The sequence below is a fragment of the Amycolatopsis sp. N2S4-7 genome (assembly GCF_058119595.1).
Genome location: NZ_CP172299.1, coordinates 3,682,760 through 3,910,554, shown reverse-complemented (window position 1 = coordinate 3,910,554; position 227,795 = coordinate 3,682,760). Strand labels below are relative to the sequence as shown.

General features: G+C 71.7%; 212 protein-coding genes, 3 rRNA genes and 2 pseudogenes (2 of these 217 running past the window's edge). 117 read left to right on the top strand and 100 right to left on the bottom strand.

The window, feature by feature from the left end; all coding sequences use genetic code 11:
- A protein-coding gene (locus ACH54P_RS18190) for an amino acid permease (RefSeq protein WP_489914239.1) crosses the window boundary here: on the bottom strand, positions 1-633 show its start. Its footprint begins 786 nt before the window's first position; the window shows 633 of its 1,419 coding nt (coding positions 1-633); the start codon lies at positions 631-633; the stop codon falls past the left edge of the window.
- Positions 630-1,277 (bottom strand): FadR/GntR family transcriptional regulator, encoded by a 648-nt coding sequence (locus tag ACH54P_RS18185; RefSeq protein WP_489916498.1) that lies wholly within the window; start codon positions 1,275-1,277, stop codon positions 630-632. Before ACH54P_RS18185 ends, ACH54P_RS18190 begins: the two co-directional genes overlap by 4 nt.
- Before the next feature lie 263 nt (positions 1,278-1,540).
- Here ACH54P_RS18185 and ACH54P_RS18180 point away from each other — a divergent pair, with 263 nt between their 5' ends.
- From ACH54P_RS18180 to rrf, 7 genes are all read left to right on the top strand, one after another.
- Positions 1,541-4,015: a GH92 family glycosyl hydrolase gene (locus ACH54P_RS18180; protein WP_489914237.1), complete on the top strand. Its 2,475-nt coding sequence runs from the start codon at positions 1,541-1,543 to the stop codon at positions 4,013-4,015.
- 599 nt (positions 4,016-4,614) lie between these two features.
- Positions 4,615-8,199 carry a DNA polymerase III subunit alpha gene (dnaE, locus tag ACH54P_RS18175; RefSeq protein ID WP_489914235.1) on the top strand — a complete coding sequence of 1,195 codons (3,585 nt, stop codon included), beginning with the start codon at positions 4,615-4,617 and terminating at the stop codon, positions 8,197-8,199.
- Positions 8,200-8,307: 108 nt separating this feature from the next.
- A complete protein-coding gene (locus ACH54P_RS18170; protein WP_489916496.1) occupies positions 8,308-9,786 on the top strand; it encodes an MFS transporter in 1,479 nt (492 codons plus the stop codon).
- 419 nt (positions 9,787-10,205) lie between these two features.
- On the top strand, positions 10,206-11,402 hold the full coding sequence (locus tag ACH54P_RS18165) for a low temperature requirement protein A (protein WP_489914233.1): 1,197 nt from the start codon (positions 10,206-10,208) through the stop codon (positions 11,400-11,402).
- A 351-nt stretch (positions 11,403-11,753) separates the two neighbouring features.
- Positions 11,754-13,274 (top strand): 16S ribosomal RNA (locus ACH54P_RS18160).
- 321 nt (positions 13,275-13,595) lie between these two features.
- Positions 13,596-16,719, top strand: a 23S ribosomal RNA gene (locus ACH54P_RS18155).
- Positions 16,720-16,785: 66 nt separating this feature from the next.
- A 5S ribosomal RNA gene (gene rrf, locus ACH54P_RS18150) occupies positions 16,786-16,902 on the top strand.
- The 16S, 23S and 5S rRNA genes sit together here, the layout of an rRNA operon.
- A 684-nt stretch (positions 16,903-17,586) precedes the next feature.
- Here the strand turns inward: rrf and ACH54P_RS18145 are convergent.
- On the bottom strand, positions 17,587-18,798 hold the full coding sequence (locus ACH54P_RS18145; protein WP_489914231.1) for a L,D-transpeptidase: 1,212 nt from the start codon (positions 18,796-18,798) through the stop codon (positions 17,587-17,589).
- 104 nt (positions 18,799-18,902) lie between these two features.
- Positions 18,903-19,772 (bottom strand): patatin-like phospholipase family protein, encoded by an 870-nt coding sequence (locus tag ACH54P_RS18140; RefSeq protein WP_489914229.1) that lies wholly within the window; start codon positions 19,770-19,772, stop codon positions 18,903-18,905.
- 70 nt (positions 19,773-19,842) lie between these two features.
- On the opposite strand from ACH54P_RS18140, the gene ACH54P_RS18135 reads away from it, so the two are divergent.
- From ACH54P_RS18135 to ACH54P_RS18125, 3 genes are all read left to right on the top strand, one after another.
- Entirely contained in the window at positions 19,843-20,799 is a 957-nt protein-coding gene (locus ACH54P_RS18135) for a LysR family transcriptional regulator (RefSeq protein ID WP_489914227.1), read from the top strand.
- Between the two features lie 99 nt (positions 20,800-20,898).
- Complete coding sequence (locus ACH54P_RS18130; RefSeq protein WP_489914225.1) at positions 20,899-21,462, top strand: papain-like cysteine protease family protein; 564 nt, start codon at positions 20,899-20,901, stop codon at positions 21,460-21,462.
- Between the two features lies 1 nt (position 21,463).
- A complete protein-coding gene (locus tag ACH54P_RS18125) occupies positions 21,464-22,216 on the top strand; it encodes a hypothetical protein (RefSeq protein ID WP_489914223.1) in 753 nt (250 codons plus the stop codon).
- A 38-nt stretch (positions 22,217-22,254) separates the two neighbouring features.
- Here ACH54P_RS18125 and ACH54P_RS18120 read toward each other — a convergent pair whose 3' ends face one another.
- The 4 genes from ACH54P_RS18120 to ACH54P_RS18105 all read right to left on the bottom strand — a co-directional run bounded on the left by ACH54P_RS18120 (position 22,255) and on the right by ACH54P_RS18105 (position 25,519).
- Entirely contained in the window at positions 22,255-22,902 is a 648-nt protein-coding gene (locus ACH54P_RS18120) for a DedA family protein (RefSeq protein WP_489914221.1), read from the bottom strand.
- Positions 22,903-22,947: 45 nt separating this feature from the next.
- Positions 22,948-23,949 carry a lipoyl synthase gene (lipA, locus tag ACH54P_RS18115; protein ID WP_489914219.1) on the bottom strand — a complete coding sequence of 334 codons (1,002 nt, stop codon included), beginning with the start codon at positions 23,947-23,949 and terminating at the stop codon, positions 22,948-22,950.
- A 25-nt stretch (positions 23,950-23,974) separates the two neighbouring features.
- Positions 23,975-24,925, bottom strand: a complete 951-nt coding sequence (locus ACH54P_RS18110; RefSeq protein WP_489914217.1) for an oxidoreductase — start codon at positions 24,923-24,925, stop codon at positions 23,975-23,977.
- A 72-nt stretch (positions 24,926-24,997) separates the two neighbouring features.
- Positions 24,998-25,519, bottom strand: coding sequence for a hypothetical protein (locus ACH54P_RS18105; RefSeq protein ID WP_489914215.1), 522 nt, complete (start codon positions 25,517-25,519; stop codon positions 24,998-25,000).
- Positions 25,520-25,650: 131 nt separating this feature from the next.
- On the opposite strand from ACH54P_RS18105, the gene ACH54P_RS18100 reads away from it, so the two are divergent.
- Together ACH54P_RS18100 and ACH54P_RS18095 are read left to right on the top strand one after the other, a co-directional pair.
- Positions 25,651-26,262 (top strand): TetR/AcrR family transcriptional regulator, encoded by a 612-nt coding sequence (locus ACH54P_RS18100; RefSeq protein WP_489914213.1) that lies wholly within the window; start codon positions 25,651-25,653, stop codon positions 26,260-26,262.
- Positions 26,263-26,267: 5 nt separating this feature from the next.
- Positions 26,268-27,203, top strand: a complete 936-nt coding sequence (locus tag ACH54P_RS18095; RefSeq protein WP_489914211.1) for an LLM class F420-dependent oxidoreductase — start codon at positions 26,268-26,270, stop codon at positions 27,201-27,203.
- A gap of 105 nt (positions 27,204-27,308) precedes the next feature.
- Here ACH54P_RS18095 and lipB read toward each other — a convergent pair whose 3' ends face one another.
- From lipB to lpdA, 5 genes are all read right to left on the bottom strand, one after another.
- Positions 27,309-28,052: a lipoyl(octanoyl) transferase LipB gene (gene lipB, locus ACH54P_RS18090; RefSeq protein WP_489914209.1), complete on the bottom strand. Its 744-nt coding sequence runs from the start codon at positions 28,050-28,052 to the stop codon at positions 27,309-27,311.
- Positions 28,049-28,672, bottom strand: a complete 624-nt coding sequence (locus ACH54P_RS18085) for a phosphatase PAP2 family protein (protein WP_489914207.1) — start codon at positions 28,670-28,672, stop codon at positions 28,049-28,051. Before ACH54P_RS18085 ends, lipB begins: the two co-directional genes overlap by 4 nt.
- Entirely contained in the window at positions 28,669-29,544 is an 876-nt protein-coding gene (locus ACH54P_RS18080) for a TIGR01777 family oxidoreductase (RefSeq protein ID WP_489914205.1), read from the bottom strand. The genes ACH54P_RS18085 and ACH54P_RS18080 overlap by 4 nt, the downstream gene beginning before the upstream one ends.
- A 97-nt stretch (positions 29,545-29,641) precedes the next feature.
- The gene (gene sucB, locus ACH54P_RS18075; protein WP_489914203.1) at positions 29,642-31,411 is read right to left on the bottom strand and encodes a 2-oxoglutarate dehydrogenase, E2 component, dihydrolipoamide succinyltransferase; all 1,770 of its coding nucleotides are present in this window, start codon (positions 31,409-31,411) and stop codon (positions 29,642-29,644) included.
- Between the two features lie 56 nt (positions 31,412-31,467).
- Positions 31,468-32,841 carry a dihydrolipoyl dehydrogenase gene (lpdA, locus tag ACH54P_RS18070; protein ID WP_489914201.1) on the bottom strand — a complete coding sequence of 458 codons (1,374 nt, stop codon included), beginning with the start codon at positions 32,839-32,841 and terminating at the stop codon, positions 31,468-31,470.
- Positions 32,842-33,023: 182 nt separating this feature from the next.
- On the opposite strand from lpdA, the gene ACH54P_RS18065 reads away from it, so the two are divergent.
- A complete protein-coding gene (locus tag ACH54P_RS18065) occupies positions 33,024-33,368 on the top strand; it encodes an oxidoreductase (protein ID WP_489914199.1) in 345 nt (114 codons plus the stop codon).
- Here the strand turns inward: ACH54P_RS18065 and ACH54P_RS18060 are convergent.
- The 5 genes from ACH54P_RS18060 to ACH54P_RS18040 form a co-directional block, all read right to left on the bottom strand.
- Positions 33,365-33,817 (bottom strand): GNAT family N-acetyltransferase, encoded by a 453-nt coding sequence (locus tag ACH54P_RS18060; protein WP_489914197.1) that lies wholly within the window; start codon positions 33,815-33,817, stop codon positions 33,365-33,367. The two genes, ACH54P_RS18065 and ACH54P_RS18060, sit on opposite strands and share 4 nt — an antisense overlap.
- 10 nt (positions 33,818-33,827) lie before the next feature.
- Positions 33,828-34,862, bottom strand: coding sequence for an SMI1/KNR4 family protein (locus ACH54P_RS18055; RefSeq protein ID WP_489914195.1), 1,035 nt, complete (start codon positions 34,860-34,862; stop codon positions 33,828-33,830).
- Positions 34,863-34,871: 9 nt separating this feature from the next.
- On the bottom strand, positions 34,872-35,846 hold the full coding sequence (locus tag ACH54P_RS18050) for a TAXI family TRAP transporter solute-binding subunit (RefSeq protein WP_489914193.1): 975 nt from the start codon (positions 35,844-35,846) through the stop codon (positions 34,872-34,874).
- Positions 35,843-37,807, bottom strand: coding sequence for a TRAP transporter permease (locus ACH54P_RS18045; protein ID WP_489914191.1), 1,965 nt, complete (start codon positions 37,805-37,807; stop codon positions 35,843-35,845). The genes ACH54P_RS18050 and ACH54P_RS18045 overlap by 4 nt, the downstream gene beginning before the upstream one ends.
- A 111-nt stretch (positions 37,808-37,918) precedes the next feature.
- Positions 37,919-39,418, bottom strand: coding sequence for a leucyl aminopeptidase (locus ACH54P_RS18040; RefSeq protein WP_489914189.1), 1,500 nt, complete (start codon positions 39,416-39,418; stop codon positions 37,919-37,921).
- 109 nt (positions 39,419-39,527) lie between these two features.
- Between ACH54P_RS18040 and ACH54P_RS18035 the strand changes: the two genes are divergently transcribed.
- Entirely contained in the window at positions 39,528-40,376 is an 849-nt protein-coding gene (locus ACH54P_RS18035; protein WP_489914187.1) for a hypothetical protein, read from the top strand.
- A complete protein-coding gene (locus ACH54P_RS18030; RefSeq protein ID WP_489914185.1) occupies positions 40,369-41,031 on the top strand; it encodes a ribonuclease FAU-1 family protein in 663 nt (220 codons plus the stop codon). Before ACH54P_RS18035 ends, ACH54P_RS18030 begins: the two co-directional genes overlap by 8 nt.
- Here ACH54P_RS18030 and ACH54P_RS18025 read toward each other — a convergent pair.
- The gene (locus ACH54P_RS18025; protein WP_489914183.1) at positions 40,988-41,290 is read right to left on the bottom strand and encodes a hypothetical protein; all 303 of its coding nucleotides are present in this window, start codon (positions 41,288-41,290) and stop codon (positions 40,988-40,990) included. The genes ACH54P_RS18030 and ACH54P_RS18025 overlap by 44 nt on opposite strands.
- A 96-nt stretch (positions 41,291-41,386) precedes the next feature.
- Here ACH54P_RS18025 and ACH54P_RS18020 point away from each other — a divergent pair, with 96 nt between their 5' ends.
- Positions 41,387-42,490, top strand: coding sequence for a branched-chain amino acid aminotransferase (locus ACH54P_RS18020; protein WP_489914181.1), 1,104 nt, complete (start codon positions 41,387-41,389; stop codon positions 42,488-42,490).
- A gap of 57 nt (positions 42,491-42,547) precedes the next feature.
- Here ACH54P_RS18020 and cobT read toward each other — a convergent pair whose 3' ends face one another.
- Positions 42,548-43,624, bottom strand: coding sequence for a nicotinate-nucleotide--dimethylbenzimidazole phosphoribosyltransferase (gene cobT / locus ACH54P_RS18015; protein ID WP_489914179.1), 1,077 nt, complete (start codon positions 43,622-43,624; stop codon positions 42,548-42,550).
- 74 nt (positions 43,625-43,698) lie between these two features.
- On the opposite strand from cobT, the gene ACH54P_RS18010 reads away from it, so the two are divergent.
- Positions 43,699-44,385 carry an IspD/TarI family cytidylyltransferase gene (locus tag ACH54P_RS18010; RefSeq protein ID WP_489914177.1) on the top strand — a complete coding sequence of 229 codons (687 nt, stop codon included), beginning with the start codon at positions 43,699-43,701 and terminating at the stop codon, positions 44,383-44,385.
- A gap of 3 nt (positions 44,386-44,388) precedes the next feature.
- On the opposite strand, the gene ACH54P_RS18005 is transcribed toward ACH54P_RS18010, so the two are convergent.
- Positions 44,389-44,853, bottom strand: a complete 465-nt coding sequence (locus ACH54P_RS18005) for a hypothetical protein (RefSeq protein ID WP_489914175.1) — start codon at positions 44,851-44,853, stop codon at positions 44,389-44,391.
- A gap of 138 nt (positions 44,854-44,991) precedes the next feature.
- Between ACH54P_RS18005 and ACH54P_RS18000 the strand changes: the two genes are divergently transcribed.
- From ACH54P_RS18000 to ACH54P_RS17990, 3 genes are read left to right on the top strand one after another with little or no spacing between them, the layout of a single operon-like run.
- On the top strand, positions 44,992-45,741 hold the full coding sequence (locus tag ACH54P_RS18000; protein ID WP_489914173.1) for a GntR family transcriptional regulator: 750 nt from the start codon (positions 44,992-44,994) through the stop codon (positions 45,739-45,741).
- Positions 45,738-46,580: a phosphoribosylaminoimidazolesuccinocarboxamide synthase gene (locus ACH54P_RS17995; RefSeq protein ID WP_489914171.1), complete on the top strand. Its 843-nt coding sequence runs from the start codon at positions 45,738-45,740 to the stop codon at positions 46,578-46,580. The genes ACH54P_RS18000 and ACH54P_RS17995 overlap by 4 nt, the downstream gene beginning before the upstream one ends.
- Positions 46,573-46,785, top strand: coding sequence for a hypothetical protein (locus ACH54P_RS17990; protein ID WP_489914169.1), 213 nt, complete (start codon positions 46,573-46,575; stop codon positions 46,783-46,785). The genes ACH54P_RS17995 and ACH54P_RS17990 overlap by 8 nt, the downstream gene beginning before the upstream one ends.
- Here the strand turns inward: ACH54P_RS17990 and ACH54P_RS17985 are convergent.
- Both ACH54P_RS17985 and ACH54P_RS17980 read right to left on the bottom strand, forming a co-directional pair.
- A complete protein-coding gene (locus ACH54P_RS17985) occupies positions 46,782-47,771 on the bottom strand; it encodes an aldo/keto reductase family protein (protein WP_489914167.1) in 990 nt (329 codons plus the stop codon). The two genes, ACH54P_RS17990 and ACH54P_RS17985, sit on opposite strands and share 4 nt — an antisense overlap.
- A 244-nt stretch (positions 47,772-48,015) precedes the next feature.
- Positions 48,016-48,663, bottom strand: a complete 648-nt coding sequence (locus ACH54P_RS17980; protein WP_489914165.1) for a DUF3043 domain-containing protein — start codon at positions 48,661-48,663, stop codon at positions 48,016-48,018.
- Between the two features lie 146 nt (positions 48,664-48,809).
- Here ACH54P_RS17980 and ACH54P_RS17975 point away from each other — a divergent pair, with 146 nt between their 5' ends.
- On the top strand, positions 48,810-49,187 hold the full coding sequence (locus ACH54P_RS17975; RefSeq protein ID WP_489914163.1) for a HesB/IscA family protein: 378 nt from the start codon (positions 48,810-48,812) through the stop codon (positions 49,185-49,187).
- Between the two features lie 71 nt (positions 49,188-49,258).
- Here ACH54P_RS17975 and ACH54P_RS17970 read toward each other — a convergent pair whose 3' ends face one another.
- Positions 49,259-49,429: a hypothetical protein gene (locus ACH54P_RS17970; protein WP_489914161.1), complete on the bottom strand. Its 171-nt coding sequence runs from the start codon at positions 49,427-49,429 to the stop codon at positions 49,259-49,261.
- Between the two features lie 148 nt (positions 49,430-49,577).
- Here ACH54P_RS17970 and ACH54P_RS17965 point away from each other — a divergent pair, with 148 nt between their 5' ends.
- Positions 49,578-50,570, top strand: a complete 993-nt coding sequence (locus ACH54P_RS17965) for a carbohydrate kinase family protein (protein WP_489914159.1) — start codon at positions 49,578-49,580, stop codon at positions 50,568-50,570.
- Positions 50,571-50,627: 57 nt separating this feature from the next.
- On the opposite strand, the gene asnB is transcribed toward ACH54P_RS17965, so the two are convergent.
- On the bottom strand, positions 50,628-52,562 hold the full coding sequence (gene asnB / locus ACH54P_RS17960) for an asparagine synthase (glutamine-hydrolyzing) (RefSeq protein WP_489914157.1): 1,935 nt from the start codon (positions 52,560-52,562) through the stop codon (positions 50,628-50,630).
- 183 nt (positions 52,563-52,745) lie between these two features.
- Here asnB and ctaC point away from each other — a divergent pair, with 183 nt between their 5' ends.
- Both ctaC and ACH54P_RS17950 read left to right on the top strand, forming a co-directional pair.
- Complete coding sequence (gene ctaC / locus ACH54P_RS17955) at positions 52,746-53,690, top strand: aa3-type cytochrome oxidase subunit II (RefSeq protein ID WP_489914155.1); 945 nt, start codon at positions 52,746-52,748, stop codon at positions 53,688-53,690.
- A 31-nt stretch (positions 53,691-53,721) separates the two neighbouring features.
- The gene (locus ACH54P_RS17950) at positions 53,722-54,147 is read left to right on the top strand and encodes a cytochrome c oxidase subunit 4 (RefSeq protein WP_489914153.1); all 426 of its coding nucleotides are present in this window, start codon (positions 53,722-53,724) and stop codon (positions 54,145-54,147) included.
- Between the two features lie 107 nt (positions 54,148-54,254).
- Here ACH54P_RS17950 and ACH54P_RS17945 read toward each other — a convergent pair whose 3' ends face one another.
- A complete protein-coding gene (locus ACH54P_RS17945) occupies positions 54,255-55,214 on the bottom strand; it encodes a GlxA family transcriptional regulator (RefSeq protein ID WP_489916494.1) in 960 nt (319 codons plus the stop codon).
- A gap of 83 nt (positions 55,215-55,297) precedes the next feature.
- Here ACH54P_RS17945 and ACH54P_RS17940 point away from each other — a divergent pair, with 83 nt between their 5' ends.
- Positions 55,298-56,188, top strand: coding sequence for a DMT family transporter (locus ACH54P_RS17940; RefSeq protein ID WP_489914151.1), 891 nt, complete (start codon positions 55,298-55,300; stop codon positions 56,186-56,188).
- On the opposite strand, the gene trpD is transcribed toward ACH54P_RS17940, so the two are convergent.
- Genes trpD through ACH54P_RS17925 form a run of 3 tightly spaced genes read right to left on the bottom strand, consistent with a single transcriptional unit; the run spans position 56,181 to position 58,104 of the window.
- Complete coding sequence (trpD, locus tag ACH54P_RS17935; protein WP_489914149.1) at positions 56,181-57,215, bottom strand: anthranilate phosphoribosyltransferase; 1,035 nt, start codon at positions 57,213-57,215, stop codon at positions 56,181-56,183. The two genes, ACH54P_RS17940 and trpD, sit on opposite strands and share 8 nt — an antisense overlap.
- Before the next feature lie 4 nt (positions 57,216-57,219).
- Positions 57,220-57,630, bottom strand: coding sequence for a response regulator (locus tag ACH54P_RS17930; protein WP_489914147.1), 411 nt, complete (start codon positions 57,628-57,630; stop codon positions 57,220-57,222).
- Between the two features lie 60 nt (positions 57,631-57,690).
- Positions 57,691-58,104: a hypothetical protein gene (locus ACH54P_RS17925; protein ID WP_489914146.1), complete on the bottom strand. Its 414-nt coding sequence runs from the start codon at positions 58,102-58,104 to the stop codon at positions 57,691-57,693.
- A 95-nt stretch (positions 58,105-58,199) separates the two neighbouring features.
- Here ACH54P_RS17925 and ctaE point away from each other — a divergent pair, with 95 nt between their 5' ends.
- The 4 genes from ctaE to qcrB all read left to right on the top strand — a co-directional run bounded on the left by ctaE (position 58,200) and on the right by qcrB (position 62,521).
- Positions 58,200-58,823, top strand: a complete 624-nt coding sequence (gene ctaE, locus ACH54P_RS17920; RefSeq protein ID WP_191316685.1) for an aa3-type cytochrome oxidase subunit III — start codon at positions 58,200-58,202, stop codon at positions 58,821-58,823.
- 61 nt (positions 58,824-58,884) lie between these two features.
- Positions 58,885-59,703 carry a cytochrome bc1 complex diheme cytochrome c subunit gene (gene qcrC, locus ACH54P_RS17915; RefSeq protein WP_489914144.1) on the top strand — a complete coding sequence of 273 codons (819 nt, stop codon included), beginning with the start codon at positions 58,885-58,887 and terminating at the stop codon, positions 59,701-59,703.
- On the top strand, positions 59,700-60,854 hold the full coding sequence (qcrA, locus tag ACH54P_RS17910) for a cytochrome bc1 complex Rieske iron-sulfur subunit (protein WP_489914142.1): 1,155 nt from the start codon (positions 59,700-59,702) through the stop codon (positions 60,852-60,854). Before qcrC ends, qcrA begins: the two co-directional genes overlap by 4 nt.
- Positions 60,851-62,521, top strand: a complete 1,671-nt coding sequence (gene qcrB / locus ACH54P_RS17905; protein WP_489914140.1) for a cytochrome bc1 complex cytochrome b subunit — start codon at positions 60,851-60,853, stop codon at positions 62,519-62,521. The genes qcrA and qcrB overlap by 4 nt, the downstream gene beginning before the upstream one ends.
- 66 nt (positions 62,522-62,587) lie before the next feature.
- On the opposite strand, the gene ACH54P_RS17900 is transcribed toward qcrB, so the two are convergent.
- Both ACH54P_RS17900 and ACH54P_RS17895 read right to left on the bottom strand, forming a co-directional pair.
- On the bottom strand, positions 62,588-62,869 hold the full coding sequence (locus ACH54P_RS17900; protein WP_489914138.1) for an Lrp/AsnC family transcriptional regulator: 282 nt from the start codon (positions 62,867-62,869) through the stop codon (positions 62,588-62,590).
- A gap of 58 nt (positions 62,870-62,927) precedes the next feature.
- Positions 62,928-63,665 (bottom strand): maleylpyruvate isomerase family mycothiol-dependent enzyme, encoded by a 738-nt coding sequence (locus ACH54P_RS17895; RefSeq protein ID WP_489914136.1) that lies wholly within the window; start codon positions 63,663-63,665, stop codon positions 62,928-62,930.
- A 44-nt stretch (positions 63,666-63,709) separates the two neighbouring features.
- Between ACH54P_RS17895 and ACH54P_RS17890 the strand changes: the two genes are divergently transcribed.
- Positions 63,710-64,615: a MerR family transcriptional regulator gene (locus ACH54P_RS17890; RefSeq protein WP_489914134.1), complete on the top strand. Its 906-nt coding sequence runs from the start codon at positions 63,710-63,712 to the stop codon at positions 64,613-64,615.
- Between the two features lie 100 nt (positions 64,616-64,715).
- On the opposite strand, the gene ACH54P_RS17885 is transcribed toward ACH54P_RS17890, so the two are convergent.
- Positions 64,716-66,419: a DEDD exonuclease domain-containing protein gene (locus ACH54P_RS17885; RefSeq protein WP_489914132.1), complete on the bottom strand. Its 1,704-nt coding sequence runs from the start codon at positions 66,417-66,419 to the stop codon at positions 64,716-64,718.
- A 161-nt stretch (positions 66,420-66,580) separates the two neighbouring features.
- Here ACH54P_RS17885 and ACH54P_RS17880 point away from each other — a divergent pair, with 161 nt between their 5' ends.
- From ACH54P_RS17880 to ACH54P_RS17865, 4 genes are all read left to right on the top strand, one after another.
- Entirely contained in the window at positions 66,581-67,993 is a 1,413-nt protein-coding gene (locus ACH54P_RS17880) for an NYN domain-containing protein (protein ID WP_489914130.1), read from the top strand.
- A gap of 112 nt (positions 67,994-68,105) precedes the next feature.
- On the top strand, positions 68,106-68,363 hold the full coding sequence (locus ACH54P_RS17875; RefSeq protein WP_489914128.1) for a hypothetical protein: 258 nt from the start codon (positions 68,106-68,108) through the stop codon (positions 68,361-68,363).
- Between the two features lie 423 nt (positions 68,364-68,786).
- Positions 68,787-69,839, top strand: a complete 1,053-nt coding sequence (locus ACH54P_RS17870) for a C40 family peptidase (RefSeq protein ID WP_489914126.1) — start codon at positions 68,787-68,789, stop codon at positions 69,837-69,839.
- A gap of 86 nt (positions 69,840-69,925) precedes the next feature.
- Positions 69,926-71,083 carry a glycosyltransferase family 4 protein gene (locus ACH54P_RS17865; protein ID WP_489914124.1) on the top strand — a complete coding sequence of 386 codons (1,158 nt, stop codon included), beginning with the start codon at positions 69,926-69,928 and terminating at the stop codon, positions 71,081-71,083.
- On the opposite strand, the gene ACH54P_RS17860 is transcribed toward ACH54P_RS17865, so the two are convergent.
- A complete protein-coding gene (locus ACH54P_RS17860; protein WP_489914122.1) occupies positions 71,080-71,703 on the bottom strand; it encodes a nucleoside/nucleotide kinase family protein in 624 nt (207 codons plus the stop codon). The genes ACH54P_RS17865 and ACH54P_RS17860 overlap by 4 nt on opposite strands.
- Positions 71,704-71,767: 64 nt before the next feature.
- On the opposite strand from ACH54P_RS17860, the gene ACH54P_RS17855 reads away from it, so the two are divergent.
- From ACH54P_RS17855 to ACH54P_RS17805, 11 genes are all read left to right on the top strand, one after another.
- Positions 71,768-72,181 (top strand): SRPBCC family protein, encoded by a 414-nt coding sequence (locus tag ACH54P_RS17855; RefSeq protein ID WP_489914120.1) that lies wholly within the window; start codon positions 71,768-71,770, stop codon positions 72,179-72,181.
- Between the two features lie 80 nt (positions 72,182-72,261).
- The gene (locus tag ACH54P_RS17850; protein ID WP_489916492.1) at positions 72,262-73,404 is read left to right on the top strand and encodes a cytochrome P450 family protein; all 1,143 of its coding nucleotides are present in this window, start codon (positions 72,262-72,264) and stop codon (positions 73,402-73,404) included.
- Positions 73,405-73,449: 45 nt separating this feature from the next.
- Positions 73,450-74,730, top strand: a complete 1,281-nt coding sequence (locus tag ACH54P_RS17845) for an adenosylmethionine--8-amino-7-oxononanoate transaminase (protein ID WP_489914118.1) — start codon at positions 73,450-73,452, stop codon at positions 74,728-74,730.
- Positions 74,731-75,019: 289 nt separating this feature from the next.
- Positions 75,020-77,290, top strand: a complete 2,271-nt coding sequence (locus ACH54P_RS17840; protein WP_489914116.1) for a bifunctional SulP family inorganic anion transporter/carbonic anhydrase — start codon at positions 75,020-75,022, stop codon at positions 77,288-77,290.
- A 291-nt stretch (positions 77,291-77,581) separates the two neighbouring features.
- The gene (locus ACH54P_RS17835) at positions 77,582-79,741 is read left to right on the top strand and encodes a SulP family inorganic anion transporter (protein ID WP_489914114.1); all 2,160 of its coding nucleotides are present in this window, start codon (positions 77,582-77,584) and stop codon (positions 79,739-79,741) included.
- 105 nt (positions 79,742-79,846) lie between these two features.
- The gene (locus ACH54P_RS17830) at positions 79,847-81,286 is read left to right on the top strand and encodes an alpha/beta hydrolase (protein ID WP_489914112.1); all 1,440 of its coding nucleotides are present in this window, start codon (positions 79,847-79,849) and stop codon (positions 81,284-81,286) included.
- Positions 81,287-81,336: 50 nt separating this feature from the next.
- The gene (bioD, locus tag ACH54P_RS17825) at positions 81,337-82,056 is read left to right on the top strand and encodes a dethiobiotin synthase (protein ID WP_489916490.1); all 720 of its coding nucleotides are present in this window, start codon (positions 81,337-81,339) and stop codon (positions 82,054-82,056) included.
- Between the two features lie 75 nt (positions 82,057-82,131).
- The gene (gene bioB, locus ACH54P_RS17820; RefSeq protein WP_489914110.1) at positions 82,132-83,145 is read left to right on the top strand and encodes a biotin synthase BioB; all 1,014 of its coding nucleotides are present in this window, start codon (positions 82,132-82,134) and stop codon (positions 83,143-83,145) included.
- Positions 83,132-83,338, top strand: coding sequence for a biotin synthase auxiliary protein BsaP (gene bsaP / locus ACH54P_RS17815; protein WP_489914108.1), 207 nt, complete (start codon positions 83,132-83,134; stop codon positions 83,336-83,338). Before bioB ends, bsaP begins: the two co-directional genes overlap by 14 nt.
- A gap of 304 nt (positions 83,339-83,642) precedes the next feature.
- On the top strand, positions 83,643-84,239 hold the full coding sequence (locus tag ACH54P_RS17810; protein ID WP_489914106.1) for a DUF2567 domain-containing protein: 597 nt from the start codon (positions 83,643-83,645) through the stop codon (positions 84,237-84,239).
- 42 nt (positions 84,240-84,281) lie between these two features.
- Positions 84,282-85,346 carry a M48 family metallopeptidase gene (locus tag ACH54P_RS17805; RefSeq protein ID WP_489914104.1) on the top strand — a complete coding sequence of 355 codons (1,065 nt, stop codon included), beginning with the start codon at positions 84,282-84,284 and terminating at the stop codon, positions 85,344-85,346.
- Between the two features lie 36 nt (positions 85,347-85,382).
- On the opposite strand, the gene ACH54P_RS17800 is transcribed toward ACH54P_RS17805, so the two are convergent.
- A complete protein-coding gene (locus ACH54P_RS17800) occupies positions 85,383-86,099 on the bottom strand; it encodes an LON peptidase substrate-binding domain-containing protein (RefSeq protein ID WP_489914102.1) in 717 nt (238 codons plus the stop codon).
- 61 nt (positions 86,100-86,160) lie between these two features.
- Entirely contained in the window at positions 86,161-86,793 is a 633-nt protein-coding gene (locus ACH54P_RS17795; protein WP_489916488.1) for an NUDIX hydrolase, read from the bottom strand.
- A 111-nt stretch (positions 86,794-86,904) separates the two neighbouring features.
- Between ACH54P_RS17795 and nadA the strand changes: the two genes are divergently transcribed.
- From nadA to ACH54P_RS17775, 4 genes are all read left to right on the top strand, one after another.
- Entirely contained in the window at positions 86,905-87,918 is a 1,014-nt protein-coding gene (nadA, locus tag ACH54P_RS17790) for a quinolinate synthase NadA (protein ID WP_489914100.1), read from the top strand.
- Positions 87,915-89,558, top strand: coding sequence for an L-aspartate oxidase (locus ACH54P_RS17785; protein ID WP_489914098.1), 1,644 nt, complete (start codon positions 87,915-87,917; stop codon positions 89,556-89,558). The genes nadA and ACH54P_RS17785 overlap by 4 nt, the downstream gene beginning before the upstream one ends.
- The gene (gene nadC, locus ACH54P_RS17780) at positions 89,555-90,448 is read left to right on the top strand and encodes a carboxylating nicotinate-nucleotide diphosphorylase (protein WP_489914096.1); all 894 of its coding nucleotides are present in this window, start codon (positions 89,555-89,557) and stop codon (positions 90,446-90,448) included. The genes ACH54P_RS17785 and nadC overlap by 4 nt, the downstream gene beginning before the upstream one ends.
- Before the next feature lie 87 nt (positions 90,449-90,535).
- On the top strand, positions 90,536-91,672 hold the full coding sequence (locus ACH54P_RS17775) for a S8 family serine peptidase (RefSeq protein ID WP_489914094.1): 1,137 nt from the start codon (positions 90,536-90,538) through the stop codon (positions 91,670-91,672).
- Between the two features lie 252 nt (positions 91,673-91,924).
- Here ACH54P_RS17775 and ACH54P_RS17770 read toward each other — a convergent pair whose 3' ends face one another.
- The 6 genes from ACH54P_RS17770 to ACH54P_RS17745 form a co-directional block, all read right to left on the bottom strand.
- Entirely contained in the window at positions 91,925-92,302 is a 378-nt protein-coding gene (locus ACH54P_RS17770) for a hypothetical protein (protein ID WP_489914092.1), read from the bottom strand.
- Positions 92,299-93,639 carry an alpha/beta hydrolase gene (locus tag ACH54P_RS17765; RefSeq protein WP_489914090.1) on the bottom strand — a complete coding sequence of 447 codons (1,341 nt, stop codon included), beginning with the start codon at positions 93,637-93,639 and terminating at the stop codon, positions 92,299-92,301. Before ACH54P_RS17765 ends, ACH54P_RS17770 begins: the two co-directional genes overlap by 4 nt.
- Positions 93,640-93,664: 25 nt before the next feature.
- Positions 93,665-94,987 (bottom strand): WXG100 family type VII secretion target, encoded by a 1,323-nt coding sequence (locus ACH54P_RS17760; protein WP_489914088.1) that lies wholly within the window; start codon positions 94,985-94,987, stop codon positions 93,665-93,667.
- Positions 94,984-95,370 (bottom strand): hypothetical protein, encoded by a 387-nt coding sequence (locus tag ACH54P_RS17755; protein ID WP_489916486.1) that lies wholly within the window; start codon positions 95,368-95,370, stop codon positions 94,984-94,986. Before ACH54P_RS17755 ends, ACH54P_RS17760 begins: the two co-directional genes overlap by 4 nt.
- A gap of 97 nt (positions 95,371-95,467) precedes the next feature.
- On the bottom strand, positions 95,468-95,770 hold the full coding sequence (locus ACH54P_RS17750; RefSeq protein WP_020644701.1) for a hypothetical protein: 303 nt from the start codon (positions 95,768-95,770) through the stop codon (positions 95,468-95,470).
- A 17-nt stretch (positions 95,771-95,787) separates the two neighbouring features.
- Entirely contained in the window at positions 95,788-96,132 is a 345-nt protein-coding gene (locus tag ACH54P_RS17745) for a WXG100 family type VII secretion target (RefSeq protein WP_285454274.1), read from the bottom strand.
- Positions 96,133-96,349: 217 nt separating this feature from the next.
- On the opposite strand from ACH54P_RS17745, the gene ACH54P_RS17740 reads away from it, so the two are divergent.
- On the top strand, positions 96,350-97,321 hold the full coding sequence (locus ACH54P_RS17740) for a hypothetical protein (RefSeq protein ID WP_489914085.1): 972 nt from the start codon (positions 96,350-96,352) through the stop codon (positions 97,319-97,321).
- Between the two features lie 174 nt (positions 97,322-97,495).
- Here ACH54P_RS17740 and ACH54P_RS17735 read toward each other — a convergent pair whose 3' ends face one another.
- The 6 genes from ACH54P_RS17735 to eccCa all read right to left on the bottom strand — a co-directional run bounded on the left by ACH54P_RS17735 (position 97,496) and on the right by eccCa (position 108,907).
- On the bottom strand, positions 97,496-98,200 hold the full coding sequence (locus ACH54P_RS17735; protein WP_489914083.1) for a S1 family peptidase: 705 nt from the start codon (positions 98,198-98,200) through the stop codon (positions 97,496-97,498).
- Between the two features lie 141 nt (positions 98,201-98,341).
- Entirely contained in the window at positions 98,342-100,267 is a 1,926-nt protein-coding gene (locus tag ACH54P_RS17730; protein WP_489914081.1) for an FG-GAP-like repeat-containing protein, read from the bottom strand.
- 30 nt (positions 100,268-100,297) lie between these two features.
- On the bottom strand, positions 100,298-101,842 hold the full coding sequence (locus ACH54P_RS17725; protein WP_489914079.1) for a tachylectin-related carbohydrate-binding protein: 1,545 nt from the start codon (positions 101,840-101,842) through the stop codon (positions 100,298-100,300).
- A 61-nt stretch (positions 101,843-101,903) separates the two neighbouring features.
- Positions 101,904-103,913, bottom strand: coding sequence for an FG-GAP-like repeat-containing protein (locus ACH54P_RS17720; protein ID WP_489914077.1), 2,010 nt, complete (start codon positions 103,911-103,913; stop codon positions 101,904-101,906).
- A gap of 35 nt (positions 103,914-103,948) precedes the next feature.
- Positions 103,949-104,479, bottom strand: a complete 531-nt coding sequence (locus ACH54P_RS17715; RefSeq protein ID WP_489914075.1) for a hypothetical protein — start codon at positions 104,477-104,479, stop codon at positions 103,949-103,951.
- A gap of 501 nt (positions 104,480-104,980) precedes the next feature.
- The gene (gene eccCa / locus ACH54P_RS17710) at positions 104,981-108,907 is read right to left on the bottom strand and encodes a type VII secretion protein EccCa (RefSeq protein WP_489914073.1); all 3,927 of its coding nucleotides are present in this window, start codon (positions 108,905-108,907) and stop codon (positions 104,981-104,983) included.
- A gap of 143 nt (positions 108,908-109,050) precedes the next feature.
- On the opposite strand from eccCa, the gene ACH54P_RS17705 reads away from it, so the two are divergent.
- Genes ACH54P_RS17705 through eccD form a run of 6 tightly spaced genes read left to right on the top strand, consistent with a single transcriptional unit; the run spans position 109,051 to position 114,426 of the window.
- Positions 109,051-109,821 (top strand): WXG100 family type VII secretion target, encoded by a 771-nt coding sequence (locus tag ACH54P_RS17705; RefSeq protein ID WP_489914071.1) that lies wholly within the window; start codon positions 109,051-109,053, stop codon positions 109,819-109,821.
- Positions 109,822-109,855: 34 nt separating this feature from the next.
- On the top strand, positions 109,856-110,902 hold the full coding sequence (locus tag ACH54P_RS17700; RefSeq protein ID WP_489914069.1) for a WXG100 family type VII secretion target: 1,047 nt from the start codon (positions 109,856-109,858) through the stop codon (positions 110,900-110,902).
- Between the two features lie 2 nt (positions 110,903-110,904).
- Positions 110,905-112,266: a WXG100 family type VII secretion target gene (locus tag ACH54P_RS17695; protein ID WP_489914067.1), complete on the top strand. Its 1,362-nt coding sequence runs from the start codon at positions 110,905-110,907 to the stop codon at positions 112,264-112,266.
- Complete coding sequence (locus ACH54P_RS17690; protein WP_489914065.1) at positions 112,266-112,736, top strand: hypothetical protein; 471 nt, start codon at positions 112,266-112,268, stop codon at positions 112,734-112,736. Before ACH54P_RS17695 ends, ACH54P_RS17690 begins: the two co-directional genes overlap by 1 nt.
- Positions 112,733-113,053: a YbaB/EbfC family nucleoid-associated protein gene (locus ACH54P_RS17685; RefSeq protein WP_489914063.1), complete on the top strand. Its 321-nt coding sequence runs from the start codon at positions 112,733-112,735 to the stop codon at positions 113,051-113,053. The genes ACH54P_RS17690 and ACH54P_RS17685 overlap by 4 nt, the downstream gene beginning before the upstream one ends.
- Complete coding sequence (gene eccD / locus ACH54P_RS17680; protein ID WP_489914061.1) at positions 113,053-114,426, top strand: type VII secretion integral membrane protein EccD; 1,374 nt, start codon at positions 113,053-113,055, stop codon at positions 114,424-114,426. Before ACH54P_RS17685 ends, eccD begins: the two co-directional genes overlap by 1 nt.
- Positions 114,427-114,923: 497 nt before the next feature.
- Here the strand turns inward: eccD and ACH54P_RS17675 are convergent, their stop codons facing one another.
- On the bottom strand, positions 114,924-115,472 hold the full coding sequence (locus ACH54P_RS17675) for a DUF1062 domain-containing protein (RefSeq protein WP_489914059.1): 549 nt from the start codon (positions 115,470-115,472) through the stop codon (positions 114,924-114,926).
- 180 nt (positions 115,473-115,652) lie between these two features.
- On the bottom strand, positions 115,653-116,708 hold the full coding sequence (locus ACH54P_RS17670; RefSeq protein ID WP_489914057.1) for a type VII secretion protein EccE: 1,056 nt from the start codon (positions 116,706-116,708) through the stop codon (positions 115,653-115,655).
- A 142-nt stretch (positions 116,709-116,850) separates the two neighbouring features.
- Between ACH54P_RS17670 and eccB the strand changes: the two genes are divergently transcribed.
- Genes eccB through ACH54P_RS17655 form a run of 3 tightly spaced genes read left to right on the top strand, consistent with a single transcriptional unit; the run spans position 116,851 to position 119,623 of the window.
- Positions 116,851-118,272: a type VII secretion protein EccB gene (gene eccB, locus ACH54P_RS17665; protein ID WP_489914056.1), complete on the top strand. Its 1,422-nt coding sequence runs from the start codon at positions 116,851-116,853 to the stop codon at positions 118,270-118,272.
- A gap of 11 nt (positions 118,273-118,283) precedes the next feature.
- The gene (locus ACH54P_RS17660; protein ID WP_489914055.1) at positions 118,284-118,979 is read left to right on the top strand and encodes a response regulator; all 696 of its coding nucleotides are present in this window, start codon (positions 118,284-118,286) and stop codon (positions 118,977-118,979) included.
- Positions 118,976-119,623: a response regulator gene (locus ACH54P_RS17655; RefSeq protein WP_489914054.1), complete on the top strand. Its 648-nt coding sequence runs from the start codon at positions 118,976-118,978 to the stop codon at positions 119,621-119,623. Before ACH54P_RS17660 ends, ACH54P_RS17655 begins: the two co-directional genes overlap by 4 nt.
- On the opposite strand, the gene ACH54P_RS17650 is transcribed toward ACH54P_RS17655, so the two are convergent.
- A complete protein-coding gene (locus ACH54P_RS17650; protein ID WP_489916484.1) occupies positions 119,620-120,414 on the bottom strand; it encodes a carbon-nitrogen hydrolase family protein in 795 nt (264 codons plus the stop codon). The two genes, ACH54P_RS17655 and ACH54P_RS17650, sit on opposite strands and share 4 nt — an antisense overlap.
- A gap of 94 nt (positions 120,415-120,508) precedes the next feature.
- On the opposite strand from ACH54P_RS17650, the gene hisD reads away from it, so the two are divergent.
- The 3 genes from hisD to hisB are packed head-to-tail and all read left to right on the top strand — an operon-like array spanning position 120,509 to position 123,527.
- On the top strand, positions 120,509-121,831 hold the full coding sequence (gene hisD, locus ACH54P_RS17645) for a histidinol dehydrogenase (RefSeq protein ID WP_489914053.1): 1,323 nt from the start codon (positions 120,509-120,511) through the stop codon (positions 121,829-121,831).
- On the top strand, positions 121,831-122,931 hold the full coding sequence (locus ACH54P_RS17640; RefSeq protein ID WP_489914051.1) for a histidinol-phosphate transaminase: 1,101 nt from the start codon (positions 121,831-121,833) through the stop codon (positions 122,929-122,931). The genes hisD and ACH54P_RS17640 overlap by 1 nt, the downstream gene beginning before the upstream one ends.
- Entirely contained in the window at positions 122,928-123,527 is a 600-nt protein-coding gene (gene hisB / locus ACH54P_RS17635; protein ID WP_308675145.1) for an imidazoleglycerol-phosphate dehydratase HisB, read from the top strand. The genes ACH54P_RS17640 and hisB overlap by 4 nt, the downstream gene beginning before the upstream one ends.
- Here hisB and ACH54P_RS17630 read toward each other — a convergent pair.
- Positions 123,524-124,261, bottom strand: coding sequence for an MBL fold metallo-hydrolase (locus ACH54P_RS17630; RefSeq protein WP_489914050.1), 738 nt, complete (start codon positions 124,259-124,261; stop codon positions 123,524-123,526). The two genes, hisB and ACH54P_RS17630, sit on opposite strands and share 4 nt — an antisense overlap.
- 17 nt (positions 124,262-124,278) lie before the next feature.
- Here ACH54P_RS17630 and ACH54P_RS17625 point away from each other — a divergent pair, with 17 nt between their 5' ends.
- Complete coding sequence (locus ACH54P_RS17625; protein WP_489914049.1) at positions 124,279-124,437, top strand: hypothetical protein; 159 nt, start codon at positions 124,279-124,281, stop codon at positions 124,435-124,437.
- An 84-nt stretch (positions 124,438-124,521) separates the two neighbouring features.
- On the opposite strand, the pseudogene ACH54P_RS17620 reads toward ACH54P_RS17625, so the two are convergent.
- Together ACH54P_RS17620 and ACH54P_RS17615 are read right to left on the bottom strand one after the other, a co-directional pair.
- Positions 124,522-125,146, bottom strand: a pseudogene (locus ACH54P_RS17620) (IS110 family transposase); the annotation flags it as partial.
- A 196-nt stretch (positions 125,147-125,342) separates the two neighbouring features.
- Entirely contained in the window at positions 125,343-127,538 is a 2,196-nt protein-coding gene (locus ACH54P_RS17615) for an MMPL family transporter (protein WP_489914048.1), read from the bottom strand.
- 204 nt (positions 127,539-127,742) lie between these two features.
- Between ACH54P_RS17615 and ACH54P_RS17610 the strand changes: the two genes are divergently transcribed.
- On the top strand, positions 127,743-128,336 hold the full coding sequence (locus ACH54P_RS17610; protein WP_489914046.1) for a TetR/AcrR family transcriptional regulator: 594 nt from the start codon (positions 127,743-127,745) through the stop codon (positions 128,334-128,336).
- A gap of 441 nt (positions 128,337-128,777) precedes the next feature.
- On the opposite strand, the pseudogene ACH54P_RS17605 reads toward ACH54P_RS17610, so the two are convergent.
- Both ACH54P_RS17605 and soxR read right to left on the bottom strand, forming a co-directional pair.
- Positions 128,778-129,228 (bottom strand): annotated as a pseudogene (locus tag ACH54P_RS17605) (RNA 2'-phosphotransferase).
- Positions 129,229-129,261: 33 nt separating this feature from the next.
- Entirely contained in the window at positions 129,262-129,723 is a 462-nt protein-coding gene (gene soxR, locus ACH54P_RS17600) for a redox-sensitive transcriptional activator SoxR (protein WP_285454240.1), read from the bottom strand.
- Between the two features lie 52 nt (positions 129,724-129,775).
- Here soxR and ACH54P_RS17595 point away from each other — a divergent pair, with 52 nt between their 5' ends.
- Genes ACH54P_RS17595 through ACH54P_RS17585 form a run of 3 tightly spaced genes read left to right on the top strand, consistent with a single transcriptional unit; the run spans position 129,776 to position 131,832 of the window.
- The gene (locus ACH54P_RS17595; RefSeq protein WP_489914044.1) at positions 129,776-130,468 is read left to right on the top strand and encodes a thiamine pyrophosphate-dependent enzyme; all 693 of its coding nucleotides are present in this window, start codon (positions 129,776-129,778) and stop codon (positions 130,466-130,468) included.
- 4 nt (positions 130,469-130,472) lie between these two features.
- A complete protein-coding gene (locus tag ACH54P_RS17590; protein ID WP_489914042.1) occupies positions 130,473-131,366 on the top strand; it encodes a transketolase family protein in 894 nt (297 codons plus the stop codon).
- 37 nt (positions 131,367-131,403) lie between these two features.
- Positions 131,404-131,832 (top strand): NUDIX hydrolase, encoded by a 429-nt coding sequence (locus ACH54P_RS17585; RefSeq protein WP_489914040.1) that lies wholly within the window; start codon positions 131,404-131,406, stop codon positions 131,830-131,832.
- On the opposite strand, the gene ACH54P_RS17580 is transcribed toward ACH54P_RS17585, so the two are convergent.
- From ACH54P_RS17580 to ACH54P_RS17570, 3 genes are read right to left on the bottom strand one after another with little or no spacing between them, the layout of a single operon-like run.
- A complete protein-coding gene (locus ACH54P_RS17580; RefSeq protein ID WP_489914038.1) occupies positions 131,818-132,360 on the bottom strand; it encodes an NIPSNAP family protein in 543 nt (180 codons plus the stop codon). The genes ACH54P_RS17585 and ACH54P_RS17580 overlap by 15 nt on opposite strands.
- A gap of 37 nt (positions 132,361-132,397) precedes the next feature.
- Positions 132,398-133,570 (bottom strand): acyl-CoA dehydrogenase family protein, encoded by a 1,173-nt coding sequence (locus ACH54P_RS17575; RefSeq protein ID WP_489914036.1) that lies wholly within the window; start codon positions 133,568-133,570, stop codon positions 132,398-132,400.
- A 48-nt stretch (positions 133,571-133,618) separates the two neighbouring features.
- Positions 133,619-133,795: a hypothetical protein gene (locus ACH54P_RS17570; RefSeq protein ID WP_489914034.1), complete on the bottom strand. Its 177-nt coding sequence runs from the start codon at positions 133,793-133,795 to the stop codon at positions 133,619-133,621.
- A 237-nt stretch (positions 133,796-134,032) separates the two neighbouring features.
- Between ACH54P_RS17570 and hisH the strand changes: the two genes are divergently transcribed.
- The 3 genes from hisH (at position 134,033) to ACH54P_RS17555 (ending at position 136,095) form a co-directional block, all read left to right on the top strand.
- Positions 134,033-134,650: an imidazole glycerol phosphate synthase subunit HisH gene (gene hisH / locus ACH54P_RS17565; protein ID WP_489916482.1), complete on the top strand. Its 618-nt coding sequence runs from the start codon at positions 134,033-134,035 to the stop codon at positions 134,648-134,650.
- Positions 134,651-134,686: 36 nt separating this feature from the next.
- Positions 134,687-135,424: a bifunctional 1-(5-phosphoribosyl)-5-((5-phosphoribosylamino)methylideneamino)imidazole-4-carboxamide isomerase/phosphoribosylanthranilate isomerase PriA gene (priA, locus tag ACH54P_RS17560; RefSeq protein WP_489914032.1), complete on the top strand. Its 738-nt coding sequence runs from the start codon at positions 134,687-134,689 to the stop codon at positions 135,422-135,424.
- Positions 135,425-135,753: 329 nt separating this feature from the next.
- On the top strand, positions 135,754-136,095 hold the full coding sequence (locus tag ACH54P_RS17555) for a DUF1330 domain-containing protein (protein WP_489914030.1): 342 nt from the start codon (positions 135,754-135,756) through the stop codon (positions 136,093-136,095).
- On the opposite strand, the gene ACH54P_RS17550 is transcribed toward ACH54P_RS17555, so the two are convergent.
- The gene (locus tag ACH54P_RS17550) at positions 136,092-136,532 is read right to left on the bottom strand and encodes a MarR family winged helix-turn-helix transcriptional regulator (protein WP_489914028.1); all 441 of its coding nucleotides are present in this window, start codon (positions 136,530-136,532) and stop codon (positions 136,092-136,094) included. The genes ACH54P_RS17555 and ACH54P_RS17550 overlap by 4 nt on opposite strands.
- Positions 136,533-136,618: 86 nt before the next feature.
- Between ACH54P_RS17550 and ACH54P_RS17545 the strand changes: the two genes are divergently transcribed.
- Positions 136,619-137,017 (top strand): nuclear transport factor 2 family protein, encoded by a 399-nt coding sequence (locus ACH54P_RS17545; protein WP_489914026.1) that lies wholly within the window; start codon positions 136,619-136,621, stop codon positions 137,015-137,017.
- Between the two features lie 4 nt (positions 137,018-137,021).
- Here ACH54P_RS17545 and ACH54P_RS17540 read toward each other — a convergent pair whose 3' ends face one another.
- On the bottom strand, positions 137,022-137,411 hold the full coding sequence (locus ACH54P_RS17540; RefSeq protein WP_489914024.1) for a VOC family protein: 390 nt from the start codon (positions 137,409-137,411) through the stop codon (positions 137,022-137,024).
- Positions 137,412-137,482: 71 nt separating this feature from the next.
- Between ACH54P_RS17540 and ACH54P_RS17535 the strand changes: the two genes are divergently transcribed.
- Positions 137,483-137,959 (top strand): GNAT family N-acetyltransferase, encoded by a 477-nt coding sequence (locus ACH54P_RS17535; RefSeq protein WP_489914022.1) that lies wholly within the window; start codon positions 137,483-137,485, stop codon positions 137,957-137,959.
- Here ACH54P_RS17535 and ACH54P_RS17530 read toward each other — a convergent pair.
- The 3 genes from ACH54P_RS17530 to ACH54P_RS17520 are packed head-to-tail and all read right to left on the bottom strand — an operon-like array spanning position 137,943 to position 139,787.
- Positions 137,943-138,329 carry a PPOX class F420-dependent oxidoreductase gene (locus ACH54P_RS17530; protein ID WP_489914020.1) on the bottom strand — a complete coding sequence of 129 codons (387 nt, stop codon included), beginning with the start codon at positions 138,327-138,329 and terminating at the stop codon, positions 137,943-137,945. The two genes, ACH54P_RS17535 and ACH54P_RS17530, sit on opposite strands and share 17 nt — an antisense overlap.
- A gap of 13 nt (positions 138,330-138,342) precedes the next feature.
- Entirely contained in the window at positions 138,343-139,077 is a 735-nt protein-coding gene (locus ACH54P_RS17525) for an ABC transporter permease (protein ID WP_489914018.1), read from the bottom strand.
- On the bottom strand, positions 139,074-139,787 hold the full coding sequence (locus tag ACH54P_RS17520) for an ABC transporter ATP-binding protein (RefSeq protein ID WP_489914016.1): 714 nt from the start codon (positions 139,785-139,787) through the stop codon (positions 139,074-139,076). The genes ACH54P_RS17525 and ACH54P_RS17520 overlap by 4 nt, the downstream gene beginning before the upstream one ends.
- A 197-nt stretch (positions 139,788-139,984) precedes the next feature.
- On the opposite strand from ACH54P_RS17520, the gene ACH54P_RS17515 reads away from it, so the two are divergent.
- Positions 139,985-140,932: a hypothetical protein gene (locus ACH54P_RS17515; RefSeq protein ID WP_489914014.1), complete on the top strand. Its 948-nt coding sequence runs from the start codon at positions 139,985-139,987 to the stop codon at positions 140,930-140,932.
- Here the strand turns inward: ACH54P_RS17515 and ACH54P_RS17510 are convergent.
- The 7 genes from ACH54P_RS17510 to ACH54P_RS17480 all read right to left on the bottom strand — a co-directional run bounded on the left by ACH54P_RS17510 (position 140,922) and on the right by ACH54P_RS17480 (position 147,426).
- Positions 140,922-141,899: a hypothetical protein gene (locus ACH54P_RS17510; protein WP_489914012.1), complete on the bottom strand. Its 978-nt coding sequence runs from the start codon at positions 141,897-141,899 to the stop codon at positions 140,922-140,924. The genes ACH54P_RS17515 and ACH54P_RS17510 overlap by 11 nt on opposite strands.
- A complete protein-coding gene (locus tag ACH54P_RS17505) occupies positions 141,896-142,393 on the bottom strand; it encodes a SigE family RNA polymerase sigma factor (protein ID WP_489914010.1) in 498 nt (165 codons plus the stop codon). Before ACH54P_RS17505 ends, ACH54P_RS17510 begins: the two co-directional genes overlap by 4 nt.
- A 404-nt stretch (positions 142,394-142,797) precedes the next feature.
- Complete coding sequence (locus tag ACH54P_RS17500; protein WP_489914008.1) at positions 142,798-144,294, bottom strand: right-handed parallel beta-helix repeat-containing protein; 1,497 nt, start codon at positions 144,292-144,294, stop codon at positions 142,798-142,800.
- A 162-nt stretch (positions 144,295-144,456) separates the two neighbouring features.
- Positions 144,457-145,629 carry a phytase gene (locus ACH54P_RS17495; RefSeq protein ID WP_489914006.1) on the bottom strand — a complete coding sequence of 391 codons (1,173 nt, stop codon included), beginning with the start codon at positions 145,627-145,629 and terminating at the stop codon, positions 144,457-144,459.
- Positions 145,630-145,680: 51 nt separating this feature from the next.
- A complete protein-coding gene (locus tag ACH54P_RS17490; protein WP_489914004.1) occupies positions 145,681-146,286 on the bottom strand; it encodes a DUF3558 domain-containing protein in 606 nt (201 codons plus the stop codon).
- The gene (locus ACH54P_RS17485; protein ID WP_489914002.1) at positions 146,286-146,705 is read right to left on the bottom strand and encodes a hypothetical protein; all 420 of its coding nucleotides are present in this window, start codon (positions 146,703-146,705) and stop codon (positions 146,286-146,288) included. Before ACH54P_RS17485 ends, ACH54P_RS17490 begins: the two co-directional genes overlap by 1 nt.
- Before the next feature lie 133 nt (positions 146,706-146,838).
- Positions 146,839-147,426, bottom strand: coding sequence for a TetR/AcrR family transcriptional regulator (locus tag ACH54P_RS17480; RefSeq protein ID WP_489914000.1), 588 nt, complete (start codon positions 147,424-147,426; stop codon positions 146,839-146,841).
- A gap of 38 nt (positions 147,427-147,464) precedes the next feature.
- On the opposite strand from ACH54P_RS17480, the gene hisF reads away from it, so the two are divergent.
- Genes hisF through ACH54P_RS17460 form a run of 4 tightly spaced genes read left to right on the top strand, consistent with a single transcriptional unit; the run spans position 147,465 to position 149,330 of the window.
- Positions 147,465-148,238 (top strand): imidazole glycerol phosphate synthase subunit HisF, encoded by a 774-nt coding sequence (gene hisF / locus ACH54P_RS17475; RefSeq protein ID WP_489913998.1) that lies wholly within the window; start codon positions 147,465-147,467, stop codon positions 148,236-148,238.
- Positions 148,235-148,612, top strand: coding sequence for a hypothetical protein (locus ACH54P_RS17470; RefSeq protein ID WP_489913996.1), 378 nt, complete (start codon positions 148,235-148,237; stop codon positions 148,610-148,612). Before hisF ends, ACH54P_RS17470 begins: the two co-directional genes overlap by 4 nt.
- Entirely contained in the window at positions 148,609-148,971 is a 363-nt protein-coding gene (gene hisI, locus ACH54P_RS17465) for a phosphoribosyl-AMP cyclohydrolase (RefSeq protein ID WP_489913994.1), read from the top strand. The genes ACH54P_RS17470 and hisI overlap by 4 nt, the downstream gene beginning before the upstream one ends.
- Positions 148,968-149,330 (top strand): DUF1304 domain-containing protein, encoded by a 363-nt coding sequence (locus ACH54P_RS17460; protein WP_489913992.1) that lies wholly within the window; start codon positions 148,968-148,970, stop codon positions 149,328-149,330. The genes hisI and ACH54P_RS17460 overlap by 4 nt, the downstream gene beginning before the upstream one ends.
- Before the next feature lie 68 nt (positions 149,331-149,398).
- Here ACH54P_RS17460 and ACH54P_RS17455 read toward each other — a convergent pair whose 3' ends face one another.
- Complete coding sequence (locus ACH54P_RS17455) at positions 149,399-150,013, bottom strand: TetR/AcrR family transcriptional regulator (RefSeq protein WP_489913990.1); 615 nt, start codon at positions 150,011-150,013, stop codon at positions 149,399-149,401.
- A gap of 95 nt (positions 150,014-150,108) precedes the next feature.
- Here ACH54P_RS17455 and ACH54P_RS17450 point away from each other — a divergent pair, with 95 nt between their 5' ends.
- The 7 genes from ACH54P_RS17450 to ACH54P_RS17420 all read left to right on the top strand — a co-directional run bounded on the left by ACH54P_RS17450 (position 150,109) and on the right by ACH54P_RS17420 (position 156,292).
- Positions 150,109-151,668, top strand: a complete 1,560-nt coding sequence (locus ACH54P_RS17450) for an anthranilate synthase component I (protein WP_489913988.1) — start codon at positions 150,109-150,111, stop codon at positions 151,666-151,668.
- 40 nt (positions 151,669-151,708) lie between these two features.
- Complete coding sequence (locus ACH54P_RS17445) at positions 151,709-152,236, top strand: Trp biosynthesis-associated membrane protein (protein WP_489916480.1); 528 nt, start codon at positions 151,709-151,711, stop codon at positions 152,234-152,236.
- Positions 152,237-152,360: 124 nt separating this feature from the next.
- The gene (trpC, locus tag ACH54P_RS17440) at positions 152,361-153,170 is read left to right on the top strand and encodes an indole-3-glycerol phosphate synthase TrpC (RefSeq protein ID WP_489913986.1); all 810 of its coding nucleotides are present in this window, start codon (positions 152,361-152,363) and stop codon (positions 153,168-153,170) included.
- Positions 153,167-154,378, top strand: a complete 1,212-nt coding sequence (gene trpB, locus ACH54P_RS17435; protein WP_489913984.1) for a tryptophan synthase subunit beta — start codon at positions 153,167-153,169, stop codon at positions 154,376-154,378. Before trpC ends, trpB begins: the two co-directional genes overlap by 4 nt.
- Positions 154,375-155,166: a tryptophan synthase subunit alpha gene (gene trpA / locus ACH54P_RS17430; RefSeq protein WP_489913982.1), complete on the top strand. Its 792-nt coding sequence runs from the start codon at positions 154,375-154,377 to the stop codon at positions 155,164-155,166. Before trpB ends, trpA begins: the two co-directional genes overlap by 4 nt.
- A 33-nt stretch (positions 155,167-155,199) precedes the next feature.
- Complete coding sequence (locus ACH54P_RS17425; protein ID WP_489913980.1) at positions 155,200-155,583, top strand: MerR family transcriptional regulator; 384 nt, start codon at positions 155,200-155,202, stop codon at positions 155,581-155,583.
- A gap of 49 nt (positions 155,584-155,632) precedes the next feature.
- Complete coding sequence (locus ACH54P_RS17420) at positions 155,633-156,292, top strand: peptidoglycan recognition protein family protein (RefSeq protein ID WP_489913978.1); 660 nt, start codon at positions 155,633-155,635, stop codon at positions 156,290-156,292.
- Here ACH54P_RS17420 and ACH54P_RS17415 read toward each other — a convergent pair.
- A complete protein-coding gene (locus ACH54P_RS17415) occupies positions 156,284-157,642 on the bottom strand; it encodes a glutamine synthetase family protein (RefSeq protein ID WP_489913976.1) in 1,359 nt (452 codons plus the stop codon). The genes ACH54P_RS17420 and ACH54P_RS17415 overlap by 9 nt on opposite strands.
- Positions 157,643-157,695: 53 nt before the next feature.
- On the opposite strand from ACH54P_RS17415, the gene ACH54P_RS17410 reads away from it, so the two are divergent.
- Genes ACH54P_RS17410 through lgt form a run of 4 tightly spaced genes read left to right on the top strand, consistent with a single transcriptional unit; the run spans position 157,696 to position 162,529 of the window.
- Entirely contained in the window at positions 157,696-159,129 is a 1,434-nt protein-coding gene (locus ACH54P_RS17410) for an APC family permease (protein WP_489913974.1), read from the top strand.
- Positions 159,126-160,262: an amidohydrolase family protein gene (locus tag ACH54P_RS17405; RefSeq protein WP_489913972.1), complete on the top strand. Its 1,137-nt coding sequence runs from the start codon at positions 159,126-159,128 to the stop codon at positions 160,260-160,262. The genes ACH54P_RS17410 and ACH54P_RS17405 overlap by 4 nt, the downstream gene beginning before the upstream one ends.
- Positions 160,259-161,431, top strand: a complete 1,173-nt coding sequence (locus ACH54P_RS17400; RefSeq protein WP_489913970.1) for a M20 metallopeptidase family protein — start codon at positions 160,259-160,261, stop codon at positions 161,429-161,431. The genes ACH54P_RS17405 and ACH54P_RS17400 overlap by 4 nt, the downstream gene beginning before the upstream one ends.
- An 18-nt stretch (positions 161,432-161,449) precedes the next feature.
- Entirely contained in the window at positions 161,450-162,529 is a 1,080-nt protein-coding gene (gene lgt, locus ACH54P_RS17395) for a prolipoprotein diacylglyceryl transferase (RefSeq protein WP_489913968.1), read from the top strand.
- A 115-nt stretch (positions 162,530-162,644) separates the two neighbouring features.
- Here the strand turns inward: lgt and ACH54P_RS17390 are convergent, their stop codons facing one another.
- Positions 162,645-163,433, bottom strand: coding sequence for an SDR family oxidoreductase (locus ACH54P_RS17390; protein ID WP_489913966.1), 789 nt, complete (start codon positions 163,431-163,433; stop codon positions 162,645-162,647).
- A gap of 312 nt (positions 163,434-163,745) precedes the next feature.
- On the opposite strand from ACH54P_RS17390, the gene gltB reads away from it, so the two are divergent.
- From gltB to ACH54P_RS17370, 4 genes are all read left to right on the top strand, one after another.
- Entirely contained in the window at positions 163,746-168,299 is a 4,554-nt protein-coding gene (gene gltB / locus ACH54P_RS17385; RefSeq protein WP_489913964.1) for a glutamate synthase large subunit, read from the top strand.
- Positions 168,292-169,800, top strand: coding sequence for a glutamate synthase subunit beta (locus tag ACH54P_RS17380; protein WP_489913962.1), 1,509 nt, complete (start codon positions 168,292-168,294; stop codon positions 169,798-169,800). Before gltB ends, ACH54P_RS17380 begins: the two co-directional genes overlap by 8 nt.
- A gap of 187 nt (positions 169,801-169,987) precedes the next feature.
- A complete protein-coding gene (locus tag ACH54P_RS17375) occupies positions 169,988-170,875 on the top strand; it encodes a trypsin-like serine peptidase (protein ID WP_489913960.1) in 888 nt (295 codons plus the stop codon).
- 81 nt (positions 170,876-170,956) lie between these two features.
- Positions 170,957-172,351 (top strand): alpha/beta hydrolase, encoded by a 1,395-nt coding sequence (locus ACH54P_RS17370; protein WP_489913958.1) that lies wholly within the window; start codon positions 170,957-170,959, stop codon positions 172,349-172,351.
- A 13-nt stretch (positions 172,352-172,364) separates the two neighbouring features.
- On the opposite strand, the gene ACH54P_RS17365 is transcribed toward ACH54P_RS17370, so the two are convergent.
- Positions 172,365-172,961 (bottom strand): hypothetical protein, encoded by a 597-nt coding sequence (locus ACH54P_RS17365; protein WP_489913956.1) that lies wholly within the window; start codon positions 172,959-172,961, stop codon positions 172,365-172,367.
- Between the two features lie 24 nt (positions 172,962-172,985).
- Here ACH54P_RS17365 and ACH54P_RS17360 point away from each other — a divergent pair, with 24 nt between their 5' ends.
- Positions 172,986-174,377 (top strand): class II 3-deoxy-7-phosphoheptulonate synthase, encoded by a 1,392-nt coding sequence (locus ACH54P_RS17360; protein WP_489913954.1) that lies wholly within the window; start codon positions 172,986-172,988, stop codon positions 174,375-174,377.
- A 4-nt stretch (positions 174,378-174,381) separates the two neighbouring features.
- Here ACH54P_RS17360 and ACH54P_RS17355 read toward each other — a convergent pair whose 3' ends face one another.
- The 5 genes from ACH54P_RS17355 to pknB form a co-directional block, all read right to left on the bottom strand.
- A complete protein-coding gene (locus ACH54P_RS17355) occupies positions 174,382-175,698 on the bottom strand; it encodes a wax ester/triacylglycerol synthase family O-acyltransferase (protein ID WP_489913952.1) in 1,317 nt (438 codons plus the stop codon).
- Positions 175,699-175,883: 185 nt separating this feature from the next.
- A complete protein-coding gene (locus ACH54P_RS17350; RefSeq protein ID WP_489913950.1) occupies positions 175,884-176,585 on the bottom strand; it encodes a hypothetical protein in 702 nt (233 codons plus the stop codon).
- 136 nt (positions 176,586-176,721) lie between these two features.
- Positions 176,722-178,227, bottom strand: a complete 1,506-nt coding sequence (locus ACH54P_RS17345) for an SPFH domain-containing protein (RefSeq protein ID WP_489913948.1) — start codon at positions 178,225-178,227, stop codon at positions 176,722-176,724.
- Positions 178,228-178,283: 56 nt separating this feature from the next.
- Entirely contained in the window at positions 178,284-178,472 is a 189-nt protein-coding gene (locus ACH54P_RS17340; protein WP_489913946.1) for a hypothetical protein, read from the bottom strand.
- 17 nt (positions 178,473-178,489) lie between these two features.
- Entirely contained in the window at positions 178,490-180,514 is a 2,025-nt protein-coding gene (gene pknB / locus ACH54P_RS17335; RefSeq protein WP_489913944.1) for a Stk1 family PASTA domain-containing Ser/Thr kinase, read from the bottom strand.
- Between the two features lie 103 nt (positions 180,515-180,617).
- Here pknB and ACH54P_RS17330 point away from each other — a divergent pair, with 103 nt between their 5' ends.
- The 3 genes from ACH54P_RS17330 to ACH54P_RS17320 all read left to right on the top strand — a co-directional run bounded on the left by ACH54P_RS17330 (position 180,618) and on the right by ACH54P_RS17320 (position 182,625).
- The gene (locus ACH54P_RS17330) at positions 180,618-180,986 is read left to right on the top strand and encodes an Rv2175c family DNA-binding protein (RefSeq protein WP_489913942.1); all 369 of its coding nucleotides are present in this window, start codon (positions 180,618-180,620) and stop codon (positions 180,984-180,986) included.
- Between the two features lie 115 nt (positions 180,987-181,101).
- On the top strand, positions 181,102-181,854 hold the full coding sequence (locus tag ACH54P_RS17325) for a hypothetical protein (protein ID WP_489913940.1): 753 nt from the start codon (positions 181,102-181,104) through the stop codon (positions 181,852-181,854).
- 240 nt (positions 181,855-182,094) lie between these two features.
- Positions 182,095-182,625: a CGNR zinc finger domain-containing protein gene (locus ACH54P_RS17320; protein WP_489913938.1), complete on the top strand. Its 531-nt coding sequence runs from the start codon at positions 182,095-182,097 to the stop codon at positions 182,623-182,625.
- 4 nt (positions 182,626-182,629) lie between these two features.
- Here the strand turns inward: ACH54P_RS17320 and ACH54P_RS17315 are convergent, their stop codons facing one another.
- From ACH54P_RS17315 to merB, 5 genes are all read right to left on the bottom strand, one after another.
- Positions 182,630-183,409 (bottom strand): LLM class F420-dependent oxidoreductase, encoded by a 780-nt coding sequence (locus ACH54P_RS17315; protein WP_489913936.1) that lies wholly within the window; start codon positions 183,407-183,409, stop codon positions 182,630-182,632.
- A complete protein-coding gene (locus ACH54P_RS17310; RefSeq protein ID WP_489913934.1) occupies positions 183,406-184,332 on the bottom strand; it encodes a phytoene/squalene synthase family protein in 927 nt (308 codons plus the stop codon). Before ACH54P_RS17310 ends, ACH54P_RS17315 begins: the two co-directional genes overlap by 4 nt.
- Entirely contained in the window at positions 184,329-185,810 is a 1,482-nt protein-coding gene (crtI, locus tag ACH54P_RS17305) for a phytoene desaturase family protein (protein WP_489913932.1), read from the bottom strand. Before crtI ends, ACH54P_RS17310 begins: the two co-directional genes overlap by 4 nt.
- Before the next feature lies 1 nt (position 185,811).
- The gene (locus ACH54P_RS17300; protein WP_489913930.1) at positions 185,812-186,903 is read right to left on the bottom strand and encodes a polyprenyl synthetase family protein; all 1,092 of its coding nucleotides are present in this window, start codon (positions 186,901-186,903) and stop codon (positions 185,812-185,814) included.
- 61 nt (positions 186,904-186,964) lie between these two features.
- Complete coding sequence (gene merB, locus ACH54P_RS17295; protein ID WP_489913928.1) at positions 186,965-187,654, bottom strand: organomercurial lyase; 690 nt, start codon at positions 187,652-187,654, stop codon at positions 186,965-186,967.
- 125 nt (positions 187,655-187,779) lie between these two features.
- On the opposite strand from merB, the gene ACH54P_RS17290 reads away from it, so the two are divergent.
- The 4 genes from ACH54P_RS17290 (at position 187,780) to ACH54P_RS17275 (ending at position 191,950) form a co-directional block, all read left to right on the top strand.
- Positions 187,780-188,664, top strand: coding sequence for a methylenetetrahydrofolate reductase (locus ACH54P_RS17290; protein ID WP_489913926.1), 885 nt, complete (start codon positions 187,780-187,782; stop codon positions 188,662-188,664).
- Positions 188,665-188,762: 98 nt separating this feature from the next.
- Positions 188,763-190,451: a DUF885 domain-containing protein gene (locus ACH54P_RS17285; RefSeq protein WP_489913924.1), complete on the top strand. Its 1,689-nt coding sequence runs from the start codon at positions 188,763-188,765 to the stop codon at positions 190,449-190,451.
- A gap of 227 nt (positions 190,452-190,678) precedes the next feature.
- Complete coding sequence (locus tag ACH54P_RS17280; protein ID WP_489913922.1) at positions 190,679-190,828, top strand: hypothetical protein; 150 nt, start codon at positions 190,679-190,681, stop codon at positions 190,826-190,828.
- A 252-nt stretch (positions 190,829-191,080) separates the two neighbouring features.
- Positions 191,081-191,950 carry a DMT family transporter gene (locus tag ACH54P_RS17275; RefSeq protein ID WP_489913920.1) on the top strand — a complete coding sequence of 290 codons (870 nt, stop codon included), beginning with the start codon at positions 191,081-191,083 and terminating at the stop codon, positions 191,948-191,950.
- A 16-nt stretch (positions 191,951-191,966) separates the two neighbouring features.
- Here the strand turns inward: ACH54P_RS17275 and ACH54P_RS17270 are convergent, their stop codons facing one another.
- Together ACH54P_RS17270 and ACH54P_RS17265 are read right to left on the bottom strand one after the other, a co-directional pair.
- The gene (locus tag ACH54P_RS17270; protein ID WP_489913918.1) at positions 191,967-192,539 is read right to left on the bottom strand and encodes a GNAT family N-acetyltransferase; all 573 of its coding nucleotides are present in this window, start codon (positions 192,537-192,539) and stop codon (positions 191,967-191,969) included.
- The gene (locus ACH54P_RS17265; protein ID WP_489913916.1) at positions 192,536-193,060 is read right to left on the bottom strand and encodes a YbaK/EbsC family protein; all 525 of its coding nucleotides are present in this window, start codon (positions 193,058-193,060) and stop codon (positions 192,536-192,538) included. The genes ACH54P_RS17270 and ACH54P_RS17265 overlap by 4 nt, the downstream gene beginning before the upstream one ends.
- A gap of 215 nt (positions 193,061-193,275) precedes the next feature.
- On the opposite strand from ACH54P_RS17265, the gene ACH54P_RS17260 reads away from it, so the two are divergent.
- The 4 genes from ACH54P_RS17260 to ACH54P_RS17245 all read left to right on the top strand — a co-directional run bounded on the left by ACH54P_RS17260 (position 193,276) and on the right by ACH54P_RS17245 (position 197,143).
- Entirely contained in the window at positions 193,276-194,208 is a 933-nt protein-coding gene (locus ACH54P_RS17260) for an SAV_6107 family HEPN domain-containing protein (RefSeq protein WP_489913914.1), read from the top strand.
- Complete coding sequence (locus ACH54P_RS17255; RefSeq protein WP_489913912.1) at positions 194,198-194,965, top strand: maleylpyruvate isomerase family mycothiol-dependent enzyme; 768 nt, start codon at positions 194,198-194,200, stop codon at positions 194,963-194,965. The genes ACH54P_RS17260 and ACH54P_RS17255 overlap by 11 nt, the downstream gene beginning before the upstream one ends.
- Positions 194,966-195,023: 58 nt before the next feature.
- Entirely contained in the window at positions 195,024-195,755 is a 732-nt protein-coding gene (locus ACH54P_RS17250) for a VOC family protein (protein WP_489913910.1), read from the top strand.
- Between the two features lie 326 nt (positions 195,756-196,081).
- A complete protein-coding gene (locus ACH54P_RS17245) occupies positions 196,082-197,143 on the top strand; it encodes a GNAT family N-acetyltransferase (RefSeq protein WP_489916478.1) in 1,062 nt (353 codons plus the stop codon).
- Between the two features lie 123 nt (positions 197,144-197,266).
- Here the strand turns inward: ACH54P_RS17245 and def are convergent, their stop codons facing one another.
- The 5 genes from def to pdxA form a co-directional block, all read right to left on the bottom strand.
- A complete protein-coding gene (gene def, locus ACH54P_RS17240) occupies positions 197,267-197,767 on the bottom strand; it encodes a peptide deformylase (RefSeq protein WP_489913908.1) in 501 nt (166 codons plus the stop codon).
- Between the two features lie 102 nt (positions 197,768-197,869).
- On the bottom strand, positions 197,870-202,567 hold the full coding sequence (locus ACH54P_RS17235; protein ID WP_489916476.1) for a DEAD/DEAH box helicase: 4,698 nt from the start codon (positions 202,565-202,567) through the stop codon (positions 197,870-197,872).
- On the bottom strand, positions 202,548-203,348 hold the full coding sequence (locus ACH54P_RS17230; protein WP_489913906.1) for a DeoR/GlpR family DNA-binding transcription regulator: 801 nt from the start codon (positions 203,346-203,348) through the stop codon (positions 202,548-202,550). Before ACH54P_RS17230 ends, ACH54P_RS17235 begins: the two co-directional genes overlap by 20 nt.
- Positions 203,320-204,603 carry an MFS transporter gene (locus tag ACH54P_RS17225; RefSeq protein WP_489913904.1) on the bottom strand — a complete coding sequence of 428 codons (1,284 nt, stop codon included), beginning with the start codon at positions 204,601-204,603 and terminating at the stop codon, positions 203,320-203,322. The genes ACH54P_RS17230 and ACH54P_RS17225 overlap by 29 nt, the downstream gene beginning before the upstream one ends.
- A 32-nt stretch (positions 204,604-204,635) precedes the next feature.
- Positions 204,636-206,009, bottom strand: a complete 1,374-nt coding sequence (pdxA, locus tag ACH54P_RS17220) for a 4-hydroxythreonine-4-phosphate dehydrogenase PdxA (protein ID WP_489913902.1) — start codon at positions 206,007-206,009, stop codon at positions 204,636-204,638.
- Between the two features lie 179 nt (positions 206,010-206,188).
- Between pdxA and ACH54P_RS17215 the strand changes: the two genes are divergently transcribed.
- The 4 genes from ACH54P_RS17215 to ACH54P_RS17200 all read left to right on the top strand — a co-directional run bounded on the left by ACH54P_RS17215 (position 206,189) and on the right by ACH54P_RS17200 (position 210,292).
- On the top strand, positions 206,189-208,036 hold the full coding sequence (locus ACH54P_RS17215) for an Hsp70 family protein (protein ID WP_489913900.1): 1,848 nt from the start codon (positions 206,189-206,191) through the stop codon (positions 208,034-208,036).
- 60 nt (positions 208,037-208,096) lie between these two features.
- Positions 208,097-208,291 (top strand): DUF3046 domain-containing protein, encoded by a 195-nt coding sequence (locus ACH54P_RS17210; protein WP_489913898.1) that lies wholly within the window; start codon positions 208,097-208,099, stop codon positions 208,289-208,291.
- Positions 208,292-208,525: 234 nt separating this feature from the next.
- Positions 208,526-209,572: a recombinase RecA gene (recA, locus tag ACH54P_RS17205; protein WP_410672734.1), complete on the top strand. Its 1,047-nt coding sequence runs from the start codon at positions 208,526-208,528 to the stop codon at positions 209,570-209,572.
- Positions 209,573-209,746: 174 nt separating this feature from the next.
- Positions 209,747-210,292 carry a regulatory protein RecX gene (locus ACH54P_RS17200; protein ID WP_489913895.1) on the top strand — a complete coding sequence of 182 codons (546 nt, stop codon included), beginning with the start codon at positions 209,747-209,749 and terminating at the stop codon, positions 210,290-210,292.
- An 82-nt stretch (positions 210,293-210,374) separates the two neighbouring features.
- Here ACH54P_RS17200 and ACH54P_RS17195 read toward each other — a convergent pair whose 3' ends face one another.
- The 4 genes from ACH54P_RS17195 to edd form a co-directional block, all read right to left on the bottom strand.
- A complete protein-coding gene (locus ACH54P_RS17195) occupies positions 210,375-211,637 on the bottom strand; it encodes an MFS transporter (protein WP_489913893.1) in 1,263 nt (420 codons plus the stop codon).
- Positions 211,638-211,655: 18 nt separating this feature from the next.
- Positions 211,656-213,632, bottom strand: a complete 1,977-nt coding sequence (locus ACH54P_RS17190; protein ID WP_489913890.1) for a PEP/pyruvate-binding domain-containing protein — start codon at positions 213,630-213,632, stop codon at positions 211,656-211,658.
- Between the two features lie 225 nt (positions 213,633-213,857).
- Complete coding sequence (eda, locus tag ACH54P_RS17185; protein WP_489913887.1) at positions 213,858-214,478, bottom strand: bifunctional 4-hydroxy-2-oxoglutarate aldolase/2-dehydro-3-deoxy-phosphogluconate aldolase; 621 nt, start codon at positions 214,476-214,478, stop codon at positions 213,858-213,860.
- Positions 214,475-216,433, bottom strand: a complete 1,959-nt coding sequence (gene edd / locus ACH54P_RS17180) for a phosphogluconate dehydratase (protein WP_489913884.1) — start codon at positions 216,431-216,433, stop codon at positions 214,475-214,477. Before edd ends, eda begins: the two co-directional genes overlap by 4 nt.
- Positions 216,434-216,688: 255 nt before the next feature.
- On the opposite strand from edd, the gene ACH54P_RS17175 reads away from it, so the two are divergent.
- Genes ACH54P_RS17175 through ACH54P_RS17160 form a run of 4 tightly spaced genes read left to right on the top strand, consistent with a single transcriptional unit; the run spans position 216,689 to position 220,522 of the window.
- Positions 216,689-216,976, top strand: coding sequence for an Rv0250c family protein (locus tag ACH54P_RS17175; protein ID WP_196425237.1), 288 nt, complete (start codon positions 216,689-216,691; stop codon positions 216,974-216,976).
- Positions 216,973-217,797 carry a hypothetical protein gene (locus ACH54P_RS17170; RefSeq protein ID WP_489913881.1) on the top strand — a complete coding sequence of 275 codons (825 nt, stop codon included), beginning with the start codon at positions 216,973-216,975 and terminating at the stop codon, positions 217,795-217,797. Before ACH54P_RS17175 ends, ACH54P_RS17170 begins: the two co-directional genes overlap by 4 nt.
- 59 nt (positions 217,798-217,856) lie before the next feature.
- Positions 217,857-219,773, top strand: a complete 1,917-nt coding sequence (locus tag ACH54P_RS17165) for a fumarate reductase/succinate dehydrogenase flavoprotein subunit (protein ID WP_489913879.1) — start codon at positions 217,857-217,859, stop codon at positions 219,771-219,773.
- Complete coding sequence (locus ACH54P_RS17160) at positions 219,770-220,522, top strand: succinate dehydrogenase/fumarate reductase iron-sulfur subunit (RefSeq protein ID WP_489913877.1); 753 nt, start codon at positions 219,770-219,772, stop codon at positions 220,520-220,522. The genes ACH54P_RS17165 and ACH54P_RS17160 overlap by 4 nt, the downstream gene beginning before the upstream one ends.
- Positions 220,523-220,552: 30 nt before the next feature.
- Here the strand turns inward: ACH54P_RS17160 and ACH54P_RS17155 are convergent, their stop codons facing one another.
- On the bottom strand, positions 220,553-221,179 hold the full coding sequence (locus tag ACH54P_RS17155; RefSeq protein ID WP_489913875.1) for a TetR/AcrR family transcriptional regulator: 627 nt from the start codon (positions 221,177-221,179) through the stop codon (positions 220,553-220,555).
- 84 nt (positions 221,180-221,263) lie between these two features.
- On the opposite strand from ACH54P_RS17155, the gene ACH54P_RS17150 reads away from it, so the two are divergent.
- From ACH54P_RS17150 to ACH54P_RS17140, 3 genes are read left to right on the top strand one after another with little or no spacing between them, the layout of a single operon-like run.
- Entirely contained in the window at positions 221,264-221,911 is a 648-nt protein-coding gene (locus ACH54P_RS17150; protein ID WP_489913873.1) for a class I SAM-dependent methyltransferase, read from the top strand.
- A 19-nt stretch (positions 221,912-221,930) separates the two neighbouring features.
- Positions 221,931-222,470 (top strand): GNAT family N-acetyltransferase, encoded by a 540-nt coding sequence (locus tag ACH54P_RS17145; protein WP_489913871.1) that lies wholly within the window; start codon positions 221,931-221,933, stop codon positions 222,468-222,470.
- The gene (locus tag ACH54P_RS17140) at positions 222,467-223,585 is read left to right on the top strand and encodes an amidohydrolase family protein (RefSeq protein ID WP_489913869.1); all 1,119 of its coding nucleotides are present in this window, start codon (positions 222,467-222,469) and stop codon (positions 223,583-223,585) included. The genes ACH54P_RS17145 and ACH54P_RS17140 overlap by 4 nt, the downstream gene beginning before the upstream one ends.
- Positions 223,586-223,653: 68 nt before the next feature.
- Here ACH54P_RS17140 and ACH54P_RS17135 read toward each other — a convergent pair whose 3' ends face one another.
- On the bottom strand, positions 223,654-224,505 hold the full coding sequence (locus tag ACH54P_RS17135; protein WP_489913867.1) for a helix-turn-helix domain-containing protein: 852 nt from the start codon (positions 224,503-224,505) through the stop codon (positions 223,654-223,656).
- A 157-nt stretch (positions 224,506-224,662) separates the two neighbouring features.
- Between ACH54P_RS17135 and ACH54P_RS17130 the strand changes: the two genes are divergently transcribed.
- Entirely contained in the window at positions 224,663-225,223 is a 561-nt protein-coding gene (locus ACH54P_RS17130; RefSeq protein ID WP_489913865.1) for a hypothetical protein, read from the top strand.
- Positions 225,216-225,911, top strand: a complete 696-nt coding sequence (locus ACH54P_RS17125) for a YoaK family protein (RefSeq protein ID WP_489913863.1) — start codon at positions 225,216-225,218, stop codon at positions 225,909-225,911. The genes ACH54P_RS17130 and ACH54P_RS17125 overlap by 8 nt, the downstream gene beginning before the upstream one ends.
- On the opposite strand, the gene ACH54P_RS17120 is transcribed toward ACH54P_RS17125, so the two are convergent.
- From ACH54P_RS17120 to ACH54P_RS17110, 3 genes are all read right to left on the bottom strand, one after another.
- Complete coding sequence (locus ACH54P_RS17120; RefSeq protein WP_489913861.1) at positions 225,865-226,602, bottom strand: SDR family NAD(P)-dependent oxidoreductase; 738 nt, start codon at positions 226,600-226,602, stop codon at positions 225,865-225,867. The two genes, ACH54P_RS17125 and ACH54P_RS17120, sit on opposite strands and share 47 nt — an antisense overlap.
- 82 nt (positions 226,603-226,684) lie before the next feature.
- On the bottom strand, positions 226,685-227,545 hold the full coding sequence (locus ACH54P_RS17115) for an amino acid ABC transporter permease (protein WP_489913859.1): 861 nt from the start codon (positions 227,543-227,545) through the stop codon (positions 226,685-226,687).
- A protein-coding gene (locus ACH54P_RS17110) for an amino acid ABC transporter permease (RefSeq protein ID WP_489913857.1) crosses the window boundary here: on the bottom strand, positions 227,542-227,795 show its 3' end. 394 nt of this gene lie beyond the right edge of the window; the window shows 254 of its 648 coding nt (coding positions 395-648); its start codon lies off the right edge, out of view — the gene reads right to left on this strand; its stop codon occupies positions 227,542-227,544. Before ACH54P_RS17110 ends, ACH54P_RS17115 begins: the two co-directional genes overlap by 4 nt.

Below are 227,795 nucleotides of genomic sequence, written 5' to 3'. Positions count from 1 at the left end.
CAGCAGGCCGGTGGGGAAGAGCCCGCCGTGGTCGGTGATCAGCCGGGGGCCGGGGGCGGCGCCGTCGATCGGCGTCTGCGTCACCAGCAGGAAGATCCCGATCACCATGAACAGCACGAGCGCGGCGACCTTGACGATGGCGAACCAGAACTCCATCTCGCCGAACAGCTTCACCGAGACGAGGTTGAGCGTCAGGACGACGGCGAGCGCGATCAGCGCGAGCACCCACTGCGGGACCGGCGAGAAGAACGACCAGAAGTGCGCGTAGAGCGCGATGGCCGTGATGTCGGCGATGCCGGTGGTCGACCAGTTCAGGAAGTGCATCCAGCCGGCGACGTACGCGCCCTTTTCGCCCATGAACTCGCGGGCGTAGGAGACGAAGGCGCCGCTGGAGGGCCGGTAGAGGATGAGCTCGCCGAGCGCGCGGACGACGAAGAACGCGAAGAGGCCGCAGACGGCGTAGACGATCGCCAGTGCCGGCCCGGCCTGGGCGAGCCGGCCGCCGGCGCCGAGGAACAGGCCGGTGCCGATCGCGCCGCCGATCGCGATCATGTTCACGTGCCGCGGCTTGAGGGCCTTGCGGTAGCCGGTGTCGCCCGCGTCCGCGGCGCGGGTCAGGGTCTGCTCGGTCACTGGTCCCCGTTCACGATGCTGGTGAGGGTGGCTTCGACGTGCGTGAGGTGCGCGGTCATGGCCGCGACGGCGTCCGCCTCGGAGCCGCTCTCGATGGCCGTGACGATCGCCCGGTGCTCGGCGTTCGACTGCGCGCGCCGGTCGCCGAGCTGGTTGAGGAAGGCGGACTGGCGGGCGAGCGCGTCCCGGATCTCCTCGATCACCTTCCCGAAGACGGGGTTGCCCGAGGCCTGGGCGATGGTGATGTGGAAGAGCGAGTCCAGCGCGACCCAGGCGGTGTTGTCGGTCTCGGCGTCCATCCGCTCGACGAGGTGGCCGAGCAGGTCGAGGTCGTCCTGGCCCCGGCGCGCGGCCGCGTACCCGGCGACGGGGATCTCGACGTGCCGGCGCACCTCGATGAGGTCGCGGGCCGAGTAGGGCCCGAACGTGGGGTTGTCGGCGGGCCCGGTCGCGGTGACGAAGGTGCCCTTGCCGGTCTTGGACTCGGTCATGCCGAGCGCCTGCAGCCCTCTGAGCGCTTCCCGGATGACCGAGCGGCTGACCTCGAAGTCCCTGCTCAACGCGGCTTCGGAGGGGAGTTTGCCGCCCACGGCGTACTCGCCGCGCTCGATGGCGGAGCGCAGGTGGGCCAGCACGGCTTCCATGGCGCTCACCCGGCGGGGACCACCTTGTCCGGCTGTCTGGCTGTCAGACAGGTTCATGCGAGTGATGCTCAGTCCCGGCTGGAGCGGTGTCAACGCGGGGCCGCGCGCGTGTGGCCGACCTCACCGCTCCGGCACCGCTTGGCTGGATCTTCTGACAACCGGACAGAACTCCACCGGGTCGTTGACGGCCGGAAACGGGTGACCGTAGCGTTGCGCAGCGTCAAACCTGACAACGTTGTCGCCTCGCCGGTGGAGGGTGGACCATGGCCGCGCGGAAGATCCTGACCTTGCTCGGCGCGGTGGCACTGGCCGCGACGGCGTTCGCGACGCCGGCCGCGGCGGGCGTCGAGCTGGTCGCCGACCCGGCCGCCTACGTCGACCCGCTGATCGGCAGCACCAACGCCGGCAACACCTACCCGGGCGCGACCACGCCGTTCGGCATGATCGCCTGGAGCCCGACCACCACCCGGGGCAAGCAGAACGGGACCGGCGCCGCCGGCGGGTACCAGTACGACGTCACGCGGCTGCGCGGCTTCAGCCTCACCCACCTCAACGGCACCGGCTGCACCCCGGGTGCCTCGGGGGACGTGCCGATCATGCCGTTCCCCGGCGAGGTGCGGTCTTCGCCGTCCGCCGACACGACCGACCAGGTCTTCGCCAGCGACTTCTCCCACGCCGACGAGACCGCCGAGCCGGGGCACTACGGCGTCGGCCTCGCCAACGGCGTCGGCGTGGACCTCACGACCACCGACCGCGCCGGCGTCGGCCGGTTCACCTTCCCGGCGGGGCAGCCCGCGAACCTGCTCTTCCGCACGTCGAACTCGCTGCCGGGCAGCTCGGACGCGTCGATCAGCATCGACGCGGCGCACCGGCGCGTGACCGGCTCGGTCGGCTCCGGCGGCTTCTGCGGCCGCACCACCGGCGGCGAAGAGAACCAGCGCTCCTACTACACGCTGCACTTCAGCGTCACCTTCGACCAGCCGATCACCGGCCAGGGCACCTGGGTCGACGGGACCCTGCGGCCGGGGACGAGCAAGGCGAGCGGCGGCGAGGGCTACCCCGACGCCGAGCGCGTCGGCAAGGGCTCGGGCGGGTACGTCGGGTTCGACGCCTCCCGGGGCCCGGTCACCGCGCGGATCGGCATCTCCTACGTCAGCGCCGCCAACGCCCAGCGCAACGCCGACGCCGAAGTACCGACGAGCCGGTCGTTCGACAGCGTGCGCGCGGCCGCCCGGCAGGCGTGGCAGGACCAGCTGAAGAAGATCGAGCTCGGGGGCGGCACGCACGCGCAGCTCACGACGTTCTACACGGCGCTGTACCACGCGCTCCAGCAGCCGAGCCTCGCCAGCGACGTCACGGGCGAATACCTCGGCAGCGACCGGAAGGTCCACAAGCTCGCGAAGGGCCAGCACGCGCAGTACGGGACGTTCTCCGGCTGGGACGTCTACCGCGCGCAGGTCCAGCTGCTCGCGTTCCTCGACCCGGCCCGGGCGAGCGACTACGCCCAGTCCCTCTACAACTTCGCCCGGCAGAACGGCGGCGAGTGGGACCGGTGGCTGCACAACAACGGCGGCACGCACGTGATGTCCGGCGACCCGTCGGCCCCGGCGCTGGCCGGGATGTACGCGTTCGGCGCCCGCGACTTCGACGTCCGGGGTGCCTTCGGCTCGCTGGCCACCGCCGCCACCGTGCCGACCGCGAACGACACCAGCGACGCCGGCTGCCCGATCCAGTGCATCGGCCAGCGGCCCGGCCTGGCCGACTACCTGAAGCTGCACTACGCGCCCGACGACGCCTGCCACTGCTGGGGCTCGGCCGCCGAGACGCTGGAGGACTCCGTCGCCGACTTCGCGCTGGCGGACTGGGCGGCCCGGCTCGGCCGCGACCCCGCCGCGTTCCTGGCGCGCTCGGGCTACTGGCGCAACCTCGTCAACCCGCAGGCGAGCCCGGAGGGGCCGTACGTCCAGGCCCGCAAGGCCGACGGCACGTGGGTGACGCCGTTCCAGCCGTCGACGGACACCGGCTTCGTCGAAGGCAGCAGCGCGCAGTACACGTGGATGGCCTCCCACGACGTCGCGGGCATGGTCGGCGGCCTGGGCGGCGCGGCCGCCGCGCTGAAGCGCCTCGACGGTTTCTTCCACGACGCGGCCGGCAACTGGGCCTTGTCCGGTATCGACGACGTCCACTACAACCCGGGCAACGAGCCGGACATCAACGCACCCTGGCTGTACGACTACCTCGGGCGCCCGTGGCAGACGCAGGAGACCGTGCGGCGGATCGTGAACACCGTGTACGGCCCCGGCACCGGCGGCCTGCCCGGCAACGACAACCTCGGCACCATGTCGGCCTGGTACGTCTTCGCCGCGCTCGGCATGTTCCCGCAGGTGCCGAGCCGCGCCGACCTGGTGCTCGCCTCGCCGCTCTTCCCGCGCGCCGTCGTCCACCGGGGCAATGGCGCGACGATCACGGTCGAGGCCCCGCGCGCCTCGGCGGACACGTTCTCCGTCCAGGGCGTGCGGGTGAACGGCTCCCCGTCGGCGAAGCCGTGGGTCCCGGAGTCGTTCGTCGCGAACGGCGGCACGATCACGTACGACCTGGCGGCGACGCCGAACCCGACCTGGGGAACGGCGGCCGCGGACGCCCCGCCCCAGGCGGCGCTCCCGCCGTTTCACCCGACCGTGGGCGGTCCGGTGGCGGCGCCCAAGGTCGGCCGGAGCCTCGTGACCCCGGCCGGGTGACGCCGGGCACTGCAGCCGAGGGCCCGCCACGGTCTGCCGCGGCGGGCGCTCGCACCGCCGGCCGCGGCCCGCGCCCACCACGCCCCGCGCGCCCCGGCCGACCACCGCGCGACGGCACGCGCCCACCACCCGCGGCCGCCTCCGCCCGCCTCGGCCCGGCGTGCGCCAAGGTCCGCCGCACCCACAAAGCGCCCGCCGCGGCCCGCCTCACCACCGCCGCGGCCCGCCATCGCCCGCACCGGCCGCCGCCCGCGCCAACCCAGGCCCACCACCGCGTCCCGCGCCCGCCGCAGCCCCGCGCCTACCACCGCGCGCCGCAGCCCCGCGCCCCGCACGCCCGCCGCAGCCCGCGCCCACCACCGCCAACCCCGGCCCGCCCCGCCCGCCACCGCCCCGCGCCCACCTCCGCGTGACCGCCCGGCAGCGGGGCGTGGCCGTGATCGTTTCCGCCCGAAAAGGGCGCGCGTCGCACCGGCGGAACGCCTCTCGCGAGGAGCAGAATCGACCCCGGCGAGCGCGTGCGCGGACCGTCGGTGCCACGGGCTAGGCTGGGGGACCCGGGCGCGCCGGTCCCATCCACCTAGGGGAGGTTTTCGCTGGTGTCGAACGATTCTTTCGTCCACCTGCACGTCCACACCGAGTACTCGATGCTCGACGGTGCGGCGAAGATCGCTCCCCTCTTCGCGGAGGCGGCCCGCCTCGGCATGCCCGCGGTCGGCATGACCGACCACGGCAACATGTACGGCGGCGACGAGTTCTACCAGCAGGCCAAGAAGGTGGGCATCAAGCCGATCATCGGCATCGAGGCCTACATCGCCCCGGAGAGCCGGTTCCACAAGAAGCCCGTCTTCTGGGGGCAGGCCAACCAGCGCGGCTCGGACGAGTTCGGTGAGGGCGGCGACGTCTCCGGTGGCGGTGCGTACACGCACATGACCATGCTCGCCCAGAACGCCACCGGCCTGCGGAACCTCTTCAAGCTGTCCTCGCTGGCCAGCATGCAGGGCTACTACCGCAAGCCCCGGATGGACCGCGAGCTGATCGCGGAGAACCACGCGGGCATCATCGCCACCACCGGCTGCCCGTCGGGCGAGGTGCAGACCCGGCTGCGGCTGGGCCAGAAGGAGGCGGCGATCCAGGCCGCGTCCGACTACAAGGACATCTTCGGCGCCGACAACTTCTTCCTCGAGCTGATGGACCACGGCCTGCCGATCGAGCGGTCGGTCCGCGAAGGCCTCCTGGAGGTCGGCCGCCTGCTCGACCTCAAGCCACTGGCCACCAACGACTCGCACTACGTCACCAAGGACCAGGCGGACACGCACTCGGCGCTGCTGTGCGTCCAGGCGGGCAAGACCCTCAACGACCCGACCCGGTTCAAGTTCGACGGCGACGGCTACTACCTCAAGTCCGCCGCCGACATGCGCGAGTACTGGGACAAGGAGGTCCCGGGCGCGGCCGACACGACGCTGCTGATCGCCGAGAGCGTCGAGTCGTACGAAGAGGTGTACGCGCACAAGGACCGGCTGCCGTTCTTCGAGGTGCCGGAGGGCTACGACCAGGGCGGCTGGCTGCGCGAAGAGGTCGCGAAGGGCTTGGCGTGGCGGTTCCCGGGCGGCGCGCCCGAGGGGTACCACGAGCGGATCGAGAAGGAGCTCGACGTCATCATCGGGAAGGGCTTCCCGGCCTACTTCCTGATCGTCGCCGACCTCATCAGCTACGCCCGCCGCGTCGGCATCCGGGTCGGCCCTGGCCGTGGTTCGGCCGCCGGTTCGCTGGTCGCGTACGTGCTCGGTATCACCAACCTGGACCCGATCCCGCAGAAGCTGCTGTTCGAGCGGTTCCTCAACCCCGAGCGCGTCTCGATGCCCGACATCGACATCGACTTCGACAACCGCCGGCGCGGCGAGATGATCCGGTACGCCACGGAGAAGTACGGCGCGGACAAGGTCGCCCAGGTCATCACCTTCGGCACCATCAAGACCAAAGCGGCGATCAAGGACAGCGCGCGCGTCCACTTCGGCCAGCCCGGCTACGCGATCGCGGACAAGATCTCCAAGGCGCTCCCGCCGCCGATCATGGCGAAGGACATCCCGCTCTCGGGCATCGTCGACAGCAAGCACGAGCGCTACGGCGAGGCCGCCGAGGTCCGCGCGCTCGTCGAGACCGACGACGAGTGCAAGACGATCTTCGAGACCGCCCGCGGCCTCGAGGGCCTGATCCGCAACGCCGGCGTCCACGCCTGCGCGGTCATCATGTCCAGCGAGCCGCTGACCAACGCCATCCCGCTGTGGCAGCGGGACGACGGCTCGATCATCACCGGCTGGGACTACCCGTCGTGCGAGGCCATCGGCCTGCTGAAGATGGACTTCCTCGGCCTGCGCAACCTCACCGTCATCGGTGACGCGATCGACAACATCAAGACCAACCGCGGGGTCGACGTCGACCTCGACACCCTGGGCGTCGACGACCCCGAGACGTACAAGCTGCTCGCCCGCGGCGACACGCTCGGCGTGTTCCAGCTGGACGGCGGCCCCATGCGCGACCTGCTGCGCCGCATGGAGCCCACGGTGTTCGACGACATCGTCGCGGTCGGCGCGCTGTACCGCCCCGGCCCGATGGGCATGAACGCGCACAACGACTACGCCGACCGGAAGAACAACCGGCAGAAGGTCAAGCCGATCCACCCCGAGCTCGACGAGCCGCTGCGGGAGATCCTGGCCGACACGTACGGCCTGATCGTGTACCAAGAGCAGATCATGCACATCGGCCAGAAGGTGGCCGGGTACACGATGGGGCGCGCGGACGTGCTCCGCCGCGCGATGGGCAAGAAGAAGAAGGAAGTCCTCGACAAGGAGTACGAGGGCTTCGAGGCCGGCATGCGGGCCAGCGACCTGCGGCCCGGCGGCTTCTCGCCCGAGGCGATCAAGGCGCTCTGGGACACGATCCTCCCGTTCGCCGGCTACGCGTTCAACAAGAGCCACGCGGCCGCGTACGGCCTGATCTCGTACTGGACCGCGTACCTCAAGGCGAACTTCACCGCGGAGTACATGGCCGCGCTGCTCACGTCGGTCGGCGACAACAAGGACAAGTCGGCGGTCTACCTGTCGGAGTGCCGCCGCCTCGGCATCAAGGTGCTGCCGCCGGACGTCAACGAATCGGCCCTGCGCTTCGCAGCCGTCGGGGACGACATCCGCTTCGGGCTGGGTGCCGTTCGCAACGTCGGCGCGAACGTCGTCGAGTCGATCATCAAGACCCGCGAGGAGAAGGGGAAGTACGCCTCCTTCACCGACTTCCTCGACAAGTCCGAGCTCGTGGCCTGCAACAAGCGGGTCATCGAGTCGCTGATCAAGGCGGGCGGGTTCGACTCGCTCGGCCACACGCGGCTGTCGATGATCCAGGTCCACGAGGACGCCGTCGAAGCGGTCGTCCCGCTCAAGCGCCAGGAGGCGATGGGCCAGTTCGACCTGTTCGGCTTCGGCGGGGAAGACGGCGAGGCGGCCCCGTCGTCTTCGCCGCTCGCGCACCTGAAGTTCGGCGAGGAGGAGTACCCGCGCAAGCAGCTGCTCGCCTACGAGCGCGAGATGCTCGGCCTGTACGTCTCGGCCCACCCGCTGGACGGCGCCGAGCGGATCCTGCGCAAGCACGCCCCGAAACCGATCGCCGGGATCCTCGCCGACCCCCCGCGGGAGGGCGAGATCGTCATCTCCGGGCTGATCACGTCGCTCGAGCGGCGGGTCAACAAGAAGGGCGAGCCCTGGGCGATCTGCACGGTCGAGGACATGGACGCCTCGCTCGAGGTGCTGTTCTTCCCGAAGTCGTACGCGCTGTTCGCGGGTGAGCTGATCGAGGACAACGCGGTGCTGGTCAAGGGCCGGGTCAACTGGCGCGAAGACAAGATGTCGGTCTTCGGCGGCGGCCTCGCGACGCTGGACCTGTCCGAGGTCGGCACGGGCAACGGCGACGACGAACCCCCGCTGGTGCTCCTGGCCGCGGCCGAGAAGATCGACCAGTCGGTGGTCAGCGAGCTGCGGTCGACGCTGCTGGCCCACAAGGGCGAGACGCCGGTGCACCTCAAGCTGGTGGGGAAGAACCAGACGGTCTTCGCCCTCTACGACTACCCGGTCAAGGTCAGCTCCATGCTGATCGGCGAGCTCAAGGGCATCCGGGGCATCACCGCGTCGACGTGAGCCGCCGAACGGCGGGGTCCGCGGGCGCACAACGCGCGCGGATCCCGCCTTTCGTGTTTGCTGGGTGGGTATCCCCGGCCCGTGAGCATCCGTGAGGTCCGCCCGTCGATGAACTCCTCCGAACCCGATCCGCGGCGCTGGAAAGCGCTCGCCGTCTCCTTGACCGCCGGGTTCATGGGTCTGCTCGACGTCAGCATCGTCAACGTCGCCCTGCCGTCGATGCAGTCCGGGCTGCACGCGAGCAGCGGCGGGATCCGCTGGGTCGTCTCCGGGTACGCGCTGGCGTTCGGGCTGGTCCTGGTCACCGGCGGCCGGCTCGGCGACGCGTTCGGCCGCCGGAACATGTTCCTCGGCGCCCTCGCCGCGTTCGTCGTCACCAGCGCGCTGGCCGGCGCGGCGCCGAACGAGACGACGCTGGTGCTCGCGCGGCTCGCCCAGGGCGTGGCCGCGGGCATGCTCACCCCGCAGAACACCGGCCTGATCCAGGACCTCTTCCGCGGCGCCGAGCGCGGCCGCGCGTTCGGGATGTTCGGCGCCGTCGTCGGCATCTCCACGGCGGTCGGCCCGATCCTCGGCGGCGTGATCCTGGCGGTCTTCGGCGCCCAGGACGGCTGGCGCTGGGTGTTCTACGTCAACGTCCCGATCGGCGTGCTCGCGTTCGCGCTCGGCCTGCGCCTGCTGCCACGCAGCGAGAAACGCCAGGTCAGGCTGCGGACCGAGATCGACTTCGTCGGCATCGCGCTGCTCGCGGTCGCCGTCCTCGGCGTCCTGCTCCCGGTCGTCGAATCCGACGCCGACGGCCCCGCGCGGCTGTGGTGGATGTTCGTCGTCGCGCTCGTCTTCGGCGCCGCGTTCGTGCGCTGGGAGCACTCGGTCGTCCGCCGCGGCCGGTCGCCGCTGCTGGACACCCGGCTGTTCACCGGCACGCCCGGCTACGCCACCGGTGCCGCGGTCGGCGCGATCTACTTCTGCGGGTTCGCCGGGATCTGGCTGGTCTTCGCGATGTTCTTCCAGCAGGGCCTGGGCTACACGCCGTTGCAGTCCGGCCTGTCGGTGACGCCGTTCGCGCTCGGCTCGGCGGTGTCCGCGGCCGTCGCCGGGCGGCTGGTGCCCCGCTTCGGCCGCCGGCTCACCGTCACCGGGCTGGGCATGGTCGCGCTCGGCCTGCTCGCCGTCGCGCTGCTGGCCGAGCTGGTCCCGCCGTCGGCGGCCGGGTGGGCGTTCGCGCTGCCGCTGCTGTTCGCCGGGGTCGGCGGCGGGATGGTGATCTCGCCGAACACGACGTTGACGCTGGAGTGCGTGCCGGTCCGGATGGCCGGCGTCGCGGGCGGTGCGCTGCAGACGGGGCAGCGCATCGGCACGGCGATCGGCACCGCGGTGCTCGCGTCGGTGTTCGGCGCGGTCGTCGGCAGCGCGGCCGGCTACCCGCCGGCGCTCACCGTCGCGCTCGGCTGCGCGGTCGTCCTGACGTGCGGCGCGCTCGTCCTCGCCGTCGCCGAGCTCCGGGCGCGGCGCCACCGAGCGGACGAGGACGACCGCGAAGCCCGTGAGACCGCGACGTCGGCGGCTGACGTGCACCGGGGCTGAGACACTACTTTCCGCAGATTCGCGATGCTCCATCCGAGTGACGAGCACGGAAAGACACTGGTGCTACACAGAGCAACCAGGTAGATCTTATGGAGCCTTCACTGCGCGGCTTCGGCTACCGACAGTGGCAATCGGTCGGCCACCCGGGGATGGGGTGACCGGCTCGAGCGATCGGGGCGTCCGGAGTTCTCAGGAATGGACACACTCGGTCACCTTCCGTCCAGTGGGTGTCGGCGTCCGCGGGGGACCGTCCGGCACTCGCGGAAGGGCTGCCCATCGGTGCCCGCCGGCGCGTGACGGCGGCGGGCGGGCCCGGGTGAGGGGGAACCGGGCCCGCCCGTTCTTCGTGTCGTGCTTCCACCTCGCTCGTGATCATGTTGGGATGACCGCGTCCGACAGGCACGACACCGGGAGCTTCGATGACCCAGCAGCCGTCGCGGCCGGAGAGCCGGCTCCGGGTGTGGTACCGGCCGATGCGCTCCCGCGACAGCGGTGAGCACCACCGCGTCGCGACGCCATTGGAGCTGCTCTTCGACCTGTGCTTCGTGGTCGCCGTCGGACAGGCCGCGGCTTCGCTGCACCACGCGCTGGCCGAGGGGCACGCCGTCCACGGCGTCTCGTCGTTCGCGATGGTGTTCTTCGCGATCTGGTGGGGCTGGCTGAACTTCAGCTGGTTCGCCTCGGCGTTCGACACCGACGACGTCCCGTACCGGCTGGCCACGCTCGTGCAGATCGCCGGCGGCCTGACCGTCGCGGCTTCGGTGTCGAGCGCGTTCGAAGGCGACTTCCGGCTGACGATCGTCGGCTACGTGCTGATGCGGCTGGCGATGGTGTTCCAGTGGCTGCGGGCCGCGCGGGCGGACCCGGGCTGCCGCCCGGCGGCGCTGCGGTACGCGACCGGGATCGCGGTGGTCCAGGTGCTTTGGGTGTCCTACCAGTGGCTGCCGCAGGCGGTGCGGGTCGGCGCCTTCGTCGTGTTCGCGGTGCTGGAGATGGCCGTTCCCGTCTGGGCGGAAAGCCGGCACCGCACCACGTGGCACCCCCACCACATCGCCGAGCGGTACGGCCTGTTCACCCTGATCGTGCTCGGCGAGGTGATCCTCAGCGCGACGAACGCGATCAAGGAGGGCAACGCGGAGCCGGGGCACACCGGCGCGCTGGTCTCACTGGCCGCGGCCGGGCTGGTGCTCGTGTTCTCCATGTGGTGGCTGTACTTCGACCGGCCGGGGCACGCGCGGCTGATCCGCCGCCCGACCATGTTCACGTCGATGAGCTGGGGTTACGGCCACTACCTCATCTTCGCCTCCGTCGCGGCCGTCGGGGCGGGCCTCGAGGTGGCGGTCGCCTACGACACGGGGACGCTGCACGGGCTCGGCGGGGTGGCCGCCGCGTTCCCGACCACGGTGCCGGTCGCGGTCTTCCTGCTGAGCGTGTGGCTGCTGCACATCGGGCCGACCAACGAGTGCCGTCCGATCGCCATCGGCTTCCCGGTGACGGCGGTGCTCGTCCTGGCGGCGTCGTTCACGCCGGCGCCGATCCACGTCGCCGCGGTGCTGACGGCCGCGCTCGTCGCGCTGACGGTCGTCGCGACCCACGGGCGGCCTCAACCCGCTTGATCGCGGATCGGTGCAGGTCAGCGGCCTGGCGCGAAAAAGGGGACCCCCCTGTGCGAGGCGTTTCGGGGGCATGTAAAGTTCTCCAAGTCGCCAGGGAAACCGGGCGGCCGCCGGGAACACGAACCAAGCTCCCACGATCGTGGTAGAGTGGGTGGTCCCGAACCAGGGTGGTATCCCTGGAACAAAGCTTGAAACAAAAGCCGAAGACCAAGGCGCTTGGCGGCGCGGCGGTCCGAAGTGTGTTGCTTGAGAACTCAACAGTGTGCTAGTGAACTAAGCCAGTAGAGCTTATTTTTGAACCTCGTATGAGGTTCCTTTGAGAGCATTAATTTGCCTCGATTAAACTGTTCATTGTTGGAGAGTTTGATCCTGGCTCAGGACGAACGCTGGCGGCGTGCTTAACACATGCAAGTCGAACGCTGAACCGGTTTCGGCCGGGGATGAGTGGCGAACGGGTGAGTAACACGTGGGTAATCTGCCCTGCACTCTGGGATAAGCCTTGGAAACGGGGTCTAATACCGGATATCACTTTCTCTCGCATGGGAGAGGGTTGAAAGTTCTGGCGGTGCAGGATGAACCCGCGGCCTATCAGCTTGTTGGTGGGGTAGTGGCCTACCAAGGCGACGACGGGTAGCCGGCCTGAGAGGGTGACCGGCCACACTGGGACTGAGACACGGCCCAGACTCCTACGGGAGGCAGCAGTGGGGAATATTGCACAATGGGCGAAAGCCTGATGCAGCGACGCCGCGTGAGGGATGACGGCCTTCGGGTTGTAAACCTCTTTCGCCAGGGACGAAGCGCAAGTGACGGTACCTGGATAAGAAGCACCGGCTAACTACGTGCCAGCAGCCGCGGTAATACGTAGGGTGCGAGCGTTGTCCGGATTTATTGGGCGTAAAGAGCTCGTAGGCGGTTTGTCGCGTCGGCCGTGAAATCTCCACGCTTAACGTGGAGCGTGCGGTCGATACGGGCAGACTTGAGTTCGGTAGGGGAGACTGGAATTCCTGGTGTAGCGGTGAAATGCGCAGATATCAGGAGGAACACCGGTGGCGAAGGCGGGTCTCTGGGCCGATACTGACGCTGAGGAGCGAAAGCGTGGGGAGCGAACAGGATTAGATACCCTGGTAGTCCACGCTGTAAACGTTGGGCGCTAGGTGTGGGCGACATCCACGTTGTCCGTGCCGTAGCTAACGCATTAAGCGCCCCGCCTGGGGAGTACGGCCGCAAGGCTAAAACTCAAAGGAATTGACGGGGGCCCGCACAAGCGGCGGAGCATGTGGATTAATTCGATGCAACGCGAAGAACCTTACCTGGGCTTGACATGCGCCAGACATCCCCAGAGATGGGGCTTCCCTTGTGGTTGGTGTACAGGTGGTGCATGGCTGTCGTCAGCTCGTGTCGTGAGATGTTGGGTTAAGTCCCGCAACGAGCGCAACCCTTATCCTACGTTGCCAGCGCGTTATGGCGGGGACTCGTGGGAGACTGCCGGGGTCAACTCGGAGGAAGGTGGGGATGACGTCAAGTCATCATGCCCCTTATGTCCAGGGCTTCACACATGCTACAATGGCTGGTACAGAGGGCTGCGATACCGCGAGGTGGAGCGAATCCCTTAAAGCCGGTCTCAGTTCGGATCGCAGTCTGCAACTCGACTGCGTGAAGTCGGAGTCGCTAGTAATCGCAGATCAGCAACGCTGCGGTGAATACGTTCCCGGGCCTTGTACACACCGCCCGTCACGTCATGAAAGTCGGTAACACCCGAAGCCCATGGCCCAACCCCGTAAGGGGAGGGAGTGGTCGAAGGTGGGACTGGCGATTGGGACGAAGTCGTAACAAGGTAGCCGTACCGGAAGGTGCGGCTGGATCACCTCCTTTCTAAGGAGCACAACACATCCATGTTCCCGGGATTCCCGGATTCAGAGCGTGGGGTGGGCGCGGTTTAACATCCGAACGTGGTGTTGCCGGGCTTGCTCAAGGAATCGTGGAACTACTGGTTATGGCTTGTTCTGGTTGGCAATGCCTCGGTGAGTACTACGGACTTGTCCGTGTGGAAAGCAGGGCCGGCGCCTGGAGGGCAAGTTGTTCATTGGCACGCTGTTGGGTCCTGAGGCAACACGCCTGGGGCTAACCCCCCGAGGGACGTTTTGTTTCTGGTGTGGTGTTTGAGAACTGTAGAGTGGATGCGAGCATCTTTGTGGTCAAGTTGTTAAGGGCACATGGTGGATGTCTTGGCTTCAGGAGCCGATGAAGGACGTAGGAGGCTGCGATAAGCCTCGGGGAGCTGTCAACCGAGCTGTGATCCGAGGATTTCCGAATGGGGAAACCCAGCACCAGTGATGTGGTGTTACCCGCACCTGAATATATAGGGTGTGTGGAGGGAACGCGGGGAAGTGAAACATCTCAGTACCCGTAGGAAGAGAAAACAAAAGTGATTCCGTGAGTAGTGGCGAGCGAAAGCGGAAGAGGCTAAACCATGCACATGTCAAGCTGTCAGGCGTTGTGTGTGTGGTGTTGTGGGACCCAGCGTCGAGGATCTGACAGTCCTCGGAATGATTACTCGTGTTAGTGGAACGCCTTGGGATGGGCGGCCGGAGTGGGTGAGAGCCCCGTACGCGAAAACACGGTGTGGATTGTTTGTTTGGTGTTCCCGAGTAGCAGCGAGCTCGTGGAATTTGCTGTGAATCTGCCGGGACCACCCGGTAAGCCTAAATACTTCCTGAAGACCGATAGCGGACGAGTACCGTGAGGGAAAGATGAAAAGTACCCCGGGAGGGGAGTGAAAGAGTACCTGAAACCGTGTGCCTACAAGCCGTCAGAGCCTGCTTTGTTGGGTGATGGCGTGCCTTTTGAAGAATGAGCCTGCGAGTTAGTGCTGCGTGGCGAGGTTAACCCGTGTGGGGTAGCCGTAGCGAAAGCGAGTCTGAATAGGGCGAATGAGTCGCGTGGTCTAGACCCGAAGCGGAGTGATCTACCCATGGCCAGGGTGAAGCGACGGTAAGACGTCGTGGAGGCCCGAACCCACTTAGGTTGAAAACTGAGGGGATGAGCTGTGGGTAGGGGTGAAAGGCCAATCAAACTCCGTGATAGCTGGTTCTCCCCGAAATGCATTTAGGTGCAGCGTCACGTGTTTCTTGTTGGGGGTAGAGCTACTGGATGGTCTAGGGGCCTTACCGGGTTACCGAAATCAACCAAACTCCGAATACCAATAAGTGAGAGCGTGGCAGTGAGACGGCGGGGGATAAGCTTCGTCGTCGAGAGGGAAACAGCCCAGAACACCAGCTAAGGCCCCTAAGTGTGTGCTCAGTGGGAAAGGATGTGGGATTGCCCAGACAACCAGGAGGTTGGCTTAGAAGCAGCCACCCTTGAAAGAGTGCGTAATAGCTCACTGGTCAAGTGGTCCTGCGCCGACAATGTAGCGGGGCTTAAGCACACCGCCGAAGCTGTGTCATTGACACATGAGATCCGCTTCGCTCCTTGAGAGTGTTGTGTAGTCGTGTTGATGGGTAGGGGAGCGTCCTGCATCCAGGGAAGCCACGGTGGAAACCAGTGGTGGAGGGTGTGGGAGTGAGAATGCAGGCATGAGTAGCGAATGCAGAGTGAGAAACTCTGCCGCCGGATGACCAAGGGTTCCTGGGCCAGGCTAATCCGCCCAGGGTAAGTCGGGACCTAAGGCGAGGCCGACAGGCGTAGTCGATGGACAACGGGTTGATATTCCCGTACCCGAGCATGTGCGCCCATGACGAGGCGTTTGATACTAACCACCCAAAGCCGCGTCCCAATGTCTTCGGACGGAGGGGTGTGTGTGGAGCGTGGGACCTGATTTCGTAGTAGTCAAGCGATGGGGTGACGCAGGAAGGTAGCTCCGCCAGGCGATGGTTGTCCTGGTGTAAGCGTGTAGGAGAAAGCATAGGCAAATCCGTGCTTTATATACTCTGAGACGTGATGCGTAGCCGTTTGAGGCGAAGTAGAGTGATCCTATGCTGCCGAGAAAAGCCTCTAGTGAGTGCATGCACGGCCCGTACCCCAAACCAACACAGGTGGTCAGGTAGAGAATACCAAGGCGATCGGGTGAACTGTGGTTAAGGAACTCGGCAAAATGCCCCCGTAACTTCGGGAGAAGGGGGGCCAAACACCTTGAAGCCTTTTTCGGGCTAGGGGTGGGTGGCCGCAGAGACCAGCGGAAAGCGACTGTTTACTAAAAACACAGGTCCATGCGAAGTCGCAAGACGATGTATATGGACTGACGCCTGCCCGGTGCTGGAACGTTAAGAGGACCGGTTAGCCTTTCGGGGCGAAGCTGAGAATTTAAGCGCCAGTAAACGGCGGTGGTAACTATAACCATCCTAAGGTAGCGAAATTCCTTGTCGGGTAAGTTCCGACCTGCACGAATGGCGTAACGACTTTCCGGCTGTCTCAACCACAGGCCCGGCGAAATTGCACTACGAGTAAAGATGCTCGTTACGCGCGGCAGGACGGAAAGACCCCGGGACCTTTACTATAGTTTGGTATTGGTTTTCGGTTCGGCTTGTGTAGGATAGGTGGGAGACTGTGAAGTGGTCACGCTAGTGGCTGTGGAGTCGTTGTTGAAATACCACTCTGGTCGAATTGGGAATCTGAACCTCGGGCCATGATCTGGTTCAGGGACAGTGCCTGATGGGTAGTTTAACTGGGGCGGTTGCCTCCTAAAGAGTAACGGAGGCGCCCAAAGGTTCCCTCAGCCTGGTTGGCAATCAGGTGTTGAGTGCAAGTGCACAAGGGAGCTTGACTGTGAGACAGACATGTCGAGCAGGGACGAAAGTCGGGACTAGTGATCCGGCACCACCTGGTGGAAGGGGTGTCGCTCAACGGATAAAAGGTACCCCGGGGATAACAGGCTGATCTTGCCCAAGAGTCCATATCGACGGCATGGTTTGGCACCTCGATGTCGGCTCGTCGCATCCTGGGGCCGGAGTAGGTCCCAAGGGTTGGGCTGTTCGCCCATTAAAGCGGCACGCGAGCTGGGTTTAGAACGTCGTGAGACAGTTCGGTCCCTATCCGCCGCGCGCGTAGGATACTTGAGGAAGGCTGTCCCTAGTACGAGAGGACCGGGACGGACGAACCTCTGGTGTGCCAGTTGTCCCGCCAGGGGCATGGCTGGTTGGCCACGTTCGGAAGGGATAACCGCTGAAGGCATCTAAGCGGGAAGCCTGTTCCAAGATGAGGTATCCCACCCTTTGTGGGTTAAGGCCCCCAACAGACCATTGGGTTGATAGGCCAGAAATGGAAGCACAGTAATGTGTTGTCGAGTTGACTGGTACTAATAGGCCGAGGACTTGCCCACGAAGATGTTACGCATCCACTCTACAGTTCTGAAACACCACACGTTGTGTGTGTTGTTTCGTAGTGTTTCGGTGGTTATAGCGTCAGGGAAACGCCCGGTCCCATTCCGAACCCGGAAGCTAAGCCTGACAGCGCCGATGGTACTGCAACCGAAGGGTTGTGGGAGAGTAGGACACCGCCGAACTTACTTCGGAAGAGGGGCCTGGGCCCGGTCGAGACGCAAGTCTCCCGGCCCAGGCCCCCTTTTTCTATCCCCAAACACCGACGGACCACACCGACCGACCCTCCCGACACACGCCCCGACTGCCTGGGTACGCGAGTCGGCCGTCCGGGTACGCGAGCCGGCCGCCCGGGTACGCGAGTCGGCCACCCGGGTACGCGAGATCCGCTTCCAGTCACGCGAGTTCCGGCCCCCATCACGCGAGTCCCGCCGCGGATCACGCCAACGAGCCGGTTCGGCGGGGCTGATGCCCGCTCGAAGACGGGTGAAGCCGTCTGAGACACGGCTGATGCCCGCGGAATCACGGGAGATACGCGAAAGTGCTCGCTGGCACATGCGCGAACCAGCCTGCGGTCATTTGCCGAGATGACCCGGCTCGGGGCTTGCGGGATCCGGGACGGAACTCGCGTGATGGAAACCGGAAGTCGCGTGATCTGAGGCGGAACTCGCTTGGGTGGGGCGGCATCACGTGTGACTGGGCGGGCTTCTCGCGTGATCGGAGAGGCATCACGTGTGACTGGAGGGGCATCGAGGCTGGAGGGGCATCGAGGGCGGCGGAAGGGCGAGGCCGCGGGCAGGCCCACCGGAGTGGGGACAAAGAAAGGGGGCCAGGAGCAGAGCTCCTGACCCCCCTGACCCAAAGGCGGGTTACTTCAGGGCCGAGCCGGCTTGCCAGTCGGCCCAGGACTTGGACCAGTCGCCGTACAGGTCCCACACCGGGAGCTGGGGGCCGCCCGAGTTGGTCACCTCCACGACGTCACCCAGGCCCATGTTCTGGAAGAACCACTGCGCGTTCGCCCCGTTCAGGTTGATGCACCCGTGCGAGACGTTCGAGCTGCCCTGCTGCCCCACGCTGTTCGGGTTCTCGTGGACGAACTCGCCGTCGTTGGAGATGCGCTCGGACCACTTCTCGTCCGAGCGGTAGGCCTTCGGGTCCGGCGGGCAGACGCCGTACGTGCACGAGTCCATCGTGTAGTTGGCCTGCTTGTCCGAAATGACGTGCGCGCCCAAATGCGTCGGCGTCGCGTCCTTGCCCATCGAGATCGGCATCGACTTCACCATCGCGCCGTTGTGGAAGATCTGCATCTGCTCGGTGTTCCCGTCCGCCTTCGCGATCCAGGAATCGTGCACCTTGTACGTTTCCGTGCGATCTTCCGCGCCGAACACGCCGCCGCCGAAATCGACGCCGTAGATGTTCGCCGTCACCTTCAGGGTGGTGCCGGCCTTCCAGTACTCCTTCGGCCGGTAGTGGACGTTCGAATCATCGATCCAGTACCAGCTGCCCTCCTGCTTCGGCGTCGACTCCACCGTCAGGGCCTTCTCGACCGCCGCCTTGTTCTTCACGGCGACCTTGCCGAAGCTGAACACGATCGGCTGCCCGACGCCGACGCCGGTGCTCGCCACCGCGGACGGTGCCGGGATCAGGTTGGCGTTCGCCTGCTTCTTCGGCGCGATCGTGGTGATCTGGTTGTCCTGCTCGATCGGCTTCCCGTCGGCGCCCTGGGCGTGCGCGACGATCTTGTACGTCGCGCCGTAGCCGAGCGGCTCGCTCGTCGTCCAGCTCGACCCGTCGGCCGCGAGCTTGCCGGCGACCGTCTTCCCCTTGGCGGTGTTGGTCACCGTGACGTCGAGGAGCTTCCCGTTGGCCGCCTTGACGACGATCGGTGTCGCCGGGTTCACCCCCGTGCCGCCCGCGGGTTCGAACGTCACCGCCACCGGCGTGCTCGACGCCGACGCGGACCCCGACGCCGGCGCCCCACCGGTGGGCGAACCACCGTCGTCACCGGACGAGCAGGCGGAAAGCAGCAGTGCTCCGGCGAGGATTCCGGCCACCGAAAGTAAAATCTTCTTGGGGAGCATATTGTCTCTTTTTTAGAAATTGGGATCGGCGGGCATTCGTCATCAAAACTACGCGATAGCGATGACGTCCTTACCGGCGGTTCGGTGCATCGGCGTGACGCGGATCACGTGATGACGAGCCCCGGAGCGCCGTAAAGTCCCGGCCCGTTCACCGAAACCTCGCCGAGGTACTCCCGCGCGGCCGTGTACGCCTCGTCCGCCAGTGCTTCCGTGTGCCCGAAATCGAGGGGGTTCACACGTACCGGTGCCGGGCCCGGCAGGTAGAGCACCGGCACCTGCGCGGCCGCGAGCGGCGCTTCCAGCACGGCCTGGTTCCGCATGCTGATCATCGCGGTGAACATCATCACCTCGGCGAACGTCTTCGGGGCGCCCGGCATCTTCCCGGGGAACGCGCAGTCGAGCACCACCAGCGACTTCGCGCCCATGGCCAGCGCCTGCCGCATCGGCACGTTCGCGACGAGCCCGCCGTCGTACAGCAGCCGGCCCTCGTGCTCCACCGGCGGGAAGATCCCCGGGATCGCGCAGCTCGCCAGCAGCGGCTCGAGCAGCCGCCCGGAGCGGATCAGCAGTGGCTCGGCCGTGTCGACCTGCGTCGTGACGACGCCGAGCGGCAGCGCCAGGTCCTCGAAGCGCGTTTCGGCGCCGAGGTGGTCGGCGATGATCGCCGTCAGGCCGCTGTTGGGGAACAGGTGCGTCTTGCTCTGCGTCAGCGTCCGGACGCGGCTCAGCACGCCGCCGGGGAACGCCTCGTCGCGCGTCATGTGCGCCCAGATGCCGTGCAGCCGCGCGAGGGTGTCGTCCCCGGGCACGGCCAGCACGGCCGCGTTGAGCGAGCCGACCGACGTGCCCGCCACCAGGTCCGGCCGGATCCCGGCCTCGGTCAGCGCGCGCAGCATGCCGACCTGCATCGCGCCGAGGCTGCCGCCACCGCCGAGGACGAAGCCGACCGGCCGGGGAAGATCCGCGAGACTCATACCGCCGAATGTAGTAAGCCCGACTTTCGCAGGTCGTGCCGGCCGTGAAGACGGCGTTAGCCTGCTGGGTGTGGCCGAGCTGGAGCTGCGCCATCTCAGGGCCGTCCGCGCCGTCGCGGACGGCGGCAGTGTGAGCCGCGCCGCCACCGTGCTCGGCGTCAGCCAGCCCGCGCTCACCGCGCAGCTCAAGCGGATCGAGCGGATCCTCGGCGGCGAGCTGTTCGTCCGCGGCCCCAGCGGCGTCCGCCCGACCGAGCTCGGCCGGTTCGTCCTCGCCCGCGCCGACGCGCTGCTGTCCGACATGCAGGCCCTCGTCGCGACCGCCCGGCGCCACGGCGAAAGCGGGTCCGAGACCCTCCGCATCGGGTACGTGCCGCTGCTCATCATCGGCCGGTTCATCGAGGAGCTGGGGGAGCGGCTGCTGGACGTCGACGTCGAGACGTACGCCGAACCGGCGTCGCTGACCCTGCTGAAGCTGCTCTCGACCGGCCGGGTCGACGTCGCCCTGCTGGAACGGTTCGACGGCACCGAGGCGCACCACTTCGCCGGGCTGGCCGTGCGGACGCTCGCCACCGAGCCGATCTTCGTCGGGATCGCCGACGGCCACCCGGCGATCCGCGACGGCGTCGTCGACCTCGCCGACCTGGCCGGCTGCGACTGGATCCTGCCGCCCCCGCACGAAAACTGCGTGCGCGTGCGCTTCCTGCAGGCTTGCGCGGCCGCCGGGTTCACCCCGCGCGTGCGGCACTTCACGTCCGAGGCGGGCACCGCGGGCACGCTGATCGCCCAGGGCGCGGTCTGCCTCGCGCAGGCGGCTTCGGCGCCGCCGCCCGGGCTGGTCGCGCTGCCGCTGGCGGGCGACCCGCTGTGGACGACGCTGCTGTTCGCGACGCGGGAGGACGACGCCCGGACGCCGACGACCGCCGAGGTGTTCCGGTGCGCCGAAGCCGCGTATGCCGCGTCACGGCAACGGAATCCGCACTTCGCGCGCTGGTGCCGGGAACATTCGCTGGCGGTCGCCCGATAGGCGGCATAACGCCGGTGTTATCCCCGCTGGGATTACTGCCCGGCGCGGCAACGGGAGAAGCTCACGAAGTCCCCACCTGTTGCCGACAAGGAGCAACGAATGCACTTCAGACGAGCAATGGCGCTCGGCGCACTGTGCGTGGCCCTCACCGGCCTGCTCTCCCCGCCCGCGAGCGCGACGACCGAGGCGACCACGCTGTCGATCAGCCAGCTGGTCCAGGAGCAGAACCAGTGGTGCTGGGCCGCGAGCGGCCTGACCATCGCCCGGTTCCTCGGCTACGGCACCAGCGTCAGCCAGAACACCTTCTGCGACTACTCCCGCGGCTACCCGGCCGGTTCGCAGTGCCCCAACCAGCCCGGCGAGCTGACGTACGTGCAGCGCGGCTACCAGGCGCTCGGGCTGCGGCCCGGCACGGTCACCGGGGCGCTCAGCCTGTCCTCGGTGCAGACCGAGATCGGCGCGCGGCGCCCGATCGAGACGGGCATCTACTGGACCGCCGGCGGCGGGCACGCCCAGGTGATCTACGGCTACGACTCGAGCGGGCTCGTCTACTACGGCGACCCGTGGCCGAGCAGCCGGCGCTACAGCGCGATGGCGTACTCGAGCTACGTCCGCAATGGACAGTTCCAGTGGGCGCAGTCCCTCTACCGGATCGGGGCGTGAGATGAACCTCTTCCGTGGACTCGTCACGCTCTTCGCGGGCGCCGCGCTGGTGCTCGGTTTCGGTGGCACGGCTTCGGCTTCTTCGCCGGACGACGTCGCGGCGGCCAAGCAGGCGGTCGCCGCGGCGGACACCCAGCTTTCGGCGTTCTTCGGCCAGCTCGACGCTCGCGCCGGAGTCGCGCGCGCCGTGGCCGCGCAGGCGCCCGAAGTGGACAGTGAACCGGTGAGCGTCTACTCGCTCGATCCCGCGTTCGTGGCCGGGACGCCGGGTGCGAAGCCGGCGTCGTTCGCCTACTTCGCGGTGCGCGCCTCCGCTTCGACGGGCCGCCAGGCGACGGTGTGGGTGACGCGGGAAGCGGCCGGCTGGACCGCGACCAACTTCACCACCGGCACCGAGGAGCTGACCTTCCCCGCGCAGGCGCACGGCGACCTCGTGTTCACCGAACCGCAGGTCAACGCGTGGTACCGGGTGCGCGACGGCCGCGTGCTGCCGCTCAACGACCCGGCCCGGCAGCGGGTCGGCGACGGCGTCACGCTGCCGGCGTACCAGGGGCTGGTGCACCGCCTCTACGGCGACAAGCTGCCTGGTTCGGCCTACCGGGCCCAGGGCAAGCTCGGCGGGTACGACCTCGCCGCGCCCGCTCCGGCACCCGTGCCGGGTCCCGGTTCCTGGCCGTTCGTCGCCGGTGGGGCGCTCCTGGCGCTCGGCTTGATCGGCTGGGCCACCGGCAGGGCGGCGCGCGCCCGCCGCTGACGCCGGGAGGGTGCGGCCCGGGAGACCGGGCCGCACCCTCAGGGCACGCGTTCCGGTTCGCGTTCGGGCTCCGCGAGGACCTTGCGCTTCTTCAAGCGCAGCAGGAAGAACACCGCCGCGGCCGCGAGGACGCCGACGACGATCAGGCCGCCGGTGTTGAGGGTGCCTTCGATGCGTTTGGCCGCCTCGCCCAGCGCCGCACCGATGCCGATGTGGACCAGCGACCAGCAGAACGCGCCCGCCGCGGCGGCCGGCAGGAACTTGCGGAACGACAGCCCCGAAGTGCCGGCCGCGGCCGGGGTCAGCGTGCGGATCACCGGCAGGAAGCGGGCGAAGAACACCGCCCACGCGCCGCGGCGTTCGAGGACGGCGGTGGCCTTGTCCCAGGCGTCGAGGCCGTACTTGCGGATCAGCTTCGTCTCGCGCAGGCGGGGCCCGAAGCGGCGGCCGACGAAGTAGCCGAGCGCGTCGCCCGCCGTCGCGCAGACGGTGACGACCAGCCACAGCACCAGGAACCGCGTGACGGTGTTCGCCGTCGTCGCCGCGATGAGCAGCCCGGATTCGCCCGGGGCCAGGAAACCCAGCCCGATCGTGCACTCGGCGAACACCAGGCCGCCGGTCGCCGCGACGAGCCCCGGTTCCGGGAGTCCTTGCAACCAGCTGAGGAGGTCCGAAACCAGGGCCATGCGACCCACTTTACCGATCCTTTAAGGTCGGTGGTGTGGCGTCGGTCACCGTGCCAGCAGCGACGCGGCTTCCTGAGCGGCGGGACCTTCGACCGCGAGGTGCTGGAGGTTCTCGGGGAGGACCTCGCCGCGGTGGGCCTTGGTCTGGGCGTAGAGGCGTCCGGCGCGGTAGGACGAACGCACCAGCGGCCCGGCCATGACCCCGGCGAAGCCCATCGCCTCGGCAGCCTGCGAGTGCTCGACGAACTCCTCCGGCTTGACCCACCGATCCACCGGATGATGCCGCGGCGAGGGACGCAGGTACTGCGTGATCGTCAAAATCTCACACCCCGCCTCGACCAGGTCCCGCATCGCCGGAGCCACCTCGTCCGGGGTCTCCCCCATACCCAGGATCAGGTTCGACTTCGTCACCAGACCAGCCTCACGCGCCGCCGTGATGACCGCCAACGACCGCGCATACCGGAACCCGGGACGGATCCGCTTGAAAATCCGCGGCACCGTCTCCACGTTGTGCGCCAACACCTCCGGCCGCGACCCGAACACCTCAGCCAACTGCCCAGGATCAGCGTTGAAATCCGGGATCAACAACTCCACACCCGTACCCGGATTCAACGCATGAATCTGCCGCACGGTCTCCGCATACAGCCACGCACCACCATCCGGGAGATCGTCACGCGCCACACCAGTGACCGTCGAGTACCGCAACCCCATCGCCTGCACCGACTCGGCGACCTTCCGCGGCTCCGTCCGATCCAGCTCAGCCGGTTTACCCGTATCGATCTGGCAGAAATCACACCGGCGCGTGCACTGATCCCCACCGATCAGGAACGTCGCCTCCCGGTCTTCCCAACACTCGTAAATGTTGGGACAACCCGCTTCCTCACACACCGTGTGCAAACCCTCACGGCGCACCAGACCCTTGAGCTCGGTGAACTCCGGCCCCATCCGCACCCGCGTCTTGATCCACGGCGGCTTCTTCTCGATCGGCGTCTCACTGTTGCGAACCTCGAGACGCAACAGCTTCCGGCCTTCAGGCGCAGCACTCACGCCCTCAACCGTACGCCCGTCCGGGCTAAGCGGGGTCGGGGGTGATGCCGGTCAACTTCGCTGTGACGTCCCACAACCCGGCGCCCAGCGACTCGCTGCGCGCGGCGCTCAGCGGCCGCACCTTGACCGGGTGGCCGCGCATGCCGCCGAGGCCGCCCGGGGCGATGTAGTCGCCGCCCTCGACGCCGTCGGCGGTGGCCGCGTACAGCTGCGGAAGCGCGCCCTGGCGGACGTTCTGGGCGAACAGGGCCTCGCCGATCCGGTGGCCGCCGGCGATCACCGTGCGGACGACCGGGTTGGTGTACGAGCGCGCCATGCCGCTGCCGAGCCCGGTCGCGGTGTAGCCAGGGTGGGCGGCGACGCTGAGGACGTCGTCGCCGGCCGCGCGCAGCCGGCGGTCGAGTTCGAGGGCGAACACCTGGTTGGCGAGCTTCGACTGCCCGTACGCCGTCGCCGGGTTGTAGCGGCGGTGCTCGCCGTTGGGGTCTGCGAGGTCGATCCGGCCGCCGGTGGCGGCGAGGCTCGACAGCGCGACGACCCGGGCGTGCGTGCCGCCGCGGAGGGCGGGCATCAGCAACCAGGTCAGCGCCGCGTGGCCGAGGTGGTTGGTGCCGAACTGCAGCTCGAAGCCGTCGGCGGTGCGGCCGCGGGCGGTCGCCATCACGCCGGCGTTGTTGACCAGCAGGTCCAGCGCGTCGCCGGTGCGTTCCCGCACCGTGACGGCGGCCGCGCGCACCGACGCGAGCTCGCTCAGGTCCAGTGGGACGAGCTCGGGTGCGGCGCCCGCGGCGGCCGCGCGGACCTGCTCGAGGGCCTTCGCGCCGCGTTCGGCGGAGCGGCAGGCGAGGAGCACGCGGGCCCCCTTGCCCGCCAGCACCTCGGCGGTGCGCAGGCCGAGGCCGGAGTTCGCTCCCGTGACCAGGACGGTCCGGCCGGTCTGGTCGGAGATGTCGGCTTCGGTCCAGCGCTGGTTCATGGGACTACCTAACTCCATCCATGCCCCCGCCGCCGCCCTCAACGGAGACGCTTCGCGTCGCTGATCCGATTGTTACGCACTGGGCGCGAGCAGCCGCCGCAGATGTCCCATGACGGGACGGCGACGAGTGGACTCTTCGCGGCGCGTACGCAGCAGCGCCTCGAGCGCGTGGCCCACCTTGACGATCTCTTCGGCCGGCTCGCGCGGGTCGGCCAGCCCGGCCGTGACGGCGAGCATCCGCAGCTCGCCTTCGTGCATCCGGCGCAGGGACGCGTGCCGCTCGTACGCGCCGTCCAGCACCGCGCGCAGGGCGGCGTGCTCTTCGACAGCGGCTCGCCACGCGCGGGTGACGGCGTCGACGTGGTCGCCGAAGCCGTCGGCTTCGTCCGGGTCGACGACTTCGGCGCGCAGGCGTCCGCTCAGCACGCGCGTCCACTGGTACTGCAGGGCGGCCAGGACGTTCTCCTCGGTGCCGAAGTGCTCTTCGGCACCGGGAACCTCCGCCATCGGCAGCGGCGAGCCCGGGTTCCGGGCGGCCACGCGGACGGCGGCTTCGAGGATTTCCTGACGTCGGTAGAAGTCTGTCCAGCTCATCGTGGGGTTCCCCTTCCGTGGCCCGGGTCATACCGCGGGTCTGCGGCATACTCCCGGTACGGACCTGACCCGGTGAACATACCATGAGTATGGAGAGATCCTCCGGGCGTAAGGTTGTGAAGGTGGCGACAATGAGGTCCAGACGACTCGACTACTCCGAGTCGACGCGGTCCGCGCTGGTCGACAGCGCGGTCGAGCTGTTCACGAAACGCGGCTACGCGGGCACCTCGCTCGACGAGATCGCCAAGCGCGCGCGGGTGACGAAGGGTGCGCTGTACCACCACTTCAGCGGCAAGCAGGCGCTCTTCGAAGCGGCGTTCGACCAGGTCGAAAGCCACGTCTACGACCGGCTCGACAAGATCATGCACGGCGACGGCTCGCCGTGGGAGCGGGCTCTCGGCGGGCTCAACGCGTTCATCCGCAGCTGCCTCGACCCCGCCTACCAGCGGATCGCCATCCACGAGGCGCCGGTCGTCATGGGCTGGGAGCGCTGGCGCGAGGCCGAAGAGCGGTGCAGCTTCGGGCTCGTCCGGTCCGGGCTGCAGTCGCTGATCGACGCGGGCGAGGTCGAGCCGGTGCCGGTGGAGGTCACCGCGCGGCTGCTGTTCGGCGCGCTGTCGAGCGCGGCCACCGAGATCGCCAGCTCACCGGACCCGAAGAAGGTCGGCGCCGAAATCGAAGACGTGATCGTCCGCATGCTGGTCCGGCTGCGGCGCACCGAACCGGATGTCTCTATAGGCTGATCCTCGTGGACTTGAGGATCTTCACCGAGCCCCAGCAAGGGGCCAGCTACGACGACCTGCTGCGCGTCGCCAAGGCGACCGAAGCCGCCGGGTACGACGCCTTCTTCCGCAGCGACCACTACCTGAAGATGGGCTCGGCCGACGGCCTGCCCGGCCCGACCGACGCCTGGATCACCCTGGCCGGCCTGGCCAGGGAGACCACGCGGATCCGGCTCGGCACGCTCGTCACCGCGGCGACGTTCCGGCACCCGGGCCCGCTGGCCATCTCCGTCGCGCAGGTCGACCAGATGTCCGGCGGCCGCGTCGAGTTCGGCCTCGGCGCCGGCTGGTACGACGCCGAGCACGAGGCGTACGGCCTGACGCTGCCGCCGCTGAAGGAGCGCTTCGACCGCTACGCCGAGCAGCTCGAGATCGTCGCCGGCCTGTGGAAGACGCCGCCGGGCTCGACGTACTCCTTCGCGGGTTCGTACTACCGGCTGACGGATTCGCCGGCGCTGCCCAAGCCGGCGCAGCAGCCCGCGCCGCCGGTGATCATCGGCGGTGGTGGCAAGAAGCGCACCCCGGCGCTGGCCGCGCGGTTCGCCGACGAGTTCAACCTGCCCTTCGCCGATCCCGACACCGCGGCGGCGCAGTTCGCCCGCGTCGAGGCTGCGGCGCAGGAGATCGGCCGCGACCCGAAGGAGATCCTGCGGTCGGTCGCGCTGGTCATCGGCGTCGGCCGGGACGACGCGGAGGTCGGGCGCCGGGCGGCGGCGATCGGCCGGGACGTGCCGGAGCTGAAGGCGAGCGGCCTGGCCGGGACGCCCGCGGAGGTCGTCGACAAGATCGGGCAGTGGCGGGAGAAGACCGGGATCACCCGGGTCTACCTGCAGCTGCTGGACCTGTCCGACCTGGACCAGATCGACCTCATCGCCGCCGAGGTGGCGCCGCAGCTGGATTGAGCAGCCCCCGTTTTCCGCAGTAGCGGGAAGGGCTGACAGGTCCGGTTTCCTTGCCCGTGAAGGCCACCTGGTGTCCCCAGGTGGCCTTCACGGCGTTCAGTGCCTTCAGTTCTGCAGGGCGAAGGTGACGCCCGCGGCCTTCGGGGCCTCGGGGCGCGGCAGCCAGCGGTCCTCGCTCACCGGCAGCTCGCCTTCCAGCGCCGCCAGGACCGCGTCGCGGGCCAGCGGCAGCACCGCTTCCACGCTGACGTCGCGCTGCAGCTCGTACGACAGGGACGTCACGCCCGCGTCGCGGATGCCGCACGGGACGATGCTGTCGAACGCCTTCAGGTCCGCGTTGCAGTTCAGCTCGAAGCCGTGCATCGTCACGCCGCGCTGGACGCGGATGCCGATCGCCGCGATCTTGCGCTCGATCCCGCGGTCGTCGGCCGGGATCCAGACACCGCTGCGGCCCTCGACGCGCCCACTGGCCACGCCCAGCTGGTCGCACACGTGGATCAGGGCCTCCTCCAGCCGCCGCACGTAGTGCACGACGTCGATCGGGTCGGCGAGCTTCACGATCGGGTAGCCGACCAGCTGGCCCGGGCCGTGCCAGGTGATCTTGCCGCCGCGGTCGACGTCGATCACCGGTGTGCCGTCCGTGGGCCGGTCGGCGGGCTCGGTGCGCTTGCCCGCGGTGTACACCGACGGGTGCTGCAGCAGGAGCATCGTGTCGCCGCTCACGCCGTCGGCGCGGGCGGTGAGCCGGCTCCGCTGGAGCTCCCAGGCTTCGGTGTAGTCGATCGTGCCGAGCTCCCGGACGTCGACGGGCTCGGTGCTGGCGCGGCAGGAGGTGCGGGAAGAACTCACCCGTCGAGGCTACGCCCGTCACCCGGGGGAAGCAGCCGCAAGGCGCACGCTGAGAGCAGCCCGACACCGGTCACCGCCAGCACTGCGCCGATCGTGTCGGTGACCCAGTGCACCCCGAGCACGACGCGGCAGGCGGCCGACAGCACGGTCGCGACGGCGACGGCGACGGCCACCCGCCGGACCAGCCGCGGCCACAGCCACGCGCACAGCAGCAGGAGGACGAAACCCGTGCTCGCGACCGAAACGACGTGGCCGCTCGGGTAGCTCAGGTCCGGGTAGTCGCGCGGGCGTTCGCGCAGGAAGACCGGCTTGAACACCAGGCTGGTCAGCCGGCACAGCAGCAGCACGGCGGCGAGCCGCACGCACAACCCGACGTGGGCCCGGTCGCGCAGCGCCAAGGCGAGCAGCGCCGCGCCCAGGACGTAGGGGAGCACCGGCCCGAGGACGTCGCTCCCCGCCTGCGCGACCCGCCCGATCGGCTGGGTGTACGCGCTGTGCAGGGCGTGGGAAACCTCGACGTCGACGAAGAGCGGCTGCCGCGCCACGCCCAGCCCGAGCAGGACGAACGCGGCGCAGAGCACCACGCCGACGACGAGCCAGCGCTTGACCGGGACCGTCATGCCGCGGCGAGCGCGCTGTCCAGCGTCCGGTGCCGGAACTCGTACCCGGACCGCTCGAGCACGGCCGGGACGGCCCGCTGCCCGAACAACGCCATTTCCTCACCGGCCTGGCCGAGCACCGCCTTGAGCGCGATCCCGGGCACCCACCACGGCGCCGGCCGGTGCAGCGCGCGGCCGACGGCCCGCGTGAACTCGGCGTTGGTCACCGGGTCCGGGCCGGTCAGGTTCACCGGGCCGGCCAGGTTGTCGTGCGTCAGGGCGTGGACGATCGCGCCGACCTCGTCCTCCAGCGCGATCCACGGCATGTACTGGCGGCCGTCGCCGAGCCGCCCGCCCAGGCACAGCTGGAACAACGGCCGCAGCGTGCCGTACAGCCCGCCCTTCGCCGAGAGCACCAGTCCGGTCCGGATCTTCACGACGCGCGCGTCCCCCGCGGCCGCCGTCGCCGCTTCCCAGGCTTCGCAGAGTTCGGCGAGGAAACCGCGGCCGCGCGGCGCCGATTCGTCCACAGTGGAGTCACGCGTGTGGCCGTAGTACCCGACGGCGGACGCGTTGACCAGCACGCCGACGCCGTGTTCGGCGACGGCTTCGGCGAGCACCTCGGTCGGCTCGACCCGGCTGTCGGTGAGCTCCTGCTTGCGCATCGCGCTCCACCGGCCGGGGAACAGCGGCTTGCCGCCCAGGTTCACGACGGCGTCCACGCCCTCGAAGGCGCCGCTCGCGATGGTGCCCGACGGCGGGTCCCAGCGGAACTCGCCGCCTTCGCGCGCCTCCCGCCGCACCAGCCGGCGCACCTCGTGCCCCTCGCGCCGCAGGCGTTCGCCCAGCGCCGACCCGATCAAGCCGCTCGCCCCGGCGATCAGTACTCGCATGCCTCGATCGTTGCGCATCCGCTGAGCGCGCGCACGTTCGGCCCGGATGCGGCGAAGGCCGCCACGGGGAGCCCGTGGCGGCCTTCGTCAGTACGGCTCAGAGACCGAGCTCGTCCTCGAAGTTGCCCTCTTCCAGACGCTGCTTGATCGTCATGAGGAAGCGGCCCGCGTCGGCCCCGTCCACCAGGCGGTGGTCGTAGGTCAGCGGGAGGTACGCCATCGACCGGATCGCGATGGTGTCGTTGCCGTCGGCGTCGGTGGCGACCACCGGGCGCTTGACGACCGCGCCGGTCCCGAGGATGCCGGACTGCGGCTGCACGATGATCGGCGTGTCGAACAGGGCGCCGACGCTGCCGATGTTGGTGATGGAGAACGTGCCACCGGACAGCTCGTCGGGCTTGATCTGGTTGGCCCGGGCCCGCCCCGCCAGGTCGGCGATGCGGTGCGCGAGACCGGCCAGGCTCAGCTCACCGGCGTCGTGGATCACGACCGAGAGCAGGCCGCGCTCGGTGTCCACCGCGATGCCCAGGTGCACGGCGCCGTGGTAGGTGATCTCCTTCGTGTCCTCGTTGTAGGACGCGTTGACGTTCGGGTGCTGCTTGAGCGCCTCGACCGTGGCCTTCGCGAAGAACGGCAGGAACGTCAGGTTGACGCCCTCGCGCTCCTTGAAGGCCGCCTTCGCCCGCTGCCGCAGCTTGGCGATCTTGGTGACGTCGACCTCCTGGACCTGCGTGAGCTGCGCGGCGATCTGCAGCGACTCGCGGGTCTTGGTGGCCGTGATCTGGCGGATCCGGCTGGCCTTCTGCACGGTGCCGCGCAGGGCCTGGATCTCCGGGGAGACCGGGGCGGCCGGACGGGGAGCCGACGGAGCAGCGGCGGCGGGCGCCGGGGCCGCGGGGGCCGGGGCCTGCTCCTTCTGCTTCGCCTCGGCCGCGGCCAGGACGTCCTGCTTGCGGATCCGGCCGCCGACGCCGCTGCCGGTCAGCGACGTGAGGTCGATGCCGTGCTCCGACGCGAGCTTGCGGACCAGCGGCGTGACGTACGGGCCGTCCGCCGAGCCGTCCTTCGCCGCGGCGGCCGGGGCCGCCTCGGCCGCCTTCGCCGCCGGGGCGGCCTGCGGTTCGGGCTTCGGTTCCGGCTTGGGTTCCGGCTTCGGCTCGGGCTTCGACTCCTGGACCGGCTCCGGCTTGGGCTCGGGCTTCGGTTCCGGCTCGGGCTCGGGCTTGGTCTCGGCCTTCGGCGCCGCACCGGCGTCGCCGATCACGGCCAGGACGCCGCCGACCTCGACGGTCTCGTCCTCGCCCGCGCGGATCTCCAGCACCGTGCCGGCCACCGGCGACGGCACCTCGGTGTCGACCTTGTCGGTGGAGATCTCGAGCAGCGGCTCGTCGACCTCGACCGAGTCGCCGACCTGCTTCAGCCAGCGCGTGACGGTGCCCTCGGTGACGCTCTCGCCCAGCTCGGGCAGCTTCACCTCGGTGCCTTCGCCACCGGCGGCCGGCGCGGTGTCCGGCTTGCTCGGCGCGCTGTCCTGGGCCTGCGGCTCGGGCTCGTCCTGCGAGGGCTCCGGCTCGGGCTCGGGCTTCTGCTCTTCCTGCGCGGGGGCGGAGGACTCGGGCACGCCGCCGGACCCGTCGTCGATGACGGCGAGCTCGGCGCCGACCTCGACGGTCTCGTCCTCGGCGGCGCTGATCTTCACGACCGTGCCCGCCACCGGGGAGGGCACCTCGGTGTCGACCTTGTCGGTCGAGATCTCGAGCAACGGCTCGTCGACCTCGACGGTGTCGCCCTCCTGCTTAAGCCACCGGGTGACGGTGCCTTCGGTGACGCTCTCCCCGAGCTCCGGCAGTGTGACGGAGTAGGCCATCGTTCGCTGACTCCTCTTTCAAGATTCTGCGTGGTCTGGATTCTGCTGGTGGGACGTCAGCTGTGCACGTGCAGCGGCTTGCCGGCCAGGGCAAGGAACGCTTCACCGAGGGCCTCGGTCTGGGTGGGGTGGGCGTGGATGAGCGGGGCGACGTCCTCGGGGAAGGCCTCCCAGCTGTAGATCAGCTGCGCTTCGCCGATCAGCTCGCCGACGCGGTCACCCACCATGTGTACACCCACGACCGGGCCGTCCGGCGCCTTGACCAGCTTGACCCCGCCCGAGGTCTTGAGGATCTGGCTCTTGCCGTTGCCGCCGAGGTCGTAGGTGAAGGTCGTGACGTCCGCGCCGTACTTGTCCTTGGCCTGCGATTCGGTCAGCCCGACCGACGCGACCTCGGGGTGCGAGTAGGTGACCCGCGGGATGCCGCTCTCGTCGATCACGCGCGGGTTCTGCCCGGCGATCTCCTCGGCGACGAAGATGCCCTGCTGGAAGCCGCGGTGCGCGAGCTGCAGGCCGGGGACGATGTCGCCGACGGCGTAGACGTTCGGCAGGTTGGTGCGCAGCCGCTCGTCGGTGAGGACGAAGCCGCGCTCGATCTTGACGCCGGCCTCCTCGTAGCCGTGGCCCGCCGAGTTCGGCCCGCGGCCGACGGCGACGAGCAGCAGGTCGGCCTCGATGGTCTCGCCGGACTCCAGCGAAACGCTCACGCCGTTGTCGTCCTGCTTCGCGCCGGTGAACTTCACGCCGGTCTTGAAGGCGATCTTGCGGCGGCGGAAGGCGCGCTCGAGCTGCTTGGACGCGAATTCGTCCTCGTTCGGGACCAGCCGCGGGAGGGCTTCGACGATGGTGACGTCGACGCCGAAGGAGGCCCAGACGCTGGCGAACTCGACGCCGATGACGCCGCCGCCGAGGACCACGACCTTCTTCGGCACGTAGTCGAGGGAGAGGGCCTGCTCGCTGGCGATGATGCGGCCGCCGAGCTCCAGGCCGGGCAGCGTGCGCGAGTACGAGCCGGTGGCGAGGATGACGTTCTTGCCGGTGTAGCGGGTGCCGTCCACCTCGACGGTCGTGCCGCCGACGAACGTGCCGCTGCCCTCGACGAGGTTGACCTTGTGCGCCTTGGCCAGGCCCTGCAGGCCCTTGTACAGGCGGGCGACGATCCCGTCCTTGTACTTGTTGACCCCGGCGATGTCGATGCCCTCGAAGACGGCCTTGACGCCGACCGCTTCGGCTTCCCGGGTCTCGTCGGCGACCTCGGCGGCGTGGAGCAGGGCCTTGGTCGGGATGCAGCCCCGGTGGAGGCACGTCCCGCCCAGCTTGTCCTTCTCGATCAGCGTGACGGAAAGGCCCAGCTCGGCCGCGCGGAACGCCGCGGCGTAGCCGCCCGATCCGCCTCCCAGGATCACGAGGTCGGCGGAGGTGTCGGTCACTTCATTAACTCCTCGGCAAGCAGTGGGGTGATGCTCTGTCGTCGCCCCTGCCCGGTATAACCGCGCGCGCGACACCCGCCATCTTGTCACTACGCCGGACGGGGCTGCGAGCTAGCCGGGTGTGCGACACCGACCACACGCGGACATCGGGATAATGAGTGGCATAAGTCTCGGGAGGGAAGGTGGTCGAGGTGGGGCTCTTCGACTCGCTGCGCAGGCGGGCCAAGGGTGGCCAGCGGGCCGGTACGCTGCGGAAAGCCAGCTCCGAGGACACCCGCCACCTCGAGGAGTGGGCGGCCGCGCGGCGGGGTGTCGAGGCGTTCGTGGAGCCGAAGACCAACGTCACGGAGACCACTGTGGTGTTGATCGCCCACGACGGCGAATGGACCCGCCGCCGGATCGGCAGCCTGGAGGCCGCGCAGCAGTTCGGCCACCGCCGCTCGATCCCGGTGTACGAGGTCGCGCGCGTCGGCTACCCGAAGCGCATGCGCGAGTACACCGAGCGGAAGAAACGCGGCCAGGTCTAGAGCGCGATCCGGCCGACAACCTCGCCGTTGAAGGTCTGCCCGGTGGGGCGGAAGCCCAGCTTGAGGTAGAACTCCTCCGGGCCGCCGTCGGCCGGGATCCACAGCACGGTGGCGGCGGTGTTGCCCCGCCGCCGGGCTTCCTCGAGCACGGTCTCGACGGCGAACCGGCCGTAGCCGCGGCCCTGGACGCCGGCGCCGACGTTGAGCCGCCAGATCCCGCAGCGGAAGAAGTCGAGCTCCGCGTCGGGGTCGAAGCCGCCCATGACGAAGGCGACGGGCTCGCCGCGGTCGAGGATGAGCCGTGGCCAGGCGACCACGGGCTGCGTGTAGGCCTCGGCGAGCGAGACGGCGACCGGCGCGACGAAGTCCCTTTGGTGCGGTTCGACGGCCAGCTGACACGCGGCCGCGACGTTGTCGCGGGTGATCTTCTCCGCACTGAGGGTGGTCACCCGGTCCAAGCTAGCTGGCCTGGGCGAGCAGGGTGGCGTGCCGGACCAGCGCCGCGCGGAACGACGGGTGGACGGTGGTGCCGAGGACGGGATCGACCTCGACCACGTGGGACGCGGACAGCAGCAGGATCGCCGGTTCCGACAGGACCACGACACCGTCCTCCACCCGCAGGTCCGCGGTGCCGAGGAGGCGGGGGAAGACCACGTCCGCGGGCAGGCCGTCGCAGGTGCGCAGGAAGTCGCGGTGGTCCTCGGGCAGTTCGACGCCGAGCCGCAGCTCGGCCGAGCGGATCGCCGCCTCCGACGCCGGCGGTGGGAGAGCGGTCCGGTGGCGCAGGATCGGTCCCGCCCCGCCGGCCGTCGTTCCGCCGCGCAGACTCAGGCTTTCCGTCAGTTCGCCCGCGCCGCGCAGGCGCATGATCTCCGCGATCAGCTCAGGCCAGGAGCCCAGCTCCGGCGGGTACCGCTCGTGCAACGCCGCGACCAGCGCGCCCGCGCACGTCGCCGCCCAGTCGCGCAGACCCAGCGGGTCGGCCCCGGCGACCAGCGCGGGAGCCAGGGCGCGCGTCGCGGCCAGCGTCGCCACGTCGGGACCGGGTCCGGCCAGCGATGCCCAGCGGGCCAGGTCGCCGTCGGCGAGAGCCGTGCGCACCCGATCCGGGCGCGACGGCGCCACCTGCTTGACCACCTCGGCGACCGGGCCCGGCGGGAGGACACCCTCCAGGTCCGAGACCGGACGGCGCAGGGCAGCCGTGTGCGCGCGCTCTTCGGCGTCGAGATCCAGCGGCGGCAGGCCCTCGGCCCAGCCCGGACGCGCACCCCGGGCTTCGAACAGCATCGCCCACGCCCGGGCCCGCACCGGGTCGGCGGCCAGCTCACCGACCGGCCGTTCCGTGCGGGCCTGCCACTGCGTCACCAGCCGGTCGGCCTCGTCGAGGGCGCCGGCGACGGCGAGCAGCAGCGCCGCGTACCCGATCCGGTCGTCGAGGCGAGCCTCGGGCGCGATCAGGACGTCCCGGACCGCCGCCTCGAGGTAGTCGTCCACGCCCCGACCCTAACCGAGCGCTTGCTTCGCCCCCGGGTGCAGCGGAACCGGGTCGGTCTGCGGCGCCAGCTGCTTCGAGATCTCCTTCGCCGCCGGGTGCACCTTCGCCAGCTCCGCCTGCTTGTCGAAGATCAGCTTCGTGATCGCGCACGCGTTGCCCGCCGGGAAGTCCTCGCGCACCAGCAGCAGGTTCGGCACCACGACCGTCGGCACGTCCGACGGCTGCCCGTAGGCCGCCTTCGGGATCACCGCCTGGTCGTAGACCGGGTTGACCTCCTTGAGCTTCGGCAGCAACGGCGTGATGTCGAGGAACTTCACCTTGTCCTTCAGCGACGTCGTGATGTCCGTGATCTGCGCGGTCGGCAGGCCACCGGACCAGACGAGCCCGTCGAGCGTGCCGGCCTTCATGCCGTCCGCGGTCTTGGCCAGGTCGAGCCGCTGCGCCTGGACGTCCGCGTCCGGCTTGAGGCCCGCCGCCTGCAGCAGGCGGTTCGCGATCACCTCGGTGCCCGACTTCGGCGAGCCCGTCGAGATCCGCTTGCCCTTCATGTCCGCGACACTGTCGATGCCGGAGTCCGTGCGCACGAGCACCTGCGTCGAGTTCGGGTAGATCCGGGACAGCGCCTGGATCTTCTGCGGCTTGCCGTCGAAGGAACCCTTGCCGTTCACCGCGTCCGCCGCCGTGTCCGCCAGCGAGAACGCGACGTCGTAGTTGCCGGCGACCAGCTGCTGGATGTTCTGCACCGACGCGCCGGTCTCCGCCGCGGTCGCGCGCAGCTTGGTGTTGGTGCTGATCAGCTGGGCCAGCCCGCCACCCAGGACGTAGTAGACGCCGCCGCTGTTGCCGGTGGCGATGGTGATCCGGCCTTCTCCCGCTTCGCAGGACTGCGCCCCGCTCGGAGCGGCCTGGTCGGTCTGCTGCTTCCCGCCGCAGCCGGTGACGGCCAGTGCGAGCACCGCGGCAGCGGCCCATGCGCGTTTCATGCTGTCCTCCTCTTGATCACGGCGTGGGTTCCCACGGCGGCGGCGAGGCACGCGGCCCCGATCGCGATCGGCACCGGCTCCAGGTAGAGCAGGCACAGGGCGGCGGGCACGAACAGCAGCCGCACCGGGAGGCTGACCGGCCCGAAGAGCCAGCCCCCGGTCACCACGGCCAGCGCGGCGACGGCCACCGCGGAGACCGCCGCCACCCACAGCACCGTGACGACGTCGGACTGCAGCAGCAGCGCGGCGCCGTTGTCGGTGAGCACGAAGGCGATCGGCACCAGGAACGCCGGCAGCGTGTACTTCCAGCACTGCCACATGGTGCCGAGCACCGACCCGCCGGTGATCGCCGCGGAAGCCACCGCGGCGAGCGCGGTCGGCGGCGTGACCTCGGACAACACCGCGTAGTAGAAGATGAACATCGCGCGCTCCGCGTCGGCCACCCCGAGCGTCTCCAGCGCCGGGCCGATCACCACCCAGGCGATGATGAAGCTCGCGGTGACCGGCACGGCGAGCCCGAGCACGCCGACGGCGACCGCCGAGAGCAGCACGGTCAGGATGAGGATCACGGTGCCGTTGTCGGTGAGCGCGCCGGCCAGTTCCACCAGCGCGTCCGCGAGTTCGAGGCCCAGCCCGGTCTTGGTGATCGTCGAGGTGATCACGCCGGCCGCCGCGCACACCGCGATCACCGGCAGCGCCCCGCGCACCCCGGCCGAGAGCGCGTCGACCATGTCCTTCGCCCACCCGCGCACGTCGTGGCGCCGGGCGATCAGCGCGAACAGCGCGGCGACCCCGGTGGCGTAGACGACCGCGGCGAACGGCGGGATGTCCAGGGCCAGGAACACGACGATGATCGCCAGCGACAGGAAGTGGTAGCCGCCGGTCAGCAGGAGCTTCCAGGGATCACCGTGGGGGACGTCGACCGGCTCGGCCTTGAACCGCCGCGCGTCGGCCTCCATCGCGAACACGATGCCGAGGTAGTAGAGCAGCGTCGGCACGGTCGCCCAGATCAGCACGGTCAGGTACGACGTCTGCAGGTACTCGGCGATGATGAACGCGGCGGCGCCCAGCGTCGGCGGCGAGAGGATCGCCCCGATCCCGGACGCGGCGAGCAGGCCGCCCGCGTTTTCCTTGGGGTAGTTGGCTTTCTTGAGGATCGGCCACGTGATCGAGCCGAGGCTGACGGCGGTCGCGGTGCCCGAACCCGACACCGTCCCGAGCAGGAAGCCCGACAGGACGGTGGTCCGGCCCGGCGCGGTCCGCGACTTCCGGAAGGCGGCGAACGAGATGTCCACGAAGAACCGGCCGGCGCCGGAGGCGTTGAGCACGGCGCCGTAGAGCGTGAACAGCACGATGTAGCTGCCCGCGACGTCCAAGGGCGTGCCGTAGAAGCCGCTGGCGTCGTTGAAGAGCGCGTTGACGATCTGGCTGAAGTCGATGCCGGCGTGCGCGATGCCCCAGTTCTGCGGGAGGTAGCCGCCGTAGTAGGCGTAGGCCAGGAAGAGCAGGCAGACGATCGGCAGCACGAGCCCGGTCGTGCGGCGGGTGGCTTCGAGGATCAGCACGAGCAGCAGCGCGCCCGCCACGATGTCCAGCGGCGACAGGATGCCCTGGCGGTTCAGGAAGTCGTCGTACCCGATGAGCACGGGGTACAGGCCGGCGGCCAGCGCGACGACGGCGAGGGCCCAGTCGGTCCAGCCGGGGTCGTCGCGGCCGCGCAGCCGCGGGCGGTAGCAGAGGAAGACCAGCGGCAGCGTCACGCCGAGGAAGAGCACGAGGTAGAACTGGTTGCCCTTGGCGAACGGGAAGAACACCTGCTTGAGCACCAGCACCGCGACGGCCAGCGCGACGAAGTAGACGACGCGGTCGGGGACGCGGGAGAGGGTGCGCGCCGGGCGTTCTTCGTCGTGCTCGGCGGCGATTTCGGCGGGGGAGTCGCGTTCCACCGGCTCGGTCGTCACCCGGCCACGGTACGGTGTCGCGGATCACACCGAAAGCGGCAATTCGATCACCGGCTCCGAAACGCCGGAAGGGCCCCCGCCGCGGCGGGAGCCCTTCCGAGAACGCGTTCCTCAGCCGTTGGCGGCGATGTCCGCCAGCACGGCCGCGATCGTGCGGACCGGGACGCCGGTGCCGCCCTTGCCGGTGTAGCCCCACGGCGAGCCGGTGTTGAACGACGGGCCCGCGATGTCGATGTGGACCCAGTCGAGGCCGTCGGCGACGAACTCGCGCAGGAAGATCCCGGCGGCCAGCATGCCGCCCCAGCGGTGACCCGTCACGTTGGCCAGGTCGGCCAGCCGCGAGTCGAGGTCGGCGCGCAGCTCCTCCGGCAGCGGCATCGGCCAGCCGTTCTCGCCGGTGGCCTGCATGATCGCGGCGACGCGGTCGCGGAAGTCGTCCGACCCCATCACGCCGGCGGTGCGGTTGCCGAGCGCGACGACCTGGGCGCCGGTCAGCGTCGAGGTCTCGATCAGGTAGTCCGGGTTCTCCTCGGCCGCGCGCACCATCGCGTCGACCAGGACGAGCCGTCCTTCGGCGTCGGTGTTGAGCACCTCGACGGTCTTGCCGCCGTACATGGTCAGCACGTCGCCCGGCCGGTACGACGTCCCGGACGGCAGGTTCTCGGCCAGCGGGATGTGCGCGACGACCTCGAGGGGGTACTTCAGCTTCGCGGCCAGCACCACGGCCGCGAGCACGCCGGCCGCGCCGGACATGTCCGAGGTCATGTGGTCCATGTTCGCGGCCGGCTTGAGCGAGATGCCGCCCGAGTCGAACGTGATGCCCTTGCCGACCAGCGCGACCTTCTTGGCGGCCTTGGCCGGCTTGTAGCCCAGGCGCAGCAGCCGCGGCGGGCGGGACGAGCCGCCGCCGACGCCGAGGATGCCGCCGAAGCCCTTGCGCTTGAGGGCCTTCTCGTCGAGCACCTCGAATTCGAGGCCGTTGTCCTCGGCCAGCTTCTTCGCGCGGTCGGCGAAGGAGGCCGGGTACAGGTCGTTCGGCGGGGTGTTGATCAGGTCGCGGGCGGTGATGACGGCCTCGGCGATGCTGCCGGCCGCCTTCAGCGTCGCCTTGTGCTCGCGGGCGGTTCCGCCGGCCGGGTTCGCGAAGTCGAGCTTCGCGACCGGGGAGTCGCCCTTCTCGGAGCGGTAGGCCGTGAAGACGTAGGAGCCGAGGATCGTGCCCTCGACGGCGGCCTGCAGGTCGAGCTCCGACAGCGTGACGAAGGCGCGGTCGGTGCCGGCCAGCGCGCGGCCGGCGGCGCCCGCGGCGCGGCGGACCTGCTCGGCGGTGACGGCGTCGCCCGCCTTGCCCAGGCCGACGGCGAGCACGACGCCCGCGGTGAGCTTGCCCAGCGTCGGCACCTTGACGACCTCTTCGGCCTTGCCGCTCGCGCCGAGCGTGGCGAGCAGGCCGGCGAGGCGGCCGTCGAAGGCGGCGTCCACAGCCGCGGCACCCGCGGCGAGCTCGGGGCCGTCCTCGCCCTGCAGGGTGCCGATGACGACCACGTCGGCGCGCGTCTTGGCCAGTGCCTCCCCGGTGTTGTCGGACAGGGCGAGCTTAGGCACGGTCACTTCTGGCTCCTCGCGCGTTCTCGGTGGTACCGGGCACCGGCCCGGCCGGGATCGTGAGCCATGCTAATGACGACCGGACCACGGGTGAACAGAGGGAGAGGGAGGCCGCGTGCGGCTGGGCGGTGGGCTGCTGGTCGTGCTGGCGGCCGGAGCGGCGAGCGCGGGCTGGTGGCTGCTCGCCGGGCTGGTGCTGGCGGCGGTGGCCGCGGGCGTCACGGCGCGGGTACCGGAACCGGGGGACGCCCTGGTCGACCGGGTCGGGGTGGCCGTCGCGCGGCTGGCCGAAGTGACGGTCTACGCGATCGCGTTCGGCGCGTACGTCTTCCCGCAGCACCGCGAACTCGCCGCCGCGGCGTTCGTCCTGGTGGTCACCGGCGCCGGCTTCGCCGGGCTGAAGATCCCGACGATCGTCGGACGGGTCGCGGGCGGGCTGCTGCTCGCCGCGGGTCTCGTGCTGGTCGCGGTGTGCGTGGCCGTGCCGCCCGTGTCGGCGGCCGGCGGCGGCCTGCGTCCCCCGGACTTCGCCGGCGTGCTCGTCGTCGCGGTGCTGACGCTGCCGTTCCTGCGGCCCACCGGTCGCGAGGGCGCGGGGTGGCGCGTGCTGCTGCTGGGCGCGGTCGCCGTGCTGGCCGCCTTCGCGGCGCTCTACCAGCTCGGCGCGGTCCGGCTCGGGCTGTCCCTGACGTCGGTGCGCGACCTGCTGTCCGCCGCCGACGCGGACTCGCTGCAGCCGCTGCTCACGGGCGTCGCCGTCGTCGCGACCGTGGTGCCGGCGCTGACCGCCGGGGTCGGGGTCCGCGAGCGGGCCGGGGTGCCCGGGCTCGCCGGCCTGGCCGTCGCCGCGGTGGCCGCGTACTTCCTGCCGGCCCTGCCCGTGCTCGTCATCGCCGGGCTGGCGGCCGTGATCGAGCTGCTACTGGGCGTACGCGCGCGCCGGTACAGTGGGACACGTGAGTGATCGACGCTGGCGGCCGGGGGAAACCGTGGCCGAACGGTTCCACCGCCCCGACGGCTCGATCGGCCAGATCCACCCGCTGCGCGTCCTCGAAGACGACGGCCGCGTCCTGCTGGCCTGGCTCCCGGCGGGCACGCCGATCGTCGGCAGCAGGCTCGCCGACGGCCGCCTGATGCGGGACGCCCCGCTGGACCAGCGGTTCCGGATCCCGCGGGTGGCGGTGCCGGACCTCTGGCACGGCGCCTCGACGCTGCGCCGGATCCCCGAAGACGAGTGGTTGTCGGTCTGGTGGTTCTTCGACCTCGAAGGCCGGTTCAAGAACTGGTACGTCAACCTCGAGATCCCGCTGGGCCGCACGCCGGGCGCGGTCGACCGGATCGACGGCGTGCTCGACGTCGTCGTCGAGCCCGACGGCAGCTGGCGCTGGGACGACGAGGACGAGGCCGAGGCCGCCCTGGAAGTCGGCCGCCTGACGCTCGAGCAGTTCGACCGGCTGCGCGCGGAGGGCGAGCGGATCGGCGCGCTGGCCGACCGCGGCGCCTACCCGTTCGACGGCACGGACACCGACTTCCGCCCGGACGAGGGGTGGCCGGCGCCGGAGCTGCCGGCGGAGCTCAGCCCGCGGTCAGGAGAAGGATCAGCGCCAGCACGGCGTTGACGACCGCGAGGATCACCACCGACTTCGTCGGGAGCACCCGCGGGAACACCTTCTTGCCGTGGAGGCTCCGCCACCACACGACGGCGAACACCCCGCCGACCAGGCCGAGGAAGCCGCCGAAGCCGCTGCTGAGCACCGCCCAGCCGACCATGCCGAGCAGGCCGACGCCGAAGGTCAGCAGCACCGCGGCGACGAACGTCTTGATGTCGGCGCCGGTGCTCTTGGGCCGGGGAACCGGCTCCGTGGAGTGGTAGGTCACGATGTCATCCTAGGGTCATCACGACGCGGCCGCGGACCACCCGGAACACGTGGACATCCGACTAACGCGCTTCCGACCAAGCGGTATCGTCTAGCCATGACGACCACGACGCACTTCACCCCTGTCCCGCACTCGAGCCCTGCGAGCCCGGAACGCGTCGCGGAAGTACTCGCCGCCCCCGGCTTCGGGGTGTACTTCACCGACCACATGGTGACCGTGAAGTGGTCGAAGGCCGAGGGCTGGCACGAAGCCCAGGTCGGCCCGTACGCCCCGTTCACGCTCGACCCGGCGACGTCGGTGCTGCACTACGGCCAGGCCATCTTCGAGGGGCTCAAGGCCTACCGCCAGCCGGACGGCTCGATCGCGTCCTTCCGCCCGGACGCCAACGCGGCCCGGTTCCGGCAGTCGGCCGAGCGGCTCGCCATGCCGCAGCTGCCCGAGGAGGTCTTCCTCGAGTCGCTGCGCGAGCTCATCGCCGTCGACGGCCGGTGGGTCCCCACCCGTCAGGGTGATTCCCTGTACCTGCGGCCGTTCATGATCTCGACGTCCACCGGGCTCGGCGTCAACAGCCCGGCCGCCGACTACGTGTACACCGTCATCGCGTCCCCGGCCGGTTCGTACTTCTCCGGCGGGGTCAAGCCGGTCAGCGTCTGGCTGTCGACGGAGTACGTGCGCGCGGCGCCCGGCGGCACCGGCGCGGCCAAGTGCGCCGGCAACTACGCGGCTTCGTTCGTCGCGCAGGCGCAGGCCGTCGAGAAGGGCTGCGACCAGGTGGTCTGGCTCGACGCGGTGGAGCGGCGCTGGGTCGAGGAGATGGGCGGGATGAACCTGTTCTTCGTCTTCGGCTCGGGCGAGAACGCCCGGCTGGTGACGCCGGAGCTGTCCGGCTCGCTGCTGCCCGGCGTCACCCGCAAGTCGCTGCTGCAGCTCGCGCAGCGGCTCGGCCACAAGGTCGAAGAGCGCCGCATCTCCACGGAGGAGTGGGAGAAGGCGGCGGCCTCCGGCGAGCTCACCGAGACCTTCGCCTGCGGTACGGCGGCGGTGATCACGCCGGTCGGGCACGTCAAGCACGCCAACGGCGAGTTCACCATCGCCGACGGGCAGCCGGGCACGCTGACGATGAAGCTGCGCGAAGAGCTGACCGGGATCCAGGAGGGCACCCGTCCCGACCCGGACCACTGGATGGTCAAGCTCGGCTGAGGTTCTGCCGCGAAGCCGTGAAGGCCACCGCCGAGGTGGCCTTCACGGCTTCGTCGTTCAGGAAACCGGGGCCGGGACGACCGGGCCGGAGACGCCGGCCTGCTCGTGGGTCGCGGTCTCGGCGAGGACGCGGGCGGCCATCATCAGCAGCGGCAACGCCGTCACCGCGCCGGTGCCTTCGCCGAGCCGGACGTCGAGCTCCAGCAGCGGGCCCAGGTCGAGGTGTTCCAGCGCGAGCGCGTGGGCGGGTTCGGCCGTCCGCTGCCCGGCCACCCACCAGCGCCGCGCCCCGGGGGCGAGGTCTTCCGCGACCAGGGCCGCCGCGCAGGCGACCAGCCCGTCGAGGACCACCGGCGTCCGGCGGACCGCGGCCTGGGCCAGGAACCCGGCCATCGCGGCGATGTCCGCGCCCGCCGTGGTGCGCAGCAGGTCGAGCGGATCGGCCAGGACCACGCGGGCCCGGCGCAGCGCGTCGCGCACCGCGGTGGCCTTGCGCATCCAGGCGGCGTCGTCGATGCCGGACCCGCGCCCGACGACGGCCACCGGCTCGCTGCCGGTCAGCGCCGCGACGAGCACCGACGCCGGCGTGCTGTTGCCGATCCCGAGGTCGCCGGGGATGAGCAGGTCGGCGCCGCCGTCGACCTCGGCGTCGGCGATCGCGATCCCCGCCCGGACCGCGGCCTTGACCTCGTCGGCGCTCAGCGCGTCCTCGACGTCGATGGAACCCGAGCCGCGGCGGACCTTGAACTCGCCGATCGACTTGGTCGCCGGGGCCTCGGTGTCCACGGCCACGTCGACCACGCGGACGCTCGCGCCCGCGGCGGCGGCCAGGACGTTGATCGCGGCACCGCCGGTGAGCATCGTGCCCAGCAGCTGCGCGGTGACTTCGGCGGGATAGGCCGAGACGCCCTTCGCGGCGATGCCGTGGTCACCGGCGAACACGACCACCCGGGGCCGGGTGAACGGCCGCGGCGGAGATTGTCCCTGGCAGGCGGCGATCCAGACGCCCAGCTCTTCGAGCCGCCCGAGCGAACCGGCGGGCTTGACGAGCTTGTCGTGCAGGGCGATCGCCGCGGACCGGGCGTGGTCGTCGGGCGGGGTGATCTCGGGGAACTCGATGTTTTCCGGCTCCACACCAGGCCCTTCCTGTTGCACGGCAACGCTGCGGCCAACCTACCGGGCGGGGGTGACCGGTAGTCTCGCGGCTCGTGGAGACGACGGCGGCCGCGGTGGTGCTGGCCAGTGGCGCGGGGACCCGCGTCGGCGCGAAGCTGAACAAGGTCTACCTGCCCCTGGCCGGGCGGCGCGTGGTCGCCTGGTCGCTGGACGCCTTCCGGCGGGTCCCGGGGATCGGCGTCCTCGTGCTCGTGATCCGGCCGCAGGACACCGAACTCGCCGAAGAGGTGGCCGGTGACGGCATCGAGATCGTGCACGGCGGGGACACGCGCCAGGCGTCCGAGCTCAACGCGCTGCGCCACCTCGCCCCCCGGATAGCGGGCGGCCGGGTCGACGCCGTGCTGCTGCACGACGCGGCCCGGCCGCTGGTCCACTCCGAACTGATCGGCGCGGTGCTGGCCCGGACACGCGAGGACGGGGGGGCTGTGCCGGGCCTTGCCGCGGACGACGTCGTCGGGGTGGATGCCGGGCACCTGGTCGCCCAGGTGCCCGGCGCGATCCGAGTCCAGACGCCTCAGGGCTTCCGGGCCGGACCGCTGCTCGAGGCCTACGAGAAGGCCGAGCGCGAAGGCTTCTTGGGTACGGACACTTCGTCCTGCATGGAGCGGTTCTCCTCCCTGCCGATCCGCTGGGTCCCGGGTGCTCCCGAGAACCTCAAGATCACGTATCCCCACGACCTGGTGGCCGCGGAGCGGCTGCTCGCCCGCCGGGGCGGCTGACCGCTAGGCGCACGCGGGCGGGCCGCCGCCGTCGTCCCCCTCCCGCTGTTCGGTGCCGGCCGCGGTGCCCGTCGGCCGGATGGTGACGTCCTGCCGCAGTTCCGCCGGGACGCCGCACCCGGGTTGCGGGCGCAGCGCCTGCAGTGGCGCGCCCGGGGTGCCGGGCTCCGCCAGGGTGAGCACCGCCCGCAGCGTCCAGACCGGGGTGGCGTGGTACTGCCAGGTGACCACCCGCGGGCTGAACACGTCGGTGCCCGGGAAGGTGGGCACGCGGTAGGCGCTGGCCCGGTGCTCGTCGCGGAGGATGATGACGTCCGCGCAGGTCGGCCACCGGTGGACGGCGGCGTAGATCTCCGGCGCCTCTCGGCCGCCGAACAGGTGCAGCACCCATTTGCGGCGCCGGAGTTCCTCGAGGAGTTCCTCGAGGCCCTGGCCGCTGGAGCCGGTGTGAGATGTGGGCGGGGACACACTTTCGAGGGTAACTTGCGTACTAGGACGCAGTCCAGAGCGTGTACTAGTACACCTGGGTGGTTCTGAACAGGGCTTTGTGGGAGACACTCCGGCGTGCTAGAACACTTGTGCGTGTTGTCCCTGTGAGGAGCCGCCTTGCCCACCCTCGACCGCCCTGAGCCGCCGTACCTGCAGATCGCGGGCCGGATCCGTGACGACATCCTGTCGGGCCGCCTGCAGGAGGGCGACTCGATCCCGTCCGCCCGCGAGATCGCCCGCACCTGGGCCGTCGCCATGGCGACGGCCACCAAGGTCCTGGCCACCCTCCGCTCGCAGGGGCTCGTGCGCCCCGTGCGCGGCGTCGGGACGGTCGTCGACCGCGGCGGCCTGCACCGCACGGCCCGCGACCGCACCGCCGCTTCGGCGCGGACCGGCCGCATCTACCCACCCGGCCACTACGCCGTGATCCGGTCGGCCGGGCTCGAGCCCGCGTCCGAGCGCGCCGCGGCCGCGCTGGGCCTCGAGGAGGGCGCCCCGGCGATCCGGCGGCGGCGTACCACCTACGGGCCGGACTCGCGGCCGTTGTCGACGTCGACGTCGTGGTTCGACGGCGCGTTGTCGGCCAAGGCGCCGTCGCTGCTGGTGCCGGAGCGGATCGTCGAGGGCACCGCGGCCCACGCGGCGGCCCGGCTCGGCACGAAGATCGCGACCACGCAGGAACGGCACGCGGCGGGTCGCGCGGGCGAGGAGGAGGCGACCGAGCTGGGGCTGCCCGCCGGGTCGCCGGTGCTGCTCGGCCGGAGCACCTTCCTGGCGGCCGACGGGACGGTTGTCGAGTACGGTGAGTCCGCCGCCCTGCCCGACCACTGGGTTTTCTACGAGTACACGACTGAGGACGGCGAATGAAGCACATCCACGCGGGCAAGGTCCGTGACCTGTACGAACTCGACGGCGGGGACATCCTGCTCGTCGCGTCCGACCGCGTCTCGGTCTACGACGTCTCGCTGCCGACACCGATCCCGGACAAGGGCAAGCTGCTCAACCAGTTGTCCGCTTGGTGGTTCGACCGGATGGCGGGCGTGGTCCCGAACCACGTGGTGTCGACGACGGACGTGCCGGACGAGTTCGCCGGCCGCGCGATGCGCTGCAAGCCGCTGAAGATGGTCCAGGTCGAGTGCATCGCGCGCGGTTACCTCGCCGGCCTCGGCCTGCGGGAGTACCAGCGCGACGGCAAGATCTCCGGCGTCGCGCTCCCGCCGGGCCTGGTCGAGGGCGACAAGCTGCCGGAGCCGATCTTCACGCCGACGACGAAGATCTCCGACACCGGCCACGACGAGTTCATGACCTTCGACGAGGTCCTGAACGAGATCGGCGAAGACACCGCGAAGCGGCTTCGCGAGCTGACGCTGGAGATCTACACGAAGGGCGCCGAGCACGCGGCGAAGCAGGGCGTCATCATCGCCGACACGAAGCTGGAGTTCGGCTTCGACGCCGACGGCACGCTGACCCTCGGCGACGAGGTCCTGACGTCGGACTCGTCGCGGTTCTGGCCCGCCGACGAGTGGGAGCCGGGCCGCCCGCAGCACGCGTTCGACAAGCAGTTCGTGCGCGACTGGTCGCGCAGCACCGGCTGGGACCAGACCCCGCCCGGGCCGGAGATCCCCGCGGAGATCGTCGAGCAGACCCGGCAGCGCTACACCGAGGTCTACGAGCGGATCACCGGGAAGACCTGGGTTCGTGGGTGACTACGACCCGTACAAGCTGATCGACGAGGTCGAGACGCTGCTGGTCTCGCACGGCCTCGCGCCGTCGCGGGTGCCCGGGCGGGGAGGCGACCGGCTGGCCGGTGCCAGCCGCCTCCTGCGCGGGTTCGGGCTCGAGCCCCGGATGGCCCCCGGGGACGCGTTCGACCTCGGGGTGCCGTTCCAGGGCCGGATCAACCAGGACTAGGGGCTCTTCGTCAGGCTCGCGTCGCGCTCGACGACGTCACCGAGGACGTCGTCGATGGCCTTGAGCAGGTCGGCGTCGAGCTTCTTGCCGGCGGCCTTGACGTTCTCGTGCACCTGCTCCGGGCGCGAGGCCCCGATGATCGCGGAAGCGACGTTCGGGTTCTGCAGCACCCACGCGACGGCCAGCTGCGCGAGGCTCAGGTCCGCCTGCTTGGCCAGCGGCTCCAGCTCGGCGACGCGCTTGAGGACGTTCTCGTCGAGGAGGCGGGCGACCATGTTGGCGCCGCCCTTCTCATCGGTGGCCCGCGAACCGGCGGGGTAGTCCTGGCCGGGCTTGTACTTGCCGGTCAGCACGCCCTGCGCGATCGGCGACCAGACGATCTGGCTCAGCCCTTCGCGCTCGGAGGCGGGGATGACCTGGTCCTCGATGACGCGCCAGAGCATGTTGTACTGCGGCTGGTTGGAGACGAAGGGGACCTTCAGCTCCCGCGCGAGGGCGGCCCCGCGGCTGATCTGCTCGGCGGTCCACTCCGAGACGCCGACGTAGAGCACCTTCCCCTGCCGGACGAGGTCGGCGAAGGCGAGCATGGTCTCTTCCAGCGGGACGGTCCGGTCGAACCGGTGCGCCTGGTAGAGGTCGACGTAGTCGGTGCCGAGCCGCTCGAGCGAGGCGTTGGCCGACTCGATGATGTGCTTGCGGGACAGGCCCTTGTCGTTGGGCCCCTTGGGACCGGTGGGCCAGTAGACCTTGGTGAAGATCTCCAGGCTCTCCCGCCGCTGCCCCTTCAGGCCACGCCCGAGCACCGACTCGGCGGCGGTGTTCGCGTAGGCGTCGGCGGTGTCGAAGGTGGTGATGCCGGCGTCGAGTGCCGCCTTGATGCAGGCGTGGGCCTGGTCCTCCTCGACCTGGGAACCGTGGGTGAGCCAGTTCCCGTACGAGATCTCACTGACATTGAGGCCGCTACGGCCGAGACGACGAAACTCCATGGGCCTCAGCCTAGGCGGTAATCGTTTGCTTTGCTAACGACCCTGGAGTGACTCCAGCATCACTTCGGCGGTTCGTCCCTCTTTGCCCGCTGGTTGTTCCTTGGCGGCGGGACAGCCAGGCGGGCGGGTATTTCGTGCTGGGCGCAACGCCGCACGGACGGCGCCTTGACCTCGTCTGTCCCGGCGCGGGCGAACAGCAAGAAGCCGGGTCGAGCATCGCTCGACCCGGCTTCTTCGAAGTCGCTCAGTTCGGGATCGGATCCCCCGGCTTCAGCCGCGGCTTCGGCACCCGCAGCCGCCGGATCTGGGAGGCCCGGACGAACGCGTACCAGCCGATCGACCGGCCCGCGATCGTCTCCTTCGGGAACTTCTCCCGGGCCAGCTTCGCGATCTTCCGGCCGTTCACGAAGCCCTCGATCGCCATCACCAGCAGCAGCGCCGTGCACAGCAGCGTGATGTACGACTGCACCTGGGGCAGCGGCACCAGCAGCGCCAGGAACACCAGGATGGCCAGCGGCATGAACAGCCCGAGCAGGTTGCGCCGGGTGTCGACCAGGTCACGGACGTACGCCTTGACCGGCCCGCGGTCGCGCGGCAGCAGGTACTTGTCGTCGCCCGCCATCATGCGGTCGCGGCGGAGCTTGGCCGCCGCGCGGCGGTCTTCCTTGGTCTGCGGGTTCGACTTGCGCAGTTCCTTGTTGCGCTTCATCGCCTCGCGCATGGTGGTCGGCGGCGGCGCCACGGGGCCGCGCCGCTTCGCCTCGGCCTCACGGCGCTTCGGCGTAGCCTTGCCCTTACCGGGCGTGTACGCCTTGCCGCCGACGTCGACGACCTCGGTCGTCTCCGGCTCGTCGGCGGCGTTGTCTGTGGTGCTTCGGCGCAGGAACCTCACGTCATCAGGGTATTGCAGGCGTCACGCCGCCGTTCACCAGGTCGATCGATGTGCGACCATGGTGGGGGAACAGATCGGGCGCTCCGGGTGTTGAAGACGTCAGCACGAGGAGTATCCGCACCGAGTTCGAACTTAGAGGGAGTGCCATGACGACCGCTGAGCACGCCGGCGCGACGCAGGCCGAGACCGCCGAGGAGACCCACGGCGTCACGTTGACCGACGCCGCGGCTGCCAAGGCGAAGGCCCTGCTCGAGCAGGAGGGCCGCGACGACATGCACCTGCGCATCGCCGTCCAGCCGGGTGGCTGCGCGGGCCTGCGCTACCAGTTGTTCTTCGACGAGCGCTCGCTCGACGGCGACCTGTTCCGCGACTTCGACGGCCTCAAGGTCGCCGTCGACCGGATGAGCGCCCCGTACGTGTCGGAAGCCGTCATCGACTTCGTGGACACGATCGAGAAGCAGGGCTTCACGATCGACAACCCGAACGCGACCGGCTCCTGCGCCTGCGGCGACTCGTTCCACTGAGCCGAGCGCACGACGCGAGAAGGCCCCGCCTCCCTACGGAGGGCGGGGCCTTCTTCGTTGCCGCGGTGTTCTCAGACGTACGCGTCGAGCTCGGCCACCTGGGCGTGGCACGCCTCGTCGACCTGCCACGGCTTGGCCGTGACGCGGGGGAGCGGCAGGCTCTCGGCCTGCAACGACTCCGGGATGAGCGCGCAGTCGGCGATCAGCTCGGAAAGGGTCTCGGGTTCGGTGACGGCGTTCACGATTCGTAACGCTATTGATCCGCTCTCGACTGGAGAAGGAGTACCAGCCGGTAGTGTCGGTGGGGCGTGCGCGAACTACCCGGATGGGTCATGACCCGGGGGTAACTTCGCGCCTTTTGCCGTGAGGTCGAGCACAAAGGAGCAGCCGGTGGCAGACAGGGCCAGGATCGCGGTGTCCGGCAGTATCGCAACCGACCACCTCATGCACTTCCCGGGAAGGTTCGCGGAGCAGCTGGTCGCCGAGCAGCTGCACCGGGTCTCGCTGAGCTTCCTCGCCGACGACCTCGTGGTCCGGCGCGGCGGCATCGGCGCGAACATCGCGTTCGGCCTCGGGGTGCTCGGCGTGCAGCCGGTGCTCGTGGGCGCCGTCGGCGCCGACTTCGCGGACTACCGCTCGTGGCTGGAGCGGCACGGCGTCGACACCTCGGGCGTGCTCGTGTCCGAGGTCGCGCACACCGCGCGGTTCGTCTGCACCACCGACGAGGACCTCTGCCAGATCGCGACCTTCTACGCCGGCGCGATGGCCGAGTCCCGCAACATCGAGCTCCAGCCGATCGCCGACCGCGTCGGCGCGCTGAGCCTCGTGCTGATCAGCCCGGACGACCCGGAGGGCATGATCCGCCACGCCGAGGAGTGCCGCCAGCGCGGTTACGCGTTCGCCGTCGACCCGTCGCAGCAGCTGGCCCGGATGAGCGGCGAGCAGGCCCGCGCGTTCGTCGCCGGCGCGAAGTACCTGTTCAGCAACGACTACGAGTGGGAGCTGCTGCTCCAGAAGACCGGCTGGACCGAGGCCGACGTCCTCGACCAGGTGGGCCTGCGGATCACGACGCTGGGGGAGAAGGGCGTCGAGATCGTCGGCAAGGACGGCGTCGCCCTGCAGATCGGCGCGGTCCCGGAGCGCGTGAAGGCCGACCCGACGGGCGTCGGCGACGGCTTCCGCGCGGGCTTCCTGGCCGGCCTCGACGGCGGCCTCGGCGTCGAGCGCGCCGCCCAGCTGGGCTCGCTGATCGCGGTACTGGTGCTGGAGACGGTGGGCACCCAGGAGTGGACGTTCGACCGCGCGGAGGCCTTGGCCCGCATCGGCGAGGCCTTCGGTCCGGACGCCGCGGAGGAGATCTCGGTGGTCCTGCCGGCCGCCTGACGCTTCGACGGCGAAGGCCCCGCACCGATCCGGTGCGGGGCCTTCGTCACAAGAGCGTCAGAGCTTGACCGGGTAGACCGGCTCGGGGATCTCCGGCTTGATGCGGTGCTCGACGAAGATGCCGTGCCACAGCATGAACACCAGCAGCGCCCAGAGCTGGCGGCTGCGGTCCAGCTGGCCCGCCTTGTGCTCCTCCAGCAGCGCCAGGACCGCCTTCTTGTCCAGCAGCTCCTCGGTCTGGGAATCGTTGATGATCCCGCGGGCCCAGTCGTACATCTCGTTGCGCAGCCACAGCCGGATCGGCACCGGGAAGCCGAGCTTGCGGCGGTTCAGCACGTGCGCCGGGATGATCTTCGCCAGCGCCTGGCGCAGGGCGTACTTCGTCGTCCCGTGGGCCAGCTTCTGGTCCAGGGGGATCGACGCCGCGACCTTGAACACCTCGGCGTCGAGGAACGGCACCCGCAGTTCCAGGGAGTTCGCCATGGTCACCTTGTCGGCCTTGACCAGGATGTCGCCGCGCAGCCACGTGTAGAGGTCGACGTGCTGCATGCGGGCCACCGGGTCCCAGCCGCGCGAGACGTCGTACCAGGGCGCCGTGACGTCCTTGAAGCCCACGCCCTCCTGGTACGTCTTCAGCACCTGGCGCAGCTGGTCGTCGCGGAAGTTGCGGGCGTTGCCGTAGTAGCGGTCCTCCAGCGGCAGCGCGCCGCGGCGCAGCAGGTCCTTGCCGCGGGTGCCCTCGGGGATCTTCGTCGAGACCTTGCCGATGAGCTTGCGCATGCCGCCCGGGATCTTCTCGAACGGCGCCAGCGAGATCGGCTCGTTGTAGATCGTGTAGCCGCCGAACAGCTCGTCCGCGCCCTCGCCGGACAGCACCGCCTTGACGTGCTTGCGGGCCTCGCGGGCGATGAACCACAGCGGGACCAGCGCCGGGTCGGCCACCGGGTCGTCGAGGTACCAGACGATGAGCGGCAGCACCTCCATCATCTCGTCCGCCGTCACCGTGCGGACCACGTGCTTCACGCCGATCGCGGCGGCCGACTCGGCGGCGACGTCGACTTCGGAGTAGCCCTCGCGCTCGAACCCGGTGGTGAACGCGATCAGGTTCGGGTTGTGCTCCTTGGCCAGCGTCGCGGTGGCCGTGGAGTCGATGCCGCCGGAGAGGAACGCGCCGACGGTGACGTCCGGGTCGGAGATCATGTGCTTGCCGACCGAGTCGCGCATCACATCGGCGATGCGCTGGTACAGCTCCTCGGCCTCGCCCGGCCCGTTCACCGGCTTCGCCGTGAACTGCGGGTGGAAGTAGCGGGTGAACGCCACCTCGCCGCCGGGGGCCACCTCGAACGACGTGCCGGACTCCACCCGCCGGATCGCCGTGTGCAGCGACTCGGGCTCGGGCACGTACTGCAGCACCAGGTAGTGCTGGAGGGCCTTCCGGTCCAGCTCCTGCGCGACGCCGAGGACGTCCGACAGCTCCAGCAGGCTCTTCTTCTCGCTGGAGAACGCCACGCCGCCGGGGCCGGCCGAGTAGAACAGCGGCTTGATCCCGAACGGGTCGCGCGCGCCGAACACGCGCTTTTCCTGCGAGTCCCAGATCATGAAGGCGAACATGCCGCGCAGGCGCTTGACCCAGTCGGCGCCCAGGTAGTGGAAGCCGGCGACGATGGCCTCGCCGTCACCCTCGGTCTCGAACTTGGCCCCGTGCTTCTCGGCCAGCTCGGCCCGCAGCTCCAGGTAGTTGTAGATCTCGCCGTTGAAGTTCATCGTGTACCGGCCCGGCGCCTCCGGCGGGCCCCAGACCAGCGGCTGGTGGGCGTGCTCGACGTCGATGAAGGCGAGCCGGTTGAAGCCGTAGACGACCTCGGCGTCGGCCCAGGTGTCCTGCTCGTCGGGGCCGCGGTGGCGCTGGCAGCGCATGGCCGCGCCGACGGCGTCACGCGCGTTCGCCGCACCGGTCTCGGTCGCGCAGATCAGTCCAAGCAGGCCGCACACGGGTACTCACACACCTTCAGGGTCTTCGCGGGGCTGGGGAGCGCCCAGTATGCCGGGCCGGCCGTGGCGAGTACCACGCGCGTCGATGGTTACCCCTTGGTCAGCAGGATGGGCCAACTCGGCTAGAGTCCGGCTGTCACAAAGATCTGTCGTAGGAGGCTCTGGGTGAAAGGGCGAGGCGCAGTGGGACAACCCGAGCGCACCCTGGGGAAGCGGACCGTGCGGATCGCCGCGCTGGCCGTGCTGGTCGCGCTGACCGCGACGGGCTGCTCCGGCGACGAGATCCTCCGGTTCGGCTGGCCGGTGGGTGTCACCGAGCAGGCGACCGAGATGCGCAACCTGTGGACCTGGACCGTGGTCGCGGCGCTGGTCGTCGGGGTCATCGTCTGGGCGCTGATCTTCTGGACCGCGACTTTCCACCGCAAGAAGAAGACGGTCGACGGCGAGCCGGAGGAGCTGCCCCGGCAGTTCCAGTACAACATCCCGCTCGAGCTGTTCACGGTCGTCGTCCCGACGATCATGGTCTGCGTGCTGTTCTACTTCACCGCGACCACGGAGAACAAGGTCCTCGACAAGATCCCGAACCCGGACGTCAAGGTCCAGGTCGTGGCCTTCCAGTGGAACTGGGAGTTCAAGTACGAGGACGCCAACGCGGCCAAGCCCGACGGCAGCGGCCAGGTCAGCACGGTCGGCTCGTCCGGCGAGATCCCGCTGCTGGTGCTGCCGGTCGGCAAGACGATCCAGTACGACCTGGTCTCCACTGACGTCATCCACTCCTTCTGGGTGCCCGAGTTCCACTTCAAGCGGGACGTCTTCCCGAACCCGGACAAGAACAACCAGGACAGCTCCTTCCAGAACAAGATCGACCGCGAAGGCTCCTTCGTCGGCCGGTGCGCGGAGCTGTGCGGCACCTACCACTCGGTGATGAACTTCGAGGTCCGCGCCCTGTCGCCGGACAAGTACGACGCGTACATCGCGCTGCGCAAGCAGGTGAACCCGGCGACCGGCCAGACGTTCACCGCGTCCGAGGCGCTGACGAAGATGAACTGCGGCGAGCTGTGCACCCCGCACGCGGTCACCACCCAGCCGTTCAACACCGACCGCACGGCGCGGACCGCGTCCAACTGACGTCCGGCGACAACAGGAGTAGGAAAGACCCATGAAGGTCGAAGCGCGCATCTTCTTCATCGTGGCGATCTTCGCCGTGTTCATGGCGGGCGTGTACTGGGTGTGGGCCGTGCTGGACCCCGACTTCGGCGGCAAGCCCGAGCCGGTGGGCATCGTCGCGCTGATCCTGACCGGCGGACTGGCCTTCCTGGCGGGCAGCTACATGCAGTTCGTCGCCCGGCGCATCGAACCGCGCCCGGAGGACCGCGAGGACGCGGAAATCAGCGACGGCGCCGGCGAGCTGGGCTTCTTCAGCCCGGGCAGCTACTGGCCGATCGGCATGGCGGCCACCGCCGCCCTCGCCGCGCTGGCGCTGGCGTTCTTCCACATCTGGCTGCTGGTCATCGCGCTGGTCGCGCTGCTCATCACGATCGGCGGCCTGGTGTTCGAGTACCACACGGGCCCGTCGCACGACTGATCCGAGCTCTTCCGACCGGCCGCCGCACCTCGGTGCGGCGGCCGGTCGCGTTTTCAGCCGCGGGCCGTCGCGATGTTCTCCAGCTCCTCCGGCCGCCCTTCGCGTTTTCAGCCGCGGAAGGCCGTCCGGTACGAGGACGGGCTCGTGCCGCGCAACCGGGTGAACTGGTGCCGCAGCGCCGCCGCCGAGGCGTATCCGCAGGCCGTCGCGATGTCCTCCACCGACAGCCGGCCCTCCTCCAGCAGGGCCTGGGCGCGGTCCAGGCGTCTCTCCGTCAGCCACCGGTGCGGGGTCGTGCCCGTCGCCGCCGAGAAGCGGCGGAGGAACGTCCGTTCGCCCAGGCCGCTGCGGCGGGCCAGCTCCGCCACCGTGAACGGCTGGTCCAGCCGCCGCTCCACCCACTCCAGGGCCTCCGCCACCACCGCGTCGTCGGCCGCCGCCGTGGCCGGGACCGGGGCCTGGACGAACTGGGCCTGGCCGCCCGCGCGGTGCGGGGCCGCCACCATCCGCCGGGCCAGCGTCGTGGCCGCCGCGACGCCGCGCAGCCGGCGGACCAGGTGCAGGCACAGGTCGACCGCCGCGACCGTGCCCGCGCTGGTCAGGACGCCACCGTCGTCGGCGTACAGCGCCTGGGGATCCACGAGCGCCGCCGGGAAGCGCGCGCGGAACTCCGCTTCGTACACCCAGTGGACCGTGCACCGGCGGCTGTCGAGCAGCCCCGCGTACCCCAGCGTGAACACGCCCGCGCAGAACCCCGCCACCCACGCGCCGCGCCCGGCCGCGTCCCGCAGGACGTCCAGCACCGGCTCGGGCGGCGGCGCCGTCCGGGGCGCGCACGTCGGCACGATCAGCAGGTCCGCCGACGCCGCGTAGTCCAGGTCCGCCAGGCCGGACAGCCCGAACCCGGACCAGCTGTCGACCGAGCCCCCGCCCGGCGAGCACACCGCGAAGTCCCAGCCCTCGATGCCGTCGGCGCTGCGGTCGGTGCCGAACACCTCGCACGCGACGCCCAGCTCGAACGGCGAAACGCGGTCGGCGAGCACCACCGCGACCCGGTCGACGTCCATGGCCGCCAGCATGTCACAAGTTTTGCGGTCATTGTCATCTCTGACACTGGTTGCCCGGCCCGAACGCGACGAACCTGGTCCGCATGACGAACTCGGAAACCCGCCCCCTGCTGCAGTGGTCCGCGGCGATGGCGATGTCCGGCACGATCGGTGCGGTCGTCCTCGAGAGCGGCGCGGCCGCCCCCGCCGTGGCGTTCGCCCGCTGCTTCGTCGGCGGGACGCTGCTGGTGCTCTGGTGCCTCTCGCGCGGCTGGCTGCAGGCGTGGCGGCCGTCGCGGCGCGACCTCGGGCTGGCCGTGCTGGACGGCCTGTTCCTGGTCGGCAACTGGGTGCTGCTCTTCGCGTCGTACGCGCTGTCGTCGATCTCGGTCAGCACGGTCGTCTACCACACCCAGCCGCTGATCCTGGTCGGCCTGGCGGCGGCGTTCCTCGGCGAGAAGGTCGCCAAGAGCCACCTGGCCCGGGCCGCGATCGCGTTCGGCGGTGTGGCCTTGATCTCCCTGTCCGCGCACGGCGAGGACGGCAAGCCCGTGCAGCTCGCCGGGATCGGGCTCGCCTTCGGCGCGGCCGTGCTCTACGCCGGCGCGTCCTTCGTCGCGAAGCAGCTGAAGCACCTCCGGCCGCACCTCCTGGCCGCGGTGCAGACGACGGTGGGGGCGCTCGTGCTCGCGCCGCTGCTGCTGGTCACACCGCTGCCGTCGACGACGTCCGGGCTAATCTGGCTGGTGCTGCTCGGCACGGTCCACACGGCCCTGATGTACGTGCTCATGTACGCGAGCATCGGCAAGCTGCCGACCACGACGGTGGCCCTGCTGTCCTACCTCTACCCGGTGGTCGCGGTGCTGGTGGACGTCGCCTTCTACGGCCACCGCCCGAGCTGGCTCGAAGCGCTGGGCATGCTCGCGGTCCTGGCGGTCGCACTGGCACCCCAGCGCAGCCGCCGGACCGAGCAGCGGCGGGTGAAGGTCAGCTGAAGGCGATCCAGCGGTCCAGCAGCGCGGCCGCGGCCCCGGAATCGATGGCTTCCGCCGCCCGCGCCAGCCCGGCTCGGAGATCGTCCTCCAGTGACTCGGAGAAGCCCGTGAAGGCGGCCAACGCGGCCGCCGCGTTGATCAGGACCGCGTCGCGGACCGGGCCCGCCTTGCCGCCCACCAGCTCGCGGACCACCTCCGCGTTCGCCGCCGCGTCGCCGCCGCGCAGGTCGTCGGCCGTCGCGCGGGGGATGCCCAGCGAAGCCGGGTCGAAGGTGCGCTCGGTGACCTTGCCGTCCGAGACCACCCAGACCGTCGACGTCGTCGTCGTGGTGATCTCGTCGAGGCCGTCGTCACCGCGGACCACCAGGGCCGTGATGCCGCGGCGGGCGAACACCTCGGCCAGCACCCGGGTCTTGTCCTGGTAGGCGCAGCCGATCAGGGCGCTGCCGGGCTGCGCCGGGTTGGTCAGCGGGCCGAGCAGGTTGAACGTCGTCGGGATGCCGAGCTCGCCGCGCACCGGGCCCGCGTGCCGCAGCGCCGGGTGGAACGCCGACGCCAGGAAGAACCCGACGCCGACCTCGGTGAGGCTGCGCTGGACGTCCTCCGGCGGCAGCGAGATCGTGACGCCGAGCGCCTCCAGCACGTCCGCCGCGCCGGACTTCGACGACGCGCTGCGGTTGCCGTGCTTGGCCACCGGCGCGCCGGCCGCCGCCGTGACGATCGTCGCCATCGTCGAGATGTTCACCGAGTTGGAGCCGTCACCGCCGGTGCCGACGATGTCCACCGCCGGGCGGTCCAGCTCGACCCGCCGGGCGTGCGCCAGCATCGTGGCCGCCATGCCGGCGATCTCCGCGGGGGTCTCGCCCTTGGCGCGCAGCGCCACCGCGAACCCGGCGATCCGGGCCGGGCTCGCCGCGCCGCTCATGATCTGGTCCATCGCCCACGCCGTGTCCTCTTCGGACAGGTCGACGCGCGCGACGAGCTGTTTGAGCAGGGGTGGCCAGGTGCGGGGGACCGGGGTGGTCACCGGCTCAGCCGTTCACGACGGGGACCCGTCGCGCGCGCAGCACGTCGGCGACGGTCTCCGCGGCGGTCAGCGGGTCCAGCGGGTGCACCAGCACGGCGTCCGCCTGCGACCACGTGGCCAGCCACCGGTCGTCCCGCCGCCGCACCGCCACCACGATCGGGGGACAGTCGGCGATTTCGCTCTTCAGCTGGCGGCACAGCCCGATGCCGCCGGTCGGCTGCGCCTCGCCGTCGAGGATCGCCAGGTCGACGTTCCCCGCGTCCACCTCGGACAGCACGTCCGCGATGCCGGCCGCCTCGACGTACTCCACGCGCGCCAGGTCCGCGGCGGGCCGCCGGCCGACCGCGTTCACGATCGCCTCGCGCACCTCCGCCTTGTGGCTGAACACCAGGACCCGCATCGACCGCTCGCCCATCAGGCACGCCTCCGTCTCGTCAAAGCTCGACTCGCACGATCGTATCGGCCGAGACCGACATCACGCGGGCGCCTCCGGCTGGAGCGCGTCCCAGCCCAGCGCGTCGCCGCCGAGCCGCTGCGCCAGGCCCGCCATCCGGGACCGTTCCTGGGCGCAGTGCAGCGCGTCGAGCACCTGGACGCGGAGGGCGTGCACGCGGGCCAGTTCCCCCGAACCACCCTGTTCCCGCAGCTCGTAGCCGTCCTGGGCGAGGATCGACGCCGCCTCGGCGAGCCGGTCCGGCGGCAGCAGCAGGTGGTGCCGCAGGACGGCCGGTGCCGTGCTGACCCAGGCGGGTGATCCGGCGAGCACGGCGGAGTCCGCGACGACCGGGTCGAAGGCCTCCGCGACGATCACCAACCCGGGCGCGTCGGCCGTCAGACCGGGTCTTTCACGCTTCTTGACCAGGTCAAGCAGGCGGTCGAGTAAACCCATGAGTAGCTCTCACCTTCCCGGGCATCCGGTGTGATCGGTTACGCAGACGACCCGCCGTGGACCCACCCGGCGGAGCGGTGGTGCGAGAGGACATAATGCGACGCGTGACAACGGCAGCTCCCACCATCAGTCAGCGGGTCCACTCGCTGAACCGGCCGAACATGGTCAGTGTCGGCACCATCGTGTGGCTTTCCAGCGAGCTGATGTTCTTCGCCGGACTCTTCGCGATGTTCTTCACCGTCAAGGCGCAGAACTCGTCCGGCCAGTGGCCGCCGCCGCTGCACGACGAACCGTTCCACCTCAACGTGGCGTACGCGATCCCGTTCACGGTGATCCTCGTGCTGTCCTCGCTGACCTGCCAGTTCGGCGTGTTCGCCGCCGAGCGCGGCGACGTCTACGGGCTGCGCCGCTGGTACATCATCACGTTGATCATGGGCGCGATCTTCGTCGGCGGCCAGGCCAACGAGTACCACAACCTGGTGGAAGAGGGGATGACGATCCCGTCCGGCCCGTTCGGCACGGTCTTCTACCTCGCCACCGGCTTCCACGGCCTGCACGTCATCGGCGGGCTCATCGCCTTCGTGTACCTGCTCATCCGCACGAAACTGAGCAAGTTCACGCCCGCCCAGGCCACGTCGGCGATCGTCGTGTCCTACTACTGGCACTTCGTCGACATCGTGTGGGTCGGCCTGTTCGGTGTGATCTACCTCCTTCCGTAGGTCCGCCCAGCCGCCACCACCTTCACCATCGGCCTGAACTGACAGCAAGGGTTGCCGCAAGATGACCACCAGCACCAAGTCCTCGGAGCGCCGCTACCGCGCGCGGTCGAAGCTGCGGAGGCGGTTCGCCGGCCTGCTCGCGCTCGGTATCGCGCTGGTGGGCGTCGGCTTCCTGTACGCCGCGTTCGCCCCGGAGCCGCAGACCGCGCAGGCCCAGGGCACGCCGGCGCAGCTGCGCCTCGGCGAGCAGGTCTACAACAACACCTGCATCGCCTGCCACGGCGCGAACCTCGAGGGCGTGCAGGACCGCGGGCCGAGCCTGATCGGCATCGGTGACGCCGCGGTGTACTTCCAGACTTCCTCCGGCCGCATGCCCGCCGCGCGCCAGGAGGCGCAGATCGAGCGCAAGCCGCCGAAGCTGACCGAAGCCGAGATCGACGCGGTCGGCGCCTACATCCAGGCGCACGGCGGCGGCGTCCAGCGCCCGGCCGAGAAGGGCGAGGCCCTCCGCGGGTCCGACCCGGCCCGCGGTGGCGAGCTGTTCCGCCTCAACTGTGCGTCGTGCCACAACTTCACCGGCCGCGGTGGCGCGCTGTCCGCCGGCAAGTACGCGCCGAACCTGGACCCGGCCAGCGAAGAGCAGATCTACACCGCCATGCTGACCGGCCCCCAGAACATGCCGAAGTTCTCCGACCGGCAGCTGTCGCCGGAGGAGAAGAAGGACATCGTCGCCTACGTGAAGTCGGTGTCGGACGGCAACAATGACCCGGGTGGTAACGGCCTCGGCGGGGTCGGCCCCGCTTCGGAGGGCGTCATCACCTTCATCGTCGGGATCGCCGCGCTGATCGGCGTGACGTTGTGGATTGGATCGAAGGCATGAGTGCCGAGGGGCCGAAGCCGCCGACGGAGGCGGAGCTGGCTGAGATGGACCGGGACCAGCTGCTCAAGCTGGGTGGCGAGCTCGACGGTGTCGAGATCGTCGAGTACCCGACCCCGTGGCCCGTCGAGGGCACCCGGGCGGAGCGGCGCGCCGAGCGCCTGGTCGCGTTCTGGTTCGCCCTGTCCGCGCTGGCGGGGCTGGGCTTCGTCGTTTCGCTGATCTGGTGGCCGTGGAAGTACGAGGCGCCGGACAACGAGAGCGGCCACTTCTGGTACAGCCTCTACACCCCGATGCTCGGCATCACGCTCGGCCTGGCCATCCTCGGCCTGGGCATCGGCGTGATCCTGTACACGAAGAAGTTCGTGCCCGCCGAGGTCGCGGTGCAGCAGCGGAGCGACAACCAGGGCGAGGGCTCGCCCGAGGTCGACCGCGCGACGATCCTCGCGCACCTGGCCGACGCCGGGAACCGCAGCACCATCGCCCGCCGCTCGCTGATCAAGCGCTCCGCGATCGCCGGTGCGGGCGCGCTCGGCCTCGCGGCCGCCGCGCTGCCGGTCGCGTCCTTCATCAAGGACCCGTGGAAGGACACCGAGGGCCGCGAGTCGCTGTGGCACACCGGCTGGCAGCCGAACTTCCCGGGCGAGAAGGTCTACCTGCGCCGCAACACCGGCAAGCCGCTCGAAGAGGGTGAAGAGGTCAGCCTGGTCAAGGCCGAGGACCTCGACGCCGGCGCCATGGAGACGGTCTTCCCGTACCGCGAGTCCGAGAAGGACAAGCCGGAGCTGCTGGCCGCCGCGCTGACCCGGGTGGACAACCCGGTCATGCTGATCCGCCTGCGCCCGACCGACGCCGCCAAGGTGGTCAAGCGGGCCGGCCAGGAGGACTTCAACTTCGGCGACTACTACGCGTACACGAAGATCTGCAGTCACGTCGGGTGCCCGACCTCCCTGTACGAGCAGCGGACCAACCGCATCCTGTGCCCGTGCCACCAGTCGCAGTTCGACGCCCTCCACTACGCGAAGCCGATTTTCGGCCCGGCGACCCGTCCGCTGGCCCAGCTACCGATCACGGTGGACGAAGAGGGATACTTGATCGCGCGAGGCGACTTCATCGAGGCCATCGGTCCGGCCTTTTGGGAGCGTAAGTCATGAGTTCACTCACCACGCCGACCAAGGGGTCGAGTGCCGTGGAGCGGCACCTGGGCGAGGCGGCGGACAACGCCGACCAGCGGTACCACCTGGCCAAGGGCCTGCGGCACCAGATGAACAAGGTGTTCCCGACCCACTGGTCGTTCCTGCTGGGCGAGATCGCGCTCTACAGCTTCATCATCCTGCTGCTGACCGGCGTGTACCTGACGCTGTTCTTCGACCCCTCCATGCAGGAGGTCATCTACCACGGCAGCTTCACGAACATGCAGGGCCTGGAGATGTCCCAGGCGTTCCGCACGACGCTGGACCTGTCGTTCGACGTCCGCGGCGGCCTGTTCATGCGGCAGCTGCACCACTGGGCCGCGCTGATCTTCGTCGCGTCCATGGCCGTGCACATGCTCCGGATCTTCTTCACCGGCGCGTTCCGGCGGCCGCGTGAGGCCAACTGGGTGATCGGCGGCCTGCTGCTGATCCTGGGCTGCTTCGAGGGCTTCTTCGGCTACTCGCTGCCGGACGACCTGCTGTCCGGCACCGGTATCCGCGCGACGCTGTCGGGCATCGTGCTCTCGGTGCCGGTGGCCGGCACCTGGATCCACTGGGCGCTGTTCGGCGGGGAGTTCCCCGGCGACCAGATCATCCCGCGGCTGTACACGCTGCACATCCTGCTGATCCCGGGCATCATGCTCGCCCTGGTCGGGGCGCACCTGGCGCTGGTCTGGTACCAGAAGCACACGCAGTTCCCGGGCGTGCGCCGCAAGGAGACCAACGTCGTCGGCGTCCGGATCATGCCGTACTTCGCGCTCAAGGGCGGGGCGTTCTTCACCCTGGTCGTGGGCGTGCTGGCGCTGATGTCGGGCCTGTTCCAGATCAACCCGGTGTGGAACTTCGGCCCGTACAACCCGGCGCAGGTGTCGGCGGGCTCGCAGCCCGACTGGTACATGGCCTGGGCCGACGGCATGCTCCGGATCTGGCCGGCGTGGGAGGTCTACCTCGGGAACTACACGATCCCGGCGGTGTTCTTCCCCGGTGCGGTCGGCATGCCGATCCTGTTCGGCCTGCTGCTGGGCTACCCGTTCATCGAGCGGAAGCTGTCCAAGGACACCGCGCACCACAACCTGCTCCAGCGGCCCCGTGACGCACCGGTCCGCACGGCGCTGGGTGCGATGGCGCTGGGCTTCTTCATGGTCATCGAGCTGTCCGGCTTCAACGACATCATCGCCGACCAGTTCGACATCTCCCTGAACGCGACGACGTGGGCGGGCCGCATCGGCGTCCTGATCGTGCCGCCGCTGGCCTACTACTTCACCTACCGGCTCTGCCTGGGCCTGCAGCGGGCCGACCGTGAGGTGCTGGAGCACGGCGTCGAGACGGGCATCATCAAGCGGCTGCCGCACGGTGAGTTCATCGAGATCCACCAGCCGCTCGCCGGTGTCGACAGCCACGGCCACGCGATCCCGCTCGAGTACCAGGGCGCGTCCGTGCCGAAGAAGATGAACAAGCTGGGCTCGGCCGGTGAGGCCGTGCCGGGCACGTTCTGGTCGCCGGACCCGGCCGAGGAGACCGCCGCGCTGCAGCGGGCCCACGGCAACGGCCACTCGGTCACCCAGGGTGAACCGGGCGAGTTCGAGAGCATCGAGACGGCCGAGGCCGCCAAGCGCTCCGAGCACTAGCCGCGTTTCGGCTGAAGGCCACCTTCCGGCTCCGGAAGGTGGCCTTCAGCGCGTTCAGGGCGTTGGTCAGTCCTCGGCGCCGATGGCGAAGGCGGACTCCGTGTCGGCGCGGGAGTACGACCGGAACGCGATGTGCGTGACGGTGTTCAGCACGCCCGGCACCTTGCCGATCCGGCCCGGGATGAGGTCGGCCAGGTCCTCGTGCGTGGACACCTGCACCGTGGCGATGAGGTCGACGTCCCCGGCGCACGAGTAGACCTCGCCGACCCCCTGGATGTCGGCGATCGCCTGCGCGGCGTCCGGGATCGCGTCCGCCTCTACCTGGATCAACACGATCGCGGTGATCACCTGGGTCCTCCAAGACTCGTCTGCGGGTGTCGCCCGCGATCCTAGTGGCGCGGGGCTCCTACGCCGCCGTGTGCGCCAGCCAGTGCGCGGCCAGGGCGCGGTCGCCGGTGATCGTGACCCGGTCGGCGGGCAGGCGGCGGGTGAACACCAGCAGGAGGTCCGTGAGGGGGCCGGACAGGGTCGCGTCCGCGGTTCCCCGTCCCCGGGCCCACCGCACGCCGCCGGGTTCGCGGGTGATGAGCCAGCCTTCGCCGCTGTCCGGGTTCAGGTGGAGGGTCTGGCCGGTGCCGCGCAGCTCGGCGAAGTCCGGCTTGAGGCTCGCCGTCACCGGGTGGGAAAGCAGCTCCAGCCATTCGGTGACAGCGTCGGCCGCGAGGTCCGGGGCGACGTCGAACGCGCTGCCGGTGGCGAGGGCCGCGTCGGCGTGGTGGACGGTGGTGTCGTGGAGCATCCGGCGCAGCCAGAACCGGGCCGGTTGCGGGCCGAAGAACGTCCAGACCGGCGTCTCTCCGGAGGCGAGGACGGCTTCGGAGAGGTCGGCGGCGCCGTCGAGCAGCCAGTCGGCCCACTTTTCGGGGGAGCCGGGGTCGGCGTCGAAGGGATCCGGGACCGGGGACGGTCCCGAGCGGACGATGCTCGCGGCCCAGCGGTGGGCCTGGCCGAGGTGGCCGACGAGCACCCGCAGCGGCCACTCCGGGCAGGTGGGCACCCGGGCGTCCGGGGCGGCGCCGGCGACGGCTTCGGCGAAGCCGGCGGTGTGTTCGTGCAGTCCCTCGGCGAGTCTTGCGCTGTTCATGGCCGTACCGTAGGAACTCCACCCGGCTGGAGGTTCGACCGAAGGTGACCGGAGACACACTCGGGATCGGCGAGCTGGCGCGACGGACCGGGGTGCCCGTCCGCACGATCCGCTTCTACTGCGACGAGGGGCTGCTGGAGCCCGCGCGCAGCGTCGGCGGGCACCGCCGCTTCGACGTCACCGCCGTCGACCGGCTGACCCTGGTCCGGCGGCTGCGGGGCCTCGGGCTGGGCCTGCGGTCGATCACCGACGTCCTCGCCGGCCGGCGGTCCCTCGACGACGCCGTGGCGGCCGAGCGGAGCGCGCTCGACCGCGAGCTCGCGACGCTGGCGTGGCGGCGCTCGGTGCTCCGCGCGGTCGAGGAGGCGTCGCCCGCCGACCGCGCCACGCGGCTCGAGCTGCTGTCCGCGGTGCAGGACGGGTTCGCCGCGCACGACACGCTGGTCCGCCTGTGGCACCCGATGACGACCGGGCCGATCCCGCCGGACACGGTCCGCATGTTCCTCGACGTCGGCGCGCCCCGGCCGCCGGAGCTGCCGACGACGGCGCAGGTGGTGGCGTACGCCTCGCTGGTGCTCCTGGCGGGGGACCGGGCGCTGGCGGTGCACCTGCGGTCGAGCACGCTGGTGGGGCACGACCGCATCGCCGACCTGGGCGCCCTCCACGCCGAAGTGGGCGCGGCTTGCGTTCTGGCGTCCCCCCAGGTGGCGCTTGGCGCCCAGCCCGCCCCGGGCCCGGCTTTGGACCGGTTCGTGGCGGCCCACGCGGCGGCGCTGGGCGCGGGGGACACCCCGGAGTTCCGGAGGGCACTGAACCACCGGACGGCCCCGGACCGGCACCCGAGGCTGCGCCGGTACTGGCACCTGGCGGGCGAGGTCACGGGGGAGCCCGCGCCGATGGGCGTGACCCACACGTGGCTCCTGGACGCCCTGAACAGCTCAGTGAACTGACCCCGGCCCGGCGTACCCGAAAGGGTCGCCTCGCGTACCTGGGCGGTCGGCTCGCAAATCGACCCTCTGGGCACGCCAGGTTGTCGGCCTGGCTCGCTGCTCAGCCGACGTGCTCCAGTGAGTGGGCCTCCGCGACCAGGTCCAGCCACCTCCGCCAGCCCGCCACTGCCGCGGGTTCCGCCCAGGGCCGGGTCGTACGGACCAGACGAACCCCCGGCCTGGCCAGCCAGCGCAGCAGGACGCCCACCTCCTCCGGGGCCGCGCCGTTCAACGGGCCCGGCTCCGGGAGCACCGTCTCCGCCGAGGCCACCAGTGCCTCCACCACCGGCATCGGGGGCACCCCGCGCCGGGCCACGCCCGCCGAGGCCAGGCGGCCGTAGCGGATCACTGCCAGCTCCCAGCCGCCCGCTCCGTCCGGGCCGGCCGCGATCAGCTCGCCGATCGACGCCAGCGCGGCCTGCCGGTGCGCGCGCCCCAGCGCCCGGATCAGCCCCGCCAGCTCGTCGCGGTGCCGGGCCGCCTGCTCGAAGTGCTGCCCTTCCGCCAGCCGCTCCACCAGGGCCGCCGCCGTGTGCAGGGGACGGCCGTCCAGGCCCGCGATCAGCCCCGACACCGACTCGACCGCCGGGCCGTATTCATCCACGCTCTGCCGGCCCGCGCACGGCGCCCCGCACCGCCCCAGCTCCGCCAGCACGCACGGCGTCCCGTTCGGCGACCGGGGCGAGATCCGCTGCGTGCACGTCCGCAGCCCCGACGCCCCGGCCAGCGTGTCCGCCGTCGCCCGCGCGTCCGCCTGGTTGCGGAACGGCCCCAGCACCCCCGGCCGCGGCAGCCGCACCACCGACAAGCGCGGGAACGCCTCGTCCGTCAGCCCGATCCACCAGCCCTGGTGCCGGTTCTTCGACCGCCGGTTGTACGCGGGCCGGTGCGCCGCGATCAGCCGCAGCTCCCGCACCTCCGCCTCCAGCGCGTGCGAGCACACCACGTGGTCGACGCGCTCGGCCAGCGCGACCATCTCCCGGATCCGGCTCCGGCCCTCCGAACCCGTGAAGTACGTCCGGACCCGCCGCCGCAGGTCCTTCGCCGTGCCGACGTACAGGACCTCGTCCTTCGGCCCCTTGAACAGGTAGACGCCCGGCGCCGACGGCAGATCGGCCGCCAGGTGCCGTTTCGCCCGCTGGGCGACGGTCACCTCCGGCAGGTACCCCATCAGCTCTTCGAGCGAGTGCACGCCCAGGTTGCCGACCCGCTCCAGCAGGCCGTGCAGCACGTCGACCGTCGCCCGTGCGTCGTCCAGCGCCCGGTGCGTCGGCCGCGTCCGCGCCCCGAACAGCAACGCCAGCGCCGTCAGGTTGTAGCGCCCCACCTCGTCCCGGGGCACCACCCGCCGCGACAGCCGCACCGTGCAGACCACCGTCAGCTTCGGCCAGACGTAACCGTGCGCCTCGCACGCGGCCCGCATGTGCGACGTGTCGAACCCGGAGTTGTGCGCCACCAGCACCGAGCTCCCGACGAACTCCAGGAACGCCGGCAGCACCTCCTCGATCGGCGGCGCGTCGTACACCATCGCCTGCGTGATCCCCGTCAGCGACACGATCTGCGGCGGGATCACCATCCCCGGGTTCACCAGCGTCGCGAACTCGCCCAGCACCTCGCCCCCGCGGACCTTCACCGCCCCGATCTCGGTGATCCCCGACGGCCCGGGGGGCGCCCCGGTCGTCTCGAGGTCGAAGACGACGAAAGTCGTGTCCCGCAACGGAGTTCCGAGCTCATCGAACGCGAGCTGTGCCTGGACCGAACGCATGAGCGAAACCTTAAGGCCCACCCCCGACAGTTTTCGGCGCCGCGCGGGGCCCATCCCGCTTGCGGGGGCCGGACGCGCCCGTGAACCGGGGGAACGCTGGTCGGAGGCGGGTCCGTGTGGCGCGCGGGGCGGGATGCGGGGGTGGGGCCTACCCTGGACCAATGCACCCGCAGCCGCTCGTGCCGGAGCCGCCCGGGGACCCCGTCGGTCCCTCGGGTGTCGCGTCGCGCCCGGAACCGGCGGCCGCGGACTCCGACCACGACGGCAACCACGACGGCGGGCGGCCCGAGCCCGCCACCTGGCCCGCCCTGCCCGAACCCGTCCGCGACCGGATCGCCGAGCTCGCGGCCGCCGCGGTCGCCAAGCTGCCCGGCACCGACGTCCCGCGGCAGCTGCGGCCCGTCGCCAAGTTCGCCCCCGCCAAACGCGCCAAACTGGGCGGGGCCGCCCTGCTCGCCGCGCTCGGCGAGTCCGCGCAGTTCCGCACCGCCGTCATCGAATGGCTCCGCGAACACCGCACCGACGCGCTCGACCCCAACGCCACCGAGTCCGTCGCCGCGGCGGCCGCCGCCGTCCTGCTGGGGGAATCCGGCGCCGCCGGGCGCGTCCGGCTCGTCGCGAAGAACGCCGAGGAGAACGCCCTCCGCGCCGAACGCGACGCCGCGCTCGCCCGCACCCAGCGGCTCGAAGCCGAACTCGCCCAGGTCCGCGCCGAACTCGCCGAGGCCAGGCAGGCCGCCGAGAACGCGCGGGGCGAGCGGGAGGGCGAAGTCGAGAAGCTCCTGAAGCGCCTTCGCGAGCAGGGCGTCCAGCTCCGCCAGGCCAAGGACGCGGCCGAAGCGGCGGCCGCCGAGACGCAGCGCGGTTCCGCCGCCCGCGCCGACGAGATCGCCGCCCTCACCGCGCAGCTCGAGCGTGAACGCCAGCGCGTCGCCGCCGAACGCGCGCGCGCCGAACGCGCCGCCGCCGACGCCGACATCGCCCGCCAGTCCGCCCGCGAGGCGCGGCAGGCCGACGAGGTGCGGCTCGCCCTGCTCATCGACACGATCGACGGCGCCGTCACGGGCCTGCGCCGCGAACTCGCCCTCGGCGCCCGCGGCGCCCGGCCCGCGGACATGGTCCGCGGCGCCACCTCGGGCCTCGGCCAGGGCGGCAAGATCGCCGACGTGTCCACGTTGGACCGCTACCTCGCGCTGCCCAACGTGCACCTCATCGTCGACGGCTACAACGTCACCAAGACCGGCTACCCCGAACTCGCCCTCGCCGACCAGCGCGACCGGCTGATCCACCAGCTGTCCGCGCTGGCCGCACGCACCTCCGCCGAGGTCACCGTCGTCTTCGACGGCGCCGGCGTGCTCTCCGTGCCGGCTTCGGTGCCCCGCGGGGTGCGCGTGCTGTTCTCCGAGCGCGGGGTCCTGGCCGACGACGTGATCCGCAACATCGTCGCGGCCGAGCCCGCCGGGCGGCCCATGGTCGTCGCGACGTCGGACCGCGCGGTCGCGGACTCGGTCCGCGGCCGGGGCGCCCACCCGACGCCCTCCGCGGTGCTGGTCAGTCGCCTGAGCCGGGTCTGACTACATCTTTGGGGGGCCGGGGTGGCGAAGGCCCCGGCATGTGTCAGCGCCGGAAACTGTCGGTGGTGGCGCCTAACGTGCGGGGCAGCAGTTCCGACGTGAGGAGGACCCCGTGGGCGACACCCCCGAGCTGTCCGAAGTGGACGTCTCGCACATCTCCGTTTCGGACATCGAGAACCTGGTGGTCGATTGCGACCGCTGCGTGGTGCGCGGCATCTCCTGCCACGACTGCGTGGTGAGCGTGCTGCTCGGCGCGCCACCGGCCGTGGTGTGGGACGCCGACGAGCGCCGGGCCGTCGACGCGCTGGCGGACGCGGGGATGGTGCCCCGGCTGCGCCTGGTCGAGGAACCGGTCCGGCGCACCGCCTGACCCACCGTTTCGTGTCGGCGCGCCGAATGGTCGATCGGGTCAGGTGAACGGTAGGTAGCCAAAACGGCCTCCGGAGAAACCCCAGCGTGTAACGCCCATCACATGTTTTCTCCATAGCTGGTCCGATGGTGTTTCGCGGCGCTACGGAGAGTTTTTGGCCGACGGGTCCTGGACGCGGTGGCGGTCTTTTCGTAACCTGTCCGAGATCTCGTGGCCCACGGCCGTCGATGAGGCGGCGACGCGAGATCGCCGCCGGACGCAGCTTTGTCGGGAAGCTGGGGACCGGAACCACCACCGCGAGCTTCACCTGTTGCAGTACAGGCCGTTCCGCGGGCGGTGGGGACAGCGGCGAAGAGGACTCCCCGGCCTCTTCGTGCCCCGGTCCCCGACGGCGGCCGAGACGCAAAGGAGACCCGCGCGACCGTGCAGTCGCATCCAGTCAGGCGCGTGGTGTCAGGTGCCCTCGCCGCGGTCTCGGTGATCACCCTCGTCACCTTGGCCCAGCCGACGGCCACCGCCGCCCCCATCCCCGCCCTCCAGGCCCCACCCACCGGTTCGGACGCCCTCGCCCAGTACCGCGATCTCGCGGCACAGGCCGAAAAGCTCAACGAAGACCTGCTCAAGGCCCAGGACGACCTGAAGGCCAAGCAGGGTGAGCTCGACAAGGCCACGAACGACGTCAACGCGGCGAAGGACCAGGCCGCGCAGGCGGCCGAGAAGCAGAAGAAGTACCAGTCCGAGGTCGACAAGTTCGCCGGCGCGTCGTTCACCAGCGGTGTCCAGCTGAACAAGCTGTCCGCGCTGCTGGCCGGCACGTCCACCCAGGACTTCCTGGACCGCTCTTCGGCGCTCGAGGTCATCGCGACGGACAAGAACGCCGCGATGGGCAACCTCACCGGCGCCGTCCAGCAGGCCACCGACGCCACCAACAAGGCGTCCGACGCCGCGAAGCGGGCGCAGGACGCGCGCGACGCCGCGGCGAAGCTGACCCAGGACATCCAGGCCAAGCAGAAGACGCTCAACGACCAGATCGAGCAGCTCAAGGCCGCCAACAAGAACCTGACCGCCGCCGACAAGGCCGCGCAGGGCGACAAGGGCGGCAGCATCCCCAACGTCCAGGCGCCCACCGCGGCCGCCCAGACCGCGGTGGACGCGGCGCTGAGCAAGCTCGGCAGCCCGTACGGCTGGGGTGACACCGGGCCGAGCTCGTTCGACTGCTCGGGCCTGATGCTCTGGGCGTACGGGAAGGCCGGGATCAAGCTGCCCCGGTCCAGCCGGGAGCAGTCCACCTTCGGCGCCGCGGTGCCGCGGGACCAGCTCCAGCCGGGCGACCTCGTGTTCTTCTACTCGCCCGTTTCGCACGTCGGCATGTACATCGGCGGCGGCAAGATGGTCCACGCGCCGGACACCGGCGACGTCGTGAAGATCTCGCCGCTGCAGAGCCAGTATTCGGGGGCGCGCCGCCCGACGGCGTGATTTCGCAGCTGCGTCGATTCGAGGGGCGGTACCGCACACGCGGTGCCGCCCCTTCGTCGCACGCGGCGGCCGCTAGCCTCTGGGGCGTGCTCAAGACCCTGCTCGTGACCAACGACTTCCCGCCGCGGCCCGGGGGGATCCAGAACTACCTGAACTCCCTCGCCACCCGGCTGCCGTCGGACGACCTGGTCGTCTACGCGCCGTCGTGGGAGTCGCGGACGGGGTCGCACGAGGAGTTCGACGCCGAGGCGCCGTTCGAGGTCGTCCGGCACCCGACGCCACTGATGCTGCCGACGCCGGACGTGCTTCGCCGGGCGAAGCAGATCATGCGCGCGCGGGACTGCGAAGCCGTCTGGTTCGGTGCGGCCGCGCCGCTCGCGCTGCTGGGCCACCCGCTGCGCCAGGCCGGGGCGCGGCGCATCGTGGCGTCCACGCACGGCCACGAGGTCGGCTGGTCCATGCTCCCGGGGTCACGGCAGGCGCTGCGGCGCATCGGCGACACCGTGGACGTCGTCACCTACGTCAGCCGGTACACCCGCGGCCGGTTCGCCGCCGCGTTCGGGGCGATGGCCGGGCTGGAGCTGCTGCCGTCCGGGGTGGACACCGAGCTGTTCCGGCCGGATCCCGCCGCCCGCGCGGAGATCCGGGCCCGGCACGGCCTCGGCGACCGGCCGACCGTCGTGTGCGTGTCCCGGCTGGTCCCGCGCAAGGGCCAGGACCAGCTGATCCGCGCACTGCCCCGGCTGCGCGAACGCGTCCCGGACGCGGCGCTGCTGATCGTCGGCGGCGGGCCGTACCGCAAGAAGCTGACCCAGATGGTGTCCGAGCTGGGCTTGGACCGCGATGTGGTGCTCACCGGTTCGGTGCCGTGGGCGGAACTGCCCGCCCACTACGCCGCCGGCGACGTCTTCGCGATGCCGGCCCGCACCCGGGGCAAGGGCCTCGACGTCGAGGGGCTCGGCATCGTCTACCTGGAGGCCTCGGCGACCGGCCTGCCGGTGGTGGCGGGCAACTCCGGCGGCGCTCCCGAGGCGGTGCTCGACGAGGTGACCGGGCACGTCGTCGAGGGCCGGGACGTCGACCAGCTCGGCGAAACCCTCGCCAGCCTGCTCGCCGACCCGGTGCGTGCCCGCCGGATGGGCGAGGCGGGGCGGGCGTGGGTGACCGAGAACTGGCGGTGGGACGTCATGGCCGGGCGGCTGTCCGGGCTGCTGGACGGCGACCCGGTGGCCGTCGTCCGTTAAGGCGTGTAGAGCGCCGGGTGCCGCGGATCGTCGACCCGCACGACGACGTCGGCCAGGGAGCTCGGGTCCACCTCCTCCTCGTAGCGTTCGTAGGCCGGGACGGCCCAGGCGTCCGGTACGCGGCGGCGCAGGGCGGCGGGCGACAACCACAGGTGCACGGCCAGGTCGAAGGCCAGGCCGGCACCGAGCAGCAGTTCGCCGTCGACGAGCACGACCCCGCCTTCGGGCACCGGCACGCGCTCGGCGCGGGTCGCGCGGTCGCGTTCGGCGTCCCACAACGACGGCAGCACCTCGCCGGAACCGCCCTCCTGCAACGGGTCGAGGACTTCGCGGCGGAGGGCGCCGAGGTCGAGCCAGCCGGTGTAGCGCGCGTCGGGGTTCGTGCGGCCGTGCTCGAACCGCAGCGACGCCGGCCGCAGGAAGTCCCGCGCCGACACGCGAAGCGCCGCGCGGCCGCGCAGGCGCAGCGGGTCGACCAGGGCGTCCGCGAGTTCTGTGGTTTCCGTCGCACCGGCCGCGCCGTCGACGGCGACCGCGATCCGGCGGCGGCCGGTGAGCGCGTCGATGCGGTCGGTCAGTTCGCCGGCCAGGACGGCGGGGGAGATGGGGCGGTAGCGCACGGGTTCCCATCCTCCACCCGGGCCGGGGACCGGTTTTGTCGTACCCCGGTGGGAGGATGGCGGTATGACTTCTTCAGTGGGGAAGACGGCCGATGTGGGGTGGAACATCGGCGTTTCGCGGACCTTGCCGTACACCGCCGAGGAGGTGTGGGACTTCCTGGTGAGCCGCGAGGGCGTGGCGATCTGGCTCGGCCCCGGCGTCGAGCTGCCGCGGGAGAAGGGCGCGGAGTACGAGACGGCGAACGGCACGGTCGGCGAGATCCGCGGCTTCGCCGAAGGTGACCGGGTGCGGCTCACGTGGCGGCCGAGCGACTGGGACCACGACTCGACGGTCCAGGTGCGGCTGAGCGGTTCGGGCAGCCGGACCACGCTGCGGTTCCACCAGGAATGGCTTGCGGGCGCGGAAGAACGCGAGGAACAGCGGGCATACTGGCAGGACGTGACCGAACGCGTGGTGGCGGCACTCGCCGAACGCTGACCGGAAGACGACTTGGGGGCACTGTGACAACGGTCGAGGTAACCGAGGATTTCGCACAGGACGCGCACTTGTTCGCCGAAATGCTCCGCGCGGGCGGCCCGGTGCGGCGGGTCCGGATGCCGCGGGGGCTGGACTGCTACATCGTGACGGACTTCGCGCAGGCGCGGGCGCTGCTGGCGGACCCCCGGCTGCGGAAGGACAACCGCCGCGCGCACGAGCTGTTCGAGGCGAAGTTCCCGGCCGGGGCGACAACCCAGGGCGCCTTCGGCGAGGCGCTGGGGCACCACATGCTCAACACCGACCCGCCGGACCATTCGCGGCTGCGCAAGCTGGTGAACAAGGCGTTCACCGGCCGGACCGTGGCCCGGCTGCGGCCGCGGATCGAGGAGATCACCACCGAGCTGCTCGACGCGCTGGCCGGGCAGGAGCGGGCCGATCTGCTGCCGTCGTTCGCCGCGCCGCTGCCGATCACGGTGATCTGCGAGCTGCTCGGCGTGCGCCCCGACGACCGCACGGAGTTCGCCGCCTGGTCCAAGACGTTGCTGAGCTCGTCGGAGCCGGAGGACGCGCAGGCCGCGGCGCAGAACATGTTCGGCTACCTCACCGGGCTGATCGCGCAGAAGCGCGCCGAGCCGGCCGAGGACCTGCTGTCGGACCTGGTGCACGCGAGCGACGACGGCGATTCGCTGTCCGAGGCCGAGCTGGTGTCGATGGCGTTCCTGCTGCTGGTCGCCGGGCACGAGACCACGGTCAACCTGATCGCCAACAGCGTGCTGGCGCTGCTGCGCGAGCCGGAGCAGCTGGCGCTGCTGCGCGCCGACCCGGCGTTGCTGCCCAACGCCGTCGAGGAGTTCCTCCGGTTCGACGGCCCGATCCACCTGGCGACGCTGCGGTTCACCGCGGAGCCGGTCGAGGCGGGCGGGGTGAGGATCCCGGAGGGCGAGTTCGTGCTGATCTCGCTGCTGGGCGCGAACCGGGACGCCGAGCGCTTCCCGGAACCGGACCGGCTCGACGTCACCCGCCCGGCGGGCGGCCACCTGGCGTTCGGGCACGGCATCCACTACTGCGTCGGCGCGCCCCTGGCCCGGCTGGAGGCCGAGATCGCGCTGGCGGGCCTGCTGGCGCGGTTCCCGGACCTGGCGCTGGACGTGAAGCCGGACGAGCTGGTCTACCGTTTCAGCTCCCTGGTGCACGGACTGGAGACCCTGCCCGTCCGGCTGTGAGGTGCGTCGCCCGGCGGGGCCGGGCGGGTGTCGTAGGGTCGGCGGATGGACTCCGCCGGCCTGCTCGCCCTCGACGCCCAGCACGTGTGGCACCCCTACGCGCCGATGCCGGCGAAGGTGCCGTCGCTGCTGGTGACCGAGGCGAGCGGCGTGCGGCTGAAGCTCGCCGACGGCCGGGAGCTCGTCGACGGGATGGCGTCGTGGTGGTCGGCCATCCACGGCTACCGGCACCCGGTGCTCGACGCCGCGCTCGCCGGGCAGGCCGGGCGGATGAGCCACGTCATGTTCGGCGGCCTGACGCACGAGCCCGCGATCACCCTGGCCAAGACCCTGGTCGACCTCACCCCGGACGGGCTCGAGCACGTCTTCCTCTGCGACTCCGGCTCGGTGTCGGTCGAGGTCGCCGCGAAGATGTGCCTGCAGTACCAGCGGTCGCGGGGACTGCCGGGGAAGCGGCGGCTGCTCACCTGGCGCGGCGGCTACCACGGCGACACGTTCACGCCGATGAGCGTGTGCGACCCCGAGGGCGGGATGCACTCGCTGTGGCGCGGCGTCCTGCCCGAACAGGTTTTCGTGCCCGCGCCGCCTCCGGGCTTCGACACGCCGCCCGATGAGTCCTATTTGGACGTTCTCTCGGACGCGATCGCCGAGCACGCCGGGGAACTGGCCGCGGTGATCGTCGAGCCCGTGGTGCAGGGCGCCGGCGGGATGCGGTTCCACCACCCCGCCTACCTGCGCGCGCTGCGGGAACTGACCGAGGCGCACGACGTGCTGCTGATCTTCGACGAGATCGCCACCGGCTTCGGCCGCACGGGCGCGCTGTTCGCGGCCGAGCACGCGGGCGTGACGCCGGACGTGCTCTGCCTAGGCAAGGCCCTGACGGGCGGCTACCTCAGCATGGCGGCGACGCTGTGCACGCCGGAGGTGGCGGCGGGCATTTCGCGCGGCGCGCTGCCGGTGCTCGCGCACGGCCCGACGTTCATGGGCAACCCGCTGGCCTCGGCGGTGGCGAACGCCTCGCTCGGGCTCCTCGCCGGCGGCGGCTGGAAGCAGGACGTGACGCGGATCGAGAAGGCCCTGCTGGACGGCCTCGCGCCCGCCCGCGACCTGCCCGCGGTCACCGACGTCCGGGTCCTCGGCGGGATCGGCGTCCTCCAGCTCGACCACCCGGTGGACATGGCGGCGGCGACGGAGATCGTGACCGGGCAGGGCGCGTGGCTGCGGCCGTTCCGCGACCTCGTCTACGCGATGCCCCCGTACGTTTCGACCGACGACGACCTGGCCGTGATCACCGGCGCGATGCTGGCGGTGGCGGCGAAGGCGTGAGCCGGGTTTCGGCGGACGACGGCCTGGCCGTGATCACCCGCACGAACCGCGCGGTCGCCGCCCGGGCCTGAATTCAGCACATCGGGTGTGACCGCAGGCACACCGAGACCCGAAGGTCCCTCATCGTCGCGCTCCGTGGTGGAGCAAGATCCACACCACGCGATCGGCGGAGGTTGGGCGGGCGCTTTTCGCCTGAAAGGTCCGGGAAACCGAACCGTTCCGTACCGCGGCAAACGCGAGAAATCCTTGCGTAGCGGACTTTTCGGCCGGTTTCGGCGATCCTGCCCCCATGATCGAGATCGTTCGTGGCGAACACGACACCGGACCCCCGAAGCACCCGAAGAACCTCAAGAACCCGAAACACCTGAAACACCTCGAGAACCTCGGCCTCCTCAAGCACGACGTCCTCGCTTCGATCGTCGTCTTCCTCGTCGCCGTCCCCCTGTCCCTCGGCGTGGCCTTCGCCGCCGGGGCGCCCTTGCTCTCCGGCCTGATCTCCGCCGTCGTCGGCGGGCTCGTCGCGAGCGCCTTCGGCGGGTCGCCGCTGCAGGTCAGCGGGCCGTCCGCCGCCCTCACCGTGGTGCTGGCCGACACCATCGCCACCCACGGCTGGCCCGTCACCTGCGCGATCACCGTCGCCGCCGGCCTGCTCCAGATCCTCTTCGGCCTCACCAGGGCCGCCCGCGCCGCGCTCGCCGTGTCGCCGGCCATCGTGCACGGCCTGCTGGCCGGCATCGGCGTCACCCTCGTGCTCGGCCAGCTCCACGTCGTGCTCGGCGGCACGGCGCAGGGCTCCGCGCTCGCCAACGTCCTCGCGCTGCCGGGGCAGATCGCCGGGCACCACGACAAGGCCGTGCTGATCGGCGTCGTCACCCTCGCCGTGCTGCTGGCGTGGCCGCACCTGCCGAAGGCCGTCCGCCGCTTGCCCGCGCCGCTGGCCGCCGTCGCGCTGGCCACCGGCCTGGCCGTCACCACCGGCATGACGCTGCCGCGCGTGGACCTCCCGGCCGGGCTGCCGTCCCTGCACGTCGTGCCGCGGCTGCCGGACGGCGGCTGGGGCGGGTTCGCGCTCGCCGCCGTCACCATCGCGCTCATCGCCGGCCTCGAGAGCCTGCTGTCCGCGGTGTCGGTGGACAAGCTCCGCGGCGGCCCGCGCACCGACCTCGACCGCGAGCTCATCGGGCAGGGCGCGGCGAACGTCGCCGCCGGCGCGCTCGGCGGGTTCCCGGTCACCGGCGTCATCGTGCGCAGCATGACCAACTACGAAGCGGGGGCGCGCACCCGCGCGTCGGCGATCCTGCACTGCCTCTGGATCCTCGCCGCCTGCCTGCTGCTGACCGGCGTCCTGCGGCTGATCCCGCTGGCCGCGCTCGCCGCGCTGCTGGTCTACGTCGGCGCGAAGCTGGTGAACCTCCACGGGCTCAAGGAGGTCCGGCGCCACGGCGACCTGCCGGTGTACGTCGTCACGCTCGCCGGCGCGGTGGCCGTCAACCTGCTCACCGGCGTCGCGGCCGGGATCCTGCTGGCGCTCGCGCTGATGCTGCGGCGGATGATCTTCTCCGGCATCCACGTCGAACGGGAAAGCCCCGACCGCCACCGCGTCGTCATCGAAGGCGCGCTGACGTTCCTCTCCGTGCCGCGGCTGACCCGTGTGCTCGCCGAGGTGCCCCCGCACGCCGAGGTCACCCTGGAACTGCTCGTCGACTACCTCGACCACGCCGCGTTCGACTGCCTGCGCGGCTGGCAGCAGGCGCACGCCGGGCCGGTGACGGTCGACGAGATCGGGCACCCGTGGTTCGAACGCGGCAGCTCGGGCGCGCCGACCGTGCGCCGCAGCGTCGCCGCGCGCGTCGTGCCGCGGTGGCTCGCGCCCTGGTCGCAGTGGCAGGCCGAGCACATGGTGCTGCCCGCCCAGCGCACCGCCAGCTCCCTGCTGTGCCGCGGCGCGTCGGAGTTCCAGCGCCGCACGGCGCCCCTGCTGCGCGACACGTGGGACGGCCTGGCGCACGGCCAGGAGCCGCACACGCTGTTCATCACCTGCGGGGACGCGCGGATCGTGCCGAACCTGATCACCACGAGCGGGCCGGGCGACCTGTTCACCGTGCGGAACATCGGCAACCTGGTACCGCCGGCGGACGGCACCGACTCCTCGGTCGGCGCGGCGATCGAGTACGCCGTCGGCGTGCTCGGGGTCGCCGAGATCGTGGTGTGCGGGCATTCCGGCTGCGGGGCGATGAAGGCGCTGCTCGGCCAGGCGCCGGACGGCCTCGAGCAGCTCGGCAGCTGGCTGCGCCACGGCGAAGCGACGCTCCTGCGCCGCCGCCGCGAGGCCCCGCTGCTGCTCGGCGGCGAGCGGCCGGCCGCCGAGGCCGACCAGCTCGCGCTGCAGAACGTGGTGCAGCAGCTGGAAAACCTGCGCGGCTACCCGGTGGTGGCGGCGGCGCTCGAGCGGGGCGCCCTGCGGCTCACCGGGATGTACTTCGACGTCGGCGCCGCGCAGGTGTCCCTTTTGGACGATGGAACGCGCGGCTTCGTGCCGGCGGGCGCCCTGGAGCACTGACCCGAGCGCCCGGAGGCCACGCCGGTCGCGGAGTCCGCCTGGCGAACACCGACCCACACCCCGGAGGCCACCTTCAGCCCGCGTGCCGAAGGTGGCCTCCGGTGCGTCAGACCCCCGTCCCGAGGCCGGGAAACCGTTGTGTCGTACGAAATTCAACTGTCATCCGACAGAAATGATCTTGTGAACGGCGTGTTAACGACCTGTCCGATTTGTGACATTCAGGCTAAATGGGGCCAATTGTTCACCCGATCGAGTGGTGCATAGCGGACATTTCACTCGATTTCCGGTTGCATGGTGATCATGAGACCCCTCGCCGTGCTCCGCCACGACCTGCCGGCCTCACTGGTCGTCTTCCTCGTAGCCGTCCCCCTGTCCCTCGGCATCGCCCTCGCTTCGGGCGCGCCGGTCGCCGCCGGGCTCGTTGCCGCCGTCGTCGGCGGCGTCGTCGCCGGTGCCCTCGGCGGCTCCGCGCTCCAGGTGAGCGGACCCGCCGCCGGCCTGACCGTCGTCATGGCCGAAACCATCCAGACCTTCGGCTGGGCCGTCACCTGCGCGATCACCGTCGCCGCCGGGGCGCTCCAGATCCTGCTGGGGCTGAGCCGGATCGCCCGTGCCGCGCTGGCCATCTCGCCGGCGATCGTGCACGGCATGCTGGCCGGCATCGGCGTCACGATCGTGCTCGGCCAGCTGCACGTCATCCTCGGCGGCAAGGCCCAGAGCTCCGCGATCGAGAACGTCGCCGAGCTGCCCGCCCAGATCGTCGCCCACCACGACTCCGCCACCGTCGTCGGCCTGCTCACCATCGCGATCCTGCTGATCTGGCCGAAGCTGCCGGCGGCGGTCCGCAAGGTGCCCGGCCCGCTGGCGGCGATCGCCGCCACCACGGTGCTGTCCGTGGCGGTGGGGATGACGCTGCCCCGCGTCGAGCTCCCCGGTGACCTGCTGGACATCCACCTCGTCCCGCAGCTGCCGGACGGCTGGGGCGGGTTCGCCCTCGCCGTCGTCACCATCGCCCTGATCGCCAGCGTGGAGAGCCTGCTCTCGGCGGTCGCGGTCGACCGCCTGCACACCGGGCCGCGCGCCAACCTCGACCGCGAGCTGGTCGGCCAGGGTGCGGCCAACATGGTCTCCGGGGCGCTGGGCGGCCTGCCGGTGACCGGCGTCATCGTCCGCAGCTCCACCAACGTCGCCGCCGGGGCGAAGTCCCGGGCCTCGGCGGTGCTGCACGGCGTCTGGGTGCTGCTGTTCGTCGTCCTGCTCGCCGGGCTGATCGAGAGCATCCCGCTGGCGGCGCTGGCCGGGCTGCTGGTGCACGTCGGCGCGAAGCTGGTCAACCCCGGGCACATGAAGCAGGTCCTGGCCCACGGCGACCTGCCCGTCTACCTGCTCACCCTCGGCGGCGTCGTCGTGTTCGACCTGCTCACCGGCGTGCTCGCCGGGATCGGGCTCGCGCTGGTGCTGATGCTGCGCCGCACGGTCTGGTCGGGCATCCACGTCGAAGGGGAAGGTGACGCCCGGCGCGTGGTCGTCGAAGGCGTCCTGACGTTCCTGTCGGTGCCGCGGCTGTCGAAGGTGCTCGGCGCCATCCCGGCCGGGGTGCCGGTGCGGCTGGAACTGGTCGTCGACTACCTCGACCACGCCGCGTTCGAAAGCCTGCACACCTGGCAGCAGGCGCACGAACGCGCCGGCGGCGCGGTGGAGGTCGACGAGGTCGGCCACCCCTGGTTCGGCGAAGGCAAGGCGGGCCGCCCGACGCGGTCCCGGCTCGCCGCGAGCAGCGCCGTGCCGCGCTGGCTCGCACCCTGGTCGGAGTGGCAGGCGGCCGAAGCCGTCGAAATCCCCGCCCAGCAGACCCGCCGCGGGGCCACGGAGTTCCACCGCCGGGCCGCGCCGCTGCTGCGCGACACGCTGTCCGGGCTCGCCGACGGCCAGCGGCCGCGCACGCTGTTCATCACGTGCGGCGATTCTCGCATCGTGCCCAATCTCATCACCACGAGCGGGCCGGGCGACCTGTTCACCATCCGCAACATCGGCAACCTCGTCCCACCCGGCCAGGCCGACCCGTCGATGAACGCGTCCATCGAATTCGCCGTCGGCGTGCTCGGGGTGTCGGAGATCGTCGTCTGCGGGCATTCCTCCTGCGGGGCCATGAAAGCCCTGGCAGAGGGGCCGCCCGCGGGTCCGCTGGCCGACTGGCTGCGGCACGCCGAGCCCACCTCCCGGCGGTCCGGGCCGATCACCGTCGACGGAATCCGCCCGGATCGCGAGAGCGACCGGCTGGCGTTGCAGAACGTGCTCCAGCAGCTCGACCACCTGCGGGAGTATCCGCTGGTCGCGGCGGCCGAAGGGGCCGGGAAGCTGCAGCTGACCGGGATGTACTTCGACGTCGGGGCCGCGAGCGTGCATTTGCTCGACGGCGAAGCGCGCGCGTTCGTCGCCGTCGGGCTGTAGCCCGAACGGCGGTTCCCCGTCCGGGGACGGCGTGCCAACTTCTAGCGTCCACACGGCACACGGGATCGGGGCCCGTGCGCCGGTCGCCGAAGGGGGTTGGCACGCATGTCGCTTTCCAGACGTATCCGGGTGCTCACCGTGGCCGTGCTGGCCGCGGTCACCGGGTTTCCCGCTGTGCCGGCCGTCGCCTCGACGGCCGGCACCGCACTCCAGTGGGGCCCCTGCGCCGGGGTGCCCGAACCGAGCCAGGGCCTGCAGTGCACGACGATGAGCGCGCCGCTGGACTACGCGCGGCCGTGGGGGGAGAAGATCACGCTCGCGTTCTCCCGGCTGCCGGCCGCCGATCCGGCCAAGCGCCGCGGCGTGCTCCTGCTGAACCCGGGTTCGCAGGGCGACTCGCAGCTCGGCCTGCCCCTGCAGCTGCTGGCCCTGGGCCTGCCGCAGGCCGTCCGGGACACCTACGACCTGATCGCGTTCGACCCGCGCGGGGCCGGGAACAGCACCCGGGTGACGTGCAACCTGCCCGTGACCTTCATGATCCCGCCCGCCTACGCCGTGACGGACGCGGGCGTCGACACGCAGGCCGCGGTCGCCCGCCAGAACGCCCAGGGCTGCGCGGACGCGCCGTCGGCGCCGCTGCTGCCCCACATCACCGTCCGGAACGTGGCGCGTGACCTGGACGGCATCCGGGCGGCCCTCGGCGAGCGGCGGATCTCCTTCCTCGGCTACTCGTTCGGGGCCTTCCTCGGCGCGACCTACGCGACGATGTACCCGGACCGCACCGACCGGGTGGTGCTGGACAGCTCGACCGGGCCGGGCGGCCTCGACTACACCTGGTCGCGCCGGTTCGCCTCGGGCTTCGAGAAGCACTTCCCCGACTTCGCCGCCTGGGCCGCCGCCCAGGACGCGACCTACGGCCTCGGCAGCACGCCGGAAGCGGTCAAGGCCAAGTACTTCGCGCTCGCCGCGAAGCTCGACCAGACGCCGATCGAGACCGTCGACGGCGCCACGTTCCGCTGGATCAACGAGGCCCTGACCCAGTCGGACGCCACCTTCCCGCTGCTCGCCCAGGTCTGGCAGCAGGCCGAGAACGGCACGATCGCGCGGCCGCCGCTGCCGCCCGGGTTCGACTTCTCCGGGCTGCTGGCGATCGTCTGCAACATGGACGGCTGGCCGAAGGACGTCGAGGTCTACCGGCACGCCGTGGCCGAGGACCGGGCGCGCTACCCGATGCTCGGCGCGGCGTCGGCGAACGTCTGGGCCTGCGCGTTCTGGCCGGCGCAGAAGACCGAGCCGCAGGTGCGCATCACCGACCGCGGCCCGTCGAACATCCTCATGGTGCAGAACCTGCGCGACAACGGCACGGACTACCCGGGCGGCGTCGAGATGCGCGCGGCACTGGGGTACCGGGCCCGGCTGGTGACCGTCGACCAGGGCGGGCACCGCGCGTACCTGTTCGGCACCAACGCCTGCGCGAACGACACGGTGGCCCGCTACCTGGCCGAGGGGGTTCGCCCGGCCGGGGACGCGTTCTGCCCGGCCTGAACCCGGTCGCCGCCCGCGGGCGGGGGTCACTATCTTGATTGTCCGTGACCATGCTGGTGATGACGGGGACCGGGACCGGGGTCGGCAAGACGATCACCACGGCGGCGATCGCGGCCCTGGCGGTGGCCGGCGGGCAGCGGACGGCCGTGCTGAAACCGGCTCAGACGGGCGTGCGCCCCGATGAGCCCGGTGACCTGCAGGACGTCGTCCGTCTCGCCGGGCCCGAGGTGACTACGCGCGAGCTGCGCCGGTACCCGGACCCGTTGTCGCCGGAGGCCGCCGCCCGCCGCAGCGGCCTCCCGGCGCTCGACCCCGGCGAGATCGCCCAGGCGGCGTCGGACCTCGACGGCGGGCACGACCTGACCCTGATCGAGGGCGCGGGCGGGCTGCTGGTGCGCTTCGACGGCACCGGCGCCAGCCTCGCCGACGTCGCCTGGTCGCTCGGCTCGCTCGTGCTCATCGTGGCCGAAGCGGGCCTCGGCACGCTCAACGCCACCGCGCTGACCGCCGAGGTCGCCACCAAGCGCGGGCTCACCGTCGCCGGGGTGATCATCGGCGCGTGGCCGGCCGAACCGGACCTCGCGGCGCTGTCCAACCTCGAAGACCTGCCGGTCGCGGCGGGGGCGCCGCTGCTCGGCGTGCTCCCCGCCGGGCTCGGCACGGCGTCCCGCGAGGAGTTCCTGGCCGCGGCGCGGGCCGGGCTCTCGCCGTGGTTCGGCGGCGAATTCGACCCGGAACTTTTCGCCGGGTGCGCTTCTGCCGAGAAGTGACCTGCGTCGCTGTCGTCCCGAGGTGCCGTCGTGCACGATGAGGGACGCTTCCGCCACCACCACCAAGGAGATGCCGTGACCGCAGTCCCGGACACCGATGTCCTCGCCTACGCGCGCGAGCAGGTCCTCGAAAACGGCGTCGGCCTCGGTGAACAGCAGGTCCTCGACGTGCTCCGGCTGCCCGACAACCGGCTGCCCGACCTGCTGGCCCTCGCGCACGAGGTGCGGATGCGCTGGTGCGGGCCCGAGGTCGAGGTCGAGGGCATCATCAGCCTCAAGACCGGCGGCTGTCCCGAGGACTGCCACTTCTGCTCCCAGTCGGGCCGCTTCCCGACGCCGGTGCGCTCGGCGTGGCTCGACATCCCGAACCTGGTCAAGGCCGCCCGGCAGACCGCCGAGACCGGCGCGACGGAGTTCTGCATCGTCGCCGCCGTCCGCGGGCCGGACCAGCGGCTGCTTTCGCAGGTCCGCGAGGGCGTCCGCGCCATCCGGGAAGACGGCAACGACATCCAGATCGCCTGCTCCCTCGGCATGCTCACGCAGGAGCAGGTCGACGAGCTCGTCGAGATGGGCGTGCACCGCTACAACCACAACCTGGAGACGGCGCGTTCGCACTTCCCGTCGGTGGTCACCACCCACACGTGGGAGGAGCGCTGGGACACGCTGCGGATGGTCGCCGAGGCGGGCATGGAGGTCTGCTGCGGCGGCATCATCGGCATGGGGGAGACGGTCGAGCAGCGCGCGGAGTTCGCGGTGCAGCTGGCCGAGCTGAGCCCGCACGAGGTGCCGGTGAACTTCCTCATCCCGCAGCCGGGCACGCCGTACGAGCACTACGAGATCGTCGAGGGCAAGGACGCGCTCCGGACGGTGGCGGCGTTCCGGCTCGCGATGCCGCGCACGATGCTGCGCTTCGCCGGCGGCCGCGAGCTGACCCTCGGTGACCTCGGCGCGGAGCAGGGCATGCTCGGCGGGATCAACGCGATCATCGTCGGCAACTACCTGACCAACCTGGGCCGCCCGGCTTCGGCGGACCTGGAGATGCTCGACGAGCTCAAGATGCCCATCAAGGCCCTCAGTGACAGCCTCTGATCCTGCCGCGTACTGCGTCCACTGTGGACAACCCTCGGCGGGCGGCGCGGACCACCCGGCCTGCCACAACCCGAGGACGGCCCTGGAGCCGCCGCGCTACTGCACGCACTGCGCGCGCCGCCTGGTGGTCCAGGTGAGCCCGCTCGGCTGGACGGCCCGCTGCAGCCGCCACGGCGACACGGCAAGCGGTTGACGGCCGCGGGCCGCTGCCACCCCGCCGCGGCGGGTGGCGGGCGGCCGTGGGCCGCTGCCGCCATCATGGTGAGCAGCTGGTGGCCGCGGGCTGCCGCAAGCCGCCACGGCGAGCGGTTGACGGCCGCGGGCCGCAAGCCGCCGCGGCGAGCGGCCGGCGGCCGCGGGGCGTTCACGACGTCCGGCCGACGATCTCGTCCGCGGGGTGTTCACGACGCCCCGCGTGGCGACACGGCCCGCGGTGGAGACCGACCTCGCACCGACCGGTTACCCTCGGTCGCAACGTGTCGCAGGAGGGAGTCCGGGTGAGTGAGTCGTCGGGGCCCGCGCACCGGCCGTCGGCCGTGGCCGGCCCGTGGTCGGTGCCCGTGCTGTTCCGGGAACGGCGGCCCCGCGTCGTCGTCAAGGCCGACCTGCTGCCCGCGCTGAGCGTGCTCCTGACGCTGACCGTGCTGGGCCTCCCGCTGGGCTTCCTGTGGTCGCGGCTCGCACCGCCCGAGCGCGTCCGGATCGTCGCCGCCGACGGCACCCAGGGCCCCCTGGAGCTGGAGAGCTGGCACCGGTTCGACGACCTCGCTGTGTTCGGGTTCCTCACCCTCGGGCTGGGGATCGTCACCGGCGTCGTCATCTGGCTGCTGCGTGAACGGCGCGGGCCGGTCGTCTTCCTCGCCGCCGTGCTCGGCGTCGCGCTCGCGAGCGCCGGGGCGATGTGGATCGGCGTCCGGCTGGCGAACGTCCACTACGCCATTTCGAGCGCGCCCGCGCTCGGCTCGGTGATCGAGCTCGCGCCGCGCCTGGAGTCGTGGTGGGTCCTGATCACCGGCCCGCTGGGCGTGTCCATCGCCTACACGCTGCTGACCACCTGGAACGGCCGGGACGACCTCGGCCGCCGCCTCGGATAGGCGTTTTGCCCTAGGCTGGTGCCCTCGACCACAGGGGGTTCAGTGACTGAAGACATCGAGGTTTCGCGGCACAACGCCGTCCGGTTTCCCGGCATCAGCCCGCGCGCGTACGAGCATCCCGTGGACCGCGGCGCGCTCGCCACGCTGCGCGCGGTGCCGGGCTTCGCCCAGGTCGTCAAGGCCGTTTCGGGCTTCTACAACGAGCGCGGCGAGCGGCTGATGGCGCTGGCGTCGTCGATCCGCGTCGGGCCGAAGCAGTACCCGGAGCTCGACCGGCTGCGCCACGAATGCGCCGAGACGCTGGACCTGCCGGCGGTGCCGAACCTGTTCGTCTACCAGGACCCGCGCATCCAGGCGGAGACGGTCGGCATGGACGAGCCGTTCATCCGCGTCAGCACCGGGCTCGTCGAGCTGATGAGCCACGAGTCCCTGCGGTTCGTGCTCGGGCACGAGATGGGGCACGTGCTGTCCGGGCACGTGGTCTACCGCACGATCATGGTGCGCCTGATCGGGCTGCAGCTGGCGATGTCGTGGACGCCGGTCAGCGCGCTCGGCATCCGGGCGATCATCGCGGCGCTGCGGGAGTGGTTCCGCAAGGCCGAGCTGTCGTGCGACCGCGCGGGGCTGCTCTGCAGCCAGGACCCGACAGCGGCGCTGCGCGCCCAGATCCAGGTCGCGGGCGGCATCGACCCGTCCCGCATCGACATCCCGTCGTTCCTGCAGCAGGCGACCGAGTACGAGTCCGTCGAGGACATCCGCGACAGCTTCCTCAAGCTCAAGTTCGTGGAGACGGAGTCGCACCCGTTCGCGGTGGTCCGTGCGGCCCAGCTGCAGCGCTGGGCGGCGTCGGAGGAGTACCGCGCGATCCTCGCGGGCGACTACCCCCGCCGCGACGACGACACCCCGGCGTCCGACTGGAAGGACGACCTCAAGTCCGCGGCCAAGTCGTACAAGGACTCGTGGAGCGCCTCGGCCGACCCGCTGACGAAGGTGTTCAGCGACGTGGGCGAGGCCGTGTCGGGCGCGGCGGGCAAGGTGTGGAACAAGTTCGGGAACGGCAACGGCAACGGGTCCGGGAGTGGGGCACGCCCGGAGGCCGACTCCTGATCCGGGAAACCCCAATCGGCGTTGGCCGCCGAGGGGTCAGTTGAGGCTGGCCGGGCGGCTCAGATCCGTGAGCTCGCCCGGCGGCAGCGGCACCGCCCCCAGCTTGTTCAAAAACCCCGCCTCGCGCGTCAGCAGACGGCAAGCGATCCGCAGCCGGCGCAGGGGATGCCTCTCCTCGAGGAGCCGCTGGCGGTCTTCGAGGGGCAGCAGGCAGTCCGCGGCCAGCTGGTACGCCAGCTCGGCGATCGTGGTTTCCGGGTCCGGGGCGTGCCAGTCGTCGCTGCGCCACGCCGTTTCGCAGTAGCGCCGGTGGGCCGCGCGGGCGACCGTCGCCAGGCGCTCGGCCATGTCGCCCGACGGAGCCACCGGGTCGTCGTCCACCCACTCCACCGACGCGATCAGGTACGGCGCCGAAACGCAGTCGAGGTCGCGCAGGCGGAAACGGCGCTGGGCCTGCGTCACCACGTCGAAGCGGCCGTCCGGCAGGCGTTTCGCCTCGCGCAGCACCGTGCTGCAGCCGATCTCGTACAACTGGTCCAGACCACGGACTTCGCGGGTCAGCGACGACCGCAGGGCGACCACGCCGAATTCGCGCCCCGGTACCGTGCCGCCCACCAGGTCCGCCGTCAGCTGCCGGTACCGCGGTTCGAAGATGTGCAGCGGGAGCTTGGTGCCGGGCAGCAGCACGGTCTGGAGCGGGAACAACGGCAGGATCGTCGTCGTCGCGTCACTTTCCGATTCCGGCTCGGTCACGCGTCCACGGTAAGGGGAGAACGGCCCGGGCGCAGCACGGTGGGCCCCGGCGGCATCGTGGTCATCGGTTCGGCGGCCTGAACACCGCGAACGGATCGGTGATCTGCATGCCCTTGCCGGCGAAGGAGAACAGGGCCGCGGGACGGCCGCCCGCGCGGCCCGGCGGTGCCGTGTGCCCCGTCGGCACCAGCAGCCCGCGCCGGGACAGCACCCGCTGCAGGTTCGTCGCCGACACCCGGTAACCCAGCGCGGCCGAATACAGCCCGCGCAGCGCCGACACCGTGAACTCCTCGGGCGCCAGGGCGAACCCCAGGTTGGTGTAACAGAGTTTCGAGCGCAGGCGGTCGCGGGCGCGCAGCACGATCGACTCGTGGTCGAACGCCGTGCGCGGCAGCCGGGCGACGTCGTGCCATTCGGTGTCCTCGGGCACCTCGGGGTCGACATCGGACGGAACGAGCCCGAGGAACGCCGTCGCCACCACGCGCGGCCCCGGCACCCGGTGCGGGTCGCTGAACACCGCCAGCTGCTCGACGTGCTTGAGCTGCCGGACGTCGACCTTCTCGGCGAGCTGGCGCCGGATCGACGTCTCGACGTCCTCGTCGGGCCGCAGCCGCCCGCCCGGCAGCGACCAGCGGCCGAGGTGCGGATCGAGCGCGCGGCGCCACAGCAGCACGCGGAGTGTGTCCGAGCGCACTTGCAGGACCGCTCCCAAGACCTCGTGGGCGAGGGGGGTCTGGGTGTTAAGATGACTTCGCACGGTTTTCGATTGTAAGGCGAAAACCGGAGACAGGTCCAGGAGGGCCCGATGACCACCACGTTGGTTCCGGAAGGTCTCACCCCGTTCGGCGGGGTCGAGGCGAACGCGGCCTGGGCGGAGGAGGTGCGGCGCCTGGCGAAGCAGCGCGACGCGGTCTTGCTCGCGCACAACTACCAGGTCCCGGAGATCCAGGACATCGCCGACCACACCGGCGACTCCCTCGCGCTCAGCCGCATCGCGGCGAGCAGCGACGCGTCCACCATCGTCTTCTGCGGCGTGCACTTCATGGCCGAGACCGCGAAGATCCTCTCGCCGGAGAAGACCGTCCTGATCCCGGACGCGCGGGCCGGCTGTTCCCTCGCCGACTCCATCACCGGCGAGCAGCTGCGCGCCTGGAAGGCCGAGCACCCGGGCGCGGTGGTCGTCTCCTACGTCAACACCACGGCCGAGGTGAAGGCCGAGACCGACATCTGCTGCACGTCGTCCAACGCGGTCGACGTCGTCGCGTCCATCCCCGCTGACCAGGAAGTTCTCTTCCTGCCGGACCAGTTCCTCGGCGCGCACGTCAAGCGCGTGACCGGCCGGGAGAACATGCACATCTGGGCCGGCGAGTGCCACGTCCACGCCGGGATCAACGGCGCCGAGCTGGCCGAGCGCGCGGCCGAGAACCCGGACGCCGACCTGTTCATCCACCCGGAGTGCGGCTGCGCGACGTCGGCGCTCTACCTGGCCGGCGAGGGTGCTGTGGCGCCGGAGCGGGTCAAGATCCTCTCGACCGGCGACATGGTCCACGAGGCCCACGACACGCGCGCGAAGTCCGTGCTGGTGGCGACCGAGATCGGCATGATCCACCAGCTCCGCAAGGCCGCGCCGGGCATCGACTTCCGCGCGGTGAACGACCGCGCGTCCTGCCGGTACATGAAGATGATCACCCCGGCGGCGCTGCTGCGCTGCCTGCGGGAGGGCCTCGACGAGGTCCACGTCGACGTCGAGACGGCCGCTCGCGCGCGGGCTTCGGTGCAGCGGATGATCGAGATCGGGCAGCCCGGCGGCGGCGAATGACGCCGCCGGTTAATGACCCACAGGCGAAAACCCCGGTCTGGGAAGCGCGCGCCGACCTGGTCGTGATCGGCAGCGGCGTCGCCGGGCTGACCGCGGCACTGCGGGCCCAGGCGCTCGGGCTGCACGTCCTGGTGGTCACCAAGGCGGCGGTCGAGGACGGCAACACGCGCTGGGCCCAGGGCGGCGTCGCCGTGGTCCTGGAAGACGAGCACGACCTCGACGACTCGGTCGCGAAGCACGCCGAAGACACCTTCACCGCGGGCGCCGGGCTGGTCGACGAGGTCGCGGCCCGGTCCATCCTCGACGGCGGCCCGGCCGCGATCGCCCGGCTGCGGGCGGACGGCGCCCGGTTCGACGCTGCCGGGGACGGCCTGCTGGCGCGGACCCGCGAGGGCGGGCACAGCGCGTTCCGCGTGATCCACGCGGGCGGCGACGCGACCGGCGCCGAGGTCGAGCGCGCCCTGGTCGCGCAGGCCGGGCAGGCCCGGGTGCCGGTGCTGGAGCACCACATCGCCGTCGACGCGCTGCGCACGCCGGGCGGGCGCGTCGCCGGGGTCACCGTGCTGGACCGCAACGGCGTGCCGGGGATCGTCCGGGCGTCGGCCGTGCTGCTGGCCAGCGGCGGGATCGGGCAGCTCTACCAGGCGACGTCGAACCCGGAGATCGCCACCGGCGACGGGCTCGCGCTCGCGCTGCGGGCCGGGGCCACCGTGGCGGACGTCGAGTTCGTCCAGTTCCACCCGACGGTGCTCTACACACCGGGCGCGCGCGGCCGCTGCCCGCTGGTCACCGAGGCGGTGCGCGGGGAGGGCGCGATGCTGGTCGACGGCGCGGGCCTGCCGGTGATGCGCGGCGTGCACCCGCTGGGCGACCTCGCGCCGCGCGACGTCGTCGCGGCGGCGATCACGCGGCGGATGGCGACCGCGCCCGGCGGCGTCGACAACCACGTCTTCCTCGACGCGACCGGGATCGCGGGGTTCGCGCAGCGGTTCCCGACGGTGTTCGCCGCGTGCGGGGCGCTGGGCCTCGACCCCGCCGTGGACCCGATCCCGGTGACGCCGGCGGCGCACTTCTCGTGCGGCGGCGTGGTGACCACTGTGGACGGACGTTCGTCGGTGCCCGGGCTGTACGCGGCGGGGGAGGTCGCGCGGACCGGCCTGCACGGCGCGAACCGGCTGGCGTCCAACAGCCTGCTCGAGGGCCTGGTCGTCGGGCAGCGCGTCGCGGAGGCCGTCGCCGCGGACCTCGCGGCCGGGCTGCTGGCCGATCCTTCACGCGGCCGGCTGCCGTCGTGGACGACCGCGCGCACCGCCGACCGCGACTCGCTGCAGCGCGTGATGAGCCGGTACGCGGCGATCGGCCGCGACGCCGACGGCCTGGCGGCGGCCGGTTCGGTGCTCGACCTGTCCGGCCAGGAAAGTCCCTTGTGGACGCACGCGGCCGTGGAGGACGCGGCACTGACCGTGGTGGCGCAGGCGTTGCTCGCCGCGGCCGTCCGGCGCACCGAGTCGCGGGGCTGCCACGTGCGGTCCGACTTCCCGGCGCGGGACGAGGGCTGGCGGCGCAGCCAGCTCATCCGGCTCAGCCCGTCCGGCCAGCCGGTGCTGGCCGACCCGATCCCCCTGGAGGGCGTGGCATGACGTTCCCGATCTCCGAACCGGTCCTGCGCCGGATCGCGGCCGCCGGGCTGGACGTCGAAGACGTCGAGCGCGTCGTCACGACGGCGCTGGGCGAGGACCTGCGGTACGGGCCGGACGCGACAACCGCGTCGACGGTGGCCGCCGACGCGATCGCGGTCGCGGAGCTGACCCCGCGGGTCGACGGGGTCGTCGCCGGGCTGCCGGTGGCGCTCGCGGTGTTCGACGTGGTGCTGGGCCCGGAGTACGAGGTCCTGGCCCAGCGCGAGGACGGCGACCGGCTGGTCGCGGGGGAGCCCGCGCTGGTGGTGCGGGGCCCGGTCCGCGGGCTGCTCACCGCCGAGCGGACGGCGCTGAACCTGCTGTGCCACCTCTCCGGCGTCGCCACCGCGACCGCGGCCTGGGTGTCCGAAGTGGACGGTACCGGGTGTGCGATCCGGGACTCCCGCAAGACGTTGCCGGGGCTGCGGCTGCTGCAGAAGTACGCCGTCCGCCGCGGTGGCGGGGTCAACCACCGGCTGGGTCTCGGCGACGCGGTGCTGATCAAGGACAACCACGTCGTCGCCGCGGGTTCGGTGACCGCGGCGCTGGCCGCGGCCCGCGCGCACGCGCCGGAACTGCCGTGCGAGGTGGAGGTCGACTCCCTCGACCAGCTCGAGGAGGCCCTGGCCGCCGCGGCCGACGAGGTGCTGCTGGACAACTTCACGCCGGAGGAGTGCCGCCGCGCGGTCGCGCGCCGCGACGAGGTCTCCCCGAAGACGCGGCTGGAATCCTCTGGTGGGCTCACCCTCGACCGTGGTAGGGCCTACGCCGAGTCCGGTGTGGACTATCTGTCGGTGGGCGGGTTGACCCACTCCTCGCCGGCGCTGGATCTCGGCATGGACCTTCGCTGAACGGGTCTTTCCGGCTAGACTGACGGTGGCGGAAGTCCTTTTCCGCCACCGTCTTTCGGTTCGGGGGTTGGGGTGCGGTTACCGGCGGTGCTCGCGGTGGCAGGTCTGCTCCTGCCGGGCCTGCCCGCTTCCGCGGCCGCCGCTCCCCAGGCGCAGTGCGCGAACCCGTCCGGCACCTACACCGGCGCCGTCCCGTGGGGGCAGCGCCTGGTCGACCCCGCGCGGCTCTGGCCGCTGACCCGGGGCGACGGCCAGCTGGTCGCCGTCATCGGCACCGGCGTCGACGGGCAGAACGGCCAGTTCGCGCCCGGGCAGCTCGAAGGCGGCGCCGGCACCGAGCGGTCCGACTGCGACGGCCGCGGCACGATCGCGGCCGGGATCGTCGGCGCGCAACCGGATTCGTCGACGACGTTCGCCGGCGTCGCGCCCGGCGCGCACCTGCTGCCGATCCGCTACACCTCGTCCGACGGCGGTGACCCGGGCGCGCTGGCCGGCGCGATCGACACGGCCGTCGACCGGCGCGCGGGCGTCATCCTCGTGGCCGTTCCCGTGGCGTTCGACAGCCCGGCGTTGTCGTCGGCGGTTTCGCGGGCGCGGTCGGCGGGCGCGGTGGTCGTCTCGGCGGCGTCGGCGACCCAGCAGGGCGCGCGGACGTACCCGACGGCGACGTCCGGGGTCCTGGCCGTCGGGTCGGTGAACCCCGCGGGTGAGCCGGTGCAGACCGAGGCGGGGGACCACGTCGGTGTCGCCGCGCCCGGCGCGGAGCTGGTCAGCACGTCGGCCGGGGCGGGTGGCGCGGTCGCGCACCGCTGGCCGGTCACCGACCCCGGTCTCGCGGCGGCGTACGTCGCCGGGGTCGCGGCCCTGGTGCGGGCGTACCACCCGGAACTGTCCGGCGACCAGGTCGTCACCCGCCTCACGCTCACCGCGCACCGCCCGGCCACCGGCGGCCACGACCCGCGGCTGGGCTGGGGAGTCCTGGACGCGTACGCGGCGGTCTCCTCGACCCTCCCGGCCGACGTCGCCGGGCCCGGCGCGGTGGCTTCCGCGGCCCCGGCACCCGCGGTGGTCCCGCCCGCGGCGCCCGCGCCCCGCCCGTCGGACGTCGCGGCCGGGACGATCGCGCTGGCCGGCGTCGCGCTGGCCGCGGCCGCCGGGGTGACGGTCGCCGCGGTCCGCCGGGCCCGCCGCCGCGGCTGGCGCCCGTCCCGCTTCACGCCGTAACCGACGGTCCGGGTACGCGAGATGCCCCTCCAGACACGCGTGATGCCCCTCTGATCACGTGAGTTACGTCTTCAATCACGCGGGATACGTGCCCGCTCACGCGAGTTCGGTGTACCGGACCGGCGAACTCGCGTACCTGGACGGACGACTCGCGTACCTGGACGGACGACTCGCGTACGTGGACGGACGACTCGCGTGATCAGGGGCGGGACTCGTGTGACGGGCGGGGGATCTCGTGTGATTGGGCGGGTATCAGGCGGGGACGGGGCGGGTGGAGCCGATGATCGCGACCGCGTGGTTGGACCTGGCGACGTGGATCGTGAAGTCCGCGCCGTCGCGGCTGAAGCGGGCGATCAGCTCGCGGGGGGTGCTGCGGTCGTGGGCTTGCCAGCCGCGCTGTTCCAGCGTCGGGAGGACCACCTCGGCCAGGCGGCGTTCCGGCTCACCGGGGTGTTCGAGCCGGACGCCGTACTGCCAGCACCGCAGGTGGCCGGGCCGGGTGGGGTCGCAGTCGAGCTCGCCGTCGACCGTCCGGTCCGCCGACGGGCCGAAGACCGCCGCGACGCTGTCGATCACCTCGGTCAGCTCGACGGCCAACCGGGAAAGCTCCGAAGGTTCCGAGGTAGTCATCGCAGCACACCCCCGTCGTTGAGGAACTCGACGCCGTTCTCGAGGATGCCACGCGCGTCGAAGCTGCCCTCGGCCGTGGTGGGTCCGCTGGTGAGCACCCGGTAGATGTTCGTCCACGACTCCGAACCGGGCTTGAGCACGTCACTGTGCGACGACAGGCCCCACAGCTGATCGCCCGAAGCGTCGCGGCCGGTCTCCAGCTCGGTGACGCCCGGGAAGGTGTCCGGGTCCGCGCCGTGGCCGATGCCGGTCCACTCCAGACCCCACGCGTTGCCCTGGGCGATCTCGATCGGGTCGAGCGGCGCCGTCATCGAGAACCGCTGGACGCCGGCCTGGCTCGCCGGCAGGTCGGCCGGCGACCAGACACCGTGGCCCATGCCCGCCGACTCGACGTGCAGGACGCGGTCGACGTCGAGGCCCTGCGTCTCGGCCAGCCCGACCGTCGCGCCGCCGTAGCTGTGCCCGATCGCCGTCAGCGTGACATCGGAGCCGGCGTGGCTCGCGATCTCGCCGCGCAGGTCGTCGGTGAAGTGCTTGAGGTCCGGCGCCATCGTCTGCGCGTAGCTCGCGTCCGGCCCCTGGACCACCGGGTTCTGCGGGAAGACGCCGTCGGCCCAGACGACCATCGCCGTGCGGCCGGTCGGGTCCGCGGCCACCAGGCTGCGCCCGAGGCCGGCGTAGGCGTCGAAGTTGGACATCTGCGTGTTGACGCCGGGCACGAACAGCCCGACGTTGCGCGTCCCCGGCTCGATGTGCCCGACCAGCTCGGCGATCCGGCCGTTGCCCGCCGGGTCGAACCGCAGGATCTGCCGGTTGTTCGCGAGGATGTCCTCGTACAGCTTGATCCGCGACTGCGACCGCGCGATCTCGTCGGCGTCGGTGAGTCCCGCCAGCCGCGAACGCTCGGCGGTCAGTGCATCGGTGACCTTCGTGCGGTTGGCCGCGATCGCCTGCGCCCACGCGCCGGTGTCGGCCGAACCGCCGATGCCCGCGGGATTCCCCGCGCGGGGCAACGGATCCTCGGGAAGCAGAGAACGGTACATCGCGGCGATCTGCGCGTCGGTGCGGCGGTACCCCGCGGCGGACGCGGTGAGTCCATTTTGGAGCGTCCGGAGCCGGGACACGTGGGACTCGAGCTTCGCACCCAGCTCGGTCATCGTCTTCTCGAACGTCTTCGCCGCGGCCGCGGACTCGCTCACCTGGCCGAACGCGGCGGCGGGCACCTTCTCGCCCGCCACCGCCTGCCGCGCCGCGCCCAGCGAACCGGCGCAGGAACCGAACTCGCCGGCCACCGTGTCGAGGCGGGCCGGGGCGACGCGATATCCGGCAGCCGTCACGGGCCCGCCTCCGTTCTTCGAGTGGTCAGTACGCTTCCGGCTCTTCGCCGATCACCGGCGGCGCGACCGGGGCCGACTGGCCCCAGACGTTCTCCGTCTCCACCAGCCACGCCGGGATCCGGCGGCCGGAGCCCATGTCCCCGCCGCCGCCCATGCCCATCGGCATCATGGGCATCATCGGCATCGCGCCCTTGGCGGCCGCCGCGCCCGCGGCCCCGGCCGCCCCGCCGGCGAGCCCGCTGAGCGCGTTGCCCGCGCCGCCGTCGCCGGCCAGGCCGGAGTGCGCCGCCGGGGCTTCGCCGCCCCCGCCGATGCCGCCGATCCCGCCGCCACCGGGGACGCCGCCGCCGAGCGACGGCGCGTCACCGCCACCGATCGGGATGCCGCCGCCGGAGCCGCCCTCGACACCCGCGCCGCCGCCGGCCCCGCCGCCGAGCTTCGTGCCGGGCGCCTCTTCCTTGTTCTCCTTGGGATCCTTGCCGGTGGCCCACGACGGCACCCGCGGCATGATCGAGCCGAACCGGCCGAACGCGGCGGCCGAGGCCGCGGCGAGCCCGGCGGTGAACATGTCGCCGAACAGCGGGTTCGACGTCGGCACGGTCGTGCCCGGCTGCTGCGGGGGCGTGCCGGTCGAGGGCAGCGGGTGCCCGTCCGTCGGGGTGACGACGACGCCGGGCTCGGTCAGGCCGTTGCCGACCAGCCCGGGCGAACCGGTGCTCCCCGCGCCCCCACCCGACGGCGGGGTCGTCGGCGTCGGCACGGCGTTCGGCGACGCCGGGATCGACTCCTCGGCGACGGTGTACTCCCCGGCCAGCTCGGTCATCACGACGATCGCCCGGCCGTGCGCCGATCCCGCGGCGTTCGCGGCCGACTGCTGCGCTTCGACGTTCGCGATGGCCTGCTGGCGCTGCTGCGCCGCGGCCTGGACGACGGCGGGCGAGGCGTCCGGCGGCAGCAGCGGCGGGTTGACCGCGAGCGCGACGTCGGCGGGGGAGACGTCCGGCACCGAAACCGGCGGCGGCATCTCCTTCTTGGCCTTGACCAGCGCGTCGGCGGCGTCGTCGAGCATGACGTTCATCGCCTCGGCGGTCCGCGCCACCTTGGAGATGCCGTTCGCCAGGTCGACGATCATCCGCTGGTACTGGTCGGCGGCGCCGCCGGTCCACTCGTCCTTGAACTCGGTCAGCTCGGCGTTGAGGTTGTGGGCCTGCTCGTGCAGGTGCAGCGCGGCGGACTTCCACTTGTCGGCGGCGTGCCGCGCGCTGTTCGGGTCGCCGGCCTGGAGCATCGCGTACAGCTGCTGGTGGCTGTACGCGGCGAAGTTCGTGTGCGCGGTGTTCTTCGTCATCCCTTGCGGCTCCCGTCCGAGTCGCCGAGGCCCAGCAGGCCCAGCACGGGGTCGAGCAGGTTCGTGACCGCGCCCGAGTGGTGGAGGTCCCCGGCCACCGCCTGGTCGGCGTTCTGGTACCCGTCGGCGACCGTGGTGGTGACGTCCTGCGCGAACCCGATCGCGCTGCGGACCTGGTCGAGCAGGCCCTGCATCTCCGAGACGGCGGCGCGGTGGGCGTCGGCCAGCGACCCGGCCTCACCGAACTCGCCGAACAACAGCGGCTCCTCGCCGAGGGTGAGCAGGAAGTCGTTCGGTTTCGACATCGCGTGGATCTGGGTCTCCAGCTCCCGCACGAAGTCCTTCAGCGATTCCAGGTGGACGTAGTACGACTGGTCGTGCATCGGGTCCCGGCTCTCTGGTCGCACGCGGAAAGGAAAGCCGGTCGGCCGGTGCGAGCGGGGGGTTTCCCGCACCGGCCGACCGACGTCTGGGCGCGGATCAGCCCGCGAACAGCCCCTGGTTGCGGTTCTCCAGCGACTGCTGGAGGTCGTGGGCCTCGCCGACCTTGCCGCCGAACTGCGCGATGATCGCGACGATGTCCGCGGTGGCCTGGCGCAGCCGCGTCTCCGACTGGCGCGCGGCGTCACCGGCGGAGCTGCCGGAGGCGTACCAGGTCGCGGTGATGGGCTGGAGGTTCTGGTGCAGCTGCTCCAGCTGCGAGGTGAGCGCCTTGGCCTTCGCGGCCAGGGACGCCGAGCTGTGCTGCAGCGCGGCGAAGTTGATTTCGACGACGTCGGCCATCGGTACGTCCTCTCGGGTCAGGGGTTGAGGCGGGGGATCACGCCCGAGCCCTCGAGGGAGTTGCCGACCCCCTGGAAGCTCTGGTGGACGTCGGCGTCGCCGCGGCCGTAGTTCTGGTGGCTGGTGTGGACGAGCTGCGACATGGTGTCGAGCTCCTTCACGGCCACGCTCATCTTTTCCTGGAGCCGGCGCTGGAGGTCCCAGAACGCGACGGCCTGGTCACCCTTGTAGTTGCGGAGCGCCTCGGTCAGCTCGGACTCCAAGCTGGCCATCGTGGACTTGGCGTTCGTCGCGGTTTCCTCGAAACCCTGGACGGCGCGCGTCATGGCAGCGGAATCTGCCTGGAATCCCGGACTGGACATCGACGGGCCACCTCCTTCCTGAAGCGAAATTCCCCTGGCGCGGCGGTCCGCGCGGTGTGAAAGTCACGCTAGGAAAGAGCATGGTGTGGTCAAACGGCACAACTGCCGGTCGCACTGACGGCACTATTACCCACAGGGCCGCGGTGGGGGCCGCCCCACCCCCGGACGGGGGCGTGCTCCAGTGCCCGCGGCCGGGGGCCCGGCCAGGCTGTATGCCATGGCAGACAAGGGAAATCCGCTGGTCGCGCTCCGGGCGTGGCACCGCCCGCTGGTGGTGCTCGCCGGGGTGATGGGGCTGCTGTGCGCGGCGTCGCTGCTCGGGCTCCTCCTCGATGATCGCACGCTGGTCAATGCGCCGATCTGGCTCAAGCCCCTCAAGTTCTCGGTCTCGGTCGGGACCTACGCGCTGACGCTGGCCTGGCTGCTGACGCTCGTGCGCCGCGGACGGCGCGCCGGCTGGTGGTTCGGCACGGTGTTCGCGGCCGGCATCGGCGTCGACGTCGGGCTGATCGTGGTGCAGATGATCTTCCGCGGCCACACCCTGCACTTCGACAAGGCGACCCCGGCCGACGTCGCGATCAACAACGTCGTCGCCGGTGGCGCGTACGCGGCGTGGCTGATGACCGCCGCCGTGGTCGTCCTGCTGCTGTTCCAGCGCCTGCCGGACCGCGCGCTGAACTCCGCGCTGCGCTGGGGTACGACGCTCGCCCTGGCCGGGATGGGCGTCGCGATGCTGATGTTCTCGCCGTCGCCGGCGCAGCAGGCGGTGCTCGACGCGGGCGGCAAGCCCACGACGTTCGGCGCGCACTCGGTCGGCGTCGAGGACGGCGGCCCGGGGCTGCCGGTGGTGGGCTGGAGCACCGCGGGCGGGGACCTGCGGGTCCCGCACTTCGCCGGCATCCACGGCCTGCAGGTGCTCCCGCTGGTCGCGTGCGGGCTCCTGCTGCTCGCCCGTCGGTACCCGGCGCTCGGGCCCGACGTCGTCCGCCGCCGGCTGGTCCGGACCGCGGGCGCGGGCTACGCGGGCCTGCTCGTGCTGCTCACCTGGCAGGCCCAGCGCGGCCAGTCGGTCGTCCACCCGGACTTCTGGACCCTGACGGCCGGGGCCGGCCTGGTCGCGGCGGTCGCCGTGGCGGGTGCGCTGTCGCGTTCGGTGCGAGAGCGACGGCTCGTGGCTTCTGTGGGCTAGAAGTGCGTTTCGACACCGAAGGTCTCGCGGAGCGCGCGCATGTCCGCGAGGTCGCGGGGTCCGAAAGCCGTCACGGGAGTGCTCTACCCCGCCCCGCCGCTCACGGGCAACGGGGTTCCGCGTGCCGTGAAGGCCGCCTTGAGGGGGCTCAAGGCGGCCTTCACCGACCAAGTCTCAGACGCCGGCCGTCTGCTGGATCCAGCTGCGGCTCGACGCGATGCTCGCGTAGTTCTGCGTGCCCTGGGTGTTCGAACCGGAGTTGTTGCCCGTCGAGCACACCCCGACCTGGACGCCGTTGTAGAGCTCCGGGCCGCCCGAGTCGCCGTGCCAGGCCGAGCCGTTGATGCCCTTGCTGGCGATCGCCGTGCCGCCGTAGGCGTCGGAGCTGAGGCCCGTCACGCGGACGTTGGCGGTCTTGAGGGTGCTCGACGGCGGGCTGCTGCCCTGCGTGCGGCCCCAGCCGTAGATCTGGTTGGTCGACCCGGTGGGCGGGTTGCCCGTGCCGAGCTTCATGTACGTCGTGTTCACCGACGTCGTCAGGTGCAGCAGGGCGATGTCGCCGTTGGGGGACGCCTTCTGCTGGTCGACGGCGGCGTTCGTGCCCTGCTGGAGGGTCACGCTGCCGACCTTGACGTGCATGCCCGGCGAGTTGAGGCAGTGCCGGGCGGTGAGCACCCACTGCGGGGCGATGATCGTCCCCGAGCACTCGAAGCCGCCGTACGTCGTCACGTTGTTCCAGTAGATCTGGGCGCCCCACGGCGCGGACGAAACCGTGGTCCCGCCGATGATGTCCTGCTGGGCGTCCGCGACTCCCGCGGAGACCACGCTCAGCGCCGCGGCGGCGGCACCCACCGCGGCGACAGCCCTCGACATTCGCATGAAAGTGCCCTTCGGCCCGGGTGATCCGGAAATCCGTCCCGAACGGGACGACCAGCCCAAGTTAAGAGCCGTGAAGGATTTGCGGAACCTACCGAAGTCGGTAACTCTCCCCGGGACGCGCGGTCCCGGGGAGAGCACCGGTCACAGCACCGTGATCGCCCGCGGCACGGGAACCTCGGCGTTGTACGCGAAGAAGTCGTGCCACTTGGCGCTGGTGCCGAACTTGCTGCCGTCGGAGAGGGCCACGAACACGTCGGCCGCGGAGCCGCGGACGAACAGCCCGAGGTCGGCCTTGCCGTCGCCGTCGAAGTCGCCGACGGCGGGGATTTCGTTCTGGATGCCGAAGTAGTCGTGCCAGAGCGACGAGGTCCCGAACTTGGTGCCGTCGGACAGCGAGACGTAGACGTCGCCGGCGGTCCCGCGGACGAAGACGACGATGTCGTCCTTGCCGTCGCCGTTGAAGTCGCCGACGGTGGGCACTTCGGCGGCGATGCCGAAGTAGTCGTGCCACTTCACCTCGTTGCCGTTGAACTTGGTGCCGTCGGAGAGGGCGACGTAGACGTCGCCGGTGGTGCCGCGGGTGAACGTGGCGATGTCGTCCTTGCCGTCACCGTTGAAGTCGCCGACCGCGGGGACTTCGTCGTTGGGGGCGAAGTAGTCGTGCCACTTGGCGCTGGTGCCGAACCCGGTGCCGTCGGAGAGGGCCACGAACACGTCGGCCGCGGAGCCGCGGACGAAGACGGCGATGTCGTCCTTGCCGTCGCCGTTGAAGTCGCCGACGGCGGGGATCTCGGCGCCGATGCCGAAGTAGTCGTGCCAGAGCGTCGCCGTGCCGTACTTGGTGCCGTCGGACAGGGCGACCACGACGTCACCGCTCGAGCCGCGCTTGAAGACGGCCGCGTCCACCTTGCCGTCGCCGTTGAAGTCGCCGCTCAGCGGGAGTTCGCCGTCGAGTGCGAGGTTGTCGTGCCACTTCACCTCGTTGCCGACGAACTTGGTGCCGTCCGAGGTCGCGGTGTAGGCGTCCGCGGCGGTGCCGCGGGTGAAGGTGGCGATGTCGTCCTTGCCGTCGCCGGTGAAGTCGCTGGCCGACCGGGCGGTCGTCGTGGCGGAGACGGCGGCGCTCGGGTCGCCCGAGCTCCCCCGGAACGGGCGGGCGACGACCCGGTAGTACCGGGTCTGCTTCGCGGGCACCGACGTGTGGACGTACGAGGTCGCCGTGGTCTCGCCGAGCAGGTGCGCCGCGTCGGTCGGCACCTGCGGGTCGGTGCCGCCGTAGACCGTGTAGGTGGCCTGGTCCTCCAAGCGCAGCGGCGACCACGAGAGGGTGACGCTGTGGTTGCCGCCCTTGGCGGTGGGCGCGAGGACCTGCCCGCGGATCCAGGAGTTGAGGTCGTCGATGCGCTGGGCCGTGGTGCCCTGGCGGGTCTCGGTTTCGCCGAAGCAGCCGTGCTGCCACGACGTCGAGGCCACCGCGAAGATCTCGGTGACGCCGCCGATCTCGCGGATGACCGGGCCGCCCGCGTCGCCCTTGCAGGCGTCCGCGCCGTTCGTGCCGGTGAGCGCGAGCGTGCCGGCGGTCGCCCCGGCCGCGCTGGTGAAGATCGCGGAGTGCGGCTGGTCCGGCACCCACTCGGTGGAGGTCCGGCCGTAGCCGATCAGCCGCAGCGGCTCCCCGACCACCAGCGACGTCGCCTGCAGCGCGACGGCCGGGACGTCGGTGAACGCGGTGTCCAGGCGGGCCAGCGCGACACCGCGATCGGCGCGGACGACGACGTTGGTGACCTTCGCGGTGCGGCCCGGGCGGCCCACGAGCGCCGTCGTGGCCTTGGCGGGGACGCCGCCCTGGGGGTTTTCCGGGAAGCAGCTCGCCGCGGTGATCAGCCAGCTCGGCGCGATGAGGGCGCCGCTGCAGGCCCGGCCCTCGGCGGTCAGTTTGGCCGCGAAACCGTAGGCGTCGGTCCCGGTCCCGCCGGAGACGGCGGACGCGGGGACGACGCCGGCCGCGGTCGCGGCCAGCAGGGCGGCCGAAACCGCCGTGAGTCTCAAGGGTGTGCGCGAACGCATCGAATCTCTCCTCGAAATGGGGGACAGGGGTCAGCCGCTCAGCCGACAGGAGTCCGGCGCGGAGGTCACGTGGATCTCGGTGTTCCAGCCCGAGCCGATGGTGACGCCCATGTGGTCCGGACCCGAGGGCGCCCACGTGTCGGTGTTGTCGAAGTGGTGGTACCAGCGGAGAACCGGGCCGGTCTGGCCGTTGAACGGGCTGGTGCCGGTGCTGCCGCGGCCGTACAGGACGTCGCCGCCCGGCGAGAAGATCTCGCTGAACATCTGCCAGCCGGCGCCGACGGGCTTGTCCCGCTGGGTCCACGCCGAAGCCGCGAAGTCGTACTTGAAGCGGAACAGCTCCCCGGTCGGCTTGCGGGCGTACAGCACGCCGTCGCCGGCCGCGGTGATCGAGTCGAAGCGCGCCCAGCCGGTGTCGAGGGTGTCGCCGCCGCCGTTGACCCACCAGTCGGCGGTGTCGCTCCAGACGTAGACCCGCAACCGGCCCTGGTCGTCGATCATGAAGATCCGGCCCTGCTCGTCCACTGTCAGCCGGTTCTTGTACTCCGCCGTGAGGTAGCGGCCCCAGCCGCTGCCGACCTCCGCGCCGCCGCTCCACGACCCGTTCCACACCCAGCGCTTGAGCGTGCCGTCGCGGAACGGGTCGGCGGAGCCGTTGTTGCGGTGGAAGTCCCAGACCACGCCGCCCTTGCCGGCCAGGGTCCGGCCGGTCCAGCCGGAGCCGATCGCGCTGCTCGGCGACGACCAGCTGACGGAGCCGTCGGCGGCACCGAGGTGGACGTAGCGCCAGAGGCTGCCGTCGGTGCGGGCGGTCCAGATCGCGGCGCCGGCCGGGCACGACACGGGTGTCGGCACGGTCTGCTTGCGGATCCACTCGCCGAGGTCGTCGACGCGGGTTTCGGTGCCGCCCTGGCGGGTTTCGGTGACGTCGAGGCAGCCGTGCTGCCACGACGCGCTGCTCACGGCCACGAGCTGGGCGGTGCCACCGGACACGCGGAACGCGGGGCCGCCCGCGTCGCCCTTGCAGGTGTCGACGCCGTCGGCCGACGAGACCGAAACCGTGGCGCCGTCCACGCCCGACACGGTGAACGGCGCGACGCGCGGCCGCGCCGGGACCCATTCGGTGGCGGTCCGGCCGAACCCGGCCACCTGCAGGGTTTCCCCGGCCTGCGGCGCGGTCGTGCCCAGGGCGATCTGCTGGACGCCGGTCGCCGCCTTCTCGAGCTTCGCGAGGACGACGTCCCGGTCGGTGCGGCGCACGACCTTGGTCACCTTCGTGGTGAAACCGGCCCCGGTGCTCAGGTCGACGTCGCCGACCACGACGGCGGCCGTATCCATTGGCGCGCCGGAGTCCGTCGGCGTCAGGCAGGTCGCGGACGTGAGGACCCACGACGGGTCGACGAGCGCGCCCGAGCAGGCCTTGGCCGCGGTGGAGATCCGGGCGAGGAACGGGTGGGTGCCGACGGGGACCGCCGTGCCGCCGGAGAGGGCCTCGGCGGGTGCCGCGGTCAGGAGGCTGCCGGCGAGCAGGGCGGCGGAAAGCGCGGTGACCGTGGTGCGGCCGCGTGGGTGCATCGGATTCCCCTCGGGTGGGCGGTGGCGGCGCCCCGCGGGGACGCCGCCACCGGTGGGAGTGCTAGAGCATCGCCGACTGGGCGGCGTTGAACGTCCCGTTGCTGCTCCACTTGACGCCTTCGGCATCGAACCCGCCGGAAGCGGTGGCGTGCCAGCGGAACAGGTTCGTGTTCGAGCTGCCGTAGTCGTAGGAGGCGAGCAGGTCGGTGCGCCCGTCGCCGTCGAAGTCGCCCACGGTCCAGCGGGACTGGCCGAGGTTCCAGTTGCCCGCCCCGCTGGTCCACTGCGTCACCGGCGCGTCGACGCCGGTGGCGGTGGCGTGCCAGGTGCGGAACGTCAGGTTCGCGCTCCCGAGGTCGATCGCGGCACCGAGGTCGGCGCGGCCGTCGCCGTCGAAGTCGCCGGAGACGAACTGCGCCTTGCCCGACGGGATGCCGCCGTTCCACTTGACGCCCTGGGCGTCGAACCCGCCGGAAGCCTTGGCGTACCAGAGGAAGAGGTTCGCCGTGCTGTCCCGGTAGTCGTAGAACGCGGCCAGGTCGGCGCGGCCGTCCCCGTTGAAGTCGCCGGCCCGCCAGGTCGACTGGGCGAGGTTCCAGTTGCCCGGCCCGGTGCGCCACTGCGTGACCGGCGCGTCCACGCCGGTCGCCGTCGCGTGCCAGGTCAGCACGCTCAGGTCGGCGCCGCCGTTGTCGTAGGCGGCGGCGAGGTCCGTGCGGCCGTCCCCGTCGAAGTCCCCGGTCGTGAACCGCGCGTTCAGCGGCCGGAAGGCCCCGCTCCACTTGACGCCCTGGGCGTCGAAGCCACCGGAAGCGTTGACGTACCAGAGGAACAGGTTCGCGCCGCCGTCCAGGTAGTCGTAGAAGGCGCCGAGGTCGGTGCGGCCGTCGCCGTTGAAGTCACCGGAGACGAACCGCGCCTGGGCGGCGTTCCAGCCGGTGGCGCTCCACTTCAGCTGCGGGGCGGCCACGCCGGTCGCGGTCGTCGGCCACACGTACACCCCGGTCTGGGTGTTCTTGAGGTCGTAGGCCGCGCCGGCGTCGTCCTTGCCGTCGCCGGTGAAGTCGTTGCCCGCCGAGACCGGCGTGGTCGCCGAGAACACGTCGGTCGGCGGGCTCGTCCAGCCGTCGGTCGTCGGCACGACGACGCGGTAGTAGCGGGTCTGGTTGCCGGGCAGGCCCGCGTGCGTGTACGACGTTTCGCCGAAGCTGCCCAGCAGGTGCGCGCTGTCGATCGGCACGTCCGGCGTGGCCGAGGCGTACACGCGGTAGCCGGTGCGGTCCGGAACCGGGTGCCAGTTCAGCACGATCGCGTGGCCGACGGCCCTGGCCGTCGGCGCCAGCGCCTGCTGGCGGATCCAGCCGGCGATGTCGTCGACGCGGGCGCCGGTGGTGCCCTGCCGGGTCGTGGTCTCCCCGAAGCAGCCGTGCTGCCACGACCCGCTCGTCACCGCGACGACGTCGGTGCGGCCGCCGGCGTCGCGGAAGAGCGGCGCCCCGGCGTCCCCGCGGCAGGCGTCGGTGCCGTTCGTGCCGGTGAGCGCCAGGGTGGTCGCCGTCGACGACGGCACCTTGAACGTGCCGACGTGCAGGGTGTCCGGCACCCATTCGCTCTCGGTGCGGCCGTAGCCCGCCAGGCTGATCGTCTCGTCGCCGGCGGGGTAGTTGACCGGGATGGTGCTGAGCGGCAGGGGCGCGATGTCGGTGATCGGCGTGGCGATCCGGGCCAGCGCGACGTCGCGGTCGGTGCGGACGACGACGTTCGTGACCGGCACGACGTGGCCGCCGGTGCCGCTCAGGCTGGTCCGCCCGACGGTCGCGGTGGTCGCCTTGGCGGGCACGCCGCCCTGCGGGTTCTCCGGGAAGCAGCTCGCGGCGGTCAGGATCAGGTCGGGCTCGACGAGCGCGCCGCCGCAGGCGCGGCCGTCGGCGGTGAGCTTGGCGGCGTACGGGTAGGCGCCCGGGGCGGCGGCGGTGCCGCCGGAGACGGCCTGCGCGGGCGCGGCGGTCACCAGGCCGGCGGCCACCAGTGCCGTGACGAGCGCCGCGGCTCTGGTCGGGTACGTGGGCATGCGGGAGTTCCCCCTGTTCGGGTGTGAGCGGCGGGTCAGGGCGCGGCGATCAGCTGCAGCAGGGTGGTCGGCGCGTTGTTCGGGTTGGCGCCGATGCCGACCTGGGTGCTGCCGCTGGGGTTGACGTCCACGGTGGAGTGCTGGCCGGCGTCGGTGGTGAGCTCGGCCTTGACCTTGTGGCCGGCCCCGGCGGTGCGGCCGTCGCCGCGGATCTCGTAGACGGCCGGGATGCGCAGGTCGAGCCGGCCGGTCGGGGCCAGCACCTTGAAGCAGACGAGGCCGTTGTTGCCGACGTTCTCGGTGGAGCGGACCTGCATCACCCCGACGTTGTCGACGGGAGGCGTGGCGCAGTCGGCGAAGACGATGTGGCCGTCGCCGGAGATGAGCGTGACCCCGTAGGAGGCCAGGATCGCGGCCGCGCCGGGGTAGGAGTAGTCCTCGACGAGCGACGGCGGCGTGTCGCCGTCCGCCTGGGTCCCCGTCGCCGCGGAGGCGGTCCAGACGCCGGCGGTGGCCAGCGCGACGGCGGCGGTGGCCGTGACGGCGAGTTTCCTGGTGATGGGCATGGATTTCCGTTCCTCTTCGTGCGCACCGGCGCGCGACGGTCACGCGCTCGGGAAGAAAGGGTTCGGTGGCGCCGTTTTCCGGGCGCACGCCGATCCGGTGCGCGGTATACCGCTCACCGGGAATGGCGTGCTCTCGGAAATGGCGTGACGACGTGGTCGTGTGATCGCCGGTCCCCCCGGCCGGTTTTCCTCCCCTAGTGGCTTCCGCCTGAACTGTCCATCCGCCGAACGTCGCAACCGTCGTGATCGCCGTCGCAGCGCTGGTGTTCAGGTCTCCTCCCCGGCTCGCGAGACCGATTCCCCGCAGCCGCGCGGAAACGCCTCGCTCACCCCGTCTTCCCATCGGGACGCCGGGGCGGGCATTACGGAAATGCGCGGTGACCTATCTCACATTCCTCACGGACAGTCCGGATGGTTAGTGTGAGAAAACCTGTCGGGGCCGGAGATGCCCGAGAGGTGATTTCGCTATTCGCGAACGAATTCTTCCGGGTGCCCGGGAATTCACGATTCCGCGGGTTTGGTCCAGGCCACCTGGACGAGGCCGGTGCCGTGCCGGCGCGAAACCAGCGTGCCGCGGCCCGGTGGCTGCGGGGACGGCTTGACGTCGGCCAGCAACGCGCCTTCGTCCTTCGTGCCCGACATGATCAGGCCGGGGGAGCCCAGTTCGCGCAGCCGCTGCAGCACCGGCTCGAACAACGCCCGGCCCGCGCCGCCCGACCCGCGGACGATGAGCACGTGCAGGCCGATGTCGCGGGCCTGCGGCAGGAACTCCAGCAGTGGCTGCAGCGGGTTGCGGCCGACGGTCGCCACCAGCTCGTAGTCGTCGACCAGGACGAACAGCTCCGGGCCGCGCCACCACGAGCGGTTGCGCAGCTGCTCCGGCGTCACCTCGGGGCCGGGCAGGCGGTTGCGCATGGCCTGCGCGCACTCGGCGATCAGGTCCGTCAGCTTGCCCTCGGCGCCCGCGTAGCCCAGCAGGTGCGGTTCGGACACCGCGCCGAGCAGGCCGCGGCGGTAGTCGGCGACGATGATCGCCGCTTCCTCCGGCGTGTACGCCGAGGTGATGCCCTGGGCGATCGCCCGCAGCAGCGAGCTCTTGCCGGACTCGACGTCGCCGAAGGCCACGAAGTGCGGGTCCGCCGCGAAGTCCAGGTACACCGGGCGCAACGTCGACTCGGCGATGCCCAGCGTGACCTGCTTGCCCGGCGCCGCGGGCAGCGTGTCGAGCGGCACCTCCGGCGGCAGCAGCCGGACCTGCGGCGCGCGCGGTCCCTTCCACGCCTCCGAGATCCGCCGCACGAGGTCGACGCCGCCCGCGCCGATCGTCTCCGGGCGCTGGTCGCCGTCGATCCGCGGCAGCGCGGCCAGGAAGTGCAGCTTCTCCGCGGTGATGCCGCGGCCGGGCCGGTCGGCGGGGACGTTGACCGCGACCTTGCGGTCGATCGAGGAGTCCATCGGGTCACCCAGCCGCAGCTCGAACCGCGTGCCGATGGCGTCGCGCAGCTGCGCGCGGACGCCGATCCACTGGTTGAGCGAGACGATGACGTGGATGCCGAAGCCGAGCCCGCGCGCGGCCAGCCCGGTGATCTGCTCCTCCAGCTGCTCGTACTCCTGCCGGATCGTGGTCCAGTTGTCCACGAACAGGAACACGTCGCCGAACTCGCGGCCGTCGGTGCTCTCGGTGAACTCCGCGCGCCGCTGGCGGAACGTCGTGATCGACTCGATCCCGTTGGCGGAGAAGAACTCCTCGCGCTGTTCCAGCAACGTCGTCAGCTCGGCGACCAGCCGGCGGCAGCGCTGCGCGTCGCGGCGGGTGGCGTAACCGGACGTGTGCGGCAGCCCGGCGATCGGGGCCAGCGCGCCACCGCCCATGTCCAGCACGAACAGCTGCACCTCGGCGGGGGTGTGGGTCAGCGCGAGCATGCCCGCGATGTCCTTCATCAGCGTCGACTTGCCGCTCTGCGGAGCCCCGACGATCAGCGCGTGCCCGCCCGCGCCGGAGAAGTCCGCCCACATCAGGTCACGGCGTTGCTCGAACGGCTTGTCGACCAGCGCCACCGGGATCGTGAGCTTCCCGTTGCCGCCCCAGCCGAGCGGGCAGAGGCCGCGCGCGGCGTCCTCGCCCAGCGGCGGCAGGAGCTGGTCCAGCGTCGGCGGTTCGGCCAGCGGCGGCAGCCAGATCTGGTGCGCGGCGGGTCCGCGGCCCTCCAGGCGCGCCAGCATCGCGCCGATGATCGTCTCGCCGGTGCCGTCGGTGGCCGGCGTCTCGGAGACCTCCGTCGTCACCGGGATCTCCACCGGCGCCAGGGAGAAGGGCAGCACGCCGAGCTCCTGGCCGTCCTCGCGCACGACCGTGCTGCGCGGCGGCAGCTCCCCGGAGACGTACGCGGCCTTGAGCCGGATCAGCGTTTCGGTGTCGGACTTCAGGTACGCCGACCCCGGCACCGGGGGCAGGTGGTAGGCGTCGGCGACACCCAGCACAGCCCGGCTTTCGGCCGCGGAGAACGTCCGCAGCCCGATCCGGTACGACAAATGGGAATCGAGCCCGCGCAGCCGGCCCTCTTCCAGCCGCTGCGACGCCAGCAGCAGGTGGATGCCGAGCGACCGCCCGAGCCGGCCGATCGCGACGAACAGGTCGATGAACTCCGGCCGCGAGGAGAGCAGCTCGCTGAACTCGTCGATGATGACCAGCAGCGACGGCAGCGGGTCGAGCGGCGCACCGTCCGCGCGGGCCTTCTCGTAGTCGCGCACCGACGCGTAGTTCCCGGCCGCGTGCAGCAGTTCCTGCCGCCGCAGCAGCTCGCCGTTGAGCGCGTCGGCCATGCGGTCGACCAGCGCGAGGTTGTCGGACAGGTTGGTGATGACGGCGCACGTGTGCGGCAGCCCGGTCATCCCGGCGAAGGTGGCGCCGCCCTTGAAGTCGATCAGCGCCAGGTTGAGCGTCTCCGAGGAGTGCATCACGGCCAGCGCCGTCACCAGCGTCCGCAGCAGCTCGCTCTTGCCCGACCCGGTCGCGCCGATGACCAGGCCGTGCGGCCCCATGCCGCCCTCGGCCGACTCCTTGAGGTCCAGCTCGACCGGACGGCCCTCCGGGTTGACGCCCAGCGGGATCCGCAGCCGGTCGCGCGCCGCGCGCGGCGCCCACGTCACGGTGGTGTCGGTGTCGCGCGGGTCGCCGATGCCGAGCAGCCCGGCCAGCCCGAACGTCGCCGACATCGGCTTCTCGCCGACGACCGCCGCGGGCGTGTGCAACGGCGTCAGCATCCGGGCCAATGCCTCGGCGGCGCCGCGGTCGAGGGTGTCCGGGCGGCCGAGGAACCCGAGCCGCTGCTCGGTGGCGTCACCGACGACCATGCCCAGGGACTCGGGTGCGGTGTGCAGGCTCAGCAGCCGCTCGGTCGAGTACGTCCGCGGGTGCTCCGTCCCGATCTCGAGCACCGTGACGCCGAGCCGGCCGTCCTCGCCGATCAGCCGGGGCTCGCCGTGCGCGTTGCCGCCGTCGACGACCACGATCAGGTGCGGGAGGTCGAGCTCGGCGGCCGCGCGGCGGCTGAACGCGGGGCGCTCGCCGAGATCCGCGCCGAGCAGCTCGGCCAGGCCGGCGGCCGAGTCGGCGGCCAGGCGGCGGGAGCCGACGGCGTCGGTCGCGCCGGCCGCGGTCGCGTGCGGCAGCCACTTCGCCCATTCCCAGTCGTGCTGCCGGTCCGGCGGCACGCACAGCGCGACCCGCAGGTCGGAGGGGGAGTGGAAGGTGACGAGCTGGCACAGCAGCGCCCGCGTCAGGCCGAGCACGTCCGGCCGCCGCCCGGCGACGGTGACCGCGGCGAACGACCGCAGCGACAGCGCCACCGGCAGGCCGTCGACCGTCGAGTAGGTGCGGATGAAGTGCTTGAGGCTGGTGGAGGACACCGGGTCCAGGTCCTCCAGCGGCACCGTCTGCGGCGCCTTGAGCGGGGTCGCCAGCCGCTGCGGCCCGGTGCCCGCGCGGACCTGCGCGAACTGGCCGTCGGTGCGCCGCCGGTCCCACAGCTTCCCGGTCTCGACGTAGGCCCACAGGTCGGCGGGGTCGGGCTGGACGGCGATCATCGCCGCGCGCTGGCCGTCGGCGATGTCGCGGACCTGGGCACGCAGCCCGGAAAGGTACCGCTGGTAGTCGCGGCGTTCGTCGTTGATCTGCGCCTTCTTCGCCATGCCGCCGCGGCCCAGCGACATCACGACCATGCCGCCCATGGCACAGATGAACAGCGCGCCGAAGATGTAGGTCATCACGCCGCCGTCGCGTCCGATGTAGACGAACGACATCGCGCCCATGCCGAGCATCATCGGCAGGAACATCATCAGCTGCATCATCCCGCCGGACGAGCTCTTCGGAAGCATCGGCGGCGACTGCAGCACGATCTCGGAAGGACGCTCGGGCGAGAGGCTCATGCGGCAATGCTCCAGCGGATCGGGGCGGCTCTGACCGGTATTTTGGCCACTTACCGACACGCCGCGGTGGGTACTTTTGCCGTCCGCCCGCTTCCGGGGCCGAACTTACGCTCTGCCGAGCAGCCACCCGCGGAAGGAGAGCCATGGCCGGCGAGTACCGGGCGGAGCCCGAGGCGATGCGCTCTGCCGTCGGGAACGTCGGCGGCATCATCGCCCACGGCATCAACGCCGTGGCCGACCTCGAACGGCTCGTCGTGCAGCCGATGTCGTTCGCGAGCTTCGGCAGCGCGGTCGCCGCCGCGAACGCCGCCCTGCACTCGAGCCAGGTCACCGCGGTCCGCACGCTCCTGCAGCTGCTGCAGCAGGTCAACGGGCTCGTCAAGGCCAGTGCCGACGCTTACCAGGCGGCCGACCAGGACGTCGCCTCCGGCTACGGCGGCGGGCACGCGGCGACGGGCGGCGCGTCCTCGATCTGGGGGAGCCCGCACGCTTCCGAGCTCGCCACGCTCGCCATCAACGACAGCGCGGGTGCCCGCGGCGAGCCGTCGTCGGTCGGGAACGTGCTGCGCTACCTCGGGGACGCCCGGCTCGGCCGGCTCGGCGACCACCCGATCACCGACGCCCGGTTCCACGGCGTCGCCGACTTCAACGACTGGCTCGCCGGCGACACCGACAACCAGGCGCGGGTCGGGCTGATCGAGGTCTACGCCGGCACCGCGCGCACGTTCTCCGACGTGCCCGGCGGCGTGCACAGCGGCGACGTCGTGGTCGTGGAGCCGCTGCTGTTCTCCGACCGCCAGCCGGTCATCGGCGTCGCCGGCGACGGCGGCCGCCTCTACAACCACGGGCTCCTCGACGCCCGCATCAGCGGGCTGGCGAAGGTCAGCGTGTACCGGCCCGCCTCCGTCGTCTGATCGTCCGCTCTTCCAGAACCTGTGAGGTCGTCCGATGCTGACTTTCCCGAACTCCAGCGCGATGGACGCGACCGCGTCCTCGGGCGGGCCGATCACCATCCTGCCGCAGATCGTCACCGGTCAGCCGGAGCAGATCGCCCGGCACGTGCTCGACCTGGTCAAGAAGGCCGAGCAGTTCCTGAGCATGTACACCGAGCTGAACAAGGCCGCCGACCAGCTGGGCAAGATCTGGTCGGGCGCGGCGAGCGAGTCCGCCCTGAAGAAGATCAGCGACTCGCTCGACCAGCTGCGGAAGATCATCGACGTCGTGCAGAAGGGCGCCGAGCTGCTCGGCGTCTCCGGCACCCTGATCAAGACGGCGCAGGAGGCCTACCGCGCGGTGGTGTCGGCGGTGAACCCGACGGTCGCCGCGCTGATGTCGAACTGGTGGACCTACGGCGCGGCGGTCGCTTTGTCGACCGCGACCAGCGCGTCGCTGCGGGCGTTCATCACGGCGATCGGCGCGCTGCTCAAGGCGCTCGGCGCGGTCGACCTCGCCCAGCAGGTCACCCAGCTGGCGCAGGTGATCGGCCAGATCGAGAAGCTGTTCCACCACGACTCCGGCAGCTCGGGCGCGACGACGCCGTCGATCGGGAACACCCCGGTCACGGCGCCGCAGACCCCGCCGCCGGTGGCCAGTTCGGCCGGGCAGCAGGCGGTGGCGGGCGGGAGCGGCGGGGGGATCCCGCAGCAGCCTTCGTTCACCGACTACACCCCGCCCGCGCTCGCCACCGGCGGCGGTTCCAGCGGCACCGGGGTGCCGGTGACCGGCAACGGCACCCCGCTCGACCCGGCGAACAGCTGGATCGCCGTCGACCCGGCGCGGAACGGCGCCACCGTGCCGACGCAGCCGGCGCCGGTGCCCGCGCCTTCGCCCGCTCCCGTGCACGGTGCCGACGAGGTCGTCATCCACACCAACCTCACCACCGGTGAGTCCACTGTGGAGGCTCCGGGCGGGCAGGACTTCGACATCGACATCGCGATGGACTACAACGGCAAGCACTTCAGCCAGCACGTCGGCTACGACGCCGCCGGGAACTAGCCGTGTGGTCCTCGGGGGTTGTCGACGCGTCGGGGGTGGTCAGCTCCGTGCTGTCCGGGTACCGGCGCGTCCTGGTCGAATGCCGGCGACGCGTCACCGGTGACCCCGGCGCGCTGAGTGCCGCGTCGCAGCGGGTCGCCACCCAGGCCTCGACGGTGTCGGGCAAGGCGAAGGAGATCGGCGAGTCCGCGAAGACGCTGCACGCGGACTGGGACGGCGACGCCTACACCGCGTTCGCGACCGCGGCCGGCGAACTGGGCGGGGAACTCGCCGACGCCGCCGCGAAACTGGACGACCAGGCGAAACGGCTCGCCACCGCGGCGCAGCTGGTCCGGTCCGCGAAGGCCGCCGTCGACTCGATCATCGCCCAGTTCGACCAGTACGCCGCCCAGCTGACCGCGCAGGCCCGCGCGGTGAACTCCGGCTCGGTCGGCGCGTTCATCCAGGCCGCGCGGCAGCTGGGGGAGCGGAGCGTCGAAGCCGCCCGCCAGGTTGTCGACGAGTTCGCCGACGCCCTCGCCGAGCTGTTCCCGCCCGACGGCGTCGGACGGCTCGAGCACGAGCTGGGCAAGTGGGCGCGCGGCCCGCTGCACTGGCTCAACGGCGAACCGCTGGACGGCCGGAAGCGGCCGCGGACCGTGCCGTCGTGGTTCGGCAACTCCGGCTGGAAGAAGCTCACCTGGGACGGCCTGGAAGGCACCCGCGCGCCGAAGAAGGCGGACACGCCGTTCGGGCGGCCGGAAGCCGACGGCCTGAAGGAGAAGATCGGCCGCAACACCGAGATCACCTACTACAAGTTCCAGCACGAGCAGGACGGCCTTTCCCCGGAGTACGACGGGAAGATCACCTCGAAGGGCTGGGACGCCGGCGCGTCCGGGCACGCGGAACTGGCGGCCCTGCACGGCGAGGCCGAAGCCAAGAAGGAGTGGGGCGTCGCCGAAGCCCACGCCAAGGGCACGGTGTTCGCCGGCGGCGAGGTCAGCGCGTCCGGCACGATCGGCGCGCACGGCGTCGGCGCCCACGCGAACGCCTTCGTGGGCGGGAAGGTCGAGGGCGAGGTCGCCGCGGACGTCGCGGGCATCGGCGTCGGCGCGAACGGCACCCTGCAGTACGGCCTCGGCGCGCAGCTCGACGCCCAGGCCGTCTACGACGCCGGGCATATCAAGGTCAACTTCAAGGCCGGTGCCGCGCTCGGCCTCGGGCTCGGCGTCGGCGCGAAGATCGACATCGACCTGCCGAAGCTCGGCCACACGATCGGCGAGTACGGCGGCGCCGCCGTCGACGCGGTCGGCCACGCGGCGTCCGACGCGGCCGACGCCGTCGGATCCGCCTGGGACGACGCCGTTGCGTACGTGGGGCTGTGATGACCCTTCCCCTCGACTTCGTCATCCCGGACGGCTGGACCGCCGTCGACCCCGGCGACTCGGGCGCGGTGTTCGTCGCCGTGCACCCGGAGCCGGGCGAGGAGTTCACGCCGAACATCACCGTGAGCGTGCAGCAACGGCCCGACGACGCCTCGATCGACGCCATCGCCGCCGAAGCCGTCGAGCGGCTGTCGCGCACGCTGGCCGGGCTCGACGTGCTGAGCCGCCGCGACGTCGGCGACCCGGCCGCCCCCGGTGTCATGCAGCTGCTGCGCCTGCGCACCGGCGAAGGCACCGAGCTGATCCAGACCCAGGTGCACCTGACGGTCCCCGGCGCGGCGCCGGACGACCGGCTGGTGCTCGAGCTCGCCTGCACGGCCGCGCCCGCGACCGCGCGGCGGCTCTCACCCGGTTTCCAGCGGTTCGTGGGCAGCCTCCACGTCCGCCAGCACGAAGGGACACAACAGTGACCGATCCGTACGCGGTGCCCGACATGGACGAGCTGCTCGCGCAGGTGCGCAAGCAGACCGAAGAGGTCCAGCGGATCCAGCGCACGGTCGAGGCGATGGAGGTCAAGGCGCACTCACGGCAGAACGAGGTCACCGTCACCCTCCGCGGCGACGGCCGGTTCACCTCGATCGACATCGATCCGCGCGCGATCCGCGAGTTCGACGCCCGCAACCTCTCGGAGATCGTCCTGGAGGCGGTGAACGCGGGGCTGCAGAAGCTCGCGGAGGCGTCCAACGCGAAGTTCGCCCCGGTGATCTCGGCCGCGAAGAACGTCTGATGACGGCCGCGTCCCTGACGGGGACGACGCGCCGGGTCACGGTGGTGACACCGAGGGCCCGGGTCGACGTCGCCCTGCCGCAGCAGTCGACGTTCGCCGAGCTGGTGCCGCAGCTGGTCCGGCTGGCCGGAGCCGCCGGGCAGGCGTCGGCCGAACACCCCGGCTGGGTGCTGTCCCGGCTGGGCGGGGCACCCCTCGCCCTGGGCCTCAGCGTCGCGGCGGCCCAGATCCGCGACGGCGAAGTGCTGCACCTGACCCCGCGGGAGCGCCCGCGGGGTCCGCTGCTGTTCGACGACGTCGTCGATTCGATCGCCAGCGTCGCCGACTCCTCCGGCGGCTGGGGGCCGTCGGTGGCGCGGCGGTCCGGGCTGGTGGCCGCGGTGGTGCTGCTGCTGGCCGGCGGGCTGCTGGTGCAGTCGGCGGCGTCCGGCAGCGTGCTGGCCTCGGTCGGGACCGGGCTCTTGGCGTTGGTGCTCCTGCTCGGCGGTGGCGCGCTGAGCCGGGCCTATGGGGACGCCGAAGCCGGCGCGGCCGGTTCCCTGGCCGGCGTCGGCGTCGCGTTGCTGGCGGGGATGTCGGTGCTGCCACCGCACCCGCTGTTCTCCCTGTCGGCGGGTCCGCTGGCGGCCGGGTTCGCGGCGGTGACGGTGTACGGCGTGCTGGCGGCGGTGTCGGTGGCCGACCGCCTGCCGTGGTTCGTGGCGATCACCGGCGCGGCGGGCCTCGGCGCCCTGACGACGGGGGTCGTGCTGCTGGCGGGCGTCCCGGCCCGCTCGGCGGCGGCGGTCGTCGCGGTGCTCGGCACGGCACTGGCGGCGGTGGCGCCGATGCTGGCGCTGCGCCTGTCCCGCCTGCCGCTGCCCCGGGTCCCGGACGACATGGCGGCGTTCCGCGCGGACGAACAGCCGTCACTGGGCGACGAGATGATCGGCCGCACGTCCCGCGCACAGGCGGTGCTGACGGGGTTGCTGGTGGCCCTGGGCCTGGTGGTCCTGTGCGCTTCCGTCGTGCTCGCGACGGGTGGTCCCTGGGAGGCGGGCCTGGCCGGGCTGCTGGGAGTGGCCTGGATCCTGCGCTCCCGGTCGTACGCGGGCAAAGCGCAACGCCTGGTGCTGGTGGGTTTCGGCGTGCCGGCGCTGGTGTGCGCCGGGGTGTGGCTGGTGGCGTCGGGCAACCGCACGGCGGTGTTCGCGGCGGGCTGCGCGGTGGTCCTGGCGGCGGCGATCTGCCTGGTGTACGCGACACGGGTGGCCCGCGGGCTGCGTTCGCCTTACTGGTCGAGGCTGCTGGACGTGTCGGAGTTCCTGGTGCTGCTGTCACTGGTGCCGTTCGTCGCGATGATCGCGGGGGTGTACGAAGCCGTCCGCGGCTGAGGGCCTGTCCGGAGGAACACCCCTGGACAGGCCCCGCGTTCACGCCCGAGCTAGCTGATCAGGGCGGGCACCACAACCGCCGCGGCGGCCGCGCACCGGCGTTCGACCGGTCGCTACCGCGGCCGCAAGGTCGTCGAACGCCGCCGCACCACGCCTGAGCATGGGCGTGGCCTCGCCACGCGCTGCGACAAACTCGCCATCGTCGACCGCGCGGGGATCACCTGGTTGTCCGCGGCTGCGGGGCTGCCCGTCGGAGCACCGCCGGATAACCGGCGACGGCACGGGGACACTGTGCCGCACGCTTGCGCGGACGCGGCCGGGCGGATCGTTCGGGCAGTCTCGGTCGACTCTCCAATGCCGTGCCCGAGCCACCTGATCAGATCGGGCACCACAAACGCCGCGGCGGCCCCATCGTCGACCGCGCCGGGATCACCGGTCGTCCGCGGCTGAGGGCCTGTCCGGAGGAACACCCCTGGACAGGCCACGCGCTCAGCGTTTCAGCGTTTCAGCGTGAAGGTGAAGTCGCCGGAAACCCGGCCGTCCAGCCGGATCGCCGACACGAGCTTCCCTTCCGTGAGCAGCCTTCCGACCTCCGCCCGGGGCAGAGCGCACCCTTCGGCGATCAGCCGCACCGGCCGGACCGGGATCCGGGCGGCGAAGCGGACCGACACGTCGAGCACGTCGCGGTCGAGGTGCTCCACGCCGCCCGTGTCGAGGCGCCAGGCCCCGGTCCAGTCGAGGGCGATGCGGTTGCGGCGCCGCAGCACCGGGTCCTGGAGCAGCTCGGCGGCCAGGCCGGGGTCGTTGTGGTGCAGCCGGTCCAGCAGCTCGGGCCGCACGGACCGGACGTTCGTCCGTTCCAGGACGGTGAGCTTCACGGTGTCCCCGCACGTGGTGCAGAGCGCGAGGAGCCAGGCTTCGATCAGCTTGTGGTGGGCGTTGACGCGGAACTTGCCCGTCGTCCGGAAGTGTTCCGACGCGCACGCGTGACAGCGGCGGCGGACGAGCGGCAGGCAGGTGGGCAGGACAGTCCAGGTGGTGAGCACAGGAGTACACCGGTTCTCGTGAGAAGTCCGCAGCAAAAGGCGGCGCGGCGCACAGGTGCGTCGCGCGAGGAGTTCAGCGCTCGGGTGTTCTCACGCGAGGTACAACGGCACGTCCTGGACTGGGCGACTCGGGCTGCCGGCACGGTAGCGGCGCGCGGGGCGCCGTTCCACCGGTTTTTTTCAGGAGTCCAGCGCGAGGGGCAGGGTCCGCCGGACCGCGGAACCGTGTCGTCCGTGCAGCGGGACCACCGGGATCCCCGGCGCCGGCACCGGAGCACCCGGCCGCGCCCCGACCCGGATCGTCACCTGAGCGGTCTCCCGCCCGCCCGGCGTCCGCGTCAGCGTGTACGACGTCGCCGTGAACGCCGCCCCCGGCACCGCGAAGTCGACCACCTGCGCCGAACGCGCGGTGAAGCACACCTGCGCCGCGGTGCCCCACGTCCACGAACGCCAGCGGTCGGGCTCACCACCCGGCGCCCCCTGGACGCCCAATGCCACGCGAAGCTCCTTCGCCAGCTCCCCGGCCTCCAGCACCGTGCTCGGGTACCCCGCCTCGGCCAGCGCGCCCATCAGGCTCAACGCCGCCGACGCCGTGCTCCGCAACGCTCCGAGGTCGCCGCCGCCCCGGGCCAGTGCCGCGATCGGCGCCAGGTCCGGCCGGTAGCGGACCGCCAGCCAGCGGACCCGCAGCACCTGCTCGCCGTGCGGGATCGCCCACGTCAGCAGCTGGGCCGAAGCCAGCGGGACGTCCGTGCGCTCGTAGGCCGCGCGCAGGATGTCCACCAGCGCCGCCGGCGACGGCGAACCCGCGCCCGGCGTCAGGCGCACCAGCGCGCTCCACCCGCCGTCGACCTCGGCGACGCCGAAGCGGTTGCCCGCGCGGTCGACGTGCTGGCGCACCTGCACCGGCCCGGCGACCCGGTGCAGCGGGTCCGGGCTGTCCCGGCGCGTGTCGTGACGCCGCAGCCGGAACGCCGTCCAGGTCACCGCCCAGCCCGCCAGGTGCCGCCCGGCGACCCGCACCGACGTCAGCAGCACGACCAGCCCGGCCAGCACGCTGACCCCGATCCGCACCGGTTGCGTGACGCCGTCGACCAGCCACGCGAGCAGGACGGCGATCCCGGCGAGTTCCCAGACCGCGGCCTGCAGCGGCCGGATCGGCAGCAGCCAGGGCAGCGGTGTCGCGGCGGGCCGGGACGGTGCCGGGCGGACGGTGCCGGCGGTTTCGACGGACACGGGCTCCCCTTTCCCCTGGCCTGCGACGCTACTGCCTCCCCAGATGCCGCGTGGGCGTAAAAATTACCCTCGCCGCCCCCGGTACGGGTGCTTAGCATCGAGCACTCGGGAGGACGACGCACACAGCCGGGGGCACAGCAGCGTGTGGACGCAGCGGGACCAGATCCAGGCGTACCAGTTCCTCCGCCGCAGGCTCGTCTCCGCGCTCGTCGCCGCCGACGCGAACCACCCCGTCTCGCCCAGCCGCCGGCTCGTGCTGGGCACGGTGCTGGGCCTCGTGGCCGCCCTGCTCGTCACCGCCGTCTTCGGCATCATCGGCCTGCTGAACCCCTCGGGCGGCAAGGACTGGCTGGCCGGCGGCAAGGTGATCGTCGAGGAGGGCACCGGCGCGCGGTTCGTGCTCGGCGCCGACGGCGTGCTGCACCCGGTCCTCAACTACGCCTCCGCGCGGCTGCTGGCCGGCGGCAACGGCGACGCGACCGTGTCGGTGTCATCGGAGAACCTCGGCAAGGCGGGCCGCGGTGCGCAGATCGGCATCCCGGGCGCGCCCGACTCGCTGCCGGCGTCGAGCGCCCTCGTGACCACCCCGTGGACCAGCTGCAGCCGCACCACCCAGGACGCGCCCGCCTCCGAAGAGCCGCGCACCGCCGTCCTGCTCGCCGCGCCCGCGTCCGGCGTCGAACTGCCCCGCGACCAGGGCGTGATCGTCCGGCTGCCGCAGGGCGAGAAGTTCCTGCTCGCCGGCGGCCGGCGCTACAAGCTGAGCGGTGAAGCGGCGACCGCGCTGCAGTTCGACAGCTACCCGACGATCGCGGTGTCTTCGCGCTGGATCGACACCGTCCCGGCGGGGCGCGACCTCACCGCGCTGCCGGTCGGCGGCGCCGGCGACCGGGGGCCTGCGGTGGGCGGGCGCGACACCCGCGTCGGCGAAGTCCTCGCCGTCGTGGACGCGATGGCCGCGCCCGGCACCGCGACGTCGTACTACCTGGTCCGCCGCGACGGCCTCGAGCCCGTCGGCCAGACCGAAGCGAGCCTGCTCGTGACGACCGAGGCCAACGCGGCCGCCTACCCCGGCCCGCCGGCGCCGGTCGAGGTCCGCGCGGCCGACGTCGCCGCCGTCCCGAAGGTCGGCGCGCCCCGCGCCGGCGGCGCCGACCCGGCGGCCTACCCCGACCGCATCCCCGGCAAGGCGCCGATCACCGGCGGCGCGGTGGCGTTGTGCGTTCAGGGCAGCCGGTTGCTCGTTTCGGCCGAATTTCCGCTTCCCGTTGGCGCCAAGGCAATCCAGGTCGCCACCCGGACCGAAGCACGGGTGGCGGACGAGGTGTGGGTACCTCCGTCGGGGGGAGCCGTCGTCGTCGAATCCGGCTCGGCCACCACGTACCTGGTGACCGACACAGGCCGGAAGTACCCGGTGGTGACCGCGCAGGCGCTGGCCTCGCTCGGCTACGGAGGAGTGGCCAGGCCACCGGTCGCAGGTAGTTTGCTGGCATTGGTGCCGACGGGCCCCGCGCTGGACCCGGCCACGGCCGGGCGGCCGGCCCCGTCGGGTGGAACGGGGTGAAAGTCGTGCAAATGACAGAAGAGCGTTCGACCGAGGGTGAACTGGGCCAGGGGCGGGTCCGGGTCGCGGTCATCGAAGACCACCCGCTGTACCGCGTCTCCGTCGAACGCGTGCTGGCCGAAGCCGGCTTCGTCGAACTCGGCGCGGTTGTCGATTCGGTCGCGCGGTTCCACGTGCACCGGCAGCCACCGGGCAGCGTGGTGCTGCTGGACCTGGGCCTGCCCGGCGTCGCGGGCGCGGCGGCGGTGCTGGAGGTCTGCGAGCTCGGCCACCACGTGCTCGTCGTCTCCGCCCAGGCGGAACCGGAGGTCGTGCTCGGCGCGATCGCCGCCGGGGCGCGCGGCTTCCTCTCCAAGGACGTCGACGCCGACGAGCTGCTGATCGCGATCAAGACGGTCGCCGACGGCGGCGCGTACGTCTCGGCGGTGGTCGCCGGGATGATCATGAAGGACAACGCCGACCGGCCGGTCGCGGGGGCCGAGGTCGAGCTGTCGCCGCGTGAAGAGCAGGTGCTGCGGCTGGTCGCGGCGGGGGAGCGGGACGTCGACATCGCGCTGATCCTCGGCATCGGCGTGCGGACGGTCCGCGGTTACCTCGACCGCATCCGCGACAAGACCGGCGAACGGCGGCGGCCCGGCCTGGTCAAGGAGGCCATCCGGCGCGGCCTCATCGGCGGCTCCGGCCCCCGGCGCGGCGGCCGGAAATGAGCGGCGAAACGCCGTCCGCGCGGCGGATCCACGTCGGCGTGATCGAGGACCACCCGCTCTACCGGTACGCGCTGACCCGCGTGCTCACCGAAGCCGCGGACATCGAGCTCGGCGCGGTCGCCGACTCGGTGGCCCGGTTCGCGGTCCAGGACCAGCCGGCGAACAGCGTCGTCGTGCTCGACCTCAAGCTGCGCGGCGTCCAGGACGCGGCCGCGGTCCTGGAAGTGGGGCACATGGGGCACAAGGTGCTGGTGGTGTCCGCGCACGCGGAACAGCCGGAGGTGCTCGGCGCGATGCAGGCGGGCGCGAAGGGCTTCCTGTCCAAGGACGTCGACGGCGACGAGCTGCTGCGCGCGATCCGCACGATCGCCGACGACAACGCGTACGTGTCGCCGACGCTGGCCGGGATGATCATCCAGGACAGCGAAGAGCGCCACGCCGGGCCGAAGATCGTGTTGTCCGAACGGGAAAAGCAGGTCCTGCGGCTGGTGGCGGCGGGGGAGCGGGACGTCGACGTCGCGGAGATCCTCAACATCAGCGTCCGGACGGTCCGGTCCTACCTCGACCGGATCCGCGACAAGACCGGCGAACGGCGACGCGCGGGCTTCGTGCGGGTCGCCATCCGCGAAGGCCTGCTCCGCTAGAGACGGCGGTTGGCCAGGGCTCCCGTCGCGGCGCGGGCCTTGGCCGACACCGCCGGATCCACGTCCACCAGCAGCGTCTCCGGCGCCGCGCCGGCCTGGGCCACCACCCGGCCGAAGCCGTCGGCGACCGTCGAATACCCGATCCCCGTCGGCGCTTTCGGGTTCACCGAGATACCGGTCGCCGCCGGGTCGGCCTGGCCGCAGCCGAGCACCCAGCAGCCCGAATCGAGCGCCCGCGCCCGCACCAGCACCTCCCACTGGTCGCGCTTGCCCTCGCCCGCGCCCCACGACGTCGGCAGCAGCACGACGTCGGCGCCGTCGTCGGCCAGTGCGCGGAACAGCTCCGGGAACCGCACGTCGTAGCAGGTCGCCACGCCGAACACGACGCCGTCGAGCTCGAAGGTCACCGGGGTCGTGCCGGGCGCGACCGTGTCGGACTCGGCGAAGCCGAACGCGTCGTAGAGGTGGATCTTGTCGTAGCCGCGGTGGTGCCCGCCGCCGGTGATCAGCAGGGTGTTGCGGACGCGGCCGTCCCCCGCCGGGGTGAACATGCCGGCCACGACGACGACGTCGTGCTCGGCCGCGAGCGCCGCGACCGCCGACGCCCACGGCCCGTCCAGCGGCTCCGCGACCGGCTCCAGCGGACGCCCGAACCGCGCCATCGTCGCTTCGGGGAACACGACGATCCGCGCGCCTTCGGCGGCCGCCGCCTCGACGCCTTCGCGAACCAGCTTCAGGTTCGCCTCCGGTTCGTCACCCGAGTTGACCTGGCACAACGCGATTCGCGCCACCGCTGCCTCCTGCATGCTGGGATCCGCCGTCACTCCGCCGCACCAAGGAGTATCGCTGAATACCCGCTCGACGTGACCTCGTACCCTGGAGGGCATGTTGAACCGCACCGACCTGCGCGGGCAGGTCCCGACCGCTGCCGAACTGCGCGCCACGCTGCCCCGCGCCGAATACGACGTGGACGCGGCGCTGCATCACGTGCGCCCGGTGGTCGAGGCGGTCCGCGACCGCGGTGTCGAAGCCGTCCTCGAGTACACCGAGAAGTTCGACAAGGTGCGCCCGGCGTCCGTGCGGGTGCCGCGTGCTTCGTCGACGCAGGCTTTGCAGCAGCTGGACCCGGCCGTGCGCGCCGCGCTGGAGGAGTCGATCAGCCGCGCCCGCAAGGTGCACGCGGAGCAGCGCCGCACCGACGTCACGACCACCGTGGTCGAGGGCGGCACGGTCACCGAGAAGTGGGTGCCGGTCGAGCGCGTCGGGCTGTACGCGCCGGGCGGGCTCGCCGTGTACCCCTCGACCGTGGTGATGAACGTCGTCCCGGCGCAGATCGCCGGCGTCGCGTCCCTCGTCGTGTGCTCGCCGCCGCAGGCCGCGTTCGGCGGGCTGCCGCACCCGACCATCCTCGCCGCGGCCGAGCTGCTCGGCGTCGAGGAGGTGTGGGCGGTCGGCGGCGCGCAGGCCGTCGCGCTGCTGGCGTACGGCGGCACGGACACCGACGGCGCTGAGCTCGCCCCGGTCGACATCGTCACCGGGCCGGGCAACATCTACCTCACCGCGGCGAAGCGCCTGCTGCGCGGCCTGATCGGGATCGACTCGGAGGCCGGGCCCACCGAGATCGCCATCCTCGCCGACGAGACCGCCGACCCGGTGCACGTGGCCGCCGACCTGATCAGCCAGGCCGAGCACGACCCCCTGGCCGCGAGCGTGCTGGTGACGACGTCGGCCGACCTGGCCGACGCCGTCGACAAGGTGCTGGTGAACCGCGTCGCGGCGACGAAGCACACCGAGCGCGTCGCCGAGGCGCTGGGCGGCAAGCAGTCCGGCGTGATCCTGGTGTCCACTGTGGACGACGGCCTGCGCGTCGTCGACGCCTACGCCGCCGAGCACCTGGAGATCCAGACGGCGGACGCGCGCGAGGTCGCCGCCCGGGTCCGCAACGCGGGCGCCATCTTCGTCGGCGCGTACGCCCCGGTTTCCCTCGGCGACTACTGCGCCGGGTCGAACCACGTGCTGCCCACCGGCGGGTTCGCCCGCCACTCCTCGGGCCTGTCCGTGCAGAGCTTCCTCAAGGGCATCCACGTCGTGGACTACTCCGAGGACGCGCTGCGCGAGGTCGCCGGCCGCGTCGTCGCGCTGGCCGACGCCGAGGACCTGCCCGCGCACGGCGAGGCCGTCACCGCGCGCTTCGGAGGTTCGGTCTGATGACGATCGGCGAAGAGGTCACCCTGGATCAGCTGCCGCTGCGCGAAGACCTGCGCGGCAAGTCGCCGTACGGCGCGCCGCAGCTGGACGTCCCGGTCCGGCTCAACACGAACGAGAACCCGTACCCGCCGCCGCCCGAGCTGGTCGCCGACGTGGCCGAGGCGGTCCGCGCGGAGGCCGCCGAGCTGCACCGCTACCCGGATCGCGACGCGCTCGCGCTGCGGCAGGACCTGGCCGACTACCTGAGCGTGTCGACGCGCGTGGTGCTGTCGGAGGAGAACGTGTGGGCCGCCAACGGGTCCAACGAGGTCCTGCAGCAGATCCTGCAGGCGTTCGGCGGTCCCGGGCGCAGCGCGCTCGGCTTCGAGCCGTCGTACTCGATGCACCCGATCATCGCGTCGGGTACCCGCACCGAGTGGCTCCCGGCGCCGCGGCGCGCCGACTTCACGCTGGACACGGCCGAGGCGGCGGCGGTGATCCGCGACCGGCGTCCGGACGTCGTGTTCGTCACCAGCCCGAACAACCCGACCGGCGGTTCGATCCCGCTCGACGAGCTGCGCTCGGTGCTCGACGCGGCGACCGGGATCGTCGTCGTCGACGAGGCGTACGCGGAGTTTTCCTCGCAGCCGAGCGCGGTTTCGCTGCTGGCCGACTACCCGGCTTCGTTGATCGTCTCGCGCACCATGAGCAAGGCGTTCGCGTTCGCGGGCGGCCGGCTCGGCTACCTGGCGGCGGCCCCGGCGGTGGTCGACGCACTGCAGCTGGTCCGCCTGCCGTACCACCTTTCGCGGCTGACGCAGGCGGCGGCGCGGGCGGCCCTGCGGCACGCGGACGCCACTTTGGACAGTGTGCACAAGCTGGCCGCGGAGCGCGACCGCGTCGTGGAGGCGTTGGCCGGGCTCGGGTTCGACCCGGTGCCGAGCGACTCGAACTTCGTCCTCTTCGGACGGTTCGCCTCGCCGTCGGCGGCCTGGCAGTCGTATTTGGACCACGGAGTGCTGATCCGCGACCCGGGCATCCCCGGGCACCTGCGCGTCAGCATCGGCACCCCCGAAGAGAACGACGCCTTCCTCGAGGCGAGTAAGGAAGTCTCGCGATGACCCGCATCGGCAAGGTCGAACGGACCACCAAGGAGTCCTCGATCTCCGTCCAGCTCGACCTCGACGGCACGGGCGAGGTCGAGATCTCGACCGGCGTCCCGTTCTACGACCACATGCTGACGGCGTTCGGCGTGCACGGTTCGCTGGACCTCAAGGTCGAGGCGACCGGCGACGTCCACATCGACGCGCACCACACGGTGGAGGACACGGCGATCGTGCTCGGCCAGGCGATCCGCCAGGCCCTGGGCGACAAGAGCGGCATCCGCCGCTTCGGCGACGCGTGGATCCCGATGGACGAAACGCTGGCCCACGCGGCGATCGACGTCTCGGGGCGGCCGTACTGCGTGCACGTGGGTGAGCCGGAGCAGTTCAACACCTTCACGATCGGCGGCAACTACCCGTTCGTCCTGACGCGCCACGTGTTCGACTCGCTGGCGTTCCACGCGCAGATCGCCCTGCACGTCCGGGTGATCCACGGCCGCGACCCGCACCACATCGCGGAGGCGGAGTACAAGGCGGTGGCACGAGCCCTGCGCGCGGCGACGGAGCCGGACCCGCGCGCGGGCGGCATCCCGTCGACGAAGGGCGTGCTCTAGACCTCGAACACGCCGCCGGGCTCGGCAACGCCGATCGGTCCTTTGTGGATCATTCGAGCGCGCCCGGCGGCGTCTTCGCGGGTCAGGAACGGGCCGAGGTGGGTGAGCACGAGCCGCCCGGCGCTCTTTGCGGCGCGGGCCGCATCTTCCGGGGTGAGGTGCACGGCCGACGGCTCGGGGCCGTCCGCCTCGCAGAGGAACAGGTCAGCACCGTTGGCGAGGTCGGTGAGCGCGGCGCACGGACCGGTGTCCCCGGAGTAGGCGAGCACCCGATCACCATCGGTGACGCGGACCCCGAAGGCCGGAAACCCATGCTCGACGGCGGTCGTGGCCAGGGTGAGCCCGTGGACCTCGGCCAGGTGCCCGTCGTGGAGTTCGTGCACCTGAAAGGCCTCCCCGATCGGCGCAGGCCCGGCGTTGCTGAGAAAGGCCGCGAGCCGCTCACCGATCCCGGGCGGCCCGTAGAGCGGAATAGGCCGCGGCACCCGGAGATCGGCGTAGAGCAGCGCGTAGAAGGCGGGCAGCAGATCGGCAACGTGGTCGGCGTGCAGGTGCGAGATCCAGATGGCATCGACCTCGCTGAGTGCGGTGTGAGCCTGCAGAGCGGCGAGGGTGCCGGGCCCGGCGTCCAGCCAGAGGGTGGCGCTCGCGCTGCGAACGAGGTACCCGGAGCAGGGCTCACCGGGCCGCGGATAGGGACTGGCACTGCCCAGCACGATCAGCTCGAAGGACATGTGGCACCCTAACCACCGTGAGCAAGGAAGTGGTCGCGGTCCTGTTGCTGGCCCTGGGCGGATTCCTCATCGGCGGGGTCTATTCAACCTGGAAGACGGCCAAGTTCATGGCGGTCGTCCTGGGGGTAGCGGCCCTGCTCGCCCTGGGCGGCGCAGCGTTCTGGTTCTTGAGCTAGCCGCGGCCTCCCCACCAGCCAAGCCGGCCCCCACCCTTCCCTGGGTGTCCCTATGTGGTTGTCAAGCCGCAGCGGGGGCGGAGTGGGTTCGGGGTGGCGGTAGTGGGTGCCGTTGCGGAGCGTGGCGTAGAGGCCGGAGCTGGCGAAGTTGGAGGCGTCGCCGACCTCGAGCAGGATGCGGGCTGCGGTCCTGACGCCGGGATGGTGACAGTCTGCTCACCCAGGGGTGGTCATGATCGCTTCGGCCAGGTGCTCGCCCACGCGGGCGGGTGGACTTTGGCGTTGCGGCGAGTTTGCGTCGGCCTGCCTTGGCGATGTCGGCCGGTCCGTCGCAACGCGACAGGATTTCCAGCATCGCCGGGTGGCTGAGCTTGGGTCCGATTGCCGGTTCGAGGGCGGGGTGGATGTCAGTCAGCAGGCCGCGGATGCGGTTGGCGATGCGGCGCATCGCCAGTTCAGGCAGGTAGGCCACCTGATGCCCGGCTGCCCGGGCGACCGCGACCGGCAACGCCCCGATCGTCGCGGGCCGGTCGACCACAACCAGAAGTGGTCCGTGCGCTGCGAGCTTGTCGAACAAGGCCCGGAGTTTCGGTTCGGTGTTGGGCAGCGGCTCGTGGTGCAGCCGCTTCCCGTCCGGGTCGAGACCGACCGCGTGATGCTCGCCTTTCCGACCTGGTGATGGCCGTGTCCCGATCAGCGGTCCCTCGATGCCACCAGACCCGGTGACAACCCCCCCCGGATCATGCCTGCGACTGGGGGCGACCACAGCTCCTGATCAGGAACTACGGAAAAGGCAACGGGGACGGCCCCTGCCCAGTTTATCGGGGCCGCCCCACAAAAAGCCCGGAAAGCGGCCCGCGGCGCCCGGTTGTCCACAACCCGGGCGGGCTGTGGACAACCGGATCTCAGCGGCTCGCGCCGACCAGTTCGCGGCCGTCGTCGCCAGGGGCGTCGTCCAGCTGCTTCGTCAGCTTCTCGCCCTCCACGTCGACGTCCGGCAGGATGCGGTCCAGCCACTTCGGCAGCCACCACGCCCCGCGGCCCAGGAGGGACATCACCGCCGGGACCAGCGTCATGCGGACCACGAACGCGTCCACCAGCACGCCGAACGCCAACGCGAACCCGATCGACTGGATCAGCGACGACTCCGCGAGGATGAAGCCGGCGAACACGCTGATCATGATCAGCGCCGCCGCGACCACGACCCGCGCGCCGTGCCGGAAGCCGGTCACCATCGCCTCCTGCGGCTCCGCGCCGTGCACGTGCTCCTCGCGCATCCGCGTCACCAGGAACACCTGGTAGTCCATCGCCAGCCCGAACAGCACGCCGATCAGCAGGATCGGCAGCATGCTCATGATCGGCCCCGTCGATTCGACGCCGAGCAGACCGGTCAGCCAGCCCCACTGGAACACCGCGACCACGGCCCCGAACGTCGCCGCGACCGAGCCGAGGAAACCGATCGTCGCCTTCAGCGGCACCACCACCGAGCGGAACACCAGCATCAGCAGCACGAACGCCAGCCCGACGATCAGCCCGAGGTACGGCAGCATCGCGTCCGACAGCTTCTCGGAGACGTCGATGTTCGCCGCGGTCTGCCCGGTGACGGCCAGCTTCGCGCCGGTCGCGTTCTCCAGCACCCCGGATTCGGTGCGGATCGCGGCCACCAGGTCCTCGGTCTGGCTGCTGCTCGGGCCGCTCTTCGGGATCACCGAGAGCAACGCCGTGTCACCGTTCTGGTTGACCTTCGGCGGCGTGACGGCGGCGACGTCGGGCAGCTTCGCGATGCCGGACGCGGCCTGGTCGAGCGCGACCTGCCGGTTGGTGCTCGCGCCTGTGTCGACGACGACCAGCAGCGGCCCGTTCGCGCCCTCGCCGAAGCTCCGGCTGACGATCTCGTACGCCTTGTGCTGCGTCGACTCCGGCGCGGCGGTGCTGTCGTTGGGCAGGCCGAGCTGCATGCCCAGCGCGGGCAGCGCGACGACGGCCATCCCGGCCAGCGCGGCGAGCAGCACCGGGAGCCGGTGGCGGGCGACGAACCGCGCCCAGCGCTCGCCGTGCGTCCGCTCGATCGGCTTGCGCCGCAGCCGGATGCGGCCGCCGGCGACGCGGCGGCCGGCGAAGCCGAGCATCGCGGGCAGCAGCGTCAGGGCGATGAGCACGGCGATCGCGACGGTCACCGCCGCGGCGACGCCCATCTGGCCGAGGAACGGGATGCCGATGATGGTGAGGCCGGCCAGCGCGATGATGACGGTGAGCCCGGCGAACACGACGGCCGAGCCGGCGGTGCCCGCCGCGCGTCCGGCGGCTTCCTCGGGTTCCCGGCCGATGCTCAGTTCGTGGCGATAACGCGACACGATGAACAGCGCGTAGTCGATGCCGACGGCGAGACCGATCATCAGCGCCAGGATCGGCGTGTTCGAGTTCAGCTCGAGGAACCCGGAGGCGAGCATGATGCCCGCCATCCCGGTGCCGACGCCGATCAGAGCCGTGAGCAGCGGGATCCCGGCCGCCAGCAGCGAGCCGAACGTGATGATCAGCACGACGGCGGCGACCGCGACGCCCAGGCCCTCGGTGGCACCGGTCGCGGGCACGCCCTGCACGGCGTCGCCGCCGAACTCGACGGTGAACCCCGCCTGGCGGCCGGCGTTCGCGGTGTCCAGCAGCGCCTGACGGTCCTCGTCCGTGAGCTCGTACGCCTTCGCTCCGTAACTGACCTGGGCGAGCGCGACGCGCTGATCGGGTGAGATCGACCGCGCCTGGAACGGGTCGACCACGACGGCAACCTTCGGCGCCGTCTTGAGCTGCGCGACCAGGGACTCGACGGCGGCCTTGCCCTTGGCGTCGGTCACCGTGGTCCCGGCCGGCGCCTCGATCACGACGCGCGCGGTGGCGCCACCGGCGTTGGCCTGCGGAAACTTCTCGGTCAGCTGGTCGACTGCCCGCTGCGACTCGGTGCCGGGGATCGTCACCGAGTTCGACAGCTGGCCCGACAGCGTCAACGCGCCCAGCCCGAGCGCCACGAGGACGGCCGCCCAGACGGCCGCGACCAGCGCTCTCCGCCGGAAGGACAACCGGCCGAGCCGGTACAGGAAGGTCGCCACGAGTCAGCTCCGTTTCGCCCGAACGGGGTTCGGTTCACTCCATCAAGTGAGCCCCACGCTAGCCGATCGGCAAGGACGTTCCAAGCCGATCGGCAAGGATGTGACTTGCCGAACAGCTAGGTTTATCCCTGCCGATCGGCTAGTGCGCGGTTTGCCGATCGACAGGCGGTGACGTACGCTCCGACGGCTCGCTGAGGAGGAAGAATGACCGCCGGCCCGGCCGAGGACACCCGGACCCGACTGCTGCAGACCGCGCTGCGGCTGTTCACCGAACACGGGGTCGAGGGCACGTCGCTGCAGATGATCGCCGACGCGCTGGGAGTCACGAAGGCCGCCGTCTACTACCACTTCAAGACGAAGGCGGAGATCACCGAAGCGGTGGCCGAGCCCGGCGTCCGCGATCTGGACGAACTGGTCCGGCGCGCCGCCGCGCAGAAGCGCCGGGGCGCGCAGGTGGACCTGCTGCTGGAGGGCTTCGTCGACCTGGTGATCCGGCACCGCACGCTGGTGGCGCTGTTCTCGAGCGACCCGGGCATCGCTCGCGCGATCGAGAAGTCCGCGCACGGCGGCATGGAGGGCTTCGGCCAGGCGCTGCTCGGAATCCTGTCGGGCCCCGACCCGGACACGACGGCCCGCGTCAACGCCCTGGTCACCCTCACCGGCATCGCGATGGCGGGCGGCTCCCCGGACCTGGCCCGCCTCGACGACGAAGAACTCCGCACGGAACTGCTCGACGTGGGCCGCCGCCTGCTGGGCCGCCCCCGCCGCCGAGGCCTGACCACGGTCTCGACCCTCTAAACACGCGCGATGCCTCCCCAGTCACGCGTGATGCCCCGCTGATCACGCGTGATGCCTGCCCAGACACGCGAGATGCCTCTTCGATCACGCGAGATCGCGCCTGATCACGTGATTTTCGCCCGCAGTTACGCGAGTTCCGGCCCTGATCACGCGAGTCGCGTGTACCTGCACGGTCGGCTCGCGTCTCCTGGGCGGTCGGTTCGCGTGCCGGAAGGGTCGGTTCGCGCGGTTGGAGCAAGGGGCCCGCGTGGTTCGAGCCGGGCCTCGGGTGATTGGCGCCGGAACTCGCGTGATCAGAGGCCGGACTCGCGCGATCGGGGCTGGGCCGCGCGTGATGGGGGACGGGTCTCACGTGAGCGGAGGCGCGACTCGCGTGATTGGAGCCGGGACTCGCGTGATTGGGCGGGCATCTCGCGTGATTGGGCGGGAATCGGGTGGTGGTTAGGGGAGGGGGTGGAGGTAGGGCGGGGGGACTGAGGCTGTCAGCCAGACTCCGTTGGCGCTCACCTGGAACGCGTGGCCCGCGGCGGCCATGGCGGCCGCGTCGACCTTCGCGGAGGATCGGGCCGAGGAACTTCGCCACCGTGCCGTGGTAGAGGACGTCCGGTGGGGTCGCGTCCGGCAGGCCGAGCTCGACCGCGACGCTGTGCCCCTGGCTCGCCCGGATGCGCGTGCCGGTTTCGTCGAAGGCGAAGCGGCGCTTGTTGTTCGTCTCGACGACCTCGTCGAGCTCCTCACGGGTGACCGCGAACCCGTGCGCGCGCAACGCGCCGAGGAGGGTGGTGACCTCCACCCAGCCACCGGGGGCGAGGGTGAGGCCGATCGCGGCCGGATCGTGGCGCAGGTGCCGCGCCAGCCGCTTCGAGATGCGGATCGTTTCCTTTTCGTTCATTGCTTTCCCAGCATCCCGCCGCGGGCAAGCGAATTAAATGCCGCCCTCGACCGCGGGACGCAGTTTGCTGGCCCCCGGCCCGAAGCGCGCCAGTTCGTCGTCGCTGTTGTAGAGCGCGCAGCTGCGCAGCGACAGGCACCCGCAGCCGACGCAGCCGGTGAGCCGGTCGCGAAGTCGTTGCAGGGCGTCGATCCGCGCGTCGAGCTCGTGCTGCCAGTCGCGGGACAGCCGAGCCCAGTCGGCCTTCGTCGGGGCGTGGTCCTCGGGCAGCGTCGCCAGGGCCGAGCTGATGTCCTCCAGGGAGAGCCCGACCCGTTGCGCGGCACGGATGAACGCGATCCGCCGCAGCACCGAGCGCGGGTAGCGGCGCTGGTTGCCCGCCGAACGCTCCGAGCTGATCAGCCCCTTCTCCTCGTAGAACCGCAGTGCCGTGTGCGGAACCCCGCTGCGTTCCGCCACCTGTCCGATGCTGAGATGTTCAGCGAGCCTGGTCACCTGGTCAGGCTATCCTTGACTTCGAGTTTAGTCGAGGTTGCATGGTCGTGGCATGACCACTGCGACCCATCCAGGCTACGCCGAGCTGCCCCGGCTGATCTCGCTGATGACCGGCGACGACAAGCACCGCGCCGCCGCCGAGTCCACTGTGGACGTGCTGTGGGTGCTCTACGACCGCGTGCTCGACATCGCGCCCGAAAACTTCCGCGAGCCCGCCCGCGACCGCTTCCTGCTGTCCAAAGGGCACGGTCCGATGGCGTACTACGCCGTGCTGACCGCGAAAGGCTTCCTCGACGAAGCCGAACTGCCGACGTGGTCCGACCCGGTGTCGCGACTCGGCCACCACCCCGATCGGCGCCGGATCCCCGGCGTCGAGATCTCCAGCGGGTCCCTCGGCCACGGCCTGCCGATCGCCCTCGGCACCGCGCTCGGCCTGCGAGCCCGCGGCCTGAACCGGCCGAAGGTCGTGACACTCGTCGGCGACGCCGAACTCGACGAAGGCTCCAACCACGAGGCGATCGTCGTCGCGGCGCGGCTCGGTCTCGACAACCTCACCACGGTGGTGATCGACAACCAGTCGTCGACGCGCGGCTGGCCGGGCGGGATCGCCCGCCGCTTCGACGTCGAAGGCTGGGAGACGCGCACGGTGTCCGGCCGCGACCACGACGCGCTGTACGACGCCTTCACCACCGCCCACCCCGGCCGGCCGCTCGCGGTGGTCGCCGTCGTCGAACCGAAGGGCTGAGCCGATGCTCTCGATGCGGGAAACGTTCCTGGCCACCACCGAACAGATCCTCGACGCCGACCCGGACGTCGCGATCGTCCTGGCCGACATCTCGGCCGCGCAGCTGGCCGGCGCCGCGCGACGGCACCCGGACCGGGTGATCAACGTCGGCATCCGGGAACAGCTGCTGGTCAGCACCGGCGCCGGGCTGGCGCTCGCGGGCCTGCGCCCGATCGTGCACACCTTCCCTTCCTTCCTGGTGGAGCGCGGTTTCGAGCAGATCAAGCTGGACTTCTCGCACCAGGACGTCGGTGGTGTCCTGGTGTCGTACGGCGCTTCGTACGACATGTCGACGGCGGGACGCACGCACCAGTCCCCGGGCGACGTCGCGCTGATCGACTCGCTGCCCGGCTGGACGGTCCACGTGCCGGGCCACCCGGCCGAGGCCCGCCGGCTGCTGCTCGAGTCGATCCCGGGGGACGGCCGCGTCTACCTGCGCCTTTCGGCCCAGGAGAACGCGGAGCCGCACCTGGGCGTGGGCTTCACGCGGCTGCGCGCCGGCTCCCGCGGAGTGGTCGTGGCCGTGGGCCCGGTGCTGGACCGCGTGCTGCGCGCGACGGCCGGAGCGGACGTCACGGTGCTGTACGCCTCGACGATCCGCCCCTTCGACGCCGCCGGTCTGCGCGCGGCGGTGCTCGACGCCTCCGCCGACGTCGTGCTCGTGGAGCCGTACCTGGCGGGGACATCGGCGCACTGGGTGGCCGAGGCCCTGGGCGACGTGCCGCACCGGGTGAAGTCGCTGGGCGTCCGCCGGGACGTGGAGATCCGGACCTACGGGGGCATCGCGGACCACGACCTGGCCCACGGGCTGGACGCGGGGTCTTTGCGCATGTCGATCATGGAGTTCCTCGGGAAGTAGAGCCGGAAAGCCGCCGTGGACCGCTAGCGTGGCCGGTATGGGATCCAGCATCCGGCCGATCGCGCTCGGCCTGATCCGGCGTGGCGACGCACTGCTCGTCTTCGAGGGCCAGGACGACGTCAAGGGCGAGACCTACTACCGGCCGCTCGGGGGTGGGGTCGAGTTCGGCGAACACAGCGAGGATGCCCTCAAGCGGGAGTTCCGCGAAGAGCTCGACGCCGGCATCGTCGTCAAGCGGCTCGTGGGCGTGCTCGAAAACGTCTTCACCTGGCGGGGCAGGCCCGGGCACGAGATCGCCTTCCTCTACGACGCCGAATTCACCGATCCCGCGTGCTACCGGCGCGACGAGATGAAGATCCTCGACGATCCCGCCACCGCGCGCTGGGTCGACGTCGAAGACTTCCTGGACGGCAGCAAGATCCTCTACCCGCGCGGGCTCGTCGAACTCCTTTCACCGGATCAGTGATCGCGAAGTCGGCTCCAGCTGCCGGGACCCGGCCGAGGGCGAACGGCTGAACCACACCGAGAACGGGCCGTCGGTGCGCACCGGCAACCGCGGGAACGTGTTCTCCGACGGCTCGGTCTCGAACGCCGCGAACGCGGACTCCGGTGGCGACGCCGGCGGGCCGATCGTCACGTGCACGCCCGATCCCGGTGGTGGCGCCGCGAGACCGCGCCGGACCGGGCGCAGCAGCAGGACGTCGTCCGAGTCGGCCATCGTCGCGTTCGCCGCCTCGCGGTGCGCCTGCCAGACCGGGCCGAAGTAGAACTCCTCCAGCGCCGCCTTCCGCGCCTCCATCGAGCGGAAACCCCGCAGCCACACGAACTTGTCCGGCGACGCGCGCTCGCGGAAGAGCCCGAACAGGTGCGCGCCCGCGGCTTCTTGAGGCTCGACGAACTCGCGCTCGAACAGCTCGATCAGCTCGTCACGCCGGCCGGGGTGCAGGGTGTAGCGCCGCAGTTCCACCACGGCTTCGAAATCGGTGAAGGTCATGCCCCGGAAGCTACCGGCCACCACCGACAAAAAACGCTCAGCGGAACGCGGCCAGCCCCGTAACGGCCTGGCCGAGCGACAGCGCGTGCATCTCCTCGGTGCCTTCGTACGTCAGCACCGTCTCGAGGTTCGCCATGTGCCGCATCACCGGGTACTCCAGGGAAATCCCGTTCGCGCCGAGCATCGACCGCGCGGTCCGGGCCACCTCGATGGCCGACCGCACGTTCGCCATCTTCCCGAAGCTGACGTGGTTGTGATGCAGCTGCCCGGCGTCCTTGAGCCGCCCGATCTGCAGCGCCACCAGCCCGGCGCGGTTCACCTCGACGACCAGGTCGGCGAGCTTGCGCTGCGTCAGCTGGAACCCGGCCAGCGGCTTGCCGAACTGCGACCGCGAAAGGGTGTACTCCAACGCCGATTCGTAGCACGCGCGCGCCGCGCCGACGACGCCGAAGAGGATGCCGTAGCGCGCTTCGTTCAGGCAGGACAGCGGCCCGCGCAGCCCGCGGACCTCGGGGAACGCCGCCGACTCCGGCAGCCGGACGCCGTCCAGCACCAGTTCCGCGGTCAGCGACGCGCGCAGCGACAGCTTGTGCTTGACCTCGTTGGCCGTGAAGCCCGGCGTCGACGTCGGGACGACGAAGCCGCGGATCCCGTCGTCGGTCTGCGCCCAGACGACCGCGACGTCGGCGACGGTTCCGTTGGTGATCCACATCTTCGTGCCCGAGAGCACCCAGTCGGACCCGTCGCGCACCGCGCGTGTCCGCATCGAGCCCGGGTCGCTGCCCGCGTCCGGCTCGGTCAGCCCGAAGCAGCCCAGCGCGTCGCCGGTGGCCATCCGCGGCAGCCACTCCTGACGGTGTTCCTCGCTGCCCCACTTGTGGATCGCGTACATCGCCAGCGACCCCTGCACCGACACGAAGCTCCGCAGCCCCGAGTCGACGGCCTCGAGCTCGCGGCACGCGATGCCGTACGCGACCGCGCTGGTGCCGGCGCAGCCGTAGCCCTCCAGGTGCATGCCGAGCAGACCCAGCGAGCCGAACTCCTTCGCCAGCTCGGCGGCGGGGAGCGCGCCCGTTTCGTACCAGTCGGCGACCCGGTCCAGCAGGTTGTCCTTCGCGTACGCCCGGACGGCGTCGCGGATCGCGCGTTCCTCCTCGGCGAGCCCGGCGTCGAGGTCGAGGAAGTCGTGCGGATCAGGGGTGCGGCTCATGAGGGCTCCCGGGGGACGCGTCGGTGCGGCCCCCGCAGGAAACCACAGTCAGCCGTCTGTTCCCCGAGTGGCGTTCGTCACGCGGACGACAGAACCGGACGACGAGCACCGCGAGCGAACCTGCTGACGGGGGATCAGCAGCTCGCTGAACTGCGGGAACGGCACGCTGTCGATGTCTTCACGCCAGGCTTGCAGCATCTGGGACAGCAGATCGTCCTCGGCCATCTTCGCCTCCCTGGCGTCCGGTCGCGCGGGGTCAACCCACACGATCGGGTGACGTGATACCCGGGGATCGGGACGCCTAAACGCGCCTTCCCGAGATTCTTTCCGAACGTCACCCTTATGTCGCAGGATCGCCGGGTCACGGCCCTGGCCGCCACTCCCGGGAAGCGCACCACGTGACGGACGTCTATTCGGTCGAGGCCCGCCGAGCCGGGCGGCTACGCTGGGTGCGTGTCTCGTGTGGTGATTCTCGACTACGGTTCCGGCAACCTCCGCTCCGCCGAACGCGCCGTGGCGCGCGCCGGGGCCGACGTCGAGGTCACCGCCGACCCGCATGCCGCGATCGAGGCCGACGGCCTGGTCGTGCCCGGCGTCGGCGCCTACTCGGCGTGCATGGCGGGGCTCCTGGAGGTCAAGGGCCACCGGATCATCGGCAAGCGCCTCGCCGGCGGCCGCCCGGTGCTCGGCATCTGCGTCGGCATGCAGATCCTGTTCTCCCGCGGCGTCGAACACGGCGAGGAGACCGACGGCACGGGGGAGTGGCCCGGCGTCGTCGACCGGCTCACCGCCGACGTCCTGCCGCACATGGGCTGGAACACCGTGCGCGCGCCGGCGGACTCGCAGCTCTTCGCGGGCCTCGACCCCGACGAGCGGTTCTACTTCGTGCACTCCTACGCCGCGCGCAAGTGGGAGCTCGACGGCCTGGCCGGCCAGGAGCCGAAGGTCACCTGGGCGCACCACGGCGAGGACTTCGTCGCCGCGGTGGAGAACGGGCCCCTGTGGGCCACGCAGTTCCACCCCGAGAAGTCGGGCGACGCCGGGGCGCGGCTGCTGCGCAACTGGCTCGCGACCCTCTGACCGGGTGACCGGGGCCGCCGCCTTAGAGTGAGTGGCGTGACTTTCACGCTCCTTCCCGCCGTTGATGTGGCCGATGGCCAGGCCGTGCGACTCGTCCAGGGCGAGGCCGGCACCGAGACCTCCTATGGCAGCCCGCTGGAGGCGGCGTTCGCCTGGCAGCGCGACGGCGCCGAGTGGATCCACCTCGTCGACCTCGACGCCGCCTTCGGCAAGGGCAGCAACCGCGAGCTGCTCGCCGAGGTCGTCGGCAAGCTCGACGTCCAGGTCGAGCTGTCGGGCGGCATCCGCGACGACGCGTCGCTGGAGGCCGCGCTGGCCACCGGCGCCCGCCGGGTCAACCTCGGCACCGCGGCGCTCGAGGACCCGGAATGGACCGCCCGGGTCATCGGCGAGTACGGCGACCGCGTCGCGATCGGCCTGGACGTCCGCATCACCGAGGCCGGCCACCGGCTCTCGGCCCGCGGCTGGACCTCCGACGGGGGCGACCTGTGGGAGGTCCTGGAGCGGCTCGACCGCGACGGCGCGTCCCGCTACGTCGTCACCGACGTCAGCAAGGACGGCACGCTGCGCGGCCCGAACCTCGACCTGCTCCGCGACGTCGTCGCCCGCACCGACGCGCCGGTGATCGCCTCCGGCGGGGTGTCCAGTGTGGACGACCTCGTCGCGCTGGCGGGCCTGGCGTCCGACGGCGTCGAGGGCTCCATCGTCGGCAAGGCGCTCTACGCCGGGGCCTTCACGCTGCCCGAGGCCCTCGCCGCGGTCGCGAAGGTCTAGCCGAGCAGCGACACCGCGAGCCGGTCTTCGCGGCGGGCCACGGCCGTCACCGAGTAGCCCGCCGCGGCGAACGCCCGGCCGATGCCTGCGCTCGCCCCCGTCACCAGCGCCTTCACCGCTCGCCCTTCGGCTTCGTCTCCGGCGCGAAGGCGAACGAGACGCGCTCCAGCGCTCGCCGTCCCGGACCAGCGGGTACGGCCGCACCTTGGACAGCGGCTGGTCAGGACCGCCGTGTCCGTCCGGCGGTACCTGGACGCCTTACCTCCGGGGTAATCGACGTCGCGCGCCGCCCGCGTCAGGATTCCTTTCGGGACGACGAAAGGACCACCATGACCGCCTACGGACTCGCCCACCTGCGGCCGCCCGCCGTGCTGGCCGAAGAGGTTTTCCAGTACCTCGAACGCATCCAGGCCACGCTCGACCCCTACGGCGGCAGGTTCGTCGTGCACGGCGCGCCGGTCGAGGTGATGGAAGGCGAGTGGCCGGGCTCGCTCGTCGTCATCGAGTTCCCCAGCCTCGCCGCGGCGCACGAGTGGTACGACTCGCCCGCGTACCGGGCGATCCTGCCCCTGCGCGCGGACCACATCCCGGGTGATCTGGTCCTCGTCGACGGCTGCGGCCCCGATCACGACTCCGCCGCGATGGCGGCGGCGCTGCGGGCGGCGGTCTAGCGGGCGGAGTGGTGTGCGAGCAGCCGGGCGAGCAGGTGGGTCAACGTCTCCCGGTCCGCGGCCGGCAGCGGGGCCAGCAGGTCGTCCTGCACCTCGTCCAGCGCTCGCTCCAGGCGTCGCAGGTGCCGGTCGCCGGCCTGGGTGAGGGTGACGAGGTTGCGCCTGCGGTCGTCCGGATCCGGGGTCCGCTCGACGAAACCCGGCTCGGCCAGCTCGTTGATCGCCGCCACGACGTCGCTGCGGTCCATGGCGCACCGGCGGCCGAGCTCGGCCTGGCTGGCCACGCCGAACTCGGCCAGCGCGGCCAGGATGCGGTAGTGGTACCCGCGCGCCCCGGCCTCGCGGAAGCGGTCGGCCGCCAGCCGGTGGGCGTGCACCGCGAGCTGGGTGAGCAGCCAGCTCGGCTTCGCGGCCAGGCGCGCGGGGGTCTCTTCCACGACGGCACCCTACATCGTTGGCGTCGCCAACGAAAATCGGTATGGTTGGTGGCGCCAATGTTGGACTCGCCTATGAAAGAGGCGTCATGACCACCGACCGCATCGAGATCGCCGACCTGTTCAGCCGCCTCGCGCGGCTGCTCGACGAGAAGCGGTGGGAGGACGCGGACACCGTCTTCACCGGGGACGTCGCGGTGCACTCGCCCCGCAACGGCGAACTCCGCGGCCTCGACGAGCTCGTCGCCTTCATGCGGCAGGCCGAGGTCGCGGGGGAGCACACCCAGCACCTGCACACCGACCTGCTGGCGGACGTCGACGGCGACGAGGCGGCCGTTTCGGCGAACTCGCTCGTGTTCTTCTACCGCGACGGCGAAGCGCCCCACCGGACCAGCGGCCTGCGCCTGGACTGCACCGTGGTCCGGACGCCGTCGGGCTGGCGGCTGCGCGAGTCGCGGACCACGCTCGCCTGGATGCGCGAGAACTGACCCGCTAGTGGTGGCAGACGGCTTCCAGCATGATCCCGGACGGGTCGAGCCAGAACGCCGCGTAGTACGGCTGGGGGTACTCGGGGAAGACCCGCGGCGCGTGGACGACCTCGCTGCCGAGCGCGACGGCTTCGGCGTGCACCGCCCGGACGTCGGCGGGAGTGCGGACCATGAACGCGAGGTGCTGCAGCCCGGCGCGGTGCCGCGAGTACCCGCCGGGCTCCCGCGCGGGGTAGACGAACAGGTAGGTCCCGGGTTTGCCGCCGGCGGGACGGTAGGCGAACTGGTTGTCGGCGGAAAGGAATTCGTCGAACCCGAGCAAGGGCATGATCCGGTCGTAGTACGCCTTGGCCGCGCGGAGGTCGGGCACGTTGATCCCGAGATGACCCAGCATTCCGCCATTCTGCCCGACAAAGGGCCGAAAAGCGGCTGACAGCGGCACCCGGGGCCCGTAGGTTGCCGCGGGTGGAGGAGATCGTCACCGAACTCGAAATGACCGCCGCGGATCAGCTCAACCCCGCGCCCGTCGTCGACGGCGTCACGCTGCAGGCCACCGAGCCGGGGCCGCACATCCGGGATCTGCACGTCCGGATCGGAACGCCCTACGCCTGGCCGAGCGTCACCCGGAGCGAAGAAGCGTGGGAAACCTGGCTCGCCGAACCGGATCGGCGGTACCGGCTCATCGAATACCGCGGCGAGGTCGCCGGCGCCGCCGATTTCGAACCCCGGGAAAACGGCGACGTCGAAATCACCACCTTCGGCCTGCTGCCGGAATTCGTCGGCAAAGGACTCGGCGGGTGCGCGCTCACCCTCGTCGTCGCCGACGCCTGGACGCTGCCCGGCACCCGCCGCGTCTGGCTGCACACCTCGACGCTCGACCACCCGAACGCCCTGCCGAACTACCTGCGGCGCGGCTTCCGCAGCTTCACCCGTCCAGTTTGACGGCGATCCCGACCGTCCGGTCCGCCGGACCGCGCAGCTTCGAGAAGAACATCGTGACGCGCCCGACGACGCCGTACTTGCGGGCGATCGCCTTCCGGACCCGCTCGGTGCCCTCGGCGTCCAGCAGCCGGGCCTGTCCGGCGACGACGGCGCCGTGCGTCTTCTGCCCGCGCAGGTCGCACGCCTGGACCTCCACCCGGCCGCCGTTGCGGATGCGCTTGACCTTCCCGGCCTTCCGCTCCGACCACAGCACGAGCTCGTCCCCGTCGCCTGCCACCCAGATCGGGGTCGGCACGGCCCGGCCGTCACGCCGGAACGTGGTCAGGACGACGTAGCGCTCGGCGGCGAGCCGGTCCGTTTCGGATGCCATTTGCCCACCGTAGTCAGGGCGTCCGCCGCCGCAGCGTCGCCGCGCCGAGCACCAGCGCCAGCAGCGCGCAGCAGGCGACGACCACGAGGTTCCGCAGCGTCACGGCGTCGACCGTCGACGACGCCGTGACGCGGTTCAGGGCCTCGACCGCGTACGACAGCGGCATCACATCGGACAGCCACCGCAGCAGCCAGCCCATGTCCTCGCGCGGCACGAAGAGCCCGCACAGCAGGATCTGCGGCAGCACGAACACCGGCATGAACTGGATGGCCTGGAACTCGGTGCGCGCGAACGCGCTGACGAACAGGCCGAGGGCCATGCCCAGCAGCGCGTCGAGGACCGCGATCAGCAGCAGCATCACGACCGACCCGGCCAGGTCGAGGCCGAGCCACCACAGCGACACGCCCGCGGCGAGCGCCACCTGGACGACGGCGATCGCGCCGAACGCCAGCGCGTAGCCGAAGAGCAGGTCGAGCCGTCCGATGGGGAGCGTCATCAGGCGTTCGAGGGTGGCCGTGGTCCGTTCCCGCAACGTCGTGATCGACGCGATGAGGAACATGATCAGGAACGGGAACACGCCGAGCAGCGCGGGCGCGACGTGGCTGAACACGCGCGCCGAGTTGAAGACGTACCGCAGCAGGATCATCAGCAGCGTCGGCACCAGGACCAGCATCACGACGGTGCGCGGGTCGTGCCGCAGCTGCGTCAGGATGCGCCGGGTCGTGGCGAGCGTCAGCGCGGGGTTCACGACGCGGCCCTCACGAGGTGCAGGAAGGCGCCTTCGAGGTCGGCGGCGCCGGTGCGTTCGCGCAGGGCGAGGGGTGCGTCGTCGGCCAGGAGGACGCCTTCGCGCATCAGCAGGAGGCGGTCGCAGCGCGCCGCTTCGTCCATGACGTGGCTGGACACCAGCAGCGTGGCACCGTCGTCGGCGAGCCGGCGGAACAGCGCCCACAGCTCGTCGCGCAGCACCGGGTCGAGCCCGACGGTCGGCTCGTCGAGCACCAGCAGCTCCGGCTTCCCCAGCAGCGCGACGGCGAGGTTCGCGCGGTTGTGCTGCCCGCCGGACAGCGACCCGACCAGTTTCCCGGCGTGGTCGGTCAGCCCGACCTCGGCGATCACCCGGTCCACATCGGACGCCGGGGCGCGCAGCACCGCGGCGAAGTACCGCAGCGCCTCCCGGACGGTGAGGTCGGCGTAGATCGCCGGGTTCTGCGTCGCGTAGCCGATCCGGCGCCGCAGCGGCGGGCTGCCGGCGGGCAGGCCCAGCACGGTGACCGTGCCGCCCTCGACGATCTGCACGCCGACGATCGCGCGCATCAGCGTCGTCTTGCCGCAGCCGCTCGGGCCGAGCAGCCCGGTGACGGCGCCGCGCGGCACCTCGAAGCCGACGTCCCGCACCACGAGCCGGCCGCCGCGCCGGACCCGCAGCCCGGTGACCGCCAGCGCAGAATTAGTCATGTGTTTAATTCTGCGCGTGGTGAGTTCTGCCGTCAAGGCCCGGTTCATCCGGCGGCACCGGCTCCGCCGATCGGGCTCGTGATTTCCGCATAGGCCGTCAGAACACGCGAAACCCACTCTGGCGGCCGAAGCGTTTCGACACTCGTGTCTGAAACGCTTCCCGCACTGGGGTTTTCCCGTGATCGAAGGGAACGTCGATGGCCGTCAAACACGAAGTACCGGTTCATCCGCAAGCGGGTTTCTTCGGCACGGGGCCGTATCCCGTGCGCCGCGCCGCGATCGCCGTCGCCGCGATCCTCGCCGGGTTCGCGCTGACCGCGATCTGGTCGGCGCCCTTCGTCGACTCCGTGATCGGCGACAGCGTCGCGAACGGGCTCCTCGGCTACGACGCCAAGGCCACCCCGATCAGCGGGGTCCTCGCCGGGACGCTGTTCGCGTTCGTCTCCGGGCTCGCGGGCTCGTTCACCGCCTGCAACATCGCCGCCTTCGGCGCGGTCGCCCCGCTCGTCGGCGCGGAGGCGGGGGAGAAACGGCGCTTCGCGACCACGCTCAAGCCGCTCGGCTGGATCTCCGCGGGCATGGTGACCGTGTCGGTCGTCTACGGCGTCATCGTCGCGCTCGTCGGCACCCGGATGCCGCAGTTCTCCACCGCGAAGACGTCCGGGTTGTCCGCACGCAGCGTCCAGTCGATGGTCGCGTTCGGCGTCGTCGGCCTGGTCTTCCTGTTGATGGGCCTGATCGCGCTCGGCATCCTCCGCAACCCGTTCGCCGGGTTCACCCGGCGGCACCCGGCCGCGCCGCACGTCCTGATGGGCGCGCTCATCGGCGGGTTCCTCATCGGACGGCCGTACCCGCTGTTCCGGATCATGTTCCGCAGCGCGGCGGAGCAGCACAACGTCCTCTACGGCGCCGCCGCGTTCGCGCTGCAGTCGGTCGGCAACATCGTCGTCATGGCGGTGCTGTTCCTGATCCTCACGCACGCCACGGGCGGACGCGTGCAGCGCTGGCTGGCCGCGAGGCCGGCCCGGATCGCGACCGTCACCGGCGTGGCGCTGCTCGTCGGCGGCACGTTCACGCTGCTGTACTGGGACGTCCGCGTGCTCGGCCGGCTCGGGATCATCTGGTTCCCGATGATTAGCTGGTAGCCCGGCCGAGCCAGCCGTAGTCGGGCGAGGGGTCGAGCTGGGCGCCGTTCGCGACGGCGAGCAGCTCGGCCTCCGGCCGTGCGCCCGACACCGTCAGCCAGCGCCCCGACGGCAGCCGGACCGCGACCATCGCCTTCCGGCCGTGCTCCGGCGCCACGAAGAAGCCGTCGCCGCCGCGGACGGTCACCGGGGCGGCGCCGTCCACGCCGGGGGACCTCGCCTCGACGGCGGCCCGGACCAGGGGAATCGACGGCCGCGCCGGGTCGGCCGCGGTCAGCTCGGTGCTCGCGTCGCCGGGGCCGCTGCCCTTGACCGCGGCCGAATGTTCGGTCAGCCCCGGCGGCAGCGTGCCGAACCGCAGCTCACCGCGGACGACGACCGGTTCGGCGGCGACGGCGTCGGCGACCCGCTGGGCGACCGCGCGGGCGTCCGGGACGCTCACCACGTCCGCGGTCAGCACGTGCTGGTCGTCGGCCAGCCAGGTGAGCTGCGCCGCGTCGCCGGAGCCCTTGACCATGGCGACCCGGCCGTGCACCAGGACCTGGTCCCGGATCGACGCGATCTTCAGCGCGGCCTGCGACCACTCGGGGTCGGCGGTGGAGTACGTCGTCAGCGTGATCGAGGCCGGGCCGGCGAACCACCGCCGGACCTGCGGGGTGATGCCGGGCCCGCCTTCGCGGTACTGCTCGGTGAAGCCGTCCGGCAGCCACCCCGGGCCGTAGGCGAGCACCGGGCGGCCCGCGGCCGGTGCCGGGTCCGGCCTGGTCAGCAGCTGCGTACCCGCGACGACGCCGACGACCAGCGCGACGACGGCGGCGGCCACCAGCGCGAGCCGGGCGGGTGCCCGCCGCCGGCGTCCGGCGCGGGCGAGCGCGTCGCGGACCGCGTTGCCGTCGGGGGCGCGGGCGGCGAGGCGGTCCAGGCTCTCCCGGATGAGCGTCTCGGTCTCGTGCTCGCTGCGGGTCATTCTCCAGCTCCGGTGGTGATGGCCGCGGGGCGCGGGGCTTGGCGCAGGGTCGCCAGGGCGCGCGAGATCTGGCTGCGCACGGTGGAGACGCCGCACCGCAGGATCGCGGCGATCTCGGCGTCGGAGTAGTTCTCGTAGTACCGCAGCACGACCGCGGCGCGCTGCTTGCGGGGCAGCGTGGCGAGCAGGCCGAGCATCGCGTCCCGCTCGTCGTAGGCGGCCGACGGGTCGGCCGACGGCGGGCTCAGCGCGTCGAGGACGTCGTGGCTGCTCGGCACCATGCGCCGCACCGCGCGCCGCCGCCAGGACAGGTACTCGTTGGTGACCATCCGCCGCACGTACGTCGGCGGGGCGTCGATGCCGTCCCAGCGCTGCTGGGCGCGCAGCAGCACGTCCTGGACGATGTCCTGCGCCAGGTGGGGGTCGTTCGTCAGGACGGTGGCGTAGCGGAGCAGCCCGTCCAGCCGCTCCGCCACGAACTCTTCGAAGCCCACGCACGTCCCTTCGCCCGCCTTGTCACCCCTATGGACGCATAGGCGGGGCGGGGTGCTGCATGGGGGCGGAAGTTTTTCGGGGCGAGTTCACCGGGCCGGCCCAGTTCGCCGGGCCGGTGGTTACCCCGAGTCCGGCTTCGGGGTCTTTGCCAGGCCTCCATGCCCCCTCAGGGGGACACCCGGTAGGTGACCGGCGGCTCCGGTGCGTTCCCGGGCGCGGGCGGGCCGTCCGGGCGGTCCGGAAATCTGTCGGGGTGGGGTGCTTCTCTGGGACCAGGCGGACGGACCGACCGGATGGAGGAGACATGACCAGGGGAATGGCGACGGCTTGCCGGGCCGTCGCCGCGGTGCTCGTGGCGGTCGTGGCCCGGGGTTTCGTGCGCCGGCTCGCGGGCCGAGCGTCCTCAGCAGTAGGGCGTCACGCCGTCGAAGGAGGCGCAGTCGTCCTGGTTCCACGGCTCGTTCTGCCACTGGTCCGGGGTGAGGGTGCGGGAGTTGTCGCCGGCGACGAACGTCCACGGGCCGATGTAGTCGTTGCTGTACCAGTAGTTGTCCTGGTCGTGGGCGATCGCCTGCTGCACGAGCGTGCCCCGGTAGGGGGACCACGCCGGGTAGGTGCCGTAGTTCGACAGCACGGCCATCCGGCCGCACAGGCCGGCGCAGCCGGGCCGGGCGGGGTCGAAGCTGAAGGTGTTCGAGTGGATCTCGACCCGCTGCGTCTTCCAGCGGCAGTCGTCGTACAGCGGTTCCGACTCGATGCCCGGCGACGCGCACTGGGTCCGGTCGGTGACCAGCTTGGTGCAGCTCGCGGTGGACGTGTTCGCCGGGCTGTTGCAGAAGCGGTCGGCGTTCTCCCACAGCGTGATGGCGGACCAGTTGTCCTCGAAGTCGTTGCCGTAGATGTCGAGGACGTCGGTGCGGGCCGGGACGCGCGGTTCGCCGCCGGACTCGGACAGGTACACCGCCGCGGAGGGGAAGTTGTCGCCGCGGGCCGCACGCCGGCTCCCGGCCACGACGTTGTTGCGGCGGATGGCGTTGTGCCGGATGACGACGTTGTAGCTGATCTCGTAGAAGATCGCTTCCGCGTCATTGTCCTCGATGACGTTGTCTTCGATCAGGAAATCGTTGTCGTTGGTGTCGGCCCACAGGCCCGCGCCGTGGTTGTGGTGGATCCAGTTGCCCCGGACGTCGGCGCCGTTCACCGCCCAGAACTTGATTCCGCCGCTGCACCCGCAGCCGGGGCTGCGCGTTTCCCAATCGTCGACGTTGTTGCCCGAGATTTCGTTGCCCTCGACGAGCAGCCCGGTGATCGCGTTGTCGGGGCGGTAGGCGTTCATCCCGTACTGCCCGTTGCCGCGCAGGCAGTTGGCCCGCACCTCCTGGCGGACACCGGCCATCAGCGCGGCGCCGCTGTTGTTCTGGATGGTGCTGTTTTCGATCACCCAGTGCTCGCCGGAGTCGTGGTTGACCACGCCCTGGTCCTGGGGGGCGACGAAGTTCTGGATGGTGAGCCCGCGGATGACGACGTCCTTGGCCTGCTGGGTGAACGCGGCCCGGTTGATCCCGCGGCCGTCGAGCACGGCACCGGGGGCGCCGAGGTAGACGTCGCCGTCCTTCGGGATCACCTGCCCGTATTGGTCGGCGGCGAGCCGGTGCGTGCCGGGTGGCAGCCAGAAGGTGGTTCCCGGCGGCGCGGACAGCGTTTTCACGCTGAGGTCGCCGTCGACGGCGGGGTCGACGACCACGGCGCCGGCCGGCGCCTGGGCGTTCAGGGCGGGCTGGCGGTCGCACACCGCACCCGTTCCGTCGCCGGCCGCCGCGGCGGGCGCGGCGGCCGGGAAAACGGGAGTGACCAAGGCGGCCAGGAGCAGGACGACAAGCGCGGAATGGGGGCGCGGCATCCCGTGAACCTACGCGAGATCGATCGCGAGGACACCGCCATAAGTGGAGTCTTCGTGTTTCGGGATGATTTCGGCCGGTTGTCCATTCAGGTGCCGCTTATCGGTAAAGAATCACCGGATCCACGGCCGGACAAATGCCGGACAATGGGGGCGGATATCGGCCTACCGCGGGATGACGTCTTCCAGCCGGACGAACGCGAAGCCCGTCGTCGCGAGGTCGCCGGCCGCCGGGCGGCGCTCGCCGTCGTGGACCACCAGCAGGCCGTGCGGGAACTCGCGGCCCAGGTAGGCCGTGCTGATCGCCGAGCCGTCGGAGTGCTCGACCGAGTCGGTGCCGCGGCCGGCCACGATCCGGAGGTCCCGGGTGTGCCTGCCGTAGACGACGAACCGGGAGTCGCCCTGGCTGGAGGCGAAGAGGGTGCCGTCCGCCACGGCGAGTCCCTCCGCGTCCGCGGTGAGCCACCGGCCGCCGAAGCCGGGGTCGGCGCCGTCGGGCACGCACTCCTCGGTCGCGGCGTCCCAGCGCTGCGGGACGCCGTACGAGCGCACGCGGTCGACGAGCTCGGGCCGTCCGAAGCCGGCCGGCGTCAGCGGGATCCGCCAGATCCCGACGTCCTCCTGGGCGGTGTAGAGCACGCGGCCGTCGATGACCGAGCCTTCCAGCTGCGGTCCTTCGCCGGGCTCCTCGCACGGCGCCCACGTGGTGCCGTCCGGCAGCCGGAACTCCGACGGCAGGTCCACCGTCGAGATCCGGGCGGTGCCGACCGTGCCGCCCGGCTGGTCGACCAGCCGCAGCAGTGCCACGCGCGTCTCGTGCCGCCGGGTCACCGTCACCCACCGGACACCGGTGCGCGGATCGCGTCCCGCGGCCAGGCCGTACGCGGTCCGCTGATCGTCCACTTCGGACTCCGACGCGGAGAACACCGGCGCCGCGGCGGGGTCGGTGACGTCGCGCAGCACGTGCGCGCCCGCCGCCGAGCCCGCCGGATCGATCCGGTACACCCGGACCCGGTCGCGGCCCCGATCGCTGACGACGGCCAGATCGCCGACGACGTCGACGTTGTTGAACCGGCCTCCCGGCCCGGCCGCGACGAGCTGAAGGGTCCGCGCGCGCAGATCGAAGGCGGCCAGGCCGCCCTCCTTCAGCGTGCCGAGCACGACACTGCGCGAAGGATCGCCGGGATGGACCCAGATGGCGGGGTCATCGGCATCGGCGGGCTCGGCGAAGGCCTGGGTCTGCGCAACGGGCGAAGGATCACGCGGCGCGGCGGAGGCGGGAAAGGCGGTCAGCAGCAAGACGGCGGCCACGGCCGCCGGGAGGAGGAGTCTGCGCACGGGCGCAAACTAGACGAATCGGGTGGCCGGGACGTGAACGAGCTGTGTACCTCAGCCCTTGAGCGAGGTGACGACCTTCCCGGCCACAGTCCGAGCAACCTGACAGGGATCGGTCTTGCCGATCTTCGCCTGGGACTGGAACACCGTGATATCGACGGTGGACCGGTCGCTGGTACCCAGGGCCAAGGAACAGGTCCCGCTCGAGCGGCGGTCCGAAGTGCCGTAGGCGACGACGGGGTAACCGCCGACCGGTTCCAGGGGCGTGAAGAACTTGTAGGCCTTGCCTTGTTCCCGGTAGACGCTGGTGAGCCCGAGATCGTCGAACGTCGCGAAGGTGAGGTGCACGCTCGCCCGCGACGCGTCGAGCGGAGCCCAGCCACACGTCGGACCGGCGGGTGCCTGGAGGTCGGGCCGGGGTTCGACGGCGTGCCCGAAGATCTCGGTCACCTGGGGTTCGGTCAAGGCGGAGCACGGCTCGGACTTGAACCGGCCCGTATCGAGCGGGACGTCGACCTTGGGAACACCGGGACCCGGGACCTCCTCACCGGGGGCGGACGAGCTGGGTTCGCTCGCGGGCAGCGCGGTGCCGGACGTCTCCGGCGAACACGCGGCGAGCGCGATCAGCCCGGCGCAGGGGAGGAGAAGAACGCGGCGCACTAGATGATGCCTTTCGGGGAGTCGCCGATCTCGGTGGCGTGGGTGTCCTCGGCGGTCGCGTACTTGCCCAGCGCGACAACGAACCTATCGGCCATCGCAGCGCAGTAGTCCGCTCGCCGCTGCAAGGTCTCCGTCAGGGCGCGCCCGGAAGCCCGGACCCGTTCCGCGTGGCCTTCGCTGGCGTACTCGAGACCGGGACCTTGGGCCCTGGCGAGCTGTTCCGCCTGGTGGATGTCCGCCTGGAAGTCGAACGCGAGCTGCCGCCATTCATTGACGAGGCTGTGCAGGGTCTCCTCGTCATATTCGAACCCGGCTTCGCCTACGTCCGCTTGACGGCCGTACGACCCGGCGTCCGAGCACACCGGTCGGAGCGGTGCACGGCGTGTGTTCGGGTCGTAGGCCGGCGGCCCCTCAGCCACTGCTGGTCACCATCGAAGTAGTCATGGCAGCCTCCCCGGGTGTGCAGAGTGTCTCCTCTTTGGCACTCTGCGTATCCGACGGATCGGACCTTACCAGGGTTCCCCTGGGCCGGATCTCCGAAGAACTCCCAGCTCACAGGCCTGGCGCCGAAGGGTCGAGATAGTACTGCGCCACCGGCGCCAGCAGAGCCACGATCTCCTCGTCATCCGCGTCCGCCAGCGGAGGCAGCTTGATCACGTACCGCAGCAGTGCCACCCCCATCATCTGCGCCGCGATGCCCGTCACCCGGATCCGGGGCACGTCCAAAGCGCGGGCCACCTCGGCCAGCACCGTGCGCTCGATGAACTGGCGCATCATCAGCGCCACCTGCTCGTTCGTCGCCGCGGCGCGGAGCATCGCGATGAACGGGGTGCGGCCCTCCGGGGAGGCCCAGACCGTCAGGAACGCCCGCACCAGGCGTTCCCCCAGGCCCGCGCGCGGCCCGGCCAAGATCGCCGGGACCAGGGAGGCCGGGTTCACCGGGAGGTTCATCGCCGCCGCGAAGAGGGCCTGTTTGCTGCCGAAGAAGTGGTGCAGGAGGGCCGCGTTCACGCCCGCGTCGGCGGCGATCCCGCGGACCGTCGCGCCGTCGTACCCCAGCTCGGCGAAGCGGTGCCGCGCCGCGTCGAGGATCTTCTCGCGCGTCTCGGTCTGCCCCGGCCGCCGTCCCGCCCGTGCCATTGCCCGAGCTTAGAACGCCCTTGACTACGCTGGTGGCCATGTCTGTCGCGGTGCGGGTGATCCCCTGTCTCGACGTCGACGCGGGCCGGGTCGTGAAGGGTGTCAACTTCGCCGGCCTCCGCGACGCCGGCGACCCGGTCGAGCTGGCCCGGCGTTACGACGCCGAAGGGGCCGACGAGCTGACGTTCCTCGACGTCACGGCCTCCTCCGGCGACCGCGAGACCACCTACGACGTCGTCCGCCGCACCGCCGAGCAGGTCTTCATCCCGCTCACCGTCGGGGGCGGCGTCCGCAGCAACGACGACGTCAACCGGCTGCTGCGCACCGGCGCCGACAAGGTCAGCATCAACACCGCCGCCATCGCGCGGCCGGAGTTCCTCCACGAAGCCTCGAGGCGGTTCGGCGCCCAGTGCATCGTCCTGTCGGTCGACGCGCGCCGCGTTCCCGAGGGCGGCGAACCGACCGCGTCCGGCTTCGAGGTCACCACCCACGGCGGCCGCCGCGGCACCGGCATCGACGCCGTCGAGTGGGCCGCGCGCGGCGAGGAGCTCGGCGTCGGCGAGATCCTGCTGAACTCCATGGACGCCGACGGCACCAAGAACGGTTTCGACCTCGAGCTCATCGAGCTGGTCCGCAAGGCCGTGCGCGTCCCGGTGATCGCGAGCGGAGGAGCGGGTGCGGTCGAGCACTTCCTGCCCGCCGTGAAGACGGGCGCCGACGCCGTGCTCGCCGCCAGCGTGTTCCACTTCGGACAGCTGAAGATCGGCGACGTCAAGAACGCGCTGCGCGACGGCGGGGTCGAGGTCCGATGAAGTCCTGGCAGGCCCCCGTCGAGGTCAAGGTCACCGCCGGCCTGCTGGTCGGGCTGCCCATCGCCTGGGCGCTGCTCGACCTCGTCCCGGTGCTGGGCGCCGGGTCGAGCCTGGTGATCTACCGGATGCCCGCGCTGGCCCTGATCCTCGGCGGCGTCGTGACGACCGGCCTCGTGCTCAAGCTCGGCAGCGCCCGCATCGGCGGCCTGGTCGTCACCGTGGTGTTCGCGCTGCTGCACGCGTTCCTGCTGCTCGGCGCGGCGCTCTGGTGGAACAAGCTGTTCTCCGGCCTGTCCTTCGCGGGCTACGGCTACGCGTTCGTCCTGTTGAACTCGATGCCGCTCAAGCGGCACATCCTGGGAGTGCGAGCATGACCCTCGACGCGGCCGTCTCGGCGCGCCTCAAGCGCAACGCCGACGGCCTGATCGCCGCGGTCGTCCTCGAGCACGCCACTTCGGACGTGCTGATGATGGCGTGGATGAACGACGACGCCCTCGCCGCCACCCTCGCCACCCGCCGCGGCACGTACTGGTCGCGCAGCCGCCGGAAGCTGTGGGTCAAGGGCGAGACGTCCGGCCACTACCAGCACGTCCGCGAAGTGCGGATCGACTGCGACGGCGATACGGTCCTGCTGCGCGTCGACCAGACCGGCCCCGCCTGTCACACCGGCACGCACACCTGTTTCGACACCGAGGAGCGCCTGCTCCTGGCCGACGAGAAAGAGCACGCGTGACAATCGTCGCCGACGTCCTGGTCGGGCTGGTCGCCCTGATCCACGTCTACATCGTCGTCCTGGAAATGGTCCTCTGGACGACGCCCCGGGCTCGCGCGGCCTTCGGCACCACCAAGGAGTTCGCGGAGGAGAGCAAGACCCTCGCCGCGAACCAGGGACTGTACAACGGCTTCCTGGCGCTCGCGCTCGTGTGGGGGATCATCGCCGGCGACCCGACGGGCTTCCAGCTGAAGCTCTACGGCCTCGTCTGCGTGATCGTCGCCGGGCTGTACGGCGCCGCGACGGCCAGCAAGCGGATCCTCTTCGTGCAGGTGCTGCCGGGCGCGCTGGCGCTGATCGCGCTGCTGCTCGCCCGCTGACCCCGAGCGCCGCGGCCGGGCCCGGCTCCGACGGGGCTGTCGCGCACCACGCAAGCGAAGACCGGCTGTCAGCCGATGTCGCCGGTGATGTAGCGCTGGACGTTCGGGGCCACCGCGGCCACCAGCGTCTCGATGTCCGCCTCGGCCATCGGCTCGAACCTCGCCACGTACCGGATCATGCCCATGCCCACCAGCTGGGACGCGCAGAGCGTCGTCCGCAGGGGGATCTGGTCGGAGCCGACCGAGGCGAGCAGGTGGGTGAAGAAACTCCGGAAGAAGTCGCGCAGCGCGTGGCCGGCCTGCTCGTGGCCGGCGATGCTGCGGATGAGCGCCACGAAGACCCCGCCGCCCGCGCTGTCCCAGCGGGTGAGGAACGTGCGGACGATCCGTTCGCCGAACTCCTCGTCCGGGCCGTCGCGGAGGGTTTCCACCAGCTCCAGGGGGTCGAACGGCAGCTGGAGCACCGCCTTCGCGAACAGACCCTCCTTGCCGCCGAACCAGTGGTTGACCATCGCCGCGTCGACGCCGGCGCGGGTGGCGATCGCGCGCACGGTCGCCCCGTCGTAGCCGGTCTCGGCGAACACGGCCCGCGCGGCTTCGATCAGCGCCGTGCGCGTGTCCTGGCCGGCGGGCCGCCGCCCCCGCCGGCGGCCGGTACTCTCGGTGCTGCCTGTGGTGCTCACGCCTCCATCATGACTCAGGCGTCCCCTTAATTCAACACTCATTGAATTAAGGACCCCGCGCGGCCGCACCCGGCCGGGGCGGCACAATGAGCCCCATGGTCAGCGCATCCGCCGGTTCGGCCGGCCCCGGCTCGGTCAGCCCGTCCCGCGAGGACTTCCGCGCCCTCGCCGAGAGCCGTCGCGTCATCCCGGTCGTGCGGCGGGTCCTCGCCGACGGCGAGACGCCGATCGGGGTGTACCGCAAGCTCGCCGCCGACCGGCCCGGCACGTTCCTGTTCGAGTCCGCGGAGAACGGCGCCTCCTGGACGCGCTGGTCGTTCATCGGCGTCCGCAGCCCGGCCGCGCTCACCGTCCGCGACGGGGAAGCGGTCTGGACCGGCACGCCGCCGGTCGGCCTGCCGTCCGAGGGCAACCCGCTGACGGTGCTGCGCGAGACCATCGAGGCCCTGCACACCGAGCCGCTGCCCGGGCTGCCGCCGCTCACCGGCGGCATGGTCGGCTACATCGGCTACGACGCCGTGCGCTGGCTCGAAACGCTGCCGGAGCTGGCCGAACGCGACCTCGACATCCCCGAGCTGACCATGCTCCTGGCCACCGACCTGGCGGCGTTCGACCACCACGAGGGCACGGTCACGCTCATCGCGAACGCCGTCAACTGGGACGACTCGCCCGAGCGCGTGGACGCGGCCTACGACGACGCCGTCGCCCGGCTGAGCGCCATGACCGAGCAGCTGCAGGTGGCCGCGCCCGCCACGGTCGCCGCGTTCGACCGGCCCGCGCCGGAGTTCACCCGGAAGCGCTCGAAGGAGGACTTCCACGCCGCGGTCGAGAAGGCCGTCGAGGCGATCAAGGCCGGCGAAGCGTTCCAGATCGTGCCGTCGCAACGGTTCGAGATCCCCACCGCGGCCGACGCGATCGACATCTACCGCGTGCTCCGGACGTCCAACCCGAGCCCGTACATGTACCTGCTGCGGCTCGAGGGCTTCGACATCGTCGGCTCCAGCCCCGAATCCCTGGTCACCGTGCGGGACGGCCGCGCGACCACGCACCCGATCGCGGGCACCCGCTGGCGCGGCGCCGACCCGGAGGAGGACGCGCAGCTGGCCAAGGACCTCCTGGCCGACGAGAAGGAGCGCGCCGAGCACCTCATGCTCGTCGACCTCGGCCGCAACGACCTCGGCAAGGTCTGCAAGCCGGGCACCGTCCGCGTCGTCGACTTCTTCCAGATCGAGCGCTACAGCCACGTCATGCACATCGTGTCCACCGTCACCGGTGAGCTGGCCGACGACAAGACGGCGTTCGACGCGGTCACGGCGTGCTTCCCGGCCGGGACGCTGTCCGGCGCGCCCAAGGTCCGCGCGATGGAGCTGATCGAGGAGCTGGAGCCGGTCCGCCGCGCCCTGTACGGCGGGGTCGTCGGGTACCTCGACTTCGCCGGCGACGCCGACACGGCCATCGCGATCCGCACCGCGCTGGTGAAGGACGGCATCGCGCACGTCCAGGCCGGGGGCGGGGTGGTCGCCGACTCGGTGCCGGACTACGAGGACACCGAATCGCTGAACAAGGCCCGGACCGTGCTCTCGGCGGTGGCCGCCGCGCAGACGATGGTCGCGGCGGGCGCCCTCGACCCGGCCGCGGACCGCGCCCATGTCTGAGGTTCCCGAGGCACCACGGCCGTCGCGGCGTCCACTGTGGATGATCGTGACCGCGCTCCTGCTGGCCGCGCTGGCCCTGTGGGGAGCATCACGGCTCACGTGGTTCGCCGAGTTCCGCGACGGCGGCGTGCGCGGCACCGTGCTGTACCGCGAAACCGGCGAACAGCGGGTGACGGCGCTCGTGCCGCTGGCCCTGCTCGCCCTGGCCGGCGTGGCCGGCCTGGTGGCCACGGGCGGCTGGGCGCGGCGCGTGCTCGGCGTCGTGCTGGCGCTGGCCGGTGTCGCCGCCGTCTGGAGCGGGATCGCCGGGGTCCGGTTCTCCGGGTTCGCGGACGGCCTGCCCGTCACCGAGATGCTGCTCGGCCGCGGCTTGGCCGTGCTGGGCGGAATTCTCGTCGCCGCCGCCGGGTTGGCTGCCGTCAAGGGTGCGGGGAACTCCGCGCGCCTCGGCGCCAAGTACGCGGCCCCGGCCACCCGGAAAAAGGTGCGTGACCCGGACGCCGAGCTGTGGGAGGCGCTGTCCGAAGGGGAGGACCCCACGGACGTCCGGGGCAGGCATTCGGACTAACGCGCACACCCGGAACCGGGCGTCTCGGATGCGGGGGTTAGCATCGTTTCGGCGGGAAGGGGAAGGTTTTTGTGAGCGACCTTGCGAGTGAATCCGTGAGCACGTGCCCGGGCGGGGGCGCCCGGTGAGCGTGCTCGAAGACATCGTCGCCGGCGTGCGGGAGGACCTCGCCACGCGGGAGTCCGCGCTGCCGTTCGACGAGCTGAAGATCCGTGCGGCCGCCGCCCCGGCGCCCCGTGACGTGATGGCCGCCCTGCGCGAGTCCGGCATCGGCGTCATCGCCGAGGTGAAGCGGCGCAGCCCCTCCAAGGGCGACCTGGCCGACATCCCCGACCCGGCCGCGCTGGCGAAGGACTACGAAGACGGCGGCGCGCGGGTGATCAGCGTGCTGACCGAACAGCGCCGCTTCGGCGGTTCGCTGGCCGACCTCGACGCCGTGCGCGCCGCCGTGGACATCCCGATCCTGCGCAAGGACTTCATCGTCAGCCCCTACCAGGTGCACGAGGCCCGCCTGCACGGCGCCGACATGGTGCTGCTGATCGTCGCCGCGCTGGAGCAGAACGCGCTCGTCTCGCTGCTCGACCGCGTCGAGTCGCTCGGGATGACCGCGCTGGTGGAGATCCACAACGCCGAGGAGGCCGACCGGGCCCTCGAGGCGGGCGCCAAGGTCATCGGCGTCAACGCGCGCAACCTGCACACCCTCGAGGTGGACCGCGACGTCTTCTCGCGGCTGGCCCCCGGCCTGCCGATGGACGTCTACAAGGTCGCCGAGAGCGGCGTCCGCGGGCCGGGCGACCTGATGTCCTACGCCGGGCACGGCGCCGACGCGGTGCTGGTCGGCGAAGGCCTGGTCGCCTCCGGCGACCCGAAGGGCGCCCTGGTCAAGCTGGTCACCGCCGGTTCCCACCCCGCCTGCCCGAGGCCGTCGCGGTGACGGAGGAGCACGGCAAGCACGATCCGGACGAGCGCGGCTACTACGGCCCGTACGGCGGGCGGTTCATGCCGGAGGCGCTGATCGGCGTCGTCGACGAGGTCGCCACCGAGTACGACAAGGCCCGGCACGACCCGGAGTTCCTGAACGAGTTCAACCGCCTGCTGAAGGACTACGCGGGCCGCCCGTCGCTGCTCACCGAGGCCAAGCGCTTCGGCGAGCACGCCGGCGGCGCCCGGGTCTTCCTCAAGCGCGAGGACCTGAACCACACCGGTTCGCACAAGATCAACAACGTCCTGGGCCAGGCGCTGCTCACCAAGCGGATGGGCAAGAAGCGCGTCATCGCCGAGACCGGCGCGGGCCAGCACGGCGTGGCCACGGCCACCGCGTGCGCGCTGCTCGACCTCGACTGCGTCGTCTACATGGGCGAGGTCGACACCGAGCGCCAGGCGCTGAACGTGGCCCGCATGCGGCTGCTCGGCGCCGAGGTGATCCCGGTCAAGACCGGTTCGCGGACGCTGAAGGACGCGATCAACGAGGCGCTGCGCGACTGGGTCACCAACTCCGACACCACGCACTACCTGTTCGGCACCGCGGCCGGCCCGGCCCCGTTCCCGGCGATGGTGCGCAACTTCCACCACGTCATCGGCACCGAGGCCCGCGAGCAGATCCTGGAGCAGGCCGGCCGCCTCCCCGACGTCGTCGCCGCGTGCGTCGGCGGCGGGTCGAACGCGATCGGCATCTTCTCGGGCTTCTACGACGACCCGTCCGTGCGGCTGGTCGGCCTGGAGCCGGGCGGCGAGGGCATCGAGGGCCACCGCCACGGGGCGACCCTGACCAAGGGCTCTCCGGGCAACCTGCACGGCGCGATGACGTACCTGCTGCAGGACGAGGACGGCCAGACGGTCGAGTCGCACTCGATCTCGGCCGGGCTGGACTACCCGGGCGTCGGGCCGGAGCACGCGTGGCTGAAGGACACCGGCCGCGCCGAGTACCGCCCGATCACCGACGCCCAGGCGATGGACGCGTTCAAGCTGCTCTCGCGCACCGAGGGCATCATCCCGGCGATCGAGTCGGCGCACGCGCTGGCCGGCGCGCTCGACCTGGGCCGCGAGCTGGGGCCGGACGGGCTGATCGTCGTGAACCTCTCGGGCCGCGGCGACAAGGACATGGACACGGCGGCGAAGTGGTTCGGGCTGGTGAACGGATGAGCGGGCTGGACGACCTCTTCGCGGCGACTCGCGCCGAAGGGCGCGGCGCCCTGATCGGCTACCTCCCGGCCGGCTTCCCGACCGTGGCGGGGTCGAAGGACCTCATCGCCGCCTGCGTCGACGGCGGCGCGGACCTGATCGAGGTCGGCGTCCCGTACTCCGACCCGGTGATGGACGGCCCGACCATCCAGGCCGCTTCGGTGACCGCGCTGGACAACGGCTTCCGCCTCAAGCACCTGTTCGAGGTGGTCGAGTCGGTGTCGGCGCGCGGCGGCCGCGCGGTCGTGATGACGTACTGGAACCCGGTGAACCGCTACGGCGTGGACCGCTTCGCGCGTGACCTCGCCTCGGCGGGCGGGCTCGGCATGATCACGCCGGACCTGATCCCGGACGAGGCCGAGACGTGGATGACCGCGTCCACCGAGCACGGTCTGGACCGGATCTTCCTGGTGGCGCCTTCGTCGTCGGAGGAGCGGATCGCCATGACCGTGTCGGCCGCTTCGGGGTTCGTCTACGCGACCGCGGTGATGGGCGTGACGGGCGCGCGCGAGCAGGTCGGCGCCGGTGCCGAGGAACTGGTCCGCCGCACGCGGGCCCACACGTCCCTGCCGATCGGCGTGGGCCTCGGGGTCCGCTCGGGCGAGCAGGCGGCCCAGGTGAGCTCGTTCGCGGACGCGGTGATCGTGGGCTCGGCCCTGGTCACGGCGGCGGCCGAAGGCCCGTCGGGCGTTCGCGCGTTGTCCGCCGAACTGGCCGAGGGCGTGCGCCGGGCGGTCGCCACCGCTTGACCTGGAGTGCACTCCGGGTGTCACGCTGGGTCGGTGACCTCCTACACCCCGGCCCAGGTGACCGAAAAGACCGGCTTCACGATCGACACCCTGCGGTACTACGAGCGCATCGGCCTGCTCCACCAGGTCGGCCGCACCGCCGGCGGCCGCCGGGTGTTCACCGACCAGGACGTCGAGTTCCTCCAGCTGCTGCGCTGCCTCCGCTACACGGGCCTGCCGGTGGCGGAGATGCTGCGGTTCGTGGAGCTCCTGCGTTCCGGCGAGGCGACGCGCGAAGAACGGGTCGAGGTGCTGCGCGAGCACGAGCAGCGCGTGGAGGCGCAGATCGAGCGGCTGCGCGAGCACCAGGAGCACATCCGGTTCAAGATCCGGCTCTACAGCGGCGCGGGGGAGCTGGCCTCGGCCTCGGCGGGCTGAACCGCCGTTTGTACGAAAGCTGTACGGCCCCCCGGCACGCTTCGCGCCCATGGACTTCGATCTAGGGAACCTCCCGAGGCGGACCTTCCTGCGCGGCGCCGCGGGCCTGGCCGTCGCGGGAGCGGGCGGCCTCCTGCTGCCCCGGGCCGCGCAGGCGGCCACCGAGCCGCGGATCTACAGCTGCGCCGAGTGGGGTGCCCGGCCGCCCGCCGACGCGCTCACCACCCTCGACCACCCGGCCGACCGCATCCTGATCCACCACATCGCCAGTGCCAACAGCACGGACTACTCCCTGGCCCACGCCTTCCAGGTCGCCCGCGACGACCAGCACGACCACATGGACAACAACGGCTGGTCGGACACCGGGCAGCACTTCACCGTCAGCCGCGGCGGATACCGGATGGAAGGCCGGCACGGCAGCCTCGACGCGCTGCGCGGCCGCACCACCATGATCCAGGGCGCGCACTGTCCCGGCCAGAACACCAACGCCATCGGCATCGAAAACGAAGGCACCTACACCAGCGTCGAACCGCCCGGGACGCAGTGGGCCTCGCTCGTGGTGTTCTGCGCCCACATCTGCCGCCAGTACGGCATCCCGGTCGAGGAGATCAAGGGCCACCGCGACTACTACAACACCGAATGCCCCGGCGACCGGTTCTACGCGAAGCTCCCGCAACTCCGGAGCGAGGTCGCGAAAGCCCTAGTGTAGGTAGCGCACCAGCGCGCACAGCTCCGCCGGCGGCAGCGAGCCGAGCCGGTCGATCTCCCCGCGTCGCACGTCCATCAGCGTCGTGGCCAGCTCGGGACCGAACGCCTGCGGCAGGACGTCGTCGGCTTCGAACGCCGCCACCGCGTCGGCCAGCCGGGTCGGCAGGCGTTCCGCCGACGGCAGCGTGCCCGGGTCGACGTCCACCGGCTCCGGCAGCGTCGCCCCCGCGTCCACCCCGGCCAGGCCCGCGAACAGCAGCGCGGCCACCACGAGGTACGGATTCGCCGTCAGGTCGAAGCACTTGACCTCGAAGTTCGCCGCGCGCTCGCGCTGCCCGGCCGGGCCCTGCACCAGCCGCAGCGGCGCCTCGCGGTTTTCCAGGCCCCACGCGGAGAACACCCCGGCCCAGTGGTGCGGTTCGAGCCGCAGGTAGCTGACGACCGAGGGCGCGCCGATCGCCAGCAGCGCGGGCAGCCGCGAGAGGATCCCGGCGCCGAACGCCTCCGCCGTCGGCGTCAGCCCGAACCGGCCGTCGCCGCCGGAACACAGGTTCCGGTCGCCGTCCCACAGGCTCAGGTGGACGTGGCCGCCGTTGCCGACGCCGTCCGGCGCGAACTTCGGCGTGAACGACGCGCGCAGCCCGTGCCGTTCGCTGACCGTCCGGATCGTTTCGCGCGTCAGCACCGCGAGGTCGGCCGCGCGCACCGGGTCGTCCGCCGCCACCGACAGCTCGAACTGCCCGGCCGCGTACTCGGGGTGGATCTGTTCCACCGCAACGCCTTGCGCGGACAGCGTGGACACCAGCGCGCGCAGGTAACCGGCCTGGGAGGACAGCCGCGCGTAGCCGTAGGCCGGGCCCGCTGTCGCCGAGCGCGGGTCGTCCGGCGCGTCGGCCGCCGTGATCACCCACTCGATCTCGAACGCCGTCCGGGCGTTGTAACCCAGCGACGCCAGGCGCGCCGCCGCGGCGGCGGCCAGCGCCCGCGCGTCCTGCGGGTGCGGCTCGCCTTCCTGGTCGTACTTCAGGACCGGCGCCCACGCCCAGCCCGGCTGCGCGGCCAGCGGCACGAGCGCGTCGAGGTCCGGGTGCAGCCGCAGGTCGCCGACCGGGCCGCGCGAGTACTCGCCGCCGACGATCTCGTCGGTGGCCAGGAAGAAGTCGAACGAGTTCGACGCGCCGACCCCCCACGCCGCGGCCGACCACAGCCGGTCCACCGGGACGGCCTTCACCCGGGCGATGCCGCTGTTGTCCACGAAGGTCAGCGCGACGAGCTCGACCCCGGCCGCGCGCAGGCCGTCGGCCCGGATCGCGCCCTGCTGTGCGAGTTCTGCCCGATCGAGCTGGCTCATCCTGCCCCCGTCGATGTTCACTGAGTCGGTTACCTGAGAAAGAGGTGGAGATCGTGTCAGACACCGTCGAAACCCGTCCAGGGCTGCGGCGCTCCCTCTCCGTCTGGCAGGCCGTCGGCCTGTCCGTGGCGTTGATGGCCCCCAGCATGGCCGCCAACATCAACCCCCAGCAGACCGCGGCCGCCGCCGGCCGGGCCGTCCCGCTCGCCTTCCTGCTCTCGGCGGTCGGTGTCCTGCTGGTCGCCTACGGCTTCGTCAAGCTCTGCCGGCACTACCAGCACGCCGGTTCGGTGTACGCCTTCGTCGGCGCCACGCTCGGCCCGCGCGCCGGTGTCGTCTCGGGCATCGGTCTCCTCGGCACGTACACGTTCTACGCGGTCGTCACGAGTTCGGCCGCGGGCACCCTGGGCACCGCCTTCCTCACCCAGGTCGGCATCTGGCCGGACCCGCCGTCCTGGGGCCCGTTCGTGCTGACCGCCGTCGCGCTGGCCGGCGCCTGGCTGCTCTCCGTGGTGCCCGCCCGGCGCGGCACGAGCACGCTGCTCGCCGTCGAAGGCGCGACGATCGCGGTGATCCTGCTGGTCACCGTGGTGATCCTGGTCCGCCTGCTCGCCGGGAACGCCCCCGGTGACGCGCGGTTCACCATGGCCGTGTTCGTCCCGGAAACGGGGTTGTCCGGGGTGTTCCTCGGCGCGGTGTTCGGTTTCCTGTCCTTCGCCGGCTTCGAGGCGGCCGCCACGCTGGGCGAGGAAACCCACGACCCGAAGCGCAACATCCCGCGGGCGATCCTCGGCACGGCGATCTTCGGCGGGCTCTACTTCGTCGTGGTCACGGCGGTCGAGATGATGGCGTTCGGCGCGGACGCGACGGCGTTCCACGACTCGCCGTCCCTGCTCGGCGACCTCGGCAGCCGGTACGCGGGCGCGTGGGTCGGCGACGTGATCAGCATCGGCGCCGCGATCAGCGCGTTCGGCTGCTGCCTCGCCTGCGTCGTCGGCGGTTCCCGGCTGCTGTTCGCCCTCGGCCGTGACGCCGTCGGCGGCCGCGGCGTCGGCCGGACGTCCGCGCAGGGCACCCCGGTGGCGGCGGTGAGCGCGGTGACGGCTGCGGCGGCCCTGATCATCGTGGTGTGCGCGGTGTTCTTCGGCGCGACCGCCGCGGACACGTTCGCCTGGTCGGGCTCGATCGGCACGCTGGTCCTGCTGGTGATCTACCTGCTGACCACGATCGGCGCGATCCTGCTGCTGTTCGTGAAGCGCCGGATGCGCGTGCCGCTGTGGCACCTCGTGTTCCCGATCGGCGCGCTCGCCGTGCTGGGGTACACGGTGTACGTCAACGTGGTGCCGTACCCGACGGCGGGTCCGGCGCGCTGGTTCCCGGTGGTCGCGGGCGGTGTGCTGGTGCTGGCGGTGATCTTGGTGCTGGCCGCGCCCGCCTACGCCCGTAGGGTGGGGGAGAGGCTGACCAGCGTGGACGGAGGCGCATGACCGATCTGCTCCCGTTCGTCGCGGACCTGCCGCTGGTGGACCACCACTGCCACGGCGTCGTCACCCGGGACGTGGGCCGCGCGGAGTTCGAGGCGATGCTGACCGAGGCCGACGCGGCCTCGCCGCTCGGGACGAGCCTGTTCGACTCGCTGATCGGGCTGGCCGTGCGCGAACGCTGCGCGCCCGTGCTCGACCTGCCGGAGCACGCGGAACCCGACGCCTACCTCGAACGCCGCGCCGAGCTGGGCGCGGCCGAGGTGGCCCGGCGGTTCCTGCGGGCCACCGGCACGACGGACTTCCTGCTGGACGGCGGGTTCCTGCCCGGCTCGCTGACCACGACGCCGGAGTTCGCCGGGCTCGCGGGCACCCGCGCGCACGACGTCGTCCGGCTGGAACAGGTCGCCGAGACCGTCGTCCGCGGGACCACGGCCGCGGGCTTCGCCGCCGCGTTCGCCGACGAGCTGGGGAAACGCGCCGCGACCGCCGTCGGGCTCAAGTCGATCGCGGCCTACCGGGTCGGCCTCGAACTGGCGGGGGAGCGGCCGTCGCCGCCGGAGGTCGAAGCCGCCGCGGGACGCTGGCTCGCCCGGATCGAAGGCGGCGGCGAAGTCCGGCTCGCCGACGAGGTCCTGCACCGGCACCTCGTGTTCACCGGCCTCGACCTGGGCCTGCCGGTGCAGTTCCACGTCGGCTACGGCGACTCCGACGTCGACCTGCACCGCTGCGACCCGCTGCTGCTCACCGGGCTGCTGCGGGCGACCCGCGACCGCGGCGTGCCCATCCTGCTGCTGCACAACTACCCGTTCCACCGCAACGCCGCGTATCTGGCGCAGGTCTTCGAGCACGTGTTCGTCGACGCCGGGCTCATCACGCACAACGCGGGATTCCGGGCGCCGGCCGTGCTGGCCGAGCTCCTGGAGCTCGCGCCGTTCGGGAAGGTGCTCTTCTCGACCGACGCCTTCGGCCTGGCCGAGCTGTACCACCTGGGCACGGCCCTGTTCCGGCAAGGCCTGTCGGACTTCGTGCGCGCCGCGCTGGCCGCCGGCGCCGTGTCCGAAGTGGACGCCGTCCGGCTGTGTGCTTTGGTGGGGCACGAGAACGCGAAGAGGATCTACCGCTTGGAGCACGTGTGAGTGACCTGTGGGCCCGGTGGACGCGGGCGATCGCCGACGAACTGCCCGCCGCCGTCGAACTCCGGCACGCCGTGCACGCCGACCCGCGCGGCTCCGGCGACGAAGAGGACACCGCCCGCCTGGTCGCCGGCGCGCTCGGCGCGGGCGACGGCGTCCGGGTCGCGAAGACCGGCCGCGCGATCCGGTTGCCCGGCGCGGCCGACGGCCCGGCCATCGCGCTGCGGGCGGAGCTCGACGCCCTCCCGGTGCTGGAGGGCACCGGCGTGCCGTGGGCGTCGGAGACCGACCTGATGCACGCGTGCGGGCACGACGTCCACCTCGCCGCGCTGGTCGCGGTCGGCCGCGCGGCGGTGCGCGTCGGCGTGCCGCGGCCGATCCTGGCGCTGCTCCAGCCGCGCGAGGAGACCTCACCGCCCGGCGCGCTCGACGTGGTCGACTCCGGGGTGCTGACCGAGTCCGGCGTGGACACCGTGATCGGCGCACACGTCCAGCCGCGGATCGCGCACGGCATGGTGTCGGCGGTGCCCGGGCCGGTGAACGCGTCCACCGACGAGTTCGAGGTGACCCTGCACGGCCAGGGCGGCCACGCCGGCTACCCGCACCTGCTGCGCGACCCGATCCTGGCGCTGTCCCAGCTGGTCGTCAGCCTGCAGCAGCTCGCCTCGCGCCGGATCGACCCGGTGTTCGGCGCGGTCTGCTCGATCGGCCGGATCCAGGCCGGTGCCGCGGCGAACGTCGTTCCGAACAGCGCGACCGCGTTCGGCTCGCTGCGCGTGATGCGCGAGAAGGACCGCGAAAGCGCGCTCGAGAACCTCACGGAGATCGTGCACGGCACCGCGCGGGCGCACGGCTGCACCGCCGAGCTGAAGATCAACCCGTGTGAGCCGGTGCTGAACAACGACCCGGAGCTGGCGGTGGGGGCGCAGCGCTGGCTGCGGCACGCCGGCTTCGTGGTGGACGATCAGTTCCGGTCGTTCGGCGCCGACGACTTCGCCCACTACTGCGGCGGCGCGACCCGCGGGCTGATGTTGTTCGTCGGCCTCGGCGACACCGCCGGCGTGCCCAGCCTGCACGACGAACGGTTCCTCCCGCGGGACGAGGCCGTCGTCCAGGTCGCCCACGCGCTGGTGGCGGGCTACCTGGCCGCCTTGGAGCCGACGGCGCACTAGCGCTACGGTGGCCGCGTGATGAGCGCCTACCTCGCGACGATCCCCAGCCCCGACCAGGGGGTCTGGCACCTGGGGCCGATCCCGCTCCGTGCGTACGCCCTGTGCATCATCGCCGGCATCATCGTGGCGATCTGGTGGGGTGAACGGCGCTGGATCGCCCGTGGCGGCACCAAGGGCACGGTGATCGACGTCGCGGTCTTCGCGGTGCCGTTCGGCCTGGTCGGCGGCCGGTTGTACCACGTGCTCACCGACCCCGAGCTGTACTTCACCGAGGGCAAGAACCCCTGGAACGCGTTCGCGATCTGGGACGGCGGGCTCGGCATCTGGGGCGCGATCGCCCTCGGCGCCGTGGGCGCGCTCATCGCGTGCCGCCGCCGGGGCATCCCGCTGCCGGCGATGGCCGACGCGATCGCCCCGGGCATCGTCGTGGCGCAGGCCATCGGGCGGATCGGCAACTACTTCAACCAGGAGCTCTACGGCGCGCACACCGACCTGCCGTGGGGGCTGGAGATCTACCAGCGGTTCAACCCGGAGGACCCGGACAACCTGCTGAACGGCGTCGCGACCGGCCACATCCCGCTGCCGGACAGCCCGGTTCACCCGACGTTCCTGTACGAGCTGCTGTGGAACCTGCTGGTCGCCGCGCTGGTCGTGTGGGCGGACCGGCGCTTCAAGCTCGGCCACGGGCGGGCGTTCGCGCTGTACGTCGCGGGGTACACGGTGGGCCGCGGGTGGATCGAGATGATGCGGACGGACACCGCCAACCACATCCTCGGCCTGCGGGTGAACGTGTGGACTTCGATCCTGCTGTTCGCCGGGGCGGTGGTGTACTTCGTGGTCGCCGGGAAGCGAGGGCCGCGGGAGGCGCCGGAGACGCTGCGGAGCAAGGACGCGCCTGGTCCGGACGAGGTTCCGGTGGAGGCTTCGGAGGCTTCGGCCACCGCTCCGGCTTCGGAGGCTTCGGACGAGCCCGAGCCCGCCAAGGTTGCCGACGAGCCGGAGCACGCGAAGGTGGCGGCCGATGCGCCGGCTTCCGCGGACAAGCCGGCTTCCCCGGAGGCGCCGGCCGAGGAGCCGAAGAAGACCGACGGGAGCTGATCGCTCGCGTTCCGACGGCCGCCCCCAGGATGCCTGGTGGCGGCCTTCGTCGTGTGCGGGCTTGGGGCGCCGCCCCCGGTTTCCCACGCTACCGGGGGGCACCGACAGTTCCGGGTCACGAAAGGTCGGGCAGGCCCAGTTCCAGGTTGGGGGCCTGCAGGCCGCCGTCGACCTCGAGGATCTTGCCCGTGATGTAGCCGCCCGCGCGGGAGGCCAGGAACACCACCGTGGCCGCGATGTCCTCCGCCTCGCCGATGCGGTGCAGCGGTGTCGCGGACTCCATCTTCTCGCGGAGTTCCGGGTTGCCGACCACGATCTCCAGGGCCGACGTCGCCACCGAGCCCACCGAGATCGCGTTCACCCGCACCCGGGGCGCCAGGTCCGCCGCCGCCAGGCGGGTGTAGTGCGCCAGTGCCGCCTTCGCCGTTCCGTACGCCGCGAAGCCGCGGCCCGAAACCCGGCCCATCACCGACGAGATGTTGACGACCGAGCCGCCCGTCTCCACCAGCGAGGGGGCCGCCGCCACCGTCAGCGCGTGCGCCGTCGCGACGTTGAAGCGGAACGCCTCCTCCAGGAACTCGGGCGTCGTCTCCAGCAGCGGGCGCGGGTACGTGCCGCCGACGTTGTTGACCACCAGGTCGAGCCGGCCGAACTCCGACACCGCCGTCGAGGCCAGCGCGGCCGCGGCTTCGGGGGAGGAGAGGTCGACCGGGACGGCGACCGCCCGGCGTCCCGCGGCGGACACCCGCGCGGCGACCTCTTCGAGCTGGGATCCGGTGCGGGAGGCGATGACCACGTCGGCGCCCGCTTCGGCGAGGGCGACGGCGGTGGCGGCGCCGATCCCCCGTCCGGCGCCGGTGACCACCGCGACCTGGTCGGTGAGCTTGAACCGATCGAGGATCATGCGGCGAAATGTAACACGTTCTAGTGATCGGGGACACAGGTCCGGCGGGCCGCGTCGGCCGCGTCACGTTAGACTTGACGGGAGTTTCCGGGCCGTATACTTAGCAGAACGAACTACCGGGAACCCATCAGGAACTATGTCGTTCCGCGCAGCCAGATCGTTACCGTCCGACGCCGTTCGGGGCGCTCTGAACGGATGCTGGCGTGTTTCCCAGGTGTTAAAGTCGCGCTAACAAGCGGGCCATCGTCGTCCCGTGCGCTCCCCGGCCGGTAGCCCGGCCCCGCACGACAAGACGACGAAGGAGGTCCCTTCATGATCTTCTCCGCCATTCCCGGCAAGCAGGGTCTCTACGACCCGGAGACCGAACAGGACTCCTGTGGTGTGGCCATGGTGGCCGACATCCGCGGGCGCCGCTCCCACGGCATCGTCACCGACGGCCTGGCCGCGTTGACCAACCTCGACCACCGCGGCGCCGCCGGCGCCGAACCGACCAGCGGCGACGGCGCCGGCATCCTGCTGCAGCTGCCCGACGCGCTGCTGCGCGCGGAAGCCGGTTTCGCGCTGCCCGAACCCGACGAGCACGGCCACCACCGCTACGCCGCGGGCGTCGCGTTCCTCCCCGAAGACGCCGAGCAGCGCCGCAAGGCCGTCGGGCTCGCCGAACGCATCGCCGTCGAAGAGGGCCTCGAGGTCCTCGGCTGGCGCGAGGTCCCGGTGGACGCCGACCGCGCCGACATCGGCCCGACCGCCCGCTCGGTCATGCCGCACTTCGCCATGCTCTTCGTGACGGCGGAAGGGAAGTCCGGCCTCGAACTCGACCGGCTCGCCTTCTGCCTGCGCAAGCGCGTCGAGCACGAGAGCGCGAATGCCGGCTGTGGCACGTACTTCCCGTCGCTGTCCTCGCGGACGATCGTCTACAAGGGCATGGTGACGCCGGAGCAGCTGCCCGAGTTCTTCGCCGACCTGCGCGACGAGCGGCTGGAAAGCGCCATCGCGCTGGTGCACTCCCGCTTCTCCACCAACACCTTCCCGTCGTGGCCGCTGGCGCACCCGTTCCGGTTCGTGGCCCACAACGGCGAGATCAACACGATCCGCGGCAACCGCAACCGCATGCGGGCCCGCGAGGCGCTGCTGGAGTCCGACCTCATCCCCGGCGACCTGAGCCGGCTGTTCCCGATCTGCTCGCCGGACGCGTCGGACTCCGCGTCCTTCGACGAGGTCCTGGAGCTGCTGCACCTCGGCGGCCGGTCGCTGCCGCACGCGGTGCTGATGATGATCCCGGAGGCGTGGGAGAACCACGCCACCATGAAGCCCGAGCGCCGGGCGTTCTACCAGTTCCACGCCAGCCTGATGGAGCCGTGGGACGGTCCCGCGTGCGTCACCTTCACCGACGGCAGCCTGGTCGGGGCGGTCCTCGACCGCAACGGCCTGCGCCCGGCGCGCTGGTGGCGCACGGCCGACGACCGCGTCGTGCTCGCCAGCGAGGCCGGCGTCCTCGACGTCGCTCCGAAGGACGTCGTCGCCAAGGGACGGCTCAAGCCCGGCAAGATGTTCCTGGTCGACACCGAAGCCGGCCGGATCGTGGACGACGAAGAGGTCAAGTCCGCGCTGGCCAGCGAGCTGCCCTACGACTCCTGGCTGCACGCGGGCCTGCTGAAGATCGCCGAGCTGCCCGACCGCGACCACGTCGTGCAGAGCCACGACTCCGTCCTGCGCCGCCAGCTTTCCTTCGGCTACACCGAAGAAGAGCTGAAGATCCTGCTCGCGCCGATGGCCACCAACGGCGCCGAGCCGATCGGCTCGATGGGCTCGGACACCCCGCCCGCGGTGCTGTCGAAGCGGTCCCGGCTGCTCTACGACTACTTCAAGCAGAACTTCGCCCAGGTGACGAACCCGCCGCTGGACGCGATCCGCGAAGAGCTGGTCACCTGCATGGCGCGGATCATGGGCCCGGAGCGCAACCTCCTGGCCCCCGGCCCGGCGTCCTGCCGTCACCTGAAGCTGCCGTACCCCGTCATCGACAACGACGAGCTCGCCAAGCTCATCCACATCAACGACGACGGTGACCTCCCCGGCTTCGCCTGCAGCGTCCTTTCCGGACTGTACGAAGTGGACGGCGGCGCCGAGGCGCTGGCGTCGGCGATCGAGCGCGTCCGGCGCGAGGCGTCCGAGGCGATCGCGGCCGGTGCGCGCACGCTGGTGCTGTCCGACCGCGACTCCGACCACCGGATGGCGCCGATCCCGTCGCTGCTGCTGGTTTCCGCGGTGCACCACCACCTGGTCCGCACCAAGGAACGCCTCCGCGTCGCGCTGGTTGTCGAATCCGGCGACGCGCGCGAGGTCCACCACATCGCGCTGCTGCTCGGCTACGGCGCCGCCGCGGTCAACCCGTATCTGGCCTTCGAGACCATCGAGGACATGATCGGGCAGGGCGCGGTCACCGGCATCGAAGCCGCCAAGGCGATCCGGAACTACGTGTACGCGCTGGTCAAGGGCGTCCTGAAGATCATGTCCAAGATGGGCATCTCGACGGTCGGCGCCTACACCGCCGCCCAGGTCTTCGAGTCCCTCGGCCTGAGCCAGGACCTGCTCGACGAGTACTTCACCGGGACGTCGTCGAAGCTCGGCGGCGTCGGCCTCGAGGTGCTCGCCGAAGAGGTCGCGACGCGCCACCGCCGCGCGTACCCGGACAACCCGACCGACCGCGTCCACCGTGGACTCGAGACGGGCGGCGAGTACGCCTACCGCCGCGAAGGCGAACTGCACCTGTTCACGCCGGAGACGGTGTTCCTGCTGCAGCACGCGTCCAAGACCGGCCGCGACGAGGTCTACCGCAAGTACACCGAAGAGGTGCACCGCCTCTACCGCGAAGGCGGCACGCTGCGCGGGCTGTTCTCCTTCCGCGACGGCGTCCGCGAGCCGGTGCCGCTCGACGAGGTCGAGCCCGTCGAAGCCATCTTCAAGCGCTTCAACACCGGCGCGATGTCCTACGGCTCGATCTCGGCCGAGGCGCACGAAACGCTGGCCATCGCGATGAACCGGATCGGCGGCCGGTCCAACACCGGCGAGGGCGGCGAGGACCCGGAGCGGCTCTACGACCCCGAACGCCGCAGCGCGATCAAGCAGGTCGCGTCGGGCCGGTTCGGCGTCACCAGCGAGTACCTGGTCAACGCCGACGACATCCAGATCAAGATGGCGCAGGGCGCGAAGCCCGGCGAGGGCGGCCAGCTGCCGCCGAACAAGGTGTACCCGTGGATCGCGCGCACCCGGCACTCGACGCCGGGCGTCGGCCTCATCTCGCCGCCGCCGCACCACGACATCTACTCCATCGAGGACCTGGCCCAGCTGATCCACGACCTCAAGAACGCCAACGAGCACGCCCGCATCCACGTGAAGCTGGTGTCCTCGCTCGGGGTCGGCACGGTCGCGGCGGGCGTGTCCAAGGCGCACGCGGACGTCGTGCTCATCTCGGGCCACGACGGCGGCACCGGCGCGTCCCCGATGAACTCCCTCAAGCACGCCGGCACGCCGTGGGAGATCGGGCTCGCCGAGACCCAGCAGACGTTGCTGCTCAACGGGTTGCGCGACCGGATCACCGTGCAGGTGGACGGCGCCATGAAGACCGGGCGCGACGTGGTGATCGCGGCGCTGCTCGGCGCCGAGGAGTACGGCTTCGCGACGGCCCCCCTCGTCGTCGCGGGCTGCATCATGATGCGCGTCTGCCACCTCGACACCTGCCCGGTCGGCGTCGCCACGCAGAGCCCCGAGCTCCGCAAGCGCTACACCGGCCAGGTCGAGCACGTGGTGAACTTCTTCCGGTTCGTCGCCGAAGAGGTCCGGGAAACCCTGGCGGCGCTGGGCTTCCGGACGCTCGACGAGGCCATCGGGCACGCCGAGCTGCTGAACACCGACGAGGCCGTCGACCACTGGAAGGCGTCCGGGCTGAACCTGGCGCCGATCTTCGAGATGCCTTCCGAGACGCCGTACGGCGGTGCGAAGCGGCGTACGCGGGGCCAGGACCACGGCCTGGAGCACGCGCTCGACCGCACGCTCATCCAGCTCGCCGAGGCGGCCCTGGAGGACGCGCACCCGGTGCGGCTCGAGCTGCCGGTGCGCAACGTGAACCGGACCGTCGGCACGCTGCTCGGCTCGGAGATCACCCGCCGCTACGGCGGGGACGGCCTGCCGGAAGGCACGATCCACGTCACCCTCACCGGCTCGGCGGGTCAGTCGCTCGGCGCGTTCCTGCCGCGCGGCATCACCCTCGACATGGTCGGCGACGCGAACGACTACGTCGGCAAGGGCCTGTCCGGCGGCCGGATCGTCGTCCGCCCCGACCCGGACGCGTCGTTCGCCGCGGAGGCGCAGACGATCGCGGGCAACACGATCGCCTACGGCGCCACCGGCGGCGAGATCTTCCTGCGCGGCCAGGTCGGCGAACGCTTCTGCGTCCGCAACTCCGGCGCCACGGTTGTCGCCGAGGGCGTCGGCGACCACGCGTTCGAGTACATGACCGGCGGCCGCGCCGTGGTGCTCGGCCCGACCGGGCGGAACCTGGCGGCCGGCATGTCCGGCGGCATGGCCTTCGTCCTCGACGTCGACCGCCGGAAGGTCAACCAGGACATGGTGGACCTCCTGGCCCCGACGGCCGACGACCTGACCTGGCTCAAGAAAACCGTGCAACAGCACTACGATCTCACCCGCTCCGCGGTGGCGGCGTCGCTGCTCGGCGACTGGCCGCGCCGCTCCGTGGCGTTCACCAAGGTGATGCCGCGGGACTACCAGCGGGTCCTGGACGCGGCGAAGGCGGCGCGTGCCGCCGGCCGCGACGTCGACGAGGCGATCATGGAGGCCGCTCGTGGCTGACCCGACCGGTTTCCTGAAGTACGACCGCGAAGAGCCCCCGAAGAAGTCCTACGAGGAACGGCGTTCCACGTGGGGCGAGGTGTACGCGGACGTCGACCCGGCCGAGCGCAACGAAAAGGTGCGCAAGCAGGCGTCGCGCTGCATGGACTGCGGCATCCCGTTCTGCCACTCCGGCGGTTCCGGCTGCCCGCTGGGCAACCTCATCCCGGAGTGGAACGACCTCGTCCGCCGCGGCGACTGGGCCGCGGCGAGCGACCGGCTGCACGCCACCAACAACTTCCCCGAGTTCACCGGGAAGCTGTGCCCGGCGCCGTGCGAGGCGGGCTGCGTGCTGTCCATCTCGCCGCTGTCCGGCGGGCCGGTGTCGATCAAGCGCGTCGAGCAGACGATCGCCGACCAGTCGTGGGAAGCGGGCTACGTCCAGCCGCAGGTGTCCGAAGTGTCCAGTGGCCAGCGCGTCGCGGTCGTCGGCTCCGGGCCCGCCGGGCTCGCCGCCGCCCAGCAGCTGACCCGCGCCGGGCACGAGGTCACGGTGTTCGAGCGCGACGACCGCCTCGGCGGCCTGCTGCGCTACGGCATCCCCGAGTTCAAGATGGAGAAGAAGGTCCTCGACCGGCGCCTCGCGCAGCTGCGCAAGGAGGGCACCCGGTTCGTCACCGGCTGCGAGGTCGGCGTCGACCTGTCGGTGGAGGACCTGCGCGCGCAGTACGACGCCGTCGTGCTCGCGGTCGGCGCCCTGCGCGGCCGCGACGACACGACCACGCCGGGCCGCGAGCTGGCCGGCATCCACCTGGCGATGGAGCACCTGGTGCCGGCCAACCGGTACGTCGAAGGCGACGGCCCGTCCGCGGTGGACGCACGCGGCAAGCACGTGGTCATCATCGGCGGCGGCGACACGGGCGCCGACTCCTACGGCACGGCCACCCGCCAGGGCGCGCTGTCGGTGACGCAGCTGGACCAGTACCCGATGCCGCCGACGGTCCGGGACGACGACCGCTCGCCGTGGCCGACGTGGCCGTACATCCTGCGCACGTACCCGGCGCACGAAGAGGCGGGCGAGCGGAAGTTCGCGGTGGCGGTGAAGCGGTTCGTCGGCAACCCGGAAGGCCGCGTCACGGCGGTCGAGCTGCAGCAGGTGCGGGTGCAGAAGGACCCGTCGACCGGGCGCCGCGAGGTCATCCCGGTCAACGACGAGGTCGAGACGCTGCCCGCCGACCTGGTCCTGCTGGCGATCGGCTTCGAGGGTGTCGAGGAGATGCCGCTGCTGTCCGGGCTGGGCCTTTCCCTGACCCGCCGAGGAACGCTGTCGTGCGGCGCGGACTGGCAGACGGAAACCCCGGGCGTGTTCGTCTGCGGCGATGCGCACCGCGGAGCGTCGCTGGTGGTGTGGGCGATCGCGGAGGGCCGTTCGGTGGCCAACGCGGTCGACGCCTTCCTGACGGGGGCTTCGGACCTCCCGGCTCCCGTCCACCCGACGGCGTTGCCGCTCGCCGTGGTCTGACGCGCCAAGGTCCGTGAAGGCCTCCTTACCGGAGTTCGTGAACCGGTAAGGAGGCCTTCACTGCGTTAGGTCGAACGGTGGCCACAGCTGCGGCCGAACAGCGGCTGTGCACTCTGTACACAGGCGACTACTTTCGAGTAGCTGTGTCGCCTTTGCGACGATTCACTTCTGCGGAAGGTGGGGCGTCTTGAAGCACACGAAACTCCGGGCCGCGGTGGTCACCGCCGTCCTCTCCCTCGCGTTCGCCCTGGTCGGGACGCCCGCTCAGGCCGCGCCGAAACCCTTCTGGACGCCCGATGCCATGCGGGCGGCCGTCCCGATGGACAAGCTCGTCAAAGCTCCGGCCGTCACGGCGAAAGACGTGGCCAAAGGGCAGAGCGCCATCATCCAGAGCATTCCGAACGGCGGGGGCGCGTGGACCGGCGGCGGCCAGGTCACCCGCACCGCCGGCCGCGTTTTCTTCCTCTTCAACGGGCAGAAGGCCTCCTGCTCCGGGGATGCCGTCACCAGCACCAACGGCAGTGTCGTCGTCACCGCCGGGCACTGCGTGAAGTACCAGGGCACCTGGCACACCGAGTGGACCTTCGTCCCCGGCTACGACAACGGCAACGCGCCCTACGGCCAGTGGGCGGCGAAGACCACGCTCACCACGCCGCAGTGGGAAGCCAGCGAGGACATGAACTACGACGTCGGCATGGCGGTCGTGAACCCGCTCAACGGCCAGCGGCTCACCGACGTCGTCGGCGCCCAGGGGATCGCCTTCAACCAGCCGAAGAACCAGAGCATGTACACCTTCGGCTACCCGGCCGCGTCGCCCTACGACGGCACGAAGCTGATCTACTGCAGCGGCAGCACGTTCACCGACTTCCTGCTGACCCAGGACCACGGCATGAGGTGCAACATGACCGGCGGTTCCAGCGGCGGCCCGTGGTTCCTGTCGTTCAACGAGGCGACCGGCACCGGCGTGCAGGCGTCGGTGAACAGCTTCGGCTACACCTTCCTGCCGGGCTACATGTTCGGGCCGTACTTCGGCACCGACGCGCAGAACCTGTACAACCGCGCGCAAGCCGCGTGACCACCGTCAGCCCAGGGGCGGAGCCGGAGTTCCGGCCCCTGGGCTGACGTCCGCGCGCTCCGGCCGGGCCAGGCTCGGAGCATGCGAAAAACCCTGATCGCGCTGGTGTTCCTGCCCTTCATCGCCGCGCCACCGGCGGAGGCGGCACCGGGCCTCGAGTGGACCACCCCCTGCCCGGACTACGGCATGAGCCCGTCGCCGACGGCCGGGCTCGAATGCGCCACCCTGCGGGTGCCGCTCGACTACGCGCACCCGGACCGCACCATCGAACTCACGCTCTCCCGCCACGCCGGCACCCCCGGCAAAAGAAGGGGTGTCCTGCTGATGAACCCCGGCGGGCCGGGCAGTCCCGGCCTCGCCATGCCCGCCCAGCTGCTGCAGCGGATGGGCGGCTCCGGCCTGCCGGACGCCTACGACGTCATCGGGTTCGACCCGCGCGGCACCGTCTACAGCACGCCCGTGACGTGCGGCATGACCACGCCGGAGGAACGCGGCGCGGTCCTCGGCCCGTACGCGGACGGCCCGCGTGACGTCGCCGTCACCGCGGCCAAAGCGCGTGCCGTGGCCGGAAAGTGCGCCGCCGCGTCCACAAAGGACCTGCTGCCGCACATGACGACCGCGAACACCGCGCGCGACCTCGACCGGATCCGCGAAGCCCTGGGGGAGAAGAAGATCTCCTACTACGGCGTCTCGTACGGCAGTTACCTCGGCGCCGCGTACGCGTCGATGTTCCCCGGGCGCGGCGACCGGATCGTGCTCGACAGCGTCCTCGGCCCGCGCGGCCTCGACGTCCGCGCGAACCGGGGCTTCGCCGAAGGGTTCGACGACCGGTTCCCGGACTTCGCCGCGTGGGCGGCCGGGCACGACGACGTCTACCACCTCGGCCGGACCCCGGCGGCGGTGACGGCGAAGTTCTTCGAGCTGGCCGCCGTCCGCGGGCCGGAGTTCCGGTCCGACACGTGGGCCGGGCTCTACGCCGACGAGAACTTCCCCGCGCTGGCCCGGGAGTGGGCCGGCACCGCGCGCGCCGCGGCGGGCCCGCTCGCCGGCGACAACCACGCCGCGCTCCAGCTCCAGGTGCTCTGCAACGACGCCGACTGGCCCGAGCAGGTCGGCTACTACCAGCGCGCGGTCGAACGCGAACGGCTCCGGCACCCGATGTTCGGCCCGGCCGCGGCGAACGTGAACCCGTGCGCGTTCTGGCCCGTCGAGCGCGCGGAACCGCCGGTGCGCGTGGGTGGTCCCGGCCCGGCGAACGTCCTGCTGGTGCAGAACCGGCGCGACCCGGCGACCCCGCTGTCGGGAGCCCTCGAGACGCGGGCGGCGTTCGGGGGCCGCGCGCGGATGGTGACCGTCGAAGCCGGCGGGCACGGCGTCTTCACCCGGGAGAACGCCTGCGGCAACGACGTCGTGCTGCGCTACCTGCGTGACGGCGTCTTCCCCGCGGCGGACGGCTCCTGCCCGGCAGGCCGGTGACGGAGCACCGGGTTCAGCGCAGGGCGGCCAGCAGGGCCCAGTAGCCGCCACCGCCGACGACGACACCCATCAGCAGTCCCGCCAGGACCTCCGGCGTGGTGTGGTCGCGCAGCCGGACGCGCGACCACGCCACCCAGGCGACCAGCAGGGCGAGCAACAGCGCCCACGGGCCGTACGTCAGGGTCAGCACCACCACGGCGGCCGCCGCGACCGCGGCGTGCAGTGAGATCTTGAACTTCGCGCCGAAGGTGATCGCGACCGCGACCACGAGGCTCGCCAGCATCGACGCGGCCAGCGCGACCAGCTGCGCGGGCGCGCCCCCGGCCAGCAGCACGACGAAGCCGAGGCCGAGCGACACCCCGGCGAACAGCAGGGGGACCCGGCGCCCGGCCCGGTTCGTCACGTGGTGGCCGTCCCACTCGCCCCGCCTCGCCCCGCGGACGATGAGGGCCATCGGGATCAGCGAACCGGTCACGGAGATCAGCAGTCCCCAGGTCAGCGTGGGAAGGACCCGGTGGCCGGTGGCCGCCCAGGCGACCGCGAGGGGCAGCGTGAGCACCCACACCCAGGGGGCCAGGACCTCGGTAGCAAACCGGGCGAAGCGACGCACGGCGCGAACCTTATCCTTGTCGGTGTGAACTGGACTGTGGACGTCCCCGTCGACACACTGCCCGAACTGCCGCCGCTCCCGCCCGAGCTGCGGGCGCAGCTCGACAAGGCCCTGGGCCGCCCCGCGGCGCAGCAGCCGGAGTGGCCCGACCCCGAGGCGACCCGGCGCGTCCGCGCCGTGCTGGAGAGTGTGCCGCCCATCACCGTCCCGGCCGAGATCGACCGGCTGAAGAGCCGGCTGGCGATGGTCGCCCGCGGCGAGGCCTTCCTCCTGCAGGGCGGCGACTGCGCGGAGACGTTCGAGTCCAACACCGAGCCGCACATCCGGGCCAACCTGCGCACGCTGCTGCAGATGGCCGTCGTGCTCACCTACGGCGCGAGCCTGCCGGTGGTCAAGGTCGGCCGCATCGCCGGCCAGTACGCGAAGCCGCGGTCCGCCGCGACGGACGCGCTGGGCCTGCCGGTGTACCGCGGCGACATCATCAACTCGCTGGTCGCCAAGCCCGAGCTGCGCGTGCCGGACCCCGGCCGGATGATCCGCGCCTACGCGAACGCGGGCGCCGCGATGAACCTGGTCCGCGCCCTCACCGGCGCCGGCATGGCCGACCTGCACCAGGTGCACGACTGGAACAAGGACTTCGTGTCGGCGTCGCCGGCGGCGCAGCGCTTCGAGGCGCTGGCCAACGAGATCGACCGCGGCCTGCGGTTCATGTCGGCCTGCGGCGTCACCGACACGTCGCTGCAGTCCACCGAGATCTTCGCCAGCCACGAGGCGCTGCTGCTCGACTACGAGCGTTCGATGCTGCGCCTGGACAACGCCGACGCGACGAACCCGAAGCTGTACAACCTCTCGTCGCACTTCCTCTGGATCGGCGAGCGGACCCGCCAGCTGGACGGCGCGCACATCGCGTTCGCCGAGCTGCTGGCCAACCCGATCGGGTTGAAGATCGGCCCGACGACCACGCCCCAGCAGGCGCTGGAGTACGTCGAGCGGCTCGACCCGCGCTTCGAGCCGGGCCGGCTGACGCTCATCTCGCGGATGGGCAACGGCAACGTCCGCGAGGTGCTGCCGTCGATCGTGGAGAAGGTCGAGGCGTCCGGGCACAAGGTCATCTGGCAGTGCGACCCGATGCACGGCAACACGCACGAGTCGTCCACCGGCTACAAGACCCGCCACTTCGACCGCATCGTCGACGAGGTCCAGGGCTTCTTCGAGGTGCACAACCAGCTCGGCTCCTACCCGGGCGGCATCCACGTCGAGCTGACCGGCGAGGACGTCACGGAGTGCCTGGGCGGTGCCCAGGAGATCTCGGACATCGACCTGTCCGGCCGCTACGAGACGGCCTGCGACCCCCGGCTGAACACGCAGCAGTCCCTGGAGCTGGCCTTCCTGGTGGCGGAGATGCTCCGCGGCTGAGCCGTCAGGAGGCGTCGAGCAGGCGGGACGCCGACTTCAGGACGGCGTCCCGCAGGGAGCCGACGTCCGGGACCGCGGCGCCGTTGGCCTGGAGTCCGATGTGGACGGAGTCGCGGTAGGTGGCCACCGCGATGCCGACCGCGTGGCGCGGGGCCAGCGGCACGAACGGGTAGATCGCCGCCAGCCCGGCGCCGTCGATCGACAGGCGGGCCGGGGGCAGCGGGACCGTGGTGATCACCAGGTCGAACAGCATCGGCGCGGCGAGCCCCGCGGTCCGCGTGCCCAGCCGGTGCAGCAGGGGCGGGACGCGGCCGGCGAGCAGCGGCAGCGCGCCGGCCCCGCGGCTCGGGCCCGCCGCCTTGTTGCGGGTCATCGCCCGGCGGACCACCCGCAGCCGCTCGACCGGGTCGTCCTCGCCGATCGGCAGGTCGCACAGGTAGCCCGAGAGCTTGTTGCCACCGACCTGGCCGTCCGCCCGGCCGCGCACGCTCACCGGGATCAGCGCGCGCAGCGTGCGGCCGTCGGCGCGCCGGCCGCGGTTCACCAGCCATTCGCGCAACGCACCGGACAGCACCGCCAGCACGACGTCGTTGGTCGTGCCGCCGTGGGCGCGGCGCACCTGGCGCAGCTCGGCCAGCGGCAGCCGCACGAACCCGAGGCGCCGTTCGGCGGACGGCGGCGCCGACACCGGCGACAGCGGCGGCCGCGCGGCCCGCACCACCGACGAGGCGATCCCGGCGGTCTCGTTCGCCTGGCCCCACACCGTGCCCAGCGCGTTCTTCACTGTGTCCAAAGTGGACCGCGGGGCGGGGATCGGCCGGGACGGCGGGGAGATCCGCTGCGGCAGCTTGACGCCGTCGAGCAGCCCGGCCGCGACCGCGTACGCCCCGGCGCCGTCGGTGAGCGCGTGGTGCAGCTTCAGCAGCAGCGCGAACTTCCCGTCCGGCAGCCCGGTCACCACCGTGAGGTGCCACAGCGGCCGGGAGGTGTCGAGGGGCTCGGCGATCCACCGCGACGCGTACGCGGACAGGGGGTCCGGCTCGTACAGCGAACTCAGCGCCGCGTGGTGGATGTGGTCCGCCGCAACGAAATCCGGGTCTTCGGCCCAGCTGGCCGCCCCCGGCGGGAACAGTTCGGCGCGGGCCCGCTGCCGCAGCTTCGGCAGCCGCGCGGCCCGTTCGGCGAGGATCGCGGTCAGCGCCGCGGGGTCCACCGGGTGACGGGGGGTGAACGTGAGCACCGCACCCATGTGCATCGGGGAGGTTTCGCTTTCCAGGCAAAGAAAAGCGACGTCGAGTGCGCTGAGCGGCGAGCCTGCCATGAGCGACCTTTCCCAACCGGGTTCGCGGGTGTGCACGGCCACGTGCGTCGGGGGAGGGTTCCCACTGCACCAGCCTGACATGACGAGCGGGTGGTCGAAGTGTTTCAAGGACGCTAACTGCCCGCCCCATTCATCCATTCGAGATACCCCGGCCCACGGTGCCCCGGGTCACAGCCCGGAAAAGTTCACTCGGCCGGGGCGGGTCCGGGTTCCTCCGCCCGCACCACCGCGGGCCCCCATTCGGGGGTGAGCGCCACCTGCTTGCCGACGCGGCGGACCGGCAGGCCGTTCACCTGCCGCTTGCCCAGCCCCGGCCAGATCTCGGCGGCGTCCTTCGCCGCGGCCCGGATCGCGCCGCCGTCGAGGGTCGTCCGGGTCTCCGGGATGTCGCGGTCGCGCCACTGCACGACCAGCTTCAGCGGGCCGGCCGGGGGCAACGGCCAGAGGAACACCTCGTGCTCGATGGCGAAGCGCGTGCCACCGGTGGCCTGCGCGCGCAGCACCGGGCCGTCCGGTTCGGACGCCGACGGCACCGAAATCGTCTCCGAGCTGGCCCGGCTGCCGTCGGCGTAGAGCACGCCGACCAGCAGCCCGTTGTAGTCGGGCACCCGCCGGTGGCCGATCAGCCCCTCGGCGGGGTCGTCGGCCAGGCTGTCGCGCGAGTACACCGTGACGCGCAGTGTCAGCGCCTCCGGCCACACCTCGATGGCCCGCAGCGCGATGATCGTGCGGTCGGACCGGCCCAGCGGCTGCGCCCACGGCAGCACGGCCGGGACGATGTACTCGCGCGGGGCGTCGGTCCAGTGCCGGCCGTTGAACGCGTAGAGCTCCTGCTCCGGGACGGGGAACAGGGGACGCTCGCGAGGACCGCCGTCGAAGAAGCTCATCGGACGGCCCGCGACACGCTGTCCGGCACCATGCGCCCACGGTAGGACAACAGCACCGGAATTTCCGCCCCCGAACGGGCGTACGGCCCCGGCGACCCGTGATCCGGGTCACCGAGGCCGCACGGAACGTGACCGGTCAGTCGCCGAGCTTGAGCTCCCCGTTCTGCCGGGCGGCCTCGTCGACCTCCTTCGGCGACGGCTTGGCCATCGCGTCCATCAGCTGCCGGGCCAGGCCGAGACCGGTTCCGCCGAGCGACAGCGCCTTGGCGAACATGTCCGACATGCCGTCGGCGCCGTTGAGCACGACCATGTGATCGACGTTGCCGAACGCGCTCGCACCCGCCTCGACGATCTCCGGCCAGCGCTCGGCCAGCTGCTGGGCGACGACGGCTTCCTGGTTCTCCGCCAGCGCCGCCGCACGTGCCTTGATGGCGTCCGCCTCGGCCAGGCCCTTCGCCCGGGCCGACTCCGCTTCGGCGAGCCCCTTCGCCTTCGCGGCTTCCGCCTCCGCCAGGCCGCGTGCCTTGGCCGCGGCGGCCTCGGCCTCACCGGTCGCCCGGGTCGCGCCCGCCGTCGCCTCGGCACGCGCCTTCGTGGCCTGCGCCTCCGCCTCGGCGGCCGTCTTGACGCGCGTCGCGTCCGCCGCGGCCCGCAGCTCGGTTTCCTTCGCCTCGGCCTGGGCCTTGGCGATCGAAGCGTCACGGGCGGCGTCGGCCGCCGTACGGGTGTCGTAGGCCTTCGCGTCGGCCGGCTTGCGGACCTGCGACTGCAGCCGCTGCTCGGCCAGCGCCGCCTCCAGCTCGGCCGCGCGGGTCTCCTGGACCACGACCTCCTGGCGCGCGGTCGCCTCGGCCAGCGGGCCCGACTGCGACGCCTTCGCCCGCGCCTGGTCGACCTCGGCCTGGTAGCCGGCTTGCTGGATCTGGCTCTCGCGGACCGCGGCGGCCTTCTTCGCGGCGGAGACCTGCTCGACCTCGGCGGCCTCCTGGTCGCGCTGCGCCTCGGCGATCCGCGCCGACGCGGCGACGGCGGCGGCGTGCGGCTTGCCGAGGTTGAGGATGTAGCCCGACTCGTCGTCGATCTCCTGGATCTGCAGCGAGTCCACGATCAGCCCGAGCTTGATCATCTCGTTGGCCGAGGACTGCCGGACCTCGCCGGTGAGCGCGTCCCGGTTGTGGATCATGTCCTCGATGGTCAGCCCGCCCACGATCGAGCGCAGGTGGCCGGAGAACAGCTCGTGGATCGTGTCGTTCATGCCCTTCTGCTGGTCCAGGAACCGGCGGGCGGCGTTGGCGATCGACGCGTAGTCGTCGCCGACCTTGTAGATGACGACGGCCCGCACGGTGACCGGCAGGCCCTGCTTGGTGACGCAGGAGACCTGCAGGTTGACGCCGCGGGTGTCCAGCGACAGGCGCCGGGCGGTCTGGAACCCGGGGATGACGTTCACCCCGCGGCCGGTGATGATCTTGAAGCCCAGGCTGTCGGCGGTCTCCGCGCGGTCGACCCGCACGCCGAGCCCGGAGATGATCAGCGCTTCGTTCGGCTCGGCCACCTTGTACAGCAGCCGCAGGACACCGAAGACCACGATCAGCACGACGATGAGACCGCCGGCGGAAAGCAGCAGGATTTCCACGAGGCTCATGGCACCGACCCCCTCGCTCTGTTCGGTTGTGGGTTGTTGGTGCCTCTTCGACGCCGTCAGCGGCCCAGCGGTTGCCACCGCTCGACGTAAACCGTCCGCGGGGGTTCGAAGTCGACCACGAGCACCTGGGTGCCGGAGCTGAAGGTTTCGTCCGGGTCGGCCGGGTAGGCGTAGAACGCCTCCGTGCCGCCCCGGACGTTCAGGAGCACTTCACCGATGAGGCCGGGGCCGATCGTGCCGGTCACGCGGCCTCGGCTGCCGATCAATTCCCGAAGCCCTTCAGCTTGACCTTCGAGTCCTTCTGCACCTTGGTGCCCGGCTGGGGGTCCTGCTGGAAGACGAAGTCGAACCCGCCGCCGCGGCCCCGGCCGCCGTCGCGGTCGGCCTTCAGCCCGGCCTGCTCGAGGATCCGCTGGGCGTCTTCGAACGACTTGAACCGCACGTCCGGCACCTCGACGGCGTTGGAGACGAACACGCCGATCCGCTTGGCCTTCGCGACCGAGTTGGCCGGCGGGTCGGTCCGGGTGACCGACCCGGCCGCGACGTTGGGGTTGAACTCCTCGCCCGCCTGGAACGGCTCGAACCCGGCCTGCTGCAGCAGCTGGAACGCCTCGTCCTTGCTCCGGCCGGCGACGTCCGGGACCGGGGGCAGCGGGATCGGGCCCTTCGACACGATGATCGTGACCTGGCCGCCGATGTTGAGCTGGCTGCCCGCCCCCGGCGTGGTGCGGATGACCGCACCCTGCGGGACTTCGGCGTCGAAGTCGTCGGCCCCGCGGACCGGGGTCAGCTGCGCCGTCCTGATCGCCTGCTCGGCGTCCGGCAGCGCGGTGCCCGGCCGGATGTCCGGCACCGACGGGCGGCCCTTCGACAGCACCACCGACACCGTCGAGTTCGGCTGCAGCCGCGTGCCCTCCGGGGGCTCGGCCCGCAGCACGGTGTTCGACGGCACCGAGTTGTCGTACTCCTGGCTGAACTGCGGGGTCAGCTTCACCGACCGCAGCGCGTCCCCGGCCGCGGCCTGGTTCAGCCCGACCACCTTCGGCACCGTCGCGGTCTTGTCGCCGCCGTCGTCGTTCAGCATGAACAGGAACGCCGTGAGCAGCCCGCCGAACAGCAGCACCGCGGCGGCGATCACCGCGATCCGCTTCCGGTTGTCCGCCGGCTTCTCCGGCTCGGGCTCGGCGCGCCGCCGTGGCGGCCGCGGCGGGGGGACCGGCCCGGCCGCCGGCATCCCCGGCGGCGGGGTGCCCGGGTGGGCCAGCGCCCGCGTCGGGTTCGGGTTCGGCCGGTGCACCGGCATCGTCTTCTCGGTGTCCGGCACCTGCGGGATCCGCGGCAGCGTCCGCTCGGTGTCGGCGACGTCGCCCTGGCCGGACGCCACCGGGACCGGCACGGTCACCGGCAGCAGCCCCAGCTGCGCGCGCACCGCCGTCAGCTCGGTGAGGAACTCCCCGGCGTCGGCGGGGCGCAGCTCGGGGTCCCGCCGGGTCGCGCGGGTGATCAGGTCGTCCAGCGCCGGCGGCAGGTCCGGGCGCAGCTCGCTCGGCCGCGGCACGTCGTCGTTCACGTGCCGGTACGCCACCGAGATCGGGGTGTCGCCGGTGTAGGGCGCCCGCCCGGTCAGCATTTCGTACAGCAGGATCCCGGCCGAGTAGACGTCACCGCGCGACGACGCCGCGCCGGTCGTGACCTGCTCCGGCGAGAGGTAGGCGACGGTGCCCAGGATGACGCTCGAGCTCGTCGTGCCCGCGCTCGCCACGGCCCGCACCAGGCCGAAGTCGGCGACCTTCACGACCCCGCCGGTGTGCGGCCCGGAGCGGCCGATCAGCACGTTCTCCGGCTTCACGTCCCGGTGCACCAGGCCCGCGCGGTGCGCGGCGGCCAGCGCCGACAGCACCGGCTCGGCCACGCTCAGCGCCAGCGCGACGTCCAGCGGGCCCTTCTCGTCCAGCAGGTCGCGCAGGGTCCCGCCGTCCACGAGCTCCATGACCAGGAACGCCAGCCCCGAATCCGCGCCGGGCGGCAGGTCGAACCCCTGGTCGTGCACCGCCACGACGTGCGGGTGGTGCAGCTGCGCCGCGGACTGTGCCTCCCGCACGAACCGGTCCACGAACGACCGGTCGTCCGCGAACCGCGGATCCATGATCTTGATCGCGACCGGACGGTCCAGCCGGGTGTCCGTCCCCCGATAGACGGAAGACATTCCGCCGTGGGCGAGCAGCCGGTCCACCCGGTAGCGCCGCTCGAGGAGCGTGCCGACCAGGCTGGGGTGGGTGCGTGTCACGAGTAAGGATCGTACGGAACCGCACACGCCTCGTGGAGGAGACCTCACGGGTCACCCGTGCGCACTAGCGGGTGAGGGGACGGAATGTGGCACAGTGTCACCTGTGAGTGGGATTCCTGTCGCCGAAGACATCCTCGACGCCGCCATCGCGGTCCTCCCGTTGCCGGAGGTGGCGACCGTTCTCGGGACCTCGACCAACAAGGTCCGGCAGATGCTGCGCGACGGGCAGCTGATCGCGCTGAAGCGCGGCGGTGAACTGTGCGTGCCCGGCGACTTCTTCGTCAAGGACGGCGTCGTCAAGGGGCTGACCGGGACGATCACCGTGCTCGCCGACTCCGGGTTCAGCCGCACGGAGATGCTGCGGTGGCTGTTCACCACGGACGACACCCTCCCGGGCAACACCCCGATCAACGCGCTGCGCACCAGCCACGGGACGGAAGTGAAGCGGCGCGCCCAGGCCATGGCCTTCTGACCGGCGGAGATACGGCGTCGCGGCGCCGGCCTGGACGACGGCGGCGAGCAGCAGGCACGCCGGGAGCGACCACGCGGCCAGCGGACCGGCCAGCGCCGCGCCCGCCGCGAGCCCGGTGATCTTCACGCTGGCCGCCGTCGTGAACACCTGCGCGCGGACGCGCTCGGGCGCCTCGCGGTGGCGGATCGCGAACAACGCCGTGAGCTGCGGACCTTCCGCGAAACCGGCCAGCACCGCGGCCACGATGACGCCGTGCCCGCTCGCGGCCAGGAGGCAGCTCGCCGCCAGGAGGAGCGTGCTCAGCCAGACGGTCCGGTCGGGTGCCCACGGCAGCGGTTTCCTCGCGAGGACGGCGTTGGCCAGCAGCGACGCCACCGCCAGGACGGTCAGCAGCAGCGCGCCGTCCGCCGGGCCGCGCAGGTGCGCCGCGCCGAGCAGGGGACAACACACGGTGACCATGCCGATCCCCGTGCAGGAGATCGTCGAAGCGACGGTCGCCCGCCGCAGCGGCGCGTTGCGGACCAGGACGCGGAAGCCGTCCTTGAGCCGGGACTGCCGGGGTGTCCGCTCCGGCAGGAACCACGCCACCGGGATCGCCGCGGCGACCATGCCGACGGCGACCACGAGCCCGGCGGAACCGCCGAGGAGCCCGGCGAGACCGGGACCGGCGAGGGCGGCGACGGTGAACGTCATCGCGTCGAAGCGGCTGGCCTTCGGCAGCGCGGGGCCGGCGACCGCGGGCAGCTGCGCGGTCCAGCCGCCGGCGACGGCCGGGTTGAGCAGGCCGGTCACGACCGCGACCGCGACGACGGCTTCGAGCGGCAGGTGCCCGAAGACGGCACTGACCAGCGCGATCCCGCCCGCGTAGCCGCCGAGGGCGACGGCGAGCAGCCGTCCGGGAGCCGGGCTGCGGTCCAGCAGGGCGCCGAACACCGGCCCGCCCGCGGCGGCGGCCGCGGTCAGCCCGGCGAGCAGCGCCGCGCCCGCGTGCGGGCCCGCGGTCATGCCGAGCAGCAGCAGTGCGGGCCCGGACAGCTCGTCGCCGGTCCGGGCGAGCGTGGCCCCGGCCAGGTAACGTCTTATCACTGGCAAGACGTTACAGTGGGGTATGGCTTTTCCGCACCGGGATTCCGTGCAGCGCGCAGTCGAGTTGTTGGTCGTGCTGCTGGTGCCGTCCCCCGACCCGGCTTCGGTGGCGCAGGTGCTGCGCGACCACGGCGAACCGGACGTCTCGCTGTCCCCGGAGGACGTCTCGGAGCTGCGCTCAGCGGCGCTGGAGCTGCGTGAAGTCTTCGCGGCGCCCGACGTCGCTTCGGCGGCTTCGGTGCTCAACGCGTTGTTCGCCGCGTACGCGGGGCCGCCGCGCCTGACGGACCACGAAGAGGGCTACGGCTGGCACCTGCACGTGGATGCGGCGGACGACGGGCCGTGGGGCGCGTGGCTGGTGACGTCGTCGGCGCTGGGGCTGGCGTCGCTGCTGGCCGAACGCCAGGACGTGCCGGGCGGGCTGTGCGCGTCCCCGTCGTGCGGGAAGCCGTTCGCCCACACGGGGGGAGGCAGCCCCCGGAAGTACTGTTCGTCCCGGTGCGCGACGCGGGAGCGGGTCGCCGCGCACCGGGGGCGAGGGGCGCGAGGGTGAAGCGTCAGCCCTGGGTCTTGTCCCGCCAGGCGATCCACGACTCGAGCGCACTGAGGTCGTAGTCCGGGCCGCCGACGCCGACGGTGAACGTCGTGACGCCCAGGTCCAGCAGCTTCGGGCCCAGCTCGTCCGGCGAGCCCTGGACGCCGCACGAGCGCTCGATCTCGCCCGGGTCGCGGCCGACGTCCGCGCAGTGCTGGTCGAGGATCTTCACCTTGCGCTCGACGACCTCCGGGTCGCCGAAGCCGTGCCAGATGTCGCCGTGCTTGGCCACCAGCTTGAGGGTCTTCTTCTCGCCGCCGCCGCCGATGAGGACCGGGATCTTGCGGGTCGGCGCCGGGTTCAGCTTGCCGAGCCTGCTTTCGATCCGGGGGAGGGACTCCGCGAGGTTGTCGAGGCGGCCGCCCGCGGTGCCGAACTCGTAGCCGTACTCGTCGTAGTCCTTCTCGAACCAGCCCGAGCCGATGCCGAGGATGAGCCGCCCGCCGGAGATGTGGTCCACCGTGCGGGCCATGTCGGCCAGCAGCTCGGGGTTGCGGTAGCTGTTGCAGGTGACGAGCGCGCCGATCTCCACCCGGGACGTCGACTCCGCCCACGCGCCGAGCATCGTCCAGCACTCGAAGTGCATGCCGTCCGGGTCGCCGTAGAGCGGGTAGAAGTGGTCCCAGTTGAAGACGATGTCGGCGCCGAGGTCCTCGGCGGCCGACGCGGTGCGCCGGATGGTGTCGTAGTCGGCGTGCTGCGGCTGGAGCTGCAGGCCGATCCGGATGCGTCGTTCGGTCATGATCGCAGCCTACGACCGCCGCGGAACGTCTCGCGCGCCCAGACCGCGGCCAAGGGTGGTAGTGCGACTACCAGCCTCCGCCGCTTCGGCACCACCGCCCGCCGGGTCAGGACGTCGTAGTCCAGCGCGACGATCTCGTCGAGGATCCCCTCGTACAGCGTCAGCGCCGTCCGCACGCACGGCCGCGATTCGGGACGCAGCAACGGGACCCCGGCCTCGGCCCGCCGGTACACCGCCCGCGTCCGCGCGACGAAGTACGCCAGCGCCGCGCGGATCCGCGGATCGGGTCGCCGCGCCTCCAGCAGCGAGCGCGAGACGCCGAAGGCCGCCAGCTCCGAGGTCGGCAGGTAGAGCCGGCCGCGGTCGAGGTCCTCGCCGACGTCGCGCAGGAAGTTCGTCAGCTGGAACGCCTCGCCGAGCGCGATCGCGCCCGGCGAGGCGTCGGCCAAGGCGCCCACCGTGCCGAACACCGGCAGCATCTGCAGCCCGATCACCGCGGCCGAGCCGTACATGTACTCGCCGAGCTCGGCGAACGTCGCGTACTCGACCGGCGAAAGGTCCATCCGCATCGACTTCAGGAACGCGTCGAACAACTCACGCGAGAGGTCGTAGCGCCGCACGGTGTCGGCCAGCGCCGCGAGCACCGGATCGGCCGGCGAGCCGCCGTCGAACACGACGTCGACGAGCGCGGCGACCCGGTCCAGGGCGACCCCGGGGTCGGTGCCCGGCTCGGGGTTGTCGACCAGTTCGTCGGCCATCCGCGCGAACCCGTACAGCGTGTGCGCGGCCGGGCGGGCCCGGGCGGGCAGCAATCGCGTGGCGAGGAAGAACGTGCGCCCGTAGTGCGCGTTGATGCGGCGGCACTCGGTGTACGCGGCCCGCAGCTCCGGCGAGAGGATGCCCGCCGCGTCGAGTTCGTTCACCGGCCGGTGATCCTTTCCGCCGCCAGCCGTCCGGAGATGAGCACCGGCGGGATGCCGACACCGGGGGTGGTGCCGCAGCCGGCCAGCACGACGTTGCCCGCCGCGCGGACCAGGTTCGCCGGCCGGAACGGGCCGGTCTGCGCGAACGTGTGCGCCAGCGAGAACGGCGTCCCGGCCGCGAGCCCGCGCGCCGCCCAGTCCGCCGGGGTGATCGTCTCGTCGACGCCGAACTCGTCGCCGAACCCGGTCAGCCCGCGCGCCTCGAGCGTGCGAAGCAGCTCTTCGCGGTACGGCCCGCGGACACGTTCCCAGTCGATCGGCCCGCGACGCAGGTTCGGCGCGGGCGCGAGCACGGAGACGATCTCGCCGCCGCGCCCGGCCAGCCCGGGGTCGGTCGCCGTCGGCCGCGTGACCAGCAACGACGGGTCGCTCATCAGCTTTCCCTCGCGGATGATCTCGGCGAACGTCCGCTCCCAGGCGTCGCCGAAGAAGATCGTGTGGTGCCCGAGGTCCCACGCCTTCCCCGTCCGGCCGTGCAGGACGACGGCGGACGGCGAGTAGCGCAGCGGCACCGGCCGCCGGGGCCGCGCCCCGAGGAGCCGGTACGCCGTGCTCAGCTCGGTCGCCAGCACGACGGCGTCGCACGCGATGCGCTCGCCCGAGCGCGTCCGGACCGCCCGCACGCGTGACGAGACCCGCTCGAGCCAGGCGGCTTCGGTGCCGAAGCGCACGTCGGCGCCCGCCCGCGCGGCGGCGCCGGTCATCGCCCGGCCGATCTCGCCCATCCCGCCTTCGGGGTAGTAGACGCCGCCGACGGTGTCCATGTAGGCGATGACGCCGTACGCGCCGATCGCCCGGGCCGGGTCGAGGCCCGCGTAGAGCGCCTGGAACGAGAAGAGCCGCCGGACGCGCTCGTCGAGCAGGTAGCGGCCGATGCGCGGGCCGAGCCGGCCGAACCCGCCCAGCGCGGCGAGCTTCGCCAGCTCGGGCCGCGCCAGGTCGAGCGGCGAGTCGAAGTTCGCGGCGAGGAAGTGGTCCTTCTGCACGGCGTAGAGCTCGGTCAGCCAGCGCCGCAGCGCCCGGTAGCCCACCGCTTCGCGAGCGCCGGCGAAGGCCCGGATCTCGGCCTCCATCGCGTCGCCGTCGGTGCGCAGCGCCAGCTCCGAGCCGTCGGCGAACCGGGCCCGGTACGCCGGGTCGAGCCGGGTCAGCCGCAGGTTCTTGGCCAGCGGCTCGCCGACCGCGGCGAACGCCTCTTCCAGCAGCTCGGGCATGGTGAGCACGCTCGCGCCGGTGTCCACGGCGTTGCCGTCGAAGGTCTGCTGCCCGGCGCGGCCGCCCGGGACGTCCGCCTGGTCCAGGAGCGTGACCCGCCGTCCCGCGCCGAGCAGGTGCAGGGTCGCCGAAAGCCCGGCCAGCCCGGCCCCGATGACGACGACGTGGTCGGCCGGTCCGATGGACCTGCTGTTCCGCCGCACGTCAGTACGTCCGCTGGGTGGCCTTGACGACCAGCCCGGTCAGCGCGGCGGGCGCCGGCTCGGCCAGGTGCGCGCGCTCGAGCGCGGCCATCGCCGCCGTCGTCAGCTCGTCGATCCGCCGCTCGACGGCGTCGACCGCGCCGACCTGCTGCAGCGCCATCCGGACGGTCTCCACGCCCTCGTCCGAGAGGTCCGCGTCGCCGATCGCATCCGCGATGACGGTGGCCGCGGCCTGCTCGCCCTTCTCGGCGGCCAGCTGCAGGCCGAGCGCGACGAGCAGCGTGCGCTTGCCCTCGCGCAGGTCGTCCCCGGCGGGCTTGCCGGTGACCGACGGGTCGCCGAACACGCCCAGCAGGTCGTCGCGCAGCTGGAAGGCGACGCCGACCTCGCCGCCGAACTCCAGCAGCGTGGCGATCAGCTCGGGGGAGGCGCCGCCGAGCGCGGCGCCCAGGTGCAGCGGCCGCTGCACGGTGTAGGCGGCGGTCTTGAGCCGGTCGATCTTCAGCGCGGCCTCGGGGGAGGCGTCGCCGGTGGCCTGCGTGCGGACGTCGAGGTACTGCCCGGCGAGCACCTCGGTGCGCATCGCGCGCCAGGCCGGGCGGGCCGCGGCGAGCGTGGCGGCCGGCAGCGGCGCGTCGGCGAACATGTCGTCGGCCCAGGCCAGCGCCAGGTCGCCGACGAGCACCGCGGTGGCCAGGCCGAACGTCGCGGGGGAGCCCAGCCAGCCCTGGTCGGCGTGCAGCTTCGCGCCCGCGATGTGCACCGTCGGGAAGCCGCGGCGGGAGTCGGAGGAGTCGATCAGGTCGTCGTGGATCAGCGCGCACGCCTGGATCAGCTCGAGGCTGGACACCGCCTGCAGCACGCCCTCGGCGTCCGGGCCCGCCGGGTCGCCGCCCGCGCCGCGCCAGCCCCACCAGGCGAACGTCGGGCGCAGGCGCTTGCCACCGGTCAGCACGAACCCGCTCAGCGCGTCGATCCCGGCGGCCACGGTCGGCTCGGTCTCGACGATTTCCGCGCTCGCCCGGCCGAGGAACCCGGCCAGCGAACGCTCGACGTTGGCGGGCAGATCGGCGTCGGAAACGGGCGCGTTCATGCCCGTAATACTCGCGGAACCCGCGGGCGCGGGGGCCGCCGGGGCACCCCGATGTGGCGAATCAGACTCTGGCCGGGGCGGCCCAGAACGGGCCGGTCAGGCCCGCCTCGGCGAAGTAGGCGGCCGCGCTGTCCGGCTCGCGCCGCCGGTAGCCGCGCTCGAGCCTGCCCTCGTACCACCCGCGCGCGAGCCGCCAGAGCGTGACGAGGTCCATCACGTACCCCTTGTCCCGGCCGGTTTCCGCCAGCCAGGCGTCCACACAGGACTCGCAGCAGAAGAGCCGCTGGTTCCCGCACGTGTCCAGCACGTCGTCCCACATCCGCGCGGCGGGCACGAGGAAGTGGGCCACCTGCGTGCCGACGGGCGGCTCGGTCCGGTTCACCACCAGCGCGTGCGGCTGCCCGCAGCCCGGGCAGCGGGTCGCGACGAGCACCTCCGGCTCGTCCTCGACCAGGTGCGGGATGGCGAAGGAGTCCCACGCGCAGCCGCCCCACCACAGCGTGTGCGAGCCCATCACGGAGAAGCCGAGCGACTTCGCGGCGAACGGGTGCGCCAGGACGACGTGTTCGCACTCGTCGAGCACCAGGTGGTGGGCGGCGGCGAGGCGGTGCAGCGCCTGCTTCGCGACGGCCAGCGACCCGCCCGCGGCGTCGGCCAGCTCCGGCGCGGTCGGCGCGCGGCCGCGGTCGGCGAAGGCGTGGTAGACGGCGAGGCGCACGTCCTCGTCCCAGCTCGCGTCGTCGTACCTCATCGCTCACTCCCCGTGGTGCGGGTCCAGTCTAATCCGCCGGACCCGCTCGAAGGTGACTCGAATGACTGTCTCGCGACGCGGACGGGGGCTCCCGCATGCCGGGCGTCGGCCCTTAACATTCGGATATGACGTCGGTGATCGAGCGGTTGCGAGGAGACGGGCCGAAGTTCTCCATCGAGTTCTTCCCACCCCGGGACACGGCGGACGAGGCCGTCCTGTGGAAGGCCATCCGGGAGCTCGAGCCGTACGACCCGGCCTACATGTCGATCACCTACGGGGCCGGCGGTTCCAGCCGCGACGGCACGATCCGCAGCATCGCCCGCGTCGCGACCGAGACGACGCTGGTGCCGATGGCGCACCTGACCGCGGTCAACCACTCCGTCGCCGAGCTGCGCAACGTGATCGGCTGGTACGCCTCGGTCGGCGTCCGCAACATCCTCGCGCTGCGCGGCGACCCGCCGGGCGACGTCTACGGCGACTGGATCCCGCACCCGCAGGGCCTGATGTACGCCGAGGAGCTCGTGCAGCTCGTCCGCGAGCTGGGCGACTTCTGCGTCGGCGTCTCGGCGTCCACCTACGGCCACCCGCGCTCGCCCGACCTCGAAACCGACACCAGGTACCTGGTCCGCAAGCTCCAGGCGGGCGCGGACTTCGCGATCGCGCAGCTGTTCCACGACGCCGAGGACTTCCTGCGGCTGCGCGACCGGGTGGCCGCGACCGGCTGCGACGTCCCGGTGCTGCCCGGCGTCATGCCCCTGACGACGCTGCGGACGCTGCAGACGACGATCAAGCTGTCCGGCGCCCCGGCGCCGCGGAAGCTGCTCGACCGGCTCGAACCGCTCGCCGACGACGCCAAGGCGTTCCGCGCGGCGGGCATCGACGTCATCACGGAGCTGTGCGAGCGGCTGATCGCCGAGGGCGTGCCGAACCTGCACTTCTACACGTTCAACCGGTCGAAGGCCACGCGCGAGGTCATCGCGCGGCTCGGGCTGGTCCCGGCCCGTACGTAAGGCCGTGACACCGGGGCTTCGCCCCGGGCCGGGAGCTCTGCCGGGCCCCCGACCGAAGTCCGTACCACCCGGCACCGGTGGACCGGTAGCGTGCGGCCATGGCTTCCTCTGCTTCCGGCGACGTGCACGGGATCTGCGACCGCTACGTCGACGACTACGCGGCCGCCGACCCGGTCTCGGCGACCGCCCACGGCATCAACGGGCACGACCACCGGCTGACCGACTACTCGGCGGCCGGCTACGCCGAGCGCGCCGAACTGGCCGCGCGGGCGCACGCCGCCGTCACCGCCGCGGAGCCGCGGAACGCCGCCGAGCGGTCCGCCAAGGCCGTGTTCACCGAGCGGATCGGCCTGGAACTGGAAATCCACGAAGCCGGCCTCGACGTCGCGAGCCTCAACGTCATCTCCAGCCCGGTGCAGGAGCTGCGGATGGCGTTCGACCTGATGCCGCTCGACACCGAGCAGGACTGGTCGGTCGTCGCGGCCCGGATCGGCGAGGTGCCCCAGGCCCTGGCGGGCGTCCGCAGCGGCCTCCTCACCGCGTCCGACGCGGGGCGCGTCGCGGCGCTGCGGCAGGTCGCGAAGGTGGCGGAGCAGTGTGAGACGTGGGCGGGCCTGAAGGACGAGACGGGCTACTTCACCGAGCTCGTCGGCGGAGCGTCTTCGCAGGGCGAAGCGCTGAAGGCGGATCTCGCCCATGGTGCGCGGGCCGCCGAGGAGGCGTTCGCGGAGTTCGCCGGGTTCCTGCGGGCCGAGCTGGCGCCGAAGGCCCCGGTCAAGGACGCCGTCGGCGAGGACGTCTACCGCCTGTGGTCGCGGTACTTCGTCGGTGCCGCGCTGGACCTGCACGAGGCCTACGAGTGGGGCTGGGCGGAGTTCGCCCGGATCGAGTCCGAGATGCGCGCGGTCGCGAACCGGATCAAGGCGGGCTCGACCCCGGCGGAAGCCGCGGCGGTGCTGGACGCCGACCCGCGCTACCGCGTCCGGGGCCGCGCCGAGTTCGAAGCGTGGATGCAGCGGCTGTCCGACGACGCGCTGGAGTCGCTGCGCGGCAAGCACTTCGACATCTCCGACCGCGTGATGGCGCTGGAGTGCAAGATCGCCCCGCCGGGTGGCGGCGTCGGCGCGTACTACACGGGTCCGAGCGAGGACTTCAGCCGCCCGGGCCGGATGTGGTGGTCCCTGCCCGCCGGCCGCGACGAGTTCGTCACCTGGCGCGAAACGAGCACGGTCTACCACGAGGGAGCGCCGGGCCACCACCTCCAGATCGCGACGGCGGTGGACCAGTCGGACGCGCTGAACAAGTACCAGCGGATGATGGCGTTCACGTCGGGCCACGCGGAGGGCTGGGCCCTCTATTCGGAGCGCCTGATGGAGGAACTGGGCTACCTCGCCGACGACGGCGACCTGCTGGGCATGCTGTCGGAGCAGCTGTTCCGCGCCGCCCGGGTGGTCGTCGACCTCGGCATGCACCTGGAGCTGCCGATCCCGGCCGGTACGGGCTTCCACGAGGGCTCCCGCTGGACGCCGGAGCTGGGGCTGGAGTTCATGCTGACCCGCACGATCACCGACCAGGCCCACATCCGCGACGAGATCGACCGGTACCTGGGCTGGCCCGGCCAGGCCCCGGCGTACAAGATCGGCGAGCGCCTCTGGCTGGCGGCCCGGTCGGAAGCGCAGGCTCGCGCGGGAGCGGCGTTCGACATCAAGCGGTTCCACACGGAGGCCTTGAAGCTGGGCGGCATGGGGCTGGACACGCTCCGGGAGCAGCTGGCGCACCTGGACTGAGGCGTTCTCGATTCCGCGCCCGGAGGTTAGAATCACGACGGAGGGTCCGGAGCGCACCCCGTGCGCGGCTTGTCACCAAGCGGGTCCAGACGGCCGAAGGCGACCGGGCGGACCCGGACCGCCGCCGAAGGACACCAGACACCACAACCGAAGACGACTTCAACCCCACCATCGGTACCGGGACCGATGGCGCGATCGGTGAGGTCAAGTTGAGTCTCGGTTCCTGGGTGGCCGCCCCCCTCTACGTGGTCCTTTGCCTCGCGGCGTGTTTCGTCGCCGCGTTGCCGGTGTGCGCGTACATCGCGAAGAAACGCGGCCCGGAAGGTTTGCGCGCCTTCGCCGAAGTGGTGCGCGCCTTCTGGGGACGGAAGTCCTGAGCCCGAGCGGGCGGAGGTCGCGGGAAGAAGTCCTGAGGCCTGCGCCCGTCCACCCCGCGGGAAAACCCGTCGCCCTCACCCGAGGCGCATCGGTAGGTTCACCTCATGCGACGAATCCTCTTCGTCACCCCGCCGCCCCGCGCCTGAGCGGGGTGGTCCTTCGCCGCGTGGCCTCCAGGGCCCGCGGCTGACTTTCGTGCGCACCGCCCCGCGTCGTCGAACTCCCGATCCCTTCGACGCAGGAGCGTTCTCTTGGTGTCTTTGCCCACGCGCGCCCGTTCTTCGGCCGCGCTCGTCTTCGCCGGTGTCCTCTGGGGCACCGGCGGTCTCGCCGGCTCACTGCTCGGCGCACTCACCGGTCTCCACCCGATCGCCGTCGCCGCCTACCGGCTGCTCGTCGGCGGCGGGTTCGCGACCCTGTTCGTCCTCCTGAACGGGGGCACCCTTCCGCGCACCCGCGCGGCGGTCAGGCGGATCCTCGCCGTCGGCGGGCTGTTCGCGCTGTTCCAGGCGAGCTACTTCGCCGCCGTCGCGCTCAGCTCGGTCAGCATCGCGACGATGACCACGATCGGCGCCGCCCCCGTCGTGGTCACCCTCGCCGGGCGGCGGAAACCGGGCCCCTGGACGCTCGTCTCCGTGGCCGGCACCCTCGCCGGACTGGCGCTGCTCCAGTGGTCACCGGGCGAAGCGACTTCGGTCGGCGGCCTCGGCTTCGCGCTGCTCGCGGCGGCCGGCTTCGCGATGTTGACGCTGCTCACCGCGAAGCCGGTCGAGGGGCTGGAGCCGCTGCCCACGACGGCGTTCGGCTGCCTGACCGGCGGCCTGCTGCTCACGCCGCTCGCGAGCTGGTCCGGCATGGCGCTCCCGCTGCACGCGGACGTCCTCGCGGTGGCCTGCTACCTGGGCGCCGTCCCGACCGCGCTCGCCTACGCCGCGTACCTGCGCGGGCTGGCGGACGCGCACCCCGTGCTGGGCGCGCTGTCGGCGGTCCTGGAACCGCTGACGGCGGCGGTGCTGTCCGCGGTGCTGTTCGGCGAGCGGCTGAGCGGCGCCGCGTGGTGCGGCGCGGCCGTTCTGGTCGCGGCGCTGGCGGTCGGTTACTGGCGGCCCGAGCCGAGGTGAACCACGGCGCTGCCCCTCAGCGCGGCTCGAGGGGCAGCGCCCGCCCGAGGATCGCGAACGGCCGCGGGTCGCCGGCGAAGTGGTAGTCGCGCAGGACGTCGACGAAGCCGGTGCGGCGGTAGAGCTTCCACGCCCGGCTGGTGCCCTCGGGCGTCGACAGCAGCACGTTCGCGCTCGGCACGCCCTCCAGGAGGCCGCGCAGCAGGTCCTCGCCGATCTGGTGGCCCTGGTTCTCCGGCCGGACGTGGATCTCCGTCAGCTCGAAGTAGTCCGACAGCCAGCGGTCGGCCTCGGCGGGCCCGGACCGGCGGCTCAGGCCGTGGCGCACCTGCTCGTGCCACCACTGCCCGGCCCGGCCGCGGTAGCCGTAGGCCAGCCCGAGCAGGACGTCGTCGGCGTCGAGGGCGGCCATGCAGCGCCAGCCCTCACGCAGGGCGTGGGTGAGCCACATCGGCGCGCGCTGCTCGGCGGTGCCCGCCGGGTACCGCATCGCCCGGACGTAGATGTCGAGGGCTTCGGGCAGGCGTGCGCGGAACTCGTCCGCGGAGAGCTGGACGTAGCGGGAGCAGCCGGCGGGCATCGCGGTCACGGCTGTCCATCTTCCTCCGCGCCGCCGAGCGCGCCCGGGGTGCCCCCGGTCAAGGCCACCAGGTCCGCGAACGTGGTGGGGAAGACGGTCTTCGGGTGCCCGGCCGCGGCCCACACGACGTCGTGGGCGCGCAGGGCGGTGTCGACGAGCGTGGGCAGCGGCCGCGGGTGCCCCACCGGCGCGACGCCGCCGATCGGCTGCCCGGTGTGCGCCCGCACGAAATCGGCGTCGGCCTTGCCGATTTCACCGCCGATTTCGTGCCCGGCCAGGCGGGCGAGGGTGGCCGGGTCGGCGCGGTGGGCGCCGGAGGTCAGGGCGAGGAGCGCGTTTTTGTCGGACCCCAGGCGGAAGATGAGGCTGTTGGCGATGGCCCCCACGGGCACGCCGAGTGCGTCGGCCGCCTGAGCGGCGGTCCGGACCTCGGCGGGCAGCACGCGGATGCCCTCGGCGGCGGCGTGCTGCCCGGCCTCGGCCAGCGCGGCCGCCACCTTGGCGACGGCGGGGTGGTCCAGCGAACTCATGAGCCTTATGAGATCACGCCACCGGACCGGTGTCCCGCGGGATTCCACCCCTGGGGTTGAGCGGACGCCGGGTCCGGGGTTACTCTGGAAATTGTTCGAACAGACGTTCGACATCTGGTGAGCGCGCACCGGTCAGGTGCCCGGTACCGGGGCGGGGGAAGCGCCACGGCACCGGGCCCCCGATCGGGCTCACCCCGCGCAGGAGGAGGGTCGTCATGTCCGTCAAGGTCGTGTCCCCCACGGATCCCGGGCAGCCACAGCTGCCCATGACGCTGCGCCCGCCGACCGCAACGCCCGAACCCGAGCGGCGGGTGCCCCAGCGCCCCCGGTCGACGCCGGCGGCCGACGCGGAAGCCGTGCAGGCCGAGCTCCCGATGCCCCTGCGCCCGCCCACCGCCACGGCCGAAGCCGAGTCGCCGGCCTCCCTTCGCCCAGCCGATGCCGGGCAGCTTCAGGTGCCGATGCCGATGCGCTCGGCCGCCGCGGAAGCCGCGCAGTCTCAGCTGCCGATGCCGCCGCGCTCGGCCACCTCAGGAGCTGGGCAGCCCGAGGCGCCGATGCCGCCGCGCTCGTCCGCCGCGGAAGCCGAGAGGTCCCAGCTGCCGAAGCGTGCGCCCGTCGCGGACCATCGGCAGCCGCAGCTGCCCCTGTCGCCGCGCCAGTCCGCCGCGGACGCCCGGCGGTCGCAAGCGCCGATGCCGCGGCCTCCCGTCGTCGAGCACCAGCAGCTCTCCATGCCGCTTCGCCCGCCTGCCCCGCCGGCGGCGGCCGGTCTGCTCGCGCAGGCTCGGCGCGGGCTCGCCGAGGCCGAACGGGAAACCAACCCCGCCGAACGGTTCATCGGCGCCTACCTCGCGGCCCTGCGCGGCGCCGCCGCGGTGCTCGCCGCCCGGGGGCGGCCGCACCGGGGGCGCGCGCGGCCGGCCAGCACCTGGGTGCTGCTCGACTCCGTCGCCCCCGAGCTGCGGGAGTGGTCCGCCTTCTTCGCGAGCAACTCGGCCACCCGCGCCGCCGCGCAGGCCGGGATCACCGGCAAGGTCACCGGCGAATCGGCCGCCGAGCTGGTGCGCACCGCCACGCCGTTCCTGGAGCTGGTCCGCCGCCTCGTGCACGGCCTGCCGATCACCGGGGAAGCCCATGTCGCGTGAGCACGGCCTGGTCGACCCGGGACGGCTGCTCACGGCGTTGGGGATCGAAGGCAGGACACTGGCCGAAGCGGTGCACGCGGCGCCCCTCGAGGCGCCCGTGCCCGCCTGCCCGGGCTGGTCGCTCGGCGAGGTGGCCCGGCACGTCGGGAGCCTCTACCGGATGGTCCGGCGCCGCCTGACCGACGGCCGCGGCCCCGAAGACTGGCAGCGCGACCCCGAACCGGGCCAGAGCCTGGCGCAGTTCCTGGAGACGGGCCTCGCCGGACTGCTCGACGAGCTGGCCGCGCACGACCCGGAGGAACGCGCCGACACCTGGTGGCCGGCCGATCCGACGTATGGGTTCTGGCGGCGGCGGATGCTGCACGAGACGGTGATCCACCGCGTCGACGTCGAGCAGGCGGCGGGAGCGGATTCGCGCGGGATCTCCGAAGACATCGCGCTCGACGGCATCGACGAGGCCCTCACCCTGTGGTTCGGCCAGAAGCTGCCGATGCTGGGCCTGACCGGCACGAAGGCGGGCTCGGTCGGTGTGCGCGCCGGCGCCCACAGCTGGATCGCGCGGGCCGGACCCGAGACCACGGAGGCCTGGCGCTGTTCGGCCGAGGAGGCCGAGGCCGCGGACGACGTCGTCACGGCCGAACCCGGGCGGCTCTACCTGTGGCTCTGGGGCCGGGCGTCCCTGACCGCGGTGACCGTGCGGGGCGTGCACGACCAGGCCGCCCAGCTCTGGGCGCTGCTGCGGCTCGCGACCCGATGAACCGGCCGGTGGGGAAGCCGAACCGGAACTGTCGGGGGTGGCGGTTAGCCTGCGGCGCATGGACACGCGCCTGGTGAACCTGGTGATCGACGCGGCGCGGCCGAGGGTCGTGGCGGACTTCTGGGCCGCGCTCCTCGGCTGGCGCGTCGCGGCGGAGACGCCGGAGGAGGTCGACGTCCGCGCCCCGGAGACCGACGGCTGGGACCTGGACCTGGTCTTCGTCCCGGTGCCCGAGCCCAAGGAGGTGAAGAACCGGATCCACCTGGACCTGGCGAGCACGACGGCCGAGCACCAGGCCTCCCTGGTCGAACGCGCCCTGGAGCTGGGCGGGCGCCGGGTCGACCTCGGGCAGGGCGCGGTGCCGTGGGTGGTGCTGGCGGATCCGGAGGGCAACGAGTTCTGCGCCCTCGAGCCCCGGGAGCAGTACGCGGAGTCGGGCGCGGTGGCATCGATCCTGGTCGACGCCCACGACCCGGCGGCCCTGGCGGACTTCTGGACGCGGATCACGGGGTGGCCGATCCAGTCCCGGCAGGGTGACGCCCTGGTCGGCCTGCGTGCACCGTCGGGCCGCGGGCCGTGGCTGGAGTTCCTCCGCAACGCCGACGTGAAGCGGGTCAAGAACCGGCTGCACCTGGACATCGCACCCCCGGCGGGCACCGACCACGCGGCGGCGGTGGCCGAGGTCGTGGCAGCGGGGGCGACGCCGGCAGATCCGGGTGGTGCATCGTTGCCGTGGCGCGTGCTGACGGATTTGGAGGGCAACGAGTTCTGCGTGCTGACCCCGCGGTGACCCGGCGGCCGGTGCGCGTTCTCGGGGGCGGGATCCCGCGCCCCGGCGGCATCCGTGGCGCGGTGTGCGCTGCGTTCGTTTGCGCGGGTCATCTCGGCCGGCTCGCCGACGGCATCCGTGGCTCGATCGGTGCGCGGCCCGGCCAATGCCCGGTGCTGGGCGGCCTGGGCCTCGTGATGCGGGTCCCGTCGCCCGATGCGGGAGGCGCTAGGCGTGTTTCGCCCGGGTTGCCCGGCCGCCGCGAACGCTGACCTGCGCGAAACACCGGCGTCCTGGGGCGGCAACAACCGCGCGGGACTGTGGACGGCATGGAGACCTCCAGAGCGTTGCCCCAGCAGAGCCGGACGGCCGTCGTCGAGGAGCCCGCCACCCCGTCCGCGTGGCGGGTGCGGATCCGGATGCACGACCACCCGGGCACCCTCGCCCGCATCGCCATCCGGCTCGCCGACCTCGAGTGCAACATCCTCGGCCTGTCCGTGCTGCCGGTGCCCGGCGGAGTGCTCGACGAGATCGTGCTCCGCCCCGCGACCGGCCTGCCGCGGCGCCACCTGGTCGACGCCATCCGCGCCGAGGGCTGCGAATGCACCGCGATCATCGACGCCGACGTCCACGAGCTGGTCGACCCGTCCGCGTCGACGCTGCTCGCGGCCCGCCGTGCGATCGACGACCCGGCCCGCCTCGCCGACGTGCTGAAGGATGTGCTGGCCGCCGATGTCGTGACGCTCGTCCCCGCCGCCGAGGCCAACCCGGTCCGCACCGAGAGCGGGCACCGGGCGGTGTTCGAGCTGGGCGGTGGCAGCGCGCTCGTGGCGCGCCGCCAGTGGGCGCCGTTCGTGCAGCTGGAGCTGACGCGCGCCGAAGCGCTGGTGGCGCTGCTCACCGCGGCGAGCCGGAACGTCGCCGGGCCGATCGTGCTCGACCGCCCGGACGGCGCCGCGATCGTCCTGCGCAAGGGCGTCCCCGGCGACGCCGACGCGGTGTCCGGCCTGCACCGACGCTGCTCCATGGCGACGCTCTTCCGCCGCTATCACACAGGAGTGCGGACGGTGCCGCGCCGCTGGCTGCACCGGCTGCTGGTGCCCCCGCGCGGTACCAGCGTGCTGGCAGTCTTCGGCCGCGAGGTGATCGGCTTGGCGCAGCTCATCCCGGTGGCGTCCGGGGGAGCCGAGATCTCCCTCTTGGTGGAGGACGACTGGCAGCAGCAGGGCATCGGCACGGCACTCCTGGCCCGGCTCGCGGTGCTGGCGGAGGCGCAGGGCATCACGGAGCTGTCGGCGGACTGCCTGGCCGGCGACGACGTGATGCCCCGCACCGCGGCCCGCGCGGGCTTGCGCACGGAACGCGGCGTAGAGGACGGCGCCAAGCTGCGGCTGTTCCTGCCCGCTTGAGCTGGTTCAGCGCAGGGGAGGACGGCGGTTCAGCGCCTGCTTGAGCCGGGAAGGCCGTGCTTCGGCGCCTTCTTGCGCCGCGAAACGGCGCCAGGCTGCGGTTGTGCCTCGGCCTGAGGTGGGTCAGCGCTTCCAGAACCAGTCTTTGTCCCGCGCTTCGCGCATTGCCGTCTTCTTGCGGTCGGCGGTGAGGCGGTCCAGGTAGAGAATGCCGTCGAGGTGGTCGGTTTCGTGCTGCAGGCACTGGGCCAGCACGTCCTCGCCTTCGACCTCGATCGGCTCGTTGTGCACGTCCACGCCCCGGACCTTCGCGTGCTTCGCCCGCTTCGTGGGGAACCACAGCTCCGGCACCGACAGGCAGCCCTCGTCGATCTCGTGGGTTTCCTCGGACAGCTCGACGATCTCGGGGTTGATCACGTATCCGGTCAGCCCGGCGACGTCGTAGCTGAAAACGCGCAGCCCGACCCCGATCTGCGGTGCCGCCAGCCCGGCTCGCCCCGCCGGCTTGACCGAGTCGAGCAGGTCGCGTACCAGCGCCTCGAGTTTCGCGTCGAACACGGTGACCGGGTCGCAGACGGACTTGAGGATCGGGTCCCCGAAATAGCGCAGTTCGCGCATCGCCATGAGCAGAACATCCTTCGTGCGTGTCGGACTGGCAGCTTAGGCCAGCCCGGCACCCGGCTGCCGGGGAATCGGCAACTCCCGACCCCCGGCACAGCGACAGCCTCAGGCTCGCAGGCGCAGACCCGAGGGGGTCGCCCGGAAACCGGCCTCCCGGAGCACTTCCGCCAGTTCCGACGTCAACGCCTGCTCGCCGTCCGCGCGCTGGACCGCCAGCTGGCCCAGCCAGCCCTCCCGCACCGCCGCCGACAAGGCCTGCGCCGCCTCCGACAGGGGTTGGCGATCCTCGGTGAAGCTCAGCAGTGACCGGCCTCCTCGCTCGACGTACAGCGCCGGCACGCCGTCCACCAGCACCGCCAGGGCGCCGGCCTTGCGGGCGGGACGGTGTTTCGTGTCGCCGGTCGCCGCCGGCCAGGGGAGGGCCGCGCCGTAGGGCTGGGCCGGGTCCGCTGCCGCCAGGACCACCGCGCGGCCGGGCGCCGGACGGCCCGGGCCGGACAGCGCGCGCAGCCGGTCCACCGCGCCCTTCGCCGCGAACTGGGCCGCGCCCAGCCCTTCGACGACGTAGCCGCGGATCACCTGGCCGGTGTCCTCCATGCCGCGGAGCACCTTGTAGATCCCGGAAAACCCGCCGGTGACGCGCTCGGTGTCCAGCGCGCCGCGGGTCAGGACGCCGTGGCGCTCCAGGAACGCCTCCGTCCGCGCGTGGGCCCGCCGGGTCGCGTCGGTCTCGCGGACCGGGGTCAGCGCCCACCGGCCGGCGACGGTCGGTGGCCCGGACCGCGACGGCATCTGCGGCCGCCCCGCCCGCAGCCGCGCGTACCGGCCGCGGGGCGCCTGCCGCCGGGGTTTGTGCGCCCCGTGCCCGGCGACCTGGGCCCGCAATGGTCCCAGCGTGTCGCCCGTGACCAGCCCGGCCCACACGAGGTCCCACAGCGCCGCCACGACTTCGGCGTCGTTCGGCGCCTTGTCCACCAGCACGGTCGCGCGGTCCACCAGCTGGCGGAAGAACAGCGCGCCACCCTCCAAAGTGGACACGAGCGCGTCGTGCAGCGGGCCGGTCGGGATGTCCTCGACGACCTCCGGCAGCAGCAGATCGGCGACGTCCGTGGGCGCGAGGGCGATCCACCCGTCCCCACCGGACAGCGCACCGCAGCCCGCCCACGTGACCTCGCCCGCGGTCGTCAGCTCGTCCAGCAGTGCGGGGGAGTAGCCCGGCAGCCGCCCGGGCAGGATCAGCGACTCCACCGCGCTCGCCGGCAACGGCGCCCCGGCGAGCTGTTCGACCACCGACAGCACGTCGTCCGCCGTCGGTGCCGTCCGGACGCGCCCGCCGAACCCGTGCCACGCCGGCAGGAACCGGCCCAGCGCCGCCGGTTCGACCGGCTCCACCTCGGCCCGCAGCTTCGCCAGCGACGCCCGCCGCAGCCGCCGCAGGACCGCGGAATCGCAGTATTCGACACCCACGCCGTGCGTGTCCGGATGCCCGATCGGGCTCAGCTCGCCGCGCACCAGGCGGCCTTCCCCGGTCATCCGGTCGAGGACGCCGGTGACGACCGCCGTGCCGAGCCCGAACCGCGCGGCCGCGGCCGCCGCGGCGAACGGGCCCCGGCTCCGGGCGTAGCGCGACAGCAGGTCGCCGAGCGGGTCCGCGACCGGTTCGGTGAACGCTTCGGGCACGCCCACCGGCAGCGCGGTGCCCAGCGCGTCGCGGACCCGGCCCGCGTCCTCGATCGCCAGGAACCGTTCCGTACCGCCGATCCGGACCCGGATCGCCCGGCGCGCCGACTCCAGCTCGGTGAGCCATTCCGCCTGGATCCCGCGTTCGGCGGCCTCCTCGACGGTCAGGTCGCCGAGGAACCGCAGCAGGTCGGCGGCGTCTTCGGCCGAGCGCGCGTGCCGGTCGGGCTCGAGCCGCTGCAGCGACCGTTCGACTTCGGTGACCGCCTCGGGATCGAGCAGTTCGCGGATCGCCTCGGTGCCGAGGAGCTCCGCCAGCAGCGCCGAATCCAGCGACAGCGCGGCCGCCCGCCGCTCGGCCAGCGGCGCGTCGGTCTCGTACAGGAACATCCCGACGTAGCCGAAGAGCAGGCTGCGCGCGAACGGCGACGGGGCCGGCGTTTCGACCTCCACCAGCCGGACCTTCCGCGCCCGGACGTCGGCCATCAGCTCACGCAGGCCGCCCACGTCGTAGACGTCCTGTAGGACCTCCCGCATCGCCTCCAGCACGACCGGGAACCGTTCGTACTTCGCCGCGACCGACAGCAGCTGCGACGCGCGTTGCCGCTGCTGCCACAGCGGGGTGCGGCGCCGCGGGTCCCGGCGCGGCAGCAGGAGCGACCGCGCCGCGCACTCGCGGAACCGCGCCGCGAACACGGCCGAGCCGCCGACCTCGGCGACGATCAGCTGCTCGACCTCTTCGGGATCGAGCAGGATGTCGTCCGCGCCGATGGTCACGTCACCGCCTTCGGCGTCCAGCGCGTCCGGCAGCCGCAGCACGATGCCGTCGTCGGAGTGCGCGATCTGCGCGTCGACCCCGCGGTTCTCCCGCAGCCGCGCGGCGATCGCCAGCGCCCACGGCGCGTTCACCTGCGCGCCGAACGGCGAGTGCACGACGATCCGCCAGTCGCCCAGCTCGTCGCGGTAGCGCTCCAGCAGGATCGTCCGGTCGTTCGGCACGTGCCGCGTGGCGGACTTCTGCTCGGCGAGGTAGGTGAGGAGGTTGTCGCACGCCCGCTCGTCCAGCCCGGCCGCTTCGGCTCGCGCGCGCGCCTTCTGGTCATCCGAAGTGGACAGTTCGCGGACGAACTTGCCCAGCGCCCGGCCGAGTTCCAGCGGACGGCCCGGGGCGTCGCCCTTCCAGAACGGCATCCGCGCCGGTTCGCCCGGTGCGGGCACCACGATGACCCGGTCGTGGGTGATGTCGGTGATCCGCCACGAGGACGTGCCCAGCAGGATGGTGTCGCCGACCCGCGACTCGTAGACCATCTCCTCGTCGAACTCGCCGACGCGCGAGCCGGGCTTGTCGTCCGCGCCCGGGGTCATCACGGTGAACAGGCCGCGGTCGGGGATGGTGCCGCCCGAGGTCACGGCCAGCCGCTGCGATCCCGGCCGGCCGCGCAGCTCACCGCTGATGCGGTCCCAGGTGATCCGCGCCCGCAGCTCGCCGAACTCCTCGCTCGGGTACCGGCCCGCGAGCATGTCGAGCACCGCGTGCAGCGCGTCGTCCGGCAGCGATGCGAACGGCGCCGCCCGCCGCACCAGCGCCGCGAGGTCCGGCACCGTCCACGGCTCCAAGGCCACCATCGCGACCACGTGCTGCGCCAGAACGTCCAGGGGGTTGCGCGGGTAGCGCACCGCCTCGATCGCCCCGCTCGCCATCCGTTCCGCGACCACCGCGCAGGAGACGAGGTCGCCCCGGAACTTGGGGAACATCACCCCGGACGACACCGCGCCGACCTGGTGCCCGGCCCGGCCGACGCGCTGGAGCCCGGACGCCACCGTCGGCGGCGCCTCGATCTGCACCACCAGGTCGACCGCGCCCATGTCGATGCCCAGCTCCAGCGAGGACGTCGCCACCACGCACGGCAGCCGCCCGGACTTGAGGTCCTCCTCGACGTGCGTGCGCTGCTCCCGCGACATCGACCCGTGGTGCGCCCGGGCGATCACCGGCGGTGCGCCCGTGGTCACCCCGGACTGCCCGACGGCTTCGGCCGGGAACGCGTCGGCCGGCGTGAGTTCGGTCTGCTCCGCCGCCAGTTCGTTCAGGCGGGCGGTCATCCGCTCGGTGAGCCGCCGGGAGTTGGCGAACACGATGGTCGAGCGGTGCGCGCGGATCAGGGTCAGCACCCGTTCCTCGACCGCCGGCCAGATCGACGGCCGCTGCACGGGGTTGCCTGCCATCTCCTCGAGCGTGCCCAGGCCGCCCGGCGCGATGCCTCCGGGCGGGAACGCCTCGGTCAGCGACTCCAACGACTCCAGCGAGTCCGGAGACTTCAACGACTCCAGCGCGTCGAGCGGGCTCGGCGCCGGACCGCTGCGGGGGGCGTCGAGGTTGCTCATGTCCTCGACCGGGACCTCGACGCGGACCTCGATGGTCTTCGCCAGCTTCGGCTGGACCACGCGCACCGGGCGACCGCCGGCCAGGAACGCGCTCACCTCGTCGACCGGGCGGACCGTCGCCGACAGGCCGATCCGCTGCGCCGGCTTCGGCAGCAGCGCATCCAGCCGCTCCAGCGACAGCGCGAGGTGCGCGCCGCGCTTGCCGCCGGCCACCGCGTGCACCTCGTCGACGATCACGGTCTCGACCCCGCGCAGGGACTCCCGCGCCGAGGACGTGAGGATCAGGAACAGCGACTCCGGCGTGGTCACCAGCACGTCCGGCGGGGTCTTGCCGAACGTGCGGCGCTCGGCCGCGGTGGTGTCGCCGGTGCGCATGCCCACCTCGATCTCGGGCACCGGCAGCCCGAGCCGCCGGGTCGCCTGCGAGATCCCCGCGAGCGGGGCGCGCAGGTTCCGCTGGACGTCGACCGCGAGGGCCTTCAGCGGCGAGACGTAGAGGATCCGGCAGCGCTTGGTGGCTTCCGCCGGCGGCGGCTCCACCGAGAGCCGGTCCAGCGCCCAGAGGAACGCGGACAGGGTCTTGCCGGAACCGGTCGGCGCCACGACCAGGGCGTGCTCGCCCGCGTGCGCGGCCCGCCAGGCTCCTTCCTGCGCCGCGGTGGGCGCGGCGAAGGCCCCCGCGAACCAGTCGCGGGTCGCGGGGGAGAAGAGGTCGAGCACGTCAGTGGCCACGTCGTCCATGATGCGCGGCACCACCGACAGTTTCCGACTTGCCGGCCAGGATCACGCTCTCGGCGAACCGCGGGTGCGTCACGTCGACCCGGGGTTCGTCGGTGATCAGCCGGTAGTCGCGGTCCAGCGGTGCCCAGTAGGAAAAAGGGGCCTGGTCCAGCTTGGAGTGGTCGGCCAGCACGTACGCCTCGCCGCCCGCGTGCAGCATCGCGTGCTTGACCACCGACTGCTCCAGTGACGGGCAGCACAGCCCCCGGCCGGCGACCACGCCGTCCGCACCCAGGAACACCCGATCGGGTGAGATGTGCCGCAGCTGGGCCAGCACGCTTTCGCCGAGGATCGCCTCGTTGGGGTGCCGCACCCGGCCGCCGAGGACGATGAGGTCGATGCCGGCGAAGCCGGCGAGCTCGCGGATCGCGGTGACGCCGTTGGTCACCACGGTCAGCCCCTCGCGGTGGGCGAGGTGGCGGGCCAGCCTGCCGGTGGTCGTGCCGGCGTCGAGCAGCACGACCTCACCGTCCCGCACCAGCGCGGCGGCTTCCCGGGCGATGGCGTCCTTCGCCGCCGCGTGCTCGCGGTCCTTCTCGTGCGGGCTGCGTTCGGTGTCGAGCGCGCCGCCGTAGGTGCGGACGACGTGCCCCGCGCCGGCGAGCGAGGCGAGGTCACGGCGGATCGTCGACTCCGAGACGCCGAACTCCTCGGCCAGCTCGGCGATGCCGCCCGCGCCGTCACGGACGGCTTCGAGCAGCATCGCGCGCCGGTCACGGGTTCCTGGTCGCGGCTGGGACATGCGCCGAGTCTTCCAAGTCGTCAGCGGGGACGGGTTTCAGCCCGAAGAACGCCAGGCCGGCGGCCACGGCGAGGAACGCGGCCAGTACGACGAACCCGGTGGTCGCGCTGCCGGTGACGTCGGTGAGCCAGCCGACCAGGTAGGGCCCGGCGAACCCGCCGAGGTTGCCGAGGGCGTTGATCAGGCCCATCGCCACGGCGACGACCTCGATGCCGAGGAGCCGGCTGGGGATGGCCCAGAACGGCCCGTACGGCATGTAGACGCCGGTCGCCACGACGCAGAGCAGCACCAGCTGGACGACCGGTGGCCAGTGCACGAGGTTGCCCAGCAGCAGCCCGGCGATCGCGACGAGCAGCGGCACCGTGACCGCGAGCCGCCGGTTGCCGGTCCGGTCCGACCAGTGCGCGCACGCGACCATCCCGGCCAGCGCCAGGACGTACGGGATGGCCGACAGGAAGCCCACGGACGTCGCCGAGCCGCCCGTCATCGTCTTCACCACCGACGGCAGCCACAAGCTGAACCCGTAGAAGCCCGTGATCCAGAAGAAGTAGATCCCGATCAGCAGCAGCACCTGCCGGTTCGTCAGCGCCTGCCGGTAGCCCTGCTTCGCGAACGCCGGTTTGGCGTCCTCTTCGGCCTTCAGGGTGCTTTCGAGGTACTCGCGTTCCGCCGCGGAGATCCACCGCGCCCGCGCCGGGCGGTCCGCCACCGCGAACCACCAGACGACCGCCCACAGCAGGGGTGGCAGGCCCTGGAGCACGAACACCCAGCGCCAGGACATGTGGTCGAGCATGAACCCGGACAGCGGCGACATGAGGATCGCCGAGATCGGCAGGCACGTCATCCACAACGCGTTCGCCCGCGCCCGCTCCGCCTGCGGGAACCACGACGCCAGCAGGATCAGCACCGCGGGCCACACACCACCTTCGAACAGCCCGAGCAGCAGCCGCGCCAGGTGCAGCTGGGTTTCGTTCCGCACCAGACCGCACAGAACGGCCGCGAACGCCCACGCGATCATCAGCAGCAGCACCGTCTTGCGGGCGCTCCACTTGGCGGCCAGCACCGCCGCGGGGATCTGCAGCACGAGGTAGCCGACGAAGAAGATGCCGCTCGCCAGCCCCTTCGCGCTGGCGGACAACGGGAAGTCGTCGCCGATGTAGGGCAGGATCACCGCGACGTTCGTGCGGTCGAGGTAGGCCAGCATGTACATGACCACCGCGACCGGGATGACGTACGCCCACCGTTTGCGGGGCACTCCCGCCGTCACCGTCACCGTCACCGCCGCCGTCACCGGCTCGGCGGGTAGATGGCGGGCAGCTTGCGGGCGTACGGCGCCAGGGTCGCCGCGGCCTTGAACGCCGCGCGCATCGTGCCGTGCGACGCCCGGCCGGTGCCGGCGATGTCGAACGCCGTGCCGTGGTCGACCGACGTGCGCAGGATCGGCAGGCCGACCGTCACCGAGACCGTGCCGTCGAAGTCGTACGTCTTCGACGCGATGTGCCCCTGGTCGTGGTAGAGCGAGAGCACGCCGTCGAACCGGCCCTGGATCCCTTGGTGGAACACGGAGTCCGCGGGGATCGGGCCGACCACGTCGAGCCCGGCCGCCCGCGCGGCGGCGACCGCGGGGGCGATCGCGACGATCTCTTCGTCGCCGAACTTGCCGTTTTCGCCGCCGTGCGGGTTCAGCGCCGCCACGGCCAGTCTCGGTTTTTCCGTGCCGAACACCTCCAGCGCCGTGTAGGCCTCGCGGATCGCGTGCTCGATGTTTTCCCGGGTGATCCGGTCGAGCGCCTCGCGCAGGGAAAGGTGCCGGGTGGCGAAGAAGATCTTCAGCCCCGACACCCAGAACATCGTGTTGAACCGGGTCGACCCGGTCAGCTGGCCGAGCATCTCGGTGTGCCCGAGGTGCTGCGAGCCGGCCGCCCAGATCGCCTCCTTGTTGATCGGCGCGGTCACGATCGCGTCGACCTCGCCGGCCAGCGCGAGCCGGGTGGCGACCTCGATCGCCCCGACCGCCGCGGCTCCGGCGGTCGCGTTCACCTCGCCCCACGGCAGGTCTTCGGTGACCACGCCGAGGTTGAGCACGTCGATCACGCCGGTGGTGAAGCGCGCGTCGGCGACCGTGGCGATCGGGTTGATCTCCACGGACAGGCCCAGGTGGCGGGCGACGCGGTCGAGCACGACCGCGTCCCCGACCGCGACCCCGCGCGCCATCTGCAGGGACTCGGGCTCGGCCAGGGTCTTCAGGGTGATCTCCGGGCCGATGCCCACGGGGTCGCCGAGGGTGACGGCGAGGATCGGGAGGTCGCTCACGGGTTCTTCCTTCCGGTGGCCAGGACGTGGTTCAGGTGTTCCAGGCAGGCGGCTGTGACAACCGAGGCTTCGCCTCGGGTCGGGGGCTTCGCCACCCGGACCCCCGAAAAGCGTCAGTTCGACGGGCCCGGCGAGCTCGATGGCGTGGCGGACCGCCTCGGCGGCGTGTGCCGGCCGGGCGTGCCGGGTACCCAGGTTGATCACGAGCGCGTCGATCCCGCTGTCCGGGCGGAGACAGGGCGCGAGTGGCGCCTTGACGGACACCGCGCGCAGCCCGAAGCGGGCGGACAGCGCTCCGGTCGCGTTCGAGCCGGCCAGGTCGTCCCCGAGGACGAGCAGCTTCGGCATCCCACGCTCCCTTGCGCAAATCGTGCAACTCGGTTGACCGAACTGCGCAACTATCGTGCCCCGGGATCGGCCGCCGCGTCAAGGAGCAGTGACTTTCGCGGGTCCGCACGCACGGTCACCGCGCGCATGGCAGCATCACCGCGAACGCCGCCAAGGCGTGTTTCGCGAAGGGGAGTGCTGTGCGGATCCTGTCGGTGGACCTCGGGACGTCCAACACCGTCGCCGTGCTTTCGGCGCACGGAAGGCCGCCCAGGGTCGTCGAAGTGGACGGCTCGGCCAACATGCCGTCGGCGGTCTTCGCCACCGAAGAGGGCACGATCATGGTCGGCCGCGACGCCGAGCGCCGCGCCCGCCTCGACCCGACGCGCTTCGAACCGAACCCCAAGCGCCGCATCGACGAGCAGACCCTGCTGCTCGGCACCGACGTCGTCCCGGTCACCGAGGCGCTCGCCGCCATCCTGCGCCGCGTGCTCGAAGAGACGTCCCGCCAGCTCGGCGGCGAGCAGCCCGACGAGGTCCGGCTGACCCACCCCGCGCAGTGGGGCCAGACCCGCCGCAACGTCCTGATGTCCGCCGCCCGGCTCGCCGGGATGGGTCCGAACATCCTGCTGGTGCCCGAGCCGGTCGCCGCGGCGGCGCACTTCGCGTCGTTCCCCGGCAAGGCGCTGGCCCCCGGCCAGGCCCTCGCGGTCTACGACCTCGGCGCGGGCACCTTCGACGTCGCCGTCGTCGGCGCCACCCAGAACGGCTTCACCGTGCTCGCCGAGGACGGCCTGCCCGACCTCGGCGGCCTCGACGTCGACCAGGCGCTGATGGTGCACGTCGGGCGCGAGGTCTCGCACTCCGACCCGCAGCGCTGGCAGCGGCTGCTGCGGCCCGAGTCGACCGCCGACCGGCGCACCCGGCGCGCGCTGCAGGAGGACGTCAAGGCGGCCAAGGAGGCGCTCTCGCGGCACCCGCAGACCGAGGTGCCGATGCCCGAGCCGTTCAAGGACGTCCTCGTCACGCGCGGCGAGCTGGAAGGCCTGGTCCGGCCGGCGATGCTGCGCAGCGTCGAACTGCTGTCGCGGACGCTGCGGTCCTCCGGGCTGACCCCGGACCGGCTCGCGGGCATCTACCTCGTCGGCGGCTCGAGCCGGCTGCCGCTGGTCGGCACGATGATCGCGGAGAAGCTCGGTGTCGTGCCGGGCAGCCTCGACCAGCCGGAGACCGCGGTCGCGCTCGGCGCCCAGCACGTGGCCCGCGACGGGCTTTCCGTGCGGACCCAGAACGTCGAAGGGGCGGTCGCCGCGGGTGGCCCGCCGCACCGCGCGCAGTACGCGCCCCCGCCGCCGCAGTACCCGGGCTACGCGCCGTCGAACTTCCCGCCCAGCGGCCCGCAGCAGGTGCCGTCGAACTTCCCCTCCTACTCGCCCGCCGCCGTCGCGGAGAAGAGCGAGCCGAAGCCCGGCGGGAAGAAGAAGCTGCTGATCGGGATCGCGGCCGCGGTCGTCGTGGTGCTCGCGGCGGGACTGGCGATCTTCCTCACGTCGTCGTCCTCGGTGACCACCTACACCGCCGACCAGTGCCGGACGCCGGGCCAGGCCGACGACAAAGGCCTCACCGGCTGCCTGCGCCAGCTCGCCGGGAAGATCGCCGACACCGGCGACTGCAAGCCGGGCATGGGCAACGGCCCGGCGGCGCCGGCGAAGAGCCTCGGGCCGGCCTCGACCTGCTCCGCGCCGGGCCGGGCGGGCACGCAGGTGACCTACGTCCAGGGCGACAACGCCGACACGCTCAAGCAGTACACCGACGGCCTGCTCTCCTCGGCGGGCGGCGACCGCACCGAGGCCGACTGGGGTGGCAACGGGCTCAAGGGCCACTACTCCTCGGCCGCGGGCAAGACGTCGGCGGTGCTCGTGTTCACGGTGTCCGACCGGCCGCTGGTCGGGTTCATCTACCAGCTGAACTCGAGCGACCAGGCCGAAGCGACCACGCCGGGCACCCTGGCCGACTACTTCGAGCAGAGCGTCCAGCCGGGAGAGTGACGACGGGGGCGCGAACGGGCCGTTCGTGCTCTGCCCGCCCGCCCGGATACCATGGGTCCGATGCGAATCACGGTTTTCCGGCGGCTGATGGCCGACGAGTTCGGCTCGGGGCGGGCCCAGGTGCTGGCCAGGGACCACGTGCTGAGCGGGCTCGGCGGGCGCACCGTCGACCAGGCGCTGACCGCCGGAATCCCGGCGAAACAGATCTGGCGCGAGCTCTGCGACGCCTTCGACGTGCCGGCGGAACGCCGCTGACCTGGGCGGATCCGGCGTGCACCGCCCCGGGCGGGCGAAAATCCTAGCGCAAGGGTGTGTCGCTGCCGACCTCGAACAGGTGTTCGTCTAAAGTGTTGTCCACATCGGGTCCAGCGATCCACAGATTGGGCGCCGCGCCTGGAATTGTCGGTCCCCGCCGCTAGCGTCGGACCGGACAGCTGAAGAACCGACACAGAGCCCTCGACGGGGCTCCGACCAGCGAGGTGGACTTCCATGCCTGCAGCACCCGACAAGGACAAGGCGCTCGAGCTCGCGCTCGCGCAGATCGACAAGCAGTACGGCAAGGGCTCGGTCATGCGCCTCGGCGAAGAGGGCCGCGCGCCCATCGCCGTGATCCCGACCGGCGCGATCGCCCTCGACGTCGCGCTCGGCATCGGCGGCCTGCCCCGCGGCCGGGTCATCGAGATCTACGGCCCGGAGTCCTCCGGTAAGACCACGGTCGCCCTGCACGCGGTGGCGAACGCGCAGCGCAACGGCGGCATCGCGGCGTTCATCGACGCGGAGCACGCGCTGGACCCGGAGTACGCCAAGAAGCTCGGCGTGGACACCGACGCGCTGCTCGTCTCCCAGCCGGACACCGGTGAACAGGCGCTCGAGATCGCGGACATGCTGATCCGCTCCGGCGCGCTCGACATCCTGGTCATCGACTCCGTGGCCGCGCTCGTGCCGCGCGCCGAGATCGAGGGCGAGATGGGCGACTCGCACGTCGGCCTCCAGGCCCGCCTGATGAGCCAGGCGCTGCGCAAGATGACCGGGGCGATGAACAACTCCGGCACCACCGCGATCTTCATCAACCAGCTGCGCGAGAAGATCGGTGTCATGTTCGGCTCCCCGGAGACCACGACCGGTGGCAAGGCGCTGAAGTTCTACGCCTCGATCCGGCTCGACGTGCGCCGCATCGAGACGCTCAAGGACGGCGGCGAGCCGGTCGGCAACCGCACCCGCGTCAAGGTCGTGAAGAACAAGATGGCCCCGCCCTTCAAGCAGGCCGAGTTCGACATCCTGTACGGCCACGGCGTCTCCCGCGAGGGTTCGCTCATCGACATGGGTGTCGACCAGGCCATCCTGCGCAAGTCCGGTGCCTGGTACACCTACGAGGGCGACCAGCTCGGCCAGGGCAAGGAGAACGCGCGGAAGTTCCTGCGCGACAACCCGGACATCGCCAACGAGATCGAGAAGCGGATCAAGGAAAAGCTGGGCATCGGGGCGCAGGTCGACGCCGAGGCCGTCGAAGCCGTGCCGGCGCCGGTCGACTTCTGAGGGGGCGTCGGGATGGGTGAGGTGTGCTCGCGGAGTGCGCTCGCCGTGATCCCTCCGCGGTGTCTTCCGGGGGTCGAACCCCCGGACCCCGCCAGGGGGCAAGCCCCCTGGACCCCCGTCGTGGATGCGTTGCGCTGTGATGCTTGGGTCAGTGAAGAACGAGGAGTGATCGAGGTGGCGAGGGCGCCGAAGGTTCCGCCGTCGGAGCTGCCCCCGGAGGAGCGGTACAAGAAGGCCAAGGAGATCTGCTTCGACCTCCTGGCCGTGCGTGCGCGCACCCAGGAGGAGCTCCGGCAGGCCTTGCACCGCAAGGGGTTCGACGAGGAGACCAGCGAAACCCTGCTCGGCAAGCTCGACCGGGCAGGGCTGGTGAACGACGCGGAGTTCGCGGAACTGTGGGTCAAGTCCCGCCACACCACCCAGGGCCTGTCCCGCACCGCGCTGATGGCCGAGCTTCGGCGCAAGGGCGTCGACGACGAGGTCGCCGCGCAGGCGGCGGGCGAGGTCGACCGCGAGTCCGAGGAGCAGATGGCCCGGGAACTGGTCCGCAAGCGGCTCGGGTCCCTGGGCAACGTCGACGAGCAGACAGCGCTGCGGCGGCTGCTCGGCTTCCTGGCGCGCAAGGGCTACCCCCAGGGGCTGGCGTACACGGTGATCAAGGAGGAACTCCGCGAGTACGGCGCGGAGTCCACCCTGCTCGACGACGCCTACATCGACTGACCGCGGGGCACTCGAGGGCGACCGAGGCGCCGGTCAGCAGGGTGCGCCGGTGTTCACCGAGCCGTGAGCGTCGGTTCGCACGTCACGCGGAGCCGGTGGACACCGCCTCCCGCGTGGCGGGCACCCGGCGGTCCGAGCGGTGCTTGCGGACCGCCAGCAGCAGCACCGCCAGCAACCCCATCACCACGCAGGTGACCACGGCCGACAGCACCAGGAACTCGTTCAGCTGCCCGGCCGCCAGATAGGCACCCAGCGCCACCGCCGCCAGCGCGCACACCGCGCGGTCCAAAATGGACTCCATCGACAGGAGCGTCGCGCGGTACCGGGAATCCGGGATGGAGTCGTTCAACAGCTGCTTCTGCACCGGGAACGAAATGCCCGTCGCCACCGCGAAGACGCACAACAGCACCACCGCCGGGAAGGAGCCGACCAGCACGACGAAACCGAGGCACAGCGCCATCACGATCGTCAGCGTGAACACCGAGCCGACCGGGCCGATGGCGCGGCGGAGCCGGTGGGGGCGGGCCGCGCCCAGGGCCTCGAAGACCGTCATCGCGGCCAGGACCGCGCCGTACCAGTTCACCGACAGCGACTTCGACGCCAGGATCGGCTGGAACAGGTTCACCTGACAGATCCGCACCAGCGTGAACATCGCGACGCCCTGCACCATCAGCAGCAACAGCCACCGCGAGGAGCGCAGCGCCGAGAGCGCACCGCCGACCCCCGCCAGGAGGGACGCCGTCTTGCCGGTGGCCCGCCGTCCGCCGGGGATCGCCGGGAGCTTCAGCGCGAACACCAGCGCCACCCCCGCGTTGATCGCCGTCAGCCAGTACGGGGACGGGAGGTTCCACGTCATCAGCAGGCCGATCACCGGCCAGTACACGATCTTGCCGATCAGGCTGTACGCGCGGCCGACGCCTTCCACGCGAAGGTAGTGCTCCCCTGAGCCGGACGCGTGCAGGTACTCGTACAGGTACGCGCTCTGCGCCCCCGAAACCAGTGAGCGCGCCAAGGCGATCAGGACGAAGTGCACCAGGAACCCGGTGTACGAGCCGAGGAACACCGGCACCAGGTTCGCCACCACGAGCACGCCGGCGCCGGCCGCCAGCGAAGCCCGGTAGTCGAACCGGTCGGCGATCATCCCCGTCGGGATCTCCAGCAGGCAGAACACGAGGTAGTAGATGCTCTGGATGCCGAAGATCTCGCCGTCGCCGAGGCCGACGAGCTTCTGGTACTGGTAGAAGATCGGCACCCACAGCAGCAGGCCGAAGAAGAACTGGAACCCGTAGGTCAGCCGGACGGCGCGCTGAACGGCGGGTTTCGCGGGCAGGCGAAAGCCCAGCATGGTCGTTTCTCCCGGGAATCAGGCCGAATAGGGGCGCAGCTGCACGATGTGGACGTGGTCGCGGTCGGCGAGCCACTCGACGTCGACCGGTGCATCGAAGGTGTAGTCGGGTGAGAAGTGCGCCTGCAGCAGGCGGCCGGCGACGGCGAGGCGCTGCAGCTGCTCGTGCGCCCGCTCGTCGAGGTCCGCGGCCGCGTCGCCGAGCGACACCGTGCGACCGCCGCCCTCGACGGTCGAGTACAGGTACTGCATCGGCAGCGCCGACCCGTCGACGACGTCGGTGACCTCCGGCGACACGTTGATGTACACCGTGCGGAAGTCCGCGCGGTTCATCGGGTTCGTCGTCACGAGCACGCCGCCGAAGTCGGCCGCGACCTGCTCCTGGATCACCACGCCCATGTAGCACTCGTCGAGGGAGATCCCGGCCTGCTGCCGCAGCCGGACGCTGCGCACCGACACCAGCGAAGCCCAGACTTCCTTGACACTGGCGAAGATCCGCTCGGCGGTCGTGACGTGGTTGAGCGACTCGTAGATCCCGGCGGCCGAGAACCCGGCGAGGTCCTCGGCGTTCGACGAGCTGCGCACGACGAACGCCCGCACCCCGGCCAGCTCCGAGACGAGCGCGGAGTCGATCTCGCGGGCCAGCGAGTCCGGCAGCTTCGTCGCTCGGATGAGGCTCTGCAGCTCGACGCACAGCGGCTCGATCTCCCGCGCGTCCAGCTCGCACGCCATCTTCAGCTTGCCGATGGCCTGCTGGATCCGCGGCGACGACTCCAGGAACCGTCGCTGCAGCGAGAACGGCAGGGCGACGCCGCGCGGCACGCGGACGTGGTCGTCGAGCAGCCGGCGGGCCGCGGCCTCCAGGTCGGCGACGGACGGCACGTCCAGCAGCCGGGCCAGGTACGGCAGCAGGTTGTCCCGCGGCGGCCGCGGCACCTGGTAGAAGCCGAGCAGCCGCTGCGAACCGTGGGCCAGGACGTGGTGCAGCTCGCCGAGGTTGGCCGCCTTGGTGCCGTAGCGGGAGCGGTCGGACGCGCGCAGCCGCGCGAGGTTCGCGATCGGGCCGTGCCCGGCCTCGGGCTCCTCCAGCGTGACGCGCTGGGCGTACCAGCCCGGCCGCGGCGCCGCCTCGGCCGGCTCGTCGACCTCCCGCAGGGAGACCGACGTCGCCTGGGCGTCCACCGTGTACTCGACCCACTTCCCGTCGAGCCCGCGGCGGTCGATCTCGGCGAGGGCGCCGAGCTGGACGGCGTTCGGGATCTGCCAGCCGGTGGCGAGGACGTTGGTGTGCGACAACGGCGTCGTGTGCCGGGCGTTGACGATGCCGGACAGGCGCGGGATGTCGTCGGGCACGCGGTCCATCACGATGATGTCGGTCCAGTCCAGCGTGGCGGCGCGGTACTCGGCCTCGGTGCGGAAGGCGCGCAGGCGGCCCGTGGCCGTGCCCGGGTTCAGCGCCACGAACGGCGCCGTGGAGAACAGCTCGTGCGCGAACACGCGGGGCAGCTCACCCGCCGGGATCTCCCGGACGATCCGCTCCTGCCGCTGGTTGGCCGGCTTGAACACCAGCGGCAGCGACGGGTCCACGTACCGCGCGACGAAGGCGTGGAACTCGCGGATCAGCTCGGCCGGCATCGTGTCGACCTCGACCGTCTCCAGGGAAAGCATCTGCGGGTGCAGGGCGAGAATGCCGAGCAGGAACCGGCGGTCCGGCGCGTGGTAGAAGGTCTCGTTGTACGCGTCGATCTCGGCGCGGACGCGTTCTTCGGGGACGCCGAGGATCTCTTCGCCGATATAGATCGCGTGAAAGGAATGGCGGGCGTTGTTCAGGAAGTGGATGACAGAATTTTCGCGGTCGACCACGACCTTGACGAAGGAATAGCCGCCGAGGGTGCCGCCCAGCTGGTGGAGGGCGGACAGGGAAAGGCGTTCGCCGACGAGTGCGGCGACGTTCTCGGGGGCAGGACTGGGGGCGACCACGCTGGTCAGGGACACCGGTTCTCCTCGCAGTGAAATGCGAGGGGGAACGATAACAGGCCGGTAAATCACCCACCACACCCGCGAATGACCCGTTCAGTGGAACGGTCTGGGCAAATGGCTGGTTTCCATGACCGCCGCCACACCCGCTCGGAGCACCGTTCCAGCGCACTGGAACGGTGCTCCCGCGATGCGGACGGCGGTTCGGCCGTTCGGGCGCGGCAATCGCGCAGGTGATTTCGGCTACAGCCGGGCGGCTTCCGCGGCCAGCTTCTCGATCGCCGCGTAGTCGCCGGTCGCCAACGCGGGCTTCGGCGTCAGCCAGGAACCGCCGATGCAGCCGACGTTCGGCAGCGCCAGGTACGACGGCGCCGAGGCCACCGTGATGCCGCCGGTCGGGCAGAACCTGAGCGAAGGCAACGGGCCCGCGATCGACTTCAGGTACGCGACCCCGCCGCTGGCCTCCGCCGGGAAGAACTTCAACGCCGAAAGCCCGCGTTCGGCCAGCCGCATCGCCTCCGACACGGTGCTCGCGCCGGGCAGGAACGGCAGCCCGGAGTCGAAGCACGCGTCGACGACGGCGTCCGTGCAGCCCGGCGTCACGAGGAACTTCGCGCCCGCGTCGGCCGCCTGCTTCGCGTGCTCCGGCGCGGTGACGGTGCCGGCGCCGATGACGATGTCCGGCACCTCGGCCGCGACGCGCTCGATCGCCGCCAGCGCCGCCGGGGTGCGCAGGGTCAGCTCGATGACCCCGATCCCGCCGGCGAGCAGGGCCCGCGCCGTGGGCACCGCGTCGTCGGCGTCGTCGATCACCACGACGGGCATCACGGGGGACAGCTCGAGCAGGTCCTGACCGGTGGTCACTGACCGACCTCCTGGGTTGCGAAAGCGGGCATTCCGTGTTCCCTGGGGCCAAGCCCCAGACCCCGGCCGGGGGGCAAGCCCCCCTGGACCCCCGAAAGGGCGCCGAGGTGCTCCGGCGTCAAGCCGCCGAACACCGAAGCGCCCTGGTCGGCGGGGCCGACGGCACGGCGCAACGCGGCGAACAGCTCTCGGCCGGTGCCGGTCCAGGATGCTTCGGACGGCGGTCCGTCCACAAGCTCACGCAGGGCGAGTTCTTCGTCACCGACCAGCACGTCGAGCGAGCCCGCGGCAGCGTCCAGCCGGATGACGTCGCCGTCCGCGACGCGGGCGATCGGGCCGCCCGCCGCGGCTTCCGGCGTCACCTGGATCGCGGCGGGGATCTTGCCCGACGCGCCCGACATCCGGCCGTCGGTGAGCAGGGCCACGGCGTGCCCGCGGTCCATCAGCACCCCCAGCGCGGGGGTCAGCCCGTGCAGCTCCGGCATGCCGTTGGCCCGCGGGCCCTGCTGCCGGACCACCACGACGACGTCGCGGTCCAGCTCGCCGGCCTCGAACGCGGCCGTGAACGCCTCCTGGGTGGTGAACACCCGCGCCGGCGCCTGGACGACGCGGTGCTCGGGCGCCACCGCGGACACCTTGACCACCGCGCGGCCGAGGTTGCCCTCGACCATCCGCAGCCCGCCGTCCGCGGCGAACGGGCGCCACGCCGGGCGCAGCACCTCTTCGTCGAGGCTGCGGGTGGGCACGTCGCGCCAGACCAGCTCGCCGTCGGACAGGATCGGCTCGGCCCGGTAGCGGTGCAGCCCGAACCCGGCGACCGTGTGCACGTCCTCGTGCAGCAGCCCGGCGTCGAGCAGCGTGCCGACCAGGAACTGGATGCCGCCGGCGGCGTGGAAGTGGTTGATGTCGGCGCTGCCGTTCGGGTAGACCCGCGCGAGCAGCGGCACGACGGCCGACAGGGCGGAGAAGTCGTCCCAGGTCAGCTGGATGCCCGCGGCCGCGGCGACCGCGACCAGGTGCATCGTGTGGTTGGTCGACCCGCCGGTGGCGAGCAGCGCGATGACGCCGTTGACGAACGCCTTCTCGTCGAGGATCCGCGAGACCGGCGTGTACTCCTCGCCGCGCGAAATGGCGACGATCCGCCGTCCGGCTTCTTCGGTCAGCGCCTGACGCAGCGCCGAGCCGGGCTGGACGAAGCTGGCGCCGGGCAGGTGCAGGCCCATCACCTCGACGACCATCTGGTTGGAGTTGGCCGTGCCGTAGAAGGTGCAGGTGCCGGCCGAGTGGTACGACGCCGCTTCGGCGTCGAGGAGGTCTTCGCGGGTCGCGAGGCCCTCGGCGTACAGCTGGCGGACGCGGGCCTTCTCCTTGTTCGGCAGCCCGGAGTTCATCGGCCCGGCGGGGACCAGCAGCGCCGGCAGGTGCCCGAACGACAGCGCGCCGATCAGCAGCCCGGGGACGATCTTGTCGCACACCCCGAGCAGCAGCGAGGCGTCGAACATGTCGTGCGAGAGCGCGATCGCCGTCGACATCGCGATGACCTCGCGGCTGAACAACGACAGCTCCATGCCCGCGCGGCCCTGGGTGATCCCGTCGCACATGGCCGGGACGCCGCCGGCGAACTGGGCGACGCCACCGGCGGAGCGCACCGCCTTCTTCAGCCAGGCCGGGTACTCCTGCATCGGCTGGTGCGCCGACAGCATGTCGTTGTAGGAGGAGACGATCGCGACGCCGGGGGCGCGCGCGGCCCGCAGCGCCTCCTTGTCGGCGCCTTCCATGGCGGCGAAACCGTGGGCGAGGTTGCTGCACGCGAGGCCGCGGCGGACCGGGCCTTCGGCGTGGGCGGCGGCCATGCGGCCGAGGTACGCGGAGCGCGTCGCGGCACTGCGCGCGGCGATGCGGGCGGTGACCTCGGCGACGACGGGGTGCAACGATGTGGCGGGGGTCGGGCTCATGTCCGGCTCCGGATCACTGGTGTGGGGTGGTCCGCGGGACGGCAGCGCTGGCGCCTCTGGGTCGTGACACTGGCCACAGTACCTCGGGAAAACGCCGAATCAAAATCGATTCAGAAGATCGACCCGCGTGACCCCGATCACCTCCGGAACCGTTAGTGTGCTAGTTGTCACACTGCACGACGCGCGGCAAAGCCGTAGGGGCGAGCGATCGCCCGGCCGGTTCCCTGCAGCCCCACCACGCCCCCGGGAGGCATGATGTCCACCTCCGAGATCGCCGAGCTGCGGCGAACCATCGGCCAGCTCAGGCAGTGCGTCGGCGCACTGCGCTCGCGCTACGGCGACGCGTCGGCGGTCCGCCGGCTCGCCAACGACGTGGAGCGCCTCGACATCGACACCGCGGACCTCGACGGCACGCCGCTCGCGGTGCCGGCCCAGGCGAAGGCCGCCGAGCGCGTTCCCGTCCCCGACACCCCCTACGACCCGGCGCTCTGGCACGGCGCGGACGACGAAGGCGTCGGCGGCTACAAGCGCGACCAGCGGTGAGCGCACCCGCTGACAACGGCGTCGGCACCGGCGTCCGGGCCCCGAAACGGGCCCGGATCGCCGAGCGCACCCTCCGCACGGACCGGTGGTGGCTCCAGCCGCTGCTGACCGTGCTCGGGCTCGCCGCGTTCGTCATCTACGCGACGGTCCGGTCGTTCGTGCGCACCGCGTACTGGGTGCCCGACTACCACTACCTGACGCCGTTCTACTCGCCCTGCCTGTCCACGTCCTGCGTCGAGGGCTCGAGCCACTTCGGCCACTGGTTCGGCGACCTGCCCGGGTTCATCCCGCTCGGGTTCGTCGTGCTGCCGTTCCTGCTCGGGTTCCGCCTGACCTGCTACTACTACCGCAAGGCCTACTACCGGGCCGTGTGGTTCTCCCCGCCCGCCTGCGCCGTCGCGGAACCGCACGCGAAGTACACGGGCGAGACGCGGCTGCCGCTGATCATCCAGAACGTCCACCGCTACTTCTTCTACGTCGCGCTGATCGTCTCGCTGGTCAACACCTACGACGCGATCACGGCGTTCCACGGGAAGACCGGCGGCTTCGGGTTCGGGCTGGGCAACATCGTCCTGCTCGTCAACGTGGTCCTGCTCTGGGCGTACACGCTTTCCTGCCACTCGTGCCGGCACGTGACCGGGGGCAGGCTGAAGCACTTCTCCAAGCACCCGGTGCGCTACTGGATCTGGACGCAGGTCACGAAGCTCAACACCCGCCACATGACGCTGGCCTGGACGACGCTCGGCACGCTGGTGCTGACCGACTTCTACGTCATGCTCGTGGCCAGCGGCGCGATCTCGGACCTGAGATTCGTCAACTAGCGCCACCCGACAGTGCTCCCTGAAAACAGACGTCCCCAGTTCCGAGGTGGAATCTCTTCATGACCGAGGTCGAACGGCACAGCTACGACGTGGTGGTGATCGGTGCCGGTGGCGCCGGTCTCCGCGCCGTGATCGAAGCTCGCGAACGCGGCTTCCGCGTCGCCGTCGTGTGCAAGTCCCTGTTCGGCAAGGCGCACACGGTGATGGCCGAGGGCGGCTGCGCCGCCTCGATGGGCAACGCGAACTCGAACGACAACTGGCAGGTCCACTTCCGCGACACCATGCGCGGCGGGAAGTTCCTCAACAACTGGCGGATGGCCGAGCTGCACGCCAAGGAGGCGCCCGACCGCGTCTGGGAGCTGGAGACCTACGGCGCCCTGTTCGACCGCACCGCCGACGGCCGGATCAGCCAGCGCAACTTCGGCGGGCACACGTACCCGCGGCTCGCGCACGTCGGTGACCGCACCGGCCTCGAGCTCATCCGCACGATGCAGCAGAAGATCGTTTCGCTGCAGCAGGAGGACTTCGCCGAGACCGGGGACTACGAGGCGAAGATCAAGGTCTTCGCCGAGTGCACGGTCACCGAGCTGCTCACGACCGAGGGCCGCATCGCCGGCGCGTTCGGCTACTGGCGCGAGAGCGGCCGGTTCATCCTCTTCGAGGCGCCCGCGGTCGTGCTCGCCACCGGCGGCATCGGCAAGTCGTTCAAGGTGACGTCCAACTCGTGGGAGTACACCGGTGACGGCCACGCCCTGGCCCTGCGGGCGGGCGCGAAGCTGATCAACATGGAGTTCGTCCAGTTCCACCCGACCGGGATGGTCTGGCCGCCGAGCGTCAAGGGCATCCTCGTCACCGAGGGCGTGCGCGGCGACGGCGGCGTCCTGAAGAACTCCGACGGCAAGCGCTTCATGTTCGAGTACGTGCCCGAGGTCTTCAAGGGCCAGTACGCCGAAAGCGAAGAGGAAGCCGACCGCTGGTACACCGACGCGGACAACAACCGGCGCACGCCGGACCTGCTGCCCCGCGACGAGGTGGCCCGCGCGATCAACTCCGAGGTCAAGGAGGGGCGCGGCTCCCCGCACGGCGGCGTGTTCCTCGACATCGCGAGCCGGCTGCCGGCCGAGGAGATCAAGAAGCGGCTGCCGTCGATGTACCACCAGTTCAAGGAGCTGGCGGACGTCGACATCACCGCCGAGCCGATGGAGGTCGGCCCGACCTGCCACTACGTCATGGGTGGCATCGAGGTCGACCCGGACACGGCCGCGGCGAGCGTGCCCGGCCTGTTCGCCGCCGGCGAGTGCTCGGGCGGCATGCACGGGTCCAACCGGCTCGGCGGCAACTCGCTGTCTGACCTGCTGGTGTTCGGCCGCCGCGCGGGTCTCGGCGCCGCCGAGTACGTGCACGGCCTCGACGGCAGGCCGGCCGTGAGCGAGTCCGATGTGGACGCGGCGGCGAAGATGGCGCTCGCGCCGTTCGACCCGCCCGAGGGCGCGTCGGCCGAGAACCCGTACACCCTGCACACCGAGCTGCAGCAGTCGATGAACGACCTCGTCGGCATCATCCGCAAGGCCGAGGAGATCGAGCAGGCACTGGTGAAGCTCGGCGAGCTGCGGCAGCGGATCCTGCGCGTCACCGTGGAGGGGCACCGGCAGTTCAACCCCGGCTGGCACCTCGCGATCGACCTGCGCAACATGCTGATGGTCAGCGAGTGCGTCGCGAAGGCCGCGCTGACGCGGACCGAAAGCCGCGGCGGCCACACCCGTGACGACCACCCGGGCATGGACGCCCAGTGGCGCAACAAGCTGCTCGTCTGCTCGGCCGAACAGGGCGAAAACCCGGTGGTGCCGGACATCGACGTCACCGTGAAGGAGCAGGTGCCGCTGCGGCAGGACCTGCTGGAGCTGTTCGAGTTCGGCGAGCTCGGGAAGTACTACACCGACTCGGAACTCGAGGCGCACCCCGGGAGCAAGGCATGAGCTACAAGGCGAGTTTCCGGGTCTGGCGCGGCGACGACACGGGCGGCGAGCTGCAGGACTTCACGGTGGAGGTGAACGAGGGCGAGGTCGTCCTCGACATCATCCACCGGCTGCAGGCCACGCAGGCGTCGGACCTCGCGGTGCGCTGGAACTGCAAGGCGGGCAAGTGCGGCTCGTGCTCGGCGGAGATCAACGGCCGCCCGCGCCTGCTGTGCATGACGCGGATGTCGACGTTCACCGAGGACGAGGTGATCACGGTGACGCCGATGCGGACGTTCCCGGTGATCCGCGACCTCGTCACCGACGTGTCGTTCAACTACACGAAGGCGCGGGAGATCCCGTCGTTCACGCCGCCGCCGGAGCTGAAGCCGGGCGAGTACCGGATGCAGCAGGTGGACGTCGAGCGCTCGCAGGAGTTCCGCAAGTGCATCGAGTGCTTCCTGTGCCAGAACACCTGCCACGTGGTCCGCGACCACGAGGAGAACAAGGAAGCCTTCGCCGGGCCGCGGTACCTGATGCGCATCGCCGAGCTGGAGATGCACCCGCTCGACGTCGCCGACCGCCGCGACGCGGCCCAGGACGAGCACGGCCTCGGGTACTGCAACATCACGAAGTGCTGCAGTGAGGTCTGCCCGGAGGGCATCCACATCACCGACAACGCGCTGATCCCGATGAAGGAGCGCGTCGCCGACCGCAAGTACGACCCCATCGTGTGGCTGGGCAACAAGCTCTTCCGCCGCGACAAGTAACGCTTTTCTCCCGACGCTCGCGAACCGCGCTCAAGCCGGTTCGCGAGCGTCTTTTTTCGCGAGCAGGAACCCGAGCGTGCTCGCGGCGAGCCCGGCCTCGACCGCGGCCGGCTCCGCGGCGGTCCGGCGGCGGAACTTCTGCGACGCGACGAGGGACAGCAGCCACCAGGCGGCGGCTTCGACGTCGAGGTCCGGCCGCAGCTCGCCCTCCACCCGGCCGCGGTCCAGCAGTTCGGTGAGCGAGCGGGCGAAACGCTGCGTGGACCTCCTCGCGGCGGCTTCGATCTCGGGCTCGCCGGTGACGGCCGCGGCGTCGGCGAAGATCGCGCCCACCGAACCCGCGCTGTGCACCTGGTCGAGGTGGCCGGGGTCGAGCATCGTCTCGAGCAGGCTCGTGACGGGGACCGGGCTCGCGGTGGTCCGGTCGAGCAGGCGGCACACGTGGTCGGCGGCGCGGTCGACCACGGCGGCGAACAGCACGGCCTTGGTGCCGAAGTTCTGGAAGACCACCGGCTCGCTCACGCCGACCCGCCGCGCCACGGTGGACGTCTTGCCGCGCAGGTAGCCGGTTTCGGCGAAGACCTCGGTGGCGGCGGCGAGGATCGACTCTCGGCGGTCCGCGGCACTCATCCGGACGCGGCGGGCTGGTTCGGTCACGTGCGCATCGTAGTGCCCCTTGCCCGTCAACTTAGTGATGACTAAGCTCGACGTTCTTAGTCGCCACTAAGTTAGGGGAACCCGATGAACATCGGCCGGCTGCTGCACGGGAGAACGGACGAGGACGCGCCGGGGGCGATCAAGTACGCCCTCGCGTACGAGGCGTTGTCGGTGGCGGTCTTCGCCGGACGGCGGAGACGCACGTTCGGCAGGCTGGTGAGCCTCACGGGCGTCACGCCGGGAGACCGGGTGCTCGACGTCGGGTGCGGGCCGGGTTACCTGACCGCGTTGGCGGCGGAGGCCGCGTCGCCGGGCGGGAGTGCGGTGGGCGTGGACCCGTCCGAGCCGATGGTCGCTCAGGCGCGCCGCCTGCGGGGCGGGGCGAACTGCTCGTTCGAGGTGGGCCGCGCCGAGGCCCTGGAGGCGCCGGACGGGGCGTTCGACGTCGTGGTCTCGAGCCTCGCCGTGCACCACATCCCGGAAGAGGCGCGCGGCACCGCGTTCGGCGAGGCGTTCCGGGTGCTGCGGCCGGGCGGCCGGGTGCTGCTGGCCGACTTCCGGCCACCGCGCGGCCGCCCGGGCCGTCGCCTGGTCGGCGCGATCGCCGGGGCCGGGATGCGGGACAACCCCGTCGAGCGGATCGCGCCGATGCTGGCCGGCGCCGGGTTCACCGCCGTGGCGGAAAGCCGCGTCGGGACGTTCCTGCACTGCGTGCGAGCGGTGAAACCGTGAGCTGCGGCAGGATGGTCGTATGGGTGCACCGGACATCGAACTGCTGCCGCCGTCCGCCGCGGACGACGGCGCGCTGACCGCCCGGATCACCGGGCTGGTCAACCAGGTCTACGCCGAGTCCGAGAAGGGGCTCTGGCGGGGGAGCACCGATCGGACGTCCGCCGAGGAGGTGGCGGGGTTCGTCCGGGCCGGGGAGATCGCCGTCGCGCGGATCGACGGCGACCTCGCCGGCTCGGTGCGCCTCCAGCGGCTCGACGAGACGACCGGCGAATTCGGCATGCTCGCCGCCGACCCGGCCCGGCGGGGGCTCGGCATCGGGCGCGACCTCGTCGCGTTCGCCGAGCGGGCGAGCCGGGACGCCGGCTGCCGCGAGATGCAGCTGGAGCTGCTGGTGCCCCGGGAGTGGACGCACCCGTCGAAGCAGTTCCTGGCCGAGTGGTACGGCCGGCTCGGCTACCGCGTCACCCACCGCGCCGACCTCGGCGAGGACTACCCGCACCTCGCGCCGTCGCTGGCCACGCCGTGCGACTTCCTCGTCTATCGCAAGGACCTGGCGTGACGCTCCTCGCCGGAGCGCACGTCTTCGACCCCGAGACCGGCGAGATCGCGCGCGCGGACGTCCGGCTGGCCGGCGACCGGATCGCCGAGGTCGGCCCGGCGCTGGACGGCGACGGGCGCGTCGACTGCTCCGGCGGCCTGCTGATCCCCGGGCTCATCGACTGCCACGTGCACGTCGCGTTCCCCCGGCCCGAGCCGCTGCCGCGCAGCGCACGGATCCTCGAAGCCGTGCCGGTGCTGCGCGGGTTGCTGGCGCGCGGGATCACGACCGTCCGCGACGCCTGGGGCGCGGACGCCGGGGTCAAGCACGCGCTGCGCGAAGGCTGGATCGCCGGACCCGACCTGCTGGTCAGCCTCCGCCAGCTCGGGCCGACCGGCGGGCTCGGCGACAGCTGGGAACCGCCCGCGGGCGCCGTCGACCACTACGGCGACCCGTCGCTGCCGGACCCGCTGTTCGACGGACCGGACGCGGCGCGCGCGGCGGTCCGCCGGATGGTGCGCGCGGGCGCGGACTGGATCAAGGTCGGGGCGAGCGGGGCGATGCGGGCCGTCCGCGAGGGTGTCGACGTCCGCCCGACCGACGACGAGCTCGTCGCGCTGGTCGACGAAGCCCGCCGCTGTGGCCGGGACGTCCTGGCCCACGCCCACACGTCGGCGGCCGTGGTCTCGGCGGCGCGCGCCGGGGCGCGCAGCATCGAGCACGGCACCTTCCTCGACGACGAAGCCGTCGCCGCCCTGGGCCACGCCTGGTACGTGCCGACGCTGTCGCCGATCAGCGACAGCGAGTTCGCCGGCACGCACCAGCGCTCGCTGCGCCTCGCGGTGGAAGCGGGTGTCCCGATCGCCGCGGGTTCCGACCTCGCCCCGCGTCCCCATGTCGACTTGACGACCGAGCTGCGGTTGCTGGCCGCGGTGCTCGGCGACGCGGCGGCGTTGAAGGCCGCCACGTCCGAGGCGGCCCGGCTGCTGCGGCTGGAGGACGACCGCGGCCGCATCGAGCCGGGCCTGCGCGCCGACGTCGTGCTGCTCGACGGCGCCGACCTCGACGTGACCGACCTGCCCGCCCGGGTCCGGACGGTCTGGCAGGCCGGTCGTGAGGTCGGCGCACCGAGCTGAGTCCCAGGCGTCGTGCGGGACGGTGAGGTGCCCCGCGGCGGGCGCCTGGGAATCGCGCGCCGCCGGGGTCACTCCCTCATGCGCTCGTACTCGTCGGCGACCCGGACGAGCCACTCCCGCGATTGCTCCTCGGACAGGGCCGACTGTTCCAGCCGCGTGAGGAGGATGTAGAACGCTTCGACCGCGACGCGGTCGTCGACGAACAACCCGGCGGCGTAGGTCTCCTCGTAGACCACGGCGGGGTGTTCGGGGAACTCCAAGACGGTGAACGTGCTGCTCAGCGCGCGGAGCGCGGGTGCGGACTCCGGCACCACGCGGATGACGCAGTGCGGCAGGTTCGCGGTCAGCACCAGGTTCTGCAGCTGCTCGTGCATCAGCTGCGGATCGCCGACGACCGACCGCAGGACGCGTTCGTGCACGAAAAAGGTGCAGAGCGGCGAATCGCGGCGTTGGAGGAGCTGCTGCCGGTCGACGCGGGCCCGGGTCAGGGTGTGCAGCCGGTCGGCGGTGTGGCGGCCCGTGAGCTCGAAGCAGGTGCGGAGGTAGTCCTCGGTCTGCAGCATCCCGGGAAGGGCGACCGGGCTGTAGGACACGATCGCGCTGGCGAGGTTCTCCTGGATGATGAGCGACTTCATCGGGTCGACGAGCTTGTCGAAGGAGGGCCGCACCCAGTACAGGTCGCCGGGCGGCTTGGTCAGTTCGAGGAGCCGCGCGCGTTCGGCGGCCTTGGTGCCGCAGTGGGCGAGGTAGATCGCGGCGTCGATCGGCGACATGCGGCGGCCGTTCTCCCAGGCCGACACCTTCGCCGCCGACCAGTCCGCCCGGCGGGCCACCTCGCGCAGGGTCATCCGTTTCAGCTCGCGCTGGGCCTTGAGCTCGAAGGCTATTTCCCGCGTGCGCACCGTGCTCTTTTCGGTCATGTCCGCACGGTAGAGGGGATCCCCGACAAAACCGCCGAAGCCGCGCTCGGATTCACCGCAAGGAGGTTGGTGTTTCGCCTGTGTGACAACGGATATCGCCCGTGAAGCGCTGTGAAGCTGCTTCGGGTGCGAAGGGTGCTTCGCGGTTAAGGAGCTGGTGGATTCGTTTGGTGGCTGGGGGTTCGAGGCCGGCGTAACTGGCTACGGCGGGTTCGTGGCGGCGAGGGAGGCGACGTTGTCTGTGCTCGCGTCGTTGGCCGTGGTATTGAGTTTCCTCGGTGTGACAACGGATATTGCCGCTGAATCGCTGCGAAGCTGCTTCGGCTGCGAAGGGAGCTGGCCTCGCGGCGGCGGGGGAGATGACCTTGTCCGTGCACGCCTCGCTGATTGCGGTGCTGGGAGTCCTGTGCGCGTCAACGGATTCGCCCGTGAAGGGCTGCGGATCCGCTTCGGGCGCGAAGCGTGCTTCGCGCTTAAGAAGCGCGTGAATTCGTTTGGCGGCCGGGTGGAAGACGCCTGGCGATCGGTGTTGACCGTGGGCCTAGCGGCGGTAGGGGAGACGACGTTGTCCGTGCTTGCCTCGGTGGCCGTCGTGCTGGGGTTCCTGTTTGTGACAACGGATATCGTCCGCGAGGCGGTGCGAAGCCGCTTCGCGTGCGAAGCTTGCCTGCCGAGTGGAAAACGCCCGGCAGTCGGTGTTGACTGCGGACATGGCTGAAGCGAAACCGCGGGACCTGGCCGCTCTACTACTGACCCTGACCGTCGTCACCGGGGTGGTCGACGCCGTCAGCTTCCTCGGCCTGGGCCGGGTCTTCGTGGCCAACATGACCGGTAACGTCGTGTTCTTCGGGTTCGCCGCGGCGGGGGAGACGACGTTGTCCGTGCTCGCCTCGCTGACCGCGGTGCTGGCGTTCCTGGCGGGCGCGCTCGCCGGCGGCCGGCTGGCCCGGATCGAGGACGACCGCGGCCACGGCGTGCTCCGGCAGGCCACCGCGGCGCAGGCGGTGCTGGTCGCCGTGGCGGTCGTGCTGTCCGCGACGCTCGGCAGCGGCACCCGGCTGGGCAGTGAGCTGCTGATCGTCGTGCTGGGGCTGGCGATGGGCCTGCAGAACGCGGCCGTCCGCCGGATCGGTGCGCCCGACCTGACGACCACGGTCCTCACCATGACCCTGACCGGCTTCGCGGCGGACTCGAAAGCCGCCGGCGGCGAGGGAGCGCATCCCCTGCGGAAGATCGCCGCGGTGGGGGCGATGCTGGTGGGCGCCTTCGCGGGCGGGCTGCTTCAGCTGCACGTCGCGATGTGGACGGCGCTGACGCTGGCCCTGGTGCTGATCCTGGGCGTGCTGGTGGTGCTGGAGATCAACCGTGCGCGCGACCGCCGTCGACCGACAGGCGCTGTCCCGTGATGAAGCCCGCCTCCTCTGACGCGAAGAAGCTCACCGCCGCGGCGACGTCGTCCGGGGTGCCCAGCCGGCCTGCCGGGACCGAGGCCCGGTACGCCTCCCGCTCCGCCTCCGGGACCTCCGTGTGGCGTTCCACCGGGATGAAGCCCGGCGCGACCGTGTTGACCGTGATGCCGTCGGGCGCCAGCTCGCGGGCCCACGCGCGGGCCAGGCCGATCTGGGCGCTCTTGGCCGTCGCGTAGGCGGAGCGGCCGGGCGGCGGGCGGTCCGCGACCTCCGAGTCGACGTGCACGATCCGGCCGTACCCGCGGGCCCGCATCCCGGGCAGCACCGCGTGCCCGAGCAGCACCGGGGAGCGCACGAAGAAGTCCAGCTGCGCCAGGTGATCCGGCCAGTCCACCTGGGACACCGGCGCCTCGGGCTGGGGGCCGGTGGCGTTGAGGACCAGTACCCCGATCGGGCCGAGCAGCGCGGTGACGGCGTCGACGAGCTCGCCGACCTGACGGCGGTCGGTCACGTCCGCGGCGAAGGCGCCCGCCCGGCCCCCTTCGGCGAGGATGCCCTCCGCGGCGGTCTTGAGGTCGGCGTCGTCGTGGTGGCCGTTGACCGCGACGGCGAACCCGTCGCGGGCCAGCCGCCGCGCGATCGCCCGGCCGAGGCCGCGGGAACTGCCGGTCACCAGTGCGACACCCATGGGCCCGACGCTAGGGGAGACCCCGGGACAGGACAAGGCCCCCGGGACGGATCCCGGGGGCCTCGAACGGGTGGACTCGGACTCAGGCGGAGGCGGCCACGACGTCCTCGGCCGCGGTGGGCGGCGCCGCCACGACCTTCTTGTTGCGCCGGTTGCGCCGCTCCAGGTACGTCGCCAGCGCCGTGAGCAGCAGGCACATCACGACGTAGATGCCGGTCGCCACGATCGTCGACGGCACGATCGGCCGTCCGAACGAGCCCTGCGAGCCGATGTAGCGCGCGTAGTACAGCAGCTCCTGGAACGTGATGATGAAGCCGAGCGCGGTGTCCTTCAGCAGCACGACGAGCTGGCTGATGATCGTCGGCAGCATCGCCCGGATGGCCTGGGGCAGCAGGACCAGGAACATGACCTGCGTCTTGCGCATGCCGAGCGCGTACGCGGCTTCGCTCTGGCCCTTCGGCAGCGACTGGATGCCCGCCCGGAAGACCTCGGCGAGCACCGAGCCGTTGTACAGCGTCAGGCCGAACACCACGCCGAGGAACGGCGTCATCGGCACGCCGATCGTCGGCAGGCCGAAGTAGAACAGGAACATCAGGATCAGGGCGGGGATGGCGCGGAAGAACTCCACGACGAACCCGGCGATGCCGCGGATCCAGGCGTGGTCGGACAACCGCCCGGCCGCGAAGATCGCCCCGAAGACGAGCGCGAGCACGGCGGCGGCGGCGAACGCCTGGAGGGTCTGGAGCACCGCGTTGGCGAGGTCCTTCTGGACCTGCGTGTACTGCAGCCACTCCCACTTGCGCGCCGTGAACTGGCCGCTGTCGTAGAACCGCCACCCGATGTAGCCGATGAAGGCGAGGACCACGACCGTGCCGATCACCGCGTACGTGCGGTACCGCAGCCGGGCCTTCGGTCCCGGGACGTCGAAGAGAACGTTGGTCATCGGGCCACGCTCCAGCGCTTCTCGAGGCTGCGTTGGGCGAACGACAGCACGGCGACCAGGACGATGAAGCCGAGCGCGACCCAGAGCAGGCCGATCAGCTGGTTCTCCCCGCGTTCGGACAGGTACGAGCGGATCGCGCCCGCCTCGGCCACCGAGAAACCGGCGGCGATGGTGGTGTTCTTCAGCAGCGCGATCAGGGTGCTGATCAGCGGCGGGACCACCGACCGCAGCGCCTGCGGCAGCACGACCT

Coding starts and splice junctions, on each gene's coding strand:
- ACH54P_RS18185 (WP_489916498.1), bottom strand. CDS start 1,277: ATGGAAGCCGTGCTGGCCCACCTGCGCTCCGCCATCGAGCGCGGCGAG.
- ACH54P_RS18180 (WP_489914237.1), top strand. CDS start 1,541: ATGGCCGCGCGGAAGATCCTGACCTTGCTCGGCGCGGTGGCACTGGCC.
- ACH54P_RS18170 (WP_489916496.1), top strand. CDS start 8,308: ATGAACTCCTCCGAACCCGATCCGCGGCGCTGGAAAGCGCTCGCCGTC.
- ACH54P_RS18165 (WP_489914233.1), top strand. CDS start 10,206: ATGACCCAGCAGCCGTCGCGGCCGGAGAGCCGGCTCCGGGTGTGGTAC.
- ACH54P_RS18145 (WP_489914231.1), bottom strand. CDS start 18,798: ATGCTCCCCAAGAAGATTTTACTTTCGGTGGCCGGAATCCTCGCCGGA.
- ACH54P_RS18140 (WP_489914229.1), bottom strand. CDS start 19,772: ATGAGTCTCGCGGATCTTCCCCGGCCGGTCGGCTTCGTCCTCGGCGGT.
- ACH54P_RS18130 (WP_489914225.1), top strand. CDS start 20,899: ATGCACTTCAGACGAGCAATGGCGCTCGGCGCACTGTGCGTGGCCCTC.
- ACH54P_RS18125 (WP_489914223.1), top strand. CDS start 21,464: ATGAACCTCTTCCGTGGACTCGTCACGCTCTTCGCGGGCGCCGCGCTG.
- ACH54P_RS18120 (WP_489914221.1), bottom strand. CDS start 22,902: ATGGCCCTGGTTTCGGACCTCCTCAGCTGGTTGCAAGGACTCCCGGAA.
- ACH54P_RS18110 (WP_489914217.1), bottom strand. CDS start 24,925: ATGAACCAGCGCTGGACCGAAGCCGACATCTCCGACCAGACCGGCCGG.
- ACH54P_RS18105 (WP_489914215.1), bottom strand. CDS start 25,519: ATGAGCTGGACAGACTTCTACCGACGTCAGGAAATCCTCGAAGCCGCC.
- ACH54P_RS18100 (WP_489914213.1), top strand. CDS start 25,651: ATGAGGTCCAGACGACTCGACTACTCCGAGTCGACGCGGTCCGCGCTG.
- ACH54P_RS18085 (WP_489914207.1), bottom strand. CDS start 28,672: ATGACGGTCCCGGTCAAGCGCTGGCTCGTCGTCGGCGTGGTGCTCTGC.
- ACH54P_RS18080 (WP_489914205.1), bottom strand. CDS start 29,544: ATGCGAGTACTGATCGCCGGGGCGAGCGGCTTGATCGGGTCGGCGCTG.
- sucB (WP_489914203.1), bottom strand. CDS start 31,411: ATGGCCTACTCCGTCACACTGCCGGAGCTCGGGGAGAGCGTCACCGAA.
- ACH54P_RS18050 (WP_489914193.1), bottom strand. CDS start 35,846: ATGAAACGCGCATGGGCCGCTGCCGCGGTGCTCGCACTGGCCGTCACC.
- ACH54P_RS18020 (WP_489914181.1), top strand. CDS start 41,387: ATGACGACCACGACGCACTTCACCCCTGTCCCGCACTCGAGCCCTGCG.
- ACH54P_RS17995 (WP_489914171.1), top strand. CDS start 45,738: ATGAAGCACATCCACGCGGGCAAGGTCCGTGACCTGTACGAACTCGAC.
- ACH54P_RS17985 (WP_489914167.1), bottom strand. CDS start 47,771: ATGGAGTTTCGTCGTCTCGGCCGTAGCGGCCTCAATGTCAGTGAGATC.
- ACH54P_RS17975 (WP_489914163.1), top strand. CDS start 48,810: ATGACGACCGCTGAGCACGCCGGCGCGACGCAGGCCGAGACCGCCGAG.
- ACH54P_RS17950 (WP_489914153.1), top strand. CDS start 53,722: ATGAAGGTCGAAGCGCGCATCTTCTTCATCGTGGCGATCTTCGCCGTG.
- ACH54P_RS17945 (WP_489916494.1), bottom strand. CDS start 55,214: ATGGACGTCGACCGGGTCGCGGTGGTGCTCGCCGACCGCGTTTCGCCG.
- ACH54P_RS17940 (WP_489914151.1), top strand. CDS start 55,298: ATGACGAACTCGGAAACCCGCCCCCTGCTGCAGTGGTCCGCGGCGATG.
- ACH54P_RS17930 (WP_489914147.1), bottom strand. CDS start 57,630: ATGGGCGAGCGGTCGATGCGGGTCCTGGTGTTCAGCCACAAGGCGGAG.
- ACH54P_RS17925 (WP_489914146.1), bottom strand. CDS start 58,104: ATGGGTTTACTCGACCGCCTGCTTGACCTGGTCAAGAAGCGTGAAAGA.
- ctaE (WP_191316685.1), top strand. CDS start 58,200: ATGCGACGCGTGACAACGGCAGCTCCCACCATCAGTCAGCGGGTCCAC.
- qcrC (WP_489914144.1), top strand. CDS start 58,885: ATGACCACCAGCACCAAGTCCTCGGAGCGCCGCTACCGCGCGCGGTCG.
- qcrA (WP_489914142.1), top strand. CDS start 59,700: ATGAGTGCCGAGGGGCCGAAGCCGCCGACGGAGGCGGAGCTGGCTGAG.
- qcrB (WP_489914140.1), top strand. CDS start 60,851: ATGAGTTCACTCACCACGCCGACCAAGGGGTCGAGTGCCGTGGAGCGG.
- ACH54P_RS17895 (WP_489914136.1), bottom strand. CDS start 63,665: ATGAACAGCGCAAGACTCGCCGAGGGACTGCACGAACACACCGCCGGC.
- ACH54P_RS17885 (WP_489914132.1), bottom strand. CDS start 66,419: ATGCGTTCGGTCCAGGCACAGCTCGCGTTCGATGAGCTCGGAACTCCG.
- ACH54P_RS17880 (WP_489914130.1), top strand. CDS start 66,581: ATGCACCCGCAGCCGCTCGTGCCGGAGCCGCCCGGGGACCCCGTCGGT.
- ACH54P_RS17855 (WP_489914120.1), top strand. CDS start 71,768: ATGACTTCTTCAGTGGGGAAGACGGCCGATGTGGGGTGGAACATCGGC.
- ACH54P_RS17850 (WP_489916492.1), top strand. CDS start 72,262: ATGCTCCGCGCGGGCGGCCCGGTGCGGCGGGTCCGGATGCCGCGGGGG.
- ACH54P_RS17845 (WP_489914118.1), top strand. CDS start 73,450: ATGGACTCCGCCGGCCTGCTCGCCCTCGACGCCCAGCACGTGTGGCAC.
- ACH54P_RS17840 (WP_489914116.1), top strand. CDS start 75,020: ATGATCGAGATCGTTCGTGGCGAACACGACACCGGACCCCCGAAGCAC.
- ACH54P_RS17835 (WP_489914114.1), top strand. CDS start 77,582: ATGGTGATCATGAGACCCCTCGCCGTGCTCCGCCACGACCTGCCGGCC.
- ACH54P_RS17830 (WP_489914112.1), top strand. CDS start 79,847: ATGTCGCTTTCCAGACGTATCCGGGTGCTCACCGTGGCCGTGCTGGCC.
- bioD (WP_489916490.1), top strand. CDS start 81,337: ATGCTGGTGATGACGGGGACCGGGACCGGGGTCGGCAAGACGATCACC.
- nadA (WP_489914100.1), top strand. CDS start 86,905: ATGACCACCACGTTGGTTCCGGAAGGTCTCACCCCGTTCGGCGGGGTC.
- ACH54P_RS17785 (WP_489914098.1), top strand. CDS start 87,915: ATGACGCCGCCGGTTAATGACCCACAGGCGAAAACCCCGGTCTGGGAA.
- nadC (WP_489914096.1), top strand. CDS start 89,555: ATGACGTTCCCGATCTCCGAACCGGTCCTGCGCCGGATCGCGGCCGCC.
- ACH54P_RS17770 (WP_489914092.1), bottom strand. CDS start 92,302: ATGACTACCTCGGAACCTTCGGAGCTTTCCCGGTTGGCCGTCGAGCTG.
- ACH54P_RS17760 (WP_489914088.1), bottom strand. CDS start 94,987: ATGACGAAGAACACCGCGCACACGAACTTCGCCGCGTACAGCCACCAG.
- ACH54P_RS17755 (WP_489916486.1), bottom strand. CDS start 95,370: ATGCACGACCAGTCGTACTACGTCCACCTGGAATCGCTGAAGGACTTC.
- ACH54P_RS17750 (WP_020644701.1), bottom strand. CDS start 95,770: ATGGCCGACGTCGTCGAAATCAACTTCGCCGCGCTGCAGCACAGCTCG.
- ACH54P_RS17745 (WP_285454274.1), bottom strand. CDS start 96,132: ATGTCCAGTCCGGGATTCCAGGCAGATTCCGCTGCCATGACGCGCGCC.
- ACH54P_RS17740 (WP_489914085.1), top strand. CDS start 96,350: ATGGCAGACAAGGGAAATCCGCTGGTCGCGCTCCGGGCGTGGCACCGC.
- ACH54P_RS17735 (WP_489914083.1), bottom strand. CDS start 98,200: ATGCGAATGTCGAGGGCTGTCGCCGCGGTGGGTGCCGCCGCCGCGGCG.
- ACH54P_RS17730 (WP_489914081.1), bottom strand. CDS start 100,267: ATGCGTTCGCGCACACCCTTGAGACTCACGGCGGTTTCGGCCGCCCTG.
- ACH54P_RS17725 (WP_489914079.1), bottom strand. CDS start 101,842: ATGCACCCACGCGGCCGCACCACGGTCACCGCGCTTTCCGCCGCCCTG.
- ACH54P_RS17720 (WP_489914077.1), bottom strand. CDS start 103,913: ATGCCCACGTACCCGACCAGAGCCGCGGCGCTCGTCACGGCACTGGTG.
- ACH54P_RS17715 (WP_489914075.1), bottom strand. CDS start 104,479: ATGCCCATCACCAGGAAACTCGCCGTCACGGCCACCGCCGCCGTCGCG.
- eccCa (WP_489914073.1), bottom strand. CDS start 108,907: ATGAGCCTCTCGCCCGAGCGTCCTTCCGAGATCGTGCTGCAGTCGCCG.
- ACH54P_RS17705 (WP_489914071.1), top strand. CDS start 109,051: ATGGCCGGCGAGTACCGGGCGGAGCCCGAGGCGATGCGCTCTGCCGTC.
- ACH54P_RS17700 (WP_489914069.1), top strand. CDS start 109,856: ATGCTGACTTTCCCGAACTCCAGCGCGATGGACGCGACCGCGTCCTCG.
- ACH54P_RS17690 (WP_489914065.1), top strand. CDS start 112,266: ATGACCCTTCCCCTCGACTTCGTCATCCCGGACGGCTGGACCGCCGTC.
- eccD (WP_489914061.1), top strand. CDS start 113,053: ATGACGGCCGCGTCCCTGACGGGGACGACGCGCCGGGTCACGGTGGTG.
- ACH54P_RS17660 (WP_489914055.1), top strand. CDS start 118,284: ATGACAGAAGAGCGTTCGACCGAGGGTGAACTGGGCCAGGGGCGGGTC.
- ACH54P_RS17655 (WP_489914054.1), top strand. CDS start 118,976: ATGAGCGGCGAAACGCCGTCCGCGCGGCGGATCCACGTCGGCGTGATC.
- hisD (WP_489914053.1), top strand. CDS start 120,509: ATGTTGAACCGCACCGACCTGCGCGGGCAGGTCCCGACCGCTGCCGAA.
- ACH54P_RS17640 (WP_489914051.1), top strand. CDS start 121,831: ATGACGATCGGCGAAGAGGTCACCCTGGATCAGCTGCCGCTGCGCGAA.
- hisB (WP_308675145.1), top strand. CDS start 122,928: ATGACCCGCATCGGCAAGGTCGAACGGACCACCAAGGAGTCCTCGATC.
- ACH54P_RS17630 (WP_489914050.1), bottom strand. CDS start 124,261: ATGTCCTTCGAGCTGATCGTGCTGGGCAGTGCCAGTCCCTATCCGCGG.
- ACH54P_RS17610 (WP_489914046.1), top strand. CDS start 127,743: ATGACCGCCGGCCCGGCCGAGGACACCCGGACCCGACTGCTGCAGACC.
- ACH54P_RS17595 (WP_489914044.1), top strand. CDS start 129,776: ATGACCACTGCGACCCATCCAGGCTACGCCGAGCTGCCCCGGCTGATC.
- ACH54P_RS17590 (WP_489914042.1), top strand. CDS start 130,473: ATGCTCTCGATGCGGGAAACGTTCCTGGCCACCACCGAACAGATCCTC.
- ACH54P_RS17585 (WP_489914040.1), top strand. CDS start 131,404: ATGGGATCCAGCATCCGGCCGATCGCGCTCGGCCTGATCCGGCGTGGC.
- ACH54P_RS17580 (WP_489914038.1), bottom strand. CDS start 132,360: ATGACCTTCACCGATTTCGAAGCCGTGGTGGAACTGCGGCGCTACACC.
- ACH54P_RS17575 (WP_489914036.1), bottom strand. CDS start 133,570: ATGAGCCGCACCCCTGATCCGCACGACTTCCTCGACCTCGACGCCGGG.
- ACH54P_RS17570 (WP_489914034.1), bottom strand. CDS start 133,795: ATGGCCGAGGACGATCTGCTGTCCCAGATGCTGCAAGCCTGGCGTGAA.
- ACH54P_RS17555 (WP_489914030.1), top strand. CDS start 135,754: ATGACCGCCTACGGACTCGCCCACCTGCGGCCGCCCGCCGTGCTGGCC.
- ACH54P_RS17545 (WP_489914026.1), top strand. CDS start 136,619: ATGACCACCGACCGCATCGAGATCGCCGACCTGTTCAGCCGCCTCGCG.
- ACH54P_RS17540 (WP_489914024.1), bottom strand. CDS start 137,411: ATGCTGGGTCATCTCGGGATCAACGTGCCCGACCTCCGCGCGGCCAAG.
- ACH54P_RS17530 (WP_489914020.1), bottom strand. CDS start 138,329: ATGGCATCCGAAACGGACCGGCTCGCCGCCGAGCGCTACGTCGTCCTG.
- ACH54P_RS17520 (WP_489914016.1), bottom strand. CDS start 139,787: ATGACTAATTCTGCGCTGGCGGTCACCGGGCTGCGGGTCCGGCGCGGC.
- ACH54P_RS17515 (WP_489914014.1), top strand. CDS start 139,985: ATGGCCGTCAAACACGAAGTACCGGTTCATCCGCAAGCGGGTTTCTTC.
- ACH54P_RS17510 (WP_489914012.1), bottom strand. CDS start 141,899: ATGACCCGCAGCGAGCACGAGACCGAGACGCTCATCCGGGAGAGCCTG.
- ACH54P_RS17500 (WP_489914008.1), bottom strand. CDS start 144,294: ATGCCGCGCCCCCATTCCGCGCTTGTCGTCCTGCTCCTGGCCGCCTTG.
- ACH54P_RS17480 (WP_489914000.1), bottom strand. CDS start 147,426: ATGGCACGGGCGGGACGGCGGCCGGGGCAGACCGAGACGCGCGAGAAG.
- hisF (WP_489913998.1), top strand. CDS start 147,465: ATGTCTGTCGCGGTGCGGGTGATCCCCTGTCTCGACGTCGACGCGGGC.
- ACH54P_RS17470 (WP_489913996.1), top strand. CDS start 148,235: ATGAAGTCCTGGCAGGCCCCCGTCGAGGTCAAGGTCACCGCCGGCCTG.
- hisI (WP_489913994.1), top strand. CDS start 148,609: ATGACCCTCGACGCGGCCGTCTCGGCGCGCCTCAAGCGCAACGCCGAC.
- ACH54P_RS17450 (WP_489913988.1), top strand. CDS start 150,109: ATGGTCAGCGCATCCGCCGGTTCGGCCGGCCCCGGCTCGGTCAGCCCG.
- ACH54P_RS17445 (WP_489916480.1), top strand. CDS start 151,709: ATGATCGTGACCGCGCTCCTGCTGGCCGCGCTGGCCCTGTGGGGAGCA.
- trpA (WP_489913982.1), top strand. CDS start 154,375: ATGAGCGGGCTGGACGACCTCTTCGCGGCGACTCGCGCCGAAGGGCGC.
- ACH54P_RS17420 (WP_489913978.1), top strand. CDS start 155,633: ATGGACTTCGATCTAGGGAACCTCCCGAGGCGGACCTTCCTGCGCGGC.
- ACH54P_RS17415 (WP_489913976.1), bottom strand. CDS start 157,642: ATGAGCCAGCTCGATCGGGCAGAACTCGCACAGCAGGGCGCGATCCGG.
- ACH54P_RS17405 (WP_489913972.1), top strand. CDS start 159,126: ATGACCGATCTGCTCCCGTTCGTCGCGGACCTGCCGCTGGTGGACCAC.
- lgt (WP_489913968.1), top strand. CDS start 161,450: ATGAGCGCCTACCTCGCGACGATCCCCAGCCCCGACCAGGGGGTCTGG.
- ACH54P_RS17390 (WP_489913966.1), bottom strand. CDS start 163,433: ATGATCCTCGATCGGTTCAAGCTCACCGACCAGGTCGCGGTGGTCACC.
- gltB (WP_489913964.1), top strand. CDS start 163,746: ATGATCTTCTCCGCCATTCCCGGCAAGCAGGGTCTCTACGACCCGGAG.
- ACH54P_RS17370 (WP_489913958.1), top strand. CDS start 170,957: ATGCGAAAAACCCTGATCGCGCTGGTGTTCCTGCCCTTCATCGCCGCG.
- ACH54P_RS17355 (WP_489913952.1), bottom strand. CDS start 175,698: ATGGCAGGCTCGCCGCTCAGCGCACTCGACGTCGCTTTTCTTTGCCTG.
- ACH54P_RS17350 (WP_489913950.1), bottom strand. CDS start 176,585: ATGAGCTTCTTCGACGGCGGTCCTCGCGAGCGTCCCCTGTTCCCCGTC.
- ACH54P_RS17345 (WP_489913948.1), bottom strand. CDS start 178,227: ATGAGCCTCGTGGAAATCCTGCTGCTTTCCGCCGGCGGTCTCATCGTC.
- ACH54P_RS17320 (WP_489913938.1), top strand. CDS start 182,095: ATGGCTTTTCCGCACCGGGATTCCGTGCAGCGCGCAGTCGAGTTGTTG.
- ACH54P_RS17315 (WP_489913936.1), bottom strand. CDS start 183,409: ATGACCGAACGACGCATCCGGATCGGCCTGCAGCTCCAGCCGCAGCAC.
- ACH54P_RS17300 (WP_489913930.1), bottom strand. CDS start 186,903: ATGAACGCGCCCGTTTCCGACGCCGATCTGCCCGCCAACGTCGAGCGT.
- merB (WP_489913928.1), bottom strand. CDS start 187,654: ATGAGGTACGACGACGCGAGCTGGGACGAGGACGTGCGCCTCGCCGTC.
- ACH54P_RS17290 (WP_489913926.1), top strand. CDS start 187,780: ATGACGTCGGTGATCGAGCGGTTGCGAGGAGACGGGCCGAAGTTCTCC.
- ACH54P_RS17285 (WP_489913924.1), top strand. CDS start 188,763: ATGGCTTCCTCTGCTTCCGGCGACGTGCACGGGATCTGCGACCGCTAC.
- ACH54P_RS17265 (WP_489913916.1), bottom strand. CDS start 193,060: ATGAGTTCGCTGGACCACCCCGCCGTCGCCAAGGTGGCGGCCGCGCTG.
- ACH54P_RS17260 (WP_489913914.1), top strand. CDS start 193,276: ATGTCCGTCAAGGTCGTGTCCCCCACGGATCCCGGGCAGCCACAGCTG.
- ACH54P_RS17255 (WP_489913912.1), top strand. CDS start 194,198: ATGTCGCGTGAGCACGGCCTGGTCGACCCGGGACGGCTGCTCACGGCG.
- ACH54P_RS17250 (WP_489913910.1), top strand. CDS start 195,024: ATGGACACGCGCCTGGTGAACCTGGTGATCGACGCGGCGCGGCCGAGG.
- def (WP_489913908.1), bottom strand. CDS start 197,767: ATGGCGATGCGCGAACTGCGCTATTTCGGGGACCCGATCCTCAAGTCC.
- ACH54P_RS17235 (WP_489916476.1), bottom strand. CDS start 202,567: ATGGACGACGTGGCCACTGACGTGCTCGACCTCTTCTCCCCCGCGACC.
- ACH54P_RS17230 (WP_489913906.1), bottom strand. CDS start 203,348: ATGTCCCAGCCGCGACCAGGAACCCGTGACCGGCGCGCGATGCTGCTC.
- pdxA (WP_489913902.1), bottom strand. CDS start 206,009: ATGCCGAAGCTGCTCGTCCTCGGGGACGACCTGGCCGGCTCGAACGCG.
- ACH54P_RS17210 (WP_489913898.1), top strand. CDS start 208,097: ATGCGAATCACGGTTTTCCGGCGGCTGATGGCCGACGAGTTCGGCTCG.
- recA (WP_410672734.1), top strand. CDS start 208,526: ATGCCTGCAGCACCCGACAAGGACAAGGCGCTCGAGCTCGCGCTCGCG.
- ACH54P_RS17195 (WP_489913893.1), bottom strand. CDS start 211,637: ATGCTGGGCTTTCGCCTGCCCGCGAAACCCGCCGTTCAGCGCGCCGTC.
- edd (WP_489913884.1), bottom strand. CDS start 216,433: ATGAGCCCGACCCCCGCCACATCGTTGCACCCCGTCGTCGCCGAGGTC.
- ACH54P_RS17175 (WP_196425237.1), top strand. CDS start 216,689: ATGTCCACCTCCGAGATCGCCGAGCTGCGGCGAACCATCGGCCAGCTC.
- ACH54P_RS17165 (WP_489913879.1), top strand. CDS start 217,857: ATGACCGAGGTCGAACGGCACAGCTACGACGTGGTGGTGATCGGTGCC.
- ACH54P_RS17160 (WP_489913877.1), top strand. CDS start 219,770: ATGAGCTACAAGGCGAGTTTCCGGGTCTGGCGCGGCGACGACACGGGC.
- ACH54P_RS17150 (WP_489913873.1), top strand. CDS start 221,264: ATGAACATCGGCCGGCTGCTGCACGGGAGAACGGACGAGGACGCGCCG.
- ACH54P_RS17145 (WP_489913871.1), top strand. CDS start 221,931: ATGGGTGCACCGGACATCGAACTGCTGCCGCCGTCCGCCGCGGACGAC.
- ACH54P_RS17135 (WP_489913867.1), bottom strand. CDS start 224,505: ATGACCGAAAAGAGCACGGTGCGCACGCGGGAAATAGCCTTCGAGCTC.
- ACH54P_RS17125 (WP_489913863.1), top strand. CDS start 225,216: ATGGCTGAAGCGAAACCGCGGGACCTGGCCGCTCTACTACTGACCCTG.
- ACH54P_RS17120 (WP_489913861.1), bottom strand. CDS start 226,602: ATGGGTGTCGCACTGGTGACCGGCAGTTCCCGCGGCCTCGGCCGGGCG.
- ACH54P_RS17115 (WP_489913859.1), bottom strand. CDS start 227,545: ATGACCAACGTTCTCTTCGACGTCCCGGGACCGAAGGCCCGGCTGCGG.